The 226,932-nt window shown below is 73.9% G+C and carries 196 protein-coding genes, 3 tRNA genes, 2 pseudogenes and 2 riboswitches (2 of these 203 only partly in view); of the genes and pseudogenes, 110 read left to right on the top strand and 91 right to left on the bottom strand.

Features of this window, described 5'->3' with window-relative positions:
• Positions 1-413, bottom strand: partial view of a sulfite exporter TauE/SafE family protein gene (locus tag LPC08_RS17765; RefSeq protein WP_230449565.1) — the 5' portion only. 346 nt of this gene lie to the left of the window's left edge; the window shows 413 of its 759 coding nt (coding positions 1-413); it begins with the start codon at positions 411-413; the stop codon falls past the left edge of the window.
• A gap of 128 nt (positions 414-541) precedes the next feature.
• Between LPC08_RS17765 and LPC08_RS17760 the strand changes: the two genes are divergently transcribed.
• Positions 542-1,363 carry a sulfite exporter TauE/SafE family protein gene (locus LPC08_RS17760; RefSeq protein ID WP_230449564.1) on the top strand — a complete coding sequence of 274 codons (822 nt, stop codon included), beginning with the start codon at positions 542-544 and terminating at the stop codon, positions 1,361-1,363.
• A gap of 46 nt (positions 1,364-1,409) precedes the next feature.
• Here the strand turns inward: LPC08_RS17760 and LPC08_RS17755 are convergent, their stop codons facing one another.
• From LPC08_RS17755 to LPC08_RS17745, 3 genes are all read right to left on the bottom strand, one after another.
• Positions 1,410-2,390 carry a Bug family tripartite tricarboxylate transporter substrate binding protein gene (locus tag LPC08_RS17755; protein WP_230449563.1) on the bottom strand — a complete coding sequence of 327 codons (981 nt, stop codon included), beginning with the start codon at positions 2,388-2,390 and terminating at the stop codon, positions 1,410-1,412.
• A 99-nt stretch (positions 2,391-2,489) separates the two neighbouring features.
• Positions 2,490-2,885, bottom strand: coding sequence for a hypothetical protein (locus tag LPC08_RS17750; protein WP_230449562.1), 396 nt, complete (start codon positions 2,883-2,885; stop codon positions 2,490-2,492).
• A gap of 633 nt (positions 2,886-3,518) precedes the next feature.
• Entirely contained in the window at positions 3,519-4,019 is a 501-nt protein-coding gene (locus tag LPC08_RS17745; protein ID WP_230449561.1) for a YdcF family protein, read from the bottom strand.
• A 222-nt stretch (positions 4,020-4,241) separates the two neighbouring features.
• Here LPC08_RS17745 and LPC08_RS17740 point away from each other — a divergent pair, with 222 nt between their 5' ends.
• From LPC08_RS17740 to LPC08_RS17700, 9 genes are all read left to right on the top strand, one after another.
• Positions 4,242-4,913 (top strand): sigma-70 family RNA polymerase sigma factor, encoded by a 672-nt coding sequence (locus tag LPC08_RS17740; RefSeq protein WP_230449560.1) that lies wholly within the window; start codon positions 4,242-4,244, stop codon positions 4,911-4,913.
• Between the two features lie 2 nt (positions 4,914-4,915).
• Positions 4,916-5,401: a hypothetical protein gene (locus LPC08_RS17735; RefSeq protein ID WP_230449559.1), complete on the top strand. Its 486-nt coding sequence runs from the start codon at positions 4,916-4,918 to the stop codon at positions 5,399-5,401.
• Positions 5,398-5,982, top strand: coding sequence for a periplasmic heavy metal sensor (locus LPC08_RS17730; RefSeq protein WP_230449558.1), 585 nt, complete (start codon positions 5,398-5,400; stop codon positions 5,980-5,982). Before LPC08_RS17735 ends, LPC08_RS17730 begins: the two co-directional genes overlap by 4 nt.
• 59 nt (positions 5,983-6,041) lie before the next feature.
• The gene (locus tag LPC08_RS17725; RefSeq protein ID WP_230449557.1) at positions 6,042-7,394 is read left to right on the top strand and encodes an efflux transporter outer membrane subunit; all 1,353 of its coding nucleotides are present in this window, start codon (positions 6,042-6,044) and stop codon (positions 7,392-7,394) included.
• A 124-nt stretch (positions 7,395-7,518) separates the two neighbouring features.
• Complete coding sequence (locus LPC08_RS17720) at positions 7,519-9,042, top strand: efflux RND transporter periplasmic adaptor subunit (protein ID WP_230449556.1); 1,524 nt, start codon at positions 7,519-7,521, stop codon at positions 9,040-9,042.
• Positions 9,039-12,146, top strand: coding sequence for an efflux RND transporter permease subunit (locus tag LPC08_RS17715; RefSeq protein ID WP_230449555.1), 3,108 nt, complete (start codon positions 9,039-9,041; stop codon positions 12,144-12,146). Before LPC08_RS17720 ends, LPC08_RS17715 begins: the two co-directional genes overlap by 4 nt.
• Positions 12,147-12,158: 12 nt before the next feature.
• Positions 12,159-15,260: an efflux RND transporter permease subunit gene (locus LPC08_RS17710; RefSeq protein ID WP_230449554.1), complete on the top strand. Its 3,102-nt coding sequence runs from the start codon at positions 12,159-12,161 to the stop codon at positions 15,258-15,260.
• 750 nt (positions 15,261-16,010) lie between these two features.
• Positions 16,011-17,825: a nitroreductase family protein gene (locus LPC08_RS17705; protein ID WP_230449553.1), complete on the top strand. Its 1,815-nt coding sequence runs from the start codon at positions 16,011-16,013 to the stop codon at positions 17,823-17,825.
• Positions 17,826-17,833: 8 nt separating this feature from the next.
• A complete protein-coding gene (locus LPC08_RS17700) occupies positions 17,834-18,316 on the top strand; it encodes a GNAT family N-acetyltransferase (RefSeq protein ID WP_230449552.1) in 483 nt (160 codons plus the stop codon).
• Here the strand turns inward: LPC08_RS17700 and LPC08_RS17695 are convergent.
• The 4 genes from LPC08_RS17695 to LPC08_RS17680 form a co-directional block, all read right to left on the bottom strand.
• On the bottom strand, positions 18,286-18,720 hold the full coding sequence (locus LPC08_RS17695) for a hypothetical protein (protein WP_230449551.1): 435 nt from the start codon (positions 18,718-18,720) through the stop codon (positions 18,286-18,288). The two genes, LPC08_RS17700 and LPC08_RS17695, sit on opposite strands and share 31 nt — an antisense overlap.
• Positions 18,720-19,850, bottom strand: a complete 1,131-nt coding sequence (gene prfB / locus LPC08_RS17690) for a peptide chain release factor 2 (RefSeq protein WP_230449550.1) — start codon at positions 19,848-19,850, stop codon at positions 18,720-18,722. The genes LPC08_RS17695 and prfB overlap by 1 nt, the downstream gene beginning before the upstream one ends.
• Before the next feature lie 10 nt (positions 19,851-19,860).
• Positions 19,861-22,431, bottom strand: a complete 2,571-nt coding sequence (locus tag LPC08_RS17685) for a penicillin-binding protein 1A (protein WP_230449549.1) — start codon at positions 22,429-22,431, stop codon at positions 19,861-19,863.
• A gap of 143 nt (positions 22,432-22,574) precedes the next feature.
• On the bottom strand, positions 22,575-23,726 hold the full coding sequence (locus LPC08_RS17680; protein ID WP_230449548.1) for an N-acetylmuramoyl-L-alanine amidase family protein: 1,152 nt from the start codon (positions 23,724-23,726) through the stop codon (positions 22,575-22,577).
• Between the two features lie 724 nt (positions 23,727-24,450).
• Between LPC08_RS17680 and LPC08_RS17675 the strand changes: the two genes are divergently transcribed.
• Together LPC08_RS17675 and LPC08_RS17670 are read left to right on the top strand one after the other, a co-directional pair.
• Complete coding sequence (locus tag LPC08_RS17675) at positions 24,451-27,687, top strand: Rne/Rng family ribonuclease (RefSeq protein ID WP_230449547.1); 3,237 nt, start codon at positions 24,451-24,453, stop codon at positions 27,685-27,687.
• A gap of 17 nt (positions 27,688-27,704) precedes the next feature.
• The gene (locus tag LPC08_RS17670; RefSeq protein WP_230453107.1) at positions 27,705-28,739 is read left to right on the top strand and encodes a bifunctional GNAT family N-acetyltransferase/(deoxy)nucleoside triphosphate pyrophosphohydrolase; all 1,035 of its coding nucleotides are present in this window, start codon (positions 27,705-27,707) and stop codon (positions 28,737-28,739) included.
• A 139-nt stretch (positions 28,740-28,878) separates the two neighbouring features.
• Here LPC08_RS17670 and LPC08_RS17665 read toward each other — a convergent pair whose 3' ends face one another.
• The 7 genes from LPC08_RS17665 to LPC08_RS17635 all read right to left on the bottom strand — a co-directional run bounded on the left by LPC08_RS17665 (position 28,879) and on the right by LPC08_RS17635 (position 36,332).
• Complete coding sequence (locus LPC08_RS17665) at positions 28,879-29,856, bottom strand: Bug family tripartite tricarboxylate transporter substrate binding protein (RefSeq protein WP_230449546.1); 978 nt, start codon at positions 29,854-29,856, stop codon at positions 28,879-28,881.
• A gap of 68 nt (positions 29,857-29,924) precedes the next feature.
• Positions 29,925-31,124: a sialidase family protein gene (locus tag LPC08_RS17660; protein WP_230449545.1), complete on the bottom strand. Its 1,200-nt coding sequence runs from the start codon at positions 31,122-31,124 to the stop codon at positions 29,925-29,927.
• A gap of 26 nt (positions 31,125-31,150) precedes the next feature.
• On the bottom strand, positions 31,151-31,828 hold the full coding sequence (locus LPC08_RS17655) for an SDR family NAD(P)-dependent oxidoreductase (protein WP_230449544.1): 678 nt from the start codon (positions 31,826-31,828) through the stop codon (positions 31,151-31,153).
• 2 nt (positions 31,829-31,830) lie between these two features.
• The gene (locus LPC08_RS17650) at positions 31,831-32,721 is read right to left on the bottom strand and encodes a dihydrodipicolinate synthase family protein (RefSeq protein ID WP_230449543.1); all 891 of its coding nucleotides are present in this window, start codon (positions 32,719-32,721) and stop codon (positions 31,831-31,833) included.
• Positions 32,722-32,731: 10 nt separating this feature from the next.
• Entirely contained in the window at positions 32,732-33,862 is a 1,131-nt protein-coding gene (locus LPC08_RS17645) for an iron-containing alcohol dehydrogenase (protein ID WP_230449542.1), read from the bottom strand.
• A 25-nt stretch (positions 33,863-33,887) separates the two neighbouring features.
• Positions 33,888-34,874, bottom strand: coding sequence for a Bug family tripartite tricarboxylate transporter substrate binding protein (locus tag LPC08_RS17640; protein ID WP_230449541.1), 987 nt, complete (start codon positions 34,872-34,874; stop codon positions 33,888-33,890).
• A gap of 27 nt (positions 34,875-34,901) precedes the next feature.
• A complete protein-coding gene (locus LPC08_RS17635) occupies positions 34,902-36,332 on the bottom strand; it encodes an FAD-binding oxidoreductase (protein WP_230449540.1) in 1,431 nt (476 codons plus the stop codon).
• A 284-nt stretch (positions 36,333-36,616) separates the two neighbouring features.
• Here LPC08_RS17635 and LPC08_RS17630 point away from each other — a divergent pair, with 284 nt between their 5' ends.
• The 5 genes from LPC08_RS17630 (at position 36,617) to LPC08_RS17610 (ending at position 42,462) form a co-directional block, all read left to right on the top strand.
• The gene (locus tag LPC08_RS17630; RefSeq protein WP_230449539.1) at positions 36,617-37,885 is read left to right on the top strand and encodes a four-carbon acid sugar kinase family protein; all 1,269 of its coding nucleotides are present in this window, start codon (positions 36,617-36,619) and stop codon (positions 37,883-37,885) included.
• A gap of 7 nt (positions 37,886-37,892) precedes the next feature.
• A complete protein-coding gene (pdxA, locus tag LPC08_RS17625) occupies positions 37,893-38,912 on the top strand; it encodes a 4-hydroxythreonine-4-phosphate dehydrogenase PdxA (RefSeq protein ID WP_230449538.1) in 1,020 nt (339 codons plus the stop codon).
• Between the two features lie 177 nt (positions 38,913-39,089).
• Positions 39,090-40,520, top strand: a complete 1,431-nt coding sequence (locus LPC08_RS17620; RefSeq protein ID WP_230449537.1) for a sodium:solute symporter family protein — start codon at positions 39,090-39,092, stop codon at positions 40,518-40,520.
• A 60-nt stretch (positions 40,521-40,580) separates the two neighbouring features.
• On the top strand, positions 40,581-41,348 hold the full coding sequence (locus LPC08_RS17615) for a DeoR/GlpR family DNA-binding transcription regulator (protein ID WP_230449536.1): 768 nt from the start codon (positions 40,581-40,583) through the stop codon (positions 41,346-41,348).
• 148 nt (positions 41,349-41,496) lie between these two features.
• Complete coding sequence (locus LPC08_RS17610) at positions 41,497-42,462, top strand: ROK family protein (protein ID WP_230449535.1); 966 nt, start codon at positions 41,497-41,499, stop codon at positions 42,460-42,462.
• A 34-nt stretch (positions 42,463-42,496) separates the two neighbouring features.
• Here the strand turns inward: LPC08_RS17610 and LPC08_RS17605 are convergent, their stop codons facing one another.
• A complete protein-coding gene (locus LPC08_RS17605) occupies positions 42,497-44,065 on the bottom strand; it encodes a replication protein RepA (protein ID WP_230449534.1) in 1,569 nt (522 codons plus the stop codon).
• Between the two features lie 176 nt (positions 44,066-44,241).
• A complete protein-coding gene (locus LPC08_RS17600) occupies positions 44,242-44,898 on the bottom strand; it encodes a DUF1028 domain-containing protein (protein ID WP_230449533.1) in 657 nt (218 codons plus the stop codon).
• A 122-nt stretch (positions 44,899-45,020) separates the two neighbouring features.
• Here LPC08_RS17600 and LPC08_RS17595 point away from each other — a divergent pair, with 122 nt between their 5' ends.
• Positions 45,021-47,159 carry a YjbH domain-containing protein gene (locus LPC08_RS17595; RefSeq protein WP_230449532.1) on the top strand — a complete coding sequence of 713 codons (2,139 nt, stop codon included), beginning with the start codon at positions 45,021-45,023 and terminating at the stop codon, positions 47,157-47,159.
• A gap of 10 nt (positions 47,160-47,169) precedes the next feature.
• Here LPC08_RS17595 and LPC08_RS17590 read toward each other — a convergent pair whose 3' ends face one another.
• From LPC08_RS17590 to cbiE, 4 genes are all read right to left on the bottom strand, one after another.
• A complete protein-coding gene (locus tag LPC08_RS17590) occupies positions 47,170-47,787 on the bottom strand; it encodes a TIGR02594 family protein (RefSeq protein ID WP_230449531.1) in 618 nt (205 codons plus the stop codon).
• Between the two features lie 103 nt (positions 47,788-47,890).
• Positions 47,891-48,655, bottom strand: coding sequence for a precorrin-4 C(11)-methyltransferase (gene cobM, locus LPC08_RS17585; RefSeq protein WP_230449530.1), 765 nt, complete (start codon positions 48,653-48,655; stop codon positions 47,891-47,893).
• 109 nt (positions 48,656-48,764) lie between these two features.
• Positions 48,765-49,193 carry a cobalamin biosynthesis protein gene (locus LPC08_RS17580; protein ID WP_230449529.1) on the bottom strand — a complete coding sequence of 143 codons (429 nt, stop codon included), beginning with the start codon at positions 49,191-49,193 and terminating at the stop codon, positions 48,765-48,767.
• On the bottom strand, positions 49,190-50,479 hold the full coding sequence (gene cbiE, locus LPC08_RS17575; protein ID WP_441295844.1) for a precorrin-6y C5,15-methyltransferase (decarboxylating) subunit CbiE: 1,290 nt from the start codon (positions 50,477-50,479) through the stop codon (positions 49,190-49,192). Before cbiE ends, LPC08_RS17580 begins: the two co-directional genes overlap by 4 nt.
• A 29-nt stretch (positions 50,480-50,508) precedes the next feature.
• Between cbiE and LPC08_RS17570 the strand changes: the two genes are divergently transcribed.
• Positions 50,509-51,264 carry a cobalt-precorrin-6A reductase gene (locus tag LPC08_RS17570; protein ID WP_230449527.1) on the top strand — a complete coding sequence of 252 codons (756 nt, stop codon included), beginning with the start codon at positions 50,509-50,511 and terminating at the stop codon, positions 51,262-51,264.
• Here LPC08_RS17570 and cobJ read toward each other — a convergent pair.
• The 9 genes from cobJ to LPC08_RS17525 all read right to left on the bottom strand — a co-directional run bounded on the left by cobJ (position 51,240) and on the right by LPC08_RS17525 (position 61,635).
• Positions 51,240-51,995, bottom strand: coding sequence for a precorrin-3B C(17)-methyltransferase (gene cobJ, locus LPC08_RS17565; protein ID WP_230449526.1), 756 nt, complete (start codon positions 51,993-51,995; stop codon positions 51,240-51,242). The genes LPC08_RS17570 and cobJ overlap by 25 nt on opposite strands.
• Before the next feature lie 322 nt (positions 51,996-52,317).
• Complete coding sequence (locus LPC08_RS17560; RefSeq protein WP_230449525.1) at positions 52,318-52,743, bottom strand: DUF3024 domain-containing protein; 426 nt, start codon at positions 52,741-52,743, stop codon at positions 52,318-52,320.
• Between the two features lie 60 nt (positions 52,744-52,803).
• A complete protein-coding gene (locus tag LPC08_RS17555) occupies positions 52,804-53,532 on the bottom strand; it encodes a precorrin-2 C(20)-methyltransferase (RefSeq protein WP_230449524.1) in 729 nt (242 codons plus the stop codon).
• A gap of 253 nt (positions 53,533-53,785) precedes the next feature.
• Positions 53,786-54,418 carry a precorrin-8X methylmutase gene (locus LPC08_RS17550; RefSeq protein ID WP_230449523.1) on the bottom strand — a complete coding sequence of 211 codons (633 nt, stop codon included), beginning with the start codon at positions 54,416-54,418 and terminating at the stop codon, positions 53,786-53,788.
• Positions 54,415-55,680 carry a precorrin-3B synthase gene (cobG, locus tag LPC08_RS17545; RefSeq protein WP_230449522.1) on the bottom strand — a complete coding sequence of 422 codons (1,266 nt, stop codon included), beginning with the start codon at positions 55,678-55,680 and terminating at the stop codon, positions 54,415-54,417. Before cobG ends, LPC08_RS17550 begins: the two co-directional genes overlap by 4 nt.
• On the bottom strand, positions 55,677-59,225 hold the full coding sequence (gene cobN, locus LPC08_RS17540) for a cobaltochelatase subunit CobN (protein ID WP_230449521.1): 3,549 nt from the start codon (positions 59,223-59,225) through the stop codon (positions 55,677-55,679). Before cobN ends, cobG begins: the two co-directional genes overlap by 4 nt.
• Positions 59,226-59,538: 313 nt before the next feature.
• The gene (gene cobW / locus LPC08_RS17535) at positions 59,539-60,597 is read right to left on the bottom strand and encodes a cobalamin biosynthesis protein CobW (protein ID WP_230449520.1); all 1,059 of its coding nucleotides are present in this window, start codon (positions 60,595-60,597) and stop codon (positions 59,539-59,541) included.
• On the bottom strand, positions 60,594-61,058 hold the full coding sequence (locus tag LPC08_RS17530; protein ID WP_230449519.1) for a DUF1636 domain-containing protein: 465 nt from the start codon (positions 61,056-61,058) through the stop codon (positions 60,594-60,596). Before LPC08_RS17530 ends, cobW begins: the two co-directional genes overlap by 4 nt.
• A 157-nt stretch (positions 61,059-61,215) precedes the next feature.
• Positions 61,216-61,419, bottom strand: a riboswitch (cobalamin riboswitch).
• Positions 61,420-61,437: 18 nt separating this feature from the next.
• Positions 61,438-61,635, bottom strand: coding sequence for a sulfurtransferase TusA family protein (locus LPC08_RS17525; protein WP_230453106.1), 198 nt, complete (start codon positions 61,633-61,635; stop codon positions 61,438-61,440).
• Between the two features lie 186 nt (positions 61,636-61,821).
• Here LPC08_RS17525 and LPC08_RS17520 point away from each other — a divergent pair, with 186 nt between their 5' ends.
• The 4 genes from LPC08_RS17520 to LPC08_RS17505 all read left to right on the top strand — a co-directional run bounded on the left by LPC08_RS17520 (position 61,822) and on the right by LPC08_RS17505 (position 64,353).
• Positions 61,822-62,262, top strand: a complete 441-nt coding sequence (locus LPC08_RS17520; RefSeq protein ID WP_230449518.1) for a Ros/MucR family transcriptional regulator — start codon at positions 61,822-61,824, stop codon at positions 62,260-62,262.
• 155 nt (positions 62,263-62,417) lie between these two features.
• Positions 62,418-62,897: a Fur family transcriptional regulator gene (locus LPC08_RS17515; protein WP_230449517.1), complete on the top strand. Its 480-nt coding sequence runs from the start codon at positions 62,418-62,420 to the stop codon at positions 62,895-62,897.
• A complete protein-coding gene (locus tag LPC08_RS17510; protein ID WP_230449516.1) occupies positions 62,894-63,772 on the top strand; it encodes a GNAT family N-acetyltransferase in 879 nt (292 codons plus the stop codon). Before LPC08_RS17515 ends, LPC08_RS17510 begins: the two co-directional genes overlap by 4 nt.
• 74 nt (positions 63,773-63,846) lie before the next feature.
• Entirely contained in the window at positions 63,847-64,353 is a 507-nt protein-coding gene (locus LPC08_RS17505) for a hypothetical protein (RefSeq protein WP_230449515.1), read from the top strand.
• Positions 64,354-64,764: 411 nt separating this feature from the next.
• Here LPC08_RS17505 and LPC08_RS17500 read toward each other — a convergent pair whose 3' ends face one another.
• Both LPC08_RS17500 and LPC08_RS17495 read right to left on the bottom strand, forming a co-directional pair.
• The gene (locus tag LPC08_RS17500) at positions 64,765-65,046 is read right to left on the bottom strand and encodes an ACT-like domain-containing protein (protein ID WP_230449514.1); all 282 of its coding nucleotides are present in this window, start codon (positions 65,044-65,046) and stop codon (positions 64,765-64,767) included.
• A 178-nt stretch (positions 65,047-65,224) separates the two neighbouring features.
• Positions 65,225-67,663 (bottom strand): mechanosensitive ion channel domain-containing protein, encoded by a 2,439-nt coding sequence (locus LPC08_RS17495; protein WP_230449513.1) that lies wholly within the window; start codon positions 67,661-67,663, stop codon positions 65,225-65,227.
• A 191-nt stretch (positions 67,664-67,854) separates the two neighbouring features.
• Between LPC08_RS17495 and LPC08_RS17490 the strand changes: the two genes are divergently transcribed.
• The 5 genes from LPC08_RS17490 (at position 67,855) to pgi (ending at position 72,679) form a co-directional block, all read left to right on the top strand.
• A complete protein-coding gene (locus LPC08_RS17490) occupies positions 67,855-68,070 on the top strand; it encodes a twin transmembrane helix small protein (RefSeq protein WP_230449512.1) in 216 nt (71 codons plus the stop codon).
• 186 nt (positions 68,071-68,256) lie between these two features.
• A complete protein-coding gene (locus tag LPC08_RS17485; protein WP_230449511.1) occupies positions 68,257-69,006 on the top strand; it encodes an electron transfer flavoprotein subunit beta/FixA family protein in 750 nt (249 codons plus the stop codon).
• Between the two features lie 2 nt (positions 69,007-69,008).
• Complete coding sequence (locus tag LPC08_RS17480; RefSeq protein ID WP_230449510.1) at positions 69,009-69,938, top strand: electron transfer flavoprotein subunit alpha/FixB family protein; 930 nt, start codon at positions 69,009-69,011, stop codon at positions 69,936-69,938.
• Complete coding sequence (locus LPC08_RS17475) at positions 69,935-70,822, top strand: 3-hydroxybutyryl-CoA dehydrogenase (protein WP_441295819.1); 888 nt, start codon at positions 69,935-69,937, stop codon at positions 70,820-70,822. The genes LPC08_RS17480 and LPC08_RS17475 overlap by 4 nt, the downstream gene beginning before the upstream one ends.
• A 246-nt stretch (positions 70,823-71,068) precedes the next feature.
• Positions 71,069-72,679 carry a glucose-6-phosphate isomerase gene (gene pgi / locus LPC08_RS17470; RefSeq protein ID WP_230449509.1) on the top strand — a complete coding sequence of 537 codons (1,611 nt, stop codon included), beginning with the start codon at positions 71,069-71,071 and terminating at the stop codon, positions 72,677-72,679.
• A gap of 21 nt (positions 72,680-72,700) precedes the next feature.
• Here the strand turns inward: pgi and LPC08_RS17465 are convergent, their stop codons facing one another.
• Entirely contained in the window at positions 72,701-73,411 is a 711-nt protein-coding gene (locus LPC08_RS17465) for a hypothetical protein (protein WP_230449508.1), read from the bottom strand.
• A gap of 223 nt (positions 73,412-73,634) precedes the next feature.
• Between LPC08_RS17465 and LPC08_RS17460 the strand changes: the two genes are divergently transcribed.
• Positions 73,635-74,645, top strand: coding sequence for a Gfo/Idh/MocA family protein (locus LPC08_RS17460; RefSeq protein ID WP_230449507.1), 1,011 nt, complete (start codon positions 73,635-73,637; stop codon positions 74,643-74,645).
• A complete protein-coding gene (locus LPC08_RS17455; RefSeq protein ID WP_230449506.1) occupies positions 74,645-75,496 on the top strand; it encodes a hypothetical protein in 852 nt (283 codons plus the stop codon). The genes LPC08_RS17460 and LPC08_RS17455 overlap by 1 nt, the downstream gene beginning before the upstream one ends.
• 128 nt (positions 75,497-75,624) lie before the next feature.
• Here LPC08_RS17455 and LPC08_RS17450 read toward each other — a convergent pair whose 3' ends face one another.
• Positions 75,625-75,801: a GNAT family N-acetyltransferase gene (locus LPC08_RS17450; protein WP_230449505.1), complete on the bottom strand. Its 177-nt coding sequence runs from the start codon at positions 75,799-75,801 to the stop codon at positions 75,625-75,627.
• 167 nt (positions 75,802-75,968) lie between these two features.
• Here LPC08_RS17450 and LPC08_RS17445 point away from each other — a divergent pair, with 167 nt between their 5' ends.
• Positions 75,969-77,129 carry an amidohydrolase/deacetylase family metallohydrolase gene (locus tag LPC08_RS17445; RefSeq protein WP_230449504.1) on the top strand — a complete coding sequence of 387 codons (1,161 nt, stop codon included), beginning with the start codon at positions 75,969-75,971 and terminating at the stop codon, positions 77,127-77,129.
• A 535-nt stretch (positions 77,130-77,664) separates the two neighbouring features.
• On the opposite strand, the gene mutL is transcribed toward LPC08_RS17445, so the two are convergent.
• Positions 77,665-79,512, bottom strand: a complete 1,848-nt coding sequence (gene mutL, locus LPC08_RS17440; RefSeq protein WP_230449503.1) for a DNA mismatch repair endonuclease MutL — start codon at positions 79,510-79,512, stop codon at positions 77,665-77,667.
• A gap of 170 nt (positions 79,513-79,682) precedes the next feature.
• Here mutL and LPC08_RS17435 point away from each other — a divergent pair, with 170 nt between their 5' ends.
• Positions 79,683-81,011 carry an NRAMP family divalent metal transporter gene (locus LPC08_RS17435; protein ID WP_230449502.1) on the top strand — a complete coding sequence of 443 codons (1,329 nt, stop codon included), beginning with the start codon at positions 79,683-79,685 and terminating at the stop codon, positions 81,009-81,011.
• A 103-nt stretch (positions 81,012-81,114) separates the two neighbouring features.
• Here LPC08_RS17435 and murA read toward each other — a convergent pair whose 3' ends face one another.
• The 3 genes from murA to LPC08_RS17420 all read right to left on the bottom strand — a co-directional run bounded on the left by murA (position 81,115) and on the right by LPC08_RS17420 (position 83,253).
• Entirely contained in the window at positions 81,115-82,374 is a 1,260-nt protein-coding gene (murA, locus tag LPC08_RS17430) for a UDP-N-acetylglucosamine 1-carboxyvinyltransferase (protein ID WP_230449501.1), read from the bottom strand.
• An 11-nt stretch (positions 82,375-82,385) separates the two neighbouring features.
• A complete protein-coding gene (dcd, locus tag LPC08_RS17425) occupies positions 82,386-82,940 on the bottom strand; it encodes a dCTP deaminase (RefSeq protein ID WP_230449500.1) in 555 nt (184 codons plus the stop codon).
• A 127-nt stretch (positions 82,941-83,067) separates the two neighbouring features.
• Positions 83,068-83,253 carry a hypothetical protein gene (locus LPC08_RS17420; RefSeq protein ID WP_230449499.1) on the bottom strand — a complete coding sequence of 62 codons (186 nt, stop codon included), beginning with the start codon at positions 83,251-83,253 and terminating at the stop codon, positions 83,068-83,070.
• A gap of 72 nt (positions 83,254-83,325) precedes the next feature.
• Here LPC08_RS17420 and LPC08_RS17415 point away from each other — a divergent pair.
• Together LPC08_RS17415 and LPC08_RS17410 are read left to right on the top strand one after the other, a co-directional pair.
• Positions 83,326-83,400 (top strand) — tRNA-Thr (locus LPC08_RS17415).
• Between the two features lie 592 nt (positions 83,401-83,992).
• Positions 83,993-84,373 (top strand): hypothetical protein, encoded by a 381-nt coding sequence (locus LPC08_RS17410; RefSeq protein WP_230449498.1) that lies wholly within the window; start codon positions 83,993-83,995, stop codon positions 84,371-84,373.
• Positions 84,374-84,406: 33 nt separating this feature from the next.
• Here the strand turns inward: LPC08_RS17410 and LPC08_RS17405 are convergent, their stop codons facing one another.
• Positions 84,407-87,592 carry a caspase family protein gene (locus LPC08_RS17405; RefSeq protein WP_230449497.1) on the bottom strand — a complete coding sequence of 1,062 codons (3,186 nt, stop codon included), beginning with the start codon at positions 87,590-87,592 and terminating at the stop codon, positions 84,407-84,409.
• A gap of 11 nt (positions 87,593-87,603) precedes the next feature.
• A complete protein-coding gene (locus tag LPC08_RS17400) occupies positions 87,604-88,722 on the bottom strand; it encodes a YMGG-like glycine zipper-containing protein (RefSeq protein ID WP_230449496.1) in 1,119 nt (372 codons plus the stop codon).
• 397 nt (positions 88,723-89,119) lie between these two features.
• Here LPC08_RS17400 and LPC08_RS17395 point away from each other — a divergent pair, with 397 nt between their 5' ends.
• The 19 genes and pseudogenes from LPC08_RS17395 (at position 89,120) to LPC08_RS17300 (ending at position 113,319) form a co-directional block, all read left to right on the top strand.
• A complete protein-coding gene (locus LPC08_RS17395) occupies positions 89,120-91,141 on the top strand; it encodes a type VI secretion system Vgr family protein (RefSeq protein WP_230449495.1) in 2,022 nt (673 codons plus the stop codon).
• A gap of 10 nt (positions 91,142-91,151) precedes the next feature.
• Positions 91,152-91,745, top strand: a complete 594-nt coding sequence (locus LPC08_RS17390) for a DUF6931 family protein (RefSeq protein WP_230449494.1) — start codon at positions 91,152-91,154, stop codon at positions 91,743-91,745.
• A gap of 27 nt (positions 91,746-91,772) precedes the next feature.
• Positions 91,773-92,075: a PAAR domain-containing protein gene (locus LPC08_RS17385; RefSeq protein WP_230449493.1), complete on the top strand. Its 303-nt coding sequence runs from the start codon at positions 91,773-91,775 to the stop codon at positions 92,073-92,075.
• 4 nt (positions 92,076-92,079) lie between these two features.
• Positions 92,080-93,630: a type VI secretion system-associated FHA domain protein TagH gene (tagH, locus tag LPC08_RS17380; RefSeq protein WP_230449492.1), complete on the top strand. Its 1,551-nt coding sequence runs from the start codon at positions 92,080-92,082 to the stop codon at positions 93,628-93,630.
• Positions 93,631-93,808: 178 nt separating this feature from the next.
• Complete coding sequence (tssK, locus tag LPC08_RS17375; protein ID WP_230449491.1) at positions 93,809-95,143, top strand: type VI secretion system baseplate subunit TssK; 1,335 nt, start codon at positions 93,809-93,811, stop codon at positions 95,141-95,143.
• The gene (tssL, locus tag LPC08_RS17370; protein ID WP_230449490.1) at positions 95,140-96,516 is read left to right on the top strand and encodes a type VI secretion system protein TssL, long form; all 1,377 of its coding nucleotides are present in this window, start codon (positions 95,140-95,142) and stop codon (positions 96,514-96,516) included. Before tssK ends, tssL begins: the two co-directional genes overlap by 4 nt.
• Positions 96,516-99,965, top strand: coding sequence for a type VI secretion system membrane subunit TssM (gene tssM / locus LPC08_RS17365; protein ID WP_230449489.1), 3,450 nt, complete (start codon positions 96,516-96,518; stop codon positions 99,963-99,965). Before tssL ends, tssM begins: the two co-directional genes overlap by 1 nt.
• Before the next feature lie 58 nt (positions 99,966-100,023).
• Positions 100,024-100,539, top strand: coding sequence for a type VI secretion system-associated protein TagF (gene tagF, locus LPC08_RS17360; RefSeq protein ID WP_230449488.1), 516 nt, complete (start codon positions 100,024-100,026; stop codon positions 100,537-100,539).
• Positions 100,536-101,345, top strand: coding sequence for a PP2C family protein-serine/threonine phosphatase (locus tag LPC08_RS17355; RefSeq protein ID WP_230449487.1), 810 nt, complete (start codon positions 100,536-100,538; stop codon positions 101,343-101,345). Before tagF ends, LPC08_RS17355 begins: the two co-directional genes overlap by 4 nt.
• Before the next feature lie 204 nt (positions 101,346-101,549).
• A complete protein-coding gene (gene fdnG, locus LPC08_RS17345) occupies positions 101,550-104,642 on the top strand; it encodes a formate dehydrogenase-N subunit alpha (protein WP_255702353.1) in 3,093 nt (1,030 codons plus the stop codon).
• A complete protein-coding gene (gene fdxH, locus LPC08_RS17340; protein ID WP_230449484.1) occupies positions 104,639-105,646 on the top strand; it encodes a formate dehydrogenase subunit beta in 1,008 nt (335 codons plus the stop codon). Before fdnG ends, fdxH begins: the two co-directional genes overlap by 4 nt.
• Positions 105,643-106,332, top strand: a complete 690-nt coding sequence (locus LPC08_RS17335; protein WP_230449483.1) for a formate dehydrogenase subunit gamma — start codon at positions 105,643-105,645, stop codon at positions 106,330-106,332. Before fdxH ends, LPC08_RS17335 begins: the two co-directional genes overlap by 4 nt.
• A 43-nt stretch (positions 106,333-106,375) precedes the next feature.
• Positions 106,376-107,290: a formate dehydrogenase accessory protein FdhE gene (gene fdhE / locus LPC08_RS17330; RefSeq protein ID WP_230449482.1), complete on the top strand. Its 915-nt coding sequence runs from the start codon at positions 106,376-106,378 to the stop codon at positions 107,288-107,290.
• Positions 107,291-107,624: 334 nt separating this feature from the next.
• The gene (gene selA / locus LPC08_RS17325) at positions 107,625-108,998 is read left to right on the top strand and encodes an L-seryl-tRNA(Sec) selenium transferase (protein WP_230449481.1); all 1,374 of its coding nucleotides are present in this window, start codon (positions 107,625-107,627) and stop codon (positions 108,996-108,998) included.
• Positions 108,985-109,770, top strand: a complete 786-nt coding sequence (locus LPC08_RS17320; RefSeq protein ID WP_230449480.1) for an SEL1-like repeat protein — start codon at positions 108,985-108,987, stop codon at positions 109,768-109,770. The genes selA and LPC08_RS17320 overlap by 14 nt, the downstream gene beginning before the upstream one ends.
• Positions 109,767-111,593: pseudogene (selB, locus tag LPC08_RS17315) on the top strand (selenocysteine-specific translation elongation factor); the annotation flags it as partial. The gene LPC08_RS17320 and the pseudogene selB, both read left to right, overlap by 4 nt.
• A 108-nt stretch (positions 111,594-111,701) precedes the next feature.
• A tRNA-Sec gene (locus LPC08_RS17310) sits at positions 111,702-111,797 on the top strand.
• A gap of 26 nt (positions 111,798-111,823) precedes the next feature.
• Complete coding sequence (locus LPC08_RS17305; RefSeq protein WP_230449479.1) at positions 111,824-112,195, top strand: hypothetical protein; 372 nt, start codon at positions 111,824-111,826, stop codon at positions 112,193-112,195.
• A 131-nt stretch (positions 112,196-112,326) separates the two neighbouring features.
• Complete coding sequence (locus tag LPC08_RS17300) at positions 112,327-113,319, top strand: phospholipase D family protein (RefSeq protein ID WP_230449478.1); 993 nt, start codon at positions 112,327-112,329, stop codon at positions 113,317-113,319.
• A 519-nt stretch (positions 113,320-113,838) separates the two neighbouring features.
• Here LPC08_RS17300 and selD read toward each other — a convergent pair.
• The gene (selD, locus tag LPC08_RS17295; RefSeq protein ID WP_230449477.1) at positions 113,839-114,900 is read right to left on the bottom strand and encodes a selenide, water dikinase SelD; all 1,062 of its coding nucleotides are present in this window, start codon (positions 114,898-114,900) and stop codon (positions 113,839-113,841) included.
• Between the two features lie 84 nt (positions 114,901-114,984).
• Between selD and fdhD the strand changes: the two genes are divergently transcribed.
• Positions 114,985-115,803: a formate dehydrogenase accessory sulfurtransferase FdhD gene (gene fdhD, locus LPC08_RS17290; RefSeq protein ID WP_230449476.1), complete on the top strand. Its 819-nt coding sequence runs from the start codon at positions 114,985-114,987 to the stop codon at positions 115,801-115,803.
• A gap of 33 nt (positions 115,804-115,836) precedes the next feature.
• On the opposite strand, the gene LPC08_RS17285 is transcribed toward fdhD, so the two are convergent.
• Positions 115,837-115,911: transfer RNA gene (locus LPC08_RS17285), tRNA-Gly, on the bottom strand.
• Between the two features lie 109 nt (positions 115,912-116,020).
• Positions 116,021-116,099, top strand: a riboswitch (SAM riboswitch).
• Between the two features lie 57 nt (positions 116,100-116,156).
• Between LPC08_RS17285 and metZ the strand changes: the two genes are divergently transcribed.
• Positions 116,157-117,392 (top strand): O-succinylhomoserine sulfhydrylase, encoded by a 1,236-nt coding sequence (gene metZ / locus LPC08_RS17280; protein ID WP_230449475.1) that lies wholly within the window; start codon positions 116,157-116,159, stop codon positions 117,390-117,392.
• A 115-nt stretch (positions 117,393-117,507) separates the two neighbouring features.
• Complete coding sequence (gene apaG / locus LPC08_RS17275; protein ID WP_230449474.1) at positions 117,508-117,918, top strand: Co2+/Mg2+ efflux facilitator ApaG/CorD; 411 nt, start codon at positions 117,508-117,510, stop codon at positions 117,916-117,918.
• A gap of 496 nt (positions 117,919-118,414) precedes the next feature.
• On the opposite strand, the gene hppD is transcribed toward apaG, so the two are convergent.
• Positions 118,415-119,524, bottom strand: coding sequence for a 4-hydroxyphenylpyruvate dioxygenase (gene hppD, locus LPC08_RS17270; protein WP_230449473.1), 1,110 nt, complete (start codon positions 119,522-119,524; stop codon positions 118,415-118,417).
• A 128-nt stretch (positions 119,525-119,652) separates the two neighbouring features.
• Here hppD and LPC08_RS17265 point away from each other — a divergent pair, with 128 nt between their 5' ends.
• Positions 119,653-120,129 (top strand): Lrp/AsnC family transcriptional regulator, encoded by a 477-nt coding sequence (locus LPC08_RS17265; protein WP_230449472.1) that lies wholly within the window; start codon positions 119,653-119,655, stop codon positions 120,127-120,129.
• A gap of 29 nt (positions 120,130-120,158) precedes the next feature.
• On the opposite strand, the gene LPC08_RS17260 is transcribed toward LPC08_RS17265, so the two are convergent.
• Positions 120,159-120,353, bottom strand: a complete 195-nt coding sequence (locus tag LPC08_RS17260; protein WP_230449471.1) for a heavy-metal-associated domain-containing protein — start codon at positions 120,351-120,353, stop codon at positions 120,159-120,161.
• 261 nt (positions 120,354-120,614) lie between these two features.
• On the opposite strand from LPC08_RS17260, the gene LPC08_RS17255 reads away from it, so the two are divergent.
• The 3 genes from LPC08_RS17255 to LPC08_RS17245 are packed head-to-tail and all read left to right on the top strand — an operon-like array spanning position 120,615 to position 123,154.
• Entirely contained in the window at positions 120,615-121,301 is a 687-nt protein-coding gene (locus LPC08_RS17255; RefSeq protein ID WP_230449470.1) for a HupE/UreJ family protein, read from the top strand.
• 27 nt (positions 121,302-121,328) lie between these two features.
• Positions 121,329-122,000 (top strand): hypothetical protein, encoded by a 672-nt coding sequence (locus LPC08_RS17250; RefSeq protein WP_230449469.1) that lies wholly within the window; start codon positions 121,329-121,331, stop codon positions 121,998-122,000.
• A gap of 56 nt (positions 122,001-122,056) precedes the next feature.
• Complete coding sequence (locus LPC08_RS17245; RefSeq protein WP_230449468.1) at positions 122,057-123,154, top strand: trypsin-like peptidase domain-containing protein; 1,098 nt, start codon at positions 122,057-122,059, stop codon at positions 123,152-123,154.
• A gap of 108 nt (positions 123,155-123,262) precedes the next feature.
• Here LPC08_RS17245 and modC read toward each other — a convergent pair whose 3' ends face one another.
• The 3 genes from modC to modA form a co-directional block, all read right to left on the bottom strand.
• The gene (modC, locus tag LPC08_RS17240) at positions 123,263-124,360 is read right to left on the bottom strand and encodes a molybdenum ABC transporter ATP-binding protein (protein WP_230449467.1); all 1,098 of its coding nucleotides are present in this window, start codon (positions 124,358-124,360) and stop codon (positions 123,263-123,265) included.
• 65 nt (positions 124,361-124,425) lie between these two features.
• Positions 124,426-125,136 carry a molybdate ABC transporter permease subunit gene (modB, locus tag LPC08_RS17235; RefSeq protein ID WP_230449466.1) on the bottom strand — a complete coding sequence of 237 codons (711 nt, stop codon included), beginning with the start codon at positions 125,134-125,136 and terminating at the stop codon, positions 124,426-124,428.
• Between the two features lie 19 nt (positions 125,137-125,155).
• Positions 125,156-125,944 (bottom strand): molybdate ABC transporter substrate-binding protein, encoded by a 789-nt coding sequence (gene modA / locus LPC08_RS17230; protein WP_230449465.1) that lies wholly within the window; start codon positions 125,942-125,944, stop codon positions 125,156-125,158.
• 145 nt (positions 125,945-126,089) lie between these two features.
• On the opposite strand from modA, the gene LPC08_RS17225 reads away from it, so the two are divergent.
• A complete protein-coding gene (locus tag LPC08_RS17225; RefSeq protein WP_230449464.1) occupies positions 126,090-127,256 on the top strand; it encodes an NHL repeat-containing protein in 1,167 nt (388 codons plus the stop codon).
• A 4-nt stretch (positions 127,257-127,260) separates the two neighbouring features.
• Here the strand turns inward: LPC08_RS17225 and LPC08_RS17220 are convergent, their stop codons facing one another.
• Positions 127,261-127,650: a RidA family protein gene (locus LPC08_RS17220; protein ID WP_230449463.1), complete on the bottom strand. Its 390-nt coding sequence runs from the start codon at positions 127,648-127,650 to the stop codon at positions 127,261-127,263.
• A gap of 125 nt (positions 127,651-127,775) precedes the next feature.
• On the opposite strand from LPC08_RS17220, the gene LPC08_RS17215 reads away from it, so the two are divergent.
• The 3 genes from LPC08_RS17215 to LPC08_RS17205 all read left to right on the top strand — a co-directional run bounded on the left by LPC08_RS17215 (position 127,776) and on the right by LPC08_RS17205 (position 130,200).
• Complete coding sequence (locus tag LPC08_RS17215; RefSeq protein WP_230449462.1) at positions 127,776-128,744, top strand: bifunctional helix-turn-helix transcriptional regulator/GNAT family N-acetyltransferase; 969 nt, start codon at positions 127,776-127,778, stop codon at positions 128,742-128,744.
• Positions 128,745-128,784: 40 nt separating this feature from the next.
• Positions 128,785-129,081, top strand: coding sequence for a hypothetical protein (locus LPC08_RS17210; RefSeq protein ID WP_230449461.1), 297 nt, complete (start codon positions 128,785-128,787; stop codon positions 129,079-129,081).
• Between the two features lie 189 nt (positions 129,082-129,270).
• Complete coding sequence (locus LPC08_RS17205; RefSeq protein ID WP_230449460.1) at positions 129,271-130,200, top strand: cyclase family protein; 930 nt, start codon at positions 129,271-129,273, stop codon at positions 130,198-130,200.
• Positions 130,201-130,241: 41 nt separating this feature from the next.
• Here LPC08_RS17205 and pheT read toward each other — a convergent pair whose 3' ends face one another.
• The 4 genes from pheT to rpmI all read right to left on the bottom strand — a co-directional run bounded on the left by pheT (position 130,242) and on the right by rpmI (position 134,529).
• Positions 130,242-132,761 carry a phenylalanine--tRNA ligase subunit beta gene (pheT, locus tag LPC08_RS17200; protein ID WP_230449459.1) on the bottom strand — a complete coding sequence of 840 codons (2,520 nt, stop codon included), beginning with the start codon at positions 132,759-132,761 and terminating at the stop codon, positions 130,242-130,244.
• Positions 132,762-132,770: 9 nt separating this feature from the next.
• Entirely contained in the window at positions 132,771-133,856 is a 1,086-nt protein-coding gene (gene pheS / locus LPC08_RS17195; RefSeq protein WP_230449458.1) for a phenylalanine--tRNA ligase subunit alpha, read from the bottom strand.
• An 84-nt stretch (positions 133,857-133,940) separates the two neighbouring features.
• Complete coding sequence (gene rplT, locus LPC08_RS17190; protein WP_230449457.1) at positions 133,941-134,303, bottom strand: 50S ribosomal protein L20; 363 nt, start codon at positions 134,301-134,303, stop codon at positions 133,941-133,943.
• A 19-nt stretch (positions 134,304-134,322) separates the two neighbouring features.
• Positions 134,323-134,529 carry a 50S ribosomal protein L35 gene (gene rpmI, locus LPC08_RS17185; RefSeq protein ID WP_230449456.1) on the bottom strand — a complete coding sequence of 69 codons (207 nt, stop codon included), beginning with the start codon at positions 134,527-134,529 and terminating at the stop codon, positions 134,323-134,325.
• Positions 134,530-134,857: 328 nt separating this feature from the next.
• Here rpmI and LPC08_RS17180 point away from each other — a divergent pair, with 328 nt between their 5' ends.
• Positions 134,858-135,316 carry a carboxymuconolactone decarboxylase family protein gene (locus tag LPC08_RS17180; protein ID WP_230449455.1) on the top strand — a complete coding sequence of 153 codons (459 nt, stop codon included), beginning with the start codon at positions 134,858-134,860 and terminating at the stop codon, positions 135,314-135,316.
• A gap of 5 nt (positions 135,317-135,321) precedes the next feature.
• Positions 135,322-136,212 (top strand): sigma-70 family RNA polymerase sigma factor, encoded by an 891-nt coding sequence (locus LPC08_RS17175; protein ID WP_230449454.1) that lies wholly within the window; start codon positions 135,322-135,324, stop codon positions 136,210-136,212.
• A 174-nt stretch (positions 136,213-136,386) separates the two neighbouring features.
• On the opposite strand, the gene LPC08_RS17170 is transcribed toward LPC08_RS17175, so the two are convergent.
• The gene (locus tag LPC08_RS17170; RefSeq protein ID WP_230449453.1) at positions 136,387-136,614 is read right to left on the bottom strand and encodes a hypothetical protein; all 228 of its coding nucleotides are present in this window, start codon (positions 136,612-136,614) and stop codon (positions 136,387-136,389) included.
• An 83-nt stretch (positions 136,615-136,697) separates the two neighbouring features.
• The gene (locus LPC08_RS17165; protein ID WP_230449452.1) at positions 136,698-137,252 is read right to left on the bottom strand and encodes a TlpA family protein disulfide reductase; all 555 of its coding nucleotides are present in this window, start codon (positions 137,250-137,252) and stop codon (positions 136,698-136,700) included.
• A gap of 89 nt (positions 137,253-137,341) precedes the next feature.
• On the opposite strand from LPC08_RS17165, the gene argH reads away from it, so the two are divergent.
• On the top strand, positions 137,342-138,775 hold the full coding sequence (gene argH, locus LPC08_RS17160) for an argininosuccinate lyase (protein ID WP_255702282.1): 1,434 nt from the start codon (positions 137,342-137,344) through the stop codon (positions 138,773-138,775).
• On the top strand, positions 138,772-138,900 hold the full coding sequence (locus LPC08_RS26100) for a hypothetical protein (RefSeq protein ID WP_255702361.1): 129 nt from the start codon (positions 138,772-138,774) through the stop codon (positions 138,898-138,900). Before argH ends, LPC08_RS26100 begins: the two co-directional genes overlap by 4 nt.
• Before the next feature lie 477 nt (positions 138,901-139,377).
• Here the strand turns inward: LPC08_RS26100 and LPC08_RS17155 are convergent, their stop codons facing one another.
• From LPC08_RS17155 to LPC08_RS17145, 3 genes are all read right to left on the bottom strand, one after another.
• Positions 139,378-140,148, bottom strand: coding sequence for an SDR family NAD(P)-dependent oxidoreductase (locus LPC08_RS17155; protein ID WP_230449451.1), 771 nt, complete (start codon positions 140,146-140,148; stop codon positions 139,378-139,380).
• 268 nt (positions 140,149-140,416) lie between these two features.
• Entirely contained in the window at positions 140,417-141,940 is a 1,524-nt protein-coding gene (gene purF, locus LPC08_RS17150) for an amidophosphoribosyltransferase (protein ID WP_230449450.1), read from the bottom strand.
• Positions 141,941-141,950: 10 nt separating this feature from the next.
• Positions 141,951-142,547 carry a CvpA family protein gene (locus tag LPC08_RS17145; protein ID WP_230449449.1) on the bottom strand — a complete coding sequence of 199 codons (597 nt, stop codon included), beginning with the start codon at positions 142,545-142,547 and terminating at the stop codon, positions 141,951-141,953.
• A 250-nt stretch (positions 142,548-142,797) separates the two neighbouring features.
• On the opposite strand from LPC08_RS17145, the gene LPC08_RS17140 reads away from it, so the two are divergent.
• Positions 142,798-144,030, top strand: a complete 1,233-nt coding sequence (locus tag LPC08_RS17140; protein WP_230449448.1) for an MFS transporter — start codon at positions 142,798-142,800, stop codon at positions 144,028-144,030.
• Between the two features lie 22 nt (positions 144,031-144,052).
• Here the strand turns inward: LPC08_RS17140 and LPC08_RS17135 are convergent, their stop codons facing one another.
• The 5 genes from LPC08_RS17135 to LPC08_RS17115 all read right to left on the bottom strand — a co-directional run bounded on the left by LPC08_RS17135 (position 144,053) and on the right by LPC08_RS17115 (position 149,084).
• The gene (locus LPC08_RS17135; protein WP_230449447.1) at positions 144,053-144,466 is read right to left on the bottom strand and encodes a hypothetical protein; all 414 of its coding nucleotides are present in this window, start codon (positions 144,464-144,466) and stop codon (positions 144,053-144,055) included.
• A gap of 89 nt (positions 144,467-144,555) precedes the next feature.
• Entirely contained in the window at positions 144,556-145,542 is a 987-nt protein-coding gene (locus tag LPC08_RS17130) for a magnesium transporter CorA family protein (protein WP_230449446.1), read from the bottom strand.
• 679 nt (positions 145,543-146,221) lie between these two features.
• On the bottom strand, positions 146,222-146,710 hold the full coding sequence (locus tag LPC08_RS17125; RefSeq protein WP_230449445.1) for a hypothetical protein: 489 nt from the start codon (positions 146,708-146,710) through the stop codon (positions 146,222-146,224).
• Positions 146,707-147,267 carry an NUDIX domain-containing protein gene (locus LPC08_RS17120; protein ID WP_230449444.1) on the bottom strand — a complete coding sequence of 187 codons (561 nt, stop codon included), beginning with the start codon at positions 147,265-147,267 and terminating at the stop codon, positions 146,707-146,709. The genes LPC08_RS17125 and LPC08_RS17120 overlap by 4 nt, the downstream gene beginning before the upstream one ends.
• 107 nt (positions 147,268-147,374) lie before the next feature.
• The gene (locus LPC08_RS17115) at positions 147,375-149,084 is read right to left on the bottom strand and encodes a tannase/feruloyl esterase family alpha/beta hydrolase (protein ID WP_230449443.1); all 1,710 of its coding nucleotides are present in this window, start codon (positions 149,082-149,084) and stop codon (positions 147,375-147,377) included.
• Positions 149,085-149,185: 101 nt separating this feature from the next.
• Here LPC08_RS17115 and LPC08_RS17110 point away from each other — a divergent pair, with 101 nt between their 5' ends.
• Positions 149,186-149,758, top strand: coding sequence for a DUF3237 domain-containing protein (locus tag LPC08_RS17110; RefSeq protein ID WP_230449442.1), 573 nt, complete (start codon positions 149,186-149,188; stop codon positions 149,756-149,758).
• Between the two features lie 456 nt (positions 149,759-150,214).
• On the opposite strand, the gene LPC08_RS17105 is transcribed toward LPC08_RS17110, so the two are convergent.
• The 4 genes from LPC08_RS17105 to alaS form a co-directional block, all read right to left on the bottom strand.
• Positions 150,215-150,418, bottom strand: a complete 204-nt coding sequence (locus LPC08_RS17105) for a hypothetical protein (RefSeq protein WP_230449441.1) — start codon at positions 150,416-150,418, stop codon at positions 150,215-150,217.
• Between the two features lie 165 nt (positions 150,419-150,583).
• A complete protein-coding gene (locus LPC08_RS17100) occupies positions 150,584-151,624 on the bottom strand; it encodes an NAD-dependent epimerase/dehydratase family protein (protein WP_230449440.1) in 1,041 nt (346 codons plus the stop codon).
• A 37-nt stretch (positions 151,625-151,661) separates the two neighbouring features.
• Entirely contained in the window at positions 151,662-153,458 is a 1,797-nt protein-coding gene (locus LPC08_RS17095) for a glycosyltransferase (RefSeq protein WP_230449439.1), read from the bottom strand.
• A 254-nt stretch (positions 153,459-153,712) separates the two neighbouring features.
• On the bottom strand, positions 153,713-156,358 hold the full coding sequence (alaS, locus tag LPC08_RS17090; RefSeq protein WP_230449438.1) for an alanine--tRNA ligase: 2,646 nt from the start codon (positions 156,356-156,358) through the stop codon (positions 153,713-153,715).
• A 230-nt stretch (positions 156,359-156,588) separates the two neighbouring features.
• Between alaS and LPC08_RS17085 the strand changes: the two genes are divergently transcribed.
• The 18 genes from LPC08_RS17085 to LPC08_RS17000 all read left to right on the top strand — a co-directional run bounded on the left by LPC08_RS17085 (position 156,589) and on the right by LPC08_RS17000 (position 175,744).
• Complete coding sequence (locus LPC08_RS17085; protein ID WP_230449437.1) at positions 156,589-157,653, top strand: LacI family DNA-binding transcriptional regulator; 1,065 nt, start codon at positions 156,589-156,591, stop codon at positions 157,651-157,653.
• A gap of 103 nt (positions 157,654-157,756) precedes the next feature.
• The gene (locus LPC08_RS17080; protein WP_230449436.1) at positions 157,757-158,428 is read left to right on the top strand and encodes an RraA family protein; all 672 of its coding nucleotides are present in this window, start codon (positions 157,757-157,759) and stop codon (positions 158,426-158,428) included.
• 2 nt (positions 158,429-158,430) lie between these two features.
• Positions 158,431-159,285, top strand: a complete 855-nt coding sequence (locus LPC08_RS17075) for an amidohydrolase family protein (protein WP_230449435.1) — start codon at positions 158,431-158,433, stop codon at positions 159,283-159,285.
• Positions 159,282-161,000 carry an IlvD/Edd family dehydratase gene (locus LPC08_RS17070; RefSeq protein ID WP_230449434.1) on the top strand — a complete coding sequence of 573 codons (1,719 nt, stop codon included), beginning with the start codon at positions 159,282-159,284 and terminating at the stop codon, positions 160,998-161,000. Before LPC08_RS17075 ends, LPC08_RS17070 begins: the two co-directional genes overlap by 4 nt.
• Before the next feature lie 30 nt (positions 161,001-161,030).
• Positions 161,031-162,605, top strand: a complete 1,575-nt coding sequence (locus LPC08_RS17065; protein WP_230449433.1) for an ABC transporter substrate-binding protein — start codon at positions 161,031-161,033, stop codon at positions 162,603-162,605.
• A gap of 357 nt (positions 162,606-162,962) precedes the next feature.
• On the top strand, positions 162,963-164,540 hold the full coding sequence (locus LPC08_RS17060) for an ABC transporter substrate-binding protein (protein ID WP_230449432.1): 1,578 nt from the start codon (positions 162,963-162,965) through the stop codon (positions 164,538-164,540).
• Between the two features lie 4 nt (positions 164,541-164,544).
• The gene (locus LPC08_RS17055; RefSeq protein ID WP_230449431.1) at positions 164,545-165,723 is read left to right on the top strand and encodes a mandelate racemase/muconate lactonizing enzyme family protein; all 1,179 of its coding nucleotides are present in this window, start codon (positions 164,545-164,547) and stop codon (positions 165,721-165,723) included.
• Between the two features lie 195 nt (positions 165,724-165,918).
• Positions 165,919-166,785 carry a transposase gene (locus LPC08_RS17050; protein ID WP_255702281.1) on the top strand — a complete coding sequence of 289 codons (867 nt, stop codon included), beginning with the start codon at positions 165,919-165,921 and terminating at the stop codon, positions 166,783-166,785.
• Between the two features lie 122 nt (positions 166,786-166,907).
• Positions 166,908-167,174, top strand: a complete 267-nt coding sequence (locus LPC08_RS17045) for a hypothetical protein (RefSeq protein WP_230449429.1) — start codon at positions 166,908-166,910, stop codon at positions 167,172-167,174.
• On the top strand, positions 167,174-168,151 hold the full coding sequence (locus LPC08_RS17040) for a Bug family tripartite tricarboxylate transporter substrate binding protein (RefSeq protein ID WP_230449428.1): 978 nt from the start codon (positions 167,174-167,176) through the stop codon (positions 168,149-168,151). Before LPC08_RS17045 ends, LPC08_RS17040 begins: the two co-directional genes overlap by 1 nt.
• Positions 168,152-169,101: 950 nt before the next feature.
• Positions 169,102-170,073, top strand: coding sequence for an ABC transporter substrate-binding protein (locus LPC08_RS17035; protein ID WP_230449427.1), 972 nt, complete (start codon positions 169,102-169,104; stop codon positions 170,071-170,073).
• A 5-nt stretch (positions 170,074-170,078) separates the two neighbouring features.
• Positions 170,079-170,897, top strand: coding sequence for a PhnD/SsuA/transferrin family substrate-binding protein (locus LPC08_RS17030; RefSeq protein WP_230449426.1), 819 nt, complete (start codon positions 170,079-170,081; stop codon positions 170,895-170,897).
• Positions 170,860-171,045, top strand: coding sequence for a hypothetical protein (locus tag LPC08_RS17025; protein WP_230449425.1), 186 nt, complete (start codon positions 170,860-170,862; stop codon positions 171,043-171,045). The genes LPC08_RS17030 and LPC08_RS17025 overlap by 38 nt, the downstream gene beginning before the upstream one ends.
• 17 nt (positions 171,046-171,062) lie before the next feature.
• Positions 171,063-171,935, top strand: a complete 873-nt coding sequence (locus LPC08_RS17020; protein WP_230449424.1) for an ABC transporter permease subunit — start codon at positions 171,063-171,065, stop codon at positions 171,933-171,935.
• 5 nt (positions 171,936-171,940) lie between these two features.
• Complete coding sequence (locus LPC08_RS17015) at positions 171,941-172,729, top strand: ABC transporter ATP-binding protein (protein WP_230449423.1); 789 nt, start codon at positions 171,941-171,943, stop codon at positions 172,727-172,729.
• Entirely contained in the window at positions 172,726-173,799 is a 1,074-nt protein-coding gene (locus tag LPC08_RS17010) for an LLM class flavin-dependent oxidoreductase (protein WP_230449422.1), read from the top strand. Before LPC08_RS17015 ends, LPC08_RS17010 begins: the two co-directional genes overlap by 4 nt.
• A gap of 2 nt (positions 173,800-173,801) precedes the next feature.
• A complete protein-coding gene (locus LPC08_RS17005) occupies positions 173,802-175,412 on the top strand; it encodes an FAD-dependent oxidoreductase (protein WP_230449421.1) in 1,611 nt (536 codons plus the stop codon).
• Positions 175,409-175,744, top strand: coding sequence for a 4Fe-4S dicluster domain-containing protein (locus LPC08_RS17000; protein WP_230449420.1), 336 nt, complete (start codon positions 175,409-175,411; stop codon positions 175,742-175,744). The genes LPC08_RS17005 and LPC08_RS17000 overlap by 4 nt, the downstream gene beginning before the upstream one ends.
• Before the next feature lie 380 nt (positions 175,745-176,124).
• On the opposite strand, the gene LPC08_RS16990 is transcribed toward LPC08_RS17000, so the two are convergent.
• The 3 genes and pseudogenes from LPC08_RS16990 to LPC08_RS16980 all read right to left on the bottom strand — a co-directional run bounded on the left by LPC08_RS16990 (position 176,125) and on the right by LPC08_RS16980 (position 178,311).
• Positions 176,125-176,784, bottom strand: coding sequence for a DUF4286 family protein (locus tag LPC08_RS16990; protein WP_230449419.1), 660 nt, complete (start codon positions 176,782-176,784; stop codon positions 176,125-176,127).
• A gap of 9 nt (positions 176,785-176,793) precedes the next feature.
• Positions 176,794-177,822, bottom strand: coding sequence for a Bug family tripartite tricarboxylate transporter substrate binding protein (locus LPC08_RS16985; RefSeq protein WP_230449418.1), 1,029 nt, complete (start codon positions 177,820-177,822; stop codon positions 176,794-176,796).
• A 55-nt stretch (positions 177,823-177,877) separates the two neighbouring features.
• Positions 177,878-178,311, bottom strand: a pseudogene (locus LPC08_RS16980) (type II 3-dehydroquinate dehydratase).
• A 245-nt stretch (positions 178,312-178,556) separates the two neighbouring features.
• On the opposite strand from LPC08_RS16980, the gene LPC08_RS16975 reads away from it, so the two are divergent.
• Positions 178,557-179,366 (top strand): GntR family transcriptional regulator, encoded by an 810-nt coding sequence (locus tag LPC08_RS16975; RefSeq protein WP_230449417.1) that lies wholly within the window; start codon positions 178,557-178,559, stop codon positions 179,364-179,366.
• Between the two features lie 129 nt (positions 179,367-179,495).
• On the opposite strand, the gene LPC08_RS16970 is transcribed toward LPC08_RS16975, so the two are convergent.
• From LPC08_RS16970 to LPC08_RS16945, 6 genes are read right to left on the bottom strand one after another with little or no spacing between them, the layout of a single operon-like run.
• Positions 179,496-179,651, bottom strand: a complete 156-nt coding sequence (locus tag LPC08_RS16970) for a hypothetical protein (RefSeq protein ID WP_230449416.1) — start codon at positions 179,649-179,651, stop codon at positions 179,496-179,498.
• 21 nt (positions 179,652-179,672) lie between these two features.
• Positions 179,673-180,431 (bottom strand): glucose 1-dehydrogenase, encoded by a 759-nt coding sequence (locus tag LPC08_RS16965; RefSeq protein WP_230449415.1) that lies wholly within the window; start codon positions 180,429-180,431, stop codon positions 179,673-179,675.
• Positions 180,428-181,252: an SDR family NAD(P)-dependent oxidoreductase gene (locus tag LPC08_RS16960; protein ID WP_230449414.1), complete on the bottom strand. Its 825-nt coding sequence runs from the start codon at positions 181,250-181,252 to the stop codon at positions 180,428-180,430. Before LPC08_RS16960 ends, LPC08_RS16965 begins: the two co-directional genes overlap by 4 nt.
• A 13-nt stretch (positions 181,253-181,265) precedes the next feature.
• Positions 181,266-181,601, bottom strand: a complete 336-nt coding sequence (locus LPC08_RS16955) for an NIPSNAP family protein (protein ID WP_230449413.1) — start codon at positions 181,599-181,601, stop codon at positions 181,266-181,268.
• A gap of 5 nt (positions 181,602-181,606) precedes the next feature.
• Positions 181,607-182,845, bottom strand: coding sequence for an ABC transporter substrate-binding protein (locus LPC08_RS16950; RefSeq protein ID WP_230449412.1), 1,239 nt, complete (start codon positions 182,843-182,845; stop codon positions 181,607-181,609).
• A 30-nt stretch (positions 182,846-182,875) separates the two neighbouring features.
• Entirely contained in the window at positions 182,876-184,645 is a 1,770-nt protein-coding gene (locus LPC08_RS16945; protein ID WP_230449411.1) for an FAD-dependent oxidoreductase, read from the bottom strand.
• Between the two features lie 178 nt (positions 184,646-184,823).
• Between LPC08_RS16945 and LPC08_RS16940 the strand changes: the two genes are divergently transcribed.
• Positions 184,824-185,711, top strand: coding sequence for a helix-turn-helix domain-containing protein (locus LPC08_RS16940; RefSeq protein ID WP_230449410.1), 888 nt, complete (start codon positions 184,824-184,826; stop codon positions 185,709-185,711).
• Positions 185,712-185,763: 52 nt separating this feature from the next.
• Here the strand turns inward: LPC08_RS16940 and LPC08_RS16935 are convergent, their stop codons facing one another.
• From LPC08_RS16935 to LPC08_RS16925, 3 genes are all read right to left on the bottom strand, one after another.
• A complete protein-coding gene (locus LPC08_RS16935; protein WP_230449409.1) occupies positions 185,764-188,328 on the bottom strand; it encodes a branched-chain amino acid ABC transporter ATP-binding protein/permease in 2,565 nt (854 codons plus the stop codon).
• Positions 188,325-189,194: a branched-chain amino acid ABC transporter permease gene (locus LPC08_RS16930; RefSeq protein WP_230449408.1), complete on the bottom strand. Its 870-nt coding sequence runs from the start codon at positions 189,192-189,194 to the stop codon at positions 188,325-188,327. Before LPC08_RS16930 ends, LPC08_RS16935 begins: the two co-directional genes overlap by 4 nt.
• A 67-nt stretch (positions 189,195-189,261) precedes the next feature.
• The gene (locus LPC08_RS16925) at positions 189,262-190,188 is read right to left on the bottom strand and encodes an NAD-dependent epimerase/dehydratase family protein (RefSeq protein WP_230449407.1); all 927 of its coding nucleotides are present in this window, start codon (positions 190,186-190,188) and stop codon (positions 189,262-189,264) included.
• A 190-nt stretch (positions 190,189-190,378) separates the two neighbouring features.
• On the opposite strand from LPC08_RS16925, the gene LPC08_RS16920 reads away from it, so the two are divergent.
• From LPC08_RS16920 to LPC08_RS16905, 4 genes are read left to right on the top strand one after another with little or no spacing between them, the layout of a single operon-like run.
• Positions 190,379-191,437: a Gfo/Idh/MocA family protein gene (locus LPC08_RS16920; RefSeq protein WP_230449406.1), complete on the top strand. Its 1,059-nt coding sequence runs from the start codon at positions 190,379-190,381 to the stop codon at positions 191,435-191,437.
• Positions 191,434-192,177 (top strand): SDR family NAD(P)-dependent oxidoreductase, encoded by a 744-nt coding sequence (locus LPC08_RS16915; RefSeq protein WP_230449405.1) that lies wholly within the window; start codon positions 191,434-191,436, stop codon positions 192,175-192,177. The genes LPC08_RS16920 and LPC08_RS16915 overlap by 4 nt, the downstream gene beginning before the upstream one ends.
• A gap of 29 nt (positions 192,178-192,206) precedes the next feature.
• On the top strand, positions 192,207-193,970 hold the full coding sequence (locus LPC08_RS16910; RefSeq protein WP_230449404.1) for an FAD-dependent oxidoreductase: 1,764 nt from the start codon (positions 192,207-192,209) through the stop codon (positions 193,968-193,970).
• A 59-nt stretch (positions 193,971-194,029) separates the two neighbouring features.
• Complete coding sequence (locus LPC08_RS16905) at positions 194,030-195,013, top strand: Bug family tripartite tricarboxylate transporter substrate binding protein (RefSeq protein ID WP_230449403.1); 984 nt, start codon at positions 194,030-194,032, stop codon at positions 195,011-195,013.
• A gap of 450 nt (positions 195,014-195,463) precedes the next feature.
• Here LPC08_RS16905 and LPC08_RS16900 read toward each other — a convergent pair whose 3' ends face one another.
• Both LPC08_RS16900 and LPC08_RS16895 read right to left on the bottom strand, forming a co-directional pair.
• Positions 195,464-196,285, bottom strand: a complete 822-nt coding sequence (locus LPC08_RS16900; RefSeq protein WP_230449402.1) for a shikimate dehydrogenase family protein — start codon at positions 196,283-196,285, stop codon at positions 195,464-195,466.
• A gap of 28 nt (positions 196,286-196,313) precedes the next feature.
• Entirely contained in the window at positions 196,314-197,549 is a 1,236-nt protein-coding gene (locus tag LPC08_RS16895) for an ABC transporter substrate-binding protein (RefSeq protein ID WP_230449401.1), read from the bottom strand.
• A gap of 156 nt (positions 197,550-197,705) precedes the next feature.
• Here LPC08_RS16895 and LPC08_RS16890 point away from each other — a divergent pair, with 156 nt between their 5' ends.
• Genes LPC08_RS16890 through LPC08_RS16870 form a run of 5 tightly spaced genes read left to right on the top strand, consistent with a single transcriptional unit; the run spans position 197,706 to position 203,500 of the window.
• Entirely contained in the window at positions 197,706-198,521 is an 816-nt protein-coding gene (locus LPC08_RS16890; RefSeq protein WP_230449400.1) for an IclR family transcriptional regulator, read from the top strand.
• A gap of 58 nt (positions 198,522-198,579) precedes the next feature.
• Entirely contained in the window at positions 198,580-200,337 is a 1,758-nt protein-coding gene (locus LPC08_RS16885; RefSeq protein ID WP_230449399.1) for an FAD-dependent oxidoreductase, read from the top strand.
• Positions 200,324-200,941, top strand: a complete 618-nt coding sequence (locus LPC08_RS16880; protein ID WP_230449398.1) for an NIPSNAP family protein — start codon at positions 200,324-200,326, stop codon at positions 200,939-200,941. Before LPC08_RS16885 ends, LPC08_RS16880 begins: the two co-directional genes overlap by 14 nt.
• Positions 200,942-200,952: 11 nt before the next feature.
• Positions 200,953-201,765, top strand: coding sequence for a sugar phosphate isomerase/epimerase family protein (locus tag LPC08_RS16875; protein ID WP_230449397.1), 813 nt, complete (start codon positions 200,953-200,955; stop codon positions 201,763-201,765).
• A gap of 4 nt (positions 201,766-201,769) precedes the next feature.
• Positions 201,770-203,500: an FAD-dependent oxidoreductase gene (locus LPC08_RS16870; protein ID WP_230449396.1), complete on the top strand. Its 1,731-nt coding sequence runs from the start codon at positions 201,770-201,772 to the stop codon at positions 203,498-203,500.
• Between the two features lie 46 nt (positions 203,501-203,546).
• Here LPC08_RS16870 and LPC08_RS16865 read toward each other — a convergent pair whose 3' ends face one another.
• On the bottom strand, positions 203,547-204,542 hold the full coding sequence (locus tag LPC08_RS16865; protein WP_230449395.1) for a LysR family transcriptional regulator: 996 nt from the start codon (positions 204,540-204,542) through the stop codon (positions 203,547-203,549).
• A 166-nt stretch (positions 204,543-204,708) separates the two neighbouring features.
• Here LPC08_RS16865 and LPC08_RS16860 point away from each other — a divergent pair, with 166 nt between their 5' ends.
• From LPC08_RS16860 to LPC08_RS16835, 6 genes are all read left to right on the top strand, one after another.
• Entirely contained in the window at positions 204,709-205,650 is a 942-nt protein-coding gene (locus LPC08_RS16860) for a Bug family tripartite tricarboxylate transporter substrate binding protein (RefSeq protein WP_304622032.1), read from the top strand.
• A 55-nt stretch (positions 205,651-205,705) separates the two neighbouring features.
• The gene (locus LPC08_RS16855; protein WP_230449393.1) at positions 205,706-206,536 is read left to right on the top strand and encodes an amidohydrolase family protein; all 831 of its coding nucleotides are present in this window, start codon (positions 205,706-205,708) and stop codon (positions 206,534-206,536) included.
• 29 nt (positions 206,537-206,565) lie between these two features.
• Positions 206,566-207,174 (top strand): glutathione S-transferase family protein, encoded by a 609-nt coding sequence (locus LPC08_RS16850; RefSeq protein WP_230449392.1) that lies wholly within the window; start codon positions 206,566-206,568, stop codon positions 207,172-207,174.
• 15 nt (positions 207,175-207,189) lie between these two features.
• Positions 207,190-207,996 carry an HpcH/HpaI aldolase family protein gene (locus LPC08_RS16845; protein WP_230449391.1) on the top strand — a complete coding sequence of 269 codons (807 nt, stop codon included), beginning with the start codon at positions 207,190-207,192 and terminating at the stop codon, positions 207,994-207,996.
• A complete protein-coding gene (locus LPC08_RS16840; protein ID WP_230449390.1) occupies positions 207,993-208,595 on the top strand; it encodes an RraA family protein in 603 nt (200 codons plus the stop codon). Before LPC08_RS16845 ends, LPC08_RS16840 begins: the two co-directional genes overlap by 4 nt.
• Before the next feature lie 121 nt (positions 208,596-208,716).
• On the top strand, positions 208,717-209,592 hold the full coding sequence (locus LPC08_RS16835; RefSeq protein WP_230449389.1) for an SDR family NAD(P)-dependent oxidoreductase: 876 nt from the start codon (positions 208,717-208,719) through the stop codon (positions 209,590-209,592).
• 526 nt (positions 209,593-210,118) lie between these two features.
• Here LPC08_RS16835 and gyrB read toward each other — a convergent pair.
• The 6 genes from gyrB to LPC08_RS16805 all read right to left on the bottom strand — a co-directional run bounded on the left by gyrB (position 210,119) and on the right by LPC08_RS16805 (position 218,711).
• Complete coding sequence (gene gyrB / locus LPC08_RS16830; protein WP_230449388.1) at positions 210,119-212,671, bottom strand: DNA topoisomerase (ATP-hydrolyzing) subunit B; 2,553 nt, start codon at positions 212,669-212,671, stop codon at positions 210,119-210,121.
• A 34-nt stretch (positions 212,672-212,705) separates the two neighbouring features.
• On the bottom strand, positions 212,706-213,890 hold the full coding sequence (recF, locus tag LPC08_RS16825; RefSeq protein ID WP_230449387.1) for a DNA replication/repair protein RecF: 1,185 nt from the start codon (positions 213,888-213,890) through the stop codon (positions 212,706-212,708).
• A 221-nt stretch (positions 213,891-214,111) separates the two neighbouring features.
• Positions 214,112-215,248: a DNA polymerase III subunit beta gene (gene dnaN / locus LPC08_RS16820; RefSeq protein WP_230449386.1), complete on the bottom strand. Its 1,137-nt coding sequence runs from the start codon at positions 215,246-215,248 to the stop codon at positions 214,112-214,114.
• A gap of 307 nt (positions 215,249-215,555) precedes the next feature.
• Positions 215,556-217,058, bottom strand: coding sequence for a chromosomal replication initiator protein DnaA (dnaA, locus tag LPC08_RS16815; protein ID WP_230449385.1), 1,503 nt, complete (start codon positions 217,056-217,058; stop codon positions 215,556-215,558).
• A gap of 381 nt (positions 217,059-217,439) precedes the next feature.
• A complete protein-coding gene (gene rpsT / locus LPC08_RS16810; protein ID WP_230449384.1) occupies positions 217,440-217,712 on the bottom strand; it encodes a 30S ribosomal protein S20 in 273 nt (90 codons plus the stop codon).
• Between the two features lie 219 nt (positions 217,713-217,931).
• On the bottom strand, positions 217,932-218,711 hold the full coding sequence (locus LPC08_RS16805; protein ID WP_230449383.1) for an enoyl-CoA hydratase: 780 nt from the start codon (positions 218,709-218,711) through the stop codon (positions 217,932-217,934).
• Positions 218,712-218,850: 139 nt separating this feature from the next.
• Between LPC08_RS16805 and LPC08_RS16800 the strand changes: the two genes are divergently transcribed.
• A complete protein-coding gene (locus LPC08_RS16800; RefSeq protein ID WP_230449382.1) occupies positions 218,851-219,345 on the top strand; it encodes a GNAT family N-acetyltransferase in 495 nt (164 codons plus the stop codon).
• A 28-nt stretch (positions 219,346-219,373) separates the two neighbouring features.
• Here the strand turns inward: LPC08_RS16800 and mutM are convergent, their stop codons facing one another.
• The 3 genes from mutM to LPC08_RS16785 form a co-directional block, all read right to left on the bottom strand.
• Complete coding sequence (gene mutM / locus LPC08_RS16795) at positions 219,374-220,267, bottom strand: bifunctional DNA-formamidopyrimidine glycosylase/DNA-(apurinic or apyrimidinic site) lyase (protein ID WP_230449381.1); 894 nt, start codon at positions 220,265-220,267, stop codon at positions 219,374-219,376.
• Positions 220,268-220,334: 67 nt separating this feature from the next.
• Positions 220,335-221,081 carry an SIMPL domain-containing protein gene (locus LPC08_RS16790; protein WP_230449380.1) on the bottom strand — a complete coding sequence of 249 codons (747 nt, stop codon included), beginning with the start codon at positions 221,079-221,081 and terminating at the stop codon, positions 220,335-220,337.
• Between the two features lie 24 nt (positions 221,082-221,105).
• Positions 221,106-221,282, bottom strand: a complete 177-nt coding sequence (locus LPC08_RS16785) for a hypothetical protein (RefSeq protein ID WP_230449379.1) — start codon at positions 221,280-221,282, stop codon at positions 221,106-221,108.
• Between the two features lie 168 nt (positions 221,283-221,450).
• Between LPC08_RS16785 and LPC08_RS16780 the strand changes: the two genes are divergently transcribed.
• Positions 221,451-223,070, top strand: coding sequence for an ABC transporter substrate-binding protein (locus LPC08_RS16780; protein WP_230449378.1), 1,620 nt, complete (start codon positions 221,451-221,453; stop codon positions 223,068-223,070).
• 42 nt (positions 223,071-223,112) lie between these two features.
• Positions 223,113-224,528, top strand: a complete 1,416-nt coding sequence (locus LPC08_RS16775; protein WP_230449377.1) for an amidohydrolase family protein — start codon at positions 223,113-223,115, stop codon at positions 224,526-224,528.
• A 64-nt stretch (positions 224,529-224,592) separates the two neighbouring features.
• Here the strand turns inward: LPC08_RS16775 and LPC08_RS16770 are convergent, their stop codons facing one another.
• Positions 224,593-225,066: a DUF6525 family protein gene (locus tag LPC08_RS16770; RefSeq protein WP_230449376.1), complete on the bottom strand. Its 474-nt coding sequence runs from the start codon at positions 225,064-225,066 to the stop codon at positions 224,593-224,595.
• Positions 225,067-225,239: 173 nt separating this feature from the next.
• Here LPC08_RS16770 and ligD point away from each other — a divergent pair, with 173 nt between their 5' ends.
• Together ligD and LPC08_RS16760 are read left to right on the top strand one after the other, a co-directional pair.
• Complete coding sequence (gene ligD / locus LPC08_RS16765; protein ID WP_230449375.1) at positions 225,240-226,820, top strand: non-homologous end-joining DNA ligase; 1,581 nt, start codon at positions 225,240-225,242, stop codon at positions 226,818-226,820.
• A 32-nt stretch (positions 226,821-226,852) separates the two neighbouring features.
• Positions 226,853-226,932: the start of a Bug family tripartite tricarboxylate transporter substrate binding protein gene (locus tag LPC08_RS16760; RefSeq protein ID WP_230449374.1), read on the top strand. The gene runs 919 nt beyond the window's last position; only the first 80 of its 999 coding nucleotides appear in the window; the start codon lies at positions 226,853-226,855; its stop codon lies off the right edge, out of view.

Here is a 226,932-nt window from a genome sequence, read left to right as displayed (position 1 = left end):
AAGCCCTTCGCCGGGTCGGGCGGGGCCGGCGGCGGCGTGTCCCGCCGCATCGCCAGCCAGAGGCTGCGCCCGAGGAAGAGCAGGGTGATCACCCCCAGCGCGAGGCTGACGCCCCTGGCCGTCAGCAGGTTGAAGGCCGCCGTGCCCAGCACGATGCCCAGCACGCCGCCCGGCAGCAGGACCCGCATCTCCCGCAGGCTCCACTGCCCCCACCAGGCGCGCAGGCCGGAGACGTCCATGGCGCAGAGGACGGGCAGGGCGATTCCCGCCGCCTGGGGGGCCGGCACCGCCATGGACATCAGCGGCACCGCGACGTTGCCCGCCCCCGAGGCGAAGCCGCCCTTGCTGATGCCGTTGATGAGGAAACCCGGCACGGCCAGGGCATAGAACCAGGGGTCGGCGATCAGGGACACGGCGGCATCCGGGGCGGGACGGGGTGACGCTGCCCGCGCAGCGTGCAATCTAGGACGCCGACCCTGCCGCCGGGAACTGCCCGGCGTCACATCCCGCACCCGGCCGAGGCATCCCGCCCATGCAGCACATGAACGACCCCCTCTGGCTGGGGGCGCTGGCCCTGGCGATGGTCGTGACCGGCCTCGTCTCGGGCACCCTGGCCGGGCTGCTCGGGGTCGGCGGCGGCATCGTCATCGTGCCGGTGCTGTTCAACATCTTCCCCGCCCTCGGCATCCCCGAGGCGGTGCAGATGAAGCTGGCCGTGGGCACCAGCCTGGCCACCATCATCCCCACCTCCATCCAGTCGGCGCGCAAGCACCATGCGCGCGGGGCGATGGACGTGCCGCTGCTCAAGGCGATGATCCCCTCCATCACCTTCGGCGTGCTGATCGGCACGCTGCTGGCGATCTGGGTGCGCGGCACGACGCTGACCGCGGTCTTCGCCACCATCGCCGTGCTGGTGGCGCTGAACATGGGCTTCACCGGGGTCGATTCGCGCCTGCGCGAGACCTTCCCCACCGGCTTCCTGCGTCAGCTCATCGGCACCTTCATCGGGGCGATCAGCGCCATGATGGGAATCGGCGGCGGCACCGTCGGCGTGCCGCTGATGAACATGTTCGGCACCCCGATCCGCAGCGCGGTCGCCACCGCCTCGGCCTTCGGGATCATCATCTCCATCCCCGCGACCATCGGCTTCATCTGGGCCGGCTGGGGGAACCCGCTGCTGCCGCCGCTCTCGCTGGGCTACGTCAACCTGATCGGCTTCGTGCTGATCGTGCCCAGCTCGATGCTCGCCACGCCCTGGGGCGTCCACCTGGCCCACACCATCCCGCCCCTGATGCTCAAGCGCGCCTTCGCGCTGTTCCTGGGCATCACCGCCGTCCGGATGTTCTACAGCCTGCTGGCCTGATCCCGACGGCGATCTCGCCCGGCCGCCGTCCGCGGCGGCCGGGCGCCTATCCGAAGGTGATCCCCGTCTCGGCGATGATCGTCCGGATGGTCCCGCGCTCGCGGTCCAGGCGGGCGGCGAAGGCGGCCGGATCGGCCGGCTGCGCCTCGCTGCCGATCCTGCGCAGGGCGGCCTGGACGCCGGCGTCCGTGGTGGCGTGGTTCAACGCCTCCGCCACCCTGGCGATGATCGGGGCCGGCGTGCCGGTGCGCGCGAAGACGGCGTTCCAGCTGGTCATGTCGAAGCCGGGATAGCCGGATTCGGCGAGGGTCGGCACGCCCGGCGGCCCGCCGCGCCGCTGGCCGCTGGTCAGGGCCAGGGGCCGGGCGCGCCCGCCCTGGAACAGCGGGTCCAGGGAGTTGGTGCTCATGATCCCCGCCTGGAGCGTCCCGGCGGCCAGGTCCCGCGCCGCATCCGCGCCGCCGCGATAGGGCACATGCTCCAGGCGGATGCCGGCACGGCTGGCCAGCAGCGCCCCGGCCAGGTGGCCGACGCTGCCCACGCCGGGCGAGCCGTAGCTGATCTCCCGCCCCGCCTTCGCCGCGGCGACGAAGCCCGCCACGTCCCGGGCCGGGAAGTCCTGCGTGACGGCGAGGACGTAGGGCTGCTCGGCCACCATCCCCACCGGCGTGAAGGCGGTGGCGTAGTCGAAGGACAGCCCCCGCACCGCGAAGGGCACGATCAGGAAGGACGCCGCGTCGAACATCAGCGTGTAGCCATCGGCCGGCGCCTGGGCCACCAGCCCGGCGCCGATCGCGCCGCCGGCACCGGTACGGTTCTCGATCACCAGCGTCTGGCCCAGCCGTTCCGACACCAGAGGCTGCAGCAGGCGCGCCACCGTGTCGGACTGGCCGCCGGGCGCGAAGGGCACAACCAGCCGGATCGGCCGGTTCGGCCAGTCGGCCGTCGCACTCCCCTGGGCCCGTACCGCCGGCGCCGCGAGCGCCGAGGCCAACCCGCCCGCCAGCAGGATGCGACGTGAGGCCATGCTTTCCTTCCCTCCCGACCGGTTCCGGGGTCTTCCCGGCAGCCTACCGGATGCGCGGCCGAGGGGAAGCGGCCTCACCTCACGCGGAAGAGGCGGCGGTCAGCCCTTCTCGCCGCCCGCGCGCTCCAGGAGTTCGGCCACGCGCGCGGCATCGGCGGGCGGGGCGTCGATGCTCAGCGTGGCCCCTTCGCCGCGTTCCTCTAGCGTGGCAAGGCGGCGGTCCAACGGTGCATCCCGTACCACCGCTTCCAGCGCCAGCTTCGCTTTCGCCTTTTCGGCGAAGTGGAAGGTCAGCGGCTGCGAATCGTGCGGGGCCTGCACCACTTCATCGTCGCCCATCATCTCGGCGGGCGGCACGGCTCGGGCCCCCGTCTCGCCCCGCTGAGCCGGGGCATCGCTGGCGGGAAAGCTGTCCAGCGACGCCTCCTGGCTGGCGCGGTTCGGCGTGGCGCCGGCATTGGGGTGGTGTTGGGTGACGTTCGGCTCGACGGCCATCTTCGCGGGCTCCTCCTCCGGCACGTCGCCACCCCGCCAAACCCGTGGCGGAACCGCAGCGGCCTTTCCATGGGGTCAACGACGCAAGTGGGGAGAGGTTGGCGGCGGCGGGCGGAGCACGCCTCGAGCCGGATCGCCCGCCTGCCTCCCCTCGGTTCGGCCCGTGGCGCTGGTGGGCAGGGTAACAATGGAGGCAGAGCGCCCGCCCAGCCTCATCCGGTCGGTGCGATGCGCTGATCTGTGCCGGCGCGGGGTGCGCCCGTGGCCCGGGGGCAAGGCGCTGCCTCGCCCCCGTACCCCCACTCCGCCAGGATCCTGCGGACCCTGGACCCGGGGAGTGCTACCGCGGGACAGCCTGCGACGGGGTCGAGGCGCCGAGGAGCCACGCTCCTCGGCGGGTACGGCCTCCGCACTCGCTGACGCCTTTGACGAGTTATTCAGGGTCCCGCCTGTCCGCGCACCGTCAGGGTTCAGCCCGGAGGCTGACACCCACCGCCCCGAGCCACTCCCAGCGGGGACCGGGGCCCGCTTGTGGCCCCGGCAGGGGAGGGTCTGGGAGGGGACGGCGTCCCCTCCCGGTGCCGACGCCGGAACACCACAGCATGACAGGGCAGGTCAGCCCCGCCGTCGGGATCAGCCGCCCCGCAACCGGTGCCAGGCGGCTAGCAGCGCGTCATAGGGCAGGGCCGGAGCCTCCCGCACCCGCCAGCGCCACTCCCGGAAGCCTGCCTCCGACCGCGCCGCCGGACCGGGCCGGGCGGGCAGGCCGAGCAGCCGCAGCAGCAGCACGCAGCGCGGGATGTGATAGCCGGAGGAGGCGACCAGCACCGGCCCCGGCCAGCCGCGCAGCAGCCGTGCCACGGCGCGGGCGGAGGAGAGCGTGTCCGTCCCCGTCGGCTCGGTCAGGATGTCGTCCAGCGGGACGCCCAGATCCTGCAGCAGGCGGGTCATCACCGCCGCCTCGGCGGGACCGTGCCGCCCCTTGCCGCCGGTGGGCAGGTAGAGCGGCGGCGGGGACAGGCGCATCCCATGCTCCGCCGCCGCCAGGACGCGCCGGCGCAGGGTCAGGCTGGGGCGGCCATCCGGCCGCACGGCGGCGCCGAAGATCACGATCGCGGTGCGGGGGGTGTCCAAGCGGGCTCCGGTCGGGGGTGATGCCTCAACGGCGGCGGGGTGGCGGGGTTGGCCGGCGGCCCGCATCGCGCGGCAGCCCCGCCCTGCCCGCCCTGGCGGGGCCGGTGCCCGGTCCCCATCTCGCTCCGCGTGTCCCTGAAATCGCCCGCGCCGGAAAAAAGCCGCAGCCGCCGCGTGGGATTCGCCCGGCTGGTCCGTACCAGCCTGGACGAAGCGAGGCCCATGCTCACAGCCCTTCTCCCTGCCGCTGGTTGGCGTGCCCCGTCCCTGTCCAGCCCGGCGCTGGCGCGGGATGCCGGGCAGGCCGGCCCACGCCTGGCCCGCGACCGGGCCGCGGCGCCGGATGCCACGCTGCTGCGCTGGTCGGCGGAGGGTGACCGGCTGGCCTTCGACCAGCTCGCCGTGCGGCACCTGCCCCGGCTGCATGCCATCGCGCTGCGGATCACCGGCCGGGCCGCCGAGGCCGAGGAGGTGGCGCAGGAGGCGATGCTGCGCGCCTGGCAGCAGGCGGCGCGCTTCGACCCCGACCGGGCGCAGGTGGGCACCTGGCTCTACCGGATCGCCGCCAACCTCGCGATCGACCGGGTCCGCCGCGCCGGCGCCGCCCCGCTCGACGAGGTGGCCGAGGCGGTCGCCGACCCGCAGCCGGGACCGGAGGAGGTGCTGGCCACGAAGCAGCGCGATGCCCGCCTCGCCGCCGCCCTGGCCGGGCTGCCCGCCCGCCAGCGCGCCGCCATCGCCCTCGCCTACGACCAGGGGATGAGCGGGGCGGAGGCGGCGGCGGCGCTCTCCGTCTCCACCCGGGCGCTGGAGGGGTTGCTGCGCCGTGCCCGCCAGCTTCTCTCGGCCCGCCTGCACGGCACGGGCCAGAAGGGATCGGGCCAGGAGGGATGAGGATGCGACCCGACCACCTTGCCCGGCTGCTCGACACCCATGGCGCCGACCCCGCCCGCTGGCCGCCCGCCGAGGCCGCCGCCGCCCGCGCCCTGCTCGCCGCCTCGCCCGAGGCCCGTGCCATGCAGGCGCGCGCGGCGCTGGTGGATGCGGCGCTGAACGACAGCCTTCCCCCCGCCGATCCCGCCGCCCTGGCGCGGATGCGGCATGCGGTCGCCGCCGCCGTGGCCCGCGCGCCGCTGCCCGTGCCCGCCACGCGGCCCGGCCTGGCCTGGGCGGGTGGCCTGGGCGAGGCGGGGATCGTCCAGGGGGGCGGCGGGCTGCTGGGCTGGCTGCGGCCGGTGCTGCCGGCCGGCTGCGGCGCGCTGCTGACCCTGGCCGCCTGCGCCCTGTGGCTGAGCTGGGCGCCGCTGCAGGCCCAGACCCAGGCGCAGGAGGAGAGCTGGGGCGCACCGCGCATCCTGGCGATGATGGAGCCGAGCGAGTGATCCGCCTGACCGCACCGCTGCTGTGGAAGGGCGCGCTGGGCGCCTCGGTGGCGCTGAACCTCGTCCTGGGCGCGCTGCTGCTGCGCGACGGGCCGGACCGCCCGCCGGGCGGGCCCGGCATCCGCCAGCTGGAGTCCCGCATCGAGCGAATCCTCTCGCCGCGGGATGCGGAGGCGTTCCGCCAGGCCATGGAAACCGGCCGCCTGGACTGGGAGGCCGCCCGCCGCGCCATGCGCGAGAGCCGTCCCGCGCTGGAGACGCTGATCCGCCAGGAGCCTTTCGACCCCGCCGCGATGCGCGCCGCCATGGCGGCCGGACGCGCCGGCTGGGCTGCCTTCAGCGCCGCCTTCGAGGACAGCCTGGTGCGCGGCGTGGCCGCCGTCTCGCCCGAGGGCCGGCGGCGCATCGCCGACGACATGGCCCGCGGCCCCGGGCCCCGGCGCGGCGGGCGTGACGACGGGCCGCCCCCGGGGCCTCCGCCCGGCCCCGCTGTTGCCCCTTCTGGTGCCGCGCCGCAGGCGGCGCTGGTGCCGCCCCCGCCCGCTGGCCCGGGCGGACGAGCGGGGGACGCCCGGCCCTGATCCCCGCCCCCGATGCGGCCGCGCCCCGCCTGCACCGCCGGGCGGGGCTGGCCCTGTCCGTGCTCGCCCTGCTGGCCGCCTGCGGCCCGAAGCCGGCGCCGGCGCTCTCCGGCCTGACCCTGCCCGACCGCTACCGCCAGGGGACCGGCGAGGCCGCCCGCTGGCCCGACCCGCAATGGTGGTCCGGCTTCGGCTCGCCCGAGCTGGACGCGCTGATGGCCGCCGCCATGGCGGACAACCTCGACCTCGCCGCCGCGGCGGCGCGGGTGCGGCAGGCGGACGCGCAGGTCCGCATCACCGGCTCGGCGCTGCTGCCGACCGTCACGCTCGACAGCTCCGCCACCCAGCGCCAGGTCGCCGGCCGGGGCGACCGCACCAGCTCCGCCTATGCCGCCAGCCTCGCCGCCAGCTACGAGGTGGATTTCTGGGGCCGCAACCGCTCCCTGACCCAGTCGGCGGAGCTTTCGGCGCGGGCGACCCGCTACGATGCCATCACCCTGCGCCTGACCACCCAGGCCTCGGTCGCCAACACCCTGTTCGAGGTGCTGGCGGCGCAGGCGCAGCTGCGCGTGCAGGAGGAGAACCTGCGCGCCGCGCGCCGCGTCCTGGCGGTGATCCGCCAGCAGGTGGGCTTCGGCATCGCCACCGGCCTCGACCTCGCCCAGCAGGAGACGGTGGTGGCGCAGCAGGAGGCGGCGCTCCCCTCCCTGCGCCAGACGGCGCAGCAGGGCATCAACGCCCTGGCGGTGCTGACCGGCCGCCCCCCTGCGGCCCTGCCGGCGGCCCTGGAGCCGCAGCCGGACCGCTTCGACCGGCTGCGCATCCCCGCCGCCGCGCCGGGCCAGCCCGCCGATCTGCTGGTCCGCCGTCCGGACGTGCTGGCGGCCGAGGCCGACCTGGCCGGCGCCAATGCGAACATCGCCGCCGCCCGCGCCGCGCTGCTGCCCAGCATCGTGCTCGGTGTCCAGGGCGGGGTGCAGTCGGCGCTGCTGGGCACGCTGCTGCGCCCGGAGGCGCAGGTCTACTCGCTGGTCGCCAGCCTGGCGCAGACGATCTTCGACGGCGGCGCCCTGCGCGGCCGCGTCGCGCTGAGCGAGGCCCAGGCGGAGGAGCTGGTGGCCGCCTACCGCGCCGCCATCGTGCAGGCGCTGTCGGACGTGGAGGACGCGCTGGTCGCCACCCGCGAGACCGCCGCCCAGGAGGAGCTGCGCCGCGAGGCCGCCGCCCGGGCCGAGCGCGCCTATGCCATCGCCGAGGCGCAGCTGCAGGCGGGCACCATCACCCTGATCACCCTGCTGAACGTGCAGCAGAGCCTGTTCAGCACCCGCACCGCCCTGGTCCAGGCCCGCCTCGCCCGGCTGCAGGCGGCGGTCGGGCTGTTCCGCGCCCTGGGGGGCGGGTGGCAGCCATGAACGCCCGCCAGCCGCCGGCCCGGCGCCGGCCGGGCGGCCCCGCGCGCCGGCGGCCCACCCTCCCCATATGCGCCTCCGCCTGCCGGCTGCGTCCCGCCGGCCGGCGCTTCGCCTGGAACCCGTGATGGCCCGCACCCGACTCCTGCTCCCCGTGCTCGGCGTCCTGGCCATCGGCGCCGGGGCCGGCTGGTATGTCTGGCACCAGCGCCAGGCGGCGACGACCGCCACCGCCGATGGCGCCGCCCCCGCCGGGCCGCGCGGCCCAGGGGGGCCTGGCGGCCGGCGCGGCCCTGGCGGGCCCGGCGGCCAGGCGGTGCCGGTGACGGTGGCCACGGCCGAGACGCGCGACCTGCTGTTGACGATCGACGCGCTGGGCACCGTGCAGGCGCTGAACACCATCACCGTCCGCTCCCAGGTGAGCGGCACGCTGACCGAGGTGCTGTTCCGCGAGGGGCAGGAGGTGAAGGCGGGCGACGTCCTGGCCCGGATCGACGACCGCACCTATGCCGCCGCCCTGGCGCAGGCGCGGGCCAAGCAGGCCTACGACCAGGCGCAGCTCGCCAATGCCCGGCTGGACCTGACCCGCTACCAGGGCCTCCAGGCGTCTTCGGGCGTGACGCGGCAGCAGGTCGACACCCAGCGCGCCCAGGTCGCCATGTACGAGGCGCAGGTGGCGCAGGACCAGGCCGCCATCGACAACGCGAAGGCCCAGCTCGACTACGCCACCATCCGCTCGCCGATCGACGGGCGGGTCGGTCTGCGCCTGGTCGATCCGGGCAACCTGGTCGGCGCCGGCGACAGCGGCGGCATCGTCACCGTCACCCAGCTCCGCCCGATCGGCGTCACCTTCCCCATCCCGCAGGGCGAGCTGCCCCGGCTGCGCCGCGCCATGGCGGCCGGTCCGGTCGAGGTCGCCACCCTGCCCGACCCGGTGCCTGGCCAGGGCCGGGCCGGGCCGCGCGCCGCCGCGCAAGGGAACGCCGGATCGGGGAACGCCGGATCGGGGAACACCGGAGCGGGGAGCGCCATGCCGGGGGCGGCCGCGGAGGGGAGTGCCGCCCGCGCCGTCCTGCGCGGCACGGTGCTGACCGTGGACAACCAGGTGGACCAGACCACGGGCACGGTGAAGGTGAAGGCCGTCTTCCCCAACGAGGACACGCAGCTCTGGCCCGGTGCCTTCGTCAGCCTGCGCCTGGGGGTGGAGACGCTGCGCGGCGCCACGGTGGTCCCGCTGGTCGCCGTGCAGCAGGGACCCTCCGGCCCCTATGCCTTCGTCGTGAAGGCCGACAGCACCGTCGAGCAGCGGCCGCTGGTCCTGGGTGCCGCGACGCAGAGCGAGGCCGCCATCCGCGACGGGCTGCGGCCGGGCGAGCGGGTGGTGACCTCGGGCGGGCTGCGCCTGAACGCGGGCAGCGCCGTGACGGTGGGCACCCCCCCCGGCCCGCGCGGCGCCCCCCCGTCGCGGCCCGATCCCGCGGCCCCGCCCCCCGCGGCCCCGCCCCCCCCGGGCTCGCCCCCCCCGGGCTCGCCCCCCCCGGGCTCGCCCATGGTGCAGAACCCGCCGGCGCCGGGCGTGGCGTCCGAGGCCGGCCCGCCCGCCCGCCCGCGGCGGCAGGCCGCCGGCGCCTCGGCCGAGGCGGTGCGGTGAACGTCTCCGCCCCCTTCATCGCCCGGCCGGTCGCGACCACGCTGCTCTCGGTCGCGGTGCTGCTGGCGGGCATCCTCGGCTACCTGCGCCTGCCGGTCTCCGCCCTGCCGCAGGTGGATTTCCCCACCATCGAGGTCTCGACCCAGCTTCCCGGCGCCTCGCCCGATACCGCCGCCGTGCTGATCGCGGCGCCGCTGGAGCGGCAGTTCGCGCAGATCGCGGGCCTGCAGACCATGTCCTCGGTCAGCGGGCCGGGCGTCAGCCGCATCACCCTGCAGTTCCGCCTGGACAAGAGCCTGGACGAGGCGTCGCAGGACGTGCAGGCGGCGCTGGACGCGGCGCGCGGCACGCTGCCCTCCTCGCTGCCCTATCCGCCCGTCTATTCCAAGGTGAACCCGGCCGACCCGCCGATCCTCACCCTGGCGCTGACCTCCGACAGCCTGCCGATCATGCGGCTGTCCGACCTCGCCGACACGCTGCTGGCGCAGAAGCTGTCCCAGGCCACGGGGGTGGGGCGCGTCACCGTGCAGGGCAACATGCGCCCGGCGGTGCGGCTGCGCGTCGACCCGCAGCGCCTCGCGGCCTACGGCATCGGGCTGGAGGCGGTGCGCACGGCCATCGTCGCGGCCAACCAGAACTCGCCCAAGGGCTCGCTCGACGGGCCGCGCCAGGCCGCGCAGATCCTGGCCAACGACCAGATCTCCACCCCCGAGGCCTTCGGCGACGTCATCATCGCCTGGCAGAACGACGCCCCCGTGCGGCTGCGCGACGTGGGCGAGGCGGTGGAGGCGCTGGAGAACGAGCGCAACGGCGCCTGGTTCAACGGCCGCCCCGCCGTGCTGCTGGACGTGCAGCGCCAGTCGGGGGCGAACATCGTGGAGACGGTGGAGCGCATCCAGGCGCTGCTGCCGCAGCTCAAGGCCGCCATCCCGCCGGCCGCGACGCTGCAGGTGGTGGCCGACCGCACCGAGACCATCCGCGCCTCGGTGCACGAGGTGCAGCTGACCCTGGTGCTGGCGGTGGCGCTGGTGGTGGGGGTGATCTGGCTGTTCCTGGGCAGCGGCCGGGCGACGCTGGTGCCCGCCATCTCCCTGCCGCTCTCCATCGTCGGCACCTTCGGCATCATGTCGGCGATGGGCTACTCGCTCGACAACCTCTCGCTGATGGCGCTGACCATCGCGACCGGCTTCGTCGTGGACGACGCCATCGTGATGATCGAGAACATCGTCCGGCTGATCGAGAAGGGGGAGCGGCCGCTCGCCGCCGCCTACGAGGGCTCGCGCCAGATCGCCTTCACCATCATCTCGCTGACCCTGTCGCTGATCGCGGTCTTCATCCCGCTGCTCTTCATGGAGGGCGTGGTGGGCCGGCTGTTCCGCGAGTTCGCCGAGACCCTGACCGCGACCGTGCTGGTCTCCATGGTCGTCTCCCTCACCCTCACCCCGATGCTCTGCGCCCTGCTGCTGCGCGCCGGGCACCGGCCGGGCTGGGTGTCGCGGCGGTTCGAGGCGGGGTTCGAGCGGCTGCGCCTCGCCTATGGCCGGGCGCTGGCGGTGACCATGCGGCACCAGGCGCTGACCCTGCTCGCCACCGGGCTGACCGTGGCGCTGACCGCCTGGCTCTACCTCGTCATGCCCAAGGGCTTCCTGCCCATGCAGGATACGGGCCTGATCCAGATCGCGACCGAGGTGCCGCAGGACGCGTCCTTCGCCCGCTCCGCCGAGCTGCAGCAGCGGGTGGCGGAGGTGGTGCGTGCCGACCCGGCGGTGGCGGCGGTGACCGCGGTGGCCGGGGCCGGGGCGCTGAACCCCGCGCAGAACACCGGCCGCATCACCGCCGTGCTGCGCCCGCGCGCGGAGCGCGACGCCGACGCCCAGGCGGTGATCGCCCGGCTGACGCCGCGGCTGGAGGCCATCGCGGGAGTCGAAGCCTACCCGCTGGCGGTGCAGGACATCCAGATCAGCGCCCGGGCCAGCAACACCCAGTACCAGCTGGTGATGACCGACCCGGATCCGGCCGAGCTCTCCACCTGGGCGCCGCGGCTGCTGGCGCGGCTGCGCGCCACGCCCGGGTTGCGCGACGTGGCGACCGACCAGCGGGAGGAGGGGCTGCGCCTGGCCATCGCCGTCAACCGCGACAAGGCGGCGCGGCTGGGCGTGACGATCCAGGCGGTGGACAACGCACTGTACAACGCCTTCGGCCAGCGCCAGATCTCCACCATCTACGGGCAGAGCAACCAGTACCGCGTGGTGCTGGAGGCGTCCGACCGCATCCGCACCGACCCCACCGCGATCGGGCAGGTGCACGTCTCCGCCACCGGCGGGGCGCAGGTGCCGCTGGGGGAGATCGCCACCTTCACCCGCACCCGCGGCCCGCTGCTGGTGACGCGGGAGAACCAGTTCCCGGCGGTGACGATCAGCTTCAACCTGGACCAGGGCATGTCGCTGGGCGAGGCGGTGGCGGCGGTGGACGCCGCGGCGCGGGAGATCGGCCTGCCGGAGACCATCGCCACCCGCTTCGCGGGCGACGCGGCGGAGTTCCAGAGCTCGCTGGCCGGCCAGCCCTGGCTGATCCTGGCCGCGGTGGTGGTGATCTACATCGTGCTCGGCGTGCTCTACGAGAGCCTGATCCACCCGATCACCATCCTCTCCACCCTGCCCTCCGCGGGGATCGGGGCGCTGCTGGCGCTGGAGCTGTGGGGGCTGGACCTGTCGGTGGTGGGGATGATCGGCATCATCCTGCTGATGGGCATCGTCAAGAAGAACGCGATCATGATGATCGACTTCGCCCTGGAGGCGCAGCGCGACCACGGCATGACCCCGCGCGAGGCGATCCGCGAGGCGGCGCTGCTGCGCTTCCGCCCGATCATGATGACCACCGCCGCCGCCCTGCTCGGCGCCCTGCCGCTGGTGCTGCAATCCGGCACGGGGTCGGAGCTGCGCCTGCCGCTGGGCGTGTCCATCGTCGGCGGGCTGCTGCTCAGCCAGCTCGTGACGCTCTTCACCACCCCCGCGGTCTACCTGGCGCTGGAGGCGGTGCGGGGCTGGGCCGTCCGGCACTGGACGCGGCAGGACCCGCGCGCGGCGCTGCCGGCGGCCGAGTAGGGGCGGGGCCGGATGTTCTCGATCTCCGCCCCCTTCCTGCGCCGGCCGATCGCCACGCTGCTGCTGGCGGCGGGGCTGGCCATGGCGGGGCTGGTGGCGCTGCGCGACCTGCCGATCTCCTCCATGCCGCGGGTGGACCTGCCGACCATCTTCGTCAGCGTGAACCAGCCCGGCGCCAATCCGGAGACGCTGGCCGCGACCGTGATCGCGCCGCTGGAACGGCACCTGGGCGCCATCGGCGGCCTGACGGAGATGACGTCCAACGCCGGCAGCGGCAGCGGCAACATCGTGCTGCAGTTCGACCTGTCGCGCACCCAGGCGGACGTGGCGCGCGACGTGCAGGCGGCGGTCAACGCGGCGCGGCAGGACCTTCCCTCCGGCATGCCCAACCCGCCCACGGTGCGCAAGGTGAACCCCGCCGACGCGCCGGTGCTGAGCCTGGCGATGACCTCCGCCACCCTGACCCGCACCGCGCTCTACGACGTGGCGGACAGCATCGTGGCGCAGCGCCTGTCGCAGGTGCCGGGCGTGGCGCAGGTGCAGGTGGGGGGCGCCGACCAGCCCGCCGTGCGCGTCGCCGTCGACCCGGACGCGGCGGCCGCGGCCGGCATCGCGCTGGACGACATCCGCGGCGCCATCGCCGCGGCCAACGTCACCCAGCCGGTCGGCAGCATCGAGACGCCGGGCCAGTCCATCAGCCTTTCCGTCAACGACCGGCTGAACACGGCGGCCGAGTACGCGCCGCTGGTGGTCAAGACCACGGACGGGCGGATCGTACGCCTGTCCCAGGTGGCGGAGGTGACGGACGCCACCCGCTCGCGCCGCCAGGCCGGGTGGTTCAACGGCCAGCCCTCCATCCTGCTGCTGGTCTACAAGCAGGCGGATGCCAACGTCATCGAGGTGGTGGACGGCATCCGCGCCGCCCTGCCGCAGCTGGAGCGCTGGGTGCCCGGCGGCGTGCGGATCGAGACGCTGACCGACCGATCCGGCACCATCCGTGCCAGCGTCGAGGAGGTGGAGCTGAGCCTGCTGGTCAGCATCGCCCTGGTCATCGGGGTGGTCGCGCTGTTCCTGCGCCGCCTGGGGCCGATGCTGGCGGCCAGCGTGACCGTGCCGCTCTCCCTGCTGGCGACGCTGTTCGTCATCTGGCTGCTGGGCTACTCGCTGAACAACTTCTCGCTGATGGCGCTGATCGTCTCGGTCGGCTTCGTGGTGGACGACGCCATCGTGATGATCGAGAACATGGCCCGCCTGCGCGAGCGCGGCATGCCCCCCTTCGAGGCGGCGATGGAAGGGGCGCGGCAGATCGGCTTCACCATCGTCTCCATCACCCTCTCCCTGGTCGCCGTCTTCATCCCGCTGCTGGCCATGGGCGGCATCGTCGGGCGGATGTTCCGGGAGTTCTCCGTCACCCTCTCGGTCGCCGTGCTCGTCTCCGCCGTGCTGGCGCTGACGGTGACGCCCACCATCGCGGCCCACCTGGCGCGGCCGGGGCCGGAACGCCCGCCCGGCCGCTTCGGCCGCGGCTTCGAGGCGGCGATGGGCGCGCTGGTGCGGGGCTACATGCGCTCCCTGGCGGTGGCGCTGCGCTGGCGTCGGCTGGTGCTGCTGGCCAGCCTGGCGCTCATCGGCCTGACCGTCTGGCTCTACATGGTCGTGCCCAAGGGCTTCTTCCCGGAGCAGGACATCGATCTGCTCGGCGGCGTGACCCAGGCGGCGCCGGACACCTCCTTCGCCACCATGGTCCGGCTGCAGGAGGCGGCGATGCGCATCGTCCGCGCCGACCCGGCGGTGCTGAACGTCAGCGGCCAGATCGGCGGCGGCTTCGGCGGCGGCGGCACCAATTCCGGGCAGATGAGCATCGCGCTCAAGCCGCGGGGGGAGCGCGACGCCTCGGCGCAGCAGGTAATCAACCGGCTGCGCCGCCCGCTGCTCGCCGTGCCGGGCATGGCGACCTACCTCTGGGCGCAGCAGGACATCCGCATCGGCGGGCGGCAGGGCAACGCCAACACCTCCTACGTGCTGCTCGGCACGGATCTGGAGGAGCTGCGCGAATGGACCAACACCATGGTCGAGGCGCTGCGGCGCGTGCCCGGCCTCACCGACGTCTCCTCCGACCAGGAGCGGGCGGGGCTGGTCAGCCGCGTGGTGATCGACCGCGACGCGGCGGCGCGGCTGGGGGTGGGGATGGAGGCGATCAGCGCCGCCTTCAACAACGCCTTCTCGCAGCGGCAGGTCTCCACCCTCTACGGCGCGCGCAACCAGTACCGCGTGGTGCTGGAGATCGACCCGGCCCTGCAGCAGGACATGGCGCAGCTGGACCGCGTCTTCCTGCCCGGACGCGACGGCACCCAGGTGCCGCTGGGGGCCGTGGCGCGGGTGGAGCGCGACGTCGCGCCGCTGCGCGTCACCCATCGCGGCCAGTTCCCCGCCACCACCATCACCTTCAACCTGGGCGAGGGCGTCTCCATCGGCCAGGCGACGGCGCTGGTGCAGCAGGCGGAGAGGGACGCGATGCTGCCGGCGACCATCCGCGCGCAGTTCGGCGGCGGCGCGGCCGCCTTCCAGGACTTCAACCGCGACCAGCCGCTGCTGATCCTGGCGGCGCTGCTGGTGATCTACATCGTGCTCGGCGTGCTCTACGAGAGCTTCATCCACCCGCTGACCATCCTCTCCACCCTGCCCACCGCGGGGCTTGGCGCGCTGCTCGCCCTGCTGGCCACGGGCCTGCCCTTCAGCGTGATCGCGCTGATCGGGGTGATCCTGCTGATGGGCATCGTGAAGAAGAACGGCATCATGCTGGTGGACTTCGCGCTGGAACACGAGCGCCTGCACGGGATAGGCGGGGAAGCCGCCATCTTGGCCGCCTGCCGCGAACGCTTCCGGCCGATCCTGATGACCACCCTGGCGGCCATGCTGGGCGCGGTGCCGCTGGCCATCGGCTTCGGCACGGGCGCGGAAATGCGCCAGCCCCTGGGCGTGACCATCATCGGCGGCCTGCTCGTCTCCCAGGTGCTGACGCTCTACATCACCCCCGTCACCTTCCTCGCCCTCGACCGCTGGCGCCGGCGCGAGGCGCCGCATCCCGTGACGGCCGCCGCAGCGGCGGAGTGATACGGACGGCGCGATGCCCTGATCCGTGCCGGCGTAGTGCCCGTTCCCCGGGGGCAAGGCTCTGCCTCGCCCCCGTACCCCCACTCCGCCAGGACCCTGCGGGCCCTGGACCCATTTGGCGCTGCCGCGGGACAGCCGGACACGGGGTCACAGCGCCGAGGAGCCATGCTCCTCGGCGGGTACGGCCGCAGCACTCGCTGACGCCTTTGATGTTTCTTTCAGCGTCCCGCCTGTCCGCGTTTCGTCAGGGTTGAGCCCGCAGGCTGACACCCACCGCGTAGAACCAACTCCCAGCGGGGACCGGGGCCCGCTTGTGGCCCCGGCAGGGGAGGGTCTGGGAGGGGACGGCGTCCCCTCCCGGTCCAACGCCGGAACACGACAGCACAACGGGTCAAGTCATCCCGTCGCCGGTATGAGCCGGCCGGGGGCTTGCGGCGTGCTGGCACCCCGGAGCGGGTGCGGCCTCAGCCCGGAGTGGCGGCCCCGCCGTGCGGCGATCGCCGAACCGGCCCGGCCATAGGGAGCCCGCTCCGCGCCGCCCTGGCTTGCCGTCCTGCTCCCATGGGGCGAGAATGTCATCCGGACGAATTCTGGAGGTCCGGCGTGGTCTCGTGGCCGCTTCCGGGCTTTCGGGCGGAGTGGACCCGTGCATAGCCCCGACCCTGACGCTTCCCCCATCCGCCTGGCTTCGCCCGGGGCGGGGAGGGGCGTCGCGCCGCGGCCCGTGGCACCAGCCGTCGGCTTGGCCCGGTGACGCCGGCGGAGTCCGACCGCGCCGCGCGATACGCCGCCCTCACCCTGGCGGCCGGCCTGCCGGCGGATGTGGTGCTCTACCTCCTGCTGCCGCTGCACGCGGCGGAGTTCGGCGTCACCCTGTCCGAGGCCGGGGTGCTGCTGGCCGCGAACCGGCTGGTCCGCATCGCCGGATACAGCCAGGTCGCGGGTTTCTATGCCCGGCGGGGGCCGCGGGCGGCCTGCACCCTTGCGGCGGGGGCCGCCGTGCTCGCCGCCTTCGGCTATGCGATCCTGTCCGGCCTCTGGGGGCTGCTGGCGGCGCGACTGCTCTGGGGCCTGGCCTTCGCCGCGCTGAACATCGCCAACCAGGCGCTGCCGACCGCGGTGCGGGAGGGTGCGTCGCTGCGCGCCGGGCGGGCGCGCGCGATCGTCGCCGCGGCTTCCGTGCTGGGCCTCGTCGGCGGCGCCTGGGTGGCGCAGGAGTTCGGGCCGCGCAGCACCTTCCTGGTGCTGGGCGTCCTCTCGCTGGGCGGGCTGGCGGCCGCGCGGGGGCTGCCGACGGTGCCGGACGGGCACCGGCCGGGCGGCCCGCGCCTCGCCCTGCCGTCGCGGCTGGACCTGTACGGCTTCGTGCAGGGGCTGACGCTGGACGGGCTGTTCGGCTTCGGCTTCGCGCTGCTGGCGGCGGCCGCCCTGCCCCAGGGCGCGGCGCTCGCGGTCGGGTCCATCCTGGCGATCCGCTACGCCGCCGAGATCGTGCTCGGCCCGCCGGGCGGCCGGCTGGCCGATCGCTTCGGCGCGTCCCGGATGCTCTGGCTGCTCTCCTCGGGCGCGGCGCTGGGGCTGCTGGGGATGGGGCTGGGCTGGCTCTGGGCCGGGGCAGCCCTGGTGATCGTGCTGCGCGGCGCGTTGCAGCCGCTCTCCGGCCCGGCCGTGGCCGCTGCCAACCCTGGCGCCGCCCGGGTGCCGGCGCTGGCGCGGCAGGCGACCTGGCGGGACATCGGGGCCGGGGCCGGGCCGCTGCTCGCCGGCACGCTTGCCGGGGTGGCACCGCCCTGGGCCCTCTATGGCGGGGCGGCGATCGCCCTGGCCCTGGCGGGCTGGTCCGTGCGTCGTCCGGAAGTTGCAAATGGGTCGCAACATGTGGATGGAATGCGGCTGCGGCCGGCGACGGGGGCGGTGGGTGCTTGCGCCGGCTTCACCGCGCCCCCATCAGGACAGGCCATGAACGCGATCGACCGTCCGGAATCCCGCCATGACGCCGCCGGCGTGCTGGAGGCGCTGCTGTCCCGCCGCTCGGTGGGGCAACTGCGCGAACCCGGGCCGACCGGGCCGGAACTGGACCGCATCCTGGAGACGGCGCTGCGGGCGCCCGACCATGGCGGGCTGCGGCCCTGGCACTTCGTGCTGATCCGCGGCGAGGCCCGTGCCCGCTGGGCCGACACCATCGAGGCGGCGATGCGCGCGCGCGACCCGGAGGTCACGCCGCCGATGATCGACAAGCAGCGCAACCGCATCCTGAACGCGCCGCTGACGATCGCCGTCGTCGCCCGGATCAGGGCCGGCAAGATCCCGGAATGGGAGCAGATGGCCACCGTGGCCGCCGGGACCATGAACGTGCTGAACGCCCTGCACGCCAGCGGCTATGGCGCCGTCTGGCTGTCGGGCGCCAACGCCTTCGATCCGAAGGTGGCCGGGGCGCTGGGCGTGGTGGAGCCGGACCGGCTGATGGGCTTCCTCTTCGTCGGCACCCAGGCCGCCGAGCTGCCTCCTTTGCGCCGGGCGGAGCTATCCGCGCATGTCAGCGACTGGACCGGCGCTGCGCCCTGACCCGGCCCATGGCCGAGACCATCCTGCGGGCGGACTACCGCGACCCCGTCCACGCCCGCGCCGTGGTCGCGCTGATGGACGTCTATGCGCGCGACCCGGCCGGCGGCGGCAGGCCCCTGCCGCCCGAGGTGCTGGCCGGGCTGCCGGAGGCACTGGCGTGCCGGCCCCAGGCGATGGGCATCCTGGCCTTCGCGGGGGAGGAGCCTGCCGGGCTGGTGAACCTCTTCGAGGGCTTCTCCACCTTCGCCGGCCGGCCCCTGCTGAACATCCACGACGTGATCGTGGCCCCGGCCTTCCGGGGACGCGGCCTGGCCGGCCGCATGCTGGCCGAGGCGGAGCGGCTGGCCCGCGAGCGCGGCTGCTGCAAGCTGACCCTGGAGGTGCTGGAGGGCAACGCCGCCGCCCGGGCTGCCTATGCCCGCCTCGGCTTCGCGGGGTACAGCCTGGACCCGGGCATGGGTCAGGCGCTGTTCTGGCAGAAGGTGCTGTAGCGGCCGAAGGACCTCGCCCTCCGACCCCCGCCGGGGCCGCGCGCACCGGCCCGTTCAGCGCCCCCTGGCAACAGGAGCATGGCGCGCCGGCAGGCCCAGCCCCCCAGGAGCAGCATGACGCCCAGGATGGCGGTGTAGCGCCAAGCGCCCGGCTTGGGCGTGCCGTCGAAGAGGGGGGCGCTGTTCAGGGCCAGCAACACCAGCACGAAGCCGCAGAACACGCCCCAGGCCAGCAGCAGCGGCGCCGCCCCGCGCCGGCCGGAGGCCCAGGCCGCCCAGAGGAGGAGGGCCGCCACGGCGAGGTCGTCCAGCCCCAGCGGGACGATGGCGGTGCCGCGCCGGGCGAGTTCCCCCGCCGCCAGCAGCAGGGCCGCGGCCACGGCGAGGAGGCGGAGCGCCCGCACTACTGCGCGGAGGCGCTGGCCTCGGAGCGGGTGCCGCCGACGCGCTGCGCCAGGGCGGCGGCCATGAACTCGTCGAGGTCGCCGTCGAGCACCGCCGCCGGGTTACCCTTCTCCACGCTGGTGCGGAGGTCCTTCACCATCTGGTACGGCTGCAGGACGTAGGATCGGATCTGGTGGCCCCAGCCGATATCCGTCTTGCCCGCCTCGATCCCGGCGGAGATGGCCTCCCGCTTGGACAGCTCCAGCTCGTAGAGCCGGGCGCGCAGCATATCCATGGCGATGGCGCGGTTGCGGTGCTGCGAGCGGTCCTGGGTCGAGGCCACCACGATGCCCGTGGGCATGTGGGTGAAGCGCACGCCGGATTCCGTCTTGTTCACGTGCTGCCCGCCGGCGCCCGAGGCGCGGAAGGTGTCCGTCTTCAGGTCGGCCGGGTTGATCTCGATTTCGATCCGGTCGTCGATCACCGGATACACGTAGACCGAGGCGAAGGAGGTCTGCCGCCGCGCCGCCGCGTCGAAGGGGCTGATGCGGACCAGCCGGTGCACCCCGCTCTCCGTCTTCAGCCAGCCATAGGCGTTGGGGCCGGTGATCTGGAGGGTGGCGGACTTGATGCCCGCCTGCTCGCCCTCGCTCTCCTCGGTGATCGTCACCTTGTAGCCGCGCTTCTCCGCCCAGCGCGTGTACATGCGGCGCAACATCTCCGCCCAGTCCTGGGCCTCCGTGCCGCCGGCACCGGCGTTGACCTCCAGGAAGGCGTCGTTCGCATCCGCCTCGCCGGAGAGCAGGCTCTCGATCTCGCGGGTCTTGGCCTCGGCGGCCAGGGCCTTGAGGTCGGCCACCGCGGCATCGGCGGTGGCGGCGTCGCCCTCCTCCTCCGCCAGCTCGACCAGCTCCAGCGCATCGGCGACGGATTGCCGCAGCCGGTCCACCCCGTCGATCTGGTCGGAGAGGCGGCCGCGCTCGCGCATGACCTTGCCCGCCTCCTCCGCGTCGTTCCACAGGGTCGGGTCCTCGGCGCGGGCATCCAGCTCCGCCAGCCGGGCGCGGGCGGCGTCCCAGTCCAGGTGGCGGCGCAGCAGCGCCAGGGAATCCTCGATCTGGCCCTTCAGGGCTTCGGCATCAGCGCGCATGGGGGGTTGGCTAGTAGAGCCCGCCCAGGCTGCTGTCCACGGCCGAGGCGGTGGGCGCGCCGCCGCCGCCGCCATAGCCGGAGGAGGGTGGGCGCGCGTTGTTCTCCGTTCCCGGCCGGAAGGCCTCCAGGATGGTCTGGCCACCGCCCACCGTGGTCCGGACCAGGGCCACGCCCGGCGGCGCGCGGAAGGGGACCGGCGGGCTGTCCTTCAGCGCCGCCTCCAGCACGTCGTGGAAGATCGGCGCGGCGTTGCCGCCGCCCGTCTCGCCGTCGCCCAGGGTGCGCGGGTCGTCGAATCCGACCCAGACGGCGATGACGATGTCCGGGGTGAAGCCGACGAACCAGTTGTCGTGGTAGTCGTTGGTGGTGCCCGTCTTGCCGGCGATGGGACGGTTCAGCCCCTTGCCCGCGGCGGTGCCGGTGCCGCGGTCCACCACGCCCTTCAGCAGCTGGACCATCTGGTAGGCGGCGATCGGGTCGGTGATCTGGCGGCGCTCGTCCGTCAGCTGCGGCGGGCCGGCGGCGAGGTCCGCCTCGCAACCCTCGCAGCGCCGCGCCTGGCTGCGCCAGACGACATGGCCCAGCCGGTCCTGCACGCTGTCGATCAGCGTCGGCTCGACGAAGCGGCCGCCGTTGACGAAGGCCGCGTAGCCGGCGGCCATGCGCAGCACCGTCGTCTCGCCGGCGCCCAGCGCCATGGCCAGCACGCGCGGCATGTTGGGGATGACGCCGAAGCGGGCGGCGGTGTCGGCCACCTTGTCGATCCCCACCTCCTGCGCCAGCCGCACGGTGACGAGGTTGAGCGACTTCTCCAGCGCCGTGCGCATGGTCACCCAGCCATTGGTGTTGCGGCTGTAGTTGCCCGGGCGCCAGAGGCCCTGGGGCGTCATGATCTCGATCGGCGCGTCGAGCAACTGCTGGTTGGGCGGGATGCCCATCTCCAGCGCCGGCAGGTAGACGAAGGGCTTGAAGGAGGAGCCGGGCTGGCGCATCGCCTGGGTCGCCCGGTTGAAGACGGACTTGTCGAAGGAGAAGCCGCCTGCCATGGCCAGCACGCGGCCGGTGGAGGGGTCGAGCGCGACGATCGCGCCCTCCACCAGCGGGATCTGGCGCAGCGCCAGGTGGGGCCGCGCGTTCGGACCGCCGGCCTCGCCCGGCGCCTCCACCATCACCACGTCGCCGGGCTTGAGCACGTCCGCCATGCGGCGCGGCGCGGCGCCCAGGCGCCCCTCCCGCGACACCGGCCGGGCCCAGCCCTGCACCGCGTCGAAGCCCAGCGTGCCCTGGCGCGGCTGCGCGGCGCCGTTCCCGGCCGGCCGCTCCAGCCAGGCGAGCCGGGCCTCGCGGTCGCGCACCTCCAGCGCCACGGCCAGCCGCCAGTCCGGCAGCATGCCCGCGGGGCGCTGCACCGCCTCCAGCGCCGGCATCCATTCGGAGGCGGCGGCCGGGATCTGCGCCACCGGGCCGCGCCAGCCGCCGCGGCGGCGATCATAGGCCGTTAGCCCCTCGCGCAGGGCCTTCTCCGTCGTCTCCTGCAGCGACACGTCCAGGGAGGTGCGGACAACGAGGCCGCCCATGGTCGTCTGCTCGGCGCCGAAGCGGGCGACGAGGTCGCGCCGCACCTCCTCGGTGAAGTACTGGCCGACCGCCACGACGTCCGGCCGGGCGCGGTTCTGCGGCCGGATCGGCTCGCGCTTCGCCTGCTCCGCCTGGGCCTGGGTGATGGCCCCGTCCTCGGCCATGCGGTCGATCACCCAGTCGCGCCGGGCCTTCGCGGCCTCGGGGTAGCGCACCGGGTTGTAGTTGTTGGGCGCCTTGGGCAGGGCGGCGAGGAAGGCCATCTCCGCCACGCTCAGCTCGTCCAGCCCCTTACTGAAGTAGTTCCAGGCCGCGGAGCCGACGCCGTAGGACTGCGAGCCGAGGAAGATCTCGTTGAGGTAGATCTCCAGGATGCGGTCCTTGGGCATCGCCGCCTCGATGCGCTGGGCGAGGATGGCCTCGCGCACCTTGCGCATCATCGTGCGGTCGTTGCCCACCAGCATGTTCTTGGCGACCTGCTGGGTGATGGTGGAGGCGCCGACGGCCCGCCGCCCCGTGCCCATCTGCTCCACGTTGGTCACGGCCGCCCGCAGCACGGCAAGCATGTCGACGCCGCCATGCGAGCGGAAGTTCTGGTCCTCGGCCGAGATGAAGGCCTGTTGCAGCAGGGGCGGGATGGCGTGGATCGGGATGAAGACCCGCCGCTCCAGCGCCAGCTCGGCCATCAGCCGGGAATCGGCGGCGTAGATGCGGCTCATCTGCGGCGGCTGGTAGTCCGCCAGCCACTGGTGCTCCGGCAGGTCGGCCGCGGCGTTGCGGTACACGCCATAGGCGGCGATGCCGCCGCCCACGACGCCGATCAGCCCCAGCGTCACCACGGCGCCGACCAGGCGGCGCAGCCAGCGGCGGCGGGGACGTGCCGGGCGCGCCGGGCGCCGCGCGGCCTCCCGATTGGTGGCCTCCCGGTCGGCGGGCGCGGGATCGGCGGGGGAAGCCTCGCCGCTCAGCGGCGGGCGAACGCGTCGGTCATGGTCGGACATGGGTGGGCCCCCTTACACCCACGGGCGGCAGCGCCGCCACGCATCCTTCGCAGGGCGCCCTCCCGCCTTGCCTAACATTGCCGCGCGTAACGGGTTGCCGCCCTTGCGCAATGTTCCAGGCACCCCAGCCCGTTCCTCCCGCCTCAGGTGACGCGGCTGCCCAGGAAGCCCTGGGCCGCCTCGGCCAGGGCGGTGGCCAGCTTCGCCCGGTGGTCGGACCGCTTGAGCGCCGCCTCGTCCTGCCGGTCGCTGAGGAAGCCGAGCTCCACCAGCACCGAGGGGATGTCGGGCGCCTTCAGCACGGCGAAGGCGGCCTTGCGGTGGGTGTTGGGCAGCAGCGGCACGTCGCCGCGCAGGCTGGCCACCACCAGCTTCGCCATCTGGTCGGAGCCGCGCCGGGTCTCCTGCCGCACCAGGCTCATCAGGATGCGGGCCACCTCCGGCGAGACCGGCGGGATGCGCAGCCCGCCCGCCGCATCGGCGGCGTTCTCCCGCCGCGCCAGGTTGGCCGAGAGCGCGTCGGAGGCGGTCTCGGACAGGGTGTAGACGCTGGCCCCCCGTGCCCCCGGCGCGCTGTCGGCGTGGACCGAGACGAAGAGCGCCGCCTCCGCCTTGCGGGCGAAGGCCACCCGGTCGGCCAGCGGGACGAAGACGTCGCGGGTCCGGGTCATGACGACACGGCAGGCGCCGCCCGCCTCCAGCCGGCGCTTCAGCTCCAGCGCGGCGGCCAGGACGATCCGCTTCTCCTGCACGCCGCTGACGCCGATGGCCCCGGGGTCGCGTCCGCCATGGCCGGGATCGAGCACCACCACCGGCAGGGCCGCCCGGCCGCGCCGGGCCACGGGCTGGGCGGGGGCGGCCCCCCCCTGGCCCAGGGCGCCGGCGCGCACCAGCCGGGCATAGCCGGCGGCCGGGCCGGGCTGCAGCAGGAGGACGAAGCTCCGCCCCTGCCGTGTCACGTCCGGCATGGCGACGGGCTGGCGCAGGTCGAGCACGAGGCTGTTGCTGCGCGGATCCCAGCGCCCCCCCGCCACCGGTCCGGCGGCGGCCAGGCGGGCCGGGCCGGGCCAGCCGCCCGGCAGGTGCAGGCGCAGGCGCCGCGGCCGGTCGCTGGCCGTCAGCCGCCAGCGCGCGCCCGGTGGCAAGGGCAGGGTCAGCCGGGCCCCGCGCCCCTGGGCGCGCAGGTGGGCCGCGGCCTGGGCCATCGCGCTGCCGGATGCGGTCCCCCCGACCGCCGCCGCCAGCATGGCCAAAGCGAGGCGCAGCACGCCCCGCCGGTCAGCCGGTACACTCATGCGTTAGTTCCCCCTGGGGGCAGGTTAGCGCGCCGGCGGCCAGAGTCGACATTTTCGCGTCCGGTCCGGGGCGGTTCCGGGCGCCGGGGGGCCTTCCCCGCCGCGGGGAACGGTCCGGGCTGTGGACAACCGGCCTTGTGGCGCCCGTAACCGCTGCGTATGGTGCAGCGCCCCGGCGGAGCGCCGCCGGAACGGGGAAACCGAGGCCACGGCCGCATCAGACCGGTCGGCTCGACCCAGGCACCGCGCACCCGGACTGGTGCCGCCACCGTTCAGGGAGGTGCCCGCAGGGCTCCCTTCCGGCCAGCGGACCCGGCGGCGACCGTTTCCCGGGCAGAGCGGCGCCCATCCCCCGACCGGCGCCGTCCCGCGGCGCGCTCGGGCCCGCACCAGGACCAGCCCTGGATCCAGTCTCGGCCTCCCTGCGCCCGCACCGCCGGCCCGCCCGCGCCTCCGGCCCTGCCGCGCGCGCCCGGCGGGGCCTGCGCGCGGTGCGCCCCACCCAGGGCGGTCCCAGGACCGCCCGAGCGAGAAAGGACGGAAGCCCCCGGCATGGCCGCGGCGACGCAATCCCTGCGCTCCGTCACGATTCCGCCCCCATGCGCGGCCGCCTCGCGGCCCTCGCGTGACCGGACCTGCCTGCCTGCCCGCTTCCGCTCCGCCACTCCCACCCGAGCCGACGCGCCTTCGCCCTGGCGCCGCGCGTCGCGGAGCCCATGCTTCCATGACCAAGCGCATGCTGATCGACGCCTCCCACCCGGAAGAGACCCGGCTGGTGGTGATGGACGGCAACCGAATCGAGGACTACGACGTCGAGGCGGCTGACCGCCTTCCCCTCAAGGGGAACATCTACCTGGCCAAGGTCGTGCGGGTGGAGCCCAGCCTCCAGGCCGCCTTCGTCGAGTATGGCGGCAACCGCCACGGCTTCCTGGCCTTCGGCGAGATCCACCCCGACTACTACCAGATCCCCGTCGCCGACCGGCAGCGCCTGCTCGAGATGCAGGCGCAGGAGGCCGAGGAGGACGAGGAGCGCGAGGAGCTGGAGACCGCCGCCGAGCGCGTCGCTCCCGAGGACGACCGCGACCTGCAGGCACAGGAGGGCCGGGAGGGCGGCCGTGGCCGCGACCGGCAGCGCGAGGGCCGGGGGCGGGGCCGGGACGGGGGGCGCGACGGCGGCCGCGACCGGCGCGACCGCGAATCGCGCGCCGCCGGGGAGGCCCGCGAGGAGAGCCACCCTGAGGAGCGCCGTCCCGTGGCCGCCGGCGAGGAGGGCGGCGACCCTGCGGCGGAGCCCACGGCGCCGGCGGATGCGCCGGCCGCGCAGGAGCCGGCCGCCTTCGACAGCCTGACCGGCACCGGCCTGGCCGAGGTCCCGCCGGGCGAGGCCGCCGGGCCGGAGACGGCGCCGGGCGACGAGGGGGCCGGGGACGGTCAGGGCACGGAGCCGGGGAGCTCCGAGACGGGCGGCCCGGCCCCGCGCAGCCAGGCCATGGCCATGTACCGCGACGAGGTGGCCGAGGGCGAGCCGACGCCGGGTCCCGCGGCCGCGGGCGGCGTCTTCGACGCCGCCGAGCCCGCCCGCGAGGCCGAGGCCGCCGCGGAGGCGGTGGAGGGCCGCGAGGTCGGCGAGGCCGAGGAGCCCCCGCCGGAGGTGCTGGGCGGCGATTCCGGCAACGGCGCCGAGGAAGGGGCGGAGGAGGGCGAGGATCGCGGCCGCGAGCGCCGCATCCCGCCGCGCTTCCTGCGCCACTACAAGATCCAGGAGGTGATCCGCCGCCGGCAGATCATGCTGGTGCAGGTCGTGAAGGAGGAGCGCGGCAACAAGGGCGCGGCGCTGACCACCTACATCAGCCTCGCCGGCCGCTTCTCCGTCCTGATGCCGAACAGCCCGCGCGGCGGCGGCGTGTCGCGCAAGATCACCCAGGTCGCCGACCGCAAGCGCCTGCGCGAGGCGGTGGAGGAGATGCACCTGCCCAAGGGCATGAGCATCATCGTCCGCACCGCCGGCGCCCAGCGCCCCAAGCCCGAGATCAAGCGCGACGGCGAGTACCTGCTGCGCCTGTGGGACGAGATCCGCGAGCGCACCCTGGCCTCCACCGCGCCCGCGCTGGTCTACGAGGAAGCCGACCTCATCAAGCGCTCGATCCGCGACACCTACGGGCGCGACATCGACGACATCGAGGTGGAGGGCGAGGCCGCCTGGAAGCAGGCGCGCGACTTCATGCGCCTGATCATGCCGCAGCACGAGAAGCGCGTGCGGCTGTACCGCGACCCGGCCGTGCCGCTCTTCGCCCGCGCGGGGGCCGAGCAGCAGCTCGACGCGATGATGAGCCCGGTCGTGCAGCTGAAGTCCGGCGGCTACATCGTCATCAACCAGACCGAGGCGCTGGTCGCCATCGACGTGAACTCCGGCCGCGCCACCCGCGACCGGCACATCGAGGACACGGCGCTCCGCACCAACTGCGAGGCGGCGGAGGAGATCGCGCGCCAGGTCCGGCTGCGCGACCTCGCGGGCCTGATCGTGATCGACTTCATCGACATGGAGTCAAGCAAGCACGACGCCCAGGTGGAGCGGAAGCTGAAGGACGCGCTGCGCCACGACCGCGCGCGCATCCAGGTCGGCCGCATCAGCCATTTCGGCCTGCTGGAGATGAGCCGCCAGCGGCTGCGCCCCAGCCTGACCGAGCATTCCTTCGTCACCTGCCCGCACTGCCAGGGGCGCGGCATCGTCCGCAGCCTGGAGAGCAGCGCCCTGCACGTGCTGCGCGCCATCGAGGAGGAGGGCGCCAAGCGCCGCGCCTCGGAGATCGTGGTCCACGCCGCCGAGCCGGTGGCGATGCACATCCTCAACCGCAAGCGCGAGCGGCTGGCCGCGATCGAGGCGCGCCACGCCATGGCCGTTCTGCTCGCCCCCGATGCGGAGCTGAGCGAGGCCAACCTGCGCATCGAGCGCATGCGCGCCCAGACGGCGCCGCCGCCCTCGCTCAACCGCGCCCCCGCGCTGCGCATGGACTACGCGCCCGAGCCGCTGCCCGCCCATGAGGAGGAGCCGGAGGAGATCGCCGCCGAAGCCGTCGCCGAGCCCGAGGCCGGCGAGGTGCCTGCCGCCGAGGAGGCCCGCGGAGGCGAGGACGGGCGGGGCGAGAACCGCCGCCGCCGCCGCCGCCGCCGCGGCCGCCGCGAGGGGAACGGCACGGCCGAGGGCGCCGGCCCGGGCGGTGCCGAGGAAGCCGACGAGGAGGAGGGCGATTCGCCCGAGGCCGAGGCGGGCGAGGCGCCCGAGGGCGGTCCGGAGGGCAGCGAGGAGGACGCCGCTGGCGAGGGCGAGGCCCCTCCGCGCGATGCCGCCCCGCGGGAGGGCCGCGACGAGGAAGGCCGCGGCCGCCGCCGCAACCGGCGTGGCCGCCGCCGCCCGGAGGAGGAGGGCGCCGCCCCGGCCGCCGAGGTCGCGCGCTATGCCGGCCCGACCCCGGCCGACCCCTTCGCCGGCACCTATGACGACGTCTTCGACGCCATGGCCGCGGCCGAGGCGGCCGCCGAGGCCGCGGCCCGCCGCATCGCCGGCGGGGACGGCGCGGTGGAGGCGGTCGCCCGCGTGCATCTGGAGCCGGACGCGCCGCCGGTGGTGACGGTGGTCGCCAGCGTGGCACCGGCCGAGGCCGCGGCACCGCCGCCCCCCGAGGCTCCCGCGGCGGATGCCCCGGAGGCCGGGGCCCCGGCCGCGTCCGCCGAGGCCGTGGCCGCCGCGCCGGCCGAAGCGGAGCCGGCGCCTGCCGAGGCCGCGTCCGCCGAGGTTCTGCCGGAGCCCGAGGCCCTGCCGGAACCCGCCACGCCCGCCACGCCGGAGGCGGCCCCGGCCGGCCCGGCGGAGCCGGTGGTCGGCGCGCCCGTGCAGCCCGTGGTGCTGGGCAGCGGCCAGGAGGCGGATGCGCCCCGCCGTCAGGGCTGGTGGCGCCGCTGACCGGAGACGCCGCGGAGGTGACGCGGGAGGCGGAGGACGCCTTCCCGCCGCTGCGGACGGAGCGGCTGCTGCTGCGCCCGCTGCGCGCCGGGGATGCGGCGGAGCTGCACCGGCTGGTGAACGACTGGGAGGTGGCGCGCATGCTGGCGCGCGTTCCCTTCCCCTATCCGCGCGAGCTGGCGGATGACTGGATCGCCGCCACCCGGGCCCAGCTAGTCGCCGGCACCGCCTGGCACCTGGCGGTGATCGAGGAGAGCGCGGGGATCGAGCGGCTGGTCGGCTGCGTCGCCCTGACCCGGCCGGAGGGCACGGCGCCGCGCGAGGCGTCGCTGGGCTACTGGATCGGGCGCCGCCACTGGGGCCGCGGCCTGGCGGCCGAGGCGGCGGGGCGGCTGGCGCGCTGGGCCCTGGCGAATCTGGACCTGGACCAGATCCACGCCAGCGCGCTGGCGGAGAACGAACGCTCGGCCGCCGTGCTGCGCCGGCTGGGCTTCGGCGCCCAGGGCATGGGCGAGCAGGAGTTCACCGCCCGCAACGCCCGCCTGCCCGTGCGGCTGTTCCGCGCCGGCCGGGCGGAGCTGCATGGCCCCGACGCCCCGGCGGAGGCGGCGCCGGCGGCCGACCCGGCCCTGGTGCCCGGTGCGGCCGCGGGCTCCCGCCTGTTGCTGGTGGTGGCCTGTGCCCTGATCGACGGCGACGGGCGCGTGCTGCTGGCGCGCCGCCCGGAGGGCAAGCCGATGGCCGGGCTATGGGAGTTCCCCGGCGGCAAGGTGGCCGCGGGGGAGACGCCCGAGGCCGGGCTGATCCGCGAGCTGCGCGAGGAGCTGGGGGTGGATGTGGCGGAGGCCTGCCTCGCCCCCTTCACCTTCGCCAGCCACGCCTATGACGGCTTCCACCTGCTGATGCCGCTCTACCTCTGCCGCCGCTGGCAGGGCACGCCCACCCCGCGCGAGGGACAGGCGCTGGCCTGGGTACGGCCGCAGAAGCTGGCCGACTACGCCATGCCCCCGGCGGACAAGCCGCTGGTCGCCCTGCTGCGGGACTTTTTGTAGCGCGCCGTCCGGCCGGGACGGGCCGAACGGTAATGGGCGGCGGGAAGGGACTCCCACCGCGCCGCCGGAGGCCAGGCGGAGCCTGGCCCCCATGCCACGAACGCGGCGCCCGCCGCGCCGGCGGGGCGGTCCGTCCGCCCTATTCCGGCTGGTAGTTCACGCTGCGCAGCAGCTCCGTCGCGCGCGCGATCTCGCTGGCGATGAAGCGCTTCGTGTCGTCGATGCTCTCCGTCACCGGCTCCAGCACCTGCTTCGTCAGGCGCTCGACCATGGCGGGCTCGCGCATGGTGTCCTGCATCAGCGCGTTCACCCGCTGGCAGATCTCGGCCGGCGTGCCCTTCGGCGCCCAGACGCCGTACCAGGACTGGAACTCGTAGCCGGGCAGCCCGCCCTCGGCCATGGTCGGCACGTCGGTCGCGAGCCCGGACCGCTCGGCGGTGGCGATGCCCACCGCGTTGACCTTGCCGTCGCCGCGCGCCGGCAGCAGCGCGAAGCACGGGTCGATCAGCAGCTGCACGCTGCCGCCCATCAGGTCGGTCAGCGCCGGCTGGGTGCCGCGATAGGTCACCATGTCGAGGTCGAGCCCGGTGCGGCGCAGGAACTCGATGGTGGCAAGGTGCCCGGCCGAGCCAAGCGAGGAGATGGCGACGTTCCACTCGCGCGGCTTCGCCTTCGCCGCGGCGATGATCTCCGGCAGGGTCTTCTGCGGCTTCGTGCCGGAGGAGACCATGACCAGCGGCGCCTTGGCCGTGCGCGCCACCACCTCCAGGTCGCGCTGCGGGTCGAAGTTGGCCCCCTTCAGCACCAGCGGCATGACGGCGGTGTTGAAGGCGGAGGCGAGCAGCGTGTAGCCGTCGTTGGGCGCCGTCAGCACGGCGTTGGTGCCGATCAGCCCGGCGCCGCCGGTGCGGTTCTCCGCCACCGCCGTCGCGCCCAGCTTCTCCTGCAGCCGCTGCGCCAGCAGCCGGCCGAGCGTGTCGTTGGCGGCGCCCGGCGGCCAGGGGATGATCACGCGGATCGGCTTGCCGTTCGGCCAGGCCGGCTGAGCCCGGAGGGCAGGGGAGGCCAGCACGCCGGCGGCGGCCGGGGCGGCGAGGAGGAAGCTGCGCCTGTTCATCGTCACTCTCCCGGGAGGACCGCCGGCGCGACAGCCGGCGTCGTTGTCGTTGTCGTTTCGCCGGCGCCTCACGCGCCGGCGCGGACCCAGTCCTCGTCCACGCGGACGTATTTGATGGCCTGGCGGTAGTAGGTGTAGGCGATGTGCAGCGCGCCGTCGGGCGACTGCAGGATCGTCGGATAGGAGAACTCGCGGTTGATCTTCTCGCGCGAGTTGTTGGTCATGCAGTAGCCGTCGCCCGTCTCCAGGTTGCGGCGGTGCGGCCAGGTGCGACCGCCATCCTCGGAGATGGCCAGCGTCATCGGCGCGCGCGGCACGCCCCAGAAGGTGCTGCGCACGCCCTCGACCGGGACGGGGTTCGCGCGGTCGTCGCCCTCCTCCTCGATGTCGTCGTAGAGGGAGGTGCGGCGCTCCTTCGCATCCGCCGCGCTGCTCTCGTTCAGCACCATGGCGAGGTGGCCGTTGGCCAGCCGCACCGCCTGGATGGAGGAGTTGTTGTTCGGCAGCTCGGTCGGCACCGGCGCCGTCCAGCTCCGCCCGCCATCCGTGGAGTGCGAGACGTGGACGTTGTCCGCCCAGCGGCTGCGGTAGAAGGCGACGAGGGTGCCGTCCTTCAGGTCCAGGATGGACATGTGGACGCAGCCCTTGCTGTCGGGGACCGTCACCTCCGTCCAGCTCCGCCCCTGGTCGGAGGAGATCTTGACCGCGCTGATGTCCTCGTCGCCCACCCACTTGCGGCCCGGCGTGGTGGTGCAGACCCAGATGGGCAGCAGCCAGTCGCCGTTCTCCAGCACCACCATCGGCTGGCGCATGAAGGTGCCGCCCTCCGGGCGCGGGCCGAACAGAGTCTCGATCGGGCCCCAGGAATGTCCGTGATCCGTGGACTTGCGGCAGCGCACGATGGCCGTGTCCTGGTTGCCGGAGATCTGCGCCGTCCAGATCAGCCACAGCGTCCCGTCGGGCGCGGGGAAGAGCAGCGGGTTCTGCTCGGAGCGCGTCGGATCGTCCGACAGCGTCTCCGGCTGCGTCCAGGTATCCGACCCCCTGGCGAGGCGCGAGAACTGCACGGCGATGTCGGGCACCCCCTCCTGCGTGCCGCCGAACCAGACGCAGGCCAGGTCGCCATTGCCCAGCAGGGTCAGGTTCGCCGCGTGGTTCTGCACGCGCTGCGCGGGGATGAAGGTCTCCGCCCGTGCGGGGTCGCCGGGAACGGGCGCGACATGGCCGGCACCGGACAGGTCGGGCGGCGGGCTGACAGCCTGGGACAAGGGGGTTCCTCCTGTTCGTTCGCGGGCTAGAGCGAGCTGCCGCCGCAGATGACGACCTGCTGCCCGGTGATGGCGCCGGCCGCGTCGGAGAGCAGGAAGCCGGTCAGCGCCGCCACCTCCTCCGGCCGGATGAAGCGCCCGATCGGCGGCACGCGCGGCGAGACCCCCGCGCGGGCGGGGTCGCGCAGCATCGGCGTCTCCGTCGCGGCGGGCGCCACCACGTTCACGGTGATGCCGCGCGGCGCCAGCTCCGCCGCCCAGGAACGGGCCATGGCGACCAGCGCCGCCTTGGTCGCGGCATACTGGCTGCGCCCGGGCGAGCCGGCGGCGGTGCGGCTGCCGACCAGCACGATGCGCCCGCCCTCGGGCAGGCGGGGCGCGAGGTGGTTGGCCAGCCGCTCCGACGCCTCGACATGCAGGCGCCACATCGCCGCGCCGTTCTCCGGTTCCAGCTCGCCCAGCCGGCCGGTGCGCAGCAGCCCGGCGGCATGCACCAGCGCGTGCGGCGCGAGGCCGTCCAGCGCGGCGACCAGCGCCGCCGGGTCGGAGAGGTCGGCGGCGCGGTGGGCGAAGCCGGGATGCGCCAGGTCGGGCGCGGTGCGGCTGATGCCGGCCACCTGCCAGCCTTCCGCCAGCAGGTGCCGCGCGATGGCGGCCCCGATGCCGGAGGAGACGCCGGTGACGAGGGCGAGGCGGCCGGCCATGCTCAGCCCGCCAGCAGCGCGGCGCGCTCCTCGGCGTTCAGCGGCAGCAGCGGCGGGCGCAGCCGGTTCCAGCCGGCATCCCCCGTCTTCTCCGCCAGCAGCGCCTTGAGCGAGGCCATCTGCGCGAAGCGGGAGGCGCGGGTGCGGGCGGCGACCACGCGCGCCTGCGCGGCGTCCACCTCCGCCGCCTTCGCCGGGTCGTTGGCGTGGCGGTAGACGATGGCGAGGTCGGCGGCGACGAGGTTGGAGGTGGCGGTGATGCAGCCCGCCCCGCCGGCGCGGCGCAGCAGCAGCAGCAGCGGGTCGGCGCCGGCCAGGACGGAGAAGCCGGGGAAGCGTTCCACCATCGCCGTCATGTTCGACAGCTCGCCGGCGGAATCCTTGATGCCGACGACGGTGGAGGGATAGCGCTCGCGCAGGCGGGCGATCAGGGAATGGGTGATCGGCACCGCCGACATCTGCGGGATGTGGTAGAGCACGACCTTCAGCCGCGCATCGCCCACCCGCTCGATCACCTCCGCATAGGAGGCGAAGATCCCGTCCTCGCTGGGCGCCTTGTAGTAGAAGGGCGGCAGCATCACGACCGTCTCCACGCCGACGGACAGCGCGTGCTTCGTCAGCGCCACCGTCTCCGTCAGGGCCGCGACGCCCGTGCCGGGCAGCAGCCGCGAGGGCGCCACGCCGCCGGCCACCGTCGCCTCCAGCAGCGCCTGGCGCTCGGGGACGGAGAAGGAATTCGCCTCGCCCGTGGTGCCGAGCAGGGCGATGCCGTCGCAGCCCTCCTCCAGCAGCCGCTTCGCATGCGCCACGAAGGCCGCGTGGTGGATCGAGAGGTCCGCGTTCAGGGGCGTCAGCGCGGCGCTGAAGACGCCGGTGGGGAAGAGCTCGGTCACGGCGTGGTCCTCAGAAGGCGGCCTGGTAGATCGCGAGGATCTGGTCGCGGCTGATGTCGCGCGGGTTGTTGTCCAGCAGGCGGCGGATGGCGTGCGCCTCGGTCGCCATGCTGCCGAGGTCGCCCTCCGGCACGCCCAGGCGGGAAAGCTTCATCTCGATCCCGAGCCCGGCGCAGAAATCGTAGGTGGCGTCGCGCACCGTCGCCTCGTCGGAGGAGGCGGGCAGGCCCAGCGCCTCCAGCACCAGCGCCGTCTTCTCCGCCATGACGGGGGCGTTGAAGGCGAGGGTGTGGGGGAAGATCAGCGCGCAGGCGAGGCCATGGGCGATGTGGTGCCGCGTGCCCAGCGGATAGGCCACCGCGTGGCCCGCGGTGGTGTTCACCGGGCCGAGGCAGAAGCCGCCATAGAGCGAGGCGACGGAGAGGCCGGCCCGCGCCTCCTTGTCCGAGCCGTCCGCCACGGCGCGCCGCAGGTAGCGGCCGACGAGGCGGATGCCCTCCAGCGCGTAGAGGTCGATCAGCGGGTGCGCCTTCCTGTTCGTGAAGGCCTCGACGCAATGCGCCATGGCATCCACGCCGGTCGCGGCGGTGACGGCGGGCGGCACGGTCAGCGTCAGGTCCGGATCGACCACGGCGAGGTCGGCCAGCATGTGCATGCTCTGCACCGCCAGCTTGTTCTGCGTCGCCGGATCGGTGACGAGCGCGCGGATGCCGCCCTCGCTGCCCGTGCCGGAGGTGGTGGGCACCTGGATCAGCGCGACGTGGCGGCCGGCCACCTTGTCCGGCCCGACGACGTCATGGACCGTCTGGCCGCTGCCGGTCAGCACGGCGACCAGCTTGGCCAGGTCCATGGCGCTGCCGCCGCCGAAGCCGACCACGAGGTCGGGCTTCAGCGCCTCGGCCATGGCCAGCGCCTTCTCCAGGTTGGGCACGTCCGGCTCGGGCTTCACCTCGCCGAAGACATGCACCTCGCCCGGCAGCTCCAGCACGCCCACGCGGCCGGCGTTGAAGGTGTCCGAGACCACCAGGGCGCGGGAGAGGCCGCGCGCCCCGGCCCAGCGGCCGGCGGCGGCGACGGTGCCGGAGCCGAACTCGATCAGCTCGGGGCGGATCAGCCCGATCGGGGCGGTGAGGCTGGTCATGGCGTTGTCCTGCGTTCCCGTCTGTTCAGTCGGCCTGGGCGCCGGAGGCCTGGATGAGCTGGCGCCACATCGGACGCTCCCGCGCGGCGCGGGCGGCGGCCTCGGCGGGGGTGCTCCAGATCGGCTTGGCGCCGACCTTCAGGAAGCGCTCCGCCTGGGCCGGGTCCTCGACCACCTGCTTCAGGGCGAGGCCGAACCTCTCCACGATGGCGTCCGGCGTCGCGGCGGGGGCGACGAAGCCGCCCCAGACGGTGACGACGAAATCGTCCATCCCCGCCTCACCCATAGTCGGCACCTCCGGCAGGGCGGGCCAGCGCTCGGCCGAGGTCACCGCCAGCGCCCGCATCTGCCCGCCCTGCACCAGGGCGAGGTAGGAGGCGACGCCGTCGAGCGCGAAGTCCACGTCGCCGTTCAGCAGCGCCGGGATGGTCTGCGCCGCGCCGCGGAAGGGGACGTGGACCGCCTCCACCCCGATGCGGCTGAACAGCATGGCCGAGGAGAGGTGCGTCGTCGTGCCGACCCCGGTCGAGCCGTAGGTGATGCCGCCGGGCTTCGCCTTGGCCCAGGCGATGAACTCGGCCAGCGTCCTCGCCGGCACCTTGTTCGGCGCCACCACGGCGATGTTGGGGAATTCCCAGCCCAGCGCGACGGGGCGCAGGTCCTTCTCGATGTCGTAGGGGACGCTGCGGTACAGGAACTGGTTGATCGAGAAGTTGCTGACCGTCGCGGCGCCGAAGGTGGTGCCGTCGGCCGGCGACTTCGCCACCGCGTCGATGCCGATGTTGCCGCTGGCGCCGGCGCGGTTGTCGATCACCACCGGCTGGCCCAGCGTCCTGCTCGCCTGCTCCGCATAGAGGCGCGCCAGCACGTCGGTGGCCCCGCCCGGCGGGTAGGGGACGACGAGGCGCACCGGCCGGTCGGGCCAGGGCTTCTGGGCCAGGGCGGGCGCGATGGCGGGGGCGGCGAGCAGCGGCGAGCCGAGGGCGGCGCCCAGCAGGGTGCGGCGGTGCATGCGGGGGTTCCTCCGGGTGTCGTCGTGTCAGGCTTCGGGCGGCAGGACCTTGCCGGGGTTCATCAGCCCGGCCGGGTCGAGCAGCGTCTTCACGCGCCGCATCAGGGCGAGGTCCGCGGGATCGGCCACCCGGCCCAGCCGGGCGCGGTTGCTGATGCCGATGCCGTGCTCGGCGCTGATGACGCCGCCCAGCTCCGTCGTCACCGCGTCCACCACGGCGTTGATCCGCGCGACCACGGGGGCGGCGGTGGCGGCGTCGGGGAAGCGGGCGCGGTCGAGGAGGGCGAGGACGTGGATGTTGCCGTCGCCCAGATGGCCGTGCATCACCACGCGGGCCTCGGGCACCGCCTCCAGGATGCGCCGCTCCGCCTCGCGGGCGAAGAGCGCCTGGTTCTCCAGCGGCACGGCGCTGTCGTGGGAGACGACGTAGCCCGCGCGCTTGCTGCCCTCGGAGACAGAGTGCCGGATCTGCCACAGCGCATGGGCCTGCGCCTGGCTCTCCGCGATCACCGCGTCCACCACCAGCCCCTCCTCGAAGGCAGCGCCGAGCACCTCCTCCAGCGGCGCGCGCAGGTCGGCGCCGGCCAGCGTGTCCGTCAGCTCGATCAGCAGGTACCAGGGGGCTTCGAGCGCGAAGGGGATGGCGACGTCGGGGACGTGCTCGGCGATCACCGCGATCTGGCCGCGCGACATCGCCTCCAGGCTGGCCAGCCGGTCGCCCACCGCGCCGCGCAGCCGCTCCAGCAGGGTCAGCGCCGCCTCGATCTCCGGCAGCGCCACCATGGCGAGGGCGGAGGCGCGCGGCCAGGGGAAGAGCTTCAGCGAGGCGGCGGTGACGATCCCCAGCGTGCCCTCGGCGCCGATGAAGAGCTGCTTGAGGTCGTAGCCGGTGGAATTCTTGCGCAGTCTGTGCAGCCGGTCGAGCACGGTGCCGTCCGGCAGCACCACCTCCAGCCCCAGCACCAGCTCGCGCGTGTTGCCGTAGCGCAGCACGGCGGTGCCGCCGGCATTGGTGGCGATGTTGCCGCCGATCTGGCAGCTCCCCTCCGCGCCCAGGCTGAGGGGGAAGAGGCGGTCCACCGCCTCCGCCGCCGCCTGCACGGTCTGCAGGATGCAGCCGGCCTCGACGGTGATGGAGTTGGCGAGCGGGCTGACGGCGCGGACGCGGTTCAGCCGGTCCAGCCGCACCACCACCGAATGGCCCGTACCGTCGGGGGTGGCGGCGCCGCACATGCCGGTGTTGCCGCCCTGCGGCACCACGGCGACGCCCCGTTCCGCGCAGAGCCGTACCACCGCGGCGACCTCGGCCGTGTCGGCGGGCTTCACCACGGCGGCGGCGCGGCCGTGGTAGCGGTCGCGCCAGTCGGTCAGGTAGGGCTGCTGGTCCTCGCCCTCGGCGAGCACGTGCCGGCGGCCGCAGATCGCGGCCAGGGCCGCGACGAGGGCCGCGGCGTCCATCGTCCCTTTGGGAGCGGGCGCGGGCGCCGTGGCGGGGGCGGGACGGGCAGCGGTGCTCGTGTGGCTCAAACGCATCCTCCTCACCCGTCCGCCTCGTGGGGACTTGCCCCCGGGACGCTCCGCTCTCTGCGGTCCTCTATAGGACTGATGCTCGGACCGCGCAAAGTTTTTTGCGCGTAATGCGCAAAAAACTTGAAGCCTGGGCGCAGGCCGCTATGGTCCGGCCAACGGGCGGATCGCCGCCCCGCATCCGAGGCCGCCATGTCCTGCCCCTTCGCCGCCCCATGACGCGCTGGCTGATCCTGGCCGACGACCTGACGGGCGCGGCCGACTGCGCCGTGGCCTTCGCCCGGCGCGGCCACGCGGCGGCCGTGTCCTGGGCGGCGGAAGCCGCCGGGGAGGCGCGCGCGCCGGAGACGCTCATGCTGGAGACGCCCGTGCTGGCGGTCGATGCCGACAGCCGCCGCCTGCCGCCCGGGGCCGCCGCCGCCCGCCACCGCGCCCTGGTCGCGGCGCGCCATGCCCCCGGCACGGCGCTGCTGAAGAAGATCGATTCCACCCTGCGCGGCCAGCCGGCGGCGGAGTTGGCCGCGACGCTCGGCGCGCTGCGCGGGGCGGGCGGGCCGCCGCCGCTCGCCATCGTCGCGCCCGCCTTCCCCGCCACCGGCCGCACCACGGAGGGCGGCGCCGTCCGCCTGGATGGCGCGCCGCTGGAAGACTCCGCCCTCTGGGCGCGCGACCACAGCTACCCCACCGCCCACCTGCCCACGCTGTTCGCCGCCGCCGGGCTGGGGGCGGCGCACCTGCCGCTCGACGCCCTGCGCGGCGGCGGGACGGCGGCGGCGGTGCGCGACGCCCTGGCGGCGGGCCGGGCGGCGCTGGTGTGCGACGCCACCACCGAGGCCGACCTCCTCGCCCTGGCCCACGCGACCCTGCCCCTGGCGGGCCGGGTGGTCTGGGTCGGCGCCGGCGGGTTGGCGGACGCGCTGGCCGCGGCCAGCCCCGGCGGGGCGGCCGAGCCTCCGCGCCCCGTGGCCTCCGGCGGCGGCGTGCTGCTGGTGGTGGGCAGCGTCGCCGAGGCCTCCCGCGCCGCCGCCGCGACGCTGCTGGCCGGGGGCGGCGTGCGGCCCTTCGCCGTGCCGCCCGCCCTGTTGCGCGACGGCGGCGGCGCGGCGTGGGACGCGCTCGCTGGCGACATCGCCGCCGCTCTGCGCGGCGGGCAGGACGTGCTGGTCAGCATCGCCGCCGAGGCCACGACCGACCTGTCGCAGGGCGCGGCCCTGGCCGAGGGGCTGGCGTCGCTGCTGCAACCGGCGGGCCTTGCCATGGGCGCGCTCTTCGCCACGGGGGGCGAGACCGCCCGTGCCCTGCTCGGCCGGCTGGGGGTCCATGGCCTCCGCCTGGTCGAGGAGGTGGAGCCCGGCATGCCGCTCGCCCTGACCCAGGGCGTGCTCGCCGTTCCCGCCATCACCAAGGCGGGCGGCTTCGGAACCTCGGACACGATCGCGCGCGCCCATGCCCGGCTGCGCGCCCTGCTGGATGAAAGGGAGTGAAGCACCCATGAGCCATCACGACGCACGGCCTGTGGTCGCCATCACCATGGGCGACGCCTCCGGCATCGGGCCGGAGATCATCATGAAGGCTCTGGCCCGGCCGGAGGTCTATGCGATGTGCCGCCCGCTGGTGGTGGGCGAGGCGACCCGGCTGCGCGAGGCGGATGCCATCGTGGGCACCAGCCTCGCCGTGCGACCGCTCGCCGATCCCTCCGGCGCGCGCTATGAGCGCGGCACGGTGGACGTGATCGACCTCGGCATCATCCCGCCCGGCCACCCCTTCGGCCAGGTGCTGCCGCTCTCGGGCGAGGGGGCCTACCGCTACATCGAGCGCGCGACGCGGCTGGTGCAGGCGGGGGAGGCGGACGCCATCTGCACCGCGCCGCTCTCCAAGGAGGCGCTGCACGCCGCCGGCCACAAATATCCCGGCCACACCGAGCTTCTCGCGCAGCTGACCGGCACGCCGGAGGTCTCGATGATGCTGGTGGCGCCGAAGCTGCGCGTGATCCACGTCACCACGCATATCGGCCTGATGGATGCGATCCGGCGGATCGAGCCCGGCCTCGTCGAACGCGTCATCGCCCGCGGCCGCGCCACGCTGGTCAAGGCGGGGATCGCGGAGCCGCGCATCGGCGTCTGCGGCATCAACCCGCATGCCGGCGAGAACGGCCTGTTCGGCCAGGGCGAGGAGGAGGAGAAGATCATCCCCGCCGTCCAGAAGTGCCGCGCGAAGGGCTGGCAGGTGGAAGGCCCGCTGCCCGCCGACACGCTGTTCTTCCGCGCCGCGCGCGGCGACTTCGACCTGGTCGTCGCCATGTACCACGACCAGGGCCACGGCCCGGTGAAGGTGATGGGGCTGGAGGCGGGGGTGAACATCACCATCGGCCTGCCGGTGATCCGCACCTCCGTCGACCACGGCACCGCCTTCGACATCGCGGGCCAGGGCATCGCCGACGACGGCAGCCTGATCGAGGCGCTGCGCCAGGCGGTGGACCTGGCCCCGCGCCGCGAGCGCGCCGCAGCCTGAACGGTTAGCCTGAACGGCCGGGCGGGACGCCGGGGTCCCGCTCGCCCTCTGCCGCCCGCGGCACGCCCGCGGGCCGGCGCCCTGCCTGGACCCCTCCCGGGCCCCCGCAGCCATGCCTGCCAACATCACAGCGGCCCCCGGAGGAACGAGGGGCACGCCCGGAATGGGAAACGACGCATGCATCAGTTCGATTCCGGCGAGAGCGCGATCATCGTCGCGATCATCCTCGCCTACATCCTCTTCACCTCCTGGCTGACCCTGAAGCTGCGCAGCCGCAACAGCGCGCAGTTCATGGTGGGCTCGCGCGCCATGCCCGCCGCCGTCATCGGCGTGCTGCTGATGAGCGAGTTCATCGGCGCCAAGTCCACCGTCGGCACCTCGCAGGAGGCCTTCAACTACGGCATCGCCGCCGCCTGGTCGGTGATCGGCGCGGCGATCGGCTTCCTGCTCTACGGCCTGTTCTTCGTCCGCCGGCTCTACGCCTCGGGCGAGTTCACCATCTCGGGCGCCATCGAGCAGAAGTTCGGCCGCTCCACCAAGCTCACCGTCTCGATCATCATGATCTACGCGCTGCTGCTGGTGAACGTCGGCAACTACGTCAGCGGCGCGGCGGCCATCTCGACGGTGCTGCACGTCGACCTCACCCTCGGCATGTTCATCATCGCCATCGTCAGCACCTTCTACTACGTCTTCGGCGGGCTGAAGGGCGTGGCCTACATCACCATCCTGCACAGCGCGGTGAAGGTGCTGGGCATCGCCCTGATCCTGGGCTTCGCGCTGCACATGACCGGCGGCATCGGCCCGATGGTGGAGGGGCTGCCGCCCGAGTACTTCACCCTGACCGGGCGGATCGGCGTGCCCACCATCCTGGCCTGGGTCATCGGCACGGTCGGCGCCATCTTCTCCACCCAGTTCATCATGCAGGCCATCTCCGCCAACAAGGATGAGGCCGCCGCCCAGCGTTCGGCCTTCTACGCCGCCGCCTGGTGCTTCCCGCTCGGCATCGCCCTCGGCCTGATCGGCGTCGCCGCGAAGTTCCTCCAGCCCGACGGCAACAGCCTCTTCGCCCTGCCGATGTTCCTCCAGGCGATGAACCCCTGGCTGGCCGGGCTGGTCACCACCTCGCTCGTCGCCTCGGTCTTCGTCAGCGTCAGCACCGTGGCGCTGGCCATGGCGTCGCTGATCGTGAAGGACTTCTACGTCCCCTACGCCCGGCCGACGCCGGAGCGGGAGTTCCAGGCGACGCGCTGGATCTCGCTCGCCATCGGCTTCCTGCCGCTGATCTTCGTCTTCTTCGTGCCGGAGATCCTCAAGCTCTCCTTCTTCACCCGCGCCCTGCGGCTCTCCATCTCGATCGTGGCGGTGATGGGCTTCTACCTGCCCTTCTTCCGCAGCAACCGCGGCGCGACGCTTGGCCTGGTCGCCTCGGCCATCGCCACCACGGCCTGGTACCTGCTCAACAACCCCTACGGCATCGACAACATGTACGTCGCGGCGGTGACGCCGTTCGCCGTGCTGGTGGCCGAGCGGCTGCTGACTGGGCCCTCCGCCGTCCGGCCGGCGCTGGACGCCCGAGGGGTGGCCCCCGGGCAGCGTCCGGCGGGCTGAGGCGCCGGCGGGACAGGGTGGGCGCTTGCCGCATGGCAGGCGCCCACTATCCTGCGCGCCATGCGCAACAGGCGAAGCCGGCTCGACGCCATCCTGCAGGCCATGGCGGATGGTCCCGCCGATGTGGAGGGGCTCGCGGCGCGCTTCGGGGTCTCGCCCTCCACCATCCGCCGTGACCTTCAGGACCTCTCGGAGCGGCAGGCAATCGCGCGCACCTATGGCGGGGCCATGCTGGCCGCGCCGGAGCGCGAGATCAGCCTGAGCGCGCGATCCGCGCAGAACCGCGGCGCCAAGGCCGCGATCGCCGAGGCGGCGCTGGCCCAGATCGCCGAGGGGGAGACGCTGATCCTCGACGGCGGCTCGACCGTGGAGATGCTGGGCCGGAGGCTCGGCGGGCGGCGCCAGCGCGTCATCACCAACAGCCTGCCGCTGATCCCCGTGCTGGCCGGCGCGCCGGGGCTGGAGCTGGTGGTGCTGGGCGGCGCGGTGCGCCCGATCAGCATGGGCACCACCGGCCCGCTGGCGGAGCAGGCGATGCGGCAGATGACGGCGGACAAGGTCTTCACCAGCGCCGACGGGCTCAGCCCGAGGCGCGGGCTGTGCGAGGCGACGCTGGAGCAGGTCTCGCTGAAGGCGCTGATGCTGCGCCAGGCGGCGGCCGTCTACATCCTGGCCGATGCCAGCAAGCTGGGCCATGCCGGGCAGCCCTTCTGGGTGCCGTTCCAGCCGGGCTGGACGCTGGTGACGGATGCCGACGAGGCCGCCTGCGCGCCCTACCGGCGGGAGGGCCTGGCCGTGATCCGCCCGGCCCCGGGCGCAGCCCGGTGAGGCCGCGCGCGGGCCGGCCCCCGGCGGCCGGCCGGCCGGGGCGCCGCGCAACGCCGGACGGGGAGCGGGGTTGATCCTGCGCCCGGCCCCCGGTGCGGACCGTCCCGGGGGCGTCTAGCCTGGAGCCTCCTTTCAGGAGCCGTCGCACATGACCGCAGACACCGCCCAGTTCCTCGGCATCGATCTCGGCGGTACGCATCTGCGCGTGGCGCTGGTGGATGCCGCGGGCCAGGTCCTGTCCGCGGAACGGCGAGAGACGGATCGCAGCGGGCCGGAGGCGGTCATCGCCCAGATGGTGGCGCTGATCGGCGCGGTACGCGGCCCGGCGACGCGCGCCCCCGGCATCCGGGCCCTGGGCGTCGGCGTGCCGGGCACCATCGATCCCGCCGCCGGCACCGTGCTGGGCGTACCCGCCCTGCCCGGCTGGGGCGGGGTGCCGCTGGCGGCGCGGCTGCGCGAGGCGACGGGGCTGCCGGTGGTGCTGGAGAACGACGCCAAGGCCGCCTGCATCGGCGAGTGGCGGGCCGGCGCCGGCGCGGGGTCGGACAACGTCGCCTACGTCACCGTCAGCACGGGCATCGGCGCCGGGATCGTGGCCGAGGGGCGGCTGCTGCGCGGCGCCTCCGGCCTGGCGGGCGAGCTGGGCCACACCCGCCTGACCGAGCAGCCCGTCCGCTGCGCCTGCGGCCGCACCGGCTGCTGGCAGGCGCTGGCCTCCGGCCCCGCCCTGGCGGCGCGGGCGCAGGCGAGGGCCGTGCCCGGCTCCCGCCTCGCCGCGCTGGCGGATGGGCTGCCGGTCTTGCCGCGGCATGTCGGCACCGCGGCGGCGGAAGGCGACCCCACCGCCCTGGCCCTGCTGGAGGAGATGGCGGAGTGGCTGGGCGTCGGCTTCGCCAACCTGCAGCATGCCTATGACTCGGAGCGCATCGTGGTCGGCGGTGGCGTCTCCGCCCTGCTGGAGCAGATGCGGGGCGGCATCGAGGCCACCCTGCGTGCCCGCCTGCTGCCCGGCTTCCGCCCGGCGCTGATCCGCCGCGCCGCGCTAGGCGACGATGCCGGGCTGGTCGGCGCCGCCCTGGCGGCCCGCGAGGCCTGGTCCCGGACGATGCGCTGACGGGGCGCGCGCCCCGAGAGCCCCCGCCGGGGCGCTACCAGCGCGAGGTCGGGACCCGCCGCACCTGTTGCATCACCTCCTCGCCGGAATCGATGGACCAGTCCCAGTAGTCCTGGATCACCCCGGCATTGGTGGTGACCCAGGCGGCGATCCGCTCCAGCTCGCGCGGGACGAGGTAGCCCGAGACCTGCAGCACGATCGGCTCGATGGCCAGCAGGGAGCGTCGCGCGGGGTCGTACTCGGCACCCGGCGTCACCTCGATGGTGATGCTCTCCCGCGTGTCGCCGCGCTTGAGCCACACGGCCTGGGGCAGGCCGGTGACGGAGGGGGGCAGGCGCACGCGGTCGGCGCTGCGCCCCTGCCGCCCGCCGTCCGGCCGGCTCGGCGCCGGGCGCGGCGCGGCGGGCTGGGGCCTTTCCTGCGGGGGCGGCGGGGCGGCGGGGCGGGTCGCGGCGGCCGGGGGAGGGGCGACCTGGGGCGGGGCGGCCTGGGGTGGGGCGGCCTGGGGTGGGGCGCCGCGCGGGGCCGGCGCGGCCTGTCGGGGTTCCGGGGCGTGGCGGCGCGCCGGGGGGCGCTCCGCGGAGGGCGTGGCGGGCGGTCCCGCGGCCTCGGTGCGGGGGGCCGGGACGGGGACGGCCTCGACGGCCACGGCAGTTCCGGCAGCGGGCTCCGCCCCGTCACGGTCCGGCACGGCGGGAGCGGGTGCGGGCACGGCAGCGGGGGCGGGGGCGACGGGGGCGGCGGGCGCCGCCTCGACGGGCGCAGCCTCGGCGGATGTGTCCTGGCCCTGGGTCGTCACGGCCACCGGCCGGGGGGGGGCGCCGGGCAGGGCGGGCTCGACCGGCAGCGGGCTGCGGTACAGTGCCACGCCTTCCTCGCCGATCGCGATGCGAGCGGCGGGATAGGCGGCGGTGGCCCCTTGCAGCGCCGCGGTGAAGCGGGCCTGGAAGGCGGCCGGCGTCTCCTCCGGCTCGCCGAACTGCGACCGCAGCGCCTCCCAGCGGGGAAGCTGCATGCGCCCCTCCGCCACGCCCGGCAGGGTGGCGGCGAGCCAGGCATAGGCATCGAGCGCGGCCGGCGCATCGCCCAGCCGCGCCACGGCGCTCCGGTCCAGCGGGACCGCGGCGGAGCGCAGGCTGGCGAGGAAGCGCTCGTTCAGCCGCAGCGTCGGGCGCCATTCCGTCGGATCGGTCCAGCTCCGCACGCTGCGGGCGTCCAGGAGCGGCAGCGGCGCCTGGCGGCCCTCCGCCACGCGCAGCTTCGCGCCCAGCAGGCGCATCAGCTGGTCGCGCAGGGCTTCCACGAGGCGGGGTGCGGGCGCCAGCCCGAGCGCGGCGGGCACCGCCTCGATGCCCGTGCCGATCGGCACGGCGGCGGTGCCGCTGCGCAGCGCGGCGGTGAAGAGGTGCAGCAGCAGCAGGCGCAGGGCGGGGCCGCCGGGCAGGGCAGGGCCGTCCATCAGCAGGGCGCCCTGCGCCGTGTCCCGCGACCAGGCCGGGCCGGAGGGGATCTGCAGCGGCAGGGCCATGCGGCAGAAGGCCGCGTGGTGCCAGAGGATGTCAGGGGCCTGCCAAGCCGCGGGAGAGGGCGACGACTCGTTCACGGTAATCATCAGAATTGTTCAAGGTCCCGGGACGCGGGGGTCCGGCTGTCCGACCGGAAACGGGTGCGGTGGCCGGGAGGGTGTCCCCGACTGGTAAAGCAAGACACGGCGGATCGCCAAGCCCCGGCCGTGGCGGGGCTGTCCCGGTGGGCGGGGGGGCGGCGCGCGGGGGGCGCCTATCCTCCGCGCGCCCTGTCCGGGTCCAGGGCGCGCAGCACGAACTCGTCGATGCTGGGCGCATAGTCGCGCCAGAGCGCCGCCAGGGCGCTGATCGGCTGCTCGGCGCGGTCGATGCGCAGATCGGCCAACGGGAAATCGGGATCGCCATAGAGCTTCAGCGCGGCGGAGAGCACCGGCCCGTGCTCGCCCCCCGCCGCCTCGCCCGCCGCGAGCCCGGCGAGCAGCCGTTCCGCCAGGGGGCGTTCCGGCGCCGACAGGAAGGCCGCGATCATCGCCGCCGGGACCTCGGCGCTGGAGAGGATGTTGCCGATGGCGACGCAGCCCTCGCCATGCGCCGCGCCGGACTCCGGCTTCACCCGCGCGCCGTGGAAATGCGCGGTGCGGCCGGCGGAATCCACCACCGCGAGCTGTCGCCAGCCGTGATGCGGGGTGGAGGCGACCAGCGCCGCCACCACCTCCTCGGCCGAGCAGCCGGAGACGAGCAGCGCCACCCCGCGCGGCCCCAGCCGGGGGTCGGTCCGGTGCTGCGTCAGCACCCCGCCGAGGCGCGGCGCCAGCGCCATCACGCGCGCCCCGACCCCGATGTTGGAGGTGGCGGCGACGGCCCCGACCTGGCCCGTGCGGGCACAGCGGGCGAGCAGCGAGAAGGTCATGCGGGGAGTTTCGGCCACAGCGGCGCGGCCCGTCCAGCCGGGCCGCGGAAAGGGGGTGTCGCGCCCCTTGCCTTCACGTCTCACGCGTGCGCGAGAATGAGACGCTCCGCAGAACGCGAACCGTGCGCCGTCTCCTCCTGCCTGTCCTGGCCGCGCTGGCCATCGCCGTGCCAGCCGTGCCGATGCCGGCCCGAACAGGGCCGGCCGGCGGCGCGGCGGCCGAGGAGGTGCCGGCCACCGGCAGCGACTTCGGCGGCGTCGGGCTGATCGAGACGCGCAACGCGCGCTTCCGCCCGGACGGCACGCTGGAGGCCGGCACGTCGCTGCGGCACCAGCGGCGCTTCCACTTCCTGACCTTCCAGGCGCTGCCCTTCCTGGAGACCACCTTCCGCCTCAGCGAGCGGCTGAACGGCACGACCGGCGCGGGCATGACCACCGACCGCGCCTTCGACCTGAAGCTGCGCCTGCTGCGGGAGGGGGCCTGGACGCCGGCCGTCGCGGTCGGGCTGCAGGATCTGATCGGCACCGGCATCTACGCGGGCGAGTACGTCGTCGCCTCGAAGCGCTGGCACGGGCTGGACGTCTCGCTCGGCCTGGGCTGGGGGCGTCTCGGCACGGGGGCGGACACCAACAACCCGCTGGTGGCGCTGTCCGACCGCTTCCGCAGCCGCCCGCGCGACGTGGGGCGGGGCGGGACGCTGCGGACGGACGTCTTCCGCGGCGACGACGTCTCCGTCTTCGGCGGCGTGGAATACACCATTCCCGCCACGGACACGCCGCTCGGCCTCCTCGACGGGCTGCGCGCCAAGCTGGAATGGTCCGGGGATTCGCTGCGCGACGAGCGCGGCGGCTATCCCGCGCGCAGCGAAGGCCTGCGCGGCGAGGCACGCTCGCGCATCAATGCCGGGCTGCAATGGTCGAACGAATGGCTCGATGCCGGGATCCACTTCGTCCATGGCACCGACCTGTTGTTCCGCGTCTCGGCGCGGCTGGACCCGGCCGATCCGCCCGGCCCGCCGCGCCCCCGGCCGCCCGCCGCGGCATCCGAAGCCCCGCCGGCCGACGAGGCGGCACGGGCACAGCGCGTCTTCGCAGCGCTCTCCGCCGCCGGCTTCCGCCCCCTGGCCTTCGCCCTGGACGGGGTGGAGGCCCGGATCGCGGTGGCGGACGGGCCCTTCCGCACCCTGCCGCAGGTCATGGCGCAGGTGGCGCGCGCGACGGATCCGCTGCTGCCGCCGGCGGCCCAGATCCTGCGCATCTCCTGGTGGCTGGGCGGCACGGAGGTCGCGGCCGCCCTGGCGCCGCGCACGATCCTGGTGGGTGCGGGGCGCGGTACGCTGAGCCCGGAGGAGGCCTTCGCCGCCACCACCCTGCTGCCGGCGGAGGGGCTGGACTGGCCCGGCGCCGCGCGCACGCCGGTGCCGCGGCTGAGCTGGGGGCTGGAGCCGCGCGTGTCGCTGCTGCTGGGCGATCCGACGCGCACGCTGCGCTGGCAGGCGGCCGCGGCGGCCGGGGCGCGGGTGGAGCTGGGCGGCGGCTTCGCCCTGGCCGGCGCGGTGCAGCAGACGCTGGCGGGCAACCTTGCCGACGGGCCGCCCTCGGACAGCGTGCTGCCGCATGTGCGCAGCGACTATGCCCGTTACGCGCGCGAGGGCGAGACGGCGATTCCCGCCCTCTACGCCGAGCGCATCTGGAACCTCGCGCCCGATGTCTTCGGCCGCGTCACGGCGGGGCTGCTGGAGCCGATGTTCGGCGGCGTCTCGGGCGAGGTGCTGTGGCGGCCGCACGACAGGCCCTGGGCGCTGGGGCTGGACGTGAACTGGGTGAGGCAGCGCGGCTTCGACCAGCGCCTGGCCTTCCGCGACTACGAGGTGGCGACCGGCCACCTCTCGCTCTATGCCGACCTGCCGGTGTGGAACCTCTACACGGTGCTGCGCGGCGGCCGCTACCTGGCCGGCGACTGGGGCGGCACCATCGAGCTGGGCCGCCGCTTCGATTCCGGCATCGAGGTCGGCGGCTTCGCCACCTTCACCGACGTGCCCTTCTCGCGCTTCGGCGAGGGCTCCTTCGACAAGGGCATCTATGTCCGCATCCCGCTCGACCTGCTGGGCGCGCGCACGCGCAGCGTGGCCCAGGCCCTGATCCGCCCCGTGCAGCGCGACGGTGGCCAGCGCCTGTCCGTGGACAACCCGCTCTGGACGGTCACGCGCGACGGGCGGCAGGACGCGCTGCGCCGGGGCGTGGCCGGCTTCGCCCGCTGAGCGCCGCGCGTCAGGCGACGCGCCCGTCGGCCCAGGGCGACGGCGTCGCGATCGCGCGCAGCGGCCAGATGACGCCCAGGATCTTGTTCGGGTAGTGCGCGATGCTGACGCGGTCGGAGGCGCGGTTGGACAGCGTCCCGTCGCCCTGGTTGCCGCCGAGGTACTGCGGCTTGCCGCCGGAACGGGACCACAGGAAGGCGACGTGCCCCTGCTGCTTCGCCGCATCGCCGCGCGACATCACCACGATCGAGCCGACCGGCGCGCTTTCCAGCGTCTTGCCCAGGTGCAGCCCGCCCTTCCACGTCAGCCAGCTGTGGCTCCAGGTGCTGCCGGTCCCCTTGATGCCCTGCTTCAGCAGGCACCAGTTGACGAAGGCGGAGCACCAGGCGGTGGAATCGTCCTTCAGGTCGTAGGTTCCGGTCTTCGCGGTGTTCCAGCAGCTTTGCAGATACGCGTTGATCTGCGGGTTGCTCTTCCTGCGGCCCGCCCCGGCGACCTCCTTCACGCCGAGTTCCCCATAGGCGGTGGAGAGCCAGGGGGCGTTGGCCTCGCACCAGGTTTCGAAATCCTCCTGCGCCTCGGTGGTGACGGAGCGGGCGAGGTCGAGGAGAGAGGACAGGTAGGTCATGGCCGGTCTCCCAGGGAATGGCGGGGACGGAGACTTCCCCAGCCGCCGGCGGGACGCAAGTTTGTTTTGATTATGCAATCAAAAACCAGCCGGTTGCCCGGGATCAGCACCCCCCACCCCCGCGGAAGCGCCGCCGGTAGTCGGGGTCGTAGAGCGCGCTGTCCCGGAACCCTTCCGCCGCCAGGGACGGCCCGACCAGCACCAACGCCGTGCGCTCGGCCGGCTGTTCCGCCATCCGCGCCACGATGTCCCCCAGCGTGCCGCGCACCACGCGTTCGTCCGGCCAGCTCGCCCGCACCACCACCGCCACCGGGCAGTCCGCGCCGTAGAGCGGGGCCAGCCGCTCCACGATCCGCTCCAGCGCGTGGATGGCGAGGTGGATCGCCAGCGTCGCCCCGGTCGCGCCGAAGGCTTCCAGCGTCTCGCCCGGCGGCATGGCCGAGGCCCGGCCCGACACCCGCGTCAGCACCAGGCTCTGCGCCACCTCCGGCACCGTCAGCTCCTGCCCCAGCGCCGCCGCCGCCGCCGCGAAGGCCGGCACCCCCGGCGTCAGCGTGTAGGGAATCCCGGCCCGCCGCAGCTGCCGCACCTGCTCCGCCACCGCCGAGTACACGGACAGGTCCCCCGAATGCAGCCGCGCCACGTCCTGCCCGGCCGCATGCGCCCGCCGGAACTCCGCCTCGATGGCGTCCAGGTCCAGCGGCGCCGTATCCACCAGCCGCGCCCCGGCCGGGCAGTACCCCAGCAGCGCCGACGGCACGATCGACCCGGCATACAGGCACACCGGACACCGCCCCAGCAGATCCCGCCCCCGCACCGTGATCAGGTCCGCCGCCCCCGGCCCGGCGCCGATGAAGTGGACGGTCATGGCGGGGCGCCCGTGCCTCGCAGGGCGGGCTCCGCTCCTCTGCTCCTGGCGGGATGAGTGTGGGAAGGGCAGCGCCCTTCCCACGGGCCACAAGCGCCACGCCACCCCGTCACGCCATCACCGCCAGGGCACAGGTCGCGGCGCCCGAGCCACGGCGCTGGAGGAGCAGGCGGGCGCCGGGGCCGGCGGCGGCGAGGGCGCAGGCCTCGGCGATGGAGGCGAGGCCGGTGGCGCGTTCGGCGGCGGCGGAGCGGGTGGGGCAGAGGGGTTGGACGGCGAGCAGGGCGGCGTGGTCCAGCAGGCGGAGGGGGAGGGCGAGGGCGGCGGCGGCCCGGTGCAGGCCCGGGGCATCCTGGCGGAAGGCCGGGGCGGCGAGGAGGGTGGGGCGGCGGCCGGCTTCCGCCGTGGCAGCCGCGAGGAGGGCCAGGATGGCGTCCTCCGTGGCCTGGGGGCGGAGGCCCAGGCCCGCGACCACGGTTCCGGCGGCGGCGCCCGGGGCGGTGGCCCGGGGGGCGACGGGGGTGGGCGGGAGGGTCACGGCTTCACCGCCGCGTATTGGGTGACGGTCATGGCCGGGCGGAAGGCGTGGAGGCGGCCGAGGCTGTCCAGCCGCTCGATGCCGATGCGGGTGAGGCGGCCGCCCCAGCGCGCCCGGGCGGCCAGGAGGCTGGCCTCGGCCTCCACCGTCACACCGTTGGCCACCAGCCGGCCGCCGGGGGGAAGGGCGGCCCAGGCGGCCTCCAGCACCCCGGGGCGGGAGACGCCGCCGCCGACGAAGACCGCGTCCGGCGGGGGCAGCCCGGCCAGGGCGGCGGGGGCCTCGCCGGCCACGACCTCCAGCCCCGGCACGCCGAGGGACAGGGCGTTGCGCGCGGCGCGGGCGGCGCGGTCGGGGTTGGGCTCGATGCCGAGGGCGCGGTTGGCGGGATGGCGCAGCAGCCATTCGATCGCGATGGAGCCGGAGCCGAGGCCGATATCCCACAGCCGCTCGCCCTGGCGCGGGGCGAGGGCGGCGAGGGTGACGGCGCGGACCTCCTGCTTGGTGATCTGCCCGTCCTGCTCGAAGAAGCCGTCCGGCAGCCCGGCCGAGAGCGGGACGATCCGCGCCCCCGGGCCGGCGGCCACCTCCACCGCGACCAGGTTCAGCGGGTCTGGGGCGGGGAAGCCGGGGCTGTCGGCACGGGATTCGCGGTGGCGCTCGCGCGGACCGCCCAGGGCTTCCAGCAGGTGCAGGCGCGAGGGGCCGAAGCCGTGGCGCGTCAGCAGCGCGGCTAGCGTCGCGGGGGTGCCGGCATCGGCGGAGAGCGCCAGCAGCCGCGCGCCGGGTTGCAGCAGCGGCAGCACCCGCTCCGGCGGCCGGCCGCAGAGGGACACCACCGCGCAATCCTGCTCCGCCCAGCCCAGCCGGGCGCAGGCCAGCGCGATGGAGGAGGGCGCCGGCACGGCCACCCGCTCCCCGGCCGGGACCAGCCGCGCCAGCGCCGACCCCACCCCGAAGCGGAAGGGGTCGCCCGAGGCCAGCACCGCCACCGGCCGGCCGCGTCGCGCCAGGATGGCGGGGTAGGCGCCGGCCATCGGGCTGGGCCAGGGATGCGCCTCGCCCCGGAGCAGCGGCGCCGCCAGGGCCAGGTGCCGCGCCCCCCCGAATACCGCCTCCGCCCCCGCGAGCAGGGCGCGGGCGGCAGGGGAGAGGCCGTCGCACCCGTCCTCGCCGATGCCCAGGATCGCGAGCCAGGGCGGCGCCTCCGGAGGTTGCGTCCCCGCGATCCGTGCCCCTGGGAGTTGCGGCGGCGGGGCTTGCGGCGCAGGGCCCGGCGCGGCCATGGGAGGCAGGTCCATCATGGGGGGGAACCTTGCGCCTGCTGATCCTGGGCGGCACCACGGAAGCCTCGGCCCTGGCCCGCCTGCTGGCCGGGGATGCGCGCTTCGCAGCGACCCTTTCGCTCGCCGGCGTCACCCGCCACCCCTTGCCGCAGCCCGTGCCGGTGCGGGTCGGCGGCTTCGGCGGCGTGGAGGGGTTGGCCCGCTATCTCGCCGAGGCGCGGATCGAACGGCTGGTGGACGCCACCCATCCCTTCGCCGCGCGGATGTCGCGCCACGCGGTCGAGGCCGCGGCCCAGGCGGGCATCCCGCTCCTGCGCATCGAGCGCCCCGCCTGGTGGCCGGAGCGGGGCGACCTCTGGACCGAGGTGCCGGACATGGCGGCCGCGGCGGCCGTGCTCGGGCTGATGCCGCGCCGGGTGCTGCTGACCGTCGGGCAGAAGGAGCTGGCGCCCTTCGCCGCGGCGCCCTGGCACCGCTACACGCTGCGCAGCGTCGATCCGCCCGACCCGGCCAGCCTGCCGCCGGGCACGGAGGTGCTGACCGCCACCGGCCCCTTCACCCGGGAGGGGGAGGAGGCGCTGCTCGCCGCGCGCGGGATCGAGGTGGTCGTGTCCAAGAATTCCGGCGGCAGCGCCGTCGCGGCCAAGCTGGAGGCCGCGCGCGCCCTGGGGGTGACGGTGGTGATGGTGGCCCGCCCCCCGCTGCCGCCGGCCGAGACCGTGCCGGATGCCGCCGCCGCGCGGCGCTGGTTGCTCGCCCCTCATCCGGCGCTGCGCGGCGTGTAGAGCCAGGGCCGCGCCCCGCCCGGCCGTTCCACCACCCGCGTGGCCGGGGAGCCGACCAGGACCAGGGTCCGCATGTCCGCGCCGGCCGGGTCGGCCTCGGCCAGGGTGGCGAGAAGCAGCCGCTCCTCCGCCCGGCTGACCGCGGTGGCGAAGGCGACGGGGGTCGTGGGCGGCAGGTGGTCGCGCAGGATCGCGAAGGCGGCGCCGAGCTGCCAGGGCCGGGCGCGGGAGATCGGGTTGTACAGCGCCAGCACGAAGCCCGCCCCGGCGGCGGCGGCCAAGCGGCGTTCGACCAGCGGCCAGGGCTTGAGGTTGTCCGAGAGGGAGATCGCGCAGAAGTCGTGGCCCAGCGGCGCGCCGAGCCGGGCCGCGACCGCCAGCAGGGCGGAGATGCCGGGCAGCACCTGCACGTCCAGGGCACGCCAGGAGGCCGGCCCGTGCTCGATCGCCTCGAACACCGCGCCGGCCATGGCGAAGACCCCCGCATCGCCGGAGGAGACCACGGCCACCCGTGCGCCGCCCTCCGCCAGGGCGAGCGCATGGCGGGCGCGGTCCAGCTCCTCGCGGTTGTCGGAGGCGTGGCGGCGCTGGCCGGGGGCGAGCGCCACCCGGTCGAGATAGGGGCCGTAGCCGATCAGGTCGGTGGCCTCCGCCAGGGCGGCGGAGACCTCCGGCGTGCGCTGGGCGGCCGCGCCGGGGCCGAGGCCGAGGATGCGGAGTCGGCCGGTCATGGCGTGATCAAGGCGACGAGGGAACCGCCGGCCCATGTCGCACGGCACGGGCCTGCGGTGCGCGGAGGAGCGAGGTTCCATCCTCGCCGCGGGTTTCGGCGAGGACCGCATCCGTCGTCGGCCCAGGACCCGCGCAGCCGCGCAACGTCCGGAAGCGGCTGCGGACCGATGCCTCTGTCGCCGCGGCGGCACGCCCGTCGCTGTCCGAGCCAACGGCATGGTTGGGGGTGAAGGCCGGATTGGCGGCCTCTCCCCCCGCGCCGACGGTTCCGCATGGCCTCCTCGCCTGCGTCAACGGCCTTTCCCTCCCTCCGGTCCAACCTCACAGCGGATGCAGCAGCCCATCCGCCTCGATGGTACGCAACGCCTGCGCCAGGGACTGGCCAGAATGGAGCCTTCGCCATTCCCCCGTATGCCGGTGCCAGAAGATGTCGAAGCGGTCCGGCCCCATCAGGTCGAGCCGGACGAAGGGCTCGGCGAATTCCTGGCCAAAGGACTCGCTGTGCGGGCCGACCCTGTAGCGTTGGGCGAAGGTATAGCGTCCCGCCCGCCACGAGCCCTGGATGTCGATGCAGTAATTGAACTCGGTGGGCCTGATCTCGGGCAGGAAGCGCGGCTTCAGCACGTCGCGGATGAAGGCGTCGCAGGTCCGCACGATCAGGTCGCGCGTGGCCGTGTCCGCCTTGATCGGAGCCGGGCGCCTCGGCGACGGCAGTGCCCAGACCCGCTTCCGCCGACGTGTCATCATCCGGTTCCCTGTTGCCGGCACAGGCCATCATTCCCGGACCGGCTTGCACAGTCTTCCCCCTCACCGCGCCCCCTGGCGCCCGGGCACCAGCACCATCGAGAAGTACGGCGCCGGCGCGTCGTCCCGCTCGGCCAGCGGCAGGATGCGCTCGCCCGCCATGGTCCCGCGCTCCACGTACAGCGCCCGGTCCAGCAGCCCCGCCGTCTCCAGCGCCGCGCGGATGCGGGGCAGGTTGCGCCCCACCTTCATCACCACCGCCGCGTCCGCCCCGCGCAGCCGCGCCGTCAACGCCTCGGTCGCCATGGTCCCCGGCAGCACGCAGAGCACGTCGTCGCCATGCGTCATCGGCCGCTGCGCCCGGCTCCAGCAGCCGCTCATCCCGCTGACCCCCGGCACCACCTCGCCGCGCAGGGCGGGCGGGATGCGGTCGAACAGGTACATGGCCGAGCCGTAGAGGAACGGGTCCCCCTCGCAGAGCAGCGCCACGTCGCGACCGGCCTCCAGCCGCGCCCGCAGCATCCCGGCGCAGTCCTCGTAGAAGGCGCCGATCCCCGCGGCATAGCGCGGGTCCTCCAGCGGCACCTCGGTCGTGAACGGGTACTCGAAGCGCAGCTCCTCCGCCCCCGCTGCCACATGCGCCGCCGCGATCGTCCGCGCATGGCCCGCCCGGCCGCTCTTGGCGAAGTACGCCACCACCGGCGCCGCCGCGATCAGCCGCGCCGCCTTCAGCGTCAGCAGCTCCGGATCGCCCGGCCCGACGCCGACCGTGTGCAGCCGGCCGGGGGTCATGGCGGCGTGGCGCCCGTGGCCCGTGGGAAGGGCGCTGCCCTTCCCACACCCATCCCGCCAGGAGCAGAGCCCCTGGACCCCCTTTCATAATCGCGCTGGCCGCCTGGGGGTCTCCTCGACGCGGCGACGCCGTCGAGGAGACCCCCTCTCCGGCAGCGCCACACTTTTACGAATAGGGGTCCAGGGGCTCTGCTCCTGGCGGGGGGTCCAGGGGGGCGGAGCCCTCCCTGGGGGAACGGGCGCCACGCCCCCATCACTCCGCCTCGCTGGCCAGGGCGTTGACGGCCGCGACGGTCATGGCGCTGCCGCCGAGGCGGCCGGGGAGGACGAGCCAGGGGAGGTCGCCCCGGGCGGCCAGGGCGTCCTTGGATTCGGCGGCGCCGACGAAGCCGACGGGCAGGCCGATGATGGCGGCGGGACGGGGGGCGCCGGCGTCGAGGAGTTCGAGCAGGCGGAACAGGGCGGTGGGGGCGTTGCCGATGGCGACCACGGCGCCGGCCAGGCGATCGCCCCACAGATCCAGCGCGGCGGCGGAGCGGGTGTTGCCGAGGCGGCGGGCGAGGTCGGGGACGCGCGGGTCGTCCAGGGTGCAGAGCACGTCGTTGCCGGCGGGCAGGCGGGGGCGGGTGATGCCGTGGGCGACCATCTTCGCGTCGCACAGGATGGGCGCGCCCGCGAGCAGGGCGGCGCGGGCGGCGCGGGCGAAGTCCGGGTGGAAGCGGAGCCTCGGGGCGACCTCGACCATGCCGCAGGCATGGATGATCCGCACGGCGATCCGCGCCTCCTCGGGGGAGAGGCCGGAGAGGTCCGCCTCGGCGCGGATGGTGGCGAAGGAGCGGGCGTAGATGGCCGCGCCGTCGCGGATGTAGTCGATGGGGGCGCTCATCCGCTCCTCGTTGCTGCCGCGCCTGTGCCGCCGGCCGCCAGCAGCGTCGCGGCCTGCTCCGGCGTCAGCCCCACCGCCTCGGGCCGGTCGCCGGCGCGGCCGCCGCGGACCAGCGCGTAGCCGCCCGGCGTGCCGACCAGGGTGAAGGGCGCGGGCGCGGGATGGGCGCAGCCTTTGGCGCAACCGGAGAGGTGCAGCAAGCCCGGCAGCGGCCGCGTGGCGAGCCAATCGGCGTCACGGTGCGTGGCGACCCCGGCGCGCGGGCAGGCGGGACGGCCGGGGCAGGTGACGAGGTTCAGCCGCCCATCCCCGGGGTCGGCGATCAGCCCGGCGGCGAGGACGACGTCGCGCAGGGCCAGGCCATCGCGCGGCGCCACGCCGGGCAGCAGCAGCGTGCGCCAGGGGGTGGTGCGGAGGGTGCCGTCGCCCAGGCGTTCCGCGAGCCCGGCGAGCGTGCCGAGCTGCAACGCCGAGAACTGCCCGAAGGGCGGCGCCAGGCCGAAGGCGATGCCGCCCGCCAGGAGGTGCGGCCCGATGGGCGGGGGGCGTTCCGCCGCGCCGGACCCCGGCACGTCGGCCCGGGGTTCCAGCCCCGCAGCGCGCAGCAGCGCACCCGCCCCGACCCGCGCGACCAGCCCGCGCAGCCGCCGCGCCTCGCCCTGCCCGCCGCCCAGGGCCAGGAAGGCGCGCAGCACCGCCTCGGCCGCCGCCGGGGCCGTGGCGGCGGGGCATTCCGCCGCGGCCGTGCCGCCCGGCAGGGAGAGGCGCACCGCTCCGGCCCGCAGCGTCAGCCGCAGGTCCGCCGCCACCCCGTCCGGCGGCAGCGCGCCGCCGGCATCGAGGAGCAGGACGATCTTGCCCGGCAGGGTGGGCAGGTCGGCTGCCTCCAGCATCGCCTCCAGGGCCGTGGCCAGGGCCTCGGCGCCCGGCTCCAGCGCCGGGTCGGTGCCCAGCAGGGGCGGGGCGATCAGGTTGCGCCGACGCTCCGCATCGGGCGAGGCGCTGGCCAGGCCGGCGGCGCGCATGGCGGCGGCGAAGGGCTCCACCCCCTCCGGCGTCACGCCGCGGATCTGGAGGTTGCCGCGCTGGGTCAGGTCGATCCAGCCATTGCCGTGGCGTGCCGCCGCCGCGCCCACCGCCCGGGCAGCCCCGGCGTCCAGCCGTGCGCCATAGGGCTTCACCCGCAGCAGGAGGCCGTCCCCGGAGGCCATCGGCTCGAACAGGCTGGGGCACCAGCCGCGGATCATGCCCTCGGGGATCATCGGGGGTCCTCGTCCAGCCTGGCCAGGACGATGTTGCGCCTGGGATGCCACAGCCCGCGGTATAGGGCATCCGCGAAAAAGTTCTGAACAACAGAATGAGCGGCGGGATTTTCGGCCTTCAGGAAACGCGCCACCTCCGGCGTGCCGAGCGTGGCGTCGAAGAGCAGGTCCATCTGCCGGTCCAGCCGCTGCGGCAGGGTGGCGGCGAAGCCGTGCAGCCCCTCCACCGCGCGGGCGATCTCGGCGGCGCCGCGATAGCCGTGGCGCATCTGGCCGGCGATCCAGGCGGGGTTGGCGGCGCGGCCGCGCGTGACGCGGGCGATCGCCTCGGCCAGCCCGCGCACCGTCGGACGCTGCGGGTCGGAGGTGTCGCCGTGGTACAGGGCGGGGGCGTTGCCCAGCATGGTCGCGGCGGCGGCGAAGCCCCCGGCATGGGCGCCATGCTCCGGCCCGTCCAGCAGGTCGGTGCCGTCATGGTCCTGCGGATGCAGGAAGGCCGAGGCGGCCGCGACCCGCGCGCGGAACCCCTCCGGATCGGCTGCTCCCTCCAGACCCGCGCCATAGGCGGCGGCGGAGCCGGCCAGGTAGGCTGCGCCCAGCGCCTCGCGCCCCGCCCCCAGCGCCTCGCCCGTCCCGGCGCCATAGGCCCCCGGGGCGGCGCCGTAGATGCGGGTGGTGGCGCGGCGGAACGCCTCGCCCGACAGGCCGCGCGCGGCTTCGGCCAGCGGGTTCCACTCGGCCGCCTCGTCGCGCGCGGCGACGGCGCGCACCGCCTCGTCGAACAGCGCGATCTGCGCGGCGAAGGCGTCGCGGAACAGGCCGGAGACCCGCAGCGTCACGTCCACCCGCGGCCGGTCGAGCGTGGCGAGCGGCAGCACCTCCACCCCCCGCACGCGCGCCGAGCCCTCGTCCCAGACCGGGCGCGTGCCCAGCAGCCAGAGGGCGAGCGCCAGTTCCTCCCCCCCTGTCCGCAGCGTGGCGCTGCCCCAGAGGTCCAGCACCAGGGAACGCGGCCATTCGCCCTGCTCCTGGAGGTGCCGGCGCAGCAGCTCCGCCCCCGCCTTCTCCGCCAGCACCAGCGCGCTGCGGGTCGGCACCGCGCGCGGGTCGAGCGCGGTGAGGTTGCGCCCGGTCGGCAGCACGTCCGCCCGCCCGCGCGTCGGTGCCCCCGAGGGACCCGGCGGCACGAAGCGCCCGTCCAGCGCCGCGAGCAGCGCATCGCGCTCAGCCGCCGGCGAGTCCTCCAGACGCGCCGCCAGATCGGGCACGCCGGGGCTCGCGCGCTCCAGCGCCGCGAGCAGCGCGTCCCGTCGCTCCGGGGCCGGCGCCCGGCCGAAGACGTGCAGCCCGTCGCGGATCTGCATCTCCTTCACGTTGCAGAGCCAGGCATCCAGCCGCGCCAGCGCATCCTCCGCCGGCAAGTCGCGCGGGATGCCGCTTTCCTCCAGCAGCCCGGTCGCGGCGGCGCGGTCGAGGATCTCCCCGCGCAGCAGCGCGGTGCGCCGCCGGTCCAGCCCGTCGGCGGCGGCGTACTCGTCGATCAGCCGCTCCAGCTCCCGCGCCGCGCCGTGCGAGCCGGCGGCGCGCAGCGGCGGCGTCAGGTGCCCGATCGTCACCGCCCCCAGCCGCCGCCGCGCCACGGCCGCCTCGCCCGGGTTGTTGACGATGAACGGATAGACCACCGGCAGCCCGCGCAGCAGCGCCGCCGGGGCGCAGGCCGCCGACAGCGCCACCGCCTTCCCGGGCAGCCATTCCAGCGTGCCGTGCGTGCCCAGATGTACCAGCGCGTGGATGCCCAGCACCTCGCGCAGCCAGAGATAGGCGGCGACATAGCCGTGCCGTGGCGGGCGGTCCGGGTCGTGGTAGCCGGCGCGCCGGTCGGTCGCGTGCCCGCGATCCGGCTGGACGGCGAGGGTGAGGTTGCCGAGCTGAAGGAAGCGCAGGGTGAAGCGCGGGGGAGTGACCTCCCCCACACCCCCTCCCTCTTTCGGGAGTCCGCCGGTTGGCAGGACCTGCGCCGCCACCACGCTGGCTCCGCCAGCGGGTGGGGCGGTGGCGGGGCCGGTGGCGGACTCCTGAAAAAAGGAGGGGGATTCGGGGGAGTTCACTCCCCCGAGCCTTTCCAGGCCGGGGTCGTCCTCAGGCGCTCCCCAGGCGGCGCAGACCGCTTCGCGGAATGCGGCCGGCAGGGTATCGAAGCGCCGCCGGTACGCCTCCAGCGACAGGATCGGAGTCGGGGGCGCGTGGCACAGCGCCGCCACCAGGGCGGGGGCATCCCGCGCCCCGGCCGTGTAGCCCGCCGCCGAGAGGTCGCGCAGCAGCGCCTCCAGGCTGGCGAAGCTGTCCAGCCCCACCGCCTGCCCGACCTGGCCCCGCGCCTCGCCGCCCGCGCCGGGATAGTCGGAGAGCAGCACCGCCACCCGACGCTCCGCGCGCGGCGTCGCGGCCAGCCGCGCCCAGCCGGCGGCGCGGTCGGCGGCCAGGGCAATGCCCTCCGCCTCCGGCAGCAGCGCCGTGCGGGCGTATTCCAGCGCCGGGATCGGCGCCCCCTCGGCCTTGAAGCCGATCGCCGTGGTCAGCAGCCGCCCGTCCAGCTCCGGCAGCGCCACCTGCATCGCGAGATCGGTGGGCGACAGCCCGCGCGGCGACGCCTCCCACGCCGCGCGCGCGCTGCCCGACAGCACCAGTTGCAACACCGGCACCCCGGCGGCATCGAGCGGCGAGCCCGCCTCGCCGAGCCGCGCGGAGAAGCCGGTCGCGTTCAGCACCACGGCCGGCCGCCATTCCCGCAGCCGCGCCGCCACCATCGCGGCCAGGGCAGGCGTCTTCAGGCTGGCCACGTGCAGGCCGCGCGGCGCCAGCCCCCGCGCCCGCAGCGCCTCCGCCAGCGCGTGCAGCGGCGCCACGTCGCCGGCCAGCAGGTGCGAGCGGTACAGCACCACCGCCGCCACGGGCCGCCCCGCCTCGTCGGGGTCCGGGGTGCCGAGCGCGACCTCCCCGCCCTCGGGCAGCGGTTCCGGAGGCGGGGCGTCGTCCGGCCCCGCGCCCGCGAGATGCGCCATCAGCCGCAGCGCCGCGTCCATGTTGGCCGGCCCGCCCTGGCGGAAATACCCGTCCAGCCGGTCCAGCGCCGCCGCATCGAGCGTGGAGAGGTCGCGCAGCCGCGCATCCTCGCGCCCGTCCCCGGGCAGCAGGGCCAGCGCGATCCCCTCCCGCCGGCACAGCGCCGCGACCTCCTCGGCGCCGTAGCGCCAGTAGTCCAGCCCGCCCAGCAGCCGCACCACGATGCAGCGCGCGCGCGCGACCACCGCCTCGGCGTAGAGGTCGACCGACATCGGGTGCCGCAGCCGCGCGAGGCTCGCCAGCCGCAGCCCCGGCCGCCGCCTCTGCGGTCCCCTGGGCGCCATCGCCTCCCACGCCGCCGCGGCCGCGCCGAGGTCGCTGTCCGAGAAGGAGAGCAGCACGCAGGGCGCGGGCGTCTGGCCCAGATCGGCAGCCGCCTCCGCCGCGTCCAGCTCCCGGACCTCCCGGACCAGCAGGTGCAATGCCGCCTGTCTCCTGTTGCTCGGGAAGAAGGCGCCGCCTTCTCCCCGATATCCCTCACCCGCCCAAAGGGGGGACAAGGAGCAGAGCCCCTGGACCCCCTTTCACGGACGCCGGATCACGCCGGGGAGCATCGTTCCCCGGCGACGGCGGCGTCCACGCGCGTGACCTGCCAGACCAACTCCGCCCGCATCCGATCCCGCGGACTCCCGCCGGGGTCCGGGGGCCGGCCCGCCCCCGGTGGAGGGGGCATCGGGGGCTCGACGCATTGCGTCGAGGCCGAAGGCTGCGACGCCTCCCCCGGGGAACGCGAGCCTAGGCCGTCGCCAGCGCCGTCTCCACCGCCGCCCGGTCCAGTCCCGTCTGGCCGATCACCACCACATGCCCCTCGCGGGCCTCGCCCGGCTTCCAGGCCCGGTCGTATTCGTGGCGGAAGCGGGTGCCGACGCCCTGGACCAACAGGCGCATGGGCTTGCCGCGCACGGCGACGAAGCCCTTCATCCGCAGCACGTCGTGGGCCTCGGCCACCGCGCGCAGCCGCTCGACCAACGCCTCGGGCGAGGCAGCCTCGGGCAGCGGCACGGCGAAGCTGGTGAAGTCGTCATGCTCGTGCTCGCCATCCACCGCGTCGTGGCAGGAGGGACGGGCGGCGAGGTCGTCCTCGGCCGCCGCATCCAGGCCCAGCAGCACGGCCGGGTCCACGCGGCCCTCGCGGGTCGGCACCACCTTCACGGCGCGGGGGAGCTGGGCGGCGATCTCGGCGCGCAGGCGGGTGGCCTCGTGCTCGTCCAGCAGGTCGGACTTGTTCAGCACCACCAGGTCGGCCGCCGAGAGCTGGTCGCCGAACACCTCGGCCAGCGGGTTGTCATGCTCCAGCGAGGGGTCCGCCGCGCGCTGTGCCGCCACCGCCTCCGGGTCGTCGGCGAAGCGGCCGGTCAGCGCGGCGGGGCCGTCCACCACCGTCACCACCCCATCCACCGTGACGCGCGAGCGGATGCCCGGCCAGCCGAAGGCCTTGAGCAGCGGCTTGGGGAGCGCCAGGCCGGAGGTCTCGATCAGGATGTGCTCGGGCGGCTCCGGCCGGTCCAGCAGCGCCGTCATGGTCGGGATGAAGTCGTCGGCGACGGTGCAGCAGAGACAGCCGTTCGACAGCTCCACGATGCTGTCCTCGGCGCAGCCCGGGATGCCGCAGGCGCGGAGGAGGTCGCCGTCGATGCCCAGCTCGCCGAACTCGTTGACGATCACGGCGATGCGGCGGCCGTTCGCGTGTTCCAGCAGGTGGCGCACCAGCGTCGTCTTCCCCGCGCCGAGGAAGCCGGTGACGATGGTGGCCGGGGTGCGGGCGGCGGGGGGCTGGGTCGCGGGGGCGCTCATGCGGCGGTCTCCGGAAGAAGGGGCAACGGGGCAGACAGGGCGGGGATGCGGCCGAGGACGACGTGCCGCAGCGAGGCGGGCCGGCGCGAGGGCAGCACCGCCCCGCTGGCCGAGGCGGCATAGGCCGCGCCATAGGTGACCAGGTCCCCGGCCAGGTCCGGCGTCAGCCGGCCGAGGAGATAGCCCCACTTCCCCGCCCCCTGCATGGCGGCGGCACAGCCATGGTCGCAGGCGGCGAGGCAGGTGGCCGCGCGCAGCGTCACGGGCGGCCCGGGGTGGGCGGCCAGCGCCGCCGCCACCGCATCGTGCAGCCGGCGGCCGGGCGTCGCCTCGTCCCCGGCGGGCGCGCCGGTGCCGGCGCGGCAGGTGACGCAGACATGCAGGCAGGGAAGCGCCCCCGTTGCCGGTGCGTCGGGGGGTGCCGCATCGGCGGGCGCGCCGGGCGGGGTCGTGGCATCCATCGGCTGTCCCTGGCGGCCCTTCCGCGCCGGACCCTTCGGTCCGGCATGCTGTCACGGGATGCCGACCGCCCCCGCACCCCGGCGCGTGGGTCGTTCCCGGTCGCGGGGTCCTTCGCCCACGGCCGCGACGCCGCGATCCGGGGCACCCCGCCCGGCCGCGCGATCCAGTGGGATGGCAGGTCTCCTGGCTCGCGGATCGAACGCGCCCGGCGGCCTTCCCGGGGTCGGGGACCCCAGTGGCGTCTCGGCCGGGCGCTCTCCGCCTACAGTTGCGGGGGCAGCGGCGGCCTGGGGGCCCGAGCCCCGCACCGCCTTCCCTTTTCACCCCCCTTGCGGAGGGACCATCCGCCGGGAGCTAGGCGGCGGCGGACGCCGCTTGTCAACCGGCAGCGCCGCCCTTGCGGAGCCAGAGGCGGGTGGTGCCATCCTCCCCCGGCGCCGAGGCCAGGACGGCATGCCCCTGCTCCTCGGCCGTGCGCGGGACGTTGCGCAGGGGCTCCTCGCCCCGCAGCACGACCAGCAGCACCTGGCCAGGCTCCATCCGGTCCAGGGCCAGACGCGTGCGGACGAAGGTCATGGGGCAGATGTCCCTCCGGATATCCAGTGTTGCGTCATGCGCGATGTCTTCGGAATGTTCGATCTTCGACACGGCATTTCCTGTTGTGCTGGCCTGGGACTGTACTAGCTAACCCTGGACTTGCCGCGCTGGCCGCATGTCCTGGATTCCGTGGCCCATGGCCCTGTTGCATTGAGGAGAACGACTTTGGCGGAACCGCAGGATGATGGCGCGACGACCGATGGGATACTGGGCCTGACCGCGAAGATCGTCGCCGCGCACGTCTCGAACAACACGGTCCACAGCGCGGAACTGCCCGTCCTTATCACCGAGGTGCATCGCGCCCTGCTCGGCCTCGGCCGGCCGCCCGAGGCCGAGCCGGCCGTGCGGCCCGAGCCCGCCGTGCCGGTGAGGAAGAGCATCACCTCGGAGTACCTGGTCTGCCTCGAGGACGGGAAGAAGCTGAAGATGCTCAAGCGGCATCTCAAGACCGCCTACGGCATGACGCCCGAGCAGTACCGCGAGCGCTGGGGCCTGCCGGCCGACTACCCGATGGTCGCGCCCAGCTACGCCGAGCACCGCTCCTCCCTCGCCAAGCGCAGCGGCCTCGGCACCCGCTCGCGCAGCGCCCGGACCGCTCAGGGCTAGGCGCCGGGGTTGGCGCCGGGGTTGGCGGCAGGGGGGGAGGGGGCGCGCCATGTTTGCCGCCGGGGGCCGCGCCCGGCTAGTGTCGGCCCATAGCGCCTCTCCGGACGTCCGCCGTCGGCTGTCCCGGACAGGGGCCAGGTATAGAACCAGGACGCATGGACGCACGCCCCGACCCCTCCCGCATCGAGCGCCTCTGCGTGGAGCGCGGTCTCAAGATGACCGGCCAGCGCCGGCTGATCGCGCGCGTGCTGAGCGAGGCGCATGACCATCCGGATGTCGAGGAGGTCTATCGCCGCGCCCTGGCGCTCGACGCCAAGGTCTCCATCGCCACCGTCTACCGCACCGTCCGGCTGCTGGAGGAGAAGGGCATCCTCGAGCGCCACGACTTCGGCGGCGGCCGGGCGCGCTACGAGCCCACCGAGCACGGCCACCACCACTACCACCTGATCGACGTCGACAGCGGCAAGGTCATCGAGTTCGAGGAGCCGGCGCACGAGGCCCTGGCGCAGGAGATCGCGGCCCGGCTCGGCTTCTCCCTGGTCGGCCACCGGCTGGAGCTGTTCGGCCGCCGGCCGGAGGCCGGTGCGCCGGCCATGCTGCCGCGCAGCCGGGCGAAGCCGGGCGAGGAGGAATGACCCTGCCCCGCGAGGGCGACACCGTCGCGGGGGCCGGGCTTCCAGGCGGCGCGGCCCTGCTCCCCTCCTCCCTGGACCCCGGCGGGGCGGGGTTCGGCGAGCTGCGCTCCGGCACGCTGGGGGTGCGAATCGCCGAGCACCACTGGGAGATCACCGCCGCCCAGGTCCTGCGCTGGCGGGTCTTCTACGACGAGATGGGGGCGAAGCCGCTGCCCGGCGCGACGCCGGGACTGGATGCGGATGAGTTCGACGCGGTGGCGGACCATCTTCTGGTGGTGGACCATGCGCTGGGCGAGGGGCCGGAATCCGTCGTCGGCACCTATCGCCTGATCCGGCAGGAGGCGGCGGAGCGCCTGGGCCGCTTCTACTCGGCCGAGGAATACGACCTCTCCCCGCTGCTCGCCTATCCGGGCCGGGTGCTGGAGCTGGGCCGCTCCTGCGTCGGCGCCGGCCACCGCACCCGCGGCTCGTTGCAACTGCTGTGGCGCGGCATCGCCGCCTATGTGTTCCGCCACCAGATCGAGGTGATGTTCGGCTGCGCCTCGCTGCCGGGCACCGACCTGGATGCGCTGGCGGCACCGCTGACCTACCTCGCCACCCACCACCTGGCCCCGCCGGCGCTGCGGCCCCGTGCCCTCCCGCACCGCTACGAGGAGATGCGGCGCATGGACCCGGCCGGGCTGGATGCGCGCACCGCCCTGGCGGACCTGCCGCCGCTGGTGAAGGGCTACCTGCGGCTGGGCGGGCATGTCGGCGATGGCGCGGTCGTGGACCGGCAATTCAACACCACCGACGTCTGCATCGTGGTGAAGACCGATCAGGTCACCGAGAAGTACTACCGCCACTACGAGCGCACGAGCGGCGGGACGGAATAGCCTGGTGCCGGCCGCCGCGCCCGCCGCCGGAACGTTCCAGGCCCGCCCCCGCCCGCCGGCCACGCTTCCACGCGGTGGCTGAGGCGCGCCTCCGCCCGTCCGGACAGGGCCGCCCTGCGCCGGCCCGTCCCGGATCGCCAGGCGATGCGACGCGGCGGGATGGGCCGGGATGGTGGGCCGGGCTGGCGGCTGCCATCGGCCTGGCCCTGCTCCTGCCATCCGGTGCCGCCCAGGCGCAGGTCGCGGCGCTGGACCGGGACGAGCTGACGATCCTGCTGCGGCATATCGCCCCATGCCGGCGCGGGGTGGCGGCATCGCCCGACGCGCTGCTGGAGATGGAGGTCCAGGTGGATGGCGCGGCGCGGGTGGTCGCAGTCCGCCCGGCCTATGGCCGCCCCCCCATGCGACCGGCCATGCGCCCGCTCTACGAGGACCTGCGCGACGCCTTCCGCGATCCGCGCTGCAACCCGCTTCCGCTGTCGCGCCAGGGCATCCTGGCCCTGAACCGCAGCGTGCTGGTCGTGCATGGGCGCATGCTGCGGATGACGGCCGCGCCCGGCCGAGGGGATAGGGCAGGCTGATTCCCGCGGCGTGATGCGTTGACGTCCGCCGGCGTGGCGCCCGTGGCCCGGGGGCAAGGCTCTGCCTCGCCCCCGGTCCCCCACTCCGCCAGGACCCTGCGGGCCCTGGACCCGATGGGTGCTGCCGCGGGACAGCCTGACACGGGGTCACAGCGCCGAGGAGCCATGCTCCTCGGCGGGACCGGCCGCCGCCCTCGCTGACGCTTTTGAAGCTTTTTCAGGGTCCCGCCTGTCCGCGCTCCGGCAGGGTTCAGCCCGGAGGCTGACGCCCACCGTACAGAACCAACTCCCAGCGGGGACCGGGGCCCGCTTGTGGCCTCGGCAGGGGAGGGTCTGGGAGGGGACGGCGTCCCCTCCCGGTCCCACGTCGAACCGCCGAGGGGGGGGGGCGCAGTGCCGTTTCGCCCGCTCTCAGGCGGCGACGGCGAGGGCGGTTTCGTGTGTCACGCGCAGGTCCAGCACGCCGATCACCTGGCCGAGGTTGCCGGCGACCAGGTGAACCATGCCGGGCGGCATTTCCAGCGACAGTTCGACGCGCATGGCCCCGCCCTCCCGGTGGGCGGCGACGCGGGTGGGCGTCAGGTCGCGCTTGGCGAAGGGCTCCAGCAGGCGCGGCAGCAGGCCGGGATAGGGCTCGGCCAGCAGGGCGTAGCGGACCGCGACAGGCGTGGGCGGGAGCAGGGCATCGGACATCGGGGAAGGACCTTCGGAGGCGTGCGGCGGATGGGTGCAAGGGTTCGCCCCGGCCGCCGCGCCGCCTCCCCGACGGGGAGGCCGCTCAGGCGGCCGGGCGGATAATTCGCCCGAGGCTCGTCCGCGCTGCGGTCGGCTGCCACGGGGCAGCCTGGATCCGAACGATCATGCCCCTTCTTTAGGCCGCCTGCGGGGTCTCCTGCAACTCCGCCTCGCCTTCCTTGCGCCAGGGGGAGGGGATCCGGATCCCCTCGGCGTCCAGCCGCTCGCGGATGCGGCGGTTCATCTCCCGTGTCACGGGCCAGCGCTGGGAGGGGTCGGTCTTGAGGCGGGCGCGCAGGACCACGCCCGTCTCGGCCAGCTTCTCCACCCCCATCACGTCCAGGTCGTCGCGGATCGCGGTGCTCCAGCGCGCCTCGCCCCGCATCTCCTTCGCGATCTCGCGCAGCATGGCGGCCACGCGGTCCGTGTCCTCGCCGTAGTAGAGCGAGAACTCGAACATGGCGAAGGCGAAGTCCCGCGTCATGTTGGTGACCGAGGTGACGGTGCTGAAGGGGATGATGTGCACCGCCCCGTCCACCGCGCGCAGCCGGATGGAGCGGATGGACAGCCGCTCCACCACCCCCGTCATGCCGGCGGCTGTCACCGTGTCGCCCACCGCGACCGCGTCCTCCAGCAGCAGGAACATGCCGGTCACCACGTCCTTGACCAGGGTCTGGGAGCCGAAGCCGATGGCCACGCCGACCACCGAGGCGCCGGCGATCAGGGGCGCCACGTTCACCCCGATCTCGCTGAGCACGTTCAGCACCACGAAGATGACGATCACGATCATCAGCGCGGTGCGCATCATCGGCAGCAGGGTGCGCACCCGCGCGCTGCGCGCCGCCTGCTGGTCGCGCGCGACCTTGGCGAGCTGGCGGGCGATGGCGGTGTTCGCCGCCTCCCACACCGTCACCGCGATCAGCACGGTCAGGCCGATCGACAGGGCGGAGGCGAGCAGGCGGGAGCCCAGCCGGCCGTTGGCGAACCAGTCGAAGGCCGCCACGCCCCAGGCCTCCAGCATGGTCAGCGCCGCCGTGACCACCACGAGGCCGGTGACGATGCCCTTCAGCACGGGGGTGTAGCGGTTGGCCCGCGCCTCCAGCCCCGGGTAGCGCCGCGCCATGTCGGGGGCGATGCGGAAGCCCCGCTCGATGACCCGGCGCAGCGCGTAGTCCACGCCCTTGGCGACCGCCAGGATCAGCAGCGTGGCGCCGGTGCCGCGCAGCAGGCGGTGGAAGCCGTCATGCACCTCCAGCGCCCAGACCGCCCAGAGCGCGAGGAGCCAGAGGATGGCGACCACGTGCCAGATCTCCGCCAGCCGGTCGCGCAGGGCACGGGACAGGCGGCGGCCGCGGCCGGGCACGTCGCCCGGCTTCAGCGCCGGCGCGCGCAGCGCTTCGGCGACCGCGGTGCGGTTCTGCAGGATGACGATGACCAGGAAGAGCGAGACCACCAGCATCACCAGCCGGACGATCCCGTCATAGACGGCCCAGGGCACGCCGAACTGCAGCGAGGCTTCGGCGATGGCGTAGCCCAGCACCATCACCGCCACGATCCGGCGCAGCCAGACGGTGATGTAGGCCGCCGTCTCGTCCGCCATCGGCACCAGGCGCAGGTGGCTGGAGGCAGGCGAGAAGAGCATGCGCGAGGCGATCATGATCGCCCGGCAGGTGAGGTAGGCGTTGTTGGCCGTGGCCAGGATCAGCTCGGTGGTCGGCAGCGGGTTCACTGCGCGGATCAGCCCGTAGGCGACCACGGTGAAGGCGCAGAGCGGGATCAGGTCCAGCAGCAGCCGTCCCAGCACCACCGGCACGCGGCGCAGCCACCCCCACCGCGCCCCCGGGGCGGGGGCCATGCCGTCCAGCCGGTCGCGCCAGCGGCGCAGCAGGGTGAAGACGGCGAATTCCGCCAGCAGCCCCAGCCCGAAGAGCAGGGCGAGCTTCCAGGAGGCGTCGAAGACCCGCGTCCGCGTCACCGGGTCCCGCGCGACCCCGGAGGCCCAGGAGGCCACCGCCGGCAGGTCGGTGAGGGCGCGGGCGGCGCCGACGATCTGCTGCGACAGCGCCTGCAGCCGCTCCGACGCGCCGGTGATGATCTGCGCGCCCAGCGTGTTGGGAGGCAGCACGGCCGGAGCCGCCGGAGCCTCCGGGGCCGCGGCGGGCGCGGGTTCGGCGGCCGGAGCCGGGGCGGCGGGGGCCGCACCGCCACTGGCGGCCGGAGCGGCGGCCGGGGCGGGGGCAGAAGCGGCGCCCGCGGCAGGGCGGGCGGCGCGCTCGGCCGCGGCCAGGGCCTCCAGGCTGCGGATCAGCTCCGCCCGGCGGGCCTCGTCGCGCAGGATGCCGGCCAGCCGTTCCGCCTCATGGGGCGTGGCGGAGGCGGCGGGCGGGGCGGCGGTGCCGCTGGCCCGGGGGGCGGCCCGCGCCGGTGCGGACGGGGCGGGCGCCGGCTGGGCGGGGGTGGCGGGCTGGGCCGTTTCGACCGGGACCTGTGCCCGGGCGGGCGGCCCGCCGGGAAGCAGCCCGGCCAGCGCCAGGACCACCAGGACCAGCAGCCGGCCGGGGAGGGGGGTTCGCATGGCGGCGCCTTCGCCTGCCCCCGGGCCCCGGTCAAGCGGGCTGGCTCCGCTGAACGGCCCGGCGCCGGTCACCGCCGCGTGCGCCGGCCGGGCCCGGCGGGCGACGACCGGCATGGAATGCGTGGCAGCAGCGAGGCGGCGTCCGGGCCGGCGCTGTTGCGTCCGCAGGGCGGCGGGCCAAATCTGCCGGCATGATCACCCTCGTCACCATCCTCCTCGTCCTTGCCATGCTCGGGACGCTCGGCGTGCTCCTCGCCGGCGTGGTCGGGCTGGTCCGCAGCCCGGAGGTGCCGGACAGCCGGCGCGCCGCCCGCTCCAACGCGCTGATGCGCTGGCGCGTGATGCTGCAGGGGCTGGCCCTGGGCCTCTTCGCCCTGCTGGTGCTGCTGATGCGCAGCCAGGGCTGAGGCCGCCATCCGCCGGGGTTCCCGCCCGGCGGAAGGTCATGGCGGTAAGGGCTGGCTCGCCTTGCCGGGCCAGGGGGGGATGCGTATGGTCCCGCCCGCCGCGCGGCGGGACGACCGGATGCGGGCAGGGTCCGGTGCCGTTCCTTCGGATGGCCGCCGGGCCGAGAAACGACGGGACGCCCCTGCATGAAGCTGCTGGTCGCTGTGAAGCGGGTTGTGGACTACAACGTGAAGGTCCGGGTGAAGACGGACGGGACGGGGGTGGAGACCGCCAACGTCAAGATGTCGATGAACCCGTTTGACGAGATTGCGGTGGAGGAGGCGGTCCGGCTGAAGGAGAAGGGCGCGGCCACGGAGATCGTGGCGGTCTCGATCGGTCCGTCCCAGGCGCAGGAGCAGCTGCGCACGGCGCTGGCGATGGGGGCGGACCGGGGCATCCTGGTGGAGACGGCGGAGGCGGTGGAGCCGCTGGCGGTGGCCAAGATCCTGAAGGCGCTGGTCGACAAGGAGCAGCCGGGGCTGATCCTGCTGGGCAAGCAGGCGATCGACGACGACATGAACGCGACGGGGCAGATGCTGGCCGCCCTGCTGGGGCGCGGGCAGGGGACCTTCGCGAGCAAGGTGGAGATCGCGGACGGGGCGGCCACCGTGACGCGGGAGGTGGATGGCGGGCTGGAGACGGTGAGGCTGGCCCTGCCGGCGGTGGTGACGACGGACCTGCGGCTGAACGAGCCGCGCTATGCCTCGCTGCCCAACATCATGAAGGCGCGCAAGAAGCCGATCGAGACGGTGAAGCCGTCTGATCTGGGCGTCGATGCCGCCCCGCGCCTGACGACGCTGAAGGTGGAGGAGCCGCCGAAGCGGCAGGCGGGGGTGAAGGTGGGCTCGGTGGCCGAGCTGGTGGGCAAGCTCAAGACCGAAGCGAAGGTGATCTGACGATGAGCGTGCTGGTCCTGGCCGATCACGACGGCCGCGCCCTGATCCAGCCGAGCCGCTCGGCGGTGGCGGCGGCACAGCGGATCGGGGGGGAGGTGCACCTGCTGGTGGCCGGTCCCCGCGCGGTGGCCGAGGCGGCGGCGAAGCTGCCCGGGGTGGCCAAGGTGCTGCTGGCCGAGGGCGAGGCCTATGCGCACCAGTTGGCCGAGCCGGTGGCGGCGCTGCTGGTGGCGCTGGCGCCGGGCTACACGCACCTGCTGGCGCCGTCCTCGGCGGTGGGCAAGAACGTGATGCCGCGGGTGGCGGCGCTGCTGGACGTGCAGCCGGTCAGCGACATCTCGGCGGTGGTGGATGCGGACACCTTCGTGCGGCCGATCTATGCGGGCAACGCGCTGGCCACCGTGAAGTCGTCGGATGCGAAGAAGGTGATCACCGTGCGCGCGGCCTCCTTCGACCCGGTGGCGGCGGAGGGGGGATCGGCCGCGATCGAGGCGGCGCCGGGGGCGGCGGATCCGGGCGTGTCCTCCTTCGTGGGGGCGGAGATCGCGAAGTCGGAGCGGCCGGAGCTGACGGCGGCGCGGGTGGTGGTCTCGGGCGGGCGCGCGATGGGCTCGGCGGAGAACTTCCACCTGCTGGACAAGATCGCGGACCGGCTGGGGGCGGCGGTGGGGGCGAGCCGTGCGGCGGTGGATGCGGGGTATGCGCCCAACGACCACCAGGTGGGGCAGACGGGCAAGATCGTGGCGCCGGAGCTGTACATGGCCTTCGGCATCTCGGGGGCGATCCAGCACCTGGCGGGGATGAAGGACAGCAAGGTCATCGTCGCCATCAACAAGGACGAGGAGGCGCCGATCTTCCAGGTCGCCGACTACGGCCTCGTCGGCGACCTCTTCAAGATCATCCCAGAACTCGAAGCGGAACTGGGCAAGTGAGCGGCAACCCGGTGGTCGAGCGCGTCGGCGTCATCGGCGCCGGGCAGATGGGCAACGGCATCGCGCATGTCTGCGCGGTGGCCGGCCTGCCCGTGGTGCTGGTGGACATCAGCGCCGAGGCGCTGGAGAAGGCCCGCGCCACCATGGCGAAGAACATGGAGCGCCAGGTCGCGAAGGGCCAGATGAAGCCCGGGGACCGCGACGCCGCGCTCGCCCGCGTCATCACGGGCACGGACTATGCCGGCTTCGCCGAATGCGACATCGTCATCGAGGCGGCGACCGAGCGCGAGGCGCTGAAGACGAAGATCTTCGCCGAGCTCTGCCCGAAGCTGAAGCCCTCGGCCATCGTCGCCTCCAACACCAGCAGCATCTCCATCACCCGGCTGGCGGCGGCGTCCGACCGGCCGGAGCGCTTCATCGGCATGCACTTCATGAACCCCGTGCCGGTGATGAAGCTGGTCGAGGTGATCCGCGGCATCGCCACCAGCGACGACACCCACGCCGCCGTCGAGGCGCTGGCGAAGCGCCTGGGCAAGGTCACGGCGACGGCCGAGGACTTCCCCGGCTTCATCGTCAACCGCATCCTGCTGCCGATGATCAACGAGGCCGCCTATGCCCTGCACGAGGGCGTGGGCGATGTCGTCTCCATCGACACGGGCATGAAGCTCGGCACCAACCAGCCGATGGGCCCGCTGGAGCTGGCGGACTTCATCGGCCTCGACACCTGCCTCGCCATCATGCGCGTGCTCTACGAGGGGCTGTCGGACAGCAAGTACCGGCCCTGCCCGCTGCTGGTGAAGTACGTCGAGGCCGGCTGGTACGGCCGCAAGACCGGCAAGGGCTTCTACGACTACGGCCAGGACCCGCCGAAGCCGACGCGCTGAGCGTCGGGCGCGTGGCCCGGGGGGAAGGCTCCGCCTTGCCCCCCGATACCCCCCATCCGCCAGGACCCTGCGGGTCCTGGACCCGGTTGGGCTGCCGCGGGACAGTTTTTCACAGGGTCCAGTCGCCGGAGGTCAGCGACCTCCGGCGGGATAAGCCGCCTCGCGCGTTGATGCCCTGCCACGCCCCCGTCGCCCACACGGCGCACCCGCCCTATACTCGCCCCGCGATCGACGAGGAGAGCGCAGATGACGCAGGACGCCTGGGCCCGTCTCGAATCCCTGGCGCGTGCGCCGGGCGCCTCGGCCATCCGGCCGCTCTTCGTCGCCGATCCGGAACGGGCACGGCGCTTCGCCTTCACCGCCGACGGCATCCGCCTGGACATCGCCAAGACCTCGATCGGCCCGGAGGCGATGGAGGCGCTGCTGGCGCTGGCGAAGGCGCGCGACGTGGCGGGGCAGCGACGCGCCATGGCGGAGGGGGCACACATCAACGCCACCGAGGACCGCGCCGTGCTGCACATGGCGCTGCGCGCGCCGCGCGGCAGCTTCCGCGACGGGGCGGAGGATGCCTCGGCCACCGTCCACGACACGCTGGACGCGATGGCCGCCTTCACGAAGCGCATCCATGCGGAGGGACGCTTCACCGACGTGCTGAACATCGGCATCGGCGGCTCCGACCTCGGGCCGCTGATGGCGGTGCGCGCGCTGCACAAGCCGGATAGCCCGATGCGGGCGCATTTCCTGTCCAACGCCGATGGCCATGCCTGGGACGCGCTGCGGCAGCAGCTCGACCCGGCGCGGACGCTGGTGCTGGTGGCGTCGAAGACCTTCACCACCGCCGAGACCATGTCCAACGCGCACCTCGTGCGCGACTGGCTGCGCAACGCGCTGGGCGAGGCGGGGGATGCGCAGCTCGTCGCGCTGTCCACCAATCTCCAGGCGACCGCGGCCTTCGGCGTGCCGGCGGGCCAGGTCTTCGGCTTCCGCGACTGGGTGGGCGGGCGCTTCAGCCTGTGGTCGGCGGTCGGCCTCGTCATCGCCCTGTCCTGCGGCTGGGAGGTCTTCGCGCAGCTCCTCGCCGGCGCGCGGGCGATGGACGAGCACTTCCTCACCGCGCCGGACGAGCGGAACCTCCCGCTGCTGCTGGCGCTGACGGAGGTGTGGCACGTCAACGGGCTCGGCCTGCCGACCCGCGCGGTGCTGCCCTATGACGAGCGCCTGTCGCGCTTCGCGGCCCACCTCCAGCAGGTGGAGATGGAATCGCTCGGCAAGCGCGTGACGCTCGACGGCGCCCCCGTCGCCCGCGCCACCGGCCCGGTGGTCTTCGGCGAGCCGGGCACGAACGCCCAGCACAGCTTCATGCAGCTGCTGCACCAGGGTACCACGCCGGTTCCGGCCGACATCGTGCTGATCGCGCGGCCGGACCATTCCTTCGCCGCCGCGCACCGGCTGCTGCTCGCCAACGGGCTGGCCCAGGCGGAGGCGCTGCTGCGCGGCCGCGACGCGGAAGAGGTGCGGGCGGAGATGCTCGCTGCCGGCAAGAGCGAGGCGCAGGTCGAGGCGCTGCTGCCGCACCGTCTCTTCCCCGGCGACCGGCCCAGCACCACGATCCTGCTGGAGACGCTCACGCCCTTCACCCTCGGCCAGCTCGTCGCGCTGTACGAGAACAAGGTCTTCTGCCTCGGCGCGCTGTGGGGCGTGAACGCCTTCGACCAGTGGGGGGTGGAGCTGGGCAAGCAGCTCGCCAGCGTCATCCTGCCGGAGCTGTCGGGCGGCACGCCGAAGCAGCATGACGGTTCCACCGCCGCGCTGATCGCGGAGCTGGGTCGGCTCTGGCCGGAAGGGGCGCGGGGGTAGAACGGCCGGCGCGGCGGGAGATCAAACGGCGAGATCGAGCAGGAGGGGCGACCCCGGCGGGCTGGTTCCGGTCGGCGCCCTGGCGGCGAGGCTCACGATGCCGACCCCGCCTCCCGCCATGCCGCCCAGGTCGGCCGGCTTGCTGGTCGCCCGGATCGCCGCCAAGCCCTCTCCTTCCTTCTCTGCGGCGTCTGCCAACATTTCGGCGATCGCAGCGGCGATGGCGTCGCGGCTATCCCATGCGGTGAAGCCGTCCCCCGGGGTGGGGCCGGTCTGCATGCCAAGGGCTTCGCGCAGCATGTCCCGGACGAAGTAGGCGGTGCCATCATTGTCGATGAAGGAGCCCAGCGACCCGGGATCGTCCGACGCAAGCGCCGCTGCCAGTTCGCTGGGGGACCGCATCGAGATGATGCTGGCGCCTCCGGGGAAGAACGCCGCGACCATGAACGTTGCCTCGCCGGCGGAACGCCTCGCGGAGAGGTTAGCAAGGATGTCGCCAACGAACCGCGCCTTGCCGTTCTCATCCTGGTTCTCCACGGCTGGGCTCAGCGCGGACAGGATCTGCCCCAGCTCCCGGGTCGTGAAGGTGCCCGACCCGCCGCCTGACGCTCCCTGGGCGATGCCGCCGGCTTGCAACGGGGGTGCGGCCGCGTCAATCGCGGCCCTGGCCTCTTGGGCCTCCTTGGCTGTCGCGAAGACGATGAGAGCGGAGCCGGAGCCGATGGGATTCACGGGATGAGCATGCCTGTCCCATGCTTAACGATCACCTGACGCGGCCGCCCTGCCGCGTCGCGGTTTCGTCCTCCCGGATGGATGCGACCGGCAGGGTAGAGGCCGCTTCGGCTCATGGCAGGCGGTCGCAACGGTGGACGTGACCCGCTTGCGTGACGGTTGGGATCGCGGCACGGGTCCGGTTCGGCCTACCCTGCCCCTTGCGATCCTTCGGGGAAATGCCATGACGCGAACCGGCGTCGCCATCATCGGGCTGGGCCCGGCGGTCCAGCCGCATGCGCGCAGCCTGCGCGACCTGGCTGGCCAGGCGGAGGTGGTCTGGGCGGCCAGCCGCACGCCGGAGCGGCTGGCCGCCTTCGCGCGGGACTTCCCCGGCTTTCCCACCACCACCGACATCGACGCCGCCCTCTCCGACCCGCGCGTGTCGCTCGTCCTCGTCCTCACCCCGCCCGCAGCCCATCTGGAGGTCGCGGAACGGGCGCTCGCCGCCGGCAAGCACGTGCTGGTGGAGAAGCCGCTGGAGCTGACGGCCGCGCGTGGCGAGGCGCTGGTCGCGGCGGCGGAGCGCGCCGGCCGGACGCTCGCCGTGATGCTCCAGCACCGCTTCCGCCCGGCCAGCCTGCGCCTGCGCGCGCTGCTGGCGGAGGGGGCGCTGGGGGAGGTCGAGGCGGCCTCGATGACCGTGCCCTGGTGGCGGCCGCAGGCCTATTACGACGAGCCGGGGCGCGGGACGCTGGCGCGCGACGGCGGCGGCGTGCTGCTGACCCAGGCGATCCACACGCTGGACCTGTTCCGCTCCCTGGTCGGGATCGCCGAGGTCACCGCGGCCCAATCCCGCACCACCGGCCTGCACCGCATGGAGACGGAGGACTACGTCGCCGCCCTGCTGCGCCTGGGCAACGGCGCGCCGGGGACGCTGATGGCGACCACCGCCTTCCCGCCCGGCCAGCCGGAGCGGATCGAGGTGATGGGCCGCCTCGGCGCCGCTTCCCTGGTCGGCGGCGCGCTGGAGGTGCGCTGGGTGGACGGGCGCGAGGAGCGCGTGGCGGCGGAGGGGCCGACCGGCAGCGGGGCGAGCATCATGGACTTCCCGCACGACGCGCATCGCGGGCTGATCGCCGACGTGCTGGACGCGATCCGCGACGGCCGCCCCCCCAGGGTGACGGGGGCGGAGGCGCTGGAATCGCAGCGCTGGGTGGACCGCATCCTGGCGCGGGCGAAGGGGGCGGGCTGATGCCCCCGCGGTCCGGGCCGATCGCGGGTCGACTGTGCCGGCTGCTCTGCCTGGGCCTGCTGGCGGTGCCGTCCTGGTCCGGAGGGGCGGCGGCCCAGAGCGGGACGGCGACGGCCCCGCCGCCGCGCCTGTCCGACTACATCCTCTCCCTCGCGCCGTGCGGCTATGCCGGTCCGGGGACGCGGTCCTGCACGATGCAGCTGGATTTCGGGCCGGGTTCGGGCCCCCCGGCGGCGGCCGCGGCGCGGCGATCCCGCCGGGCCGCGGAAGCCGAGGCGCGGCGGCGCGCGGCGGGCGGCGACCTCGCCGGGGCCCTCGCCCTGATCCCGGAGAGCGGGCACCTGCGCGCCCATCTCCGCCGCGCGGCGGGCGACCTGCCCGGGGCGCTGGCCGAGCTGCAGCGGATCGAGTCGTCGCGACCCTCCGACGTGCCGCGCGACGTGCTGGCGGACCTCTGCGCGGTGCGCTTCCGGCTCGGGGACCGCGCGGGGGCGGTGCGGGCCTGCGACCGCGCCGCCGAGGGCGCGGAGTACGCGGGCCGGACCACCGGCTACGCGCTGCTGGTCAGCGCGGGGCTGGGGCTGGCGGCCGGCGACCTGTCGCGGGCGGAGCGCGATCTCGCGGCGTTCGGCCGCCGGCAGGGTCCGCACTCCCCCTGGCCGCTGGAGTATGCCCTGAGCGGCTGGGTCCTGGCCGTGCGGGCGGGCGCCACTGGCGACGTCGCGGCGGCACGCCTCCTCCAGCCGCAAGGGTATGCGGAGGTGTTCGAACTGTTCGGCGTCGCCCCGCTGGTGCCGCCCGGCCTCGCCACGCCGGGGCCGGTTCCGGGACCTTCCGGCCAGGGCGGCTGATCCCGGGGCGCCGATCCGGCGTGCCGTCCGGGCGCAGAGGCTGGCTGGTGGGGGGGGCTGGCGGGGGCGGGGCGCGACGGACCGGGACGGCCTTGGGGCATCGCCAGGCCTGTCTCCGATGGGGTGCTTCAGCCCGGTGGGTCGCCGTCGAGCCGTGCGAAGATCCGGAAGTCGTGGAAGTGTCCCTTGAAGTAGGCCCTCTCCCGCAACTGCCCCTCGAAACGGAAGCCTGCCTTGGCCAGGACCCGCTCCGAGGGCGCGTTGCCCGGCAGGGTCCAGGCATCGATCCGATGCAGGCCGAACACCGCATGGCCGCAGGCCGCGGCCGCCCGGACCGCTTCCGATCTTCCCCTCGCCACGGGTGCCGTGCCAGTGGCGCCCGATGCGGCGCTGCCCCCCGGGCCCGGGGCGTGTCGCCCCGCGGCGACCTGCTCTAGCCTGTCGCCCTTGCTGACCTTCCGGGAGCCCACGCATGGCCTTCGACCTCATCCTCACCGGCGGGCGGGTGATCGACCCCTCGCAGAAGATCGACGGCGTGATGGATGTCGCCTTCGCCGGCGGCAAGGTGGCGAAGGTCGGCAAGGGGCTGGACCGGACGGGGGCGGAGGTCCGCGACGTCTCGGGCTTCATCGTCTCGCCCGGGCTGATCGACCTGCACACCCATGTCTATGACGGCGGCACCTCGCTGGGCATCAACGCCGAGGAGTTCTGCCGCCTCTCCGGCGTGACCACGGCCATCGACACCGGCAGCGCCGGCCCCGGCAACTGGCCCGGCTTCCGCAAGCACGTCATCGAGCGCAGCCAGGTCCGCATCCTCGCCTACCTGCACGTCTCGCATGCCGGCATCTTCGGCTTCTCCAAGCGGGTGATGGTGGGCGAGAGCGGCGACCTGCGGCTGATGAACCCCATCGAGGCGGTGCAGGTGGCGGATGCCAACCGCGACGTGATCGTGGGCATCAAGGTGCGCGTGGGGCTGCACGCCTCGGGCAATTCCGGCACCGTGCCGCTCGACATCGCCTTGCAGGTGGCGGACGAGGTCGGCATGCCGCTGATGGCGCATATCGACCACCCGCCGCCCTCCTACGAGGAGGTGGTGAACCGGCTGCGCCCGGGCGACATCCTCACCCACTGCTTCCGCCCCTTCCCCAACGCGCCCATCACCGCGCAGGGAAGGGTGAAGGACGTGGTGCTGGCGGCGCGCGAGCGCGGGGTGATCTTCGACATCGGCCACGGCCAGGGCAGCTTCGCCTTCAAGACGGCCCGCGCCATGCTGGCCAACGGCTTCCCGCCGGACACCATCTCCTCCGACGTGCACGCGCTGTGCATCAACGGCCCGGCCTTCGACCAAGTGACGACCATGTCGAAGTTCCTCTGCATGGGCATGCCGCTGGAGGAGGTGATCGCGCGCTCGACCGTCGAGGCGGCGCGCGCGCTGCAACGGCCGGAGCTGGGCAGCCTGCGGCCCGGCAGCGTGGGCGACGCCACCGTCCTCTCCGTGCCGGAAGGCGAGTTCGACTACGTGGACGCGACGGGCGAGCACCTGATCGGCGACCGGAAGATCGTATCGGAGGGCGTGGTGCTGAACGGCCGCTGGTGGCATTCGCGCGAGGCCGACGCCTTCGCCGCGGCGTAGGACGGCACGCCCTGATCCCCGAGACCGCGGGAGACCCCCGGGCCGGAGGGCATCGCGGCCGGCGCGGCCTGATCCCGACGGCGTGACGACCTGACCCGTCGTACTGGCGTGTCGGGGCGTGGGACCGGGAGGGGACACCGGCCTGCGGCATCGACGCCGTGGGTCGATCCCCGTCCCGGACCCTCCCCTGCCGGGGCCACGAGCGGGCCCCGGACCCCGCTGGGAGTCTGGTGCTTCGGGTGACCGTCAGCCTGCGGGCTGGACCCTGACGGAACGCGGACAGGCGGAACTCTGAAAGAAACATCAGAGGCGTCAGCGCGAGCGGAGGCCGGTCCCGCCGAGGAGCCATGCTCCTCGGCGTCTCGACCCCGTCACAGTCATCCGCGCGGCAGCGCCCCTCGGGTCCAGGGGCTTTGCTCCTGGCGGAGTGGGGGTACGGGGGCGAGGCAGCGCCTTGCCCCCGGGCCACGGGCGCCAGCCACGCCGGCGCAGATCAAGGCATCGCACCGTTCGTATGATGCGGTCCGGTCGGGAGCTATCGCCGGCCGAACAGCTTTTCCAGCGCCACCTTGTCCAGCTTCAGGAAGGTCGGCCGGCCGTGGCTGCAGGTGGCCGCGCGCGGGGTCGCCTCCATGCTCCGCAGCAGCGCCGCCATCTCCGCCCCGTTCAGCCGGCGTCCCGCGCGGACGCTGCCATGGCAGGCCAAGCGGGCGATGGCGGCATCCAGCCGCGCCTCCAGCGCCTCCGCCCCGCGGCCCTCGGCCAGCAGGTCGGCGAGGTCGGCCAGCAACGGCGCCGGCTCCGGGGCACCGAGCAGCGCGGGAAGCGCCCGGACGAGCACGGCCCCGGGGCCGAACCCCTCGATCTCCAGCCCCAGGCGCTCCAGCGTCGCCGCGGCGTCCAGCAGGCGCGCGGCGCGGGCCGGGGCCATGTCCACCACCGCGGGCAGGAGCAGCGGCTGCGAACGGACGCCACCGGCGACCATCTGGGCGTGCAGCCGCTCCTGCGTCAGCCGCTCATGCGCGGCGTGCTGGTCCACCAGCACCAGCGCACCGTCGGGCGCCTCGGCCAGGATGTAGGTGTCGAGCAACTGCGCGAAGGGCCGGCCCAGCGGCCCATCCTCGTCGACGGCCCCCGGGGGCGCGGCCTCGGGGGACACCGCGGGCACCAGCTGGGGCGGGGCGTCCGGCGGCGCGACGCGGCGCGGCGGCAGCGCGAGCCCGGCCTGGGCCGGCGGCGCCCGGAACGGCGCGGCGCCCGGCCCGGCGGCGAAGAGCGCGCCGGATTCGGCGAAGCCCGCCGGCGCCTCCGCGCCTCGGCCGGGCGCCGGGTCCGGCCGCTGCCAACCGCGCACCATCGCCGCCAGCCCGCCCGTCAGCCCGACCGGCATGGCGCCCTCGCCCGCCCCGCCGGACAGCGCCCGGCGCAGCGCCGCGATCATCGCGCCGCGCACCGCGCCCGAATCGCGGAAGCGCAGCTCCGTCTTCATCGGGTGGACGTTCACGTCCACCGCCTCGGGATCGACCTCCACGAACAGCGCGGCGATCGGGTGCCGCCCGGCCATCATCACGTCGCGATAGGCCACCCGCAGCGCGGCGCGCAGCATCGGGTCGCGCACCGGGCGGCGGTTGACCACCAGGTGCTGCTCGGCGGCGGAGGCGCGGGAGAGGGTCGGCGGGCCGGCCAGCCCGTCCAGCGCCAGCCCGTCCCAGGCCCCGTGCACCGCCAGGGCCTGGGCGGCGAACTCCTCGCCCAGCAGGGCGGCCACCCGGCCGGGGCGGTCGGCGGGCGGCAGGTCCAGGACGGTGCGCCCCTCCACGGCGACGCGGAAGCCCACGCCCGGCCAAGCGAGGGCGAGGCGCCGCACCGCCTCCACCGCCGCGTCCGACTCGCTGCGCGGCTGGCGCAGGAACTTCCGGCGCGCCGGCGTGGCGAAGAACAGGTCGCGCACCTCGACGCGGGTGCCCGGGGCGCCGGAGGCGGGCACCACCTCCGCCTTGCGCCCGCCTTCCACGGCGATGGCATGGGCCTCCCCGCCCCGCGGGCGGGAGGTGATGGTCAGCCGCGACACCGCCCCGATCGAGGGCAGCGCCTCGCCACGGAAGCCCAGCGTCGCGATGCGGAACAGCGTCGCCTCGTCCGGCAGCTTGGAGGTCGCGTGGCGCTCGACGCAGAGGGCGAGGTCGTCCGGGCCCATGCCGGCGCCGTCATCCTCCACCAGCAGCCGCTCGCTGCCGCCGCCCTCGATCTCCACCATGATGCGGGTGGCGCCGGCATCCAGCGCGTTCTCCACCAGCTCCTTCACCGCCGCCGCCGGGCGCTCCACCACCTCGCCGGCCGCGATGCGGTCGGCCGTGGCGGCGGGGAGGAGTCGGATGGGCATGGCCTCCCCTAGATGGGGTGGTGCGCGGGGGGAAGGCCAGCCCCCTGCGGGGCGGGAACGGCGCCCGGGGGCGGGAGGGGGTTGCCTCGCGGTGCCGGCGCGCCCAGGAAGGCGGGGCCGGGGACGCCCCGCCGCCGTCGCGGCGATGACGCAGGAGGGGCCGCCAGCCCATGCATGCCCGACCGGAACCGCCGCCCAGGCGGGAGCCCGACGACGATCCCGAAGCCCCCGACCCCGTCATCGGCCCGTCCAAGCCCCGCCTGCTGAAGCTGCTGGGGCCGGGGCTGATCACCGGCGCGTCCGACGACGATCCCAGCGGCATCGCCACCTACAGCCAGGCCGGCGCGCAGTTCGGCTACGGCCTGGCCTGGACACTGCTGTTCAGCTACCCGCTGATGACGGCGATCCAGATGATCAGCGCCCGGATCGGCCGCACCACGGGCCATGGCATCGCCGGCGTGCTGCGCCGGCACTACCCGCGCTGGCTGATGCTGGCGACCGTGGCCGTGCTGCTGGTGGCGAACGTGATCAACCTCGGCGCCGATCTCGGCGCCATGGCGGATGCCGTCACCCTGCTGCTGCCCGGGCCGCGCTGGCCCTACATCCTGGGCTTCACCCTGCTCTGCATCGGGCTGCAGGTCTTCCTGCAGTACGCGCGCTACGTCGCCGTGCTGAAATGGCTGACGCTGGCGCTGCTGGCCTATTTCGTCGCGCTGGCGACGGTGCACGTGGACTGGGTCGCGCTGGCCGAGGGCCTGCTGCTGCTCCGGCCCCAGGGCGGCGCGGACTACCTCACGGGCATCGTCGCGATCCTCGGCACCACCATCAGCCCCTACCTCTTCTTCTGGCAGGCGGCGGAGGAGGTGGAGGATCTGCACACCCATCCGCGCCGCCAGGACCTGCTGGACGCGCCGCGCCAGGGGAAGGGCGCCTTGCACCGGATCCGGCTGGACACGCTGGTGGGCATGGCGCTCTCCAACCTGGTGGCGCTGGCGATCCTGGCGACGACGGCCGCCACGCTGCATCCCGCCGGTGTCACGCAGATCGACACCTCCGCCCAGGCGGCCGAGGCGCTGCGCCCCATCGCGGGGGATTTCGCCTTCGCCGTCTTCGCCGTGGGTATCCTCGGCACCGGGCTGCTGGCGGTGCCGGTGCTGGCGGGCTCGGGCGCCTATGCGCTGGGCGAGGCGCTGCACTGGCCGACCGGCTTCTCCCGCCGCTGGCGGGAGGCCAAGGCCTTCTACGCCACCGTCGCCCTGGCCACGCTGGTGGGCATGGCGCTGAACTTCTCCGGCGTGAACCCGATCGCGGCGCTGTACTGGAGCGCGGTGCTGAACGGCGTGGCGGCGGTGCCGGTGATGGTGGTGATCATGCTGGCGGCCGCCCGCCGGGACATCATGGGCGACTTCGCCATCCGCGGCTGGCTGCGCCGGCTGGGCTGGCTGGCGACGGGCGCGATGGGGCTGGCGGTGGCCGGAATGTTCGCGACCTGGCTCTGACCCTCGCGGCCGCGGTCGGCTTGCGGGCCGGGCCGGCGGAGAGGGCGGCCCCCCGGATGGGCATCGGGGGCGCCGGCGAGTGCCGGCCGCAGGCCCGCCGGCATCAGTCGCGCAGGCGTTCGATCTCGGCGCCCACCGCGGCCAGCTTGGCTTCCACCGCCTCGTAGCCGCGGTCGAGGTGGTAGACGCGGTTCACCACCGTGTCCCCCGCCGCCGCCAGCCCGGCCAGCACCAGGGAGAAGGAGGCGCGCAGATCGGTCGCCATCACCGGCGCGCCGGAGAGCTTCGCCACCCCGCGCACGATGGCGGACGCCCCGTGGACGGTGATGCGCGCACCCATGCGGGTCAGCTCGGGCACGTGCATGAAGCGGTTCTCGAAGATGGTCTCCGTCACCATCGAGGCGCCCTCGGCCACGCACATCAGCGTCATGGTCTGGGCCTGCATGTCCGTCGCGAAGCCCGGGAAGGGCTCGGTCATGATGTCCACGCCGCGCAGCCCGTCCACCCGGCGCACGCGCAGCCCCTCCGGCACCTCGTCCAGCTCGACGCCTGCTTCCATCAGCACCCGGCCGCAGGCGCCCAGGTGGTGCAGCTTCGCGCCCTCCAGCAGCACCTCGCCGCCGGTGATGGCGGCGGCGCAGGCATAGGTGCCCGCCTCGATCCGGTCGGGGATGACGGAATGGGTGGCGCCGTGCAGGGAATCCACCCCCTGGATCACCAGCCGGTCCGTGCCCACGCCCTCGATCCCCGCGCCCATGGCGGAGAGGCAGGCGGCGAGGTCGCCGATCTCCGGCTCACGCGCCGCGTTCAGCAGCTCCGTCGTGCCCTCGGCGAGGCTCGCCGCCATCAGCAGGTTCTCGGTGGCGCCGACCGAGACCTGGGGGAAGTGGATGCGCGCGCCCTTCAGCCGGCCCTCGACGCGCGCGGCGATGTAGCCGCCGTCGAGGTCGATGCGCGCGCCCATCGCCTCCAGCCCCTTGAGGTGCAGATCGACGGGCCTGGTGCCGATGGCGCAGCCGCCCGGCAGGGACACCTTCGCCTCGCCGTAGCGTGCCAGCAGCGGGCCGAGCACCAGCACCGAGGCGCGCATCTTGCGCACCAGGTCATAGGGCGCCTCCAGGCTGGTCGCCGCGCCGTCCATCCGGAAGCTGCGCCCGGCCGCGTCGTGCTCCACCCGCAGCCCGTGCTGGGCGAGCAGCTTGCCCATGGTCCGCACATCCTCCAGCGCGGGGATGTTCGTCAGGGTCAGCGGCTGCTCGGTCAGCAGGGCGGCCGCCATCAGCGGCAGGGAGGCGTTCTTGGCCCCGCTGACGGGGATGCGGCCGCGCAGGGTCTTGCCGCCACGGATGCGGATGCGGTCCATCGTCGTGATCCTTACAGCCGGGGCAGCGCCACGCCGCGCTGGCGCATGTACTTGCCCGCCCGGTCGGCATAGCTGACCTCCGGCGCGCCCTCGCCCTGGAGGAAGAGGAACTGGCAGATGCCCTCGTTGGCGTAGATGCGGGCGGGCAGGGGGGTGGTGTTGCTGATCTCGATCGTCACCTGCCCCTCCCATTCGGGCTCCAGCGGCGTGACGTTCACGATCAGGCCGCAGCGGGCATAGGTGCTCTTGCCCAGGCAGATCACCAGCACGTCGCGCGGGATGCGGAAGTACTCGATGGTGTGGGCCAGGGCGAAGGAGTTCGGCGGGATGATGCAGGTCGGCCCCTTGCGGGTGACGAAGCTGTCCTCGGCGAAGTGCTTCGGGTCCACCAGCGCGTTGTCCACGTTGGTGAAGACCTTGAACTCGTCCGCCACCCGCGCGTCGTAGCCGTAGGAGGAGAGGCCGAACGAGATCACCCCCTCCCGCCGCTGCGCCTCCACGAAGGGCTCGATCATGCCCTGCTCGGCCGCCATGCGGCGGATCCAGGTGTCGGGCAGGATGGGCATGGGGCGGGCGGGTCCGGGGCGGCCAGGGAAGTGCGGGGGATTAGCCCCCCGGGGCACGGGGGGCAACCACGTGGGCGCCCGGGCCGAATCGCATCGCGCCGGGGGCCGCCGGCTGGGCGCCGGCAGGTCAGGGCTTGTCCGGACCCTCGGCCGGGACGGGGGCAGGGGCGTCCGCCCGGGCGCGCGCCTGGGCCTTGCGGCGGCGCAGGTTGTCCCGCAGCGCCTTCGCCAGCCGGGCCTCGCGCTCCGTGCGGGAATCCGCGGCCACCGGGCGGGTGCTGTCCGCGGGGGAGGGCGACTCAGCCTTGCTCATGACGCGGGAAGCTCCTGGCCTGGTGAGGGTTGCGCCCGGACGGCCCGGGCATTAGAGAGCGCCCACCCGAGCGCTGCCGTAGCTCAGGGGTAGAGCACTCCCTTGGTAAGGGAGAGGTCCAGGGTTCAAATCCCTGCGGCAGCACCATGGCTGCAACCGTCATTGGCGGTCGTCCCAGCCCTGAGGCGGCGGTGCTGCCCGGCCCGAGCCGATCCGTGCTGTCATATGCCCTGGTCCGTGCCGGCGCAGGGTTGCGCCCGTGGCCCGGGGGCAAGGCGCTGCCTCGCCCCCGTACCCCCACTCCGCCAGGACCCTGCGGGCCCTGGACCCGATCAGCGCTGCCGCGCGATGGTGGTGACGGGGTCGAGGCGCCGAGGAGCATGGCCCCTCGGCGGGTACAGTCTCCTTACTCGCTGACGCCTTTGACGCTTTTCCAGAGTCCCGCCTGTCCATGCTCCGTCAGGGTGCAGCCCGCAGGCTGATGGTAGCCCCTCCTGGTCCGACGCCGGAACACCACAGCACGACAGGTCAGGTCATCCCGCCGTCGGGATGAGGCGCCGCATGGACATGTTGGCTGGTCCGTGAGGGGCCCTTCGCGCAACGGGCGTCCCGTGCCCTTTCCCCAGCCCGGCTTCGCCGGGTCGACGGCGCGTCCTTCCGAGGTACAGAACGTTCCGCAGATTTGTGTATCTTTTTTACTGTTCTGTGCCATGAAATTGGCTCGCCCGGAGCCTTCCTGATGCAGCATCCCCCGTCCAACGGGCCTGTCCATCACGCGCAGTCGCAAAAAACGTCCTCGGGATCGATCGATGAGGCGTTCGCCCTTCCGGTGTCCCGGATGGGCAGGCAACGTCGCTGGCTGCCCACCGGCCATGGAGTCGCCGGGACGGAAGCCACAGGCCCCCGGTACCTCTGGCTGCTGCTGCTGCTGTTGGTCGGGTCCGGTCTGGCCCTGGCCATGCTGGTGAGCGACCGGAGCGATCCCACCGCCCAGCCCGGCCACTGGGTGGAGAAGGAGGCCTGCCGTTCCTTCGGCCCCTGGGACCAGGCGATGCCGATCAGCCGCGATCCGCGCGAACCTCCCCGGCCCGGCACGCGGGAGGCCTGCGACCCTCGCTGATGGCACGCCGCGGCGGCGTCGCCCCGGAGCCGCTCAGCGCGCCACCTGGCTCAGCGGGAACCCGTGCAGGTCCCGCGACGCCGTGCGGAACACGGCGTTCTGGTCATGCTGCTTCTCCCGCGCCAGTTGCGGCACCCGGCGGGCAACGAACTCGCCCAGCGCCAGCGCGCTGACCCGCCCCTCCGGATCGGTCGCCGCCCGGCCGCGCAGCCCCTCGCGCAGGGCGAAGGCGAAGACGCCGTTGCGGTCGTCGTAGGAATCCAGCGCCTCCTGCACCGAGGAGGAGGCGGCCAGCAGGTAGCGCCCCGTCTCGTTCCCCATGGCGGAGAGGCTGTCCAGCGCCACCTGCCCGGCATAGCAGGTGTCGATCAGCAGGAAGCCGTCCCGCGCCCGGATGCGCGCCAGCGCGCCGATCAGCGCGTCGTCGTCCAGCGCGCCCGAACGGATCGCGCCCCAGGAGGAGATGTCGCGCAGGTCGGCCGGCAGGAACAGGAAACGCCCGTCCGATTCCGACTTCACCCCATGCCCGGCGAGGTAGAGCACGAAGGTGTCCTCCGGCCGCACCCGCGTCGCCGCCTCCTGCAGCGCGCGCAGGATGTTCTCGCGGCTGGCCTCGGCATCGGTGAGCAGCGTGGTCTCGACGCCGTCGAACAGACCGGCGCCGCCGACGCGCAGCGTGTCCACCACGGTCCGCGCATCGGCCACCGCGAAGCGCAGGTTCATCGACGCCTCGGCATAGCGGTCCACGCCGACCGCCAGGACCACCAGCCGCCCGGCGCCGGGCGGCGGCCCCGCCTCGCCCTCGCGCCGCAGGTCGAGCGAGGGTCCCTCGCCGAACAGGGTCCGGTCCTCCGCGTAGAGTCGGGTGGCGATCCGGTTCGGCCCGGGGTCCAGCGGCACCTCCACCGAGGCGGCGGCGCCCTGGGGTTCCGCCCGCGCGGCGATGCGGCCGTTCACCAGCACGTCCATCGGTCCCAGCCCCAGCCCACGATCCTGCGCCGCCACGGTCAGGCGCAGCGCGCCGGTGCCCGGCGGGACGGTGGCGGAGGACCAGGGGATGGGCGTGCAACTGCCATCCTCCAGCACGGCGCAGAGGGAATCGGCCCTGGCCACCGGGGTGCGCCCGATCCGGGCGCGCAGGTCGCCCAGCCGGTCCTGCCGCGGCGCCTGGCCCGCGACCCGTGCCCGCACCTCGTCGGGCGCGTAGAGGGCGCGGTAGGCCTGCTGGAAGGTGGCCCATTCCGGCGTGGCGGTGCGGCCCTCGTTCAGGTGGACGCCGACCAGCTCCTGCCCGCCGGAGGGGGCATGGTCGAACAGCCCCTCGGGCGTCCACAGCACCCAGCGCCGGCCATCGGCATGCACGAAGAGCGATCCGCGCCGGGTGATCCGCCCGCCGCCCACCCCGTACCAGCGCAGCGTGCCGTCGGCATGCGCCGCCACCGCGACGCCGCCATCGGCCGAGACGGCCAGGCCCCAGGTCGCGCCCGGGCCCGGCACCGCATCCAGCAGCGCGCCGCGCGGGTCGAACAGCCGCAGATGCGTGTCCGTGCCGAGCAGGAAGCCGGACTCGTCGGGCAGGATGGCCAGCGCGCGGGCGAACTCGCCCTCGCCCAGGCGCAGCGGCTGGCCGTTCAGCCGCGGCCGGTTGCCGTTGCGCCAGTCGGTGACGCTCAGCCGGGCGCTGGCGGTCTGGCCGGCCGCGAAGCCTTCCGCCTTCACCTCGGGGCCCGCCGGCTCCAGCCGGTCGGTGCGGGCATCGAAGCGCAGCGCCGGCTGGTCGGCGCGCAGGGCGAAGACCACCTGCGCCCCGTCGGGGCTGAGCATCAGCCCCTCGCCCGTGGCGCGGAAATCGCCCGTGCCGGGCCTCGGCGCCAGGGCCAGGGCGCCGTCCGGGGCCAGCCGCCCCCAGCCGGGATCGGCGGCGGCGAAGGCCAAGCCGCCTTGCGGCAGCGGCAGGAGCTGGGCGATGGAATCGCGCGCCGCCGGCACGTCGAGTGCCGGGCCGAGGCCGAAATCCGCCCAGCGCCGGATCACGAAGTCCCGTTGCTGGGCGGCCGCGATGCCGCGCCAGGGTGCCGGGGGCGGGGCGGGGCGGGGCGCCGCCGGTGCCGCGGCGGGGGCCGGGGGCAGGCGGACGCCGCGCCCGCCCTGGGACGGCGCCCCCTGGGACGGCGACCCCTGGGCTGACGCCCCCTGGGCCGGGGGCGCCGCCGTGGCGCCGCGCGCATAGCCCGCCGCGTGCAGCTGCACGCCGCCCCGGCCGTCCCAGGCCCAGGCGACCGCCGGCAGGCCCTCGCCCTCCAGCCCGGCGACGTCGGGCACCAGCACGCTCCGCAGGTCGGGCAGGGCCAGTACCTCGACCCGCAGCCGGTCCTCGTAGCCGATGGCCAGCAGCGTGCCGTCCGGCGACAGCGCGAGGCCGAAGGGCCGGGCGCCCTGCACGGGCACGCGCTCGGCCAGGCGCCGGCCCTGCGGGTCGTAGAGCCGCACCTTGCCGTCGGCGGCGGTGCTGGCCAGCCGGCCGGCGGCGTCGAAGGCCACCATGCGGGCCGGGCCGCCATAGCCCGCATCCTCGAAGACCGGGCGCCCGCTGCGCGCGTCCCAGACGCGGATCCCTGCCCGGCCGCCCAGCGCCGCCGCCAGCCGCGAGCCGTCGGGCGACAGCGCCAGGTGCTGCACCGGGGCCGGCAGCCCCGGCAGGCGCGCCACGAGCCGGCCGGTGGCGGTGTCGAAGACGTAGATGGAGAAGGCGCCGTCCCAGCTCCGCCCGGTGCTGCCGGCGGCGAAGGCGCGGCTGCCGTCGGCGCTGAGCGCCACGGCGTAGAGCTCGCCCTCCTCGTTCGGCCCGATCGGGGGGCGCAGCACCCCACGCGCCCCGCTATCGGGCAGGGACCAGAGGCGCAGCGTCTTGTCGTCGCTGACGCTGGCCAGCAGCCGGCCGGAGGCATCCACGGCCAGCCGCGCCACGGGGGCGGTGTGGGCCCCCGTCTCGATGCGCAGAATCGGCTCGCGCGGCGGCTCCGCCGGCGTGGCCTGCGGGGGGGTCTGGGGGGAGGCCTGGGCGGCGGGCGCCTTGGTCTGCGCCAGCGCCGGCGGGCCGCCCACGCCCGCCAGCAGCGCGGCTGCCAGCAGCGTGGCCGGCGACAGCATGATCAGCGACAGCATGGCCAGCGGCCGGGGCGTGCGGAGTCCCCCGGCCAGGATCCTGCCGCGGCGCATCGGCCCGCCGGTCAGCCGGCCAGCTCGAAGCCGCCCTGGGCGGCGGCGGTCTGTGCCTGGGCCACGCTGTCGTTGAAGTTGTCGCGCCGGGCCACGTTGCTGGCCGCCAGGGAGCGGACGTCCCCGGAGGCGGCGGGCGGCACGCTGCCGGCCGCGGCCGTGCCGGCCGGGGTGGCGGCCGAGCGGCGGCCGCGCGACGCCGTGGCACCGCCCACCGCGTCGTCCGGGACGTAGCCCCTCGCGCCGCTCGCCGTCTCGACCAGCGCGTAGCCGCCGGCGGCCGGCTTCACCTGCACCGCTTCGCGGGCCGTCACCGTCCCGACCTGCGGCGCCGAGGAGTCGGGGCGCAGCCGCAGCGGCGTGGCGCGGCTGACCTGGGCCGGGCGGGCGGGCGCGCTGCGCGCCGCGACCACCTCGCTGCGCGCGCCGGGCGAGACGGTGTCGATCGCCGTGTCGAACTCCGCGCCGCGCGTGCCGATCTGCTGGTTGATCTGCTGCGCCAGGGCGATGTCGCGCTGGGTGCGCTGGCGCAGGTCGGCCATCTGCGCCTGGCCGGTGGCGCGGTCCATCTGGCCGCTGGCCACCGCCGTGCGGATCTGCTGGGCGCGGTTGAAGCGGCAGTCCATGAGCTGGTTGAAGGCGAGCTGCGTGCGGTCGAGCTCCGCGTTCTCGCGCTCCAGGTCGCCGGCGAGGGAGGCGTTCAGCGCCGCCTGGTCGGAGTTGCGCTGCTGCAGCGCGTAGAGGTAGCCGCCCGCCGCCCCCGCGGCCGCGCCCGCCGCCGCGCCGATCGCGGCACCCCGCCAGTTGCCGCCGATCAGCCCGCCCAGCGCCGCCCCGCCCAGCGCGCCGACGGCCGCCCCCTTGAGGATGTCCTCGGCGAAGAAGTTGCCCGTGCTGTCCAGTGCCACGACCTGCGGGCGGCAGACGTCGCCGTCATCGGCGCCGATGCGCCCCTCCCGTGTCGAGACGCCGCCGCAGCCGGCGAGGAGGGACAGGGCGGTGAAGGCCGCGATGCCGCGATGCGCCGCGCCGCGCCCGCTCCGGCGCGCCGTGGCCGGCGCCTCCGCATGCCGGCCGCCCGGATTCCAGGCAGTGGACCGGACAGCGGCCGGCTTCACCGAAAGCGACATGGCGGACTCCTCTCTCGACGTGAGACGGTAGAGCAGAAGTTGCGCGTCGGGAATCACCCGAACGGATGGAGAGGCGCGCCGCGGCGGCGCCTAGGGTTCGCCCGGGTCGGCTTGCGGGCCGGCGATGTGCCCTTTCCGGCCGCGCCGCTCTACCGCAGGGTGTCGTCCCGTGAGAGAATCGGTTGCCGGCAGGGGCTGGCGGGCAGGGAAGGGCGCGCAGATGGTGCATCGTGATGCAGGCCTCCCGGCACGGGTTCCGTCGGTCCCGCAGGCAGCCCCGAGGGCGACCCGGCAGGCGACGGCGCGGAGCCTGCCGCGGCGGATGCCCCGGCCGCTTCCCTTCCGCCGCCCCGGCAAGGCCGGCCCGCCGGGCTGAACGGGGGCGAAGTCTCGGGCCATGTCAGGCGGGTATGCCCAGTCGGACCGGCTGCTGCGGATCACCACCCCGCTGGGCGCCGACGTGCTCATCCTGCGCCGCCTCGAGGTGGTGGAGGCGATCGGCCGGCCCTTCGCCATCGAGGCGGAGGTCTTCTCGTCGCGCGACGACCTCCGGCCCGCCGACCTGATCGGCAAGCCGGTCACCTGCATCCTCGCCGTCCCGAACCAGCCGGAGCGCTACTTCCACGGCATCGTCAGCCGCTTCGCCCGTGCCGGCGACTACGGGCGGGGGCTGACCCGCTACCGGCTCGACGCGACGCCGCGGCTCTGGCAGCTGACCCGCACGACGGACTGCCGCATCTTCCAGGGCAAGAGCGTGCAGGCGATCGCGCAGGCCATCCTGCAGGAGGGCAACGTCGCGCCGGTGCGCTTCGGCACGCTGCCCTCGGGCGCGCGCAACTACGTGGTGCAGTGGAACGAGACGGACCTCGACTTCATCCAGCGCCTGCTGGACGAGGTGGGCGGCGGCTACTTCTTCCGCCATGACGAGGGCGACCACACCCTCTACGTCACCGGGGCCAATGCCGACTTCCCCGCCATCCCCGGCGACCCGGTCACGGTGCGGGCGGAGGCGGCGGGGCCGGACTCGCTCTGGGAATGGCATCCCTCCACGCGGCAGCGCCCGGCGAAGACGGTGGCGCGCGACTATGACGGGCTGCGCCCGGCGGCGCTGCTGAACAAGACCGCCAGCACGGTGATGGACACCTCCTCCGGCGACTGGGAGGTCTATCACTGGCCCGGCGGCCAGGCGGTGCGGCCCGATGCCGATCCGGCGAAGCTGGAGATCGAGACGGAGGAGGCGCTGGCCGAGGCGGTGCAGGCCAACGGCCGCAACCCCGCGGTCTTCGCGGGCGGCCGGCTGCTGGTGCGGGCCGCGCTGGAGGGCGAGACCAAGCCCTGGCTGGTGACCGAGGCGCGGCATTCCGCGGTGGACGAGACGCACATGGCGGGCGGCGGCGACGCGGTCTACCGCAACGCGCTCACCCTGATCCCCGCCGACCGTCCCTGGCGCAACCCGAACCCGCGCCCGCGCCCCGTCATGCCGGGGCTGCAATCGGCCATCGTCACCGGGCCGGAGGGCGAGGAGATCTACTGCGACGAATACGGCCGGGTGAAGATCCATTTCCTGTGGGACCGCAAGGGCAGCCGGCGCGAGACCTCCTCCTGCTGGGCCCGCGTCGCGCAGGGCGCGGCCGGCGCCTGGGGCGGCACCTGGTTCCTGCCGCGCATCGGCGACGAGGTGCTGGTCGGCTTCATGGACGGGGACCCGGACCGGCCCGTGGTGCTCGGCAGCCTCTACAACAACGACGCGAAGCAGACCTACGCGCTGCCCGACAACATGACGCGGAGCTGGGTCGTCACCCGCTCCTCCAAGCAGGGCAGCGCGGAGAACGCCAACATCCTGCGCTTCGAGGACAAGAAGGGCAGCGAGGAGGTCTATCTCCACGCCGAGAAGGACATGAACACGGTCGTCGAGGACAACCGCGACGCCAAGATCCAGAAGGGCAACGACACCACCACCGTCCAGAGCGGCAACCGCACCGTCACGGTGGAGAAGGGCGACCTGACGACCAAGGTCACGACGGGCAAGGAGACGCACACGGTCAAGGCCGACCGCGCCGTCACCATCGAGCAGGGCAACGAGACCCATACCGTCCAGCAGGGCAACCGCGAGACGGAGATCTCCATGGGCAACGAGAAGCTCGTGGTGAAGATGGGCAATCGCGAGACCGAGATCTCGATGGGCAACGAGAAGCTCGAGGTCAAGCTCGGCAACATCGACATCAAGGCTGCCCTGGGCAAGATCGACATCGAGGCGATGCAGTCGATCACCCTGAAGGTGGGCGGCTCCTCCATCGTGATCGACCAGATCGGCGTCACCATCAAGGGGACGGTCAAGGTCGAGGTGAAGGGGGTCATGGTGCAGCAGTCCGCCGACGCCTTGATGGTCATCAAGGGCGGCCTCGTGATGATCAACTGATGGCGCCGCGATGAGTCCCCCCGCCCCCCTCAAGCTCGCCGTCCCGCTGGCGCCGCTGCTGCCGCGCCTGGAGTTGCAGGGCCAGGCGGCGGCCCTGCTCGATGGCGCGCCGGACGCGGCCGAGGCAGTCGCGCGGCTGGAGGCAGCCGGCCTGCTGCAGGAGGCCTCGCGCCTGGCCGCCCACGCCCTGCCCAAGCGCGAATGCGTCTGGTGGGCCTGCATGTGCGCCCGCTCTGTCCCTTTCGCCGAGGCGACGCCCGACGACCTCGCCGCCCTGGAGGCGGCCGAGGCCTGGGTGCGCCGCCCGGAGGAGGCGCAGCGCCGCGCCGCCATGGCGGCGGCCGAGAAGTCCGGCTTCCGCAGCGCCGAGGCCTGGGCCGCCGTCGGCGCCTTCTGGTCCGGCGGCTCCATGGCGCCCCCGGAGGCACCGGCGGTCCCGCCCGGCGACCACCTGACCGGCGTGGCGGTGGCGGGGTCCGTCACCCTCTCCGCCGTGCGCGGGCCGAAGCCGCAGCGGGTGCAGGAGCGCTTCGCGCGCTTCCTCACCTCCGCCCGCGACATCGCCGGCGGCGGCGCCGGCCGCCTGCCGCCCGAAGCCCCCTGACCCGCGCCGCGAGGGAGAACCGACGTCATGGGAATGCCCGCCTCCCGCATCGGCGACATGCATGTCTGCCCCATGGTCACGCCCGGCCTGCCGCCGATCCCGCATGTCGGCGGGCCGATCCTGCCGCCCTGCTCGGTCAACGTCCTGACCGGCAGCCTGCCGCAGGCGCGCATCACCGACATGTGCGTCTGCGTCGGCCCGCCCGATGTGCTGGTGAAGGGCAGCGTGACGGTGCTGGTGAACAGCCTCATGGCGATCCGCATCGGCGACATGACCGCCCATGGCGGCACGGTCATCGTCGGGCTGCCCACCGTGCTGATCGGGGGCTAGCGCGATGGAGCTGACCCTGTCCGTGTTGCGCTGCCCGGACAACGCCGTGCCCGAGACGCGCCGGCTCTCCGGCGGGGAGATGGTGATCGGCCGCGGCAACGAGTGCGACTGGGTGCTGGCCGATCCCGACCGCGTGCTGTCGAAGCGGCACTGCGTGCTGGAGTACCGGGCCGGCGGCTGGCAGGTGCGCGACACCTCGACCAACGGCACCTTCCTGAACCACGCGGCCGAGCCGGTCGGGCGCGACCAGGTGGCCCCGCTCTCCTCGGGCGACCGGCTGCGCCTGGGCTCCTGGGAGATCGAGGCGCAGCTGGCCATCCCCACGGCGACGGGCGGCTGGAGCGATTCCGGCTGGGCCGGGGCGCCGGACCCCTTCGCCGCGGCGCCGGCCGCGGGCAACGCCTTCGACCCGCTGCACGATCCGCTCGCGCCGCCGCCGCCGCCGCGCACGCCCTTCGGGGCCGGGCCGACCGGCGGCGGGGCGCCCGGGCCGAAGGATTTCGACCCCTTCGGCGAGGACGAGGCCCCGATGCCGGACCACCGGCCCTCGACCGCCGACGCCTTCGTGCCGCCGGCGGCGCGGCCGCTGCCGCCCTCGGTGGACGACTGGGACCTGGACCTGCCCGTGGCCCCGGCCGCCAGCCCGTTCGCCGCGCCGGTCCCGCCCGCCGTGCCGCCGCCGCCCGCTGCCCCGCCGGGTGCGCGCGCGCCCTCGCCCTGGGACGATGACCCGCTGCTGCCGCCGGCGGCCGCGCCTCCTCCGGTGGCTGCGCCGCCCGCCGCCCCGGCGGCGCCCGCGGGCGATCCCTTCGCGCCGTTGCCCGCGGCCGCCGTGCCGGCCGCGCCGCCGGTGCTGCCGCCGGCCCCGCCGCCGGTGGCGGCGCCCGATCCCTTCCTGGCCGATATCGCCCCGGTGCCGACCCCCGCTCCGGTCCCGGCCCCCGCTCCTATGCCGGCCCCCGCCCCGGTTCCCCCCGTGGCCACGCCCGGCGTGTCGGGCGGCGGCCTCGCCGCGCTGCTGCAGGGCGCCGGCATCGCGCCGGGCACCCTGGCCGGCGCCGATCCCGACGCCGTGCTGCATGCCGCCGGGGCCGTGCTGCGCGAGGCGGTGGGCGGCCTGCGCGCGCTGCTGATCGCGCGGGCGGACGTGAAGCGGGAGTTCCGCATCGAGCAGACGATGCTGCGCGCCGCCGGCAACAACCCGGTGAAGTTCGCCGCCACGGACGAGGCCGCGCTGGCCGCGCTGCTCGGCGGGCATGGGCTGGCCGGGCTGCGGGAGACGGTCGCCGACCTGTCCGCGCATCAGGTGGCCACCCTCGCCGCCACCCAGGCGGCGGCACGGGCGCTGCTGGAGCGGCTGGCGCCCGCGGGGGTCGAGGCCGCCGACCCCGGCGGCGGGCTGCTGCCCGGCGCCAGGGAGAAGCGGCTGTGGGACGCCTACCGCAAGCTGCACCAGCAGGTGGTCGAGCAGTTCGAGGATGACTTCGACAGCGCCTTCGGCAAGGCCTTCGCCCGCGCCTACGAGAAGGCGTCCCGTGGGGAGCGGGGCGAATGAGGCCCGCCCGCGGGTCCCGGCCAGGCGCCCCGGCATCCGTTCCGGCGGCCGGCGGCTCGCGCGCGGGGCCGGCCCGCCGCCCGTATGATGCCCCCGGCGGGGCGGGGGGGGCCTTCCCCGTCCCGCCGGCCGACCCGCCTTCACCTCCCATGCCGATGCGCGGCGCCTAGGAAGCAGGATGGTCTGGACCGACAAGGTCGTGTGGCAGGAAGGCATGTTCCTGCGCGCGCAGCACTTCCAGCAGCAGGACCGCCATTTCGAGCACCTGCTGCAATCCCGCGCCGCGCCGCTGCGCCCGCACCCCTGGGGCGTCACCGAGGTGTCGCTGGACCGCGACCTGCTGGCCGCGGGGAAGTTCGCCGTGACCGCCGCCGGCATCCTGGAGGACGGCACGCCCTTCGCGATCCCCGCCACCGCCGATCCGCCCGTCCCGCTCGACCTGCCGGAGGGCACGCGCAACCAGATCGTCTACCTCGCCGCCCCGGTGCGGCAGGCCGGCAGCGCCGAGGTCGCCTTCTCCGACGCGCCGGAGCAGTCCGGGGCGCGCTACGGGCTGCGCGGCTTCGAGGCCTTCGACACCCATTCCGACAGCACCCTGCCGGCCGAGCTGCAGGTCGGCCGGCTGCGCCTGCGCTACCTGCTGGAGAGCGAGGAGCGCGCCGGCTTCACCTGCCTGGGCCTCGCCCGGATCGTGGAGGTGCAGGCGGACCGCCGCGTGCTGATCGACGAGCGCTTCATCCCGCCCTGCCTGCGCGTCTCCGCCTCGCCCGTGCTGGGCAACCTGGTGCCGGAGCTGGTCGGCATGCTGGGCCAGCGGGCCGAGGCGCTGGCCGCGCGCCTGTCGCAGCCCGGCGCGCGCGGGGTGGCCGATGTCGCCGACTTCCTGCTGCTGCAATCGCTGAACCGCTGGATGCCGCTGCTGGCGCACTGGGCATCGTCGGGCAACGTGCATCCGGAGGCGCTGTTCGCGACGCTGGCGCAGATCGCGGGGGAGCTGGCGACCTTCACCGATCCCGGCCGCCGGGCGCAGGCCTATCCGCCCTATCGCCACGACGACCTGCAACGCTCCTTCGCGCCCGTCGTCGCCGACCTGCGCCGCTCCCTGTCCTCCGAGCTCGACACCAACGCGGTGGCGATCCCGCTGCAGGAACGGCGCAACAACGTCCGCGTCGGCGCCATCACCGACCGCAACCTGCTGCGCACCAGCCAGTTCGTGCTGACCGTCCAGGCGGACGTGCCGGCCGAGCAGATCCGCCGCGTCTTCCCGCACCAGGTGAAGATCGGCGCGGTCGAGCGGATCCGCGAGCTGGTGACGGTGGCGCTGCCCGGCATCCATGTCCGGCCGCTGCCGGTCGCGCCGCGGCAGATCCCCTTCTCGGCCGGCGCCACCTATTTCGAGCTCGATCGCGGCAGCGACGAGTGGCAGTTCATGCAGAATGCGGGCGGCTTCGCCATCCACGTCTCCGGCGACTTCCCGAACCTGCGCATGGAGCTCTGGGCGATCCGCGGATGAGCGACAACCCCTTCTCCGAACCCGAGGATTCCGACCGCACGGTGGTGCGCGGCCCGCAGCCGCGCGCCACCGCCCAGGCCCCCGGGGGGCCGGCGCCCGCCTCCGCCGCGGCGCGCCCCGCCGCCCCGCCGCCCCCGCCGCAGGGGCGCATGGCGGGGGAGGCGGAGGCCATCCCGCAGGTCGGGCTCTCGCCGCTCGCCGCCGCCGCGGCGCCGCTGCTCGACCTGCTCGCGCGGCTGTCCGGCCCCACCCAGGTCGCCAATCCCGACGACCTGCGCGAGCGCGCGGTGCGGGCGCTGCGCCAGTTCGAGGCGGATGCGCGCGCGGCGGAGGTCTCGCCCGACCAGCTCCGCGCCGCGCACTACGCCCTGGCCGCCGCGCTGGACGACGTGGCGCTGGCCACGCCCTGGGGCTCGGCGTCCAGCTGGGGCACGCGCTCCCTCGTCTCCACCTTCCACCAGGAGGTGCGCAGCGGCGAGCGCTTCTTCGACCTGCTGTCCGGCATGCAGAAGGACCCGGGCCGCTACCGCGAGGCGCTGGAGATCGCCTATCTCTGCCTCGCGCTCGGCATGCAGGGCCGCTACCGCCTGGCGCGCGGCGGCGCGGCCGAGCTCGATCGCGTGCGCGAGGGCCTGTACCAGACGCTGACGCAGCTGCGCGGCGCCTGGGAGCGCGAGGTCTCGCCGCACTGGCGCGGCGTGGATGCGCCGCACCGGCCCGGGCGCCGCGGCATCCCCGCCTGGACCGCGATCCCGGTGGTGCTGGCCGTGCTGGGCTTCGGCTGGTTCGGCCTGTCCAGCTCGCTGAACGATTCCACCGACGGGCTGTTCGAGCGGCTGATCGGCCTGCCGCCCGGCAAGCAGCCCGCCATCGCCCGCACCGCGCCGCCGGTGCCGCCCGCGCCGCCGCCCGCCCCGCCGCGCCCGACGCTGGCCGACAAGGCGCGCGTCTTCCTGGAGCCGGAGATCCGCCAGGGCCTCGTCACCGTCTCGGGCGACGCGCAGAGCACCCTCGTCCGCATCCGGGGCAGCGGCATGTTCGCCTCCGCCTCCGCCACGCTGGACCAGCGCTTCGCCCCCCTGCTGGCCCGCATCGGCGAGGCGCTGCGCGAGGAGCCGGGGCGCGTCGTGGTGCTGGGCCATTCCGACAACCAGCCCATCCGCTCCGTGCGCTTCCCGTCCAACTTCCACCTCTCCCAGGCCCGCGCGGAATCGGCGATGGCGGTGGTCCAGCGCGCCACGGGCGGCGACCCCGCCCGGTTCCGCGCCGAGGGGCGCGGCGAGGCCGAGCCGATCGCCGACAACCGGACGCCCGAAGGGCGTGAGGAGAACCGGCGCATCGAGATCGTGGTGCAGAACGGGGGGACGAACTGATGCGCCCCCTGATGCTGGCCCTGCGCAGCGTGCCGGGCTTCACCGGGCTGCTGGCCGTTCTGGTGCTGCTGCCGGTGATCTGGCTCTTCGCACCCCTGCTCGGCACGGGGGAGTTCCGCCCCTTCGAGCCGGCCTGGGCCCGTGCGGCGCTGTGCCTGCTGGTCGTGCTGCTCTACCTCGGCTTCCTCTGGTGGCAGGGGAAGCGCCGGCAGAAGCGCGACCAGGCCATCGTCGAGACGGCCTCCGCCCCCGACCCCACCGCCGGCGCGGTGGCCGAGGAGGAGGCGGCGCTGCGTGGCAAGCTGGCCGAAGCGCTGGGCGCGCTGCGCCGCACCTCCGCCGGCAAGGGCAGCTACCTGTACGAGCTGCCCTGGTACGTGCTGATCGGCCCGCCGGGCTCCGGCAAGACCACGGCCATCGCCCGCTCCGGCCTGGAGTTCCCGCTGGCGGAGGGCAAGGTCGCGGGCGTCGGCGGCACGCGCAACTGCGACTGGTGGCTGAGCGAGCGGGCGGTGATGCTCGACACCGCCGGCCGCTACACCACCCAGGATTCCGATGCCCAGGCGGACAAGGCGGGCTGGGAGAACTTCCTGGGCATGCTGCGCCGGACGCGGCCGCGGCAGCCGCTGAACGGCGTGATCGTCGCCTTCGGCGTGGACATGATCGCGAAGCTGGACCCCGCGCAGCGCGAGGCGCATGCGCGCGCGGTGCGGCGCCGGATCAAGGAGCTGGAGACGGGACTGGCACAGCGCCTGCCGGTCTACCTGATCGTCACCAAGGCGGACCTGCTGCCCGGCTTCGTCGAGATGTTCGACGACCTGGACCGCGAGACGCGCAACCAGGTCTGGGGCTTCACCTTCCCGGTGGAGGAAGGCCCGGAGGGGGCCGCCGCCCGCTTCGCCCCGGAATTCTCCCTGCTGCTCAAGCGCCTCAACGACCGGCTGCTGGAACGTTTGCAGACGGAGCGCGGCCCCGCCCAGCGCGCCGCCATCGCCGGCTTCCCGGCGCAGCTCGCCTCGCTGGAGCCGCCGCTCGCCGGCTTCGTCCAGGCGGCCTTCGGCGGCTCGCGCATGGACCCGGCGCCCTTCCTGCGCGGCGTCTACCTCGCCTCCGGCACCCAGGAGGGCTCGCCGATCGACCGGCTGACGGGGGCGATGTCGCGCGCCTTCGGGCTCAACCCCGCGCGCGCGGCGCAGGCCGCCGGCCAGCAGGGGCGCTCCTACTTCCTCGGCCGGCTGCTGAAGGACGTGGTGTTCAACGAGGCCCGGCTGGCCGCCCGCGACCGCGGCGCCGAGCGGCGGCGGAAGCTGGTCTCCATCGGCGCCTGGAGCCTGGCGGCGCTGGTCGTCCTGGGCGGTGCCGCCTGGGCCTGGACGGCGCAGTCGCGCGAGCAGAAGCGCGCCGCGATCCTGGCCGAGGCGCTGTCCAAGGCGGAGCAGGCGGCGCAGGGCATCCCCTTCGACCCCGTCACCGATGGCGAGCTGCTGCGGGTGCTGCCCTACCTCGATGCCGCCCGCGCCCTGCCCGCCGCGGCCCGGGCGGAGGGCCCCGGCAGCCTGGGCTTCGACCAGTCGGAGAAGCTGGGCACCGGCGGCGCGCTGGCCTATCGCCATGCGCTCGACCGCACCTTCCTGCCGCGCCTGCTGGCCCGACTGGAGCAGCAGATCCGCGCCAACCTGCAACGCGCCGAGTTCCTCTACGAGGCAGTGCGCGTCTACCTGATGCTCGGCCGCCAGGGCCCGATGGATGCGGCGCTGGTGCGCGAGTGGATGGGCGCCGACTGGTCGCGCGCCTATCCCGGCGCGGTGAACCAGCCGCAGCGGGAGGCGCTGCTGGGCCATCTCGACGCGCTGCTGGCCGGCGACTTCGCCACCTATCCGCTGGACGGGGCGCTGGTGGACACGGCGCGCCGCGTCTTCTCCCGCCTGCCGATGTCCGAGCGCGTCTATTCCCGCCTGCGCCCGGTGGGGCAGGGGCTGCCCCCCTGGCGCCCGGCCGACGCGCTGGGCGCCGCCGGGCAGCGGTTCTTCGTGCGCGCCTCCGGCAAGCCGCTGACCGAGGGCGTGCCCGGCATCTACACGGTGGAGGGGCTGTACAAGGCGCTGCTGCCCGCCCTGCCCGGCGCCGTGCGCGAGGCGGCGAGCGAGGGCTGGGTCCTGGGCCCCGAGGCGGCGCAGGCGGGGGCGGAGGACCCGCTGCGGCTGGAGGCGGGGGTGCTGGCCCTCTACGCCAAGGAGTACGGCGATGCCTGGCAGGCGCTGCTGGACGACCTCGTCCTGCCGCCCTTCGCCGGACTGCAGCCGGCCGCCGAGGGGCTGAACCTGCTCGGCGCGCCGAACTCGCCGCTGCGCGACCTGCTGCGTGGCATCGCCCGCCAGCTCTCCCCCGGCACGCCCCCGGAGGGGGCCGCGCCGGCCGCCCAGCCGGGGCGCGCCGCCGCCGCCCAGGGGGCCGCCGAGGCCAACCCGGCCGAGCCGGTGGCGCAGGTGGTGGAGGCGCGCTTCCGCGCCCTGCGCGAGGCAGCGGGCCAGCCGCTGGACGACATCCTGCGCACGGTGAGCGAGCTCTACGTGCAGGTCGCGCGCCTCGCCTCCGCGCCCCCCGGCACGGCGCTGCCGCCGCCGCCCGCGGGTGGGCTGGACCCCGGCCAGCGCCTGCTCGCCGAGGCGGCGCGGCAGCCGGAGCCGCTGGCCAAGTGGCTGCGCGCGCTCGCCGGCTCCGTGCAGCAGGCGCGGGCGGGCGGGGCCAAGGCGGCGATCGCCGCGGCGGGCGGGCAGCAGATCGCGCCGCTGTGCCGGGGCATCGAGGCGCGCTTCCCCTTCCGCCGCACCGGCGCGGACATCCCGGTGGACGACTTCACCCGGCTCTTCGCCCCGGGCGGCGTGATGGACCAGTTCTTCGCCCAGAACATCCGGCCCTATGTGGACACCACGCAGAACCCCTGGCGCCCGATGGCGACGGACGGGCTGGCGCCGCCGGTCACCGCCGCCGACGTGGCGCAGTTCCAGCGGGCGCAGGCGATCCGCGACGCCTTCTTCCCCGGCGTCGCCGGCTCCGGCCTGCGCTTCGAGCTGGTGCCGCAGGGGCTCGACGCCGCCTCGACCGCCGCCGCGCTGGAGGCGGAGGGGGTGAAGACCGACATCCCCGCCGGCGGCTCCTCCCGCCCGATCCTGCTCGGCTGGCCCTCGCGCGGGAATGCGACGCTGACCTTCGAGCCGCCCGCCGCGACCGGGGCGGTGGCCTTCGACGGCGGCTGGTCCTCGCTGCGCCTCGTCATGGGGCCGCAGGCGTCGATGCAGCCAGCGGGGCGCAACGTGCGCGACCGCTACCGCGTGACGGTGACGCAGGGCGACCGCTCGGCCGTGTTCGAGCTGCGGGCGGGGAGCAGCCAGAACCCCTTCGCCCTGCCGGAGCTGGCGCAGTTCCGCTGCCCGGTGCTGGCGCCATGAGGGCGGGCCCGATCTCTCTGACGATCCCCCGGGCGATCCCCCGGGCGGGGCCGCCGACGTGACCCCGGCCGCCACGGGCCTCTACGGCAAGATGCCGGCGCATGGCGATTTCGTGCGCCGCGGCCTGCCGGCGGGGTTCGTGGCGCCCTGGGATGCCTGGCTGCAATCGGGCATGGCGGCCGCCCGCGCGGCCCTGGGCGAGGGGTGGGAGGCGGCCTGGGATGCCGCGCCCCGCTGGCGCTTCGCCCTGCCCGCCGGAGCCTGCGGTCCCGGGGCCGTGGCCGGGCTGCTGGCGACGAGCCGGGATTCCGTGGGCCGCCGCTTCCCCCTGACCCTGGCGGCGCTGCGGCCCGACGAGCGGCCGCCCGGCCCGGCCTGGTTCGCCGCGCTCGAGGCCCTGGCCGCCGATGCCCTGGCCGGGACGGTCGACGCCGATGCGCTCGCCGCCGCCCTGCCGCCGCCGGAGGGCGAGGGCGAGGAGGCGCCGGGCTGGTGGACCGAGGCCCTGGAATGGCCGCTGCCCGTCCTCCCGGACAGCGCGGACTTCACCCTTCTGCTGGACGCCCCGACGTGACGATATCGCCCTTCGTCTCCGAGTCGTGCACCCATGTCGGCACCGTCCGACAGCGCAACGAGGATGCGATCGTGGAGCGGCCCGATCTCGGCCTCTGGGCCGTGGCGGATGGCGCGGGCGGGCACGGGGCGGGGGACGTGGCCTCCGCCGCCGTGGCCGCGGCGCTGGAGGCGATCCCGCCTGGCCTGTCGGCGGCGGAGCTGCTGGCGCAGCTGCGGCTGCGGCTGATGGGCGTGCATGCGGAGCTGCACGCCCGGGCGGAGGCCGCCGGGCGCGGCCGGCTGATCGCCACCACGGTGGTGGCGCTGCTGGCGCGCAACGGGCACTACGCCTGCCTCTGGGCGGGGGACAGCCGCGCCTACCTGCTGCGGGACGGCACGCTGCTGCGTCTGACCCGGGACCACAGCCTGGTGCAGGAGATGGTGGATCGCGGCGAGCTGGCGGAGGAGGAGGCGGAGAGCCACCCGCAGGCGAACATCATCCTGCGCGCGGTGGGGGCCAACGGGGCGCTGGAGCTCGACAAGGTCTCCGGCCACATCGCGCCGGGCGACGCCTTCCTGCTGTGCAGCGACGGGCTGTTCAAGGCGCTGCCGGAATCCGCCATCGCGGCCCGGCTGCAGGCCGGGCAGGGCGCCGCCGCGCTGGTCGAGGCGGCGCTGGCCGCCGGGGCGCGGGACAATGTCAGCGCCGTTGCCCTGCGCGAGGGCGGGCGGGTGCCGAAGGCGGTCCCGGTCGCCGTCGCGACGCCGGCGCTGCCGCCGATGCCGGACGATGGCGGGGACCTGACCCTGCGCGCCCCGCTCTGACGTCGCGGGCCGGTGCGCAAGTCGCGCGCCAAGTCGGACGTCGTGCGTGGGGCGCTTCAATTGCGATTGCATTGCATCATCAATATACGGCGGAAGTCCTCGCGTGGGTTTGCCCGGAACGAACTCCGTCTCTTCTTGACGGATGCAGAGGCCCCGCCACAAATGCCGGACTGGGAAGCTCTAAGACGGGAGGGTGCCGTGAACATGCAACTCTCGCGGCGTAGCCTGGTCAAGGCTGCCGGCGCGGGTGTGGCGACGACTTCGCTCGTATCCATGGGATTCGATCAGGCGGAAGCCGCGGTCGAGGCGCATGTGAGGCCACTGAAGCTCGCCAGCACCACCGAGACCCGCAACACCTGCACCTACTGCTCGGTCGCCTGCGGGGTCATCATGTATTCCCGCGGCGACGTCCGGAAGGGCGAGCGGGCGGAGCTGCTCCATGTCGAAGGCGACGTGGACCACCCCACCAACCGCGGCACGCTGTGCCCCAAGGGCGCGGCGCTGAAGGATTTCGTCCGCTCCGACACGCGGCTGCAATACCCGATGATCCGCAAGCCCGGTTCCGACCGGTTCGAGCGGGTGTCCTGGGACGTCGCCCTGGACCGCATCGCGCGGCTGATGAAGGACGATCGCGACGCCAACTTCGTGGCGCGCAACGACGCGGGCGTTCCGGTGAACCGGTGGACCACCACCGGCATGCTCGCGGCCTCCGCCACCACCAACGAGACGGCCTGGTGCACCTTCAAGGTCGCCAAGACCCTCGGGATCGTCGGATTCGATAACCAGGCGCGCGTCTGACACGGCCCCACGGTGTCCAGTTTGGGCCCGACATTTGGCCGTGGAGCGATGACGAACTCCTGGACCGATATCCGCAACACCGACCTCGTCGTCGTCATGGGCGGCAACGCGGCGGAAGCGCATCCGTGCGGCTTCAAGTGGGTGACGGAGGCGAAGGCCCACCGTGGCGCCCGGCTGATCGTCGTCGACCCGCGCTACACCCGCACCGCCTCGGTCGCGGACGTCTACGCGCCGATCCGGCAGGGGACGGACATCGCCTTCCTGATGGGGCTGATCCGCCACTGCATCGAGAACGACAAGGTGCAGTGGGAGTACACCCGCGCCTTCACCAACGCCGCCTTCATCGTGAAGGAGGGCTATGGCTGGTCCGACGGGCTCTTCACCGGCTACGACCCGGAGAAGCGCGACTATGACCGCTCCTCCTGGGACTACGAGATCGGCGAGGACGGCTTCGCGAAGGTCGACCCGACGCTGCAGCACCCGCGCTGCGTCTGGAACCTGCTGAAGCAGCACGTCTCGATCTACACGCCCGAGATGGTGGAGCGCATCTGCGGCACGCCGAAGGAGAAGTTCCTCCGCGTCGCGCAGATGGTGGCCGAGTGCTCCTCGCCCACGAAGACCATGACCTCGATGTACGCGCTGGGCTGGACGCAGCACACGCACGGCGCCCAGAACATCCGCGGCATGGCGATGCTCCAGCTCATCCTGGGCAATATCGGCGTGCGCGGCGGCGGCATGAACGCGCTGCGCGGGCATTCCAACATCCAGGGCCTGACCGATCTGGGCCTGATGTCGCACCTGCTCACCGGCTACCTGAACATGCCGACCGAGGCGGAGCCGGATTTCGAGACCTACATGAAGTCGCGGCAGTTCAAGCCGCTGCGCCCCGGCCAGACCAGCTACTGGCAGAACTACCGCAAGTTCATGGTCAGCTTCCAGAAGGCCATGTGGGGCGACGCCGCGACGGCGGAGAACGGCTGGGCCTACGACTACCTGCCCAAGCTGGACGTGCCCGCCTACGACGTGCTACGCATGTTCGAACTGATGAACGCCGGGCGCGTGAACGGCTACATCTGCCAGGGCTTCAACCCGCTGCTCGCCTTCCCCAACCGGGACAAGGTGGTGGCCGGCCTGTCGAAGCTGAAGTTCCTCATCACCATGGATCCGCTGGAGACGGAGACGGCGCGGTTCTGGGAGAACCACGGCGACTTCAACCCGGTGAACACCGCCGCGATCCAGACGGAGGTCATCCAGCTTCCCACCGTCTGCTTCGCCGAGGACGAGGGCTCGCTGACCAACTCCGGCCGCTGGCTGCAATGGTTCTGGCCGGCGGCCTCCCCGCCGGGCGAGGCGCGGCACGACACGCGGATCATGGCGGAAATCTTCCTCCGCATGCGCGAGCTGTACCGCAAGGAAGGGGGCGCCTTCCCCGACCCGATCCTGAACCTGTCCTGGGCGTACCACGACCCGAAGGAGCCGGAGCCCGAGGAGCTGGCGAAGGAGATCAACGGGCGGGCGCTGACCGACCTGACGGACCCGGCCGACCCGTCCAAGGTGATCGTGCCCGCCGGCAGGCAGGTGCTGAACTTCAGCCAGCTGCGCGACGACGGCTCGACCATGTGCGGCTGCTGGATCTACTCCGGCTGCTTCAACGAGGCGGGCAACAACATGGCCCGGCGGGACAACAGCGATCCCGGCGGGCTGGGGACCTATTCCAACTGGACCTGGGCCTGGCCGCTCAACCGCCGCACGCTCTACAACCGGGCCTCGGCGGACCTGGACGGCAAGCCCTGGGATCCGACGCGCAAGATCCTGGAATGGGACGGCGCCAAGTGGGTGGGCGACGACGTGCCGGACATCGCGCCGACGGCCAAGCCGCGCGACGTGATGCCCTTCATCATGAACCCGGAGGGCGTCTCGCGCCTGTTCAGCCGGGGCATGCTGCGCGACGGGCCCTTCCCCAGCCACATGGAGCCCTTCGAGAGCCCCATCGCGAACCCGCTGAACCCGCGCATGCGCGGCAACCCGGTGGCACGGATCTTCCAGAGCGACGTGCCCCAGTTCGGCAATTCGGAGGAGTTCCCCTTCGCGGCGACCTCCTACCGGCTGACCGAGCACTTCCACTACTGGACCAAGCACAACCGGGTGAATGCGGTGCTGCAGCCCGAGTTCTTCGTCGAGATCAGCGAGGAACTCGCCAGGCTGCGCAACGTGACGAACGGCGGCTGGGTGCGGGTGTGGTCGAAGCGGGGCGAGGTGAAGGCCCGGGCCGTGGTCACCAAGCGCATCCGGCCGCTGATCTGCGACGGCAAGACGGTGCATGTGGTGGGCATCCCGCTGCACTGGGGCTTCACCGGCGCGGCGCGGAAGGGCTTCGGCCCCAACTCGCTGACGCTGTTCGTGGGTGAGGCGAACATCGAGACGCCGGCGGTCAAGGCGTTCCAGGTCAATCTGGAGCCCTCCACGGCGCCGGTGGACCGGGTGAGGGTGACGTCATGAGCGGCAACCTGACCGACAGCCCGCGGACGGCGGTGACCAACCCGCCGACGCAGCCGGTGGCGGCGCATTTCGGCGAGGCCGACCTGTTCCGCCGCTCGGCGACGGACAACCTGCCGGCGCCGCAGCGCCAGCTCACGCCCGTCGCCAAGCTGATCGACGTCTCCAAGTGCATCGGCTGCAAGGCGTGCCAGTCCGCCTGCGTGGAGTGGAACGACACCCACCCCGCGATGGAGGAGAATGTGGGGAGCTACACCAACCCCCACGACCTGACCGCCGACATGTTCACGCTGATGCGCTTCACCGAATGGGTGAACCCGCAGACGGACAATCTGGAGTGGCTGATCCGCAAGGACGGCTGCATGCACTGCGCCGATCCGGGCTGTCTGAAGGCCTGCCCGGCGCCCGGCGCCATCGTGCAGTACACCAACGGCATCGTGGACTTCATCCACGAGAACTGCATCGGCTGCGGCTACTGCATCAAGGGATGCCCCTTCAACATCCCGCGCATCTCCAAGGCGGACCACCGCGCCTACAAGTGCACCCTCTGCTCCGACCGCGTGGCGGTGGGATCGGGCCCGGCCTGCGCCAAGGCCTGCCCGACCCAGGCCATCGTCTTCGGCACCAAGGAGGACATGAAGAAGCACGCGGAGGGGCGGATCGCCGACCTGAAGTCCCGCGGCTTCGCCAATGCCGGGCTCTACGACCCGCCGGGCGTGGGCGGCACGCATGTCATGTACGTGCTGCACCACGCCGACCAGCCGGGCATCTATGCCGACCTGCCGGAGAACCCGCGCATCTCCCCGGTGGTGCAGGCCTGGAAGGGCATGACCAAGTATGTCGGCCTCGCCGCGATGAGCATGCTCGCGGTGGGCAGCGTGCTGCACGGCGTCTTCGCCAAGCCGAACCGCGTGACCCACGAGGATGAGGAGAACGCGGAGAAGCTGGTCGAGACCGCCCTGCCGCACGCCCCGCCCGCCGTGCCGCCGGAGGAGCGGCCGCGATGAGCGCGCAGACGGAGCACGTCCAGCCGGGCGACGCGATCCACCCCGGCCCGCCGGTCACGGTGGACCGCTACGGGCCGCTGGCGCGTCTCAACCACTGGGTCACCGCCATCAGCCTCATCCTGCTGGCGGTCTCCGGCCTCGCCCTGTTCACCCCCACGCTGTTCTTCCTGACCGGCCTGTTCGGCGGCGGCCAGAACACGCGCGCCTTCCATCCCTGGATCGGCGTGGTGCTGTTCTTCAGCTTCTTCATCTTCTTCTTCCAGCTCTGGCGCGCCAACCTGCCCGCGCGGGTGGACTGGGTCTGGCTGTCGCAGATCAAGGACGTGGTCCGCGGGGACGAGGAGAAGCTGCCCGAGCTGGGCAAGTACAATGCCGGGCAGAAGTTCATCTTCTGGGCGATGACCGGGCTGATCCTGGTGCTGATCGCCAGCGGCCTGGCCATCTGGGAGCAGTACTTCGCCGCCTACGTCTCCATCCCCGCGCGGCGGATCGCGGTGCTGGTGCACTCCGTCGCGGCGGTGCTGATCATCTGCGTCTTCATCCTGCACGTCTACGCGGCCATCTGGACGCGCGGCACGCTGCGGGCCATGACGCGGGGCTCGGTGACCGGCGGCTGGGCCTGGCGTCACCACCGCAAGTGGCTGAAGGAGCTGGCCGGGCAGCGGCGGGTCGACCCGGCCGAGTAACACCCCCCCCTGATGCGTGGCCGGTCCGGCCCGCCGAGGAACCATGTCAGGCTTCCAGAACATCCAGCCCGATCCCTCCATGATCGGGCGCCTCGCCCAGCCTCCCTATGCCCTCCTGCCCGACCCGGCGGCGCTGTTCCGCCTCCGGGCGGAGCGCTTCGCGAGGCTGGCGCAATCGGGCGACCTGGCCCCCTACCTCACCCTGCTGGGGCAGCTCTGCGCCATCCAGTCGGCGCTCGCGGCGGAGCTCCCGGCCGTCGATCCCCTTCCCGCCGCCCAGGTCGAACGCGCGCGGGAGAACGCCATGCCGCCGATCGACCGCGCCGCGCTGCTCCGCGACCCGCTGCTGCGCGAGACGGTGACGCGCTTCCTGGACGCGGCGGCGGCGATCCCCATGCCCGCCCCGGCGGCGGCCGCGCTCGACGCGCTGCGCCACGCGGCGCCCGCCGAACTGGACGGCGCCCTGGCCGATGTCCTGTCCGACGCCGTCCCCTTCGAGGCGCTGCCGCAATACCTCTTCCTCGCCGCCGCCGTGCAGATCCACGCCGCGCGCCTGGCCGCGACGCTGGAGGCGGGCGGGCTGGTCCGCATCGGCCACGGCGTCTGCCCCGCCTGCGGCGGCCCGCCCGTCGCCTCGCTGGTTGTCGCGCACCAGGGTGCGGAAGGCGCGCGCTACGCCGCCTGTTCCTGCTGCGGCACCCACTGGAACGAGGTGCGCATCACCTGCCTCGCCTGCGGCTCCACCAAGGGCATCGGCTACCGCTCGCCCGAGGAGGACGACACGGTGAAGGCGGAGGTCTGCGATTCCTGCCGGAGCTGGGTGAAGATCCTCTACCAGAACCGCAACGCCGCCCTGGAGGCGGTGGCCGACGATGTCGCCAGCCTCGGCCTCGACCTGCTGATGCGGGAGACGGAATACAGCCGCGCCGGGTTCGATCCCTTCCTGCTGGGGTACTGACGGTGGCGCCGGCCCCCCGGGGGGAAGGCGCCGCCTTCCCCCCGGTGCCCCCCATCCGCCAGGAGCAGAGCCCCTGGACCTCCATTCAAGGGGCGGGGTCGCGCCGAGGCGCATGGCGCCTCGGCGATGGCGGCCTCCGTCCGGGCGGTCATCGGGTTCTTCTGCTGGCGCCCCACCTGACCACGCGCTCCCCGGGTGCCGCCATTGTCATGACCCCGCCACCCGGCGCCAAACCCCACGCGGGGTCCGGGGAGGCCGTTGCCTCCCCGGCGGAGGGGGGTCTCGGGGGGAGGCAGCGCCTCACCCCGGGATGGTTCCACCGGCGCGACGCCCGATGACCGACCTCCGTGCGCTTCCTTCCGTGGACCGCGTCCTCGCCGCCGCCGCGCCGCTGGTTGGGCGCCATGGCCGGGCCGAGGCGACGGCCGCCATCCGCGACGCCCTGGCCGCGCTGCGCCGCGCGCCGCCCGATCCGCTGCCCGACGCGGCGGGGGTGGCGGCGCTGGCGGAGGGGGCGCTGGCCGCGCGGGAGCGGTCGAAGCTGCGGCCGCTGTTCAACCTCACCGGCACGGTGCTGCACACCAACCTGGGCCGCGCCCTGCTGGCCGAGGCGGCGATCGAGGCGGCGACGGCCGCGATGCGCGACGCGGTGGCGCTGGAATTCGACCTGGACACGGGGAAGCGCGGCGAGCGGGACGACCACCTGCGCGGCCTGCTGCGGGAGCTGACGGGGGCGGAGGACGCGACCCTCGTCAACAACAACGCCGCCGCGGTGCTGATCGCGCTGAACACGCTGGGGGCGGGGCGGTCGGCCATCGTCTCGCGCGGCGAGCTGATCGAGATCGGCGGCGCCTTCCGCATGCCCGACATCATGGCCCGGGCTGAGGTAAAGCTCGTCGAGGTCGGCACCACCAACCGCACCCATGCCCGCGACTACCGCGACGCGATCGGGCCGGAGACGGGGCTGCTGGTGAAGGTGCACCCGTCCAACTACCGGATCGAGGGCTTCACCAAGGCGGTGGCGGGCGCGGAGCTGGCCGCCATCGCGCGCGAGGCGGGGCTGCCGCTGCTGAACGACCTCGGCTCCGGCACGCTGGTGGACCTGTCCCGCTTCGGCCTGGCGCGGGAGCCGACGGTGCGCGAGGCGGTGGCGGAGGGGGCGGACCTCGTCACCTTCTCCGGCGACAAGCTGCTGGGCGGGCCGCAGGCGGGCTTCCTCGTCGGCCGGCGCGACCTGATCGCCGCCATCAACCGTAACCCGCTGAAGCGGGCGCTGCGGGTGGACAAGCTCCGCCTCGCCGCGCTGGAGGCGACGCTGCGCCTCTACCGCGACCCGGACCGGCTGGCGGAGCGCCTGCCGACCCTGCGCCTGCTCTCCCGCCCCGTGGCGGAGATCGAAGCCCTGGCGCAGCACCTGCGGCCGCACGTCGCGTCCCGCCTGCCGGGGATCGCGGTGGAGGTCGTGCCCTGCGCCAGCCAGATCGGCTCCGGCGCCTTGCCGGTGGAGACGATCCCCAGCGCCGCGCTGCGCCTGACCCCGCCGGGCGGCGCCGCGCTGGAGCGCCTGGCCGCCGCGCTGCGCGCCCTGCCGCGGCCGGTGATCGGCCGGGTGCGGGACGGAGCGCTGTGGCTGGACCTGCGCTGCCTGGAGGACGCGGCAGGCTTCCTGGCCAGCCTGGACGCGCTGCCGGCCGATGCCCTGGCTTGAGCGCCTCTTCGGGCGCGGCTTGGCGCCGGACGCCTTCGCCCAGGCGGAGGCTGCCTTCGCCGCAGGCGCCCATGCGGAGGCACTCGCCCTGTGGGAGCCGCTGGCCCGGGCCGGCGACGCGCGGGCCCAGGCGCGGATCGGCGCCTGCTTCCGCGCGGGGCTGGGCGTGGCGCCCGATCCCGCCCTGGCCGCGCGCTGGCTGGCGCCTGCGGCGGAGCGTGGCTATCCGCCGGCGTTGCGCGACCTGGCGCTGCTGCTGCGCGAGGGCGGCGCGGGTGTCCCCGCCGACCCCGCCCGGGCGCAGTCCCTGCTGGCCGCCGCCGCCGAGGCGGGCGACGCCCCGGCGCAGGACGCGCTCAGCGCGCATCTGCTGGACCGCGACCCGCCCGACCCCGTGGCCGCCCGGCGCTGGGCGCAGGCGGCGGCCGAGGCGGGCCTCCCCGCCGCCATGACGCGGCTGGGCATGATGGCGCACAATGCCCAGGGCGGCCCGCGCGACGTGGCGCTCGCCGCGCGCTGGTGGGCGAAGGCGGCGGCGCGGGGCGAGGCGGATGCCCAGGCCATGCTGGGGGCGGCGCTGCATCTCGGCGCCGGGGTGCCGGTGGACCGGGTGGCGGCGCTGGAATGGCTGATCCGGGCGACGCGGGGCGGCAGCACGCTCTCGCGCCCCTTCATCCCCGCCGTGCGCGCGGGGATGGGCGTGGCGGAGATCATGGCGGCGCAGGACCGGGCGCAGCAGCCGCTGCCCCCCGTCGTGGAGACCCCCGGATGATCGTCGGCACCGCCGGCCATATCGACCACGGCAAGACCGCGCTGGTGCGCGCCCTGACCGGCGTCGACACCGACCGCCTCAAGGAGGAGAAGGCGCGCGGCATCACCATCGAGCTGGGCTTCGCCTATGCCGGGGAGGGCGCGCGCAGCCTGGGCTTCGTCGACGTCCCCGGCCATGAGCGCTTCGTCCACACCATGCTGGCGGGCGCGGGCGGGATCGACTTCGCCCTGCTGGTGGTGGCGGCCGATGACGGCATCATGCCGCAGACGCGCGAGCACCTGGCGATCCTGGACCTGCTCGGCATCCGGCGCGGCATCGTGGCGCTGTCCAAGGCGGACCTCGCGGACGAGGCGCGCCGGGCGGCGGTGACGGCGGAGCTGCGCGCGCTGCTGGCGCCGACCGGCTTGGCGGGGGCGACGGTCCTGCCCGTCTCCACCCTGACGGGGGAGGGGATCGGCGCCCTGCGCGCGGCGCTGGACGCGGCGGCCGAGGCGACCGGACAGCGGGGCGGGGAGGGGGCCTTCCGCCTCTCCGTCGACCGCTGCTTCACCCTGGCCGGGGCGGGGACGGTGGTGACGGGCACGGTGCTGGGCGGCGCCGTCGCGGTGGGGGAGGCGGTGCGGATCAGCCCATCCGGGCTCGCGGCGCGGGTGCGCTCCCTCCACGCGCAGAACCGCCCCGCCGAGCGTGGCCTGACGGGGCAGCGCTGCGCCCTCAACCTCGCCGGCGAGGGGGTGGGCAAGGACGGCATCGCGCGCGGCGACATGGTGCTGGACCCGGCGCTGCACGCGCCCACGGACCGCATCGACGCCTGGTTCCGCGCCCTGCCCTCCGAGCCGAAGCCCATCGGCACCTGGTTCCCCGCGCGGCTGCACCATGCCAGCGCCGAGGTGGGCGCCCGCGTCGTGCCGCTGGCCGACCCCATCGCGCCGGGCGAGGGTGGCTTCGTCCAGCTCGTGCTCGACGCACCCGTCGCCGCCGTCGCGGGGGACCGCTTCATCCTGCGCGACGTCTCGGCGCAGCGGACCATCGGCGGCGGGCGGTTCCTCGACCTGCGCGCCCCCGCGCGCAAGCGGCGCACGCCGGAACGCCTCGCCCAGCTCGACGCGCTGGCCCTGCCGGAGCCGGCCGTGGCGCTGGCGCGGCTGCTGGAGCTGCCGCCGTACCACCTCGACCTCGCCGCCTTCGGCCGCGACCATGGGATGACGGCGCGCGAGACGGAGGCGATGGCGGCCGCACTGGACCTCGTGGTGATCGAGGCGGCGGGCACGCGCACGGCCCTGTCCCGCCCGCGCTGGGACGCCTATCGCGCCCGGCTGGCCGAGACCCTGGCCGGCTTCCACGCGGAGAACCCGGACCAGCAGGGCATCGGGCGCGAGCGGCTGCGCCTCCTCCTCCAGCCCCGGCTACCGGCATCCGCCTTCACCGCCGTGCTGGAGCGCGAGGCGCGGGCCGGGGCGCTGGTGCTGGACGGCGCCTTCCTCCGTCTGCCGGGCCACGAGGTGACGCTGGCCGAGGCGGACGAGGCGCTGTTCGCCCGCATCGCGCCGCTGCTGGGCGGCGAGGCGCGCTTCCGGCCGCCGCGCGTGCGCGACCTGGTGCCGCTGGTGGAGGCGGCGGAGCCGGAGGTGCGGCGCGTGCTGAAGCTCTGCGCGCGCCTCGGGCGGGTGGACCAGATCGCGCACGACCACTTCTTCCTGCGCGCCACCACGGCGGAGATGGTGGAGATCGCCCGCGACGTGGCCGCGCAGGCCCCGGACGGCTGGATCGCCGCCGCCGCCTTCCGCGACCGCATGGACAACGGGCGGAAGGTGGCGATCCAGATCCTGGACTTCCTCGACCGGCTGGGCGTCACCTTGCGGCGCGGCGACCTGCGGCGCATGAATCCGCACCGGGCCGACCAGTTCCGCCGCGTGCCGGCCGATCCCGCTGGAAGAGAGGCGTCCCCGGTGGGGCGTCCGGACTTCAAATCCGGGTGGGGCAGCGAGACTGTCCCGGGTGGGTTCGACTCCCATTCTCTTCCGCCACCCGGCGCGCCATCGGGGGACCCCGCATGACCCCGCCCATAACCACCGATTTCGACGAGTGGATGGTCGCCGCCCACCGCGAGACGGGGGACTTCACGCTGCTGTTCGTGCTGCTGCGGGAGACCGGGCGCACGGTGGAGCCGCTGCGCGGCGCCTGGCTGCATGTGGTGGGGGAGGAGACTCGCTGGCCGGACATGCTGCGGCTCTTCGCCGGGGCGGGGGTGGAATGGTCGGCGGCGGTCTTCTACCGCGCCGGGCGCGAGGGGCTGGTGCCGGATGCGGAGGCGCGGGGCCGGCTGCGGTCGCTGACGCGGGCGCTGTACGAGGATCGGTCGCTGGTGGGGGAGGGGGAGTTCTTCAACGCCGAGGGGTTGAGGCTGCGGCTTGATCCAACCTGAGTAGATTATTTTCTGATTTACGCGAAGATCGTGGGTGGTTTAACGATCTGAATGGGCATGAGTCTTAGGCTTCTGCGGATCGCATATGTATTTGCCATTGCTTAACGAACGGCAGGTTGGGGGGCAACTTCATGGCGGATTTTCTTGTTGGGGCGGAATTGTCTAAAGCGTTGCAAAGTATTATAGGAGGCAAAAATCTCCGGTGCGCTGTTGCATTCTGGGGCAAAGGATCTCATTCGTTTTTCGAGAGCATGGGTGCCCGACCGCAGGATTGGCGGGTTGTATGCAACATTGACCTGGGTGGCACTAGCCCTGATGCCCTGATTGAACTTGGCGCGCCAGAGAACAATCGATTGCGGCATAAGTCTGGTTTGCACACTAAAGTCTATATTTCTGATCAAGGCGTCATCATCGGGTCAGCCAACGCATCCGACAATGGAATTGGCTTTGACAGTGAAGGCGCTAAACTAATCGAAGCGGCAACGTTCCACGAGCCAAATACACCTGTCTGGCAAGCAACCGCTAATTGGTTTGAAAAGGTCTTTGAAAGCTCTCACAAAGTAGATGAAGCCGCGGTTGAATTAGCTCGTGCGCGCTTTGTTAAATCTCGAAATTCTATGGTATCGGAAGTTAGCCGACCCGGTTCACTTCTTGATATGATCTGCCTAAAACCCGAAGAATTTGGTGATCTCAGCTTTGTAGTGAGTCGTATTGCCTCTGATGAGGAGGATATATCGAACGCACGACAAAAGGCGAAAAAAATACGGCCAGATGAAAAAGAAGAAATTGACGCTATGCCCAAGAATGGCGTATTTACCAATTGGCAAGCGCGAGACGTTTTACGCTGGAGGCCTATATTTCTCGAATTTTGGATTCCGAGGAATTCACTTCGTATTTACCCTAGAATTGTTCGAATGCTAGACCATAAAGAGGGTTGGGTTTTTTCTGTACAAGATACTCGTTCGGTTCGATCAATGCTACCTACAGATGCGCCGTCCTTCACCGATGCTCAGCGTATAGATGCGGAACTTGTTCGACGACTGCGCGATAGAGGCCGATATTTTTATCCAAACGCCCACGATTTGGCCAAAGCAATCTCGGAGTTGCGAGAAAATAGACTATAAACAGCCAAATTCAAGTTTCGTCTTCCAAAAAATGAAGTTGAATGCCAAAGCGGTTGCATCGCCCCGTTATTGGAATGGAGATCGAGAAGGGATGTGTTCCACCCTCAGCACACCGAGTCCGGCCGCGTCGGCGCCGCGATAGGGTCTAGCCCCCGCGCCGTCGCGGGCTGCCAGGTTCTCGACTCCGGCCGCGCCCCGCTCGGGTTCGTGCCGATCATCGACCCGCCCGTGCCTCCGCTCCAACCCGTGTTGCCGGCATTTCCGGGCGCCGTCCCATCGCGGCTCCCCTGGGCCGGCGGTGTGGCTGGGGTGGCCCGGCCCGCATCCTGGCAGCCGGGATTGGTGACCAGGCTCTGTGAGGAGGGCGGCCTGCCCTGGTCCCGGCCCTGTCCCAGGGCGGGCGCGGCCAGCCCGAGGGCCAGCAGGCCGGTCAGCAGCAGCGGGGCGTGGCGCATCTCTCGTCTCCTTCCCAGGACAGCCTCGTCTCGGAACCCAAGCGTTCGCGGACCCCCGGGGTTTTCACCCGGCCACCACCACCCGCGGCTCCCCGGCCGATACCCCGCCCACGATCCGCGCCAGCGGATACCCCGCCGCGCGGATGCGGGCCGCCAGCCCCTCCGCCGCCTCCGGCGCGCAGGCGACCAGCAGCCCGCCCGAGGTCTGCGGGTCGGTCAGCAGCCGGCGCGGCCCCTCCGCCAGCCCTTCCGGCAGGGTGACGGCCTCGCCGTAGCTGGCCCAGTTGCGCGTGGAGGCGCCGGTGAACACGCCCCGTTCCGCCAGCTCCGGCGCGTGCCGCAGCCAGGGCAGGTCGGCGAGCCGCAGCGTCACGGTCACGCCGGAGCCGCGCGCCATCTCCAGCGCATGGCCCAGGATGCCGAAGCCGGTCACGTCGGTGATGCCGTGCACCGCCGGGTCCTCGGCCAGCTCCGTGCCGATGCGGTTCAGCAACGTGGTGGAGGCCAGCATCTCCGCATAGGCGCTGTCCGTCCCGCCCTGGGGCAGCACCCCCTGCTTGATCGCGGCGGAATAGATGCCGATGCCGAGCCCCTTGGTCAGGATCAGCGCATCCCCCGGCCGCGCCCCGCTGTTGCGCCGCACCCGGTCGGGATGGATCAGCCCGATGACGGCGAGGCCGTAGATCGGCTCCGGCGCGTCGATCGAATGGCCGCCGGCGACGGGGATGCCCGCCTCGGCGCAGACGGAGGCGCCGCCGGCCAGGATCTCCCGGATCACCTCCGGGGCCAGCTTGTTGATCGGCATGCCCAGGATGGCGAGCGCCATGACGGGCCTGCCGCCCATGGCATAGACGTCGGAGATGGCGTTGGCCGCGGCGATCCGGCCGAAGTCGCGCGGATCGTCCACCATCGGCATGAAGAAGTCCGTGGTGGCGATGACGGCGAGGTTCTCGTCCACCTGCCAGACGGCGGCGTCGTCGGCCGTCTCGGTGCCGACCAGGAGCTGGGCGAAGGGGCCGGCGGCCGGCTGGCCGGCCAGGAGGCCCTGCAGGACGGCGGGCGCGAGCTTGCAGCCGCAGCCGCCGCCATGCGCCAGTTCGGTCAGCCGGATCGGGTTCTCGGACATCGCGGCAGTGTGCCGGTTCCGCTGCACCCGTGCCAGCCGGTCCCGTCCCTGGACGCTGCCGCCGCCGCGGGCCACATGCACCCCATGGATCAGCACGCGGTGCCGGAGCAGGCGTTCCGACGGGTGGAGGACCGGCTGGCCTGGCGCCGCGGCGCCTGGAGCGCGGGGCGGCGCGACCTGCCGGCCGAGGTGGCGGTGGCCTTCACCTACAACCGGCTGAGCCATGCCGTGATGATGGCCACCCCTGCCGACCTGGAGGATTTCGCGACCGGCTTCAGCCTGGCCGAGGGCATCGTGCGCCGCCCGGCGGAGATCGAGGAGCTGGAGGTCGTGCCGGCGCCGAAGGGCGTCGAGCTGCGCATGTGGATCCGCGAGGAGCGGATGGGCGTGCTGGAGGCGAGGCGCCGTCGCATGGCGGGCCCGACCGGCTGCGGCTTGTGCGGGCTGGAGAGTCTGGCCGCCGCCTTCCCCGAGCTGGCGGCCGCCCCGGCCGGGCCGCGCGTCACGGCGGAGGAGGTGGCGGCCGCCATGGCCAGCCTGGCGCCGGCCCAGCGGCTGAACCGGGTGACGCGCGCGGTGCATGCCGCCGGGCTCTGGCTGCCGGAAGCGGGGCTGGTCGCGCTGCGCGAGGATGTCGGCCGCCACAACGCGTTGGACAAGCTGGCGGGCGCCGCGGCGCGCGGCGGGCATGACGCGGGGAAGGGGATCGTGGTGATGACCAGCCGCGTCAGCGTCGAGCTGGTGCAGAAGGCGACGGCGATGGGCGCCGCGGTGCTGGCTGCCGTCTCGGCGCCGACCGGGCTGGCGCTGGAACTGGCGGAGGCGGCGGGGCTGACCCTGATCGGCATCGCCCGGGAGGACGGCTTCGAGGTCTTCACCCACCCGGGGCGCGTGGCGCGTTGATCCGCCGCGTGGGGCATCGGAGAGCCGGGGACGTGGAGCGGGCGATGGGAATCGAACCCACGACATTCAGCTTGGGAAGCTGACGTTCTACCTCTGAACTACGCCCGCGCCAGCAGACAAGGTCTAGCCTGCCATCCTCCCCCGGGCAAGCCACCCCGCACCCCGCCTGCCCTTGCCCCTGCGGCCGGGCCGGGTCTAGAAGCGCTGCGCGTCCGGGAACGGGCGCCCTCGCGATTTGTCCGGCCAGCTTGCGGCGAGGTGAAAGAAGCGCGCTAAACGGCCGTGGCGGTGCCTCCGGGGCCATCCCGGGCGCGCCGCCCGACCGGGCCGGCTTGATCCGATGGGAACCCGGCATGGCCAAGACCCTCCCCGACAAGCCGCTCCGCCCCGCGACCCTCCTCGTCCGCGGCGGCCAGAACCGCACCGAGCACGGCGAGACGTCCGAGGCGCTCTTCCTCACCTCCGGCTTCGTCTACGACACCGCCCGCCAGGCGGAGGACACCTTCACCGGCGCGGTGAAGCGCTTCCAGTACTCCCGCTTCGCCAACCCCACCGTGGCGGCGCTGGAGGAGAAGCTGGCGCGGCTGGAAGGCGCCGAAGCCTGCCGCTGCACCGCGACCGGCATGGCGGCGGTGAACGCGGCGCTGCTGTCGCACCTGAAGACGGGCGACCGCGTGGTGGCCGCGCGGGCGCTGTTCGGCTCCTGCCACTGGATCGTCTCCACCCTGCTGCCGCGCTACGGCATCCAGACGGAGTTCGTGGACGGCGCCGACCTCGACCAGTGGAAGCGCGCCCTGTCGCAGCCCACGGCGCTGGTGCTGCTGGAAACGCCCTCCAACCCCATGCTGGAGATCGTGGACCTGCGCGCGGTCAGCGACCTCGCCCATGCGGCGGGCGCGATCGTGGTGGTGGACAACGTCTTCGCCACGCCGCTGCTGCAGCGCCCGATCGAGCTCGGCGCCGACGTCGTCGTCTATTCCGCCACCAAGCACTTCGACGGCCAGGGCCGCGTGCTGGGCGGCGCCGTGCTGGGGACGGCCAAGTGGGTGGAGGAGGTGCTGCAGCCCTTCACCCGCAACACCGGCCCGGCCATCTCCCCCTTCAACGCCTGGGTGATCCTGAAGGGGCTGGAGACGCTGCACCTACGCATCCCCGCCATGTGCGCCAGCGCCGCCGCGGTGGCCGCCTATCTGGAAAGCCGGGGCGAGGTGGCGCGCGTCCACTACCCCACCCTCGCCTCCCACCCGCAGCGCGAGCTGGCGCAGCGGCAGATGTCGGCGGGCGGCACCGTCGTCACCTTTGACATCAAGGGCGGGCCGGGGGGGCAGAAGGAGACGGCCTTCCGCGTCCTCGACGCGCTGCGGCTGATCGACGTTTCCAACAACCTGGGCGATTCGCGCAGCCTGGTGACCCACCCCGCCACCACCACCCATATGCGCGTGGGCGCGGAGGAGCGGGCGCGGCTGGGCATCACCGACGGCTCCGTGCGGCTCTCCGTCGGGCTGGAGGACGTGCAGGACCTGATCGAGGATCTGGGCGCCGCGCTCGATGCCGCCCAGGGCCACGGGGAACGCCGGGCCGCCGAGTGAGCCGGGGTGGCGGGCGGTCCCTCCGCCCGCCGCGAACAATCCGGTGAGGACCTCCCCGCCGCCGCGCGGGCGGTTCCGCCGGAGCCGCGAAGCGCGCTATTGCTGCGGAAACGCCATGTCCAGCCAGGATGCCTACGCCGCCACCACGCGGAACATTCGCGTCTCGGTGCGCCCCTTCTACCTCGCCGACCAGTCGTCGGCCGAGGAAGGCCGCTTCGTCTGGGCCTACCGCGTCGCCATCGAGAACCAGGGGCGCGAGACCGTCCAGTTGCTCCGGCGCACCTGGATGATCACGGACGCCCTGGCCCGGACCCAGCGCGTCCACGGCGACGGCGTGGTCGGCGAGCAGCCGGTCCTGGAGCCGGGGGAGAGCTTCGAATACACCTCCGGCACCCCGCTCCCGACCCCTTCGGGCATCATGCGGGGTGCCTACCACATGGTCGTGCCAGCCAGTGGCGAGACCTTCGATGTGGAGATCCCGGCCTTCAGCCTGGATAGCCCGCACCAGCCCAGCGTGCTGAACTGAACCTTCCCCCCCGGTGCCGCAGCCCCCAGACCCCCTGGCTCGGACCATACGCGCGGGGTGATGCGCTGACGTCTGCCGGCGTGGTGCCCGTGCCCCGGGGGCAAGGCTCCGCCTCGCCCCCGATACCCCCACTCCGCCAGGACCCTGCGGGCCCTGGACCCGAGAGGCGCTGCCGCGCGGATGATTGCGACGGGGTCGAGGCGCCGAGGAGCCATGCTCCTCGGCGGGTACGGCCGCCGCACTCGCTGACGCCCTCTGAAAGCTTTCTTCGGAGTCCCGCCTGTCCGTGTTCCGTCAGGGTTCAGCCCGCAGGCTGACGCCTACCGCGAAGAGCCAATTCCCAGCGGGGACCGGGGCCCGCTTGTGGCCCCGGCAGGGGAGGGTCTGGGAGGGGACGGCGTCCCCTCCCGGTCCGCAGCTGGAACACCACAGCATGACGGGTCAGGTCATCCCGTCGTCCGCATCACTGGCATGGACGCCGGGCGTGCCGGGGCGGTCAGGCCGCCGCGCGGGTGAGGACGCCGCGGCGGATCTGGTCTTCTTCGATGCTCTCGAACAACGCGCGGAAGTTGCCCTCGCCGAAGCCGTCGTCGCCCTTGCGCTCGATGAACTCGAAGAAGACCGGCCCGATCACGTTGGCCGAGAAGATCTGCAGCAGCAGCCGCGCCTGGCGGTCCTCCACCACGCCTTCCCCATCCACCAGGATGCCGTTCGCCTTCAGCCGTGCGAGGTCCTCGCCATGGCCGGGCAGGCGGGCGTCCACGCGCTCATAGTAGGTGTCGGGTGGGCTGGGCATGAAGGCCAGCCCCTTGCCGCGCAGTCCCTCGATGGTGCCGTAGATGTCGTTGCAGCCGCAGGCGATGTGCTGGATGCCCTCGCCCTTGTAGGCGCGCAGGTATTCCTCGATCTGGCTCTCGTCGTCGGCGGATTCGTTCAGCGGGATGCGGATGCGGCCGTCCGGGCTGGTCAGGGCGCGGGAGAAGAGGCCGGTATATTCGCCCTTGATGTCGAAGTAGCGGATCTGCCGGAAGTTGAAGATCGTCCGGTAGAACTCGTACCAGACGTCCATCCGGCCACGGAACACGTTGTGGGTCAGGTGGTCGATGTAGAACAGGCCCGCGCCCTGCGGCCTCGGGTCACGCTCGCCCAGCCACTCGAACTCGTCGTCATAGGCCGAGCCGGCGGCGCCGTAGCGGTCCACGAAGTAGAGCAGGCTGCCGCCGATGCCGACCACGGCCGGCAGGTCCATGCTCCGGCCCGCCTCCGGCGCCGGCTCCGCGCCCAGCTCCACCGCGCGGCGGTAGGCGTGCTGCGCGTCGACCACGCGGAAGGCCATGGAGGGGACGGCGGGGCCGTGCTCCGCCGCGAAGCGCGCGGCGTGGGAGCCGGGCTCCTCCGTCAGCAGGTAGTCGATGTCGCCCTGGCGGTAGAGGGTGCTGGCCTTGTGCCGGTGCCGCGCGACGGCGGTGAAGCCCATCTGCCGGAACAGGGCATGCAGCTTCTCCGGCTCCGGGCTGGCGTATTCGACGAAGGCGAAGCCATCCGTGCCGGCCGGGTTGTGCGCGCTGATCGTCGCGCGCGGCGCGTCATGCGGGAAGGGGCCCATGGACGTGCTCCTCTTGCGGGGGTCGTGTTCGATCCCGCGAGGCTAGCCGCGCCCCGGTGCAAGAGGGGCGCATTCCATGGACGTCCCGGGCCGGAGGATGCAAGGATCCTGCGCCGGGAGGCCCGATCATGCACGAAGTCTCTGGGCTGGACCGTTTCGACCTGCGCCTCCTTGCGGCGTTGCAGGAGGAGGGGCGGCTGACCAACCAACAGCTGGCGGAGCGCATCGGCCTCTCCGCCTCGCAATGCTCGCGGCGGCGCGCGGCGCTGGAGGCGGCCGGGGTGATCCGCGGCTACCGGGCGGAACTGGAGGCCGGGGCGGTGGGGCTGCACGTGCGCGTCTTCATCCAGGTGACGCTCTCCGCCCACAGCCACGACAACGCCCGCCGCTTCCGGGACCTGGTGGCCCGCCTGGACGAGGTGCAGGAGGCCTATGCCATGACCGGGGACACGGACTACCTGATGAAGGCGGTGGTGCCGGACCTGAAGGCCCTGTCCGTCCTGGTGAACGAGCGGCTGCTGCCGCATGAGAGCGTCGCGCGGGTCCGCTCCTCCATCGTGCTGGACCGCCTGAAGGACACGCGCCGGCTGCCCCTGCCGGCCTGACCGCGTCGGGGGGGCGGCCTCCGGGCGGGCTACGCCGCGACCGTGTAGCCCTCCGCCTCGATCGCATCGACGAGGGCCGGGCGGGTGGCCGTGGTTTCGGCCCGCACCCGGCCGGTGGGCAGGTCGATCTCGACCTTCGCGGCCGGGTCCAGGCCGCGCACGGCCTCCGTCACCGCCTTCACGCAATGCTGGCAGTCCATGCCCGTCACCTGCAGCTCGATCATCGATCCGGCTCCTGCCTGCTCTCCCCCGCATCTGGGATCGCGCCCCGGCCGCCGGAAGGGCCATGGCCGCCATGGCACCGGGATGGCGGCTTCCGCCCCGCCGCGGGCTCGACCATCCGGCCGGTTCGGGGCAAGGAGGCCCGGTGCAGGCCCGGGCAGTGCGGTTCCGCCGCGGCCCGGGCCGGCGGCGACGGGCCCTCCGCGCCGTTCCCCGCCCCCACAGGATCGGAGATCTCCGCCGTGCCGAGACCGCCGCCTCCCATGCTCCTGGCCCTGGCGGCCGCCGCGCTGCCCCTGTCCCCCGCCCTGGCACGGGTGGTCGTGACGGGCGATGCCGGCTTCGTGGCGGAGAGCGCCGGCGTCCTGCCGGCGCCCTTCCTCTACCTCGGCGCCAAGCAGGTGCTGACCGATCCCGCGGCGTGGCTGCTGCTCCTCGCCCTGCTGCTGCTTCCCTGGCGCGATGTCGCCGGGCGGGCCGCGCTCCTTGCCCTCGGCGCGATCGTGGCGCTGGGCTGGCCGGGGGCGCCCGGGCCAGGATCGGAGGCCGGCGCCGCGCTGCTCGGGGCCGCCCTGGCCTGGCTGGCCTTGGACAATCTCGGCGCCTGGCGCCGCTGGCTGGGCTGGCGCCACAGCGGACGGCTGGCCGCCCTGGTGGCCCGCGGGGCGCTCGGGGTGGCGGCCGCCGCGGCGCTGGCCGCCCTGCCCCTTTCGCCGCAGGGCGCGCTGGCCAACGCCCTGTCCTTCCGGCTGGGCGCCGGGCTGGGGCTGGCGCTCGCCCTGCTGGCCTGCGCCCGGGTGCTGCGCGGCTGGCGCCGCCCCGGCGGGCCGCTGGATCCGGCCCGGCCGGACGCCGGCCATGCCGGCCCCGCCTATCCGGCGAATGTCGCGCTGCTGGCCCTGGGCTTCGTCCTGGCCGGGCGCGGCCTCGCCGCCCTGCTCATCGCCTGACCCATCCGCTTCGGAGGACAAGACCGCATGGCCCTGCCGCCCGATCCCCGCGATGCCGCGCTGCCGACCGGGGGACAGCTTCGCCTCTCCACCCTCTTCGCCGCGCTGCTGGCCGCACTGGTCCTGCTGGCCGTGGTGCTGCCGGCCGAGCGCGGGGTGGATCCCCTCGGCGCCGGCCGCCTCCTCGGCCTGACCCGCATGGGCGAGACCAAGGCGGCGCTGGCCGCGGAGGCCGCCGCGGAGCGGCCGCGCGCGATGCTGGCGCTGGAGCGCCGGCTGGCCGCGGTGGAGCTGCAACTCGCCCGCTTGCAGCCGCTGGTGGACCTGGCCATGACGCCCGAGGATGCGGCGCTGGCCGCCACGGCGCCGGAGGCGCGGCAGGACCGGACGGTGCTGACCCTGGGCCCGAAGGCGGCGGCGGAGCTGGAGCTGGACATGGACGAGGGCGCGGCCGTCGCCTTCGACTGGACCGTCCAGGGCGGGCGGGTGAATTTCGACGCCTATGGCGAGCCCTACGACCCGACCCTCTCCGGCACGCTCACCTATTCCCGCGGCGCCGGCGTGCGGGGCGACAAGGGCGAGCTGGTGGCGGCCTTTGCCGGGCGGCACGGCTGGTCCTGGCGCAACCGGTCCGATGCGACGGTGACCCTGACCCTGCGCACCGATGGCGCCTATCGCGGCATGATCCGGGCCGAGTAGCGTCCGGGCCGGCCCGCGATTGACCGCGGCCGGGACGCGGGCCAGATCAGCGCGCCATGCGTTTCGCCCTGATCCTTGCCGGCTCGCTGCTCCGCGCCGCGCCGGCCCTCTCCCCCGCCGCCCTGGCCTCCATCGCCTTGGCCTCCATCGCCCTGGCGCCCGCCGCCTGGGCCCAGCCGGCCGCGCCCGCCGCGCCGGCGAGCCAGCCCTTCCGCGTGCTGAACCGGACGGGGGTGGAGGCATCGCAGCTCTACGCCGTGCGCTCGGGCCGGGCGGACTGGGGGCGCAACCTGCTGCCCCGCCCGATGCCGTCCGGCGCCGCCTTCTCCCTGCGCCCCAATGCCGAGGCGGGGTGCCGCTTCGACATCCGCCTGGTGCTGGCGGATGGCCGCGAGGCGGTGCAGCGGAACACCGAGATCTGCGAGGGCGACCGCAGCGTGGCGATCGACGCCGCCCTGGCGGCCGCCCCCGCTCCGCCCCGCGGCCGCCCCACCCCGCCGTCCGCCCAGCCCAACCCCGGCGCCCGCGCCGCCTCCGGCACCGGCTTCCTGGTGGCGGACGAGCGGGTGATGACCAACCAGCACGTGGTCAACGGCTGCGACCGGCTGCTGGTCCGCGGCCCCGATGGCCGCAGCCACGCCGCCGTGCCGCCGGTGCAGGTGGACCCCCGGCTGGACCTCGCCCTGCTGCGCGTGCCCGGCCTGACCGGCTCCGTCCTGGCCTTCCGCAGCAATCCCGTCCGCCGCGGCGAGGGCGTGGTGGCCTACGGCTTCCCCCTGGCCGGGCTGCTCTCCTCCGACCCGAAGCTGACGCGGGGCGAGATCAACGGCCTCGCCGGGCTGGGCGACGACCCGAACCAGTTCCAGATCAGCGCCCCGGTCCAGCCGGGCAATTCCGGCGGGCCGCTGCTGGACATGCAGGGGAACGTGGTGGGCGTCGTGGTGTCCAAGCTGAACGCCCAGCGCGTGGCGCAGCGCACCGGCGACATCGCGCAGAACATCAACTTCGCGGTGAAGGGGGAGCGCGCGGCCGCCTTCCTGCGCGCGGCCGGCGTGCCGCCCGCCACGGCGGAGAGCCGCGGCCCGGACCGCAGCGCGGCGGATGTGGGCGAGGTCGCCGGACGCTCCACCGTCTTCATCCGCTGCGAGCAGTAGCGCGGCCGTCCGGGGCGCGCGGGACCACGGGCGGCGCCGCTTCCTCCCCTGCCGGGACCCGGCGCGGCGCGCCCGCCGCCATGAGCCGGCGGCGCGGGCCGGCCCGGATCAGCCCGGGTCGGGCCCGATGGCGACCGACTTCACCAGGGCCCAGACGGGCTGGCCGGGGCGCAGCGCCAGCCGGGTGGCGGCGTCGGCCGTCACGCGGGACAGCAGCACCGATCCGCCCAGGCGCAGGCGCAGCATGACCTCGGTGGGCGGGCGCGCTTCCAGGGATTCCAGCGTGGCGGGCAGCACGTTCTGCACGGACAGCCCCTGCGGCTCGGCGATGGCCACGGAGACGTCGCGCGCCCGGATGCGGACCCGCAGCCGGGTGCCGGGCGGCGCGTCCTCCGGCCCCGGCGGCACCAGCAGCGTGCCGCCGGCGAAGCCCAGGCGGAGCAGCATGCCGGCGGCGTCGCGCGCCAGCACGGTGCAGGCCAGCACGGCACCCGTATCCGGCCGCGCGGACAGCAGCGGCAGGTCGGTGCGGGTGGAGAGCGCCTCGACGCTGCCGCTGGCCACCACCCGCCCGGCCTGCATCAGCACCAGCGTGTCGGCCAGGCGATCCACCTCGTCCAGCGCATGGGTGACGTAGAGGAGGGGCACGCGCAGGGTCCCGCGCAGCCGCGCCAGGAAGGGCAGCACCTCCGCCTTGCGTGCCGCGTCCAGCGCGGCCAGCGGCTCGTCCATCAGCAGCAGGCGCGGCCGCGACAGCAGTGCGCGACCCAGCGCCACCCGTTGCCGCTCGCCCCCCGACAGGGTGACCGGGCGCCGGCCCAGCAGGTGGCCGATGCCGAGCAGATCCACCACCGCGCCGAACTCCGGCCCCGCCACCCCGCGCGGCGCCCGGCGCAGCCCGTAGCGCAGGTTGCCCTTCACCGAGAGGTGCGGGAACAGGCGGGAATCCTGGAACACCACGCCGCAGCGCCGGCGTTCGGGCGGCAGGGCGATCCGGCGCGCGGTGTCCAGCAGCACCTCCTCCCCCAGGGCGATCCGGCCGGAATCGGGGCGCAGCAGCCCGGCCACCGCCGCGAGCAGGGTGGACTTGCCGCAGCCCGAGGGACCGAACAGGGCGGTGACCCCCGGCACCGGCGCGGTGAAGCCCGCCTCCAGCAGGAAGCCGCCCGGGCCGGGGAAGCGGTGGCGCAGCGCGACCTCCAGCATCAGCGGTGCGGCCGGCCGGGGCGGGCGGGGGCTGCCCGTCCGGTGCTGCGCATCCCTTTGCCGCCTCAGCCGGGGGCGCGGCCGAGCAGCCGTTGCATCCGCCGCCCCGCCCAGTCGGCCAGCAGCAGCCCGGCCACGGCCAGGGCGAAGGAGACGGCCGCCAGCCGGGCGGCGGTGGCCTCGCCGCCGGGGCTCTGGGTGGCGGTGTAGATCGCCAGCGGCAGGGTCTGCGTCTCGCCGGGAATGTTGGAGGCGAAGGTGATCACCGCGCCGAACTCGCCCAGCCCGGCGGCGAAGGCGGTGATGGCGCCCGACAGGATGCCGGGCGCCATCAGCGGCAGGGTGACGGTGACGAAGCGGTCCAGCGGCCCGGCGCCGAGGGTACGCGCCGCCGCCTCCAGACCGCGGTCCACGCCCTCCAGGCTCAGCCGCACCGCGCGCACGATCAGGGGGAAGGCCATCACCCCGGTCGCCAGCGAGGCACCGGCGGTGGTGAAGACCAGGCGCAGGCCGAACCAGTCGTGCAGCAGGGCGCCGACCGGGCCGCGCAGGCCGAAGGTGACCAGCAGCAGCCAGCCCACCACCACGGGCGGCATCACCAGTGGCAGGTGGACCAGCGCGTCGAGCAGCGCGCGGCCCGGGAAGCGCCCGCGCGCGAGCAGCATCGCCGCCAGCACCGCCGGCGGCAGGCCGAAGGCCACGGAGCGCAGCGCCACGGAGAGGCTCAGCCGGACCGCCTGCCACTCCTCGGGCGTCAGCCAGGTGCCGGGATTCACGCGGGGAAGGCTCCCGGCGTCATGGCTCCGACAGGGCGAAGCCGAAGCGGCGCCAGGTCGGGGCGGCCTCGGCGCCGGTGATGAAGGCCAGGAAGGCCTTGGCCTCCGCGTTGTCGGCCGCGCCACGCGCCAGGGCGAAGGGATAGGTGACGGCCGGGTGGCTTCCGGCCGGGAAGGTCCCGACCACCTTCACCCCGCGCGACGCGGCGGCATCCGTCGCGTAGACGATGCCCAGCGGCGCCTCGCCCCGCTCCACCAGCAGGAGGGCGGAGCGCACGTTGTCGGCGCGGGCGATGCGGGGCGAGAGAGCATCCCACTGGCCCATCCAGGTCAGTGCCGCCTGGGCGTACTTGCCGACCGGCACATGCGCCGGGTCGCCCGTGGCCAGCCGCCCGTTCGGGCCCAGCAACGCGGCGAGGTCGGTGCCGCGGGCAAGGGGAATGGCGGCGGTGGCGCTGTCGGCCGGGGCGATCAGCACCAGGCTGTTCGCCAGCACGCTGCGCCGGGTGGCGTCCACGATCAGGCCGCGCTGCTGCACGTAGTCCATCCAGGGCTCGTCGGCCGAGGCGAAGATGGCCGCCGGCGCCCCCTGCTCCATCTGCCGCGCCAGCGCCGAGGAGGCGGCGAAGGAGAAGCGCGGCAGGGGATGCCCCTTGGCGCGCCAGGCCTCGCCCAGCGCGCGCATCGCATCCGTCAGGCTGGCGGCGGCGAAGACGGTCGGACCCGTCGCCTCCTGCGCCCGGGCCAGGGGCGACGAGGCGGCGAAGGCGGCCGCCAGGGCCAGCACGAGGAACCGACGACGAATCATGGGGCTGCTCCGGCCTCGATATTCCCGTTCGGCTATATCGGTGCGGGCGGGGCCACGCAACACGGGCCGGGGCGGGGGCGGGCCGGCTGTCCATCCGGCGCGAACGGTGTAGCCTCGCCCGGACTGCAACCGGGAGGAAATGACCATGCGTTCGACCACACGGCGCTCTGCGCTGCGGGGCGCTTTCGGGCTCGGGCTGATGATGGCCGGCGGGCCGGTCCTGGCGCAGGGCCAGGGCGGCGGTGCCGCCGGCCAGGCGCCGGCCGGCCCGGTGCCGGAATTCCAGGTCGATCCCTTCTGGCCCAAGCCGCTGCCCAACAGGTGGATCATCGGCGCCGTCTCCGGCGTGGCCGTGGACAAGCGCGACCACATCTGGATCGTCCATCGCCCCGGCACCATCGCGCAGCGCCAGCTTCTCGCCGAGCGCAACCCGCCGGAGACGGAATGCTGCGTCCGCGCCCCCTCCGTGCTGGTCTTCGACCGGCAGGGGAACCTGGTGCGCCACTGGGGCGGCCCCGGCCAGGGCTACGAATGGCCGGAGGTCGAGCACGGCATCTATGTCGACGCCAACGACTTCGTCTGGCTGGCGGGCAGCGGGGCGAAGGACCACCAGCTTCTGAAGTTCACGCTGGACGGCAGGTTCGTGATGCAGATCGGGCGGTCCGGCCAGTCGAAGGGCAACGCCGACACCGCGAACCTGAACCGCCCCGCCGATGTCGAGGTGGATACCGAGGCGCGCGAGGTCTACGTCGCCGACGGCTACGGCAACCGCCGCGTCATCGTCTTCGACAGCGAGACGGGGGCGTACAAGCGGCACTGGGGCGCCTATGGCCAGCCGCCGGTGGACGGAGGCCCCGAGGCCTATGGCGGCACGGCCGCCTATACGCCGGGCCAGGCGCCCTCGCGCCAGTTCGCGAGCCCGGTGCATTGCGTGCGGCTGACGCGCGACCAGTTGGTCTATGTCTGCGACCGCACCAACGACCGCTACCAGGTGTTCCGGCCGGACGGGACCTTCGTGGAGGAGCATTTCATCGCGCCGCAGACACGGCTGAACGGCTCGGTGGCGGACCTGATCCCCTCGCGCGACCCGTCGCAGGAATTCCTGTTCAGCGTGGACAATTCCAACGGCGTGGCGCGGGTGATCCGGCGGCGCGACGGCGCGGTGCTGTCCACCTTCGGGCGGCCCGGCCGCTGGGCCGGGCAGTTCCACGTGCCGCACAACATCGCCCAGGACAGCGAGGGCAGCCTCTACATCACCGAGGTGGACAACGGGCAGCGGGTGCAGCGCTTCGTGCGCCGCGCCCCGTCCTGATCCCTCAGGCCTCCGGCCCGAGATACGCCGTCGCGTCGATCTCCACCAGCACGTCCGGGGAGCCCAGCCCCTGGACGATGCAGGAGATGCGGTGCGGCGGGTCCTCGGCGAAGTTGGCGAAGTAGACCTCGTTCATCGGCTCCCAATAGGCGCGGTCGGTGACGTAGACGGTGCACTTCACCACGTCGCGCAACGTGCCGCCCGCCTCCTCCAGCAGGAGGCGGATGTTGTCGATGGCCTGCTGCGTCTGCGCCCGCGCATCGCCGAGGGCGACCTGGCCCTTGGCGTCGTAGCCGATGCAGCAGACGAACATGAAGCCGCCCGCGACGGTGGCCTGGGCGAAGGGCAGGCGGCCCCGGGGCAGCCTGTCGGTCTCGATGATGCGCTTGGGCATGGGTGTCGGCTCCCGGTCCGTGAGGGGCCCGCGAAGCAAACCGCGCACCACGCCGGAGGACGGGTCCGGTCTTGCCAGGGGCGGTTCCACCGACGCAGGTTGGTTGCATGATACAACCATCTGCCATGGATCTGGTCGAGCCGGTGCGGAATGCCTCGCGCCGGCTCGTCCGCGAGCTGGGCTTCCTGCGCGGCTCCCTGGCCGGTACGCCCCTGCCGCCCTCGGCGGTGCATGCGCTGCTGGAGATCGCGGCCGCCCCGGCGATGACGGCGGGCGGCCTGTGCGAACTGCTTCGCCTGGAGAAGTCGAGCGTGAGCCGGATGCTGCGCAAGCTGGTGCAGGCCGGGCTGGTGGAGGAGAGGCCGGAGCAGGCGGACGGCCGGACCAAGCGCCTGGCCCTCACCCCCTCCGGGCGGGAGCGGGCCGCGCAGATCGACGGCTTCGCGCGGCGGCAGGTCGCAGCCGCGCTGGATCGCCTGGAGCCGCGCCAGCGCGGGGCCGTTGCGACGGGGCTCGCCCTCTACGCCGATGCCCTGGCCGGGGGCGCCGCGCTGGAGCCCGCGCCCGGGATCGCCATCGTCGCGGGCCATCGCCCCGGCGCCCTGGCCGCCTGCGCCGGGCTGCACGCGCGGCACTATGCCCGGACGGCCGGCTTCGGCCGTGCCTTCGAGGCGCTGGTGGCCGCGGGGCTGGCGGAGTTCTCCGGCCGGCTGGACCGCCCGGGCAACGGGTTCTGGCTCGCGCTGCGGGGGGAGGATGTCCTCGGCACCGTGGCCATCGACGGCGAGGATCTGGGCCCCGGCCTCGCGCACCTGCGCTGGTTCATCGTCGCGGAGGCCGCGCGCGGGGCGGGGCTCGGGCGGCGGCTGCTCTCGGCCGCGCTGCGCTGCGTCGACGACGGCGGGTTCCGCGAGACCCATCTGTGGACCTTCCGCGGCCTGGACGCCGCGCGGCACCTCTACGAGGCGGCGGGCTTCGCCCTGGCGGAGGAGCGACCCGGGCGGCAATGGGGCGAAGAGGTGCTGGAGCAGCGCTTCGTGCGGAGGCTCGGCGCAGGGCAGGGGGCGATGGTGCCCGGCCGGGGGTGTGCCTAAGGTCGCGACGAGCCACCGCCGGCCCTTCCGGGAAGCCATCATGGACGCGTCCCCGCCCCCGTTCCTCGACCACCCGCAGGAGGCCGAGCCGCCGCCCGGCGCCGCGCCGCTGCTGCGCGCCATCTGGCACGGACTGCGCGGGGAGTGGGAGGCGGCGCACGGCATCGCCCAGGACGACGAAGGCGCCGACGGCTCCTGGGTGCATGCCTGGCTGCACCGGATCGAGGGCGACCTGCCCAATGCCGGCTACTGGTACCGCCGCGCCGGCAGGCCCGTGGCCCGGGGCGATACCGATGCGGAAGGCCGGGCCATCGGGGCGGCGCTGCTGGAGCGCTGAACCCCCCGCGCCCTTCGTTGCGTCGCCGATGCGATCTGCCCTATGGGCAGGGGGCCGGCGCGCGGCGGACGTTCCCTTTCGAGAGGCCAGCGGGGTCGCATGACGGAGCCGGAGCATCCCCTGTCCCGCCGCTCCTGCCTGAGCGGGGCCGCCGCGCTGGCGGCGGGAGCGGGACGGGGACAGTCAGCCGTGGCGGCTCCCACCTTTGTCACCCCGCCTGCGATCACCGATGACCGCGCGCTGGAACAGGCTCTGCCGGCCCTGTCCAACTGGGGGCGCTGGGGGAAGGAGGACCAGCTCGGGACGCTGAACTTCCTCTCGGCGGAGAAGCGGCTGGCCGCCGCGGCGCTCATCCGCACGGGGCGCGTGGTGCCGCTGGGCCGCGAGTTCTCCCCGACCACGCCGGAGCTGCGCAACTTCAGCTACCGGATGCAGCGCTACGAGGACGCCCTGCCGGAGGAATCCGGCAGCCTCGACACCGTCGGCATGACCTGCCACGGCTTCGCCATCACCCATGTCGATGCGCTCTGCCACATGTTCACGCCCGAGGGGCGCGAGAGCATGTACAACGGCCATCCGATCGAGGCGGTGACGCCGGAGGGCGCGCTGAAGCTGGGCATCGAGCATGCGGGCGCCCTGGGCATCGTCGGCCGCGGCGTGCTGCTGGACGTGGCGGCGGTGCGGGGCGGCGCCCTGCCGCTCGGGACGGCGATCGCCCCGGAGGAGCTGGAGGCGGCCGAGCGACGGCATGGCGTGCGGGCAGGGGAGGGCGACATCCTCTTCGTCCGCAACGGCGCCGGCTCCCGCAATACCTACCGGCACGGCACGGGGCTGCACGCCGCCTGCCTGCCCTGGCTGCACGAGCGCCGGGTCGCCGTGCTGAGCAGCGATTCCGACAGCGACGCGCATCCGCCCATCCCGGGCTTCGCGCGCTGGGCGGAACCCATCCACATGGTGGGCATCCCCTATCTCGGCCTGACCCTGCTCGACCATGCGGAGCTGGACGGGCTCGCGGCGGCCTGCGCCGAGGAAGGCCGCTGGGCCTTCTTCGTCACCGTCGCGCCCTGGCGCTTCAAGGGTGGCACCGGGTCCGCGGTGAACCCCCTGGCGATGTTCTGACCGCGCGCGGGGAAGTCGGCGCCTTCCCCGGCAGGCGGGCGCTACGACCGGAGCGTGGCGCCCGTCGCCTTGGCCACCGCCTCGGCCACCTTCTTCGACACCGCCTCGATCTCCGCCTCGGTCAGCGTCTTCTCGCGTGGCTGGATCACCACCTCGACGCCCAGCGACACCTTCCCCTCGGGCAGGCGCTCGCCGGCATAGCGGTCGAAGAGCGAGACCTCTGCGATCAGGCTCCGCTCGGCGCCGCGCGCGGCGCGCAGCACCGCCTCGGCCGGGACCGTCGCCTCCGCCAGGAAGGCGAAGTCGCGCCGCACCGGCTGGAAGGGCGGAATGTCCGGCGCCGCGCGCTTCCTGCGCTTCGGCTCGGCGATGGCGTCAAGGAAGACCTCGCAGGCCACGGCCGGCCCCGCGATGTCCAGCGCCGCCAGGACGGAGGGGTGCAGCTCGCCGAAGGTGGCGAGCACGAGCTTCGGCCCCTGGCGCAGCACGCCGGACCGGCCGGGGTGGTAGAAGCCCGGCGCGTCCGTCGTCACCGTCACCCCCGCCAGCGGCGCGCCGAGCGCGGCCAGCACCGCCAGCGCGTCGCCCTTCGCATCCATCGCGTCCACGGGGCGCGACGGCTCGGACCAGTGGCGCGGGGTATGGCCGGTGCGCACGGCGGCCGCGACCAGCGCCTGGCCCTCCGGCAGCGGGCTGGAATAGGCGCCGCCGACCTCGCTCAGCGCCACGTCGGGGTAGCCGCGCGCGGCGTTGCGCCCGGCGGCCAGCAGCAGGCTGGCGACGGGCGTCGGGCGCATCTGGTCGAGATCGGCGGCGATGGGGTTCAGCAGCCGCAGCGAATCCGGCGGACTCCAGCCTTGCCGCTCCGCGGCGGGGCCGAACAGCGCCGCCGAATCCCGCGCCAGGAAGCCGAAGGAGACGCAGTCCAGCGTGCCGCGTGCGGCCAGCACCCGTCGCGCCAGGGTGGCGCGGGACTGCGCCGGGGTCAGCGCCGGGCGCGGCACGGGGGTGGCGACGGGCAGCGAGACGGCGGGGACGGCATCCAGCCCGCGCAGCCGCAGCACCTCCTCCACCAAGTCGCACTCCGCCTCGATGGCGGCGCAGCCCTCGGCGGCCCTGGCGGCGCGCTCCGGCGCCAGCGACGGCGCCTGCACCAGCTCCGTCCGCCCGGCGCCGTAGCCGCTGGCGGAGGAGGCGACGTCGTTGCGCCAGGGCGGCACGGCGACGGTGACGCGGGCGTCGTCGCGCGACACCAGCCCGAAGCCCAGCCGCTCCAGCGAGGCCACCGCCTCGTCGGCCGGCACCTGCGCCCCGCCGAGGCCGGAGAGCCGCTCGAAGCGCAGCGTCGCCTCGCGCCGCCAGGACGGCTCGGCGCCGGCGGAGACCACCTCGCTCGCCTCGCCGCCGCACAGCTCCTGGATCAGCCGCGTCGCCGCCTCCAGCGCCTCGGGCGGCAGGGACGGGTCCACGCCGCGCTCGAAGCGGGCGCGGGCGTCGGAATGCACGCCGTGGCGTCGGCCGGACAGGGCGATGCGCACCGGGTCGAACAGCGCGACCTCGATGAAGCATTCGGTGGTGGCCTCGTCGCAGCCGGAATGCTCGCCGCCGACGATGCCGGCCAGGGATTCGACCCCCGCCGCATCGGCGATCACGCCATCCTCCGGCGTGACGGCGACCTCCTTGCCGTTCAGCGCCAGGAAACGCTCGCCCTCGCGCCCCATGCGGAGCGTCAGCGTGTCGCCCGTCACCTTGGCCACGTCGAAGACGTGCAGCGGGCGGCCGAGGTCATGGGTGAACCAGTTGGTCACGTCCACCAGCGCGTTGATCGGCCGCAGCCCGATCGCCGTCAGCCGGTCGCGCAGCCAGGCGGGGGAGGGGCCGTTGCGCAGGCCGCGCACCGCGCGCCCCAGCACCCAGAGCCCGGCGCGGGAATCCTCGATCGCCCAGCGCAGAGGGGAGGGATAGGCGCCCGGCACGGCTTCGGGGTTCCAGGGCTTCAGCGTGCCCAGCCCGGCCGCCGCCAGGTCGCGCGCCACGCCGCGCACGGCCAGCGCATCGCCGCGGTTCGGGGTGACGGCGATCTCGATCACCGGATCGTCCAGCCCGGCCCAGCGTGCATAGGGCTCGCCCAGCGGCGCATCCGCCGGCAGGTCCACGATGCCGCTGTGGTCGTCGCCCAGCCCCATCTCGCGGGCGGAGAGCAGCATGCCCTCGCTCTTCACCCCGCGGATCTCGCCAGTCTTGAGCGTGATGCCCGTGCCGGGGATGAAGCTGCCGGGCATGGCCAGCACCGCCTTCATCCCCGCCCGCGCGTTCGGCGCGCCGCAGACGACAGAGAGGCGCTGCCCCTCGGCGGTCCGCACCACCAGGGCGCGGAGCCGGTCGGCGTTCGGGTGCTGCACCGCCTCCACCACCTCGGCGATGCGGAAGGGGGCGAGGGCGGCGCCGCGATCCTCGATCCCCTCCACCTCCAGCCCGATGGCGGAGAGGGTGGTGGCGATGCGCTCCAGCGTCGCGTCGGTGTCGAGGTGCTCGCGCAGCCAGGAAAGGGTGAACTTCATCGTCCGGCCTCAGCCCGCGTCATGCAGCGTGTAGGGGGAGAGCACCGGCGCGCCGTAATGGCGCAGCCAGCGCACGTCGCTCTCGTAGAAAGGGCGCAGGTCGGCGATGCCGTGCTTGAGCATGGTGATGCGCTCGATGCCCATGCCGAAGGCGAAGCCCTGCCACTCCCGCGGGTCGATCCCGGAATTGGCCAGCACCTTCGGATGCACCATGCCGGAGCCCAGGATCTCCAGCCAGTCCGAGCCCTTGCCCAGCTCGCCGGTCTTCCGGTCCCAGCCGATATCCACCTCCATCGAGGGCTCGGTGAAGGGGAAGTAGGAGGAGCGGAAGCGCACCGGCAGCTCGGCGATCCCGAAGAAGGCGCGGAGGAAGTCGATCAGGCAGCCCTTGAGGTGGCCCAGTGTGATGCCGCGGTCCAGCACCAGCCCCTCCACCTGGTGGAACATCGGCGAATGGGTCGCGTCGTGGTCCGCGCGGTAGGTGCGGCCGGGCACGATGACGCGGATCGGCGGATCGCCGGCCAGCATGGTGCGCGCCTGCACCGGCGAGGTGTGGGTGCGCAGCACCGTCTCGAAGCCCGCGCCATGCGCGTCGGGCAGATAGAAGGTGTCCTGGTCCTGCCGCGCCGGGTGGTGCGGCGGGATGTTCAGCGCGCCGAAGTTCAGCCAGTCGCTCTCGATGTCCGGGCCCTCGGCGACCGCGAAGCCCATGGCGCCGAAGATCGCCGTCAGCTCCTCCACCGTGCGCGCGATGGGGTGGATGGCGCCGGCCTCGGCGCCGGCGGGCGGGTGCGGGCGCGGCGGCAGCGAGACGTCCAGCCGCTCGGCGGCCAGCTTCGCGGCCAGCGCCGCCGCCTCCAGGGCGGTGCGCCGCGTCTCCAGCGCCGCCTCCAGCGCCTGCTTCACCGCGTTCACCGCGGCGCCACGCGCCTTGCGGTCCTCGGCGGGCACGGCGCCCAGCCCCTTGAGCAGCGCCGTCACCTGGCCGCTCTTGCCCAGCGCGGCCACGCGCACGGCATCCAGCGCGCGCAGGTCGGCGGCGGCGGCGATGGCGGCTTCCGTCTCGGCCCGCAGCGTCGCGAGGTCGTCGGGCATCGGTACTCACCCCCCAGAAAGCGCAAAGGGCCGCGCTTCGCCCGCGAAGGCGAAGGCGGCCCCTGTGCCGGAAGAAAAGGCGGCTTACGCCGCGGGCAGGGACGCCTTGGCCTTCTCGACCAGGGCGCCAAAGGAGGTCGCGTCGTCATAGGCGATCGTGGCCAGGACCTTGCGGTCCAGCTCGATCCCCGCGGCCTTCAGGCCGGCGATGAAGCGCGAATAGGTCAGCCCGTGCTCACGCACGGCCGCGTTGATGCGCTGGATCCAGAGGCCCCGGAACTCGCGCTTCTTGTTGCGGCGGTCGCGGTAGGCGTACTGGAGGCCCTTCTCGACGCGCTCGAGAGCGGGCCGGAAGGCGGTGGAGGACCGACCCACATAGCCCTTGGCGAGCTTGAGGATCTTCTTGTGACGGGCGTGCTTGGTGACGCCGCGCTTGACGCGAGCCATGGTCTTCTACCCCTCTCTCTTACCGGTCCAGCCCGTAGGGCAGCCACTGCATGACGGTCAGCCCGTCCTGGTGGCGCAGCACCTGGGTGCCGCGGTTCTGCCGCTTGGCCTTCTGGGGGCGGGCGGAGAGGTTGTGCCGCTTCTTGCCCGGGCCGGCGAGAACCTTGCCGGTCGCGGTGATCTTGAAGCGCTTCTTGACCGAAGACTTCGTCTTCATCTTGGGCATTTCGGACCTCCTGACATCGGGCCGGCGCCTCCCTGCGGCCCCGCCCCCGGAAGGGGAGGGCCCGACCACACCGCGTGGCGGGGGGACGCTTCCATGGCCGGGCAGCCCAACACGGCCCGGACGCACGGAGAGGGGGCGCGTATAGCGGGGGGCGGGGGAGGGGGCAAGCGATGCCGCCGCAGCGCAGCCTTGCGCCGGGCCCCGCCCCCGGACCCGGGCAGGACATCCGCGGCATCCCTGTCGCACCGGCCCCTGTCACGCCTGCTGCCTGTCACAATGGGCGGGGCTGCCTCGTCCTGGGGATGGCAACCGCAGAGGAGGGAGGCCGATGAGCCCCCGGATGGACTATTTCGCCGCCGCCCCCAGGGCCATGCAGGCCATGCGCGACTTCGAGGCGGCCGTCGCCTCCTCCGGCCTGGAGCACGGCCTGGTGGAGCTGGTGAAGACCCGCGCCTCGCAGGTCAACGGCTGCGCCTTCTGCATCGACATGCACAGCCGCGACGCGATGCGGCAGGGGGAAAGCGCGGCGCGCCTCTTCCTGCTCGACGCCTGGCGCGAGGCGCCGCACTACACCCCGCGCGAGCGCGCCGCCCTGGCCTGGACCGAGGCCCTGACCCTGGTGGCGCAGACCCGCGCCCCGGACGAGGACTACGCGGCGGTGCAGGCGCAGTTCACGCCGGAGGAGGTCGTGCAGCTCACCCTCCTGATCGGCGCCATCAACGTCTGGAACCGCATCGCCATCGGCTTCCGTTCCGTCCCGCCGCGCCGCCGGGCGGAGGCGGCCTGACCGCCATGGCGATGGGCGGGGCCGGGCAGGACGCGGTCGTGGACTTCCTGCCGCTGCGGGCGGAGCTGGTCGGCCTCGCCTACCGCATGACCGGCTCCCTGGCCGAGGCGGAGGACATCGCGCAGGACGCCTTCCTGCGCTGGAACGCCGCCGACCGCGGCCGGGTGGAGGTGCCGCGCGCCTGGCTGCTGACCACCGCCGCCCGGCTCAGCCTCGACCGGCTGAAATCCGCCCGGCACCGGCGCGAGACCTATGTCGGCCCCTGGCTGCCCGAGCCGGCGCTGGAGGCGGCGGAGGCGCCGCAGCAGGCGGCGCTGGGCCGGGCGCAGGACATCTCCGTCGCCTTCCTGCTGACCCTGCAGCGCCTCTCCCCCGCCGAGCGCGCCGTCTTCATCCTCCACGACCTGTTCGAGACGCCCTTCGCCGAGATCGCCTCCCTGCTCGGCCGCAGCGAGGCCGCCTGCCGCAAGCTCGCCACCCGCGCCCGCGACCACCTGGGCGAGCCCGCCCCGCGCCATCCGGTGGACGAGGCGGAGGCCCGGCGCATCGCGCGCGCCTTCTTCGCCGCCTCCCGCGACGGCGACGAGGCGGCGCTGCGCGACCTGCTCGCCGCCGAAGTGGTGCTGCACACGGATGGCGGGGGCGCGCGTCCCGCGGCGCTGAACCCGATCCTGGGGGCGGAGCGGGTGGGGCGATTCTTCGCCGGCCTGGCCCGCAAGCATGGCCCGGCCCGGCCGCCCCTGCTCCATCTGGGCCGGATCAACACCCTGCCCGGCTACGTTACGCTGGAGGCCGACGGGCTGCCGCAGACCACCGCCCTGGAATGCCGGGACGGCCGGATCGTGGCGATCTACGTGGTGCGGAACCCGGAGAAGCTGCGCGCGCTGCGGCCGTGACCGGCCTGCCCGGCCGCCGGCGCCGCCCGCGCGGAGGCGTTGCGCTTGACGCCGCCGGCACAGGGCGGGAGCCATGCCGGCCCGCAGCACGGGCCCGGCCGGCTTCGCCACCGATCCGGCACCCGGGGACGGGCGGCGCCGCCGACACGGCCCGCCACCGGATCCGGCAGGCCGTCAGACCTTCCGGGCGGGGACTTCCTCCTCCTCCTCGTCCTCTTCCTCCTCCTCGTCGAACTCGACCTCGGCGCCGCCCACCACCGCCAGGCAGTCGGCGTAGGTCGAGAGCACCCAGTCGCGGTCCGGCCGGGTCTCGCCCTCGGCCCGCATGATGATCTGCAGCAGCGCCAGGGCCACCGCCGGCTCGCTGTCGCCCTCGATCTTGATGCTCATCTCGTCGCTCAAGGCTGATCTCCCCAATTGCCGTGGACCAGGAAATTACGCGCCGGGCCGGCCAGGGATGCCAACCCCCTCCCGTGGCGGGCCCCTCAGGTGGCGGCCGGCTTGTCCCCCGCCGGATCGCCGGCCGCGACCAGGCGCCGGATGGCGGCGGCCAGCGGGGCGGAGTCCCAGTCGGCCGCGCCCTCCAGCCGCGCCCGTTCCCGCCCCTGCCGGTCCAGCACCAGGGTGGTCGGCAGCCCGCGGACGCCGAGCGCCCGCCCCACGGCGCCGCGGGGGTCCAGCCACATGCCCAGGTGCTTCAGCCCGCGCGCGGCATAGAAGGGGGCGACCTGCGCCCTCCCGCCCCGGTCGGAGGAGAGCGGCACCACCACGATCCCCTCCGCCTGCAGCATCGCCTGCAGCCGGTCCAGCGCCGGCATCTCCGCGACGCAGGGCGGGCACCAGGTGGCCCAGAGGTTCAGCACGACGCCCTGGCCCGCGAAGCTGGCCAGGCTCTTCGGGGCGCCCTCGCCGTCGGTGAAGGCCAGTTCGGGAACGGGCCGGCCGCCGGGCACCTCGACCAGCTGGCCCAGGCTGGCCGCGGCACTGCCGGCCGTGGGGGCGTTGCCCTGCGCCCGCGCTGGACGGGACAGGGGGGTCATGCTCAACGTTCCGCCTGCCGCGGGCGCCAGGGCCGCCAGGGCCATGGCGTGGCGGCGTCCGATCCTCAGCAACGGGAAACCCTCCCTTCGTGTCCGACAAAAGCAACAGCCAGTGGGGCGGACGCTACGCCGCCGGCCCCTCGGCCGTCATGCAGGCCATCAACGCCTCGATCGGCTTCGACCGCGAGATGTGGCGCCAGGACATCCGGGGCAGCCTCGCCCACGCCGCCATGCTGGCGCATGTGGGGATCATCGCGCCCGGGGACGAGACCGCCATCCGCGACGGGCTGGAGGCGATCGCCGGCGAGATCGAGCGGGGCGAGTTCCCCTTCTCCGAGGCGCTGGAGGACATCCACATGAACGTGGAGGCCCGGCTGACCGAGCGCATCGGCGAGGCGGGCAAGCGGCTGCACACCGCGCGCTCGCGCAACGACCAGGTGGCGCTGGACGTGCGGCTCTGGACCCGCGACGCCATCGACGGGCTGGACGCGCAGGTGGCCGACACGATGCGCGCGCTGGTGGAGCGCGCGGTGGAGCACGCGGGCACGGTGATGCCGGGCTTCACCCATCTCCAGCCGGCGCAGCCGACCACGCTGGGCCACCACCTGCTGGCCTATGTCGAGATGCTCTCGCGCGACCGCGGGCGCCTCGCCGATTGCCGCGCCCGGCTGAACGAGAGCCCGCTGGGGGCAGCCGCGCTGTGCGGCACGGGCTTTCCGATCGACCGGCACATGACGGCCGAGGCGCTGGGCTTCGACGGCCCGACGCGCAACAGCCTGGATAGCGTGGCGTCCCGCGACTACGCGCTGGAGTTCCTCGCCGCCTGCGCCATCTGCGCGACGCACCTGTCGCGGCTGGCGGAGGAGTTCGTGATCTGGACGAACCCGTATTTCGGCTTCGTGCGGCTCTCCGACGCCTATACCACCGGCTCCTCGATCATGCCGCAGAAGCGCAACCCGGATGCGGCCGAGCTGGTCCGCGCCAAGCCGGGCCGGATCACCGGCGCGCTGGTCGGGCTGCTGACGGTGATGAAGGGCCTGCCGCTGACCTACGGCAAGGACATGCAGGAGGACAAGGAGGGCATCTTCGACGCCGCCGCCTCGCTCTCCCTCTCGCTGGCCGCCACCGCCGGCATGGTGCGCGACATGCAGCCCGACGCGGCGCGGCTGAAGGCGGCCGCCGGGGCGGGCTTCTCCACCGCCACCGACCTCGCCGACTGGCTGGTGCGGGAGCTGAAGCTGCCCTTCCGCGACGCGCACCACGTCACCGGCCGCCTCGTCGCGCTGGCGGAGCAGAAGGGCGTGGACCTCTCCGGCCTGACGCTGGAGGAGCTGCAATCGGGTGATGCGCGCATCCATGCCGGCGTCTACGACGTGTTGAGCGTGGAAGCCTCCGTCGCCTCGCGTACCTCCTTCGGCGGCACGGCGCCCGCCAACGTCGCGGCCATGGCGGCGCAGTGGCAGGAAAGGCTGGGGCAGGAAAGGCTGGAGCAGGAAAGGTCGGGGCAGGAGCGGCTGGCGTGACCCGGCCGATCCTGATCCTCCTGGCCGGGGCGGCGCTGCTCGTCGCCTGCGGCCGGGTGGGACCGATCCACCCTCCGGGGCCGAAGGAGGAGATCACCTACCCGCGGCAGTATCCCAGCCGCTGAGGGCCTGCACCGGCGGCCCCCGCGACGCAGGGGCCCCACGGGCCGGGGCCGCCACCCCCTGTGCCGATGGCATGATGACCTGACCGGTCGTGCTGTGGTGTTCCAGTGGCGGACCGGGAGGGGACGCCGTCCCCTCCCAAACCCTCCCCTGCCGGGGCCACAAGCGGGCTCCGGACCCCGCTGGGAGTCTGGTGCTTCCGGTAGCGTCAGCCTCCGGGCTCAACCCTGACGGAACGCGGACAGGCGGGACTCTGAAAGAAACATCAAAGGCGTCAGCGAGGGCTGCGGCCGTACCCGCCGAGGAGCATGGCTCCTCGGCGCCTCGACCCCGTCGCAGTCATCCGCGCGGCAGCGCCCATCGGGTCCAGGGCCCGCAGGGTCCTGGCGGAGTGGGGGTATCGGGGGCGAGGCAGAGCCTTGCCCCCGGGCCACGGGCGCCCCCACGCAGGCACGGATCAAGGCATCGCGCCGTGCGTATCAGGCCCGAACGAGGGCGCCGTTCCGCGTCTCTCCCGGCAGGCAGAGAGCTGCGACGAGGGCGGCGACCTCCGCCGGCTGGCGCAGGGTGGCGGGGTCCTCTCCCGGCATGGCCGTGGCCCGCAGGCGCGTGGCGGTGGGGCCGGGGTCGAGCAGGTTCACGCGCAGGGGGCTGTCGCCCGTCTCCTGCGCCCAGGTCAGCGCCAGGTGCTCCAGCCCCGCCTTGGTCGCGCCGTAGGCACCCCAGTAGGCGCGCGGCTCCTCCGCCCGCAGGTCCGTCAGCAGCACCGCCCGCCCGGCATCGGAATGGCGCAGGGGCGGGTCGCAGGTGCGGATCAGCCGCCAGGTGGCGGTCAGGTTCACCCCCACCACGTCGTCCCAGTCGCGCGGGGTGACATGTGCCACCGGCGTCAGCGTGCCGAGCGTGCCGGCGGCGTGCACCAGGATGTCCAGCCGGCCGAAGCGGTCCACGATGGAGGGGCCGATCGCGTCGATGCGGTCGGCGCCCTTGGCCAGGTCGAAGGGGAGGAGGGTGGCGCGGTCGCCGCCTTCGGCACGGATCGCGTCGTCCGTCTCCTCCAGCCCGCCCTGGCTGCGGGCGATCAGCACGCAATGCGCGCCAAGCCGCCCCAGCTCCACCGCGACCGCCGCGCCGATCCCGCGCGAGGCGCCGGTGACCAGGGCGATGCGCCCGTTCAGGGCCCGCGTCCGCGGGGGCGTGGCGCCTGGGGCCGCGCCCGGGTTGGGCTCGTTCGGATTCGGGTCGGGCATGGGAATCTCGGCCAGGAACGGGGTGGTCCGGCGGCGCGGGGAGGGCCCCGGCGCCGGACGCGCTGTCCGCGCATGTAGGGCCTGGGGGCGCGGCCGTCACGTCCCCGGCGGGCGTACGGATGCCCGGGCCTGCCGATGGGTCAGGCCGGGGCGCTGCCCGGTGCGCGCGCCAAGCGGCGCGTGGCGTCGGCTGCCGCGGCGTCCGTTCCCCGGAAGGCGCCACGCCCCGGGGGCCAAGGCTGCCGGCCGGCGAACGGCGCCGTTCGTGTCAGGCGCCGTTGGCGGCGAGCAGCGAGGGCACCCGGGCCGGGTCCTCCTGCATGTCGGTCAGGGGGATGGCGTAGTCGCCGGTGAAGCAGGCGTCGCAGAAGCTGGGCGCGCGCGCGTCGCGGCCCGGGCGGCCGAGGGCGCGGTAGAGCCCGTCGAGCGAGATGAAGGCGAGGCTGTCGGCGCCGATGAAGCGCGCCATCTCCTCGACGGAGTGGTTGGCGGCGAGCAGCTTGTCCCGGTCCGGCGTGTCGATGCCGTAGAAGCACGGGTGCGTCGTGGGCGGGGCGGCGATGCGCATGTGGACCTCGGCCGCGCCGGCCTGGCGGACCATCTCCACGATCTTCTTGCTGGTGGTGCCGCGGACGATGGAATCGTCGACCAGGATCACCCGGCGCCCCTCGATCATCACCCGGTTGGCGGAATGCTTCAGCTTCACGCCCAGGTGGCGGATCTGGTCCGTCGGCTCGATGAAGGTGCGGCCGACATAGTGGTTGCGGATGATCCCCAGCTCGAAGGGAATCCCCGCCTCCACCGCATAGCCCATCGCCGCCGGCACGCCGGAATCGGGCACCGGCACGACGACGTCCGCCTCCACCCCGGATTCGCGGGCCAGCTCCGCGCCGATACGCTTGCGCGTGTCGTAGACGGAGGTGCCCTCGATCACGGAATCGGGGCGGGCGAAGTAGATGTACTCGAAGATGCAGAAGCGCTCCTGCTGCCGTCCGAAGGGCTTCACGGAGCGCAGCCCGCTGGCATCGGCGATCACCACCTCGCCCGGCTCGACGTCGCGGACGAACTCGGCGCCGACGATGTCGAGGGCGCAGGTCTCGCTCGCCATCACCCAGGAATTGCTCTCGGGGCCCCCGAGGCGGCCCAGCACCAGCGGGCGGACGCCCAGCGGGTCGCGCGCGCCGATCAGCGCGCCCTCGTGCAGCGTGACCAGGGAATAGGCGCCCTGCACCTGCTTCAGCGCGTCGATCAGCCGGTCCAGCACGGTGGAGTAGAGGCTGATGGCGATGAGGTGGACGAAGACCTCGGAATCCGTCGTGCTCTGGAACAGGCAGCCGCGCCGGACCAGGGCGCGCTTGAGCTGGAAGGCGTTGGTCAGGTTGCCGTTGTGCGCGACCGCGAGCCCGCCGAACTCGAAATCGGCATAGAGCGGCTGGACGTTGCGGAGCGCGGATTCGCCCGTGGTGGCGTAGCGGTTGTGGCCGATCGCGGCATGGCCGGGCAGGCCGGCCATGATCTTGGCGTCGCCGAAATTGTCGCCCACCAGGCCGCGGCCCTTGTGGCTGTGGAAGGCCCCGCCCTTCTCCAGCGAGGTGATGCCGGCGGCTTCCTGGCCGCGGTGCTGCAGCGCGTGCAGCCCCAGCGCGGTCAGCGCCGCCGCGTCGTTGCGGCCGGAGACGCCCCAGACGCCGACGACGCCGCACTCCTCGTGGAAGCCGTCATCCTCGGCATCCCGGCCCGGGGCATCCCCGTCGGGGTGGGCGAGGGCGAAAGGGTTGGTGGTGAGCTCCATGCGGCGGTCCTCAGGTCCGGCTGCGGGCGGGGGGGCGCAGCAGGTCCTCCATGGGCGGCAGCGGACGGGCTGGGGCGTCCGGCACGCGTGGTCGGTAGTCGGGCGGCAGGCTGCCGACCAGCCACCGCGCCCCGTCGGCGACGAGCGGCAGGGCGCGGGCGTCGCGCACCGGCTCGGGCCAGCGGTCCGTGGCGGGCAGGAACAGCCCGGCAACGATGTAGGCGACCACGGCGAGGAATGCACCCCTGGCGAGGCCGAAGACCGTGCCCAGCGCCCGGTCCACGCCCCCCAGCACGGACGCCTGCACCCGGCGTGCCAGCCAAGCGATCAGCAGCTTGAGGACCAAAAGCGAGACGATGAAGACACTTCCGACCGCCACCACGTCTGCAAGCCACGCAGGCTCCACGGCGCGGCCCAGCGCGACGCGCATGCCGGGCAGCAGGAGGAACGCGAAGACGAGCGCCCCCACCCAGGCGCCGACACCCAGCACCTCGCGCACGAGGCCACGCGAGTAGGCGATGGCGGCCGAGAGGACGAGCACCGCCAGGAGGACGCCATCCACCCAGGTCATGCCGCGCCTGTAGCAGAGCCGGGGCGCAGGCGTCACGCCGGGTTATGCTTCGTTGCCATGGCGCCCATCCCGCCGCTGGCATGGCTGCCCCGCACCTCCTGCCCCGGGCTGCGCGGGGGTGGCCTGACCGGGGCCGGGGAGGCATGCTGCGGCGCAGCGAATGGCGGCCGCCACGTGCCGGGTGGGGATGCCCCGCCGGGGGTGCCCGAGCCGGGTCGCCCCGCCGGGATCTCCCCGGGGGAGGCCGCACCGAGGACGCCGCAGCCAGGACGCCGGACCCGAGACGATGGCCAGCCCCGAACCCGCCCCGCCCGCCGCCCCGCCCTCCTTCATCCAGGCGGGCACGCCGGCGTTCCGCCGCGTCAACGTGGCGATGCTGGCGGCCGGCTTCTCCACCTTCGCGCTGATGTATTCGGTCCAGCCGCTGATGCCGCTTTTCTCGGCGGAGTTCGGGGTGGGGCCGGCCAGCGCCGCCATGGCCCTGTCCCTGACCACCGGCATGCTGGCGGTGGCCATGCTCTTCGCCTCGGCCCTCTCGGAATCGCTGGGGCGCAAGCCGGTGATGGTGGCCTCGCTGCTCGTCTCCGCGGCGCTGACCACGGTGTCGGCGATGGTGCCGGGGTGGGACCAGTTCCTGGCGCTGCGTGCCCTGCAGGGCCTGACCTTCAGCGGCCTGCCCGCCGTCGCCATGGCCTATGTCAGCGAGGAGGTGGACCCGAAATCCAGCGGCTACGCCATGGGCCTCTACATCAGCGGCAGCGCCCTGGGCGGCATGGGCGGGCGGGTGATCACCGGGCTGCTGGCCGATCTCGGCTCCTGGCGCTGGGCGGTCGCGGCGATCGGGCTGCTGGGGCTGGCGGCGGCGGTGCTGTTCTGGCGGCTGCTGCCCCCCTCGCGCCACTTCCGCCGCCAGGCGCTGGCGCCGCGGGCGATGCTGGTCGCCTTCGTCGAGCACCTGCGCGACCCCGGGCTGCGGCTGCTCTTCCTCCAGGGCGCGCTGCTGATGGGCAGCCTGGTGACCGTGTACAACTTCCTGGGCTTCCGCCTGCTCGGCCCGGAATTCGGGCTGAGCCAGGCGGTCGTGGGGCTGGTGTCGCTCTGCTACCTGGTGGGGGTCGGCTCCTCGACCCTGGTCGGCCGGCTGGCCGACCGGCTCGGCCGGGCGCGGATCTTCTGGATCATGGTGGTGGTCATGCTGGCCGGGCTGGCGCTGACCCTGGCCGGTGCGCTGCCGCTGGTGATCGGCGGGCTGGCGGTGCTGACCTTCGGCTTCTTCGGCGCGCATTCCCTGGCCAGCAGCTGGGTCGGCCGGCGGGCCCAGCGGGCGCGGGCCCAGGCCTCCTCGCTCTACCTGTTCAGCTACTACATGGGCGGCAGCGTGATCGGCGCCCTGGGCGGGCTGTGCTGGTCCGCCGGCGGCTGGCCGGGGATCGCCGCGCTGGCGGGCGGCCTGCTGCTGACAGCGCTGGCGGGGGCGGCGCGGCTCGCGGTCCTGCGGCCGCGGGCGACCCCGGACTGACGATGGCCGTGCGGGGGAGGCCCTATCGCCGCTCCAGCCGGGCCGAGCAGGGACGTTCCACGCTGCGCCCGGCCATCGCCCAGGACTGGGCGCCCTCCAGCACCGCCACCCGCCCGGCGAGCCGCCCGGCATAGCGTGCCGTGTAGGACCAGCTCGGCCCCTGGACCCGCCCCTCCAGCACCACCGCGCCATCCGCGGCCACGCGCCCCTGGCCCGTCTCCGGCAGGCCGCGATTCTGGCCGGTGGGGGTCTGCACCTCCCGCTCGTAGCGGGCGAGGCCCTCCACGACCGTCACGGTGATGGCGGCATTCAGGCTTCCTGCCGTCATCCCGGGGATCGGGTCGCAGCGAAGCCGCCCGGTCCAACTCGCCTCCTGTGCCCGCGCCGCGCCGTGGAGGGCGAGAAGGAGCAGGGCGGCAAGGGCGCAGCGTCGCATCGGGGGTCGCATCGGGGCCAGTCCGGCGAGGTTCGGAGCGATCTGACAACGATCGGCCCGGCGATGCAAACCGGCCCCCGGGCGCGCCGCTACAGCCAGCCCTTGCGCTTGAAGTACAGCACCGGCAGCAGCGCGCTGCCCACCATGATGGCGATCGCCAGCGGATAGCCGAAGGACCAGTCCAGCTCCGGCATCTCCTTGAAGTTCATGCCGTAGACGCTGGCGACCAGGGTGGGCGGCATCAGCGCCACCGAGGCCACGGTGAAGGTCTTGATGATGCTGCTCTGGTCGATGTTGATGATCCCCAGGATCGCATCGAGCGAGAAGGTGGCCTTGTTGGTCAGGAAGTTCGCGTGGTCCACCAGCGAGCGCAGGTCGCGCACCAGCGTCTTCACCGCCGCGTTGTTCTCCTTGCGGATCAGCGCGTCCTTCTCGGTGCCCAGGAAGGTGAGGATGCGCGACAGGCCCAGCAGCGTCTCCGTGGCGCGGCTGGTGACCTCGCCCACCTGGCCGAGCACGATCAGCGCCTCCCGCAGGCTCTCGTCGCGCTTGTTGGCCTTGACCTTGGAGCGGCTGCTCTGGAAGGCGGCGCGGCTGGAGCGGTCCATGTCCGCGCCCACGCGCTCCAGCACGTCGGCCAGGCGATCCACCACCTGCTCGAACAGGCTCAGCATCACCAGGTCCGGCGTGCGCAGCAGCCCCACCGGGGTCCGCTTGCAGCGCGCCGCGAAGACCGCGAAGGCCTTGGGCGTGGCATAGCGGACGGTGACGAGGTGCTGCCCGGCCAGGACGAAGGTGATAGGAGTGGAGCCGAAATCCCCCTCCTCCACCCCGTAGAGGAAGTTCGCGGTCAGGAAGAGCGCCTCCTCCTCCCGGTACAGGCGCGAGGAGCTCTCGATCTCCTGCATCTCCTCCCGCGTCGGGACCTCCAGCCCCAGCGCCTCCTGCACGGCGCGCTCCTCCTCGCGGGTCGGCGCCAGCAGGTCCAGCCAGACCGCGCCGCGCAACTGCTCCGGCGTCTGCGCGCCATTGCCCACGACGAGGGCCCCGTTCGCGACGGTGTAGGTCGTCAGCATGGTGTCGCGGGAGACTCCCGGTCAGCGGGTGGGCCGGCTCCTCCGCTTCTAGAGGACAACCGGCCCCGCCGGGAACCGCCCGCCAGATGACGATCGTCGGAAGGTGGAAGCCGCCACGGCCTCGGGTGGTGGCCCACGCGGGATCATCCCGCTCCCATGGCAGCATGGTCCGCCCTGCCCGGCGCCGCGCCTGCGAGGGTGCCAGCCCGGAGGATGGACGGGACCTTCCGTCTCATACAGCCGGCGGGATGCCTCGATCCGTGCCGGCGTGGGGGGTGCCCGTGGCCCGGGGGCAAGGCGCTGCCTCGCCCCCGGTCCCCCACTCCGCCAGGACCCTGCGGGCCCTGGACCCGAGAGGCGCTGCCGCGAGGCTGTCTGTAACGGGATCACGGCGCCGAGGAGCCATGCTCCTCGGCGGGTACGGCCTCCGCACTCGCTGACGCCTATGAGACTTTTTCAGCGTCCCGCCTGTCCGCGCGCCGCCAAGGTTCAGCCCGCGGGCTGACACCCACCAAAAGCACCAGACTCCCAGCGGGGACCGGGGCCCGCTTGTGGCCCCGGCGGGGGAGGGTCCGGGACGGGGATCGACGCGCGGCGTCGATGCCGCAGACCGGCGTCCCCTCCAGGTCCTCCGCCCGAACACCGCGGCACGACCGGTCAGGTCGTCCCGCCGCCCGTATCAGTAGCTGAAGGGCAGCCGCAGCGTCCCGCCTGCGGCCGGCTCCCGGAACAGCCGGTCCTCGCGCCGTGCCAGGTCGTCCTGGTTGAGGGTCGAGCCGCCCTGCCCCGGCACCTCGCGCGGCTGGATCAGGCTGGGCGAGAAGGTCGGCCGCCCGTCATTGTCGTTGCGCGCGATCGGCGCCTCCAGGCTGCGGTTGGGCATCGGCGCCAGTTCCGGCTGGGGTGTCGTCGGCACCGCCAGCGTGGCGGGCGGCACCGGCTCCGGTTGCTGCGCCCGGGGGCGGGCGGGGCGGACGATGCGCGCGCGCCGGCGCCGCTGCTGCGCCGGCCGCGCCGCTTCCGCCGGCGCGGCCTGCGGGGCCGGCCCGGCCGCGGCCGGCGCCGGGTCGGGCGCGGCCTGTCCGCGGCCGGGCTGCCCCGTGGCCAGCCCGGCCAGGAGCAGACCCAGGAACAGCCCCGTGCGGGTCGGCCAGGCGGCGATCCTCATGTCGGGTGCTCCTCCGTGATGCTGCGCATGCCGCGCGGGTCTTCCGCTGGGTTCAGGACGGTGGCCGGGAGCGGGCCGCCCCGCGAGCCCTGCCAGGCGCGCAGCGCCCAGCGCACCGAGGGGAAGGCCAGGCTCTCCCAGGGCAGTGCCTCCCAGGGGAAGACCCGCACCTCCAGGCTCTCCGGCCCCGGCGCATAGCCCGGGCCCGGGCCGGGTTGCAGCCGGGCGCGGAACAGGATCTGCACCTGCCCGATCCGGGCGATGGAATAGACCGCCAGCACCCCGTCGATGGCGATTCGGGCGCGCGCCTCCTCCCAGGCCTCGCGCGCCGCTCCCTCCGCCGCCGTCTCCCCCATCTCCATGTAGCCGGCCGGCAGGGTCCAGAAGCCGGCGCGCGGCTCGATCGCCCGGCGGCAGAGCAGCAGGCCGCCCGGCGCCTCCACCACGGCGCCGACGACGACCTTCGGATTCTCATAGGCGATATGGCCGCAATCCAGGCAGGTGAGCCGGTCGCGCTCGTCCCCCTCGTGCCGGACCTTCTCGAAGCGGCCGCTCATGGCGCGGATGATGTGGCGCGGGCGGAAGCATCGCAAGAACGCCCGGCGGCCGGCCCGTGCGGCCGCCATCACGCCTGACGGATCGGCCGTTGGCCGGCGCCGCGCGGTCAGGGCGCGGCGGGGGCCTCGCAGGCGAAGCTCGCCGCCTCCTGCGGATCGCCGCCGCGGTAGCGGGCCTCCTGCGGGGCGGGGCAGAGCGGGCGGCTGCGGCCGGGGAAGGCGCTGCCCCGGGCCAGCAGGCGGTCCGGGGCCTGGCCCCGCTCGACCCAGGCCTCGATGGCCGCCAGCGGGTCGAAATCGTCCATCGCCGGGCCGCCGCCGCAATGGTTCATGCCGGGCACCACGAAGAGCCGGGCCCAGGCGGACAGCGCCTCCGCCCCGCCATTGTCCCGCGCCAGCTCCGCCCAGTGGTCGCGCAGGTCCGTGGCGGAGAAGACCGGGTCGGCCTGGCCGTGGAAGACCAGCAGCCGGCCGCCATGGCCGCTGAAGCTGTTGAGGAAGGTCGCGGTGGCGTCGTTGATCGCCGCGGTCTGGGCGGTTCGCGGCGGGTCGCGGTCGAAGTCGAAGCTGCGCAGGTCCAGCCCGTCCACCGGCGGCGTCATGAAGTAGAGGCCGAGCGAGGCGGCGGCGAGGGTGGCGTTGCGGGCGTTCGGCGTGCCGCCCGTCGCCGTGCCCAGCTTCCAGGCGCGCCAGCCCGGCGCGGCGATCCCCGGATCCCAGGGCCAGCCGGCGTAGAGCGGCCGGTCCTGCGAATCCCGTGCCCCGCCGAAGACCCGCTCCAGCGCGCGAAGCTGCGGGTCGCTCAGGCAGCCCGCCGCCTTCTCGCCCGGGCAGCGCAGGGTGGCGGGGTCGAAGCGGCAGGCGGACATGGCTTCCACCGTCCCGTCCGCCAGGCCGTCCGCCGCGTCGCAGGCCTTCGCGATGCCCTCGGCCAGCAGCGTCATGTCCGCTGGGGTGAGGGCGGCGGCGAGGACCGGCTGGCCCGCCTCATTGCGCGGCGCGGCGGCGGTGAGGGCCTTCACGTCCCAGGCCTGGGCGATGGCGGCGCGACTGAGGCGGAAGCCGGGATTGCCGGCGACGATCCCGTCGAACTCCAGCGGGAAGCGCTGGGCCGCCATCATCGCGGAGCGGCCGCCATTGGAGCAGCCCATGAAGTAGGCGTGGTCCGGTCCCCGCCCGTACCGGGCCGCGATCAGCGCCCGCGCCTCCCGCGCCACCGGGCCGATCGAGCCGCCGGCATGGTCCAGCCGCGCCTGCTGGTCGGTGCCGAAGGAGGCATCGCTGGCATCCCGCCCCTGGTGCCCGGAATCGGTGGAGACCACGGCATAGCCGCGGTTCAGCGCCGGCACCCCGGTGGCGCCCGCCACCGGGATCGCGCCGATCGCCTCGCTGACCACGCCGTCCATGCCGCCGCCGCCCTGGAACAGGAAGCGGCCGTTCCACGCCTCCGGCAGCCGCAGCTGGAAGCCGATGCCGAAGAACCGCCCATCAGCGGCCGTGCGCGGGGCGATCATGCCCTCCACCACGCAATGCGCCGGCAGGGCGGCACGGCTGCGGGCGGCGCCGGTCAGCGCGGCGCGGCCGGGATTTTCCGCCGGCAGGGTCCCGGCGGGCAGCGCCTCCGACCGGGTGATCCGCAGGTCCGGGCGGGCCAGGGCCATGAGGTCGGCACAGGCGCGCTGGGCACGGGCGGCGTCCGGGGCGAGCAGGGCGAGGGTGCCCAGGGCGGCGCCCCAGCCGCGGCGGGTGGCCCGGGGTCGGGCCGTGCCGGGTTGGAGAATGCCGGGACGGGCGGCTGGGGGACGGATGGACGGCATGCTTGCTTCCTCCCGGGATCTCTGTCCCGATCCGGATCATTAAGAAGCATAGCAATTCCGTCCAGCCCGTCGTGACCGGCTGGATGGCGGGGAGGAACAGGATGACCGAGCGGAATCCGATGGACGGCAGGGAGGAGACGGGGCGGCGCAGGCTGTTGGCCGGGAGCGTGGCGCTGGCCGCCGCGCCGGTCGCGGCAGGCGTCCAGGCGGCCGACTACGCCCCGCCGATGGCTGGGACGGTGCCGCTGGTGCTGCCGCGCACGGAGTTCGTCTACGAGGCGATCTGCGACCTGGAGCCCACGCTGATGCTGGGCGACTCGCCGCTGGGCGAGCGGCGCATGGTTCCCATCAGCGGCGGCAGCTTCGAGGGGCCGCGCATCCGCGGCAAGGTGCTGCCCGGCGGCGCCGACCGGCAACTGGTGCGCAAGGACGGAGTGCGCATCCTGAACGCGCTCTACGAGCTGCAGGCGGAGGACGGGGCGGTAATCACCGTCCACAACCGGGTGCTGGTCGACGACCCGCCGGGCCAGCCGCGCTACGCCTTCTCGACCCTGGAAATCACGGCGCCGGAGGGCCCGCATGGCTGGCTGAACCGTGGCGTCTATGTCGGCACGCTGAACAGCCTGCGCCCGGCACGCGCCGCCGTGCTGATCCGGGTCTACCGGGTGATCTGAGTGAAACGGGACGGCAGCCCGGCGGTAGGGCCCGCCCGCATGCCAGCGCGGGGTGCGTCCGTTCCCCGGGGGCAAGGCGCTGCCTCGCCCCCGTACCCCCACTCCGCCAGGACCCTGCGGGCCCTGGACCCGATCAGCGCTGCCGCGGGACAGCCGGACACGGGGTCAATGCGCCGAGGAGCATGGCTCCTCGGCGGGACCGGCCTCAGCCCTCGCTGACGCCTACGAAGTTCTTATGGCGTCCCGCCTGTCCGCGCCCCGTCAGGGTTCAGCCCGTAGGCTGACGGCAGCCGCGCAGCACCAGACTCCCAGCGGGGACCGAGGCCCGCTTGTGGCCCCGGCAGGGGAAGGCCTGGGACGGGGATCGACGCACGGCGTCGATGCCGCAGGCCGGCCCCTCCCGGTCCGCTGCCGTTACACCACAGCACCACGGGTCAGCTCATCCCGCCGCCGGTATCACACCCGGATGTCGAGCAGCGAGCCACGCGGCAGGATGCTGCCGGCCTGGACAGGCGTTGCGGCCAGCGGGCGCTGCGTGTCCTGTCCGGGCTCCGGCGTGGTGCTGCCGGTGTCCCGGCGGCGGGCGGGCGCGACGCCGCCCGGGGTGCCGGTCGGGCTGACGTCCGGCGTGAAGGCGGAGAGCGAGTTCAGCGCGATCATGCGCAGGATGATCGCTGAAAGCTCTGAATCCTTCCTTGACCGGACTGCTTTCCTGCGATCGGCGCGGAGGCGTTCCCAGCTGTCGGGGGTGGTGTCCATGCCCCCTGGATGGGGCCAGGGGTCGTTAACACTCCAGCAACCTGTGGCTGTATTCCGGGCAAGGCGTCAGACGACGCCGTGATAGTGCCGATACCAGGCCACGAAGCGTCCCAGCCCCTCCTCCAGCGACGTGCGCGGGGCGAAGCCGACGGCCGCCTGCAGGGCGGAGACATCGGCCCAGGTGCGCTCGACATCGCCCGGCTGCATCGGCACCTCGCGGCGGATCGCCTCGCGGTTGGTGTGGCGCTCCAGGATGTCGATCATCTCGCCCACCGGGACGGGGGTGTGGTTGCCGATGTTGAAGATCCGGTGCGGCACCTCCGGCACCGGCCGCCCCGGCTCCCCGGGGGCGGAGGGGGGGAGGGGGAGGAGGCGGGCAATGGCCTCCACCACCTCGTCCACATAGGTGAAGTCGCGCCAGACCTTGCCGTGGTTGAAGAGTTGGATCTCCCGCCCCTCGAACAGCGCCTGGGTGAAGCCCCAATAGGCCATGTCGGGCCGGCCCCAGGGGCCGTAGACGGTGAAGAACCGCAACCCCGTCAGCGGCAGCCCGAACAGGTGGCCGTAGCTCGCCGCCATCAGCTCGTTCGCCCGCTTGGTGGCGGCGTAGAGGGAGGAGGGGCGGTCGACCGGATCGTCCTCGCGGAACGGCACACGGGTCGAGGAGCCGTAGACGGAGGAGGAGGAGGCATAGACCAAGTGGCGCACCGGATGGGCACGCGCCGCCTCCAGCACCTCCAGGAAGCCGTCGAGATTGGCGCGGGCGTAGTCGCGCGGTGCCTTCAGCGAGTACCGCACGCCGGCCTGGGCGGCGAGGTGCGCGACCATGTCCGGGCGGAACGCCGCCCAGGCGGCCTCCAGCGCCCCGGGTTCCGCGATGTCGAGCGGGCGGAAGGCGAAGGCCGGATGGTCGGTCAGGGCCGCCAGCCGGTCCCGCTTGAGCGCCGGATCGTAATAGGCGTTCAGGCTGTCCAGCCCGAGCACGGTGGCGCCGTCCCCCAGCAGCCGCCGCGCCAGGTGCGCGCCGATGAATCCCGCCGCGCCGGTGACCAGCACCCGCGCCCCCGCCAGCGGCGCCGCGCCGCCCGCTGCCGGCGTGCCCGTCATGCGATTCCTGCCATGCGATCCCATCCTCGATCCCCGGTCAGCCGATCAGGGGCGCGAGCTGGTGGTGTTCCAGCCAGCCGAGGCGGGAGAGCAGGTCGTCCTCCCGGCACAGCATCACCCGGCGCAGCCCGGCGCCCAGGATGCGGATTTCCCCCGCCGGGCGGAACGGCGTGCTCTCGATCTCCGCCAGCAGCAGCCGCGCCTCCTCCGGCAGGTCGAAGGAGAGGACGCAGCCGCCCTGGCCGCGGGCCGGCGCCACCTCGCCCCCGGCCAGCTCCTCGCCCAGCGCCTCCACCCGGACATGCACCGGGCCGCCGCCGACGGGGGCCACGATGTCGAGGTAGAGGCGCCAGCGTCCGCTCGCCCCGGCCGGCAGCGGCACCGCCAGCGTCGCCGTGCCGCCGCGGCTCCAGACGCCCCACGCCTCGGGCAGGTTCCAGCCGGGTCCCTCGCGCAGCATCTGGCGCAGCGCCACGGCCAGGGCGGGTTGCGTCTCCTCGCCCTGCACCATGTCATAGGCCCGGCCAGGCTCGATCTGCAGCCGGTTCTCCGGCGTGGTGGCGGGGCGGGCCGCCATGGCGCGCAGGTCCGCCAGCATCTCGTCCTTCAGCACCGCCCAGTGGCGCAGGCCGCCGCCGGGCGGGATCGCCGCCTCCGTTGCCTCCAGCGCGCCCGGCTCGGCGATCAGCCGCTCCAGGGTGTCCGTCAGCTCCGGCTCATGCTGCGGGGTGAAGAAGACGGCGCCGGGCGCGCCGGACTCGATGAGGGCGGAGTGGCGCGGCACCACGGGCACCTTGCCGTGCGCCAGGCTCTCCGTGACCGGCAGGCCCCAGCCCTCGTGGAAGGAGTTGTAGATGGTGAAGCGGCAGCCCTCGTAGAGCGCGGCCAGGGCGTTGTCCGGCACGTCGTGCAGCAGCACCACCTGCCGCCGCAGCTCCCGGCTGTTCTCGCGGAAGGCCAGCGCCGCCTCGGCGTGCCAGCCCTTGTGGCCGACGCAGACGAGCTGCGGCACCCGGGCCGCGCCGAGCCGGCGGATCAGCGAGAGCCAGGCACGGAACACCAGCAGGTGGTCCTTGCGGCTTTCCACCGTGGCGACGAAGAGGGCATAGGGCTGCCCCGGCCGGAAGCCCGGCAGCCCGGCCAGGGCCCCGGGATCGGGCGGGGCGCCGTCCGGGCGTGGATCGGCATCCAGCCGGATCACCCCCATCGGCAGGTCGAGCCCCGGCAGGAGGCGGGCGAGCTGGTCCCGGCCCTCGGCCAGCGTGCTCTGCGAGTTGCACAGGATGCCGTGGGCATGCACCGCCATGGCGGAGAACCAGCGGGCATAGTCCTGCACCATGCGCAGTTCGCAGTGCTCCGGCACCACCAGCGGCACGCAGTCGTGCAGGAAGGGGATGTAGCGCAGCCCGCTGTCGCGCTGGGCGGCACGCAGGCCGCGGAAGTAGTCCGGCAGGCCCCAGGAGTTGCCCAGGTTCACCAGCATCGTCCCGCGCGCGAAGGCATGGCGCGGCGCGGCGCGCAGCGCCGCATCGGCCGCCTCCAGCGCCGCCTGCCAGTCCGGTGCCGCAAGCTCCGTGCCGGTGCCGGACAGCCGGATCAGGTCCAGCAGCAGCGGCGCCGGCAGGGCCTGCCAGGCACAGGAATCCGGGTTGAAGACCACGCAGCCCAGCCGCGTCTCCGCTGCCGCCGGGCCCCGGAGCGCGGCGCCGACCAGCCCGCACTGCACACGCTGAATGCCCGTCGGCATGCGCCGGTGGTGGAAGTGCAGCACCAGGTCCGAGACGTCGAAGACGAGATCCAGCGGCAGGGGCGCGGCCGCGGTCGCCTCGGCCACGCCCGGTGCCGGCCTCTCCTGCCCTGCGTCGTGCCCCGGCATCCGCCCTCCGCGATCGCGCCCTGTCCTGCTTATGGCGCCCGGGGGCGCCGCGCCAGGGGGCGTGGGCGGCGGGGCCCGGCGCCGTCCCCGCGGGGGAAAGCCTCCATGAGCGACGCGGTGCCTCGATCGCGATAAGCCCCCTTCGCCAGGCCCCCCTGGGTCCCGGGCCTGGCGCCGGGGCCCGCCGGCGCCGCTCGCGGGCGGGCCGGGTCTCAGCCGGCCAGGGCGTCGCGAACCGCGGCCAGCGCCTCGGCGGCCTTCGCCGCCTCCGGCCCGCCGGCCTGGGCCATGTCCGGCCGGCCGCCGCCGCCCTTGCCGCCCACGGCGGCCGAGGCGGCGCGGACCAGGGCGACCGCATCGGCCTTGCCCTTCCCGCCCTCGCCGACGCCGACCACGATGCTGGCCTTGCCCTCGGCGGTGGAGACCAGGGCCACCACATCCGCCGTGCCGCCCTTCAGGATGGCCTCGGCGATGCCCTTCAGGTCGCGCGGCGGGGTCTCGCCCACCTCGCGCAGCGCGAGGCGCAGGCCGCCGACCTCCTCGATCGCCGCGGCCGCGCCGCCGGTGGCGAGCTGCTTGCGCAGTTCCGCCATCTCGCGCTCCATCCGGCGGCGCTCCTCCAGCAGGGTGGCGACGCGGGCGGGGACCTCGGCGGTGGTGGATTTCAGCGCCGCCGCCGCCTCGCGGAGCTGGCGCTCGGCGCCCTCGACCAGGGAGAGGGCAGCGCTGCCGGTGACCGCCTCCACGCGGCGCACCCCGGCCGAGACGGCGCCCTCGGAGACGATCTTGAACAGGCCGATATCGCCCGTGCGGCTCACATGGGTGCCGCCGCACAGCTCCAGCGAGTAGACGCCGTGCTTGGCGGTGGCCTCCGGGTCCTCGCCCATGCCGACCACGCGGACCTCGTCGCCGTACTTCTCGCCGAACAGCGCCATGGCGCCCGCCTCGACGGCGGCTTCCGGCGTCATCAGCCGCGTGACGACGGGGGTGTTCTGGCGGATGCGGGCGTTCACCTCCCCCTCCACCCAGGCCAGGTCCTCGGGCGTCATCGGGCTGGGCTGGGAGACGTCGAAGCGGAGCCGGTCCGGCGCGTTCAGCGAACCCTTCTGCGAGACATGGGTGCCGAGGCGCCGCCGCAGCGCCTCGTGCAGCAGGTGGGTGGCGGAGTGGTGGGCGCGGATGTCGCCGCGGCGGGCATGGTCCACCTCCGCCTGGACGGCGAGGCCGGACTTCGCCTCGCCATGGGAGACGGTGCCCAGATGCACGAAGAGGCCCAGCTTCTTCTGGGTGTCGCGGACCACGATGCGGCAGGCGTCGCCCGCCGAGATCAGCCCGGCATCGCCCACCTGGCCGCCGCTCTCGGCGTAGAAGGGCGTCTGGTTCAGCACCACTGCGACCTCCGTGCCGGCCGGGGCGCTCTCCACCACCTTGCCGTCGGCGATGATGGCCAGGATCTCGCCCTCCGCCGTCTCGGTGGAGTAGCCGAGGAACTCGGTGACGCCGACCGCCTCCTTCAGGTCGAACCACAGCGTCTCCGTCGCGGCCTCGCCCGTGCCGGCCCAGGCGGCGCGGGCGCGCTCGCGCTGCTCGGCCATGGCGGCGTTGAAGCCCTCCACGTCCACCACCCGCCCCTCGGTGCGCAGCGCGTCCTGGGTCAGGTCCAGCGGGAAGCCGTAGGTGTCGTAGAGGCGGAAGGCGACCTCGCCGGAGAGGGTGCCGCCCTCGCCCAGCCGCGCCGTCTCCTCCGCCAGCAGGCCGAGGCCGCGGGCGAGCAGGGTGCGGAAGCGCGTCTCCTCCAGCCGCAGCGTCTCCTCGATCAGCGGCTGGGCGCGGACCAACTCCGGATAGGCGGTGCCCATCTGGCGCACCAGCGCGGGGACGAGGCGGTAGAGCAGCGGCTCCTGCGTGCCCATCAGGTGGGCGTGGCGCATGGCGCGACGCAGGATGCGGCGCAGGACGTAGCCGCGGCCCTCGTTGGAGGGCAGCACCCCGTCCGCCACCAGGAAGGCGCCGGAGCGCAGGTGGTCGGCGACGACGCGGTGGCTGACGCGGAAGGGCCCGTCCGGCTCCTGCCCGGTCGCCTCGGCGCTGGCCAGGATCAGGGCGCGCAGCGTGTCCGTATCGTAGTTGTCGTGCTTGCCCTGGAGGATGGCGGCGAAGCGCTCCAGCCCCATGCCCGTGTCGATCGAGGGCCGGGGCAGGGGGGCGCGGACGCCCGGCGGCCCCTCCTCGTACTGCATGAAGACGAGGTTCCAGATCTCGATGAAGCGGTCGCCATCCTCGTCCGGGCTGCCGGGCGGGCCGCCGGGGATGTGCGCGCCATGGTCGTAGAAGATTTCCGAGCAGGGGCCGCAGGGGCCGGTATCGCCCATGCGCCAGAAATTGTCGGAGGTCGGGATGCGGATGATCCGGCCGTCCGGCAGGCCGGCGACCTTGCGCCACAGCGCGGCCGCGTCCTCGTCCTCGGAATAGACGGTGACGAGCAGCTTGTCCTTCGGAAGCGCGAAGTCCTTCGTCAGCAGGGTCCAGGCATGGGTGATCGCCTGTTCCTTGAAGTAGTCGCCGAAGGAGAAGTTCCCCAGCATCTCGAAGAAGGTGTGGTGCCGGGCGGTGTAGCCGACATTGTCCAGGTCGTTGTGCTTGCCCCCCGCCCGGACGCATTTCTGCGCCGTCGTCGCCCGGACGTAGGGCCGCTTCTCCTGGCCGGTGAAGACGTTCTTGAACTGGACCATCCCCGAGTTCGCGAACATCAGGGTCGGGTCGTTGCGCGGGACCAGCGGGCTGCTCTCGACCACCTGGTGGCCGTTGCGCGCGAAGTAGTCCAGGAAGGTGGCGCGGATGTCGTTGCTGCTGGTCATCGGCCGGCGCTGGTCTTCTCGGGCAGGGAACGGAAGCGGGACAATGCCCTTACCGCGCGGGCCGTTTCCCGTCGAGGGACAAGGGTCCCGGGCCGGGGCAAGGCAGCCTCCCGCCCCGCAGGCCGCCCGGTTGCGCCGCGGGACCGGCGGTTTGCGGCCCGCCGCGGCCTGCCTATGGTCGGGCGGGCAGCCCCGGCCGGCACGGCCGCCGACAGACCGAAGGCCGTGACGTGACCCGGACCCCCCCCGCCCCGCCCCAGCAGGATGCCCGCCCGGCCGGGGAGACCGCCCGGGGCACGCTGCGCGACGTGGCGCGGGCGGCGGGCGTGTCGATGATGACGGTGTCCAACGTGCTGCGGGGCCGGGCCGGGGCGGCCGAGGACACCCGGGCGCGCGTCCTGGCCTGCGCCGAGGCGCTGGGCTACCGCCCGCATGCCAGCGCCCGGCGGCTGCGCACGGCCACGCACGGCACCATCGGGCTGCTGATCGTGGACCAGCAGCCGGACTTCCTGCGCGATCCCTTCACCAGCAACCTCGCGGCCGGGCTGGGCAACGTGGCCTCGGCGCAGGGGCTGTCGCTGCTGGTGCAGGGGGCGCGGCCCGCCGCGCTGGGGCGGCAGGCGCCGCTGCTGGCGCGGGTGGAGACGGATGCGCTCTGCGTCCTGCTCTCCGGCAGCGCCGCGGCCCGGGCCGCGGCGCTGGAGGCCGTGGCCGCGCTGCGCCAGCCGGTGGTGCTGTTGCAGGAGACGCAGGGCGGCCTGCCCGATTGCTGCCTGGTGCGGCAGGACGACCAGGGCGGCGGGGTGCTTCTCGGCGAGCACCTGCGGCCGCGCCTGCCGGAGGCGCCGCGCGTGCTGGTGCTGCGCCCGGACGCGGAATGGGACGCGCAGAGCCAGCGCGCCGCCGGGCTGGCCCAGGGCCTGGGGCGCAAGGCGCGCCTGGCCATCCTGCGCTGCGGCAACGAGGGCTGGGAGGACACCCGGGAGGCGGTGGGGCGTTGGCTGGACCGCCATGGCGTCCCGGATGCGGTGGTCGGCGGCAACGACCAGATGGCGCTGGCGGCGATGCGGCTGCTGCGCGACCGGGGGGTGGAGGTGCCGGGGCGCACCCGCGTGGCCGGCTTCAACGGCTTCTCCGTCTTCCGCTATGCCGAGCCGAGCCTGACCACCATCGTCTCGCCCGCCTACGAGGTCGGGATGCGCGCGGGGGAGGCCGTGCTGGCGCGGCTGGCCGGGGCCTTCCCGGCGGCGGAGATCGTGCTGCCGGTGACGTTGCGGCCCGGCGAATCCGCTTGACAGGCGCCGGCGCCGGGTCGCACGCTTTAACGATAAAGCATGGGCGATGAGGCGGGCAGCCTACCCCGCCGGCCGCGCACCCGACGACCCGATGGCGAGGCGCATGACGGATACGGAACTCGACACGCTGCTGGACCCGAAGCGCACGCCGCTCTTCGCCGCGCTGCTCTCCGACGTGCTGGACGGCATGGGGCTGATGCACCAGGCGCTGGCCGCGCGCATCCGGCCGCTGGACGACGCGCTGGTGATGCTGGGCCGCGCCCGCACCGCGCTGTACCAGGAGGTCTGGCACCACACGGAGGGCGAGAACCCCTACGAGCTGGAGATCGCCCTGATCGACGGGCTGCGCCCGGGCGAGATTCCCGTCTTCGCCTGCGGCACGGGCGGCCGCATCGCCCCCTGGGGCGAGCTGCTGAGCACGGCGGCCAAGGGGCGCGGCGCGGCGGGCGCGGTGATGGACGGCGCGGTGCGCGACATCAAGGCGATCCGGGCCATGGGCTTCCCCGTCTTCCATGGCGGCATCGCGCCGCTGGACAGCAAGGGGCGCGGCAGGGTCGCGGCCATCGACGTGCCGGTCGAATGCGCGGGCGTGAAGGTCCGCAGCGGCGACCTGGTCCTGGGCGATGCCGACGGTGTGGTGGTGGTGCCGCGCGAGGCGGAGGCGGAGGCGCTGCGCCGGGCCGCGGAGAAGCTGGCCGGCGAGCGGACGACGCTGCGCGAGCTGCAGGAAGGCCAGTCGTTGGCCGAGGTCTTCGCCCGGCACGGGATCCTCTGAGCATGATCGTCGACTGCCACGTCAACGTCTACGAGGACGCGCATATCCTGCCGTTGCTGAAGGCGCAGACGGCGAGCCGCAGCGGCGGCGTCGATCCCTGCGCCACGCCCGAACGGGTGAAGGCGTCGATGACGGGGGTGGACCGCTACATCGCCTTCTCGCTGCGCTACGGCGACAGCGCCGGGGTGGAGGGGGATGACGAGGTCACCGCCCGGCTGATGGCGCTGGACCCCGGCCGCTGCGTCGGATTCGCCTATGCCGATCCGCGCCGGGCGGACGTGATGGAGCTGCTGCGCCACGCCACCGGCACGCTGGGCCTGCGCGGGGTGAAGTTCGGCCCCATCTACAACGGCGTCAGCGTGCTCGACCCGCGGCTGGAGCCGGTGATCGCGCATTGCCTGAGGCACGACCTGCCGCTGACCATGCACATGGGCACCACCTACGCCAACAACGCGCCGCTGGAATTCGGCCGCCCGATCCATGTGGACGAGCTGGCGCGGCGCCATCCGGACCTGAAGATCGTCATGGCGCATATGGGCCATCCCTGGATGGACGAGTGCATCGCCGTGATCCGCAAGAACCCGAACGTCTATGCGGAGGTCTCGGCGCTGCACTACCGGCCCTGGCAGTTCTGGAACATGCTGGTCTCCGCCCAGGAATACGGCGTCGCCGACCGCAACAAGATCTTCTGGGGCACGGACTTCCCCTATGCTGAGGTGGAGGAGAGCCTGGAAGGGCTGCGCCGCGCCAACCACCTCGTCGAGGGCACTAGCCTGCCCCGCGTCTCCGACGCGACCATCCAGGCGATCATGCACTCCAATCCCTTCGAGCACTGGTGGCACGGGACGGCGCCGTGAGCGACAAGCCGCGACGCAGCCGCGCCTGGTTCGGCGCCGAGGGCAGCCACGGCTTCATCCCGCGCAGCTGGATGAAGTCCCAGGGCCATCCCAGCCACATGTTCGACGGGCGGCCGGTGATCGGCATCGCCAACACCTTCTCCGACCTCACCCCCTGCAACGGCCACCTGCGCCAGCTCGCCGAGTTCGTGAAGCGCGGCGTCTACGAGGCGGGCGGCTTCCCGCTGGAGTTCCCCGTCTTCTCGCCGGGCGAGAGCAACCTGCGCCCGACCACCATGCTGTTCCGCAACCTCGCCAGCATGGACGCGGAATGCGCCATCCGCGGCAACCCGATGGACGGGGTGGTGCTGCTGGCCGGCTGCGACAAGACGACGCCCTCGCTGCTGATGGGCGCGGCCAGCGTGGACCTGCCGACCATCCTGCTCTCCGGCGGGCCGATGCTGAACGCCTGGGACGGGCGCAAGCGCATGGGCTCGGGCACCTTCGTCAGCCAGTCGGTGCAGAAGCTCCAGGCCGGCACCATGACCCAGGCGCAGTTCGACGCGGCCGAGGCGGCGCTGTCGCGCAGCGCCGGCTCCTGCATGACCATGGGCACGGCCAGCACCATGGCGAGCCTGGTCGAGGGCATGGGCCTCGCCCTGCCGGACAACGCCGCCCTGCCCGCCGTCGACGCGCGGCGCCAGGCCCTGGCGCACCTGACCGGCATGCGCGCGGTGGAGCTGGTGAAGCAGGACATCCGCATGTCGCGCTTCCTGACGCGCCGGCATTTCGAGAACGCCATCCTGCTCAACGGCGCCCTGGGCGGCTCCACCAACGCCGTCGTGCACCTCCTCGCCCTGGCCGGCCGCGCCGGGGTGGAGCTGAGCCTGGACGACTGGGACCGGCTGGGCCGCGACATGCCCTGCCTGGTGGACCTGATGCCCTCCGGCCAGTTCCTGATGGAGGATTTCTGCTACGCCGGCGGCGTGCCCGCCGTGCTGAAGGCCCTGCTGCCGCGCCTGCATGGCGGGACGGAGACGGTGGCCGGGCGCAGCCTCGCGGAACTCTGCGAGGAGGCGCCGGAGCCGGATGGCGAGGTGATCCGCCCGCTGCACGACCCGTTCAAGCCCCAGGGCGGCATCGCCGTGCTGCGCGGCAACCTCGCGCCGCAGGGGGCGATCATCAAGCCCTCCGCCGCCAGCCCGGCGCTGATGCGCCACACCGGCCCGGCCGTGACCTTCGAGGATATCGAGGACTTCAACGCCCGCATCGACGACCCGGACCTGCCGGTCACCGCCGACAGCGTGCTGGTGCTGAAGAACTGCGGCCCGCGCGGCTATCCGGGCATGCCGGAGGTCGGCAACACCCGCCTGCCCGCCAAGCTGGCGCGCCAGGGCGTGACGGACATGGTACGCCTGTCCGACGCGCGGATGAGCGGCACCGCCTATGGCACCGTCGTCCTGCACATCGCCCCGGAGAGCGCGGCCGGCGGCCCGCTGGGGCTGGTGGAGACGGGCGACCTCATCACCCTCGACGTCGAGGCGCGGAAGCTGGAGCTGCATGTGGACGAGGCCACGCTGGCCGCGCGCCGCGCCGCCCGTCCGCCCTTCGCCAGCCCCTACGCCCGCGGCTACGAGAAGCTCTACGTGGAGCACGTGCTCGGCGCCGAGCGCGGGGTGGATTTCGACTTCCTCGTCGGCCGGACCGAGGACCGGCCGCTGCGGGGATCGCACTAGGACGCTGCCGCACCCGGAGGAGACCGCATCATGCGCCGCCGCACCCTGCTCGCCTCCTCCGCGCTCCTCGCGGCACCGCGCCTGGCCAAGGCGCAGGCGCCGCGCGTGCTGCGCTTCGTGCCGCAGGCGGATCTCGCGCTGCTCGACCCGGTGCAGACCACGGGCCTCGTCACGCGCAACCACGGCATGCTGGTCTTCGACACGCTCTACGGCGCGGACCTGCAACAGGTCGCGCGGCCGCAGATGGCCGAGGGCCACACCGTGTCGGAGGATGGCCGCCTCTGGCGCATCCGCCTGCGCGAGGGTCTGAGGTTCCATGACGGCACGCCCGTCCTCGCGCGCGACTGCGCCGCCTCGATCGAGCGCTGGGGCAAGCGGGACAATTTCGGCCTGGCGCTGATGGCGGTGACGGACAGCATCGGTGCGCCGGACGACCGCACCATCGAGATCCGGCTGAAGCGTCCCTTCCCGATGCTGCCCGACGCGCTGGCCAAGGCCGGGCCCAACCTCGCCGCCATGATGCCGGAGCGGCTGGCGCGGCTCGACGCCATGCGCCCGGTGCCGGAGGTGGTGGGCAGCGGCCCCTACCGCTTCGTCGCCGGGGAGCGCGTGCCCGGCGCGCTGGCCGTCTACGAGCGCTTCCGCGACTACGTGCCGCGCGCGGAGGGCACGGCCAGCCTGCTCGCCGGGCCGCGCGTCGCGAACTTCGACCGGGTGGAATGGCGCACCCTGCCCGATGCCGCGACCGCCGCCGCGGCGCTGCAATCCGGCGAGGTGGACTGGTGGGAGCAGCCGATCCCGGACCTCCTCCCCGTCCTGCGCCGCGCCCGCGGCATCAAGGTGGAGGTGCTGGACACGGCCGGGCAGCTCGCCATGCTCAAGCCCAACCACCTCAACCCGCCCTTCGACAACCCCGCCATCCGCCGCGCCCTGCTCGGCGCCTTCTCCCAGGCGGAGGCGATGCAGGCTGTGGCGGGCAGCGACCGCAGCCTGTGGCGCGACCGCGTGGGCTTCTTCACCCCCGGCAGCCCCATGGCCAGCGAGGCCGGGCTGGAGGCGCTGCCGGAGAAGCCGGACCTGGAGAAGGTCAGGCGCGACCTCCAGGCCGCCGGCTATCGCGGCGAGCGCGTCGTCCTGTTGGTCCCCACCGACCTGCCCGTGCTGAACGCGCTGAGCGAGGTAGTCGGCGACGTGCTGCGCCGGGTTGGCATCAACCTCGACTACCAGGCGCTGGACTGGGGCACGGTGCTGCAACGCCTGGCCAGCCAGGAGCCGCTGGACAAGGGCGGCTGGAGCGCCTTCTGCAACACCACCCTCGGCGTGGGCGCGGCCAACCCCGCCGCCCACAACCACCTGCGCGGCAGCGGCCGCAGCGCCACCTTCGGCTGGTTCGACAGCCCGCGCATCGAGGAGCTGCGCAACGCCTGGTTCGACGCGCCCGACCTCGCGGCACAGCAGGCGATCGGACGCGACATCCAGCTCCAGGCCTTCCGCGACGTGCCCTACTGGCCGCTCGGCGCCTATACCCAGCCCACCGCCTATCGCGCCGACCTCGCCGGCATGATGCAGGGCGCGCCGCTCTTCACCGGGGTGCGGCGGGGGTGAGGCCGCGCGGTGCCACCCCCCGGGGGAAAGGCGCCGCCTTTCCCCCGTACCCCCTATCCGCCAGGACCCAGAGGGCCCTGGGCCCTTCGAGTCCGCGCGCTGCATCGGGATCGCGCCGAGGAGCCTCGCTCCTCGGCGACTGCGGCCGCAGCGCGCGCGACCCTGACGCTGTTTTTCCAGCGCCCCGCCCGTCCGCGCTCTCCCCGGGTGCAGCCCGCAGGCCGACCAAAGCCGCGGGCGACAAGGCCCAGCGGGGTCCGGGGCCAGCTTGTGGCCCCGGCGGGGGTCCAGGGGGCAGCGCCCCCTGGAGCGCGCCGCCCGAACTCCCCTGACCCTCAACCCGAAGGAGCCCCCGCCTTGCGCCGCCGCACCCTCATCGCCTCCGCCGCCGCGACGCTCGCGGCCCCCCGGATCGCCGGGGCGCAACGCGCCTCGGTGCTGCGCTTCGTGCCGCAGAGCGACCTGGCGCTGCTGGACCCGGTGCAGACCACGGCCGCGATCACGCGCAACCACGGGCTGATGGTCTTCGACCAGCTCTACGGCGTGGATGCGAATCTCCAGCCGCAGCCGCAGATGGCCGAGGGCCACACCATCGACCAGGACGGCAAGCGCTGGACCATCCGTCTGCGCGAGGGGCTCCGTTTCCACGATGGCGAGCCGGTGCGGGCGCGGGACTGCGCTGCCTCCGTCCGGCGCTGGGGCAAGCGGGACACCTTCGGGCTGGCGCTGATGGCGGCCACCGACGAGATCGAGACGCCGGACGACCGCACGCTGGTCTTCCGGCTGAAGCGGCCCTTCCCGCTGCTGGCGGATGCGCTGGGCAAGAGCAACTCCAACATCTGCGTCATGATGCCGGAGCGGCTGGCGCAGACCGACCCGTCGCGCGCGGTGCCGGAGATGATCGGCAGCGGCCCCTACCGCTTCGTGGCCGGCGAGCGGGTGGCGGGGGCGCAAGTGGTGTACGAGCGCTTCCGCGACTACGCGCCGCGCCCGGGCGGCGAGGCGAGCTTCCTCGCCGGGCCGCGAAGGGCGCATTTCGACCGGGTGGAATGGCGCATCATCCCCGATGCGGGCACGGCGGCCGCCGCGCTGCAATCGGGCGAGGTGGACTGGTGGGAGCAGCCGGCGATCGACCTGCTGCCGCTGCTGCGCCGCAACGCCGCCCTGCGCGTCGACCTGGTGGAGAGCTACGGCTTCTTCAGCCTGCTGCGGCCGAACCACCTGCACCCGCCCTTCGACAACCCGGCCATCCGCAAGGCGCTGCTCGGCGCCTTCGTGCAGGCGGACTTCATGCAGGCGGTGGTGGGCGACAACCGCGCGCTGTGGAAGGACAATGTCGGCTTCTTCCTGCCCGGCAGCCCGATGGCGAGCGATGTCGGCCTCTCCGCCCTGCCGAAGCGGGCGGATTTCGACACGGTGAAGCGCGACCTCCAGGCGGCGGGCTACAAGGGCGAGCGCGTCGTCTTCCTCGTGCCCACCGACTTCCAGACGGTCAACGCGATGAGCGAGGTGGCGGGCGACGCGCTGCGCCGCTCCGGCATCAACCTCGACTACCAGGCGATGGACTGGGGCACGGCGCTGCAGCGCCTGGCCAGCCAGGAGCCGCTGGACAAGGGCGGCTGGAGCCTGTTCAGCACCTGGTCGCTGGGGGCGGGCGTCGCCAGCCCGGCGGCCCACGCCTATATCCGCGGCAGCGGGCGCAGCGCGACCTTCGGCTGGTTCGGCTCGGACCGGATGGAGGCGCTGCGCAACGCCTGGCTGGAGGCGTCGGACCTCGACACCCAGAAGCGCATCTGCCGCGACATGCAGGCCCTGGCCTTCGAGGAGGTGCCCTTCTACCCCACCGGCTTCTTCACCCAGGCGACGGCGCTGCGCTCCGACCTCACCGGGCTGGTGAAGGGCGCGCCGCTCTTCTGGGGCATCCGGCGGGGCTGAGGCGATGCGCGTCACCGCCGTCGAGCCGATCCTGCTGCGCAGCACCCAGGGCTGGCGGACGGGCGCGGACGGGGCGGAGGCGAGCGACAACGGCGACTGGCAGCTCCTCGTCCGGGTGGGGACGGATGCGGGGCTGACCGGCTGGGCCGACGTGGAGACGCTGCCCTCCGCCGCGCTGGCCTGCATCGCCGGCGAGGGCATGGCGCTCCAGGGCTTCCGCGGGCTGGGGGAGCTGCTGCTGGGCGAGGACCCGCTGGCGCCGGAGCGGGCCTGGGACCGGCTCTATGTCGGCAGCGCCTATTACGGCCGGCGCGGGGTGGCGATGCACTGCCTCTCCGCGCTCGACAACGCGCTGTGGTCCATCCGCTCCCAGGCGCTGGGCGTCTCCATCGCCACCCTGCTGGGCGGGCGGCGGCGCGACCGGGTGCGGGCCTATGCCTCCACCCTGTTCCGCGACACGCCGGAGGGCATGGCGGAGGCGGCGCGCGGCTATGTCGATCGCGGCTTCCGGGCGGTGAAGTTCGGCTGGGGCGTCTTCGGCGAGGATTCCGGCCGCGACCGCGAGCTGGTCGCCGCGGCGCGCGAGGCGTTGGGGCCGGAGCGGGAGCTGCTGGTCGATCCCGGCTGGTACCCGGCGGGCTGGCGCGGCCCCGGCGCGCCCGGGCTGCGCAGCCGGCGGGAGGCGGAGGCGCTCTGCGCCTGGCTCGCCGATTACGGCGTCGGCTGGGTGGAGGACTTCATCCACCCCGAGCGCTTCGAGGAGTACGCCGCCGTGCGCGCCCGCAGCCCGACCCCCGTCGCGGCGGGCGAGCAGCTCGCGACCACCTGGGAGTTCGAGCGCTTCATCCGCCTGGGCTGCGCCGACGTGATCCAGCCCGACCTGTCGCGCTGCGGCGGGCTGAGCGTGGCGCGGGAGGTGATGCGGCTGGTGGAGGAGGCGGGGATGGACCTCGTCCCCCATTCCTGGCTGACGCACCTGCTGACCGGCTACAGCCTCCAGCTCATCGCCGCCCTGCCGCGGGCGCGGCTGGTGGAGTTCAACGTGGCGCAGAGCCCGCTGACGCACGGCCTCACCAGCCAGCCCTTCGTGCTGGATGCGGAGGGGATGGTCGCCATCCCGGACACGCCCGGCCCGGGGGTGGAGGTGGACGAGGACTTCGTCCGCGCGCACCGGGTGAACTGATACGTACCGCATGATGCGTCGATGCCTGGCGGACTGGCGCCCGTGGCCCGGGGGCAAGGCTCTGCCTCGCCCCGATACCCCCACCCGGCCAGAACATTGCGTGCCCTGGACCCGATGGGCGCTGCCGTACGGCTGTCTGTAATGAGATCTGTACGCGGATGCGCTTGATCCGACGCGGATCGCGCTGATTCGCTGTTGCTGCGAGGGCTACGGAGGCATCGATGGCGCGGCGGCAGATCGGGCAGGAGCCATCTGTCCCTGGGCAGTCCCTCGCCGAAGGGCGAGGCGGGCTGGCCACCTCTGGCGTTGTTCCGCGCGTCGCTGCTGGCGACCTGGCACGACCTGTCGGATGTCCGCCTGGCGGAGGTGCCCGACGACCGGGCGAGCTTCCGGCGGTTCTGCGGGTTTGCCCGGCAGGAGCCTGTGCCCGAGCGCACGGCCTGCGTGCAGTTTCGCGCCGCGCTGGTGCAGCGCAAGCTGGACCGCGTGCTGTTCGAGGCGGTCACGCGCCAGCTCGGCCGCCACGGGCTGGTGGGACGGACCGGCACGCTGGCCGATGCGACGCTGCTGCCCTCGGCCAGCATCCGCTGCGACCGGGAGGCGCGCTGGGCCGGCCATCGGCGGCGCAAGCCCACCCATGGCACCAAGGCCCATGTCGCCACCGACCAGGAGGCCAGTCTGATCCGCGGGATCGAGATCACCACCGCGAACATCCATGACGCGGCGGAACTGGCGAGGATGCTGCCGGAAGCGCCTGGCGACACCTACGGCGACAGCGCCTATGCGGGGAGCCGGCCGGAAGCCGTCATCCGCGCCCGTGGCGGCACGCCCAACCCATCGGACCACCTTCCGTTAGGCATGCTAAAGCAGCCAAGCCACTTTCCCTCTCGCCGCAGGCCACGGCGCGGGGGGGGCCGCGGCGCCACGACGCTCTCCCACCGCTCCGGCAATGGCTTTCGCATCACGGGATCGGCGCTGGGACGATCATGCTGCTCCCGCCGAATCTTTGATCATTCCGTTTCATCGACACGACCCGCCCGCCCGGCGATCCTGTTGCCATGACAGAGGCGATGGCAGCGCGGAACGGTCAGGCGTCACGCATCACGAGCCGGGTTGGCTGTCGGTGTCGGGTCCACGTGACGACGCCGACAGACCCTATCCTCCCGCAAGACCGGATTGGCTGCATGACGACCGCCTCCACCGAAATCCCCTCCGCAAGCCGAAGCGAGAGCCAGGCCCCCGACGCCTCGACGCAGATGCTGTCCTCCCATCCCGTCACGATCGGCGGCCACTTCGTGGGCATCATGGTCGCGCGGCGGGGGGACTGGCTCTTCCTGACCAGGGAACCCGCGTTGTCTGGCCTCAGCGCCGCGCTCTTCCCCAGCCGGGGCGCCGTGACCAGGGCGGTGCAGCGCGCATGGCACCAGGACCGCTCCGAGGCGACGGCGTGATGCGCCGGCGCGCCCTGCTCGGCCTGGCTGCCGCCCTGGCGGGACCTCCCGTCCGCGCCGCGCCCGCCGCCGGCTTCCCGTCCCACCCGGTGCGCCTTCTTGTCGCCTTTCCACCGGGCGGCAGCGTGGACACGCTGGGCCGCCGGCTGCAGCAGGGCATGTCGGATGCCCTGCGCGCCTCCGTCGTGGTCGAGAACCAGGGCGGTGCCAACACCCTGATCGCGACGCGCCAGATCGCGGCCAGCGCGCCGGACGGCCACAGCCTTCTCGTCACCAGCGACAGCTTGGCCATCAACCGCGCGCTGTTGCCCGATCCCGGCTACGAGGCGCCCGGCAGCTTCGCGCCCGTCACGCTGGCCATCACCGCGCCGCAGGTCCTCGTCACGCATCCGCGCACGGGCCTGCGCGACGTTCAGGACTACGTCGCGCGTCTCCGCTCCTCGGGCGGGCGGCTGAATGTCGCCGTGCCCGGATGGGGCGCCATCGGTCACCTGTCGAGCGAGTTGCTGGTCGCGCGGCTCTCCCTGCCCCGGCCGGAGCACGCCGCCTATCGCGGCGGCGCGCCGGCCACCGCGGGGCTGCTGGCGGGCGACGTCGACGCGCTGTGGATCACCCTGCCTGCCGTGACGAGCCTGGTCCGGGCAGGTCGGCTGCGCGCGCTCGCGGTCACCACCGCGCGCCGTGCCGCGGCGCTGCCGCAGGTGCCGACGCTCGACGAGACGGTCGCGCCCAGGGTAGACCTTGCCACCTGGCAGGGCGTGCTGGCGCCGGTCGGCACGCCAGCGCCGATCGTCGCGGCGCTGAACGAGGCGATCGCCGCGACGCTGGCGCGAAACGATGTCCGGGGGGATCTGGCCGGGCTCGGCTTCGAGGTCGTCGGCGCCGGGCCGGAGCCGTTCCGGGACCTGATCGCCCATTCCGTCGACGCGTTCTCGGAGGTCATCCGCGCTGCCGGCATCCGGCCGGAGGGCGCCTGACATGCGCCACACCTTCGGCTTCACGGCGAGTGCGGCGCGGCCCTCCCGCTCCTGGCCTTCATGCTGATGCTGGTGAAGGCGCCCATCTCCTGAAAGGCTGGATCGTCAGGGGAGACCCGCCCGCTCTCCGGCAGGCAGCCCCTGAGGTCGTTCTGCCCGACCGAGCGGAAGAGCGGGTGTCCGGGTCGCTGGCCGGCCCCTTCGCCTCCGCTGCGCGGTGCGGCGGCAGGCTCGGCAGCTCCGCGCCCGGCTGCGTGCCCAGGAAGACCGCCACGGAGATCCACTCCTCGCCCTCGCGTCGGCGGCGGGTCCATGGTGACGCTGCGCCGCACAGCTCACTGGAGCAGCGGACGCACGTCCTGGAACACCACGCGCACTGCCAGGGCATGTGGGCCCCGCCGCCGGCGCTTCGGGCAGCGCATCCGTAAGGGTCACAAGGGGAAGGGGACCCGGTTCAGCCGCCCATCCAGCCGTACCGTTCCGACGCTGCCGATGGCGCTCGGCGTCATCGGGTTTGCCGAGCGCGGCCCGTAGGGCCATCCGCGTGGTGCGTCGCTGGCGGCGCTCAGACCAATCCGGCCGGCACCAGATGCAACTTGCCGAGGACACGAGGCGCGGCCGCGCGTACAGAGTTAAATACGATTTTGTATAGTGAATAATTGGACGTATCTGATGCAATAAACACCAACATAAAGTGTATTTATTGTTGACTCACAATTTTACATCGTTTTTCATGCAGCTCCCAGACACCGCGAAGCCGCACGGGATGCGCTACCGACCTTCCTTCTCCATGCGCCCGACGACCCCGCCCTACGGGCGATGTCCATTCGACCGCTCCCTGCCCTGACCACAGCCGTGGCCCTGCACGCCGCGCGCCCGAGCCTGTGGACACCGAACCTCATCCTCGTCGCGCACGGCCCTGCTGCCTGCGCCATCACAAGGCTTCCGCCATGCCTGTATTCCATCGCCGCTCCCTGGGTCTCGCGGCGGCGACCGCCACGGTCGGCCTGCTCGCCTCGCCTAGGGTCCGGTCCGGCCCCGCCGGGCTGGGCGGGGTCACCCTGCGCATCGGCGATCAGACGGGCGCCTCGCGTGGGCGTCTCCAGGCCGCCGGCCTGCTGGAGGATGTTCCGTACCGCATCGAATGGTCCGTCTATCCCGCGGCCGTGAACCTGCACGAGGCGCTGAAGGCGGACGCCATCGACATCGGCGCGGCGAATGATTCACCCACGGTCAGCGCCATCGCCGGCGGGTCGCGCATCACCGTCGTCGGCGCCTGGGGCAACGGCGCGGGCGCGGTGCTGCTGGTGCCGCGTGACAGCCCGGCGCAGTCCTTGTCGGACCTGCGCGGGAAGACGATCTCGCCCACCACGCGCGGCAGCGTCGCGCATTTCCTCGTCGTCGGGCTGCTGCGCCAGGCGAGGATCGACCCCGCCGAGGTGAAGCTCGCTTTCCTGACGCCGACCGATGCCAGTGCCGCCTTCTCGGCCGGCAGCATCGACGCCTGGGGCACCTGGGGCGTCTACAAGGCGCGCGCCCGCGGCGCGCTGGGCGCGCGGGTGCTGTCGGACGGGGCCGGGGTGAACTCCGGCATCTTCGCGCTGAGCGCCACCCGCGCCGCCACGCGGGATCCCGGCAAGCTGGCGGCGATCGCCGACTACGCCCGGCGGATCGACCGCTCCTACGACTGGGTGCGGGCGAACCGCGACGCCTATCTGCGCTGGTACGGCGCCTTCTCCCGCCAGCCGGAGGAGATCGCGGCTCTGCTCTACGACGAGGAGGCGGCCTATCGCCGCCTGCCGCTCGACGACCGCTTCGTCGATCGCTTGCGCACCACCTTCGACGTGTGGAAGTCGATCGGCACGCTGAACGGCACGATCGACTTCAACGACCACGTCCTGCGCAGCCTGCCGGCGGCCTGATCCCGATGCGCACCACCTCCCTCTCCCGACGCGCCGCCCTGGCTGGCCTCGGCGGCACCCTGCTCGCCGTCCCGTCCCTGGCCGTGGGTTCCGGCCTTTCCGGCGTCACCTTGCGCGTCGCCGACCAGGCGGGCGCCACCCGCTCCAAGCTGGCGGCGGCGGGGCTGCTGGACGACGTGCCTTACCGCATCGAATGGTCCGTCTTCGCCGCGGCGGTGAACATCCACGAGGCGCTGAAGGCGGGTGCCGTGGATCTCGGCATGGCCGGCTCCGGCCCCACCATCGCTGCCCTGGCCGGCGGCTCGCGCGTGCGGATCGTGGCGGGCTGGGACACGGGCGGGCGGGAGACCTACCTGCTGGTGCCGCCGGACAGCCCGGTCCGGCGGCTGGAGGAGCTGCGCGGCCGGACCGTCTCGCCCACCGGCCGCGGCAGCGCGGGGCACCTGATCGTCGTGAACGCGCTGGAAAGCGTGGGCCTGTCCGCCGCAGACGTGAAGCTTGCCTTCCTGTCGCCCGCCGATGCGGGGGCCGCCTTCAGCTCGGGCAGCATCGACGCCTGGGGCATCTGGTCCACCTATGCCTATCGCGCCCTGGGCACGCGCAAGGCGCGTGCTGGCGCAGGGGACGCAGTTCCGGCCGGAGCTCTACGTCGTCAGCGCCACGGAAGCGGCGCTCGCCGATCCGGGCCGGACGGCCGCGCTGGCGGATTTCGTCGCCCGGGTGGAGCGTGGCCACGATTGGACCCGCGCCAGCCGCGAGGCGCACATCGCCTGGTACGCCGCATTCGTGAAGCAGGAGCGTGCCATCGCCGAGCAGGCCTATGACGGCGCCCTCGGCTATCGCCGCGTGCCGGTGGACGACGCCTTCGTCGCGCGGCTGGAGCAGACCTTCGCCACCTGGAAGCGGGCCGGCGTGCTGGACGGCGCGCTGGACCTCGGCGCGCGGGTCCATCGCGGCCTGCCGCTGGCCTGAGGCCGGAAGGACCTCCCATGACCATGCTCTCCATCCCCGCCATGGACGCCACCACGGCCGCGGCAACCCGCCCGGCCGGCGCGCCCATCCTGCTGCAGCGGGTCGTCCCCGCCTCCGCCCGCCGGCGCGGGCCACCTCGCGTGCTGCGCCGGGCGGTCGGCCCCGTGCTGCTGATCGCCGCCTGGCACCTGGCCTCGGAGACGGGCGCGCTGCCGGCCGAGGTGCTGGCCGGCCCCTCCACCGTGCTCTCCAGCGCGACGAAGCTCTGGGCGAGCGGCGAGCTGCCGGACGCCATGACCGCCTCGCTGCGCCGGGCCATGTCCGGGCTGGCCATCGGCGGAAGCATCGGCGTGGTGCTCGCCGTGCTCTCCGGCCTGTTCCGGCTGGGCGAGGACCTGATCGACGCGACCATGCAGATGCTGCGGACGGTGCCGAACGTGGCGCTGATCCCGTTGCTGATCATCTGGTTCGGCATCGGCGAGACGCCGAAGGTGGCGCTGATCGCGCTGGCCACCGCCTTCCCGCTCTACCTCAACGTCTATGCCGGCATCCGCAACGTGGACCAGACCCTGGTGGAGGCGGGCCAGACGCTGGGACTCGGGCGGGCCGCCATGATCCGCCACGTCATCCTGCCCGGTGCCCTGCCCAACGCGCTGGTCGGGCTGCGCTACGCGCTCGGCCTCTCCTGGCTGGCGCTGGTCTTCGGGGAGCAGGTGAACGCCACCGAGGGCATCGGCTACCTGATGAGCAACGCGCGGGAGTTCTTCCAGACGGACGTGATCGTCGTCTGCCTCGCAGTCTATGCGCTGCTCGGCCTCGCGGTGGATCTGGTGGTGCGGCTGCTGGAGCGCGTGCTGCTCGCCTGGCGCCCCGCCTTCACCGGGAGCTGAGCGCGATGGACAGCCTGCCCCGCCACGAGACCCTGCCCCTCGCCGCCGACGGCCCCGCCGCCGTGCGCGTGCGCGGCCTGACACGGCGCTTCGGCGAGCGCGCCGTGATCCGGGACCTCGACCTGGACATCGCGCCCGGCGAGTTCGTCGCGCTGATCGGCGCCAGCGGCTGCGGCAAGAGCACGCTGCTGCGCATCCTGGCCGATCTGGACCATGAGATCGCGGGCGAGGTGGAGGTGCCCGTCCGCCGCGCCGTCGCCTTCCAGGCGCCGCGCCTGCTGCCCTGGAAGCGGGTCTGGCGCAACGTCGTGCTCGGCCTGCCGGGGCGGCCGGACCGGCGCCGCGCGGAGGCGGCGCTGGCCGAGGTGGGCCTGTCGCACCGCACCACCGTCTGGCCCCGCGTGCTTTCGGGCGGCGAGGCGCAGCGTACCTCGCTGGCCCGTGCCCTGGTGCGCGAGCCCGACCTGCTGCTGCTGGATGAGCCCTTCGGCGCGCTGGACGCGCTGACGCGGATCAAGGCCCAGGAGCTGGTGGGAGAGCTGTGGCAGCGCCACCGCTGCGCGATCCTGCTCGTCACCCACGACGTGGAGGAGGCGCTGCTCCTCGCCGACCGGGTGCTGCTGATGCGCGACGGCGTGATCGCGCATGCGCTGCGCGTCGACCTGCCGCGCCCGCGATCCGTCGAGGACCGGCGCCTGGCGGAGATGCGCGGGCGGCTGCTGGGCTGGCTCGGCGTCGGCCGCCATCACGAGACCCCGCTTCACGAGACCCTGCACGAGGACGAGTCCGAATGAACCAGATCGCACCTGTCGGGCCGGGCTTCCGCCTGGGCTTCCTCACCCATCTGGAGGGCGACGCGGACCCGCGCGAGCTGTACCGCCGCTTCATCGACCTGTTCGTGGCGGCGGAGGAGCTGGGCTTCGACGCCGGCTGGGTGGCGCAGCACCATTTCGAGGACGGCCGGCACGGCCCCGGCGCCGGGGCCGCGCCGCTGGTCTTCCTGGCCGCGGTCGCGGAGCGGACCCGTCACATCCGCCTGGGCACGGCGGTCATCACCGTGCCGCTGGAGAACGCGATCCGGCTGGCGGAGGACGCGGCGACGCTCGACGCGATCAGCGGCGGGCGGGTCGAGCTGGGGCTGAGCAGCGGCTACGACCTCGCCTCCTTCGACGCCTTCGGGGTGCCCTTCGCGGAGAAGCGGCAGCGCACCACGGAGGGCATCGCCCTGCTGTCCCGCGCCTATCGCGGCGAGCCGCTGACGGAGGGCGGCCCCATCCTGCACCCGCGCGCCCCCGGGCTGGGCCAGCGGCTGTGGCAGGGCATCTTCAGCCACGAGGGCGCGCGGTTCGCCGGCGCCGCCGGCTCGAACCTCCTGCTGAACCGTGCCACCTACGGCCATGAGGGGCGCACCGACCTGGTGCAGCGGCCCTGGGCGGAGAGCTACCTGGAGGCCTGGCGCGCCGAGCCGCGCAACGCCGGGCGGCGGCCTCGCATCGGCCTCTCCCGCCTGGTCTTCCCCGCGCGCGATCGGCGCACGGCGATGGGCCACCTGGAGGCGGGGGTGCTCCGCATGGCCGAGCGCATGGTGGCGCAGGGGAAGTTCCCGGCGGGCCTCGGCCTGGAAGGCTACCTGGAACGGCTGCACGCCTTCTACGGCCACCCCGAGGAGATCGTCGCCGCGCTGCGGGTGGAGCAGACCCTGCCCATCGCCACCGACATCCTCTGCCAGGTCAACCCGGGCGTGCCGGGCTTCGACGAGACCCTGCGGGCGCTGGAGCTGATCGCGACCCGGATCGCCCCCGCGCTGGGCTGGGCGCCGCGGCGGGACACGGCACGGCACGAACCGGCGACGGTCCTGGCCTGACCATGGCCAGGACCGATGAGCCCGGCCTTTCCCTCTCGGCCGACGTGCTGGTGATCGGCGGCGGCATGGCGGGCGCATGGACCGCCGCCGCGGCCGCGCGCGAAGGCGCCTCCGTCATCCTCGTGGACAAGGGCTATTGCGGCACCAGCGGCGTCACCGCCACGGCCGGGCCGGGGCACTGGTGGGTGCCGCCCGACCCGCCGGAGGCACGGGAGACGGCCATCCGCAACCGGGCCGCCGCCGGGCTGGGCCTGGCCGACCCCGCCTGGATGGAGCGCGTCGTCGCCCTGACCTGGGAGGTGCTGCCGACCCTCGCCCGCCACTACGACTTCCCCGCCGACGAGCGCGGCGTGGTGCAGTACCGCGCCCTGCGCGGCCCGGAATACATGCGCGCGCTGCGGGCCCTGATCCGCGAGCTGGGCGTCACCATCCTGGACCACAGCCCGGCGCTGGAGCTGCTGGCGCATCCCGACGGCGCCGTGGCCGGGGCGCGCGGCATCCGGCGGCAGCGCGGCCAGGAAGCCTGGCAGGTCCGCGCGGGCGCCACCGTGCTGGCCACCGGCGGCACCAGCTTCCTCTCCCACCTGCTGGGCTCGCAGAACAACACCGGCGACGGCTACCTCATGGGCGCGGAGGCGGGGGTGGAGCTGTCGGGGATGGAGTTCACCGGCATCTTCACCGTCGCCCCGGCGCGCACGACCATGACGCGCTCCATGTCGTATGCCTTCGCCACCTACTACGACGCGGCGGGGCGCGAGCTGCCGATCCCGCCCGGGCCGGACCCGACGCGGCCGTTGGCCCGCGCCCTGCTGGCGGGGCCGGTCCTGTGCAGCCTGCACCGCATGCCGGAGGACATCCGGCGCCACCTGCCCACCGTCTCGCCCAACGTCATGCTGCCCTTCGCGCGCTGGGGCATCGACCCGTTCCGCGACCGCTTCCCGGTGACGCTGCGCCATGACGGCACCATCCGCGGCACGGGCGGGCTGCGCATCGCGGGCGAGGATTGCCGGACCCGCGTGGCGGGGCTCTTCGCGGCGGGCGATGCCGCCACGCGGGAGCTGGTGGCGGGGGCGACCTCCGGCGGCGGCGCGCAGAACTCCGCCTGGGCGCTCTCCTCCGGCCACTGGGCCGGACGGGGCGCGGCGCGGCTGGCACGCCGCCTGGGTCGGCGGGAGCGGACGCCGGCCCTGCCGCTCGGCCAGGCGGGTCTGCGCCCGACCCGTGCCGCGCGCCCGGTGGAGCTGGCGTCGCTGCGCGAGGCGGTGCGGGGGGAGATGCTGCCCTACGACAAGGCGCTGTTCCGGACCGGTGCGGCGCTGGAGCGGTCGCGCGCGGTGCTGGAGGAGGGCTGGTCGGAACTGCGGGACCACGCCGCGGCGCGCGGCCACGACCAGCTGCGGGCGCGGGAGGCGGCGGCGCTGCTGGCGACGGCGCGCTGGTGCGTCGCCGCGGCCCTGGCGCGCGGGGAGAGCCGTGGCCTGCACCAGCGGGAGGACCGGCCGGAACAGGACCCGGCCCAGGCCGGGCGGCGGCTGGTCGGCGGGTTGCAGGAGGTCTGGACCCGGCCAGAGGCGCACCCGCAGGCCACGCGGGTCATGGAGCTGACGTCGTGATCGAACTGCTGCTGAGCGAGCGCTGCACCCGCTGCGATGCCTGCGTCCCTGCCTGCCCCAGCAACGTCCTCGACTCCGTGCCGGGGCGTCCCCCCGTCATCGCGCGGCCGGAGGACTGCCAGACCTGCTTCATGTGCGAGCTGTACTGCAAGGCGGACGCGATCTTCGTCGGCCCGGACTGCGAGGCGGCCGAGCCGGCCGATCCGGCCGGGATCCTTGCCTCCGGCCTGCTCGGGCAGTTCCGGCGCGAGTCGGGCTGGGACGAGTGGCAGGGGCGGTATCCGAACGAGCACTGGCGCATGGACGCCATCTTCCGGCGGGCCCGCGGATAGGGGAGGGCCCGCCTCGTCCCGGGCTGCGGCGGCGAAGGCCCGCTCCGCCTGGTCGGGCAGGGGGTGCGCCGCTGTCGAGCACAGGGTTGCTGAGCCTGTTCGCACGCAGGAAGGCCCAGACGCTCTCGACCGGGTTCAACTCGGGGCTGGAGGGCGGCAGGCGCAGCAGGGGAATGCTTCCGGGCGCACAGGCGGCCGGTCTGCGTTCCCCCGCGCTCGCGGGGATGAATGCTCCCCATCCCCGCTCGACACGGCAACGCCGACGGTAAAGGGGCTGGGGAAGCGGTGCCGCAGGCCGCGCCGGTACGAGGCTGTCGGCCAGCGGCGGACGCCGTTGCAACAGACTGCCGCTGACCTCGGCCAGCCCACGCCCCGGCGCATCAGCCCGGCTGGGACACCTCCCGCTTCCGAAGCGCGAAGGCCGTGGCGTAGGTCGGCGCCCCTGCCGCTTCGCCGCCGAGCGCCGCGATCGCCGCCGCGTGGCGGTTGGCCGCGTCCTGCAGCGCGCCGGCCTCCGTGGCCTCGATCAGCAGCAGGCCGGCGAAGCTGCTGTCGCCGCTGCGAAGGGACTTCTCCTGCGTCTTCACGGCGGTCCTGTCCTGGTCCACCGCGAGCAGCCAGGCCGCGCAAAGCCTGTCCTCCGCCGCGATGGCCTCCACCACCGGCGCTGCCTCCTTGGTCGGCATCCGTCCCAGGCGCAGGGGGAGCACGAACCCGCCCTGTCCCGCCCCGGCCGCCGCCACCACCTGCCCGCCGCCGCGCGCGAAGTTCCGCAGGATCGGCATGATGCGCGATGACCACGGCGTCGGCGCGTTCAACCGGGCGAGGTAGTCGGCGCCGTTCAGGACCGAAGGATTGGCCAGCTCGTAGAGGATGAGGTAGCGGCGGACCTCCGCAAGGTCGGCGCGCAGGACGCGGCCGGCCTCGAAGCCCGGGATGGCGACGCGCTCGGCGGCGTGCTCCCGGCTGAGCCAGTGCAGGTAGTCCGTCTCCTGCTCCGAACTCACGTCGCTCCAGATCGCGAGCATCCCTTTCGGCATGATGCCCTCCTATTCCATCTTGATCCCGCGCTTGCGGATCAGCTCTCCCCAGCGACGTCCTTCCTCCGCCTGATAGGCGGGGAAGGCCTCCGACGTGCCGGCGTAGATGTCGATGGAGGCATTGTCGAGCCGAGCCTTGACCTCCGGCAGCGCCAGGATCCGGCGCGAGGCGTCCGAGAGGGCGGCGACGATCGCGGGCGGGGTGCCGGCGGGCGCGAAGAAGCCGAAGTCGTTGGTGGCGCGGTATCCGGCCAGCCCGCATTCCGCCAGGGTCGGCACCTCGGGCACCTGCGGGCTGCGCTGCGCGCTCGTCACCGCCAGCGCGCGGAGGTCGCCCGACTTGAGGTAGGGGATGGCCGTCACCGTGTCGACGAAGGCCATAGTCGTTTCCTTGCCGAGCATCGCCTGCACCTGGAGCCCTCCGGAACGGTAGGCGACGTGCAGCATCTCGATCCCGGCCATGTCGAACATCATCTCGGGCGCAAGCTGGCTGATCGTGCCGGCCCCCGCGGACCCATAGGTGAGCTTGCCCGGCTGCGCCTTCGCCGCCGCGATCAGGTCCGCATAGGTGCGGATGTCGCTGGAGGCGTGGACGCAGACGAACATGGCGTTGCCGGCCAGCAGGCTGATCGGCGCGAACCCCTTGTCGCTGTCATAGGGCAGCTTCTCGAACAGGAAGGGCGCCAGGGCGAAGGTGCCGGTGGGCGAGACGCCGAGCGTGTAGCCATCCGGCCGTGCCCGGGCGACGGCGCCATGCCCCACCGTGCCGCTGCCCCCGGCGCGGTTGTCCACCACGAAGTTGCCATGGAGGACCGTCGTGAGGTGCTGCGCCAGCAGCCGCGCGACGAAGTCCGTCGAGCCGCCCGGCGCGAAGGGCACGATGATCGTGACCGTCCGGTTCGGATAGTCCTGGGCCGCGCCCTGGCCCTGGCCCTGGGCGCGGGCCATGCCGGCCCCGGTCACGGACAGGGCGGCAAGGCCGCCCAGCCCGGACAGCACCGCGCGCCGGCATGGCACGCCCTTCGTGTCTTCCCGCATCCTCGTTCCTCCTGTGTCGGTTCTTGTGATTCGTCCGCCGGCGGTGGCGGCCGCCTCAGTCCAGCATGTCCTGCAGGGAGCGGATCGCCGTGGCATAGCCGCGCGCCCCGAGGCCCGCGATGACGGCCGTCGCCACGCCCGAGACGAGCGAGCGGTGATAGATCGGCTCGCGACGATGGATGTTGGTGATGTGCAGCTCGATGATCGGGCGGCCGAACATCTTCAGGGCGTCGAGCAGCGGGATCGAGGTGAAGGTCAGCCCGGCCGGGTTGATGACCATGCCAGCGGCGTCACCGTCGATCGCCTCGTGGACCCACTCCACGAGCTGGCCTTCCCAGTTCGTCTGCCGGAAGACGAGCGGCGTCTCCCCGGCGCCTCGCGGCACATCGCCTCGACCTCGGCCAGCGTCGTCCGGCCGTAGATCTCCGGCTCGCGCTTGCCGAGCCGGTTGAGGTTCGGCCCGTTCAGGACGTGGATGGGGCCGCTCATGCCCGCTGGCCCGATCCCGCGCCGCGGCGTCCCCCGCCACGCGCGGCTGCCACCGCTCCTGAACCCGTCAAGCTGACGACCTCCCCCCTCACGGCGCTTCGCGAGCGCTTGCTACGCAGAGTTTATGATCATCTTTTTGCATGATCAACGGATGTTTTCTCCATTGTCATATATTAATCCCTGTGACGAAGCGTCTGTCCTTTTCCCGGGGACTGGGGCACCCTCACGGGGGTAGGAGGAAGCACTTGCTGCGCGACGTCCCGTCAGAGCCTGGGGAGACGACCATCGGGGAGGCGGCCTATCGCCGCATCCGAACGGACATCGTCTTCGGCCGCCTCGCGCCCGGGCGGAAGCTCGGCCTCGACCGGATGCGCGCCACCTACGGCGCGAGCGTCAGCACGCTGCGGGAGCTGCTGAGCCGGCTCGCCTCGGAGGGCCTCATCGTCGCGGAGGGGCAGCGCGGCTTCGAGGTGGCTCCCGTCTCGGCGGAGGATTTCCGCGAGGTCACCTCGCTGCGCCTCCTCCTGGAAAGCCACGCGATGGCGCAGTCCTTCGCCGCGGGCGGGCTGGACTGGGAAGGCGGGGTCGTCGCCGCCCACCACAAGCTCGCCGCCCTGGAGCATCGGCTGCTCGCCGGAGAGCAGGCCGAGGTCGAGACCTGGAAGCGCTACGACTGGGAATTCCACCGCGCCCTGATCGCCGCGTGCGGCTCGAAGCTCCTGCTCCAGGCCCACGCGGCGATGTACGATCGCTACCTGCGCTACCAGATGGTGGCCGTGGTGTTCCGTGGGGAAGAGGCCGCGGCGGAGCACCGGCGCCTGCTGGACAGCGCCCTTGCCCGCGACAGCGCCGCAGGCCAGGCCGCCCTGGCCGAGCATCTCGAGGCCTGCGTTCGCCACGTCCTCGCCCTGAACGCCCTCGCGCCTTTCAACGCCGCGTCGCGAGGCGACATGTCCGGCCCCTGCGCCCCCGGATCGGCCCGTGCGACGCGTGGGCGCCAGGCGGCGAGGGGGCGGCCGGCGCGCCGGCCGCTGTCGAAGCGTGACCTCGCCTGATCCGCCTGGCGGCTCAGACGGGCAGGCCGGTGTGGTTCTCGCCCATGGCCTGGGCAGCGGCGACGTCGCAGGCGACCTCGTGCGTCGCGCCGTCCTTCGCAGAGGTCGCGCGGGGGCGGCCCATGCCGGTCAGGGCGACCTCCTGCTCCAGCGCCGGGCGCTGCGCGTCACCTCCGTCCGGCCGTGGACCATGACGCCGTGGTTCACGCGCTCGACGACGTCGAAGCGGTGCTGCCGCCCGTCGGCGCTCCGCACCACGCCGTGGTGCGCCAGCCTCTCCTCCATGCGCGTGCCGCCGGCCCGGGTTCAGCCCGGCGCGGCATCGCCCGAATCCCCGAAGGCCATCCAGCCGCCATCGACGCTCAGCACCGTGCCGGTGATGTAGGACGCGGCCGTGGAGCAGAGGAAGTGCGCGGCCTCCGCGATCTCCTCCGGCTCGGCCAGGCGGCCCAGCGGGATGCGGCGGCGGATCGCCCCGCCATCCAGCCGCCCCTCCGATTCCAGCCGCGCCACCAGGGCGGTGCGGACATAGCCGGGGGCGATGGCGTTGACGCGGATGCCGAGTCCCGCCCATTCGCAGGCCAGGCTGCGCGTCATGGCGACGATCCCCGCCTTGGCCGCGCCATAGGCGTTGCGCCGCGGCAGGCCGGTGAGCCCGGCGATGGAGGCGAGGTTCAGGATGGTGCCCCCGCCCGCCTCTCCCATCACCCGCGCCGCCTCGCGCGCGGCGACGAAGGTGCCGTTGAGGTGGACGCGCAGGATGCGGTCGAAGGTGCCGACCTCCTGCTCCAGCGTCGGGCGCTGCGGGTCGCCGATGCCGGCGTTGTTCACCAGCACGTCCAGCCCACCGAGGCGCGACGCGGCCTCGGCGACCAGGGCGACCACCGCCGCCTCGTCCGAGACGTCGGCGGCGAGTGCGAGGTGGCCCTCGCCCAGCTCGCGCGCCCGTGCCGCCACGCGCTCGGCGGCGAGGTCGGCGAGCGCCACGCGGTGGCCTGCGGCGGCGAGGCGGCGGGCGATGGCCCAGCCGATGCCGTCCGCCGCGCCGGTGACCAGGGCGCTCATGCCGGGGCCTTCGCCGGCGCGTCGAAGCCGGGGCGGGGGATCAGGTTCATGATCCCGCGGGTGAAGCCGCCATCCACCACCATCTCGTCGCCGTTGACATAGGCGGCGCGGTCGCTGGCCAGGAAGGCGACCGCGTCGGCGATGTCCTCCGGCTGGCCGATGCGGCGCGCGGGCACCACCGCCTCCCGCCGCGCCTGCACGCCCGGCGCGTCGTAGAAGGGCTGGCTGAGCGGCGTCATCACCAGGCCGGGGCTGACCACGTTGCTGCGGAGGCCGGCCGGCCCCCATTCCGTCGCGATCTGCCGCGACAGCATCACCACCCCTGCCTTGCTGACGCTGTAGGCGCCGCTGAAGCCCTGGGCATGGCCCGCGGCGATCGAGGCGACATGGACCAGGCTGCCCCGCCCCGCCGCCCGCATCTGTGCCCCGAAGGCCTGGGAGCAGAGGAAGTAGCCGGTCAGGTTCACCGCCAGCAGCGCGTTCCAGTCGGCGAGCGTCAGGCTCTCCAGCGGGCCGGGGCGCAGCAGGGCGGCGTTGTTCACCAGCACGGCGCAGGGGCCGAGCGACGCTTCCACCTGCCCTGCCGCTGTGGCGACGCTCTCCGGGTCGGAGACGTCGCAGGCGAGCGCGAGCGGCTCCGCCCCCGCCTCGCGCAGCGCCGCGACCGTGCCGGCCATCCCGTCCGCGCTGCGGTCGAGCAGTGCCACCCGCGCCCCCACCGCCGCGAGGCCCAGGGCGATGGCGCGGCCCAGCCCGCCGCCCGCCCCGGTCACCGCGCAGACCCGGCCTTCCAGCCCGAGCCAGCCCCCGTCCCGTGCCATCGCTGCGCCTCCCTCAGCCCGGCTGCGCCAGCGAGGGCATCGCGGCGCGCAGGATCAGCCGGTTCTCCTGCGCCAGGATGAGGTCCGCCGAGGCCTTCAGGTAGGCGGGCCAGTCGGGGTCCCTGTCGCGCTCGGCGTGCTTCCTCTGGAACTCGCCCATGTCGTCGAAGCCCCAGAGGTGGACCACCTGGTTCAGCGGCCCCACCGCGCTGGTGAAGATGCCCAGCGGCCGGCCGAGGTAGCGGCGCTGCACGGGCATGGCGAGGCGGTCGAACACCTCCAGGAACTCGCCCATGCGGCGCAGGCGGATGGTGTAGGTGCGCAGGTCGACCAGCGGCTTGGCATCCATGGCGCTCAGCTCCGCACCAGGGGGCAGTTGCCGTCGGCCAGCGGACGGAACGCTTCCTCGGCCGAGACGGTGGAGACGGGCTTGTAGATGTCGCCCACCCGCCGGCTCTCCTCCGGCGACTTCACCTCGAACAGGTGGGCGGGGTGGATCTTGCGGCCATCGGCCCGGATGCTGCCCGTGCCGAAGGCGTCGTCGTCGGTGGGCAGGCGCTTCATCATCGCCACCGTCTCGCGGCCCGAGGCCTTGGCCTTCTCGACGCCCAGCTCCTTCGCCGCCTTCAGGTAGTGCAGCAGGCCGGAATAATCCCCCGCCTGGCTCATGTTGGGAAAGGTGTTGGCCGGCAGCTTCGGCCGGATGCGCTCCATGAAGGCGCGGGTGCGGTCGTTCAGGTCCCAGTAGAAGGTCTCGGTCAGCGACAGGCCCTTGGCCACCGGCAGGCCCATGCCCAGCACATCCGTGATGTAGCCGACCATCGCCGCCATCCGCACGCCGCCGCGCGACAGGCCGAATTCCTGCGCCTGCTTCAGGCAGTTGATCAGGTCCGTGCCGGAATTGGCGAAGGCGATGACGTTCGCCCCGCTGCGCCGCGCCTGGAGCAGGAAGGAGGTGAAGTCGGTGGTGTTGCCGTAGGGGTAGCGCACGGCGCCCAGCACCTTGCCGCCGGCGGCCTCGACGAAGCGCGTCGCATCCGCCTGCGCCGCATGGCCGAAGGCGTAGTCGGCGGTGACGAAGAACCACTTCGTGCCGCCGGTCTTCACCAGGCTGGTGGCGGTGGAATGCGCCAGGCACCAGGAATCCCAGGACCAGTGCAGCGTGTTGGCCGAGCACGCCTTGCCCGTCAGGTCGGAGGTGCCGGCGGAGGTGACGATGGAGACCTTGTCCCGCGCCTCCACCAGGTCCTTCGCCCCCAGCGCGAGCGAGCTGTTGCCGACATTGGTCAGCACGTCCACGCCGGCCTGGTCGAACCACTGGCGGATGATGGCGAGGCCGACATCCGCCTTGTTCTGGTGGTCGGCGACCAGCAGCTCCACGCGGATGTCCGGGTTCTGCGCGGTGAACTCGTCGATCGCCTGCTGCGCGCAGGCGACGCTCGTGGGCCCTTCCACGTCACGGTAGATGCCGGACATGTCCGTGATGTGGCCGACCCGGATCACCTTCGCCGCTTGTGCCTTCGCCGGCCCCGTCGCCAGCATCGCCGCCGCGGCGAGGCCCGAGGCCAGGATATCGCGCCGATTCCAGTTCATTCCCGTCGTCTCCCGTATGTTGTGTCGTTGTCAGCCGTACAGCGCGCCGGCCGGTTCCTTCGCCGCCGCCGTCTCCGCGTCGAGCCCGGCGAGGTGGCGGCCCAGCACGTAGCCGAAGGTCAGGTGCGGCCCGAGGGTGATGCCCGCGCCGGGATAGTTGCCGCCCATGATGCTGGCCGCGTCGTTGCCCACGGCGTAGAGGCCGGGGATCGGCGTGCCGCCCTCGCCCAGCACGCGGCAGGCGGCGTCGGTGCGCAGCCCGTTGAAGGTGCCGAGGTCGCCCACGTACAGCTTCACCGCGTAGAACGGCTCGCGCCGCAGCGGCGCGACGTTCGGGTTGGGCGTGTGGTCCGCATCGCCGAGGAAGCGGTTGAAGGCGGTGCTGCCGCGGCCGAACTCGGGGTCCTCCCCGCGCTCGGCGCCCAGGTTGTAGCGGCGCACCGTCTCCTCCAGACCGGCCGGGTCGATGCCCGCCTTCTGCGCCAGCTCCGCCAGGGTGCGGCCCTTCAGCAGGTAGCCGCTGCGCGTGTAGAGGGAGAGCGGCATGGGCGTCGGCTTGACGAAGCCCAGCCCGTACTTACGGATGGTCGGGTGGTCGGCGATCAGCCAGGCGGCCGTCTCGCCCTGGCCCTCGCAGGCGCGCTGCATCGCCTCGCCCACGTCGTGATAGCTGTTGGATTCGTTGGTGAAGCGGCGGCCGTCGCGCGTCACGGCGATGATGCCCGGCTTGTAGCGGTCCACCAGGTGCGGGAAGACGCCCGTCCGCCCGCCGCCCAGCGGCACCTTGGAGACGGGGATCCAGGCCGCGGCGTTGGGATGGTCGTCCACCCGCTGCGCGCCCAGCGGCGCGGCCATCCGGCCGGCATCCCCGGTGTTGCCCGGGGGGGCGGGAGAGACATGCTCGCCGCCGCGCCGCACATGGCCGAACTGCTGCCCCGTCCGCTCCGCGTCGCGCGGGAAGCCGCCCGCCGCCAGCACCACGCCGCGGCGCGCCTGGACGCGGATGTCGCCCGCCTTCGTCGCGACGACCGCGCCGGTGACGCGCCCCTCCTCGACGATCAGTGAGCGCGCCGGGGATTCCGTGCGGATGGGGATGCCCAGGTCGAGCGCGGACTTCGCCAGCCGCGCCGCCAGCGCGTTGCCGGCGGTGAGCTGCACGCCGCGCCGGTGGGTGGCGAGGTCCTTGAAGTGGCTCAGCAGCCGCTTCGCGACATAGGCGGCGGAGACGGGCGAGCGGGTGATGTTGAAGAAGTGCTTCAGGTCCGCGTTGGAGGAGTTGAACATCATCCCGAGGAAGGTGATCGTCCGCAGCGGCGGCCGCAGCCGCGCCAGCTCCGGCCCCAAGCGCCGCGCGTCATAGGGGGCGGCGGTGATGGAGCGGCCGATCGGCGCGCCTCCCTCCACGTCGGGGTGATAGTCGGGATAGTCGCTGGCGACGAAGCGGACCTCCGTCTCCTTCTCGAAGAAGTCGATCATCCTCGGGCCGTTCTCGAGGAAGACCTCGACCTTGGCCGCATCGAAGTGGTTGCCCGCCTCGTGGCGCAGGTAGGTGCGCGCCGCCTCGCGGCTGTCCCCGATGCCGCGCGCCTTCGCCTGGGGGTTGCCCGGGATCCACAGCACCCCGCCGGAAAAGGCCGTGGTGCCGCCGAAGAACGGCTCCTTCTCCACCACCAGCACGTCGAGGCCGAGCTTGCGCGCGGTGATCGCGGTGGCGAGGCCGCCGGCGCCGGCGCCGATCACCAGCACGTCGCAGGTCGGAGAAGCGGGGGACAGGGAAGCGGGGTTCGTGGCGTCGGTCATGGGCCGTCCTCCTTTCCCACCGCCTCGGACCGTTGGCTTGCACAGGGGGGCGGGTTCCTGGCGCATCCTGTCCCCGCGCCTCCCCCGGAAGCCATGGACACAATCCGGTTTCGCTTGCACTTTTCCCGGTTCGCGCAAGTCGGCTTTTCGCATCTGCACAAGCGCCAGGGGGCTGCCGATGGGAGGAAAACCGGAGATCGACCGCTTCGCCCTCTACGGCGAGCCGGTGCGTGGCGCGGGCAGCCGCTTCCTGCACCTGGAACCCATCCACGAGCGCAGCGGCCCCCATGGCTGGATCATCGCCCCGCATGCCCATGCCGGGCTGCACCAGCTCCTCCTCGTCGATGTCGGCGGCGGGCGGATGCGGGCCGAGGCCGTCGCGCCGCGCATCCAGTCCCCCGCCCTGATCGTGCTGCCGGCTGGGGACGTGCACGCCTTCGACTTCATCCCGCAGACCGATGGCTGGGTGATCACCATGGCCGAGGCGGTGGTGGCCGAGGCGGCACGGGGCGACCCGGCCCTGGCCGCGCTGCTCCGCGCCCCTGCCTTCTGGAGCGGGCTGGACGGGGCGCAGCGCGACAGCCTCCAGGACGCCTTCGCCGCCCTGGACCGGGAGCTGCGATGGTCCGCCCCGGCCCGCGCCCTGGCCATCGAGGCGGAGCTGCTGCGCCTGCTCGTCGCCGCCGCTCGCATCGCCCTGGACCGCGGGGCGGAGCGCGGCGCGACCCGCAGCGCCGACGACCGCCTGCTCGACCGCTTCCGCGCCCTGATGGAGGAGGAGTACCGTAGCGGCGCCTCGGTCGGCGCCTATGCGAAGAAGCTGCATGTCACCGAGGACCGCCTGCTCGCCGCCTGCCGCCGCCGCCTGGGCGACACGCCCAAGGCCCTGATTCAGCGGCGCCTCATGGCCGAGGCCCAGCGGCGGCTGCTCTACACCTCCGCCTCGGTGGGCGAGATCGGCCTGGAGCTCGGCTTCCAGGACCCGGCCTACTTCTCCCGCTTCTTCCACCGGCATGCCGGCCGCTCGCCCAGCGCCTTCCGCACGGCCCAGATGCCGGACGGCTGACGCGGGCGAGCCGGCGCAGCACCACGGGTACGACGCCGGGAGGCGGCGCCGATCAGGCCGCCTCGGCCGAGGTGTCGGCCAGGCCGAGCAGCCGGGCCTGCACCGCCGCGTCGGCGGCCAGCGCCGCGGCGCTGCCCTCATAGGCGACGGCGCCGTTCACCAGGATGGTCGCCCGGTCGACGATCGGCAGCACTGTCTCCGCATGGTGCTCCACCAGGATCAGGCTGGCCTTGTGGCGCAGCTGTACCACCGCCTCCATCACCTCCTGCACGATGGCCGGCGCCAGCCCCTCGAAGGGCTCGTCCAGCAGGATCAGCTTGCTGGGCACCACCAGGGAGCGGGCGATGGCCACCATCTGCCGTTCCCCGCCCGAAAGCGAATCGGCGCGGGAACGCTGCAGCACCTTGAGCTTGGGGAAGAGGTCGTAGACGTCGTCCAGGCTCGCCCCGCCCGGCCGGGCCGCGATGCGCAGGTTCTCCAGCACGGTCAGGTTGGGGAACAGCCGCCGCCCCTCCGGCACCACTGAGACGCCGGCCCGGTTGATCTCGAAGGGCTTCGACCGCGTGATATCCTGGCCGGCGAAGGTGATGCGGCCGGAGGCGACCTCCACCGTGCCCATGATGGCGCGCAGCGTCGTCGTCTTGCCCACGCCGTTGCGGCCGAGGAGGGCCAGCGCCTCGCCTTCGCCCACCGCGAGGTTCAGCCCGTCCAGGATGGTGCTGCCGGCATAGCCGGCGCGCAGCCCCTCGATCTTCAGCAGCGGCTTGCTCGCCCCCAGCGGCAGCCGCGCCACCACGGGCGAGGCGGGTTCGGAGAGATGGATCTCCTCGCCCTTGGCATGGCCCAGATAGGCGGAGATCACCTCCGGGTGGCGGGCCACCTCGGCCGGCTTGCCGTCGGCGATCAGCCGGCCCTGGTGCAGCACGGTGATGCGGTCGGACATGGCCAGCACGCGGTCGATGTCGTGCTCGATCAGCAGCACGGCGTGGCTGCGGGCGAGCGTCTGGATCAGCGCGGAGACCACCTTGCGGTCCGCCTCCGCCAGCCCCGCCAGCGGCTCGTCGAGCAGCAGCAGCTTCGCCTCGGTGGCGAGCGTCACCGCGATCTCCAGCAGCCGCTTCTCGCCATGGGCGAGGTTGGCGCAGCCCTCGGCGGCGCGGTCCTGGAGGCCCACGGCGGCAAGCAGCGACCAGGTGCGGGCGTTGATCTCCTCGATGCCGTAGGCGTCCCGCCAGAACCCGCGCCGCGCCGGGTGCCGCGCCTGCACGGCGACGCGGACGTTCTCGAAGGCGGTCAGGTTGGGGAAGACGCTGACGATCTGGAAGGAGCGCGCGAGGCCGAGCCGCACGCGCTTGTGGATCGGCAGCCTCGAGATGTCCGTGCCGTCGAAGACGATCCGCCCCTGCACGGTCGGCAGCACGCCGGTCAGCAGGTTGAAGAAGGTCGTTTTGCCGGCGCCGTTGGGCCCGATGAAGCTGTGCAGCCTGTGCGGGTAGACCTCCAGGCTGATGTCCTTCTGGGTGACGATGGAGCCGAAGCGGTGCGTCAGGTGCTCCACCGTCAGGATGGGCCTGCCGTCGGCCATCTCCAGCCGCGGCGCCTCGTAGGGGCGGATCGCGGCCGGGCGGGGCGGGATGCCGCGCCGGGTCAGCGTCCAGTGCTCCCGCCGCAGCAGGCGCTGCGCCAGGCCCTGGATGCCCTCCGGCGAGAGCAGGGCGAAGGCGATGATGATGGGCGCGAAGATCAGCCACCAGTTCTCGGTGACGGCGCTCAGCCGGTCCTCCAGCACGATGAAGACGATCGCGCCCCAGAGCGGGCCGAGGAAGTGGTGCACGCCGCCGAGCACGGTCATCAGCAGGCTGTCGCCGGCATGCACCCAGGAGAGGTTGTTGGCGTAGGCGCCCTGGATCAGGAAGGCGAGCAGCCCGCCCGCATAGCCGATCACCCCGGCCGAGACGACGAAGGCCGCGAGCTTGGTGCGGAAGACGTCGTAGCCCAGGCTGCGCACCCGCGGCTCGTTGTCGCGCACGGCCTGGAGCGTGCGGCCGAAGGGCGCGTGCGCGAGGCGCCAGAGGAAGTACATCGCCGCGGTCACGGTCGCCAGGGTGAAGAGGTGGAAGGCCGGCAGCTCCGTGAACCAGGGGCGCGGCACGTTCTGGATGCCGTTCTCGCCGCCGGTGAAGTCCGTCCACTTGAAGACGATCTCGAAGGCGATCTGCGAGCAGGCGAGCGTCAGCAGCGAGAAGTACAGGCCGCGCCGGCGCAGGATGACGAGGCCGAGGGCGAAGGCCAGCGCCATCGAGAAGGCGATGGAGAAGAGCAGCGCGCCGACCTCCGAGCCGAAGAGGTGGCCCATCGACAGCGCAGCGGCGTAGCTCGCCAGGCCGAAGAAGACGGAGGCGCCGAAGGGGACGAGGCCGGTATAGCCCATCAGCAGGTTCACGCCCGCGCCGTAGAGCATGTAAACGGCGATCTGCGTGACGCGGCTCAGCGGCTGGCCGGTGAGCATGACGAAGGCGGTGAGGCCGCCGAGGACGAGCGCGACCCAGAGGACGGGGTGGCCCAGGACGGGATGACCCAGGATGGGGCGGCGTGGCAGGCTGCGGGCGTGGCTCATTCGAAGCGCTCCCAGCGCTCGCCGAACAGGCCGCGCGGCCGGATCAGCAGGATGGCGGCCATCAGCACGTACATCGACGCGGCGGAGGCCTCGGGCCAGAACTGGATGCTCATCGCGGTCACCAGCCCGACCAGCAGGCCCGCGACCACCGCCCCGGCATAGGAGCCGAGGCCGCCGATGGTGACGATGACGAAGGCGGGCATCACCGCGCCCGCCGCCATGGAGGGGGTGACGGTCCAGAGCGGCGCGGCCAGCAGCCCCGCCGTGCCCGCCAGCATGCAGCCCAGGCCGAAGACGCCGGTCAGCACCCAGGGCAGGTTGATGCCGAGCAGGCTGACCATCTCCGCGTCGCGCGAGCCGGCGCGCAGGATGCGGCCATAGGGCGTGAAGGAGAGGAAGGCCCAGAGCGCCACGAGGATCGCGACCGTCGTGACCAGCACGGCCAGGCGGTAGGTGGTGATCAGCACCGGCCCCCATTCGACGAAGCCCGTCAGGAAGGGCGGCGGCGAGAAGGGCTGGCCGCCCGCGCCCCAGACGAGGCGGATCAGCGCCTCGATCAGCAGCGCCAGGGCGAAGGTCAGGATCAGGCTGATCAGCGGTTCCTTGCCGTAGAGCCGGCGCACCAGCAGGAACTCCACCGCCATCCCCAGCGCGCCGACCAGCAGCGGGGCCAGGGGCACGGCGATCCAGCCGAAGGACTGGTAGAGCGAGACGGCGAAGTAGGCGCCGAGCGCGAAGAAGGCGCCATGGGCGAAGTTCACGATGCCCAGCATGCCGAAGATGATCGACAGGCCGATGGCGATCAGCACGTAGAGGAAGCCCAGCACCAGGCCGTTGACGGCCTGCGACAGGAGGATGTCGAGCATCACGGCTCTCCGGGATCGGGTTGGCGGAGCGGCGGGGGGCGATCCCGCCCGGGTCCTGGTCCGGTGCTCATGCGTCCTCCCTGGCCCGTCGCGGCGGGGCCTGCTCTCTTTCATGGGCGATGGTGCGGGCGAGGCCATCGGCCAGCGTCGTGCGCGGCAGGCCGGGCAGCGCCGCCTCCAGCCCGTCCGGCGCCAGCGCGGCGGGGAAGGGCAGCGGCGGCCCCTCGGCGCGCAGGTCGGCCCCCGGCTCCACGCGGCGGATCGCGGCGATCAGCGCGTCCGTGTCGGCGGTCTCGCCGTTCAGGTTGAAGACCTCGGCGCCCGGACGGTCGCAGCCCAGCGCGGCGACGAAGGCGGCGGCGACATCCCCGGCGAAGACCATGCCCGAGGCGCCGGTATAGGGAATGACGTAGGGCTCGCCCCGCGCGGCGGCGCGGCAGGCGAGGCTGGGGGCGGCGGTCAGCCCGCCCTCGCGCCCGGGGCCGTAGACGACATAGGGGCGGAAGCCGGTGCTGGCGATGCCGGCATCGCGCCAGAAGGCGCGGGCGGCGCCCTCCACCGCGAGCTTGGTGGCGCCGTACTGCGTCGTGGGGCAGGGGGTGTGCCCGTCCTGCGGCCCGAAGACGGCGGCGCTGCTGGCATAGACCACGCGGCCGATCCCGGCGGATCGCGCGGCCAGGAAGGCGTGCAGCGAGCCGATCAGGTTCACCTCCGCCCCCAGCACCGGGTTCGCGGCGCAGGCGGGGGTGAGCAGCCCGACGAGGTGGATCAGCCCGCCGCAGCCCGCGGCCGCCGCCTGCATCGCGTCGCCGTCGCGCACGTCGCCGGCCCGCCACTCCACGCGCGGATCATCCGCCCCGACGCCCGCGACCTCCCGCGCCAGGCGCGGATCGGGGCGCAGGTCGAACACGCGGCAGGTCATCCCCTCGATGAGCAGGCGCCGCAGGATCCAGGCGCCGAGGAAGCCGCTGCCGCCCGTCAGCAGGACGCGCATCGGCGGGCTCTCCTGGATGCGGCATGCGGGTCGGTCCCGTCGCGCATGTCTCTCTCCCCCGGGGCTTCTTGCTTGCTGCGGGCGCCGCCCCATCGGCACCACGGAGGTCTTTTATGGAATTGCATTCCGAAAAGGAACCCCCTACGTTCGATCTGGAATTTTGAGGCTACAGGCCCGGGGGGAACATCGCGTGTCCATTGCAGTCGCCGTGATCGGCGCGGGGGTGATCGGCCGGGCGCATATCCGAATCCTGGCGGCGCTGGCGCCGGAGCAGGGCCGCCTCGCCGCCATCGTCGATCCCACCGAAGCGGGCGCGGAGCTCGCGGCACGGCTGGGCGTGCCGCATTTCCGCGAGGCGGAGGCGATGCTCGACACGGTGCGGCCGGACGGCGCGGTCATCGCGACGCCGAATGCCCTGCACGTCCCCGGCGCCCGCGCCTGCATCGACCGCGGCGTCGCCATGCTGATCGAGAAGCCGATCGCCGACGATCTCGACGCCGCCGCCGCCGTCGCGGAGGCGGCGGAGCGCGCCGACGTCCCGCTGCTGGTCGGGCATTTCCGCCGCCACAACCCGGTGATGGGCGCGGCGCGACGGCTGATCCGCGAAGGACGCCTCGGCCGCCTCGTCGCCGTCAGCGCGGATTCCCTGGTGCTGAAGCCCGACCCCTATTTCGACATCGCCTGGCGGCGGGAGGCGGGCGGCGGGCCGGTGCTGATCAACCTCGTCCACGACATCGATGCGCTGCGCTTCCTCTGCGGCGAGATCGACACCGTGCAGGCCGTCACCGGCAGCGCCGCGCGGGGCTTCGCGGTGGAGGACACCGCCGCCGTGCTGCTGCGCTTCCGCTCCGGCGCGCTGGCGACGATCACCCTCTCCGATGCCGTGCCCTCGCCCTGGTGCTGGGACCAGACCTCCGGCGAGAACGCGGATTTCGCGCGGCACCGGGCCAATGCCTATCGGATCTGCGGCACGGAGGCGTCGCTGGAGATGCCGGAGATGGCGCTGTGGCGCTACGCCGGCACCCGCGGCTGGGGTCAGCCGCTGACGCGCGAGGTGCTGGCCGTGCCGCCGCGCGACCCGCTGGCGGAGCAGATGCGCCACTTCCTGCGCGTCATCCGGCGGGAGGAGGCGCCGCTCGTCTCCGGCCGCGACGGGGTGGCGACGCTGGCCGCGACGCTCGCGGTGAAGCGCTCGGCCGAGACGGGCGAGGCCGTGCGACCCGGCGCCGCGCTGGAGCCGGTGGCATGAACCGCATCGACCTCGACGGGCTGCGCGCCGTCATCACCGGCGGGGCCGGCGGGCTGGGCGAGGCGATCGCCGCGCGCTTCGTGGCATCCGGCGCCACCGTCTCGCTCTGGGACCTGGACCGCGACGCCGCCGCGGCCGTCGCCGCGCGCACCGGCGCGACGGAGGCGCGCGCCGTGGACGTGACGACGGCGGAGAGCGTGGACGAGGCCATGGCGGGGACCGTGGCGGCGCTGGGCGGGCTCGACATCCTCGTTACCGCGGCCGGCGCCACCGGACCGAACCTGCCGCTGGAGGAGACGCCGCCCGAGGCGTGGCGCCGCAACCTGGAGCTGAACCTGTTCGGCGTCTTCCTCTGCTGCCGCGCCGCCGTGCCGCATCTGCGCCGCTCGGCGCAGGGGCGGATCGTCAACATCGCCTCCATCGCCGGCAAGGAAGGCAATGCGGGGCAGTCGAGCTACTCGGCCGGCAAGGCGGGGGTGATCGCGCTGACCAAGTCGCTGGGCAAGGAGCTGGCGGACACGCCCATCCGCGTGAACGCCATCGCGCCGGCCGTCATCGAGACGCCGCTGCTCGCCCAGATGCCGGAGGCGATGTACCGCGCCGTGCTGGCCCGGGTGCCGCTCGGCCGCCCCGGCAAGGGAGCGGAGGTGGCGGCGATGGTCGCCTGGCTCTGCTCCGCCGAATGCTCCTTCTCCACCGGCGCCACCTTCGACCTGTCCGGCGGGCGGGCGACCTACTGAATTCTCACGGACATGCCAAGGACCGGACGATGATGAACCTGGATCTCGCCGCCCTCGCCGAGGACGCGGCCTACGACCTCGTCGTGGTCGGCGCCGGCGGCGCGGGCATGGCGGCGGCGCTGTTCGGCGCGCTGGAAGGCCAGACCGTGCTGCTGGTGGAGCATGAGGCGGTGGTCGGCGGCACCACCGCCTGGTCCGGCGCCACCACCTGGATTCCCGGCACGCAGCACGCGGCGAGCGTCGGCTCCGGCCCCGAGGACAGCGCCGTCGCGGCGGAGTTCATGCGCCGCACCGTCGGCAACCGCTCCAGCGAGGCGCTGCGCGCCGCCTTCCTGCGCAACGGCCCGGCCGCCATCGCGCGGCTGGAGGCGGAGACGCCGGTGAACTTCCGCGCCCGGCCCCTGCACCCGGACTACATCCAGGACGTGGAGGGCGCGACGCTGCGCGGCCGCGCGCTGGAGCCGCTGCCCTTCGACGGGCGGCTGCTGGGCGAGGACCTGGCGCTGGTGCGGCCACCCATCCCGGAATTCACCGTGCTGGGCGGGATGATGGTGGACCGCGACGACATCCCACATCTGCTGAAGATGACGAAGTCGGCGAAGTCCTTCGTCTATTCCGCGAAGCTGCTGGCCCGCTACGGCATGGACCGGCTGCGCCATTCGCGCGGCACGCGGCTGCTGATGGGCAACGCGCTGGTCGGCCGCCTGCTCTATGCGCTGAAGCGGAAGGGCGTCGCGCTGCTGACGCGGACGAAGGTGGAGCGGCTGCTGCTGGGCGAGGGCGGCATTGAGGGCGTGGCGCTGCGCCAGGGCGACACACGCCGCGTGGTGCGGGCGCGCAAGGGCGTGGTGATGGCGACCGGCGGCTTCAACCGGCATCCGAAGCGCCGGGCGGAGATGCTGCACCAGCCGACGCCCGCCTACAGCCCCGCAGCCCCCGGCCATACCGGCGAGCTGCACGACCTCGCCCTCGCCGCCGGCGCCCGCTATGCCGAGGGCGGGCTGGACAACGCCTTCTGGGCGCCGTGCTCCGTGCGCAAGCGCCCGGACGGCACCACAGCGGTCTTCCCGCACTTCGTGCTGGACCGCAGCAAGCCGGGCACGCTCTGCGTCGACCAGACGGGGCAGCGCTTCGTCAACGAATCCACCTCCTACCACCTCTTCGTCCGCGCCATGTTCGAGGCGAACCGGACGCGCCCCACCATCCCGTGCTTCATCGTCACCGATGCGGAGGGGCTGCGGCGCTACGGCCTGGGCATGGTGCGGCCGAATGCCTCGCCCAAGGCCCTCGCGCCCTTCCTGGCCGATGGCTACCTGACCGAGGCGCCGACGCCGGAAGCCCTGGCCGGCAAGCTGGGGATGGACCCCGCCCACCTGCGCGACGCCGTCGCGGCGATGAACCGCTACGCGCAGACCGGGGTGGATGAGGAGTTCGGGCGCGGCACCACCGACTATCACAAGGTCAACGGCGACGCCTCGCGCGGCTTCCCCAACCCGACCATGGGCCCCATCGGCACCGCGCCCTTCTACGCGGTGAAGCTCTACCCCGGCGACATCGGCGCCTCGACCGGCATGGTGACGGATGCGGACGCGCAGGTGCTGGGCCCCGACGACCGGCCGATCGGCGGCCTCTATGCCGTGGGCAACGACATGCAGTCGATCATGGGCGGCGTCTACAACGCCCCCGGCATCACCATCGGGCCGGGCATCACCTTCGCCTACGCCGCCGCCCGCCACGCCGCGGGGAGGGACGGCCAGGCGTCCGTCGCGCCGGCGCGCGGCAAGGCGGCGTGACGCCGCGCCGGGTCGGACGTGGCCTGCACTGTTCCCTGCACTGTCCAAGGAGAAACGGGATGACATTCAGCCGACGCAGCTTCGGGACCTCGGCCCTGGCACTGATGACGGGGGCGGCCGCCACGCGCCCCGCCCTGGCCCAGCCGGGCTATCCGGCGCGGCAGGTGACGGTCGTCATTCCCTTCGCCGCCGGCGGCGCCACGGACATCGTCGGGCGTGTCCTGGCGCAGCGCCTGTCCACCACGCTCGGCCAGCCCTTCGTTCCCGACAACCGCGCCGGGGCGGGTGGCATCGTCGGCTCCGGCCTCGTCGCCCGCGCGCGGCCGGACGGCTACACGCTGCTGGTCAGCCCCAACAGCACCTACGCGATGGCGGCGCTGCTCTACCGGACGCCCTACGACAACGACACGGCGTTCACGCCGATCAGCCTGCTCGCCAGCAACTGCCAGGCGGTCTGCGTGCGTGCCGACTCCCCCCTCCGGACGCTCGCCGACCTGGCGGCCGCCGCCCGGGCGGAGCCGCGGAAGATCAGCTACGGCTCCGGCGGCATCGGCGTCGTCAACCACCTCTCGGCCGAGCTCTTCGCCCAGCGCTCGGGCGTGGAGATGCTGCACGCCCCCTATCGCGGCGGCGGACCGGCGGCGCAGGCCGTGCTGACCGGGGAGATCACCCTCTCCTTCGTCGATCTGGTCACCTGCATCCCGTTCCTCCGGGACGGCGCAATGCGCGCGCTGGCCGTGACCTCGCTGGAGCGCAGCCCGCATCTGCCGGACGTGCCGACCATCGCCGAATCCGGCCTGCCCGGCTACCAGGTCAACTCCGACCTCGCCCTCTTCGCCCCGGCCGGCCTGCAGACGCCGATCCTGGCACGCCTTGCGGAGGCCACCGCCGAGGCGATGCGATCCGACGAGGTGCGCGAGCGGCTGCTGCCGTTGGCGATCGAGCCGGTTGGCGGCACGCCGGCCGAGTTCCCCGCCTACTTCGCGGCGGAAACCAGCAAGTGGCGCCAGGTCATCCGCGAGCGGAACATCACGGTGGAGTAGGCCCTGCGGCGTCGGACAGTGACGCTGCCCCGTTCCCCGCCGCGGCCCGCACCGTCCCTGCCTCATACTGACGGTGGGATGATCTGACCCGTTGTGCTGTGGTGTTCGGGCGTCGGACCGGGAGGGGACGCCGTCCCCTCCCAGACCCTCCCCTGCCGGGGCCACAAGCGGGCCCCGGTCCCCGCTGGGAGTTGGTTCTTCACGGTAGGAGTCAGCCTCCGGGCTGAACCCTGACAGAGCGTGGACAGGCGGGACTCTGGAAAAACTTCAGAAGGCGTCCGCGAGCATGGAGGCCGTGCCCGCCGAGGAGCATGGCTCCTCGGCGCTGTGACCCCGTCGCAGTCATCCGCGCGGTAGCACTCCTCGGGTCCAGGGCCCGCAGGGTCCTGGCGGAGTGGGGGTACGGGGGCGAGGCAGAGCCTTGCCCCCGGGCCACGGGGGCCGTGCGTATCAATCCGCCAGCAGGAACGCCACCATCCGGTCGCGCACCGCCTCGAACATGCCGGTGCCCGTGCGGGTGCCGCAGCCGCGGGCGCGGGCGGCGGCGAGCAGCGGCGTCACCTCCGGCACGGTGACGACGTCCGAGACGAAGGCATCGGGCGAGAGTCGCTCCGTCCGCACCGGCAGCGGGTCGCCTGGGCGCATCCCGGCGGGGGTGGCGTTGACCACCAGTTCATAGCCCGCCGGGTCGTCGCTGCCGGCCACGACCGGCGCGCCGCCGCGCCCGGCGAGGCGATCGATCAGCTGGTCGCGCCGCGCCGCGTCGGCATCGTGGATCGCCAGCTCCGCCACCCCCGCCTCGTGCAGCGCGAGCGCGATGGCCGTGCCCGCGCCGCCGGAGCCGACCAGCAGCGCGCGCCGCCCGGCGGGTTCGCATCCCCCGGCGCGCAGGCTGGCGACATGGCCCTCGCCATCCGTCATGTCGCCGTGCCAGCCGCCATCGGGGTTGCGCCGCATCACGTTCACCGCGCCGAGGAAGCGGGCGCGGTCGGTGAGCGTGTCGCAGAGCGACGCGGCGGCGAACTTGTGCGGCACGGTGACGATGATGCCGTCCAGGTTCCGCGCCAGGCTGGCGCCGCGCACGAAGCCCGCCACCGCATCCGGCGGCACTTGGATGGGCACCAGAACGGCGTTCAGCCCGCGTGCGGCGAGGGCCCGGCTGACGCCGTCGGGCGATTTCACCTGGGCGATCGGGTCGCCGATGATGACGTGCAGCCGGGTGGCGCCATCCAGCCGGATGGCGCCGGCGGGCGCGGCAGGAAGCTCCGCCATGGTGGGGCTTCCCGTCAGGACCGTGCCATCAGGGCGCTTCCATCTGGCAGCCGATCTCCGCCTGGGTGCCGTAGAGCGCCTCCAGCTCGCCCGGCTTCTCCGGCGCCTGGGCCAGCAGGTCGAGCCAGTCCCAGCGGTCGGTGATGCGCTCCTTCACCTTCATCACCAGGCAGCGGCGCAGCATCTGGTGGTCCCAGGACCGGTAGTAGGCGTCCACCGCCCCGTCCGGGAAGCGCGCCGTTTCCAGCGCGGCGACGATGTCCTGCGGCTTCACCGACTTCGCCTGCTCGATCCCGCCCAGAAGGGTGCGCATGCTCATCCAGCCCAGCCAGGCCTTGTCCGCGGCGGGCTTGTTGTGGCGCGCCTGGTAGGCGGCGGCGAAGGTGCGGTCGGCCTCCGGGTTGGTCGGGTCGCTGAAGTGCCAGGGCTTGCCGAAGATGCCCGTCGCCGCCTGCGGCCCGATGGCCCAGAGGTCGGCGTCGCCGATGATCGGGCAGGCCACGGGGATGCGGCCCTTCATGCCCATCTCGCCGTACTGCTTGAGGAAGGTGGAGAGGTCGCCGCCCGGCAGCCCCGCCACCACCACGTCCGGCCGCGCCGAGCGGATCTTGAGGATGAAGGAGGAGAAGTCGGTGGTGCCCAGCGGCGTGTTGTCGCGCGCCACCTCGCGGCCGCCCGCTTCCTCCAGCAGCCCCTTCATCGAGGTGTAGATGTCCTGGCCGAAGGCATAGGAGGCGGTGAGGAAGTACCACTTCTTGCCGATGGCGGTCAGGTGTGGCGCCATGGCGCGGGAGGCGACGGGCGTCGTCGTCAGCACCCGGAAGGTATAGCGGTTGCAGTCCTTGCCGGTGATCTCGCGCGCCGCCGCGTTCGGCGTGATGTAGGGCACCTTCGCGCGCTTGGCGACCGAGGCCATGGCGAGGGAGGTGCCGCTGTTGGTGCCGCCGATCACGGCCGCGACCTTCTCCTCCTCGACCAGCTTCTGCATGTTCTGCTGCGCCACCTGCGGGCTCGGCTCGTCCAGCCAGACCAGCTCGACCGGCCGGCCCAACGCCTTGCCGCCGGCCTGCTCCAGCGCGATCCGGGCGCCGCTGACCAGCTGCTCCCCCTGCTCGGTCCAGGTGCCCTGCTTCGCGAAGACCAGGCCGAGCTTGATCGTATCCTCGGCCGCGCGGGCCGAGCGGATCCAGGGCGCGGCCAGGATGGCGGCCGAGCCGGCCAGTGCGGTGCGTCGCCCGAGGCCGGGCGCACGGAATGCGGTCATGGAAACTCCTCCCTCACATCGACAGGAGCAGGGTTCACCCCGTCCTCTGGAATAGCATTCCATATTGAAACTTCGTGCCAGTCTAGTCTAAATTCACGGCATGTGCTGCAGCGCCCCCCGTCCATCCCCCGTCCCCCCCGCAGATGGTCGGCCGTCATGAGCAGCGTCCTCGACCGTGCCCTGCGGCTGCTGGAGATGCTGTCGCTGCATGCCGACGGGCTGCCGCTGCACGTCCTGGCGGATACGCTGGACATCCCGCGCAGCGCCACGCACCGGCTGCTGACCGAGCTGGTGCAGCAGGGCTACGTCCGCCAGGAGCGCGAAGGCGGGCCCTACCTGCTCACCATCCGGCTCGTCTCGCTGGGCCTGACCTACCTCGCCCGCAACGGCATCCCCGACATCGCCCAGCCGATCGTGGACCGGCTGGCCTTCCGCCATGGCGAGCTGTGCCGGCTGGGCATCGTCAGCGGCGGGGAGCTGATCTGGGTGACGAAGTGCCAGGGGGCGCGGGACGGGCTGCGCTACGACCCCGATGACGGGGCGGTGGCGCATCTCTCCTCCACCGCCAATGGCCACGCCTGGCTCTCCACCATGTCGGACGAGGCGGCGATGGCGATGGTCAGCCGCCAGGGCTTCGGCGAGCCGCAGCGCCTCGGCCGCAACGCGCCCGCGACGGTGCAGGCCCTGCTGGAGCGGCTGCGCCTGGCGCGGGAGCGAGGCTATGCCGTCATGACGGAAGGCTTCGCGCCAGGCACGGCCGCCATCGCCATCCCCGTGCGGCAGCCGGACACGCAGGAGGTGATCGGCGTGCTGAGCCTCGCCGGCCCCCTCGTGCGGCTGGACGAGGCACGCATGCACGCCCTGGCGCCGGAGCTGCGCGAGGCGTCGCTGGAGATGGGCGAGGCCAGCCGTGGCTCGCGCTTCTTCTCCGATCGGCGGCCGGAGCCGGCGCGGATCGACGCGGCGGCCTGAGGCCAAGCCCCCGGACGGGGCAGCGCAAAGAAGCAGAGCCCACAGGGCCGGGGGAGAAATGCCCGAGACCTATGACGTTCTGGTCGCCGGCTCCGGCGCCAGCGGGATGGCAGCGGCCGTGACGGCGGCGCTGCACGGCCTCTCCGTGCTGCTGGTGGAGAAGGACCCGCTCTTTGGCGGCACCACCGCCTGGTCGGGCGGCTGGCTCTGGATCCCGCGCAATCCGCTCGCGGTGCGGGCCGGCATCGTGGAGGACGTGTCGGAGCCGCGCCGCTACCTCCAGCACGAGCTGGGCCGAGGCTTCGACGCGGCGAAGGTGGATGCCTTCCTGGAGGCGGGGCCGCGCATGGTCGCCTTCTTCGAGGCGCGCACCGCCGTCCGCTTCATCCCCGGCAACGCCATGCCGGACTTCCACGGCCGCACCCCCGGCGCCGGCACGGGCGGCCGTTCCGTCTGCGGCGCGCCCTATGACGGCCGGGCGCTGGGGCCGCTGCGCGACCGGCTGCGCCCGCCGCTGGCGGAGACGACGGTGGGCGGCATGGCCATCGCCTCGGGCCAGGATCTGAAGCACTTCCTCAACGCCTTCCGCGCCCCTGGATCGGCCTGGCACGTGGCGAAGCGCTTCGCCCGCCATGGGCGCGACCTTGCCACGCATGGCCGCAGCCAGCAGCTGGTCAACGGCAACGCGCTCGCGGCGCGGCTGCTGCGCTCGGCCGCCGATGCGGGGGTGGTGCTGCGCGAGGGCACGGCCGTCGTGCGGCTGGTCCGCGAGGGCGACGCGGTGCGTGGCGCGGTGCTGCGCACGCCGCAGGGCGAGTGCGCCGTGGCGGTGCGCCGCGGCGTGGTGCTGGCCTGCGGCGGCTTTCCCCATGACCCGTCCCGGCAGCAGGCGATGTTCGCCCATGCGCCCACCGGGCGGGAGCATCATTCCGCGGCACCGCCCACCAACACGGGCGACGGCCTGCGCCTGGGCGAGAGCGCAGGGGGCCGCGTCGCCGACGACTTCCCCGACCCGGCGGCCTGGGCCCCCGTCTCCCGCGTGCCGCGCCGGGATGGCGGCATCACCAACTTCCCGCACCTGATCGAGCGTGCGAAGCCCGGCCTGATCGCGGTGCGCCGCGACGGCCGGCGCTTCGTGAACGAGGCGGGCTCCTACCATGACCTCATGCGCTGCCTGTTCGCCGCCACGGCGCCGGGCGAGGAGGTGGCGTGCTGGCTGGTCTGCGACCGCGCCTTCCAGCGCCGCTACGGTCTGGGCGCGGCCAAGCCGTTTCCCTTCCCCCTCGGCCCGCACCTGCGCAGCGGCTACCTCAGGCGCGGTCACACGATCGAGGCGCTGGCGGTCGAATGCGGCATCGATCCCGGTGCGCTGGCAGAGACGGTCGAGCGCTTCAACCGCCACGCCCGCGAGGGGCGCGACCCGGAATTCGATCGCGGCGGCACCCCCTACGAGCGCATCCAGGGCGAGCCGGACCGCAAGCCCAACCCTTGCGTCGCGCCGATCGAGTGCGGCCCCTTCTACGCGGTGAAGGTGGTGCCGGGCAGCCTGGGCACCTTCGCCGGGCTGCGCACGGACGAGCGCGCCCGCGTGCTGGACGGGGCAGGGGGGCCGATCCCCGGCCTCTACGCCGTGGGCAGCGACATGGCCAGCGTGATGGCGGGCCACTACCCGGCGGGGGGGATCAACCTCGGCCCGGGCATGACCTTCGGCTTCATCGCCGGACTCGACCTGGCCGGCGTGGCGGGGCCGGCACCGCAGGACGCGGCGCAGCCCGGCGCCGCGCCGCGCAAGGAGGAACCGCATGCAGCGCTATGAGATCGCAACCCTGACGACGACGCTGGGCGCGGCGTCCAGGGCCGCGCCGGCGATCGAGGCCTTCGCGGGCGAGGCGGGCGCCAAGGGCCGACTGCTGGGCCTCTGGACGACGGAGCTGGGACCGCTGAACCAGATCCTTGTGCTGCGCGGCTTCGAGACGGAGGCGGACCTCGCCGCCGAGCGGCGGCGCACGCTGCTGGCGGCGAACCCGTTCGGCAGCGCCGAATGGCTGACCGGGCTGGCGCTGGACAGCTACGTCCCCTTCCCCGAGCTGCCGCCGGTGGCGCCGGGCGCGTATGGCGCGGTCTACGAGTTCCGCACCTACATCCTCAAGCATGGCGGGCTGGGCCCGACCCTGGAGGCATGGAAGGCCGCCGTGCCGCCGCGCGCGGTGCTCTCGCCGCTGACCATCGCGATGTATGCGACCGACGGCGCGCCACGCTTCACCCACATCTGGCCCTATCCCAGCCTGAACGACCGCCTTGCGGTCCGCGGTGAATCGGTGCGGCAGGGCATCTGGCCGCCCAAGGGCGGGCCGCCCTGGCTCACCTCCGACATGCGCGCGACCGTCGGCCTGCCCACGGCCAATTCCCCACTACGCTGAGGCGACATGCCATGGAACCGTCCTTCTCCCTTGCCGCGCTCACCGCGCTGGAACTGCCGCCGCCGGCCCTGATCGACGTCGCCGCCGCGACGGGCTGTGCCCAGGTCGGGCTGCGCCTGATTCCCGTGGCGCCGGGCGCCGCCGCCTACCCGCTGCAGGACGATCCCGCCCTGATGCGGGAGACGCTGGTGCGGCTGCGCGACACGGGCGTCGGCGTGGCCGACCTGGAGATCGCCATGCTGCGCCCGGAGACGGACGTGGTGGCCTACCGCCCCTTCTTCGAAGCCGGGGCCAGGATCGGGGCGAAGCACGTCCTCGTCGCCGGCTACGACCCGGACCGCGCGCGGCTGGTCGACACCTACGCCGCCTTCTGCCGCGAGGCCGCCGCCTTCGGCCTGACCGGCGACCTGGAGTTCATGCCCTGGACCGCCGTGCCGGACCTCGCCGCCGCGATCGACGTGGTGGGGCGTGCGGGGCAGCCGAATGGCGGCGTCCTGATCGACGCCCTGCACTTCGACCGCTCCGGCAGCCGGATCGCCGACATCCCCCGGGTGCCGCGGGAGTGGCTGCACTACTGGCAGATCTGCGACGCGCCGGCCGAACGGCCAACCACGATGGAGGGTCTGCTCCATACCGCCCGCGCCGAGCGCATGTTCCCCGGCGAGGGCGGCATCGACCTGGTGTCGCTGATCCGCGCCATGCCGGCCGACCTGACCATCAGCCTCGAAATCCCCACGCTGGAGCTGGCGAGGACCGTCCCGGCGGAGCAGCGCGTCCGGCGCGCCATGGCGGCCGCGCGCGGCCTGCTGGCAGCGGCGGCCTGACGCGATGACACGCCACGTCGAAGAGGCCGCGGCGACGTCCGGAACCGCGACGCCCGTCGAGTGCGACCTGCTGGTGGTGGGCTCGGGCGCCGGCGGCCTGTCCGCCGCCGTCACCGCCGCGGCGCACGGCCTGCATGTCGTGGTGGCGGAGAAGGAGCCGGTGCTCGGCGGCACCACGGCCTGGTCCGGCGGCTGGATGTGGCTGCCGCGCAATCCCCTGGCGCGGCGCGCCGGCATCGACGAGCCGGTCGAGGCCCCGCGGGAGTACCTGCGCGGCGTGCTCGGCAACAACTTCGACGCGGCGCGGGTGGACGCCTTCCTGGAAGCCGCGCCGCGCATGGTGGAGTTCTTCGAGAGCCGTACCGCGCTGCGGTTCGAGGCCAACAACCGCATCCCGGACACCTACGGCAACATCCCGGGCGCCGGCACGGGGGGGCGGTCCCTGATCGCGGCGCCCTACGACGCCCGGGCGCTGGGTCCGCTGGTGCGCCGCCTGCGCCGGCCGCTGCGCGAGACCACCTTTCTCGGCATGACGATCCAGGCGGGGCCGGACCTCGCCGCCTTCATGAACGTGACGCGCTCGCCCCGCGCCTTCCTCCATGTCACGCGCCGCCTCGGGCAGCACCTGCTCGACCTCGCACGCCACGGGCGCGGCATGCAGCTGCGCAACGGCATCGCCCTGGTCGGGCGGCTGCTGCGCTCGGCCGCGGAGCTGGGCGTCGATCTCCGCACCGATGCGCCCGCGCTGCGGCTGCTGCGCGAGGAGGGGCGCGTCTGCGGCGCCGTGCTGGGCTCGCCGGCGGGCGAGGTCGAGGTGCGGGCCCGCCGGGGCGTGGTGCTGGCCGCGGGCGGCTACCCGCACGACCTCGCGCGCCGGCAGGCCACCTTTCCCGCGGGCGGCGAGAACTGGACGGTCGCGGCGCCCGCCGCCACGGGGGATGGGCTGCGGCTGGGCGAAGCCGTCGGGGGCACGGTCGACGCGTCTCTGGCAGCGCCGGGCGCCTGGTGCCCCGTCTCTCTCGTTCCCTACGCCGACGGCAGCACGGGCCGCTTCCCCCACATCATCGAACGCGGCAAGCCCGGCATCATCGGCGTGCTGTCGGACGGGCGGCGGTTCTGCAACGAGGGCGGCGGCTACCACGACTACGTCGCCGCCCTGCTCCGTGCCGTCCGGCCCGGGCAGGAGGTCGCCTCCTGGCTGATCTGCACGCGCGCCTTCCAGCGCCGCTACGGCCTCGGCATCGCGCGGCCGGCCCCGCTGCCGGTGCGGCCCCACCTGCGCTCCGGCTACATCCGGAGCGGCCGCACCGTCGCGGAGCTCGCGCGGGCATGCGGCATCGACCCGGACGGGCTGGAGCGGACGCTCGCCGAGTACAACCGGCATGCCCGGCGCGGCGAGGACCCTGCCTTCGGGCGCGGCAGCACGCCCTACAACCGGCTGCAGGGGGACGCAGACCATGGCGGCCCCAACCCCTGCGTCGCGCCCATCGAGGACGGGCCATTCTTCGCGGTGAAGGTGCTGCCCGGCAGCTTCGGCACCTTCGCGGGGTTGAAGACCGATGCCTGCGCCAGGGTCCTGGACGCCGGCGGCGCGCCCATCCCCGGGCTCTACGCCGCCGGCACGGACATGGCGAGCGTGATGGGCGGGCATTACCCGGCGGGGGGGATCAACCTGGGTCCCGCCATGACCTTCGGCTTCATCGCCGGCCGGCATGCGGCCGCTGGTCCCGGGTGAGAGAACCGGGGCCCTCGCCATCGGGCGTCGCGCGCATCCTGGAATGTCACGGGGTCGACGGCCGTGGCGGTCGTGCCGGATGTCCCCGCGCATGAAGGAGGTTGCCCCGGATCGTTCCCAGATCCAGCAGCTCGATCGTCGTCTCGACCATGGCCTGCTTGAATGCCGCAACGGCAAGCGATCGGTAGCGGTCGCGCTGCTCGACGAAGGACAGCCGCCAGAGGAGACGCGGCGCCGCGATCGGTAGCGCACGCATCGTGCCGGCGCCGACCTCCGCCCGCACGGCGTCGGCGCTCAGGACCGAATAGCCGCGCCCATCGATCACCAGAAGTTTGAGAAGATCGATGTTGTCCGCCTCGACCACGATCTGCGGCGCCTTCAGCCCGGCGCGCTCGACCGCCTCGTCGAACACGATGCGCAGCCCGTGGTGCAGGCCCGGCAGCACCAGGGGCAGCCGGGCCACCTCCGCCAGCGTGCAGGACTGCCGGCCGGCCAGGCCGTCCGGCGCCTGTGCCGTCGACGCAGCGGCCGGAGCGATGAGGCATATCTCCTGCTCCAGCAGGGGGGTGGCTTCCAGTTCGCCCCGGCGCGGCTCTCCGAACATGAGGCCGATCTCCGCCTCCCCGCTGCTCACCCAATCCTCGACATAGCCCGAGTACCCCGACAGCACCCGCAGCCTGATCTTGGGGAAGCGCGCGATGAAGTTGGGCAGGGCCGCATGCATCAGCGTGGCGCCGATGACCGGCGGCAGGGCAACGCAGAGCGGGCCGTTCGGCTCGGCCGCCCGGTCCACCGCGTCGCGCCGCAGCTGCGCGAGGACCTCCTCGATCTGCTGCGCCCGTGCCAGCACCGCCTCCCCCGACGGGGTCGGGGCCAGCCGCCGCGGCGTCACGGCAAAGACCAGCGGCACCCCCAGCTCGCGTTCGAGCAGCCGGACCTGCCTCGCCACCGCGGGTTGGGTCAGCCCCAGCTGCGCCGCCGCGCCGGCGAAGCTTCCGGCCCTGACCGTCGCGACGAAGTACCGGATGGCCTGCAGATCCATGCTCACCTTTCCCGCGGCGGCCGGCCCGTTTACCAAAGAAAATCTTTGCATGATACCAATAAAATCTAAAATTGATTTTGGTCTTCCGGCCGCCGTAGACCGGCTGCAACGACACAGCAACGGAGGAAACCCGGGATGAAGCGGAGATCGCTTCTCGCCGCTGCCCTTGTGGCACCCCTGGCGCGGCCGGCGTCCGGGCAAGGAGGCCTTCCCCTCGCGGCCGCTGCGCCTCATCGCGCCCTTCGCGCCGGGCGGATCGAGCGACCTCCTCGCCAGGGCGTCGGCGGAGGGCATGTCGAAGGCACTCGGCCAGCCGATGGTCGTGGAGAACCGCGTCGGCGCCGGCGGGACCATCGGCCTCGCGGCCGCGGCCCGCTCCGCGCCCGACGGCTACACGCTGGGCTTCGGCGGGGTCGGCTCCCTGGTGCACAGCGCGGGTACCCTCGCGGGCCGCGTTCCCTTCGACGTCGAGCGCGACTTCGTGCCGATCGGCCTGATGGGGAGCACCCCGATCGTGGTGGTGGCCTCGGCCGCATCCGGGATCAGGGACCTGAACGATCTCCTGGCCAGGGCGCGGCAGCAGCCGGGCGCCATCGCCTATGGGTCCGCCGGCACCGGAGGGGCGCTGCACCTAGCCGGCGAGATGCTGCAACGCCTGGCGAAGGTGGAGATGGTCCACGTGCCCTATCGCGGCGGCGCGCCGGCGCTGACCGACCTCCTCTCCGGCCAGATCCCGATTGCCTTCCTCGACACCGGCACGGTGATGGGACAGCGCACCAACCCCGCCCTGCGTATCCTGGCGGTGGCGAGCAGCGAGCGCTTCCCCGGCCTGCCGGACGTGCCGACCACGGCGGAGCAGGGGATGCCCGGCCTCGTCGTCGAGCTCTGGTACGGGATCGTGGGCCCCCGGGGCATCCCGGACGCGGTCGCCACCCGGCTGGAGCGGGCGTCGCAACAGGTCGCGGACGATGCGGCCTTCCACCGCATCCTGGAGACCGCCGGCTTCCGACCCTATCCGGGCGGCCGGGACCGCTTCGCCGCGCTGATCCACAGCGAGCTGGAAACCTGGTTGCCGATCATCCAGGCCGCGAACATCCGCATCGAGTAGCCGGAAGCAGACAGCCGACCTCCGTCGCCGGACAGGTGCCATCAGGACCAGGACCATGCAGATCATCGACAGCCAGATCCACGCCTTCTACCCGAACACCCCCGAGCGCCCCTGGCCGGAGGGCGCCGTCAGCCCGCACGGGCCGCAATACACGCTGGAGCAGGCCGAGGCCCAGATGGATGCCGCCGGGGTGCAGCGCGCCATCCTGGTGCCGGTGAGCTGGAACGGCTGGGACAACGAGTACTCGCTGGCCGCAGCCCGGGCGAAGCCGGACCGCTTCGGCGTGATGGGCCGCTTCAACATCCAGGCGCCGGATGCGCGGGAGCGGCTGGCCGGCTGGCGCGACCAGCAGGGCATGCTGGGCATGCGCCTGTTCTTCGCCGGCGAGCCCTGGATGTCGCTCCTGAACGAGCGCAGCTACGACTGGTTCTGGAGCGAGGTGGAGCGCAGCCGGATGCCCTTCATGGCCCACATCCCCGGCCATATCGCGGGCTTCGAGCCGTTGCTGGCACGCTTCCCCGGCCTGCGCCTGATCGTCGACCACGCCGGGCGCCACCCGCGCGGGGCGCGCGACGACGACGCCTGGGCCGATGCCGACCAGCTCTACGCCCTGGCGCGCTATCCGGACGTGGCGGTGAAGGTCTCCTCCCTGCCGTGCTTCTCGACCCAGCCCTATCCCTTCGCCAACCTGCACCGGCACATCCGCGCCATCTACGACGCCTTCGGCCCGCAGCGGATGCTATGGGGCAGCGACGTCACCCGCCTGACCTCCACCTACGAGGAGAACATTCGCCTCTTCACCGAGGCGCTCGACTGGCTCTCGGAGGAGGACAGGTCCTGGATCATGGGGCGCGCCGCGGCGAAGTGCTGCGACTGGCCGCTCTGAGCCCCCGAGAACCCGAGGAGACGTCCGCCATGAAGCTCATGCATGGAAAGCTCTCGCCCTTCGTTCGCAAGGTCATGGTCGCGGCGGCGGAGAAGGGCCTGACCGGCGACATCGAGCTCGTCCCGACCCGGGTCGCGCAGGGCGTGGTCAACGCGGAGCTGCTGACGCTCAACCCGACCGGCAAGATCCCGACCCTGATCACCGACTCCGGCGAGAGCGTCTACGACTCCCTGGTGATCGTGGACTATCTCGATCAGCTCCGCCCCTCACCGCGCCTGATCCCCCTGGACGGCACGGAGCGGCGGCGGGCGCTGACGCTGAACGCCGCGGCCGACGGTCTCATCATCGCGGGCGTCCTGGCCAAGGGAGAGGCGGCGCGACCGGAGGAGCGGCGCTGGCCGGAATGGATCACGGCGCAATGGGCCAAGGTCCAGGCCTGCCTGGCCGCCCTGGAGGCCGGCCTGCCACCGCAGGGGGATGCGCTGACCGTGGGCGAGATCGCGGCGGGCTGCGCGCTGGGCTGGCTCGACGTGCGTGCGCCCGAGGAGGCCTGGCGCGGCCGGCACCCGGGGTTGGCGGCCTGGTTCGATGCCTTCGCCGCGCGGCCTTCCATGCAATCGACCAAGCCGTCCCTGTAGGGAGAGACAGCGCGCATGTCCGGCAACCTGCTGAAGGAGAGGCTGCTCGCCGGCAGGCCATGCCATGTCTTCGGCGTGCGCCTCGCCCGCTCCGTGAACATCGTCACCCTGGCGCGGCAGTCGGGCCATCACGGCCTCTACGTCGATCTCCAGCACAGCACGATGACGGCCGAGGCCGCGGCGCAGATCTGTCACGCGGCGATGTTCGCCGGCGTGACCGCCTTTGTGCGCGTGCCGACGCTCGATCCCGGGCTGATCGGCCGGCTGCTCGATGGCGGGGCGCAGGGCATCCTCGCGCCGGGCCTGCGCACGGGCGCGGAGGCGGAGGCGCTGGTCCGCTCCGCCCTGCTGCCGCCGCGCGGCGAGCGCTCCCCGGGGCTGGTGATCGACCCACGGGTGGAAGGCCTGTCCGGCGCGGCGCAGTTGCGGGCGGTGAACGACGCGACCCTGCTGATCGCCATGATCGAGGACGAGGCCGCGATCGCCCAGGCGGGTGCGATCGCGTCGGTGGACGGGATCGACGCCGTCCAGATCGGCGGGCACGACCTGACGACATCGATGGGGCTGCCCGGCGAGTACCTGCACCCGCGCGTGCAGGAGGCGTTCCGCGCCGCCATCGCCGCCTGCCGCCCGGCCGGCAAGCCGCTGATCATCGGCGGCATCCGCAAGCCGGAGGAGATCGCCGTCTACCTGCGCATGGGCGCGGCGCGCTGCTACTTCACGGGTTCCGACATCGGTTTCGTGCAGGCGGGCGCGCGGGCGGCGGCCGAGCGGGTGGCGGCGCTGGACGCGGACCTCTTCGCACCGGCCGAGGCGCGATGACCGGCGCCGCGCCGATCCTGCGCACCACCCACCTGGCCGATGCGGCGGACCGGATCGGCCTGCCGGGGCCGGTGGCGGCGGGTGGCTTCACGGCCTTCGGGCAGCCGGGGCGGACGGCCGTGGGACGCGCCTATACCGTCCTGCAGGAGGCGGTCCATCCCGCGCCCGACGAGGCCACGCCGCCGACGCGTCACGGCGAGGCCGCGGCCAGCCTCGCCGCGCCCGGCGACGTGCTGGTCATCGCCGTGCAGGGTGAGACGGACGCGGCGAGTTGGGGCGGGGCGCACACCCTCCGCGCGACCCGTCGTGGGCTGGCGGGCGTCGTCGTCGACGGCTTCACCCGGGATGCCGAGGAACTGGCCGCGGCGGGCATCCGCATCCTGGCGCGCGGCGCCGCCCCGCATGGCAGCAGGCGGCGACTGCGCACGGTCTCCGTCGGAGAGGAGGTACGGGTCGGCGGGATCACGGTCCGGAGCGGAGACCTCGTCGCCCTGGATGCCGATGGCTTCGTCTGCATCCCCGCCGCCCATGCCGGGGAGGCGATGGCACTGGCACGGTCCATCGCCGAGGCGGAGTTCCTTCGTGACAGCCAACTCTAGGACGGCGCCGAACGCGGCGGCACGCTGACGGCCCGGCGGTGCTGGATGCGGGCCTGCCGGAGCCGGCCTTCGCGGGGTGGCGGCAGGCGTCTCGACGACAGGACGGGGAGGACAGGCAGGGATGAGCGGAGAACGGCACGGGGCGGGGCCGGCGGGTGGCCTGCCGGCGGGGCCGGCGGGTGGCCTGCCGGCGGGGGCGGCGCGGATCGCCAAACGCTTCTCGCTGGCGGGACGCCGGGCGCTGGTCACCGGCGGCAGCGTCAGCATCGGGCGGGAGATCGCGCTGGTGCTGGCCGAGGCCGGGGCGGATGTGGCCATCCAGTTCTCGGCCGTGGCGGATCGCGGCTTCGGCCGTCCCGCCGCGGCGGAGGAGCTGGCGGCGGAGATCGCCGGCCTCGGCCGCCGCTGCGTGCCGGTGGAGGCGGATTTCGCCCTGCCCGGCCAGGCGGCGGGCTGCGTCGCGGCGGCCCGCGAGGCGCTCGGCGGGGTGGACATTCTCGTGGTCTGCGCCTCCATCCAGTACCGCGTCCCCTTCCTCGACATGACGGAGGAGCAGGTCGAGCGGCAGATCCAGATCAACTTCCGCGCCACGATCGAACTGCTGCAGGCGGCGCTGCCGCCGATGAGGGAGCGCGGCTGGGGGCGGGTGCTGACGATCGGCAGCATCAACCAGACCCGGCCGGAATCCGAGCTGTCCGTCTATGCCGCGCTGAAGAGCGCGCAGTGCAACCTCGCCCTGAACCTGGCGCGCGACTACGCCCCCTTCGGCGTGACGGTGAACAACCTGTCCCCCGGCCTCGTCGCCACTGAGCGCAACCGCTGGCGGCGCGAGGACGCCGAGGCCTGGGCCCGCATACAGAGCGAGTCCTCGCCGATGGGACGCGCCGGCCTGCCACGGGAGATGGCAGGCGCAGCCCTGCTGCTCTGTTCTGATGCGGGCAGCTTCATCACCGGAGCCGACTTGCAGGCAACCGGCGGCCGGCACCTCGGGGGATGACGGGTGGACGGCCGGAGCCACCAGGGGCACGGTGGTAGTGGCCAACGACCTGGGCCTCTCCGTGTCGGGCGAGGCTGAGACGGACACCGGGATGATCTGACCCGTTGGGGTGTGGTGTTCGGGCGTGGGACCGGAAGGGGACGCCGGCCTGCGGCATCGACGCCGTGCGTCGATGCCCGTCCCGGACCCTACCCCTGCCGGGGCCACAAGCGGGCCCCGGTCCCCGTTGGGAGTTGGCTCTACGTGGCAGGCATCAGCCTCTGGGCTGAACCCTGACGAAGCTCGGGCAGGCGGGACTCTGAATAAAGCTTCAGAGAGCGTCAGCGAGCGCGGACACCGTACCCGCCGAGGAGCCAAGCTCCTCGGCGCCTTGATCCCGTATCCGGCTGTCCCGCGGCAGCGCCTCTCGGGTCCAGGGCCCGCAGGGTCCTGGCGGAGTGGGGGTATCGGGGGCGAGGCAGAGCCTTGCCCCCGGGCCACGGGCGCACCCTGCGCCGGCAGATGTCAGTGCATCCCGCCGTCCGTATCATACATCCAGGTTCGCCACCTTCAGCGCGTTGCCGACGATGAACTCGCGCCGCGGCTCCACCACGTCGCCCATCAGCGTGGCGAAGATCTGCCCCGCCTCGTCCGCGTCGTCCACCCGCACCCGCAGCATGGTGCGCGCCGCCGGGTCCAGCGTGGTCTTCCACAGCTGGTCCGGGTTCATCTCGCCCAGACCCTTGAAGCGCTGGATGGTGAGCCCCTTGCGGCCCTGTGCGAAGATACGCTCCAGCGCGGCGAGCGGGCCGTTCACCTGCTCCTCGCGGCTCTCGAAGCCCAGCGTGGCGCCGGTGCCGTAGCGCCGCGCGAGCGACTCCCGCCGCGTCTCCAGCCACTGCGCGTCCACGCCGCGCAGCAGGGCGGGCTCCAGCGTGTAGCGCTCGGCGACGCCGCGCACGGTGCGGCCCAGCTTCAACCCCGCCTCGTCCAGCGCGACGGTCCAGCCACGCTCGGTCGGCGGCGACAGCTCGTTCAGCCGGGCAGAGAGCGCCTGGGCCGCAGCCCCGTCATTGGCCATGGCCAGCGCCCCGGTCAGCGCCGCCTGCTCGCCGATCCAGGAGGGCAAGGGGGCGGTGGCGCGGCGGATGTGGCGCACCGTCTCGCGCAGCCGCGTCACCTCCTCGACCAGCTCCTCCCCGGCCAGCACGCTGCCGTCGGAGAGGGTCAGGCGCGCCCCGTGCAGCGCCTTCTCCAGCAGGTACTCCTCCAGCGCCGCGTCGTCCTTGAGGTAGCGCTCCTCCTGCCCGCGCTTGGCGCGGTAGAGAGGCGCCTGGGCGATGAACAGGTGCCCTCGCTCGATCAGCTCCGGCATCTGGCGGAAGAAGAAGGTCAGCAGCAGCGTGCGGATGTGCGAGCCGTCCACGTCCGCGTCGGTCATGATGCAGATGCGGTGGTAGCGCAGCTTGGACGCGTCGAAGCCGCCATTGGCCGGGTCGGGGCCGATGCCCGCGCCCAGCGCCGTGATCAGCGTGCCGATCTGCTCCGAGCCGAGCATCTTGTCGAAGCGTGCGCGCTCCACGTTCAGCACCTTGCCGCGCAGCGGCAGGATCGCCTGGAAGGCGCGGTCGCGCCCCTGCTTGGCGGAGCCGCCGGCGGAATCACCCTCGACGATGAACAGCTCCGCCTTGGCCGGGTCGCGCGCCTGGCAGTCGGCGAGCTTGCCGGGGAGGGAGGAGATGTCGAGCGCGCCCTTGCGCCGCGTGAGATCGCGCGCCTTGCGGGCGGCCTCGCGCGCGGCGGCCGCGTCGAGGCACTTGCGGACGATCTCGTTCGCCTCCTTCGGATGCGTCTCGAACCAGTGGTCCAGCGCATCGGCGACGACGGACTGCACCACCGGCTGCACCTCGGAGGAGACGAGCTTCTCCTTGGTCTGGGAGGAGAACTTGGGGTCCGGCACCTTCACGGACAGCACGGCGGTCAGCCCCTCGCGCATGTCCTCGCCGGAGAGGGAGGTCTTGTCCTTCTTCGCCGCCGCATCCGCCACCTTGCCCAGCACGCGCGTCAGCGCCTGGCGGAAGCCCGCGAGATGCGTGCCGCCGTCGCGCTGGGGGATGTTGTTGGTGAAGCAGTGCATCGTCTCGTGGAAGCTGTCCGTCCAGCGCAGGGCGAACTCCACGCGGATCGCCTTGCTCTCGCCGTTGCGCTCCACCACCTGCTCGCCGGAGGCGGCGGCGGGGGGAGAGAAGATCGGCTTGTTGGAGCGGTCCAGGTATTCGACGAAGGCGGCGAGCCCGCCCTCGTAGTGGAAGATGGATTGCCGGTGCGCGGCCTCCTTCGGCACCTCGCCCTCCACCGCCGCGGCGGTGGCGACGGCCGCGCCCGGCGTCGCCGGCAGGGGCACGGCATCGGCGTCCGGCACCGGCGGCCGCTCGTCGCGCAGCGTGATCTTCAGCCCGGAATTGAGGAAGGCCAGCTCGCGCAGCCGCTTCTCCAGCCGCTCGAACTCGAACTCGGTCCTCGAGAAGGTGACGGGGCTGGGCTTGAAGGTGACCTGCGTGCCCGTGCGGTGTCCGGAGGGGCCGAGATCGGTCAGCGGCGAGACGGTGTTGCCGTTCTCGAAGCGGATCAGGTGCTCGCGCCCGTTGCGCCAGATGCGCGCCTCCATCCGCTCGGAGAGCGCGTTGACCACCGCCGCCCCCACGCCGTGCAGCCCGCCCGAAACCTTGTAGGAGTTCTGGTTGAACTTGCCGCCCGCGTGCAGCTTGGTCAGCACCACCTCGGCGGCGCTGACGCCCTCCTCCGGATGCAGGTCGACGGGGATGCCGCGGCCGTCATCGGTGACGGTGACGGAGCCGTCGGCGTTCAGCACCACCTCGACCGTGGTGGCATAGCCGGCCTGGGCCTCGTCGACGGAGTTGTCCACGATCTCGATGGCCATGTGGTGCAGGCCCGAGCCGTCATCCGTGTCGCCGATGTACATGCCGGGGCGCTTGCGCACGGCATCCAGGCCGCGCAGCACGGTGATGGAGGCGCTGTCGTAGGCCTCCCCGTCCCCCGCGTCGGAGGGGCTCGGGGCAGCGCTCTGTGGCTCGGTCATCAGGGTATTCGGCCTCTTGGCAACGGCAGTCGAATTAGCCTTGCAATATAGGGATTCCGGCCGCCTCCTGCACCCCCGAATCCCCCTCCCGGCGCAGGCCGTCCGGGCCGGTCCGGAACATCTCCGCCAGGCCCTCCAGGGGGGCGAAGACCGCCTCCTCCGTTCCCGTCAGGAAGACCTGCGCCGGCAGGGCGGCGAGCGCCGAGAACAGCGCCTCCCGCCGCCGCGTGTCGAGATGCGCCGCCACCTCGTCGAGCAGCAGCAGCGGCGCGAAGCCGCGCGCGGCGGCGATCAACGCGGCATGGGCCAGCACCACGGAGACCAGCAGCGCCTTCTGCTCGCCCGTGGAGCACATCGCCGCCGGCAAATCCTTCGGCAGGTGCGTCAGCGAGAGGTCGCAGCGATGCGCCCCGGCCAGGGCCATGCCGGCCCCCGCGTCGCGCCGCCGCCCCTCGGCCAGTTGCGTCCGCAGCGCCTCCTCCACCGCCAGCGCCGGCTGCTCCGCGAGCTGCCGCGCCACGCCGCAGGACAGCTCGCTCCGCGCCGCCGGGAAGGCCCCCGCCGTGCCCGCCTCCAGCGCCGCGTTCAGCCGCGCCACCAGCGCCATCCGCGCGGCGGTGGCGGCGACCCCGTGGCGCGCCATGGCGTCCTCCAGCGCGGCGAGCCAGGCGTCGTCCCGCCCGCCCTCGGCCAGCAGGCGGTTGCGCTGGGCCATGGCGTTGTCGTGCGCCGCCACCTCCCGCGCATGGCCCGGGTCGAGCGCCCAGACCAGCCGGTCGAGGAAGCGCCGCCGCCCCGAGGCGCCCTCCTGGAACAGCCGGTCCATCTGCGGCGTCAGCCAGACGGCCGCCACGTGCCGCGCCAGCTCCGCCTGGGAGCGCACGGGGGCGCCGTCCAGCCGCAGCACGCGCTTCTCAGGCGGTCCCTCCGGCGGGGTGCCGGTGCCGATGTCCACGGGGCCGTGCGGCCCCTCGAAACGGCCGCTGACGGCCCAGGGGAGGGGGCCCTGGGGGGTGTGGCGCCCGAACTCGGCATTCCGCGCCCCGCGCAGCCCGCGCCCGGGGCCGAGCAGGCTGATCGCCTCCAGCAGGTTGGTCTTGCCCGTGCCGTTCTCCCCCGTGATCGCCACGATCGGGGCGGAGAGGCGCAGCCCGACCGCGGCATGGCTGCGGAAATCCTGCAGCAGCAGGCGGGTGAGGCGGAGGGGAGGGGTGGTCACGCTAAGGGTTCAGATGGCGATGCGAGATGGTGCGCGCCAGGAGAATCTGGGGGAAGGAATTCCCCCAGACCCCCATCTTCCTTTCGGGAGTCCGCCTGGGGCCGGGGACGGCACCCGTTCCACGCGGGCGCCGCCCGCGGGTGGGGATCAGGCCCGGCAGGGCAAGGATGGCCGGGGAACCCGCTCCCCCGGGGATGCGACGCCCGTCACACCCGCACCCGTCACACCCGCATCGGCATCAGCACGTAGAGCGCGCTGCCCTTGGCCTCGTCCTGCACGATGGTGGGCGCCGAGCCGTCGGCGAAGCGGAACACCACCTGCCCCTCCACCTGGTCGGTGATGTCCTTCAGGTAGCGGGCCTGGAAGCCGATCTCCAGCGGGGTGGAGGCGTAGGAGACGGCATCCGAATCCAGCTCCTCCCGCGCCTGCCCCTGCTCGGGCGAGGAGGCGGTGAGGATCAGCTGGTTGTTGCTCAGCGCCAGCTTCACCGGGCGCGACCGCTCGGAGGAGATCGCCGCCACCCGGTCCACCGCCTGGGCGAAGAGGGCGCGGTCGACCTTCAGCTCCTTGTCGTTGCCCTTGGGGATGACGCGCTCGTATTCCGGGAAGGTGCCGTCGATCAGCTTGGAGGTCAGCGTCACCGAACCCAGGCGGAACTGGATCTTGGTGTCGGAGAGGCGGATCTCGACGCTGCCGTCCTCGCCGGATTCCTCGGCCAGCTTGCGGATCTCGCCCACGGTCTTGCGCGGCACGATCACGCCGGGCATCCCCGCGGCACCCTCGGGCAGCGGCACCTCGACGCGGGCGAGGCGGTGGCCGTCCGTCGCGACGGCGCGCAGCACCTTGCCGCCCTCGCCCTCGGCGACATGCAGGTAGATGCCGTTGAGGTAGTAGCGCGTCTCCTCGGTGGAGATGGCGAAGCGGGTGCGGTCCACCAGCTCGCGCAGCGCCGCCGCCGGCAGGGTGAAGCGGATCGGCAGCTTGCCCTCGGTCATGGCGGGGAAGTCCTCGACCGGCAGCACCATCAGCGAGGTGACGTAGCGCCCTGCGCGCAGCCCCAGCGGCGCATCACCGCCCGCCTGGTCGAACTCCACCTTCAGCCCGTCGCCCAGCTTGCGCGCGATCTCGAACAGCGTCGCGGCCGGGGCGGTGCAGCGGCCGGGGCGGGAGACCTGCACGCCCGCGGTGATCTCCTCCACCACCGCGATCTCCATGTCCGTGGCGGTCAGGGTCAGCCGGTCCTCGGCGGCGTCGAGCAGCACATTGGCCAGGATGGGGATGGTGTTGCGGCGTTCCACGACGCTCTGGACATGCGCGAGCGCCTTGAGGAGCACCGCCCGGTCCACCGTGAACTTCATCGCCGCGTTCCCCGATCATCCCTGCGGGGGTCAGACCAGACCCCGGACTGTCATGGCCTTCCGTATCATCCCGGCCAGGAGCGGGGAAGCGTGGCGGCGGAAGGATGCCGCAAGCGTGTCGGGGCAAGGCGTTCGGCCGGCCTGCGCGGGGGCGTTCCCCCTCGGGCGGCCGGTCCGGCCGCAGCCGTCCGGCGGCGGAGGCCGGGTGCCGCCCGGCCTGGCCGGCGGCGCCGGCGCGGGGCGGTGGTCCGGGTGCGGGGAGGGTGCAGCCGTTGAGGCGAGGGCCGGTGCGCCCGCCGCCGGGAGCTCAGGTTTCCAGCATGCGCCGCAGCAGCTCGACATCCTCGGCGAAGCCGGAATCCTGCTGCATCAGCTCCGCCACCTTGGCGACGGCGTGCATCACCGTGGTGTGGTCGCGGTTGCCGAACTTGCGCCCGATCTCCGGCAGGGAGCGGGAGGTGAGCTGCTTGGCCAGGTACATCGCCACCTGCCGCGGCCGCGCCACGTTGCGCGCGCGGCGGGCGGAGGACATGTCCGTCAGCCGCATGTTGTAGTGCTCGGCGACGCGCTTCTGGATCTCCTCGATCGTCACGCGGCGGTCGTGGGCGCGCAGGATGTCGTGCAGGACCTCCTGGCAGCTCTCCAGCGTCACCGGACGGCCGAACAGGTTGGCATGCGCGACCAGGCGGTTCAGCGCCCCCTCCAGCTCGCGCACGTTCGAGGTGATCTTGTGCGCGAGGTATTCCAGCACCCGCGCCGGCACCGCCGTGCCGGCCGAGGCCGCCTTGGCCTCCAGGATGGAGATGCGCAGCTCGTAGGTGGTGGCGTGGATGTCCGCCACCATGCCGCAGCCCAGCCGCGTGCGCAGCCGGTCCTCCAGCCCCGACAGGTCGGAGGGCGACTTGTCGGCCGAGACGATGATCTGCTTCCCCGCATCGACCAGCGCGTTGAAGGTGTGGAAGAACTCCTCCTGCGTGTTGTCCTTGCCGATCAGGAACTGCAGGTCGTCGATCATCAGCACGTCGACGGAGCGAAGGGATTCCTTGAACTCCATCGTGGACTGAGAGCGCAGGGCCGCGATGAAGCGGTACATGAACTTCTCGGCGGACATGTAGGCGACGGAGCAATCGGGGCGCGCCTCGCGCAGCGCCCAGGCGATGGCGTGCATCAGGTGCGTCTTGCCCAGGCCCACGCCGCCATACAGGAACAGCGGGTTGAAGCCGGGCGAGGCCGGCTTCTCGCTGACGCGGCGGGCGCAGGCATGGGCGAACTCGTTCGGCTTGCCGACGACGAAGCTCTCGAAGGTGTAGCGGGGGTCGAGCGGCGCGGACCAGTCGTTGCGGGCATCGGCCTTCGCCTCCGCGCGCGTCTCGGCCAACCGGCTCTCCGGGCGCGGCTCGGCCGGGCGGGCGGCCAGCGGCTCCGTCAGCCCCATGGCGGGCACCGCCTCGGCACGGGCGGCATCGGCGCCTTCCTCCGCCGACGGGGCGGAGACGCGGATTTCCACCCGGCGCACGCCCAGGTTCTCGGCCATCCACAGCGCGCGCAGGCGGTCGCCGTACTGGCTGCGCACCCAGTCGCGGAGGAAGCGGGAGGGGACCTGCACGACCGCCTCGTCGCCCTCGATGGCGGCGAGCGTCATCTGGCGCATCCAGGTACGGTACTCGACCTCGCCGACTTCCTCGCGCAGGCGGCCGCGGATCCGGGCCCAGGCCTCGGCGACGCCCGCCTCCCCTGGCGAGGCGGCCGGCGTCCCGTGCTCGTTCCCCGCCGTGGCGGGGAAGGGGGAGGTGCCGGGCTTGTCCTGCATCAGCGTCCGCATCCTCTCCCCGGCCGGCGCGGCGCGCCGTCTCCCTCGATCATGACCTGCGACCGGGCCCGAAGCCCGATATGCCGCGCGAATGGACCCCGATGCCTGCCCCGCGGGGCGTTCCAGGGGTCCGGCGGTGCTGGCGACCCGCCGAGAGAACAGCCTTCGGCGAGGCGCGAATCAAGCGGACTCGGGACGCGTATTCGACTCTGGAGTCACACTGTTGCCACGAAGTCGCGAGACGCTGGCCGCTTCTGCCACGCCACGCGAAGATGCCGGCATCAAAACATTGATGGGCCTCAGAAAATCAGGGCCTGGACCGAAACGGTCCAGGCCCTGATTCAGTCTTGTCCAGCCTGATCTTGCGATCGGCCCGATCAATCAGGCGGAGGCGCCGAGTCCCTTGATCCGGGCGGACAGGCGGGACAGCTTCCGGGCCACGGTGTTGTCGTGCAGGACGCCCTTGTCGGCGGCGCGCTGCATCTCCGGCTGGGCGGCCTGGAACGCCGCCTGGGCCTGGGACTTGTCGCCGCCGGCGATCGCCTCCTCGACCTTGCGCAGGAAGGTCCGCACGCGCGAGCGGCGGGCGGTGTTGCGGGCGTTGCGCTTCTCGGTCTGACGGATGCGCTTGCGCGCGGACGGGTTGTTCGCCATGGGCTGCGTGACTGCCAATTCGTCAATAAGATGGGAGGCCGCTGCACCTGGGGCGCTGCGGAAGGTCGGGGCTTCTAGTCCCCGGGGGCCTTGCGAGTCAATGACGGAGACGGCCTGCCAGGGGTGCGGTCCCCGGGGACCGGCCCCCCGCCGGGCGGGGGGCAGCCGGTGCCGCCCCCGTCGCCCGCGCCCCCACCCGGGACAGGCGGGCGCGCCGGCTCAGCCGCGCTGGAACTGCGCCTTCCGCTTCTCCGCGAAGGCGGCCATGCCCTCCTTCTGGTCCGGGGTGCCGAAGAGGCTGAGGAACAGCCGCCGCTCCAGCCGCACCCCCTCGTGCAGGGTGGTCTCGTAGGCGGCGTTCACCGCCTCCTTCGCCATGGCCACGGCGGGGGTGGAGAAGGCCGCGATCTCCTCGCCCATCTTGACCGCCGCCTCGACCAGCTCGGCGGCCGGAACGATGCGCGCGACCAAGCCGCAGCGCTCCGCCTCCGCCGCGTCCATCATCCGGCCGGTCAGGATCAGGTCCATCGCCTTGGACTTGCCCACCGCCCGCGTCAGGCGCTGGGAGCCGCCGGCGCCGGGGATGACGCCCAGCCTGATCTCCGGCTGGCCGAACTTCGCCGTGTCGGCGGCCAGGATCATGTCGCACATCATCGCCAGCTCGCATCCGCCGCCCAGGGCGAAGCCCGCGACCGCGGCGATGACGGGGGTCTTCACCGTCAGCACCGTCTCCCAGCGCTTGCCGATGAAGTCGTCGAAATAGATCTCCGGGTAGGCCCGGTCCTTCATCTCCTTGATGTCCGCCCCGGCGGCGAAGGCCTTGGCGCTGCCGGTCAGGACGATGGCGCCGATGCCGGGGTCGGCGTCGAACTCCAGCAGCGCCCGGCCCAGCTCCTCGGTCAGCTGGTCGCAGAGCGCGTTCAGCGCCTGCGGACGGTTCAGCGTGATCAGCCCGACCCGTCCCCGGGTCTCGGTCAGGATCATCCCGTATTCGGCCATGCGTCGGCTCCCCTGGTGCGGTCCCTGATGCGGCAGGCATGCCCGCGCGATCGCCGGCAGATTGGCCCGGCCCGCCGCCGCGTGCCAGGAGGGGCAAGGGGGGCCACCGCGCCCGGCCCGGCCGAGCTATCCTGGCCTCATGCCCATCACCCTGCGGCGCGCCGGCCCGCGCGACCTTCCTGCCCTCTTCGCCATCCGCACCGCGGTGCGGGAGAACGCGATGGACCGGGCGGCGCTGGCCGCGGCGGGCGTGACCCCCGCGGCCGTGGCGGCGGCGCTCCGCGGGCCCTGCGCCGCCTGGCTGGCGCTGCGGGGCCGCCGGCCGCTGGGCTTCGCCATGGCGCGGGCGCGGGAGGGCGACGTCTTCGCGCTCTTCGTCCGTCCCGGGGCGGAGGGGCGGGGGCTGGGCAGCAGGCTGCTGGCCGAAGCCGAATCCTGGCTCGCCGCCCGGGGGGTGGGCGAGGGCTGGCTGCTGACCGGCAACGAGCCCGGGCTGCGGGCGCGCGGCTTCTACCGCGCGCGGGGCTGGGTCGAGCGGGGCCGGGAGGAGGACGGGCAGATCCTCCTCACCCGGGACCTGCGCCGGAGGGGCCCCGGTCGGCGGGGCAGGGCCCGGCTCGCCCGTCCCGGCTGAACCCTCCCCCGGCCCTGGGCGGGCTGCCCTAGCGCTGCGTCCGGGGACAGAAGAAGGTGCTGCGCCCGGCCTGGACGATCCTCGCCACCCCCTGGCACTTCGGCGGGCCGGGGCAGGCGGGGCAGGCCAGCCCGGCGCGGTCGTAGACGCTGAAGCGGTCCTGGAAGAACCCCACCTCGCCATCCGCGCGCACGTAGTCGCGCAGCGAGGAGCCCCCCGCCTCGATCGAATCCCGCAGCACCGCCTTGATCGCCGGCACCAGCCGCGCCGCCCGCGCGCCCGTGACGGTGCCCGCCAGCCGCTCGGGCGAGAGGCCGGCGCGGTACAGCGCCTCCGCGACGTAGATGTTGCCCAGCCCCGCCACCACGCGCTGGTCCAGCAGCGCCGCCTTGATCGGGGTCTGCTTGCCCGCCAGGGCCTTGGACAGCACGGCGGGGGTGAAGGCATCCTCCAGCGGCTCCGGCCCCATGCCGGCGAGCAGGCGGTGGGAGTCCTCCGCCGCGGTGGGCACGAGGTCCACCACCCCGAAGCGGCGCGGGTCGCAGAAGCCGACCCGCCAGCCATCGGCGGTGTGCATCACCAGGTGCTCGTGCGCCTCGCCCCCCGCGGCGCCGCGCGAGTCCGAGGCGGCGCCCTGGGGCCCCAGGGACGGGGCCGGGGGCACCCCCTCCTGCCGCGCCACCATCCGGCCGGACATGCCCAGATGCACCAGCATCGAGGTCCCGCCCGAGAGCCGCATCAGCATGTACTTGCCGCGCCGGCGGAAGCCCTCGACGCGGGAGCCGGTGAGGCGCCCGGCGAGATTCTCGGGGAAGGGCCAGCGCAGGCCGGCGCGGCGGGTCTCCGCCTGGGCGATGGTGCGGCCGGTCAGCACGGCGGAGAGGCCGCGCATCACCGTCTCGACCTCAGGAAGTTCGGGCATGGCCCGTCAGTGGCCACGCCCGGGCACGCCGGCAAGAGGGGGGGGCGGGCGAAACCCCGCCTGCCGGTCACGGGGCGCGCAGCAGCACCTCCGCCTGGACGGTCGAGGTCACCTCGAGATCCTCCGCCTGCGCCACCGGCGGCGCGGCCGCGGCGGACATGGCCACGCTCCGGGCGAAGGGACGGGGCGGCGGCTCGGCCGCGCTGTCCACCCGGATCTCCGCCAGCCGCTCCACCCGCAGGCCGAGCTGCCGCGCCACCGCCTCCGCCCGCGCCCGCAGCGAGTCGATGGCCTGCGACGCCGCCTCCTCCTGCGCCTTGCGCTTGGCGTCGCGGGTGAGGCGGAAGGCGAAGCCGTCCATCGCCAGCCCGCGCTCCTGCAACTGCCCCGTCAGGTCCAGCAGCGGCGGCAGCTCCGCGGCGCGCAGGCTGAGGGTCTGGCTGGCGGTCCAGCCGCGCGGGTTCTCCACCCGCTGGGTCCAGTAGGTGCCGGTCGAGGCGGTGACGCCCGGCGCAGCCCGTGCCCGCTCCAGCGCCGCGGCCATGGCCGTGTTCACCGCCGCCTGGGCCGCCTGGGCGGTGCTGCCCCGCGCCTCCGCGCGCAGGGTGGCGACGACCTCGTCGGGCGCGCGGGTGACGGCCGCCGTCTCGGACAGGTGCAGCCGGGTGGGGGCGGGCGCCTCCTGCGCCAGGGCAGGATGCAGGGGGGCGGCGCCGAGGGGGAGCAGCAGGCCCAGCAGCGCGAGGCCCCGGCGGCACGGGGCCGTCCGGGCGGCGGGGGAGGAACGGGTGGTGGGGGAGGAGCGATCGGTCATCGGCAATGGATCCGGAACGTGGCGTCAGCCGGCGGGCGCGGCGGCGACAGGATCGGGCTGCGAATGCGGCGCCGGCGTGGCGGCCATGCCGCGTTCCTGCCGCCCCTCCGACGCTGGAAGCGGGGCGGCGCCGGAGAGGCCGGCCGGCACGCCGAGGATGCTGGTGACGAGCGCCAGGCGGAGGGATCGGATCGGGTCCATGGCCGCCGCAACGCCGCCGCCGCCTCCCCTGTTTCCGCGCCGCGGCGGGCAGGTCGGCACCGTGTCCCGCGCGACACGCCGGAGGGTTTCCGAAATCTTGGCATGCTGCTTGGATACCGTTCGGATACCCGACGGCAACGTCGCGCCGTCCGAGAAGGAGCCTGCCCCATGCGCCTCGCCACCCTGCTGCCCGGAGCCGTTCTCCGGGCGGCCCTCCCCGGCGCCCTGGCGGCGGGCCTCGCCCTCGCCGCGCCGGGGGCCTGGGCGAAGCCCTTCTCCTGGGCCTTCGGCGGCGACGTGCTGACACTCGACCCGCACTCCTCCAACAACACCTTCACCAACGCCTTCCTGGGCAACGTCTACGAGACGCTGGCCCGCCACAACGAGCGGCTGGAGCTGGAGCCCGCCCTGGCCGAGAGCTGGGAGACGCCGACGCCGACCACCTGGCGCTTCCACCTGCGGCGCGGGGTGAAGTTCCATGGCGGCGAGGACTTCACGGCCGAGGACGTGATCTTCAACTGGGCCCGCATCAACACGCCGGGCGCGCTGGCCAAGGGCAACCTCGCCGCCGTGAAGGACATGCGCGCCCTCGACGACCACACCGTCGAGGTCGAGACCAACGGGCCCTTCCCGATCCTGCTGGCCGCGCTGACGCAGTTCTACATCATGGACAAGGGCTGGTCGGAGGCCCGCAACGCCACCGCCGCCAGCAACCTCTCCGCGCGCGAGGAGAACGCCGCCGGCCGCTCCGCCAACGGCACCGGCCCCTTCCGCGTCGTCTCCCGCACCGTGGACGGGCCGACCGTGCTGGAGGCCTTCCCCGGCTGGTGGGACAAGCCCGTCCACAACCTGACCACCGTGACCTTCCAGCCGATCCGCTCGGCCGCCACGCGCACGGCCGCCCTCATCAGCGGCAGCGTGGACGCGCTGGTGGACCTGCCGATCCAGGACATCCCGCGCATCGAATCCAACAGCGCCCTGCAGGTGGTGCAGGGGCCGGAGCTGCGCACGATCTACCTGGGCTTCGACCACGCCCGCGACGAGCTGCTCTATTCCGACGTGAAGGGAAAGAACCCCTTCCAGGACGTGCGCGTGCGCCGCGCCGTCTACCAGGCGATCGACGTGGAGACGCTGAAGCGCACGGTGATGCGCGGCAACGCCTGGGTCGCCGGCTCCATGGCCAGCCCCTTCCTGGCCGGCGCGCCGCCCAGCACCGACACCGAGGCGCAGGGCCGCAGCTTCCCCTACGACCCCGAGGCGTCGAAGCGGCTGCTGGCCGAGGCGGGCTATCCCAACGGCTTCACCGTCGGCCTCTCCTGCCCCAACGACCGCTACGTCTATGACGAGCGGCTCTGCCTCTCGATTATCGGCATGCTGGGGCGCGTCGGCATCAAGGTGCAGCCGCAGATCGAGCCGACCAACGTGTGGTCGCGCCGGGTGAACACGCTCGACACCTCCTTCTTCATGCTGGGCCATGCCGGGCTGCCGCTGGCCGACACCTACTCCACCCTCCAGGAGGTTCTGGCCACCCGCACCGAGCGGTCGGGCGGGCTGAACGTCGGCCGCTGGTCGAACGCGGAATTCGATGCGCTGGCGCGGCAGGTGGCGCAGGAGGGCGACGAGACGAAGCGCCGCGCCCTGATCCGCCAGGCGCTGATGGTGGAGAAGCGCGAGGTGGCGCACGTGCCGCTGCACCAGCAGCCCATCGTCTGGGCGGCGAAGAAGGGCATCGAGCTGGCGCCGGCGCCGGACAACCGGCTGCGGCTCTGGCTGGTCAGGGTGAACTGACGGCGCGCCGCGCCGCCGGCAAGGACGTCTACGGGAAGCAGCATGACAGATCTCATCATCGAAGGCGGCACCGTCATCACTATGGATGGCGCCCGCCGCGTCATCCCCGACGGGGCCGTGGCCGTCACGGACGGCAAGATCGCCGCGGTCGGCCCGCGCGCCGAGGTGGCCGCCGCCCATCCGGAGGCGGCGCAGCGGATCGACGCGCGCGGCAAGGCGGTGCTGCCCGGGCTGATCGACGGCCACGCCCATGCCGGGCACGGGCTGGTCAAGACACTCGCCAACGGCAACAGCGCCGCCTGGATGGAGGCGTGCCGCGTCATCTACACCCTCGCCTCCCCCCCGTCCTTCTGGGCGGCGGAAGGGGCGCTGGCCGCGCTGGAGCGGCTGCGCTTCGGCGTGACCACGGGCGTCTCGCTGCTCGGCGGCGGGGATTCGGTGATGCGCTCCGACGACCCGGCCTTCGCAGCCGCGCATTGCGACGCGGTGCGCGGCGTGGGCACGCGCTCCATTGTCGCGATCGGCCCCACCCGCCCGCCCTTCCCGCGCCCCTATATCGGGGTGGACGGGGTGGAGCGGCCGGTCACCTTCGAGCAGCAGATGGAGGTGGTGGAGGAGGTCATCCGCGCCCAGCACGGCAAGGGCGGCATCCGCATCGCGACGCTGACCGCCACGCACCGCGAGGAGCATGGCGACGACCCGGCGATGACGGCCGAGGTGGCGCGCCAGTCCCTGGCCACCAAGGAGCTGGCCGACCGGTACGGCTGCCTGTTCCACCAGGACGGGCACCGCAGCGGCAGCGTGGTGACGGCGCGCAATTTCGGCCTGCTCGGGCCGAACACCTTCTTCTCGCACTGCACGGACCTGACCGAGGGCGACATCGACGCCTTCGCCGAGACGGGGACGGGGGTGGTGCACAACCCCTCCGCCATCGCCTCGGTGCGCGGCTACTGCCCGGCGATCACGCTGCTGGAGCGCGGCGTGAACGTCATGCTGGGCAGCGACGCCACGGCGCCGGACCGTTCGGGCGACATGTTCCGGCACATGTTCCAGCTCATCCGCTATCACCAGCGGAAGTTCCAGGACGAGAAGCTCCTGCCGCCCGGCAAGGCGCTGGAGATGTGCACCGTCGACGCCGCCCGCACCCTGGGCCTGTCCGACGAGATCGGCAGCCTGGAGCCGGGCAAGCTGGCGGACGTCATCACCGTGGACCTGGAGGCGCCGCACATGGCGCCGGCCAACATGCCCGTCTCGCGCGTCGTCTACTTCGCCAGCGGCGGCGACGTGCGCGACGTGGTGGTGGGCGGCCGCGTGCTGCTGCGCGACGGCGCGTTCACCGAGGCGGACCGCGCCGCCATCGTGGGCGCGGCGGAGGCGGAGACGGCGGCCATGCTCTCCCGCGCCGGGCTGGAGGCGCTGGCGGTGGAGGCGCCGGGCTGGGGCAGGCTGCGGCGCTAGGGCGCCCCGGCGCGGTGGCATCGTTCGGGGATGGACCGGTGCTGGGTGCGGCTTCTGCCGCCTCTCAGCGCCGGCCGCGGCGGCCCTTCAGGCGCTTGGCCCGCTTCCCGGGTTTGGCCTGTGCCTTGGGCCGGGCCTTGGGCCGGGCCTGGGCCTTGGGCCGGGAGGGCATCTCCCTCGGGGCGACCGGGATGGGCTCGGCGGCGGGGATGCCGTCCGGGCCGACATAGCTCTGAAGCGTCGCTCCGGCGGCCAGGTGCGGATAGGCCTCGGCACCCTTCGACCACGTCCGTGCGAAGGCGGCCACCTCGGCCTGATCCTGCCGGCGGATGGTCTGGATGAGGAAGGATGCCGCCTGCGCCGGCCGCAGCCGCTCCCGGCGCAGCAGGTGCAGGTGCCATTCGCGGGCACGCAGGGGGCACCAGTCCACCAGGGCCTCCTGCAGGGCCCGGCGCACCTCGGCCGGCAGTTCCTCATAGGCGCGGTACGGGTCGCCCTTCAGCGTGCTGTAGGGCCTGGCCGCCATGCTGTTGTCCATGCGCGCCTTCTACCGAAGGGGCGACTCCGGGGAAATCGCGGCGCCAACCGCCCGGGGCGCGGCACCCATGCCGCCACGCCGGGCGTGACCCCGGCTCCGCCCGGCGTGGCGGCGTGGTGTTCGCGGCCACCCCCCTTGCAGCCCCGTCCCGCCCCGGACGTTCCGCGATGGTCATGGCCAGCCCCGACCCGCTCGCCCCCTACCGCGCCAGGCGCTACTTCCGCCGCTCGCCCGAGCCCGAGGGCGCTGCCCCCCGGCGGCGCAAGGCCAAGGCGCCGCTGGCCTTCGTGGTGCAGAAGCACGACGCCACCCGCCTGCACTACGACTTCCGGCTGGAGCTGGACGGCGTGCTGAAATCCTGGGCCGTCACCCGCGGCCCCAGCCTGGACCCGGCCGACCGCCGCCTCGCCGTGCAGGTGGAGGACCACCCTCTGGACTATGGCGGCTTCGAGGGGGTGATCGGCGCGGGCTACGGCGCCGGCACCGTCCTCCTCTGGGACCGCGGCACCTGGGAGCCGGAGGGCGACGACCCGGAAGGCGACCTCGCCGCCGGCACGCTGCGCTTCACCCTGCATGGCGAGCGGCTGCGCGGCGGCTGGACGCTGCGCCGCTTCCGGGGGGAGGGGAGCAAGCCCCGCTGGCTGCTCATCAAGTCCCGCGACGCGGAGGCCCGGCCGGGCGAGGGCGACGCGCTGCTGGAGGAGGCCACCACCTCCGTCGCCAGCGGCCGCGACCTGGCGGGCATCTCCGGCCGCCCGCCGAAGCCCGCGCCCGCCGCGAAGCCCACCGCCCGCCGCACCGCGAAGCCCGCCGAGGCGAAGGCTCCGCGCGCCCCGAAGCCCCCCGCCGGCAGCGCGGTGCTGGAGGGCGTCACCCTCTCCCACCCTGCCCGCATCTACTGGCCGGGTGAGGACGGGGCCGCCCCCGTCACCAAGCGCGACCTCGCCGAGTACCTGGTCGCCGTCGCCCCGCGCCTGCTGCCGCAGCTCGCCGACCGGCCGCTCACCCTGGTGCGCGCGCCGGAGGGCATCGGCGGCGAACGCTTCGTGCAGCGCCATGCCGGTCGCGGCACCTCGTCCCACCTGCGCCGCCTGTCCCCGCGCGGCGAGGAGGAGCCGCTGGTGGCCGTGGCGGACGTGGCCGGGCTCGTCGCCCTCGCCCAGTCCGGCACGCTGGAGATCCACCCCTGGGGCGCCCGCGCGCCGCGCCTCGCCCAGCCCGACCGACTGATCCTGGACCTCGACCCGGCCGACGACCTGCCCTTCGCCGCCGTGGTGGAGGCGGCGCTGGCGCTGCGCGAGCGGGTGCGGTCGCTGGGGCTGGTGCCCTTCTGCAGGACCACGGGCGGCAAGGGGCTGCACCTCGTCGCCCCCATCGCCCCCGGCGCCACCTGGCCCCGGCTGCATGCGGCGGCGGAGGCGATCGGCACGGCGCTGGCGGGGGCCGAGCCGGGCCGCTTCACCACCAGCCAGGCCAAGGCCGACCGGCCCGGGCGGATCTTCCTCGACGTCCAGCGCAACGCCCGCGGCGCCTCGGCCGTCGCGTCCTGGTCGCCCCGCGCCCGGCCCGGCGCGCCCGTCGCCATGCCCCTGGACTGGGTGGAGGTGACGCCGGCGCTCGATCCCCGTGCCTTCACCCTGCGCACCGCGCCGCGCCGGCTCGACGCGCCCGATCCCTGGGCGGGGATGGAGGCGGCCGCCCGGCCCCTGCCGCGCCGGGCGCCGGAGAGTGGCGCCGCCCCGCCCGTCCTGTAGGCTGCCGGCAACCTGCCGGAGAACAGCCCCCCATGCAGCTGCAGCGCCGATCGCTTGCGCGCGCCGTCCTGGCCACGCTCCTCGCCGCCCCCTGCGCCGTCGTGCCGCGTGC

This window comes from Roseomonas sp. OT10, assembly GCF_020991085.1.
Classification (GTDB): Bacteria; Pseudomonadota; Alphaproteobacteria; order Acetobacterales; family Acetobacteraceae; genus Roseomonas; species Roseomonas cutis.
The sequence above is the reverse complement of the archived record's forward strand: the minus strand, read 5'-3'. Positions and strand labels throughout refer to the sequence as shown.

Coding starts and splice junctions, on each gene's coding strand:
- LPC08_RS17760 (WP_230449564.1), top strand. CDS start 542: ATGAACGACCCCCTCTGGCTGGGGGCGCTGGCCCTGGCGATGGTCGTG.
- LPC08_RS17755 (WP_230449563.1), bottom strand. CDS start 2,390: ATGGCCTCACGTCGCATCCTGCTGGCGGGCGGGTTGGCCTCGGCGCTC.
- LPC08_RS17750 (WP_230449562.1), bottom strand. CDS start 2,885: ATGGCCGTCGAGCCGAACGTCACCCAACACCACCCCAATGCCGGCGCC.
- LPC08_RS17740 (WP_230449560.1), top strand. CDS start 4,242: ATGCTCACAGCCCTTCTCCCTGCCGCTGGTTGGCGTGCCCCGTCCCTG.
- LPC08_RS17735 (WP_230449559.1), top strand. CDS start 4,916: ATGCGACCCGACCACCTTGCCCGGCTGCTCGACACCCATGGCGCCGAC.
- LPC08_RS17720 (WP_230449556.1), top strand. CDS start 7,519: ATGGCCCGCACCCGACTCCTGCTCCCCGTGCTCGGCGTCCTGGCCATC.
- LPC08_RS17710 (WP_230449554.1), top strand. CDS start 12,159: ATGTTCTCGATCTCCGCCCCCTTCCTGCGCCGGCCGATCGCCACGCTG.
- LPC08_RS17700 (WP_230449552.1), top strand. CDS start 17,834: ATGGCCGAGACCATCCTGCGGGCGGACTACCGCGACCCCGTCCACGCC.
- prfB (WP_230449550.1), bottom strand. CDS start 19,850: ATGCGCGCTGATGCCGAAGCCCTGAAGGGCCAGATCGAGGATTCCCTG.
- LPC08_RS17685 (WP_230449549.1), bottom strand. CDS start 22,431: ATGTCCGACCATGACCGACGCGTTCGCCCGCCGCTGAGCGGCGAGGCT.
- LPC08_RS17680 (WP_230449548.1), bottom strand. CDS start 23,726: ATGAGTGTACCGGCTGACCGGCGGGGCGTGCTGCGCCTCGCTTTGGCC.
- LPC08_RS17675 (WP_230449547.1), top strand. CDS start 24,451: ATGACCAAGCGCATGCTGATCGACGCCTCCCACCCGGAAGAGACCCGG.
- LPC08_RS17665 (WP_230449546.1), bottom strand. CDS start 29,856: ATGAACAGGCGCAGCTTCCTCCTCGCCGCCCCGGCCGCCGCCGGCGTG.
- LPC08_RS17655 (WP_230449544.1), bottom strand. CDS start 31,828: ATGGCCGGCCGCCTCGCCCTCGTCACCGGCGTCTCCTCCGGCATCGGG.
- LPC08_RS17645 (WP_230449542.1), bottom strand. CDS start 33,862: ATGACCAGCCTCACCGCCCCGATCGGGCTGATCCGCCCCGAGCTGATC.
- LPC08_RS17640 (WP_230449541.1), bottom strand. CDS start 34,874: ATGCACCGCCGCACCCTGCTGGGCGCCGCCCTCGGCTCGCCGCTGCTC.
- LPC08_RS17635 (WP_230449540.1), bottom strand. CDS start 36,332: ATGGACGCCGCGGCCCTCGTCGCGGCCCTGGCCGCGATCTGCGGCCGC.
- LPC08_RS17630 (WP_230449539.1), top strand. CDS start 36,617: ATGACGCGCTGGCTGATCCTGGCCGACGACCTGACGGGCGCGGCCGAC.
- pdxA (WP_230449538.1), top strand. CDS start 37,893: ATGAGCCATCACGACGCACGGCCTGTGGTCGCCATCACCATGGGCGAC.
- LPC08_RS17620 (WP_230449537.1), top strand. CDS start 39,090: ATGCATCAGTTCGATTCCGGCGAGAGCGCGATCATCGTCGCGATCATC.
- LPC08_RS17615 (WP_230449536.1), top strand. CDS start 40,581: ATGCGCAACAGGCGAAGCCGGCTCGACGCCATCCTGCAGGCCATGGCG.
- LPC08_RS17610 (WP_230449535.1), top strand. CDS start 41,497: ATGACCGCAGACACCGCCCAGTTCCTCGGCATCGATCTCGGCGGTACG.
- LPC08_RS17600 (WP_230449533.1), bottom strand. CDS start 44,898: ATGACCTTCTCGCTGCTCGCCCGCTGTGCCCGCACGGGCCAGGTCGGG.
- LPC08_RS17590 (WP_230449531.1), bottom strand. CDS start 47,787: ATGACCTACCTGTCCTCTCTCCTCGACCTCGCCCGCTCCGTCACCACC.
- cobM (WP_230449530.1), bottom strand. CDS start 48,655: ATGACCGTCCACTTCATCGGCGCCGGGCCGGGGGCGGCGGACCTGATC.
- cbiE (WP_441295844.1), bottom strand. CDS start 50,479: ATGGCCGCGCCGGGCCCTGCGCCGCAAGCCCCGCCGCCGCAACTCCCA.
- cobJ (WP_230449526.1), bottom strand. CDS start 51,995: ATGACCGGCCGACTCCGCATCCTCGGCCTCGGCCCCGGCGCGGCCGCC.
- LPC08_RS17560 (WP_230449525.1), bottom strand. CDS start 52,743: ATGATGACACGTCGGCGGAAGCGGGTCTGGGCACTGCCGTCGCCGAGG.
- LPC08_RS17555 (WP_230449524.1), bottom strand. CDS start 53,532: ATGACCCCCGGCCGGCTGCACACGGTCGGCGTCGGGCCGGGCGATCCG.
- LPC08_RS17550 (WP_230449523.1), bottom strand. CDS start 54,418: ATGAGCGCCCCCATCGACTACATCCGCGACGGCGCGGCCATCTACGCC.
- cobG (WP_230449522.1), bottom strand. CDS start 55,680: ATGATCCCCGAGGGCATGATCCGCGGCTGGTGCCCCAGCCTGTTCGAG.
- cobW (WP_230449520.1), bottom strand. CDS start 60,597: ATGAGCGCCCCCGCGACCCAGCCCCCCGCCGCCCGCACCCCGGCCACC.
- LPC08_RS17530 (WP_230449519.1), bottom strand. CDS start 61,058: ATGGATGCCACGACCCCGCCCGGCGCGCCCGCCGATGCGGCACCCCCC.
- LPC08_RS17525 (WP_230453106.1), bottom strand. CDS start 61,635: ATGACCTTCGTCCGCACGCGTCTGGCCCTGGACCGGATGGAGCCTGGC.
- LPC08_RS17515 (WP_230449517.1), top strand. CDS start 62,418: ATGGACGCACGCCCCGACCCCTCCCGCATCGAGCGCCTCTGCGTGGAG.
- LPC08_RS17510 (WP_230449516.1), top strand. CDS start 62,894: ATGACCCTGCCCCGCGAGGGCGACACCGTCGCGGGGGCCGGGCTTCCA.
- LPC08_RS17500 (WP_230449514.1), bottom strand. CDS start 65,046: ATGTCCGATGCCCTGCTCCCGCCCACGCCTGTCGCGGTCCGCTACGCC.
- LPC08_RS17495 (WP_230449513.1), bottom strand. CDS start 67,663: ATGCGAACCCCCCTCCCCGGCCGGCTGCTGGTCCTGGTGGTCCTGGCG.
- LPC08_RS17490 (WP_230449512.1), top strand. CDS start 67,855: ATGATCACCCTCGTCACCATCCTCCTCGTCCTTGCCATGCTCGGGACG.
- LPC08_RS17485 (WP_230449511.1), top strand. CDS start 68,257: ATGAAGCTGCTGGTCGCTGTGAAGCGGGTTGTGGACTACAACGTGAAG.
- LPC08_RS17480 (WP_230449510.1), top strand. CDS start 69,009: ATGAGCGTGCTGGTCCTGGCCGATCACGACGGCCGCGCCCTGATCCAG.
- pgi (WP_230449509.1), top strand. CDS start 71,069: ATGACGCAGGACGCCTGGGCCCGTCTCGAATCCCTGGCGCGTGCGCCG.
- LPC08_RS17460 (WP_230449507.1), top strand. CDS start 73,635: ATGACGCGAACCGGCGTCGCCATCATCGGGCTGGGCCCGGCGGTCCAG.
- LPC08_RS17455 (WP_230449506.1), top strand. CDS start 74,645: ATGCCCCCGCGGTCCGGGCCGATCGCGGGTCGACTGTGCCGGCTGCTC.
- LPC08_RS17445 (WP_230449504.1), top strand. CDS start 75,969: ATGGCCTTCGACCTCATCCTCACCGGCGGGCGGGTGATCGACCCCTCG.
- mutL (WP_230449503.1), bottom strand. CDS start 79,512: ATGCCCATCCGACTCCTCCCCGCCGCCACGGCCGACCGCATCGCGGCC.
- LPC08_RS17435 (WP_230449502.1), top strand. CDS start 79,683: ATGCATGCCCGACCGGAACCGCCGCCCAGGCGGGAGCCCGACGACGAT.
- murA (WP_230449501.1), bottom strand. CDS start 82,374: ATGGACCGCATCCGCATCCGTGGCGGCAAGACCCTGCGCGGCCGCATC.
- dcd (WP_230449500.1), bottom strand. CDS start 82,940: ATGCCCATCCTGCCCGACACCTGGATCCGCCGCATGGCGGCCGAGCAG.
- LPC08_RS17420 (WP_230449499.1), bottom strand. CDS start 83,253: ATGAGCAAGGCTGAGTCGCCCTCCCCCGCGGACAGCACCCGCCCGGTG.
- LPC08_RS17410 (WP_230449498.1), top strand. CDS start 83,993: ATGCAGCATCCCCCGTCCAACGGGCCTGTCCATCACGCGCAGTCGCAA.
- LPC08_RS17405 (WP_230449497.1), bottom strand. CDS start 87,592: ATGCGCCGCGGCAGGATCCTGGCCGGGGGACTCCGCACGCCCCGGCCG.
- LPC08_RS17400 (WP_230449496.1), bottom strand. CDS start 88,722: ATGTCGCTTTCGGTGAAGCCGGCCGCTGTCCGGTCCACTGCCTGGAAT.
- LPC08_RS17395 (WP_230449495.1), top strand. CDS start 89,120: ATGTCAGGCGGGTATGCCCAGTCGGACCGGCTGCTGCGGATCACCACC.
- LPC08_RS17390 (WP_230449494.1), top strand. CDS start 91,152: ATGAGTCCCCCCGCCCCCCTCAAGCTCGCCGTCCCGCTGGCGCCGCTG.
- LPC08_RS17385 (WP_230449493.1), top strand. CDS start 91,773: ATGGGAATGCCCGCCTCCCGCATCGGCGACATGCATGTCTGCCCCATG.
- tagH (WP_230449492.1), top strand. CDS start 92,080: ATGGAGCTGACCCTGTCCGTGTTGCGCTGCCCGGACAACGCCGTGCCC.
- tssK (WP_230449491.1), top strand. CDS start 93,809: ATGGTCTGGACCGACAAGGTCGTGTGGCAGGAAGGCATGTTCCTGCGC.
- tssL (WP_230449490.1), top strand. CDS start 95,140: ATGAGCGACAACCCCTTCTCCGAACCCGAGGATTCCGACCGCACGGTG.
- tssM (WP_230449489.1), top strand. CDS start 96,516: ATGCGCCCCCTGATGCTGGCCCTGCGCAGCGTGCCGGGCTTCACCGGG.
- fdxH (WP_230449484.1), top strand. CDS start 104,639: ATGAGCGGCAACCTGACCGACAGCCCGCGGACGGCGGTGACCAACCCG.
- LPC08_RS17335 (WP_230449483.1), top strand. CDS start 105,643: ATGAGCGCGCAGACGGAGCACGTCCAGCCGGGCGACGCGATCCACCCC.
- fdhE (WP_230449482.1), top strand. CDS start 106,376: ATGTCAGGCTTCCAGAACATCCAGCCCGATCCCTCCATGATCGGGCGC.
- selA (WP_230449481.1), top strand. CDS start 107,625: ATGACCGACCTCCGTGCGCTTCCTTCCGTGGACCGCGTCCTCGCCGCC.
- LPC08_RS17320 (WP_230449480.1), top strand. CDS start 108,985: ATGCCCTGGCTTGAGCGCCTCTTCGGGCGCGGCTTGGCGCCGGACGCC.
- LPC08_RS17305 (WP_230449479.1), top strand. CDS start 111,824: ATGACCCCGCCCATAACCACCGATTTCGACGAGTGGATGGTCGCCGCC.
- LPC08_RS17300 (WP_230449478.1), top strand. CDS start 112,327: ATGGCGGATTTTCTTGTTGGGGCGGAATTGTCTAAAGCGTTGCAAAGT.
- selD (WP_230449477.1), bottom strand. CDS start 114,900: ATGTCCGAGAACCCGATCCGGCTGACCGAACTGGCGCATGGCGGCGGC.
- fdhD (WP_230449476.1), top strand. CDS start 114,985: ATGGATCAGCACGCGGTGCCGGAGCAGGCGTTCCGACGGGTGGAGGAC.
- metZ (WP_230449475.1), top strand. CDS start 116,157: ATGGCCAAGACCCTCCCCGACAAGCCGCTCCGCCCCGCGACCCTCCTC.
- apaG (WP_230449474.1), top strand. CDS start 117,508: ATGTCCAGCCAGGATGCCTACGCCGCCACCACGCGGAACATTCGCGTC.
- hppD (WP_230449473.1), bottom strand. CDS start 119,524: ATGGGCCCCTTCCCGCATGACGCGCCGCGCGCGACGATCAGCGCGCAC.
- LPC08_RS17265 (WP_230449472.1), top strand. CDS start 119,653: ATGCACGAAGTCTCTGGGCTGGACCGTTTCGACCTGCGCCTCCTTGCG.
- LPC08_RS17260 (WP_230449471.1), bottom strand. CDS start 120,353: ATGATCGAGCTGCAGGTGACGGGCATGGACTGCCAGCATTGCGTGAAG.
- LPC08_RS17255 (WP_230449470.1), top strand. CDS start 120,615: ATGCTCCTGGCCCTGGCGGCCGCCGCGCTGCCCCTGTCCCCCGCCCTG.
- LPC08_RS17250 (WP_230449469.1), top strand. CDS start 121,329: ATGGCCCTGCCGCCCGATCCCCGCGATGCCGCGCTGCCGACCGGGGGA.
- LPC08_RS17245 (WP_230449468.1), top strand. CDS start 122,057: ATGCGTTTCGCCCTGATCCTTGCCGGCTCGCTGCTCCGCGCCGCGCCG.
- modC (WP_230449467.1), bottom strand. CDS start 124,360: ATGCTGGAGGTCGCGCTGCGCCACCGCTTCCCCGGCCCGGGCGGCTTC.
- modA (WP_230449465.1), bottom strand. CDS start 125,944: ATGATTCGTCGTCGGTTCCTCGTGCTGGCCCTGGCGGCCGCCTTCGCC.
- LPC08_RS17225 (WP_230449464.1), top strand. CDS start 126,090: ATGCGTTCGACCACACGGCGCTCTGCGCTGCGGGGCGCTTTCGGGCTC.
- LPC08_RS17220 (WP_230449463.1), bottom strand. CDS start 127,650: ATGCCCAAGCGCATCATCGAGACCGACAGGCTGCCCCGGGGCCGCCTG.
- LPC08_RS17215 (WP_230449462.1), top strand. CDS start 127,776: ATGGATCTGGTCGAGCCGGTGCGGAATGCCTCGCGCCGGCTCGTCCGC.
- LPC08_RS17210 (WP_230449461.1), top strand. CDS start 128,785: ATGGACGCGTCCCCGCCCCCGTTCCTCGACCACCCGCAGGAGGCCGAG.
- pheT (WP_230449459.1), bottom strand. CDS start 132,761: ATGAAGTTCACCCTTTCCTGGCTGCGCGAGCACCTCGACACCGACGCG.
- pheS (WP_230449458.1), bottom strand. CDS start 133,856: ATGCCCGACGACCTCGCGACGCTGCGGGCCGAGACGGAAGCCGCCATC.
- rplT (WP_230449457.1), bottom strand. CDS start 134,303: ATGGCTCGCGTCAAGCGCGGCGTCACCAAGCACGCCCGTCACAAGAAG.
- rpmI (WP_230449456.1), bottom strand. CDS start 134,529: ATGCCCAAGATGAAGACGAAGTCTTCGGTCAAGAAGCGCTTCAAGATC.
- LPC08_RS17180 (WP_230449455.1), top strand. CDS start 134,858: ATGAGCCCCCGGATGGACTATTTCGCCGCCGCCCCCAGGGCCATGCAG.
- LPC08_RS17175 (WP_230449454.1), top strand. CDS start 135,322: ATGGCGATGGGCGGGGCCGGGCAGGACGCGGTCGTGGACTTCCTGCCG.
- LPC08_RS17165 (WP_230449452.1), bottom strand. CDS start 137,252: ATGACCCCCCTGTCCCGTCCAGCGCGGGCGCAGGGCAACGCCCCCACG.
- LPC08_RS17155 (WP_230449451.1), bottom strand. CDS start 140,148: ATGCCCGACCCGAATCCGAACGAGCCCAACCCGGGCGCGGCCCCAGGC.
- purF (WP_230449450.1), bottom strand. CDS start 141,940: ATGGAGCTCACCACCAACCCTTTCGCCCTCGCCCACCCCGACGGGGAT.
- LPC08_RS17140 (WP_230449448.1), top strand. CDS start 142,798: ATGGCCAGCCCCGAACCCGCCCCGCCCGCCGCCCCGCCCTCCTTCATC.
- LPC08_RS17135 (WP_230449447.1), bottom strand. CDS start 144,466: ATGCGACGCTGCGCCCTTGCCGCCCTGCTCCTTCTCGCCCTCCACGGC.
- LPC08_RS17130 (WP_230449446.1), bottom strand. CDS start 145,542: ATGCTGACGACCTACACCGTCGCGAACGGGGCCCTCGTCGTGGGCAAT.
- LPC08_RS17125 (WP_230449445.1), bottom strand. CDS start 146,710: ATGAGGATCGCCGCCTGGCCGACCCGCACGGGGCTGTTCCTGGGTCTG.
- LPC08_RS17120 (WP_230449444.1), bottom strand. CDS start 147,267: ATGAGCGGCCGCTTCGAGAAGGTCCGGCACGAGGGGGACGAGCGCGAC.
- LPC08_RS17115 (WP_230449443.1), bottom strand. CDS start 149,084: ATGCCGTCCATCCGTCCCCCAGCCGCCCGTCCCGGCATTCTCCAACCC.
- LPC08_RS17110 (WP_230449442.1), top strand. CDS start 149,186: ATGACCGAGCGGAATCCGATGGACGGCAGGGAGGAGACGGGGCGGCGC.
- LPC08_RS17105 (WP_230449441.1), bottom strand. CDS start 150,418: ATGATCGCGCTGAACTCGCTCTCCGCCTTCACGCCGGACGTCAGCCCG.
- LPC08_RS17100 (WP_230449440.1), bottom strand. CDS start 151,624: ATGACGGGCACGCCGGCAGCGGGCGGCGCGGCGCCGCTGGCGGGGGCG.
- alaS (WP_230449438.1), bottom strand. CDS start 156,358: ATGACCAGCAGCAACGACATCCGCGCCACCTTCCTGGACTACTTCGCG.
- LPC08_RS17080 (WP_230449436.1), top strand. CDS start 157,757: ATGACGGATACGGAACTCGACACGCTGCTGGACCCGAAGCGCACGCCG.
- LPC08_RS17075 (WP_230449435.1), top strand. CDS start 158,431: ATGATCGTCGACTGCCACGTCAACGTCTACGAGGACGCGCATATCCTG.
- LPC08_RS17065 (WP_230449433.1), top strand. CDS start 161,031: ATGCGCCGCCGCACCCTGCTCGCCTCCTCCGCGCTCCTCGCGGCACCG.
- LPC08_RS17055 (WP_230449431.1), top strand. CDS start 164,545: ATGCGCGTCACCGCCGTCGAGCCGATCCTGCTGCGCAGCACCCAGGGC.
- LPC08_RS17045 (WP_230449429.1), top strand. CDS start 166,908: ATGACGACCGCCTCCACCGAAATCCCCTCCGCAAGCCGAAGCGAGAGC.
- LPC08_RS17040 (WP_230449428.1), top strand. CDS start 167,174: ATGCGCCGGCGCGCCCTGCTCGGCCTGGCTGCCGCCCTGGCGGGACCT.
- LPC08_RS17035 (WP_230449427.1), top strand. CDS start 169,102: ATGCCTGTATTCCATCGCCGCTCCCTGGGTCTCGCGGCGGCGACCGCC.
- LPC08_RS17030 (WP_230449426.1), top strand. CDS start 170,079: ATGCGCACCACCTCCCTCTCCCGACGCGCCGCCCTGGCTGGCCTCGGC.
- LPC08_RS17020 (WP_230449424.1), top strand. CDS start 171,063: ATGACCATGCTCTCCATCCCCGCCATGGACGCCACCACGGCCGCGGCA.
- LPC08_RS17015 (WP_230449423.1), top strand. CDS start 171,941: ATGGACAGCCTGCCCCGCCACGAGACCCTGCCCCTCGCCGCCGACGGC.
- LPC08_RS17010 (WP_230449422.1), top strand. CDS start 172,726: ATGAACCAGATCGCACCTGTCGGGCCGGGCTTCCGCCTGGGCTTCCTC.
- LPC08_RS17005 (WP_230449421.1), top strand. CDS start 173,802: ATGGCCAGGACCGATGAGCCCGGCCTTTCCCTCTCGGCCGACGTGCTG.
- LPC08_RS16990 (WP_230449419.1), bottom strand. CDS start 176,784: ATGCCGAAAGGGATGCTCGCGATCTGGAGCGACGTGAGTTCGGAGCAG.
- LPC08_RS16985 (WP_230449418.1), bottom strand. CDS start 177,822: ATGCGGGAAGACACGAAGGGCGTGCCATGCCGGCGCGCGGTGCTGTCC.
- LPC08_RS16970 (WP_230449416.1), bottom strand. CDS start 179,651: ATGGAGGAGAGGCTGGCGCACCACGGCGTGGTGCGGAGCGCCGACGGG.
- LPC08_RS16965 (WP_230449415.1), bottom strand. CDS start 180,431: ATGAGCGCCCTGGTCACCGGCGCGGCGGACGGCATCGGCTGGGCCATC.
- LPC08_RS16960 (WP_230449414.1), bottom strand. CDS start 181,252: ATGGCACGGGACGGGGGCTGGCTCGGGCTGGAAGGCCGGGTCTGCGCG.
- LPC08_RS16955 (WP_230449413.1), bottom strand. CDS start 181,601: ATGGATGCCAAGCCGCTGGTCGACCTGCGCACCTACACCATCCGCCTG.
- LPC08_RS16950 (WP_230449412.1), bottom strand. CDS start 182,845: ATGAACTGGAATCGGCGCGATATCCTGGCCTCGGGCCTCGCCGCGGCG.
- LPC08_RS16945 (WP_230449411.1), bottom strand. CDS start 184,645: ATGACCGACGCCACGAACCCCGCTTCCCTGTCCCCCGCTTCTCCGACC.
- LPC08_RS16940 (WP_230449410.1), top strand. CDS start 184,824: ATGGGAGGAAAACCGGAGATCGACCGCTTCGCCCTCTACGGCGAGCCG.
- LPC08_RS16935 (WP_230449409.1), bottom strand. CDS start 188,328: ATGAGCCACGCCCGCAGCCTGCCACGCCGCCCCATCCTGGGTCATCCC.
- LPC08_RS16930 (WP_230449408.1), bottom strand. CDS start 189,194: ATGCTCGACATCCTCCTGTCGCAGGCCGTCAACGGCCTGGTGCTGGGC.
- LPC08_RS16925 (WP_230449407.1), bottom strand. CDS start 190,188: ATGCGCGTCCTGCTGACGGGCGGCAGCGGCTTCCTCGGCGCCTGGATC.
- LPC08_RS16915 (WP_230449405.1), top strand. CDS start 191,434: ATGAACCGCATCGACCTCGACGGGCTGCGCGCCGTCATCACCGGCGGG.
- LPC08_RS16910 (WP_230449404.1), top strand. CDS start 192,207: ATGATGAACCTGGATCTCGCCGCCCTCGCCGAGGACGCGGCCTACGAC.
- LPC08_RS16905 (WP_230449403.1), top strand. CDS start 194,030: ATGACATTCAGCCGACGCAGCTTCGGGACCTCGGCCCTGGCACTGATG.
- LPC08_RS16900 (WP_230449402.1), bottom strand. CDS start 196,285: ATGGCGGAGCTTCCTGCCGCGCCCGCCGGCGCCATCCGGCTGGATGGC.
- LPC08_RS16895 (WP_230449401.1), bottom strand. CDS start 197,549: ATGACCGCATTCCGTGCGCCCGGCCTCGGGCGACGCACCGCACTGGCC.
- LPC08_RS16890 (WP_230449400.1), top strand. CDS start 197,706: ATGAGCAGCGTCCTCGACCGTGCCCTGCGGCTGCTGGAGATGCTGTCG.
- LPC08_RS16885 (WP_230449399.1), top strand. CDS start 198,580: ATGCCCGAGACCTATGACGTTCTGGTCGCCGGCTCCGGCGCCAGCGGG.
- LPC08_RS16880 (WP_230449398.1), top strand. CDS start 200,324: ATGCAGCGCTATGAGATCGCAACCCTGACGACGACGCTGGGCGCGGCG.
- LPC08_RS16875 (WP_230449397.1), top strand. CDS start 200,953: ATGGAACCGTCCTTCTCCCTTGCCGCGCTCACCGCGCTGGAACTGCCG.
- LPC08_RS16870 (WP_230449396.1), top strand. CDS start 201,770: ATGACACGCCACGTCGAAGAGGCCGCGGCGACGTCCGGAACCGCGACG.
- LPC08_RS16865 (WP_230449395.1), bottom strand. CDS start 204,542: ATGGATCTGCAGGCCATCCGGTACTTCGTCGCGACGGTCAGGGCCGGA.
- LPC08_RS16855 (WP_230449393.1), top strand. CDS start 205,706: ATGCAGATCATCGACAGCCAGATCCACGCCTTCTACCCGAACACCCCC.
- LPC08_RS16850 (WP_230449392.1), top strand. CDS start 206,566: ATGAAGCTCATGCATGGAAAGCTCTCGCCCTTCGTTCGCAAGGTCATG.
- LPC08_RS16845 (WP_230449391.1), top strand. CDS start 207,190: ATGTCCGGCAACCTGCTGAAGGAGAGGCTGCTCGCCGGCAGGCCATGC.
- LPC08_RS16840 (WP_230449390.1), top strand. CDS start 207,993: ATGACCGGCGCCGCGCCGATCCTGCGCACCACCCACCTGGCCGATGCG.
- LPC08_RS16835 (WP_230449389.1), top strand. CDS start 208,717: ATGAGCGGAGAACGGCACGGGGCGGGGCCGGCGGGTGGCCTGCCGGCG.
- gyrB (WP_230449388.1), bottom strand. CDS start 212,671: ATGACCGAGCCACAGAGCGCTGCCCCGAGCCCCTCCGACGCGGGGGAC.
- dnaN (WP_230449386.1), bottom strand. CDS start 215,248: ATGAAGTTCACGGTGGACCGGGCGGTGCTCCTCAAGGCGCTCGCGCAT.
- dnaA (WP_230449385.1), bottom strand. CDS start 217,058: ATGCAGGACAAGCCCGGCACCTCCCCCTTCCCCGCCACGGCGGGGAAC.
- rpsT (WP_230449384.1), bottom strand. CDS start 217,712: ATGGCGAACAACCCGTCCGCGCGCAAGCGCATCCGTCAGACCGAGAAG.
- LPC08_RS16805 (WP_230449383.1), bottom strand. CDS start 218,711: ATGGCCGAATACGGGATGATCCTGACCGAGACCCGGGGACGGGTCGGG.
- LPC08_RS16800 (WP_230449382.1), top strand. CDS start 218,851: ATGCCCATCACCCTGCGGCGCGCCGGCCCGCGCGACCTTCCTGCCCTC.
- mutM (WP_230449381.1), bottom strand. CDS start 220,267: ATGCCCGAACTTCCTGAGGTCGAGACGGTGATGCGCGGCCTCTCCGCC.
- LPC08_RS16790 (WP_230449380.1), bottom strand. CDS start 221,081: ATGACCGATCGCTCCTCCCCCACCACCCGTTCCTCCCCCGCCGCCCGG.
- LPC08_RS16785 (WP_230449379.1), bottom strand. CDS start 221,282: ATGGACCCGATCCGATCCCTCCGCCTGGCGCTCGTCACCAGCATCCTC.
- LPC08_RS16780 (WP_230449378.1), top strand. CDS start 221,451: ATGCGCCTCGCCACCCTGCTGCCCGGAGCCGTTCTCCGGGCGGCCCTC.
- LPC08_RS16775 (WP_230449377.1), top strand. CDS start 223,113: ATGACAGATCTCATCATCGAAGGCGGCACCGTCATCACTATGGATGGC.
- LPC08_RS16770 (WP_230449376.1), bottom strand. CDS start 225,066: ATGGACAACAGCATGGCGGCCAGGCCCTACAGCACGCTGAAGGGCGAC.
- ligD (WP_230449375.1), top strand. CDS start 225,240: ATGGCCAGCCCCGACCCGCTCGCCCCCTACCGCGCCAGGCGCTACTTC.